Source organism: Arachidicoccus rhizosphaerae, from assembly GCF_900107765.1.
GTDB lineage: Bacteria > Bacteroidota > Bacteroidia > Chitinophagales > Chitinophagaceae > Arachidicoccus > Arachidicoccus rhizosphaerae.
In genome coordinates, this window is sequence record NZ_FNQY01000001.1 from 288,357 (window position 1) to 519,042 (window position 230,686).

The 230,686-nt window shown below is 43.5% G+C and carries 163 protein-coding genes (2 of these 163 only partly in view); 90 read left to right on the plus strand and 73 right to left on the minus strand.

Annotated elements, in window-relative coordinates; translation table 11 throughout:
• The 7 genes from hemB to BLU80_RS19470 all read right to left on the minus strand — a co-directional run.
• Positions 1–265: the 5' end (the start) of a porphobilinogen synthase gene (gene hemB, locus BLU80_RS01080; RefSeq protein ID WP_091392283.1), read on the minus strand. 716 nt of this gene lie to the left of the window's left edge; the window shows 265 of its 981 coding nt (coding positions 1–265); the start codon lies at positions 263–265; its stop codon lies beyond the left edge, outside the window.
• Between the two features lie 74 nt (positions 266–339).
• A complete protein-coding gene (gene hemF, locus BLU80_RS01085) occupies positions 340–1,362 on the minus strand; it encodes an oxygen-dependent coproporphyrinogen oxidase (RefSeq protein ID WP_244518638.1) in 1,023 nt (340 codons plus the stop codon).
• Between the two features lie 26 nt (positions 1,363–1,388).
• The gene (gene hemE / locus BLU80_RS01090) at positions 1,389–2,453 is read right to left on the minus strand and encodes a uroporphyrinogen decarboxylase (protein WP_244518640.1); all 1,065 of its coding nucleotides are present in this window, start codon (positions 2,451–2,453) and stop codon (positions 1,389–1,391) included.
• Between the two features lie 7 nt (positions 2,454–2,460).
• Positions 2,461–3,177, minus strand: a complete 717-nt coding sequence (locus BLU80_RS01095) for a uroporphyrinogen-III synthase (RefSeq protein WP_091392285.1) — start codon at positions 3,175–3,177, stop codon at positions 2,461–2,463.
• Positions 3,178–3,214: 37 nt separating this feature from the next.
• The gene (hemC, locus tag BLU80_RS01100; RefSeq protein WP_091392287.1) at positions 3,215–4,186 is read right to left on the minus strand and encodes a hydroxymethylbilane synthase; all 972 of its coding nucleotides are present in this window, start codon (positions 4,184–4,186) and stop codon (positions 3,215–3,217) included.
• A gap of 81 nt (positions 4,187–4,267) precedes the next feature.
• Positions 4,268–5,575 carry a glutamyl-tRNA reductase gene (gene hemA / locus BLU80_RS01105; protein WP_091392289.1) on the minus strand — a complete coding sequence of 436 codons (1,308 nt, stop codon included), beginning with the start codon at positions 5,573–5,575 and terminating at the stop codon, positions 4,268–4,270.
• A 418-nt stretch (positions 5,576–5,993) separates the two neighbouring features.
• The gene (locus tag BLU80_RS19470) at positions 5,994–6,134 is read right to left on the minus strand and encodes a hypothetical protein (protein ID WP_170831097.1); all 141 of its coding nucleotides are present in this window, start codon (positions 6,132–6,134) and stop codon (positions 5,994–5,996) included.
• A 177-nt stretch (positions 6,135–6,311) separates the two neighbouring features.
• On the opposite strand from BLU80_RS19470, the gene BLU80_RS01110 reads away from it, so the two are divergent.
• From BLU80_RS01110 to BLU80_RS01120, 3 genes are all read left to right on the plus strand, one after another.
• Positions 6,312–7,517, plus strand: coding sequence for an ROK family protein (locus BLU80_RS01110; protein ID WP_091392291.1), 1,206 nt, complete (start codon positions 6,312–6,314; stop codon positions 7,515–7,517).
• 107 nt (positions 7,518–7,624) lie between these two features.
• Positions 7,625–10,750: a SusC/RagA family TonB-linked outer membrane protein gene (locus tag BLU80_RS01115; protein WP_244518642.1), complete on the plus strand. Its 3,126-nt coding sequence runs from the start codon at positions 7,625–7,627 to the stop codon at positions 10,748–10,750.
• 19 nt (positions 10,751–10,769) lie between these two features.
• Entirely contained in the window at positions 10,770–12,713 is a 1,944-nt protein-coding gene (locus BLU80_RS01120; protein WP_091392293.1) for a SusD/RagB family nutrient-binding outer membrane lipoprotein, read from the plus strand.
• A 387-nt stretch (positions 12,714–13,100) separates the two neighbouring features.
• On the opposite strand, the gene BLU80_RS01125 is transcribed toward BLU80_RS01120, so the two are convergent.
• The 4 genes from BLU80_RS01125 to tgt all read right to left on the minus strand — a co-directional run bounded on the left by BLU80_RS01125 (position 13,101) and on the right by tgt (position 16,265).
• Positions 13,101–13,676, minus strand: a complete 576-nt coding sequence (locus BLU80_RS01125) for a hypothetical protein (protein ID WP_091392295.1) — start codon at positions 13,674–13,676, stop codon at positions 13,101–13,103.
• A gap of 124 nt (positions 13,677–13,800) precedes the next feature.
• Positions 13,801–14,307 carry a hypothetical protein gene (locus BLU80_RS01130; protein ID WP_091392297.1) on the minus strand — a complete coding sequence of 169 codons (507 nt, stop codon included), beginning with the start codon at positions 14,305–14,307 and terminating at the stop codon, positions 13,801–13,803.
• A 168-nt stretch (positions 14,308–14,475) separates the two neighbouring features.
• Positions 14,476–14,925: a Spy/CpxP family protein refolding chaperone gene (locus BLU80_RS01135; protein WP_091392299.1), complete on the minus strand. Its 450-nt coding sequence runs from the start codon at positions 14,923–14,925 to the stop codon at positions 14,476–14,478.
• Between the two features lie 200 nt (positions 14,926–15,125).
• The gene (gene tgt / locus BLU80_RS01140; RefSeq protein ID WP_091392301.1) at positions 15,126–16,265 is read right to left on the minus strand and encodes a tRNA guanosine(34) transglycosylase Tgt; all 1,140 of its coding nucleotides are present in this window, start codon (positions 16,263–16,265) and stop codon (positions 15,126–15,128) included.
• 125 nt (positions 16,266–16,390) lie between these two features.
• Between tgt and BLU80_RS01145 the strand changes: the two genes are divergently transcribed.
• Together BLU80_RS01145 and BLU80_RS01150 are read left to right on the plus strand one after the other, a co-directional pair.
• Positions 16,391–17,992 (plus strand): Na+/H+ antiporter, encoded by a 1,602-nt coding sequence (locus tag BLU80_RS01145; RefSeq protein WP_091392304.1) that lies wholly within the window; start codon positions 16,391–16,393, stop codon positions 17,990–17,992.
• A gap of 44 nt (positions 17,993–18,036) precedes the next feature.
• Positions 18,037–19,062, plus strand: coding sequence for a DUF6624 domain-containing protein (locus BLU80_RS01150; RefSeq protein ID WP_091392306.1), 1,026 nt, complete (start codon positions 18,037–18,039; stop codon positions 19,060–19,062).
• Between the two features lie 120 nt (positions 19,063–19,182).
• On the opposite strand, the gene fabD is transcribed toward BLU80_RS01150, so the two are convergent.
• The 4 genes from fabD to BLU80_RS01170 all read right to left on the minus strand — a co-directional run bounded on the left by fabD (position 19,183) and on the right by BLU80_RS01170 (position 21,691).
• Positions 19,183–20,073, minus strand: a complete 891-nt coding sequence (fabD, locus tag BLU80_RS01155) for an ACP S-malonyltransferase (protein WP_091392309.1) — start codon at positions 20,071–20,073, stop codon at positions 19,183–19,185.
• Between the two features lie 94 nt (positions 20,074–20,167).
• Positions 20,168–20,764, minus strand: a complete 597-nt coding sequence (gene folE / locus BLU80_RS01160; protein WP_091392310.1) for a GTP cyclohydrolase I FolE — start codon at positions 20,762–20,764, stop codon at positions 20,168–20,170.
• Between the two features lie 40 nt (positions 20,765–20,804).
• Entirely contained in the window at positions 20,805–21,224 is a 420-nt protein-coding gene (locus BLU80_RS01165) for a 6-pyruvoyl trahydropterin synthase family protein (protein ID WP_091392312.1), read from the minus strand.
• Positions 21,225–21,259: 35 nt separating this feature from the next.
• Complete coding sequence (locus BLU80_RS01170; RefSeq protein ID WP_244518644.1) at positions 21,260–21,691, minus strand: 6-pyruvoyl trahydropterin synthase family protein; 432 nt, start codon at positions 21,689–21,691, stop codon at positions 21,260–21,262.
• Between the two features lie 201 nt (positions 21,692–21,892).
• On the opposite strand from BLU80_RS01170, the gene BLU80_RS01175 reads away from it, so the two are divergent.
• Entirely contained in the window at positions 21,893–22,348 is a 456-nt protein-coding gene (locus BLU80_RS01175; RefSeq protein WP_091392316.1) for a GNAT family N-acetyltransferase, read from the plus strand.
• 2,034 nt (positions 22,349–24,382) lie between these two features.
• On the opposite strand, the gene BLU80_RS01190 is transcribed toward BLU80_RS01175, so the two are convergent.
• The 7 genes from BLU80_RS01190 to BLU80_RS01225 form a co-directional block, all read right to left on the minus strand.
• Positions 24,383–24,619 carry a hypothetical protein gene (locus BLU80_RS01190; RefSeq protein ID WP_091392321.1) on the minus strand — a complete coding sequence of 79 codons (237 nt, stop codon included), beginning with the start codon at positions 24,617–24,619 and terminating at the stop codon, positions 24,383–24,385.
• A gap of 33 nt (positions 24,620–24,652) precedes the next feature.
• Positions 24,653–25,393 carry a hypothetical protein gene (locus tag BLU80_RS01195; protein ID WP_091392323.1) on the minus strand — a complete coding sequence of 247 codons (741 nt, stop codon included), beginning with the start codon at positions 25,391–25,393 and terminating at the stop codon, positions 24,653–24,655.
• A 729-nt stretch (positions 25,394–26,122) separates the two neighbouring features.
• A complete protein-coding gene (locus BLU80_RS01205) occupies positions 26,123–26,593 on the minus strand; it encodes a T9SS type A sorting domain-containing protein (RefSeq protein ID WP_091392327.1) in 471 nt (156 codons plus the stop codon).
• A 9-nt stretch (positions 26,594–26,602) separates the two neighbouring features.
• On the minus strand, positions 26,603–27,661 hold the full coding sequence (locus BLU80_RS01210) for a hypothetical protein (RefSeq protein ID WP_091392329.1): 1,059 nt from the start codon (positions 27,659–27,661) through the stop codon (positions 26,603–26,605).
• An 85-nt stretch (positions 27,662–27,746) separates the two neighbouring features.
• Positions 27,747–28,169 (minus strand): hypothetical protein, encoded by a 423-nt coding sequence (locus BLU80_RS01215; protein WP_091392330.1) that lies wholly within the window; start codon positions 28,167–28,169, stop codon positions 27,747–27,749.
• 13 nt (positions 28,170–28,182) lie between these two features.
• On the minus strand, positions 28,183–32,835 hold the full coding sequence (locus BLU80_RS01220; RefSeq protein WP_091392332.1) for an FG-GAP-like repeat-containing protein: 4,653 nt from the start codon (positions 32,833–32,835) through the stop codon (positions 28,183–28,185).
• Positions 32,836–32,862: 27 nt separating this feature from the next.
• Positions 32,863–34,950 (minus strand): SpvB/TcaC N-terminal domain-containing protein, encoded by a 2,088-nt coding sequence (locus BLU80_RS01225; RefSeq protein WP_091392334.1) that lies wholly within the window; start codon positions 34,948–34,950, stop codon positions 32,863–32,865.
• Positions 34,951–35,103: 153 nt separating this feature from the next.
• Here BLU80_RS01225 and BLU80_RS20040 point away from each other — a divergent pair, with 153 nt between their 5' ends.
• The 3 genes from BLU80_RS20040 (at position 35,104) to BLU80_RS01240 (ending at position 38,857) form a co-directional block, all read left to right on the plus strand.
• Positions 35,104–35,337, plus strand: a complete 234-nt coding sequence (locus tag BLU80_RS20040; RefSeq protein WP_091392335.1) for a helix-turn-helix domain-containing protein — start codon at positions 35,104–35,106, stop codon at positions 35,335–35,337.
• A gap of 863 nt (positions 35,338–36,200) precedes the next feature.
• Complete coding sequence (locus tag BLU80_RS01235) at positions 36,201–37,295, plus strand: LptF/LptG family permease (RefSeq protein WP_091392337.1); 1,095 nt, start codon at positions 36,201–36,203, stop codon at positions 37,293–37,295.
• Between the two features lie 236 nt (positions 37,296–37,531).
• Entirely contained in the window at positions 37,532–38,857 is a 1,326-nt protein-coding gene (locus BLU80_RS01240; RefSeq protein ID WP_091392747.1) for a citrate (Si)-synthase, read from the plus strand.
• Between the two features lie 212 nt (positions 38,858–39,069).
• On the opposite strand, the gene BLU80_RS01245 is transcribed toward BLU80_RS01240, so the two are convergent.
• Genes BLU80_RS01245 through BLU80_RS01255 form a run of 3 tightly spaced genes read right to left on the minus strand, consistent with a single transcriptional unit; the run spans position 39,070 to position 41,801 of the window.
• Entirely contained in the window at positions 39,070–39,825 is a 756-nt protein-coding gene (locus BLU80_RS01245; RefSeq protein WP_091392339.1) for a zinc ribbon domain-containing protein, read from the minus strand.
• A gap of 14 nt (positions 39,826–39,839) precedes the next feature.
• Positions 39,840–40,937, minus strand: a complete 1,098-nt coding sequence (locus tag BLU80_RS01250; RefSeq protein WP_091392341.1) for a Nif3-like dinuclear metal center hexameric protein — start codon at positions 40,935–40,937, stop codon at positions 39,840–39,842.
• 18 nt (positions 40,938–40,955) lie between these two features.
• Positions 40,956–41,801, minus strand: coding sequence for a 1,4-dihydroxy-6-naphtoate synthase (locus BLU80_RS01255; protein WP_091392343.1), 846 nt, complete (start codon positions 41,799–41,801; stop codon positions 40,956–40,958).
• 497 nt (positions 41,802–42,298) lie between these two features.
• Here BLU80_RS01255 and BLU80_RS01265 point away from each other — a divergent pair, with 497 nt between their 5' ends.
• Positions 42,299–42,844, plus strand: a complete 546-nt coding sequence (locus BLU80_RS01265; protein WP_091392347.1) for an NADPH-dependent FMN reductase — start codon at positions 42,299–42,301, stop codon at positions 42,842–42,844.
• A 225-nt stretch (positions 42,845–43,069) separates the two neighbouring features.
• On the plus strand, positions 43,070–44,917 hold the full coding sequence (locus BLU80_RS01270; protein WP_091392349.1) for an amidophosphoribosyltransferase: 1,848 nt from the start codon (positions 43,070–43,072) through the stop codon (positions 44,915–44,917).
• A 26-nt stretch (positions 44,918–44,943) separates the two neighbouring features.
• On the opposite strand, the gene ruvC is transcribed toward BLU80_RS01270, so the two are convergent.
• On the minus strand, positions 44,944–45,555 hold the full coding sequence (gene ruvC / locus BLU80_RS01275; protein WP_091392350.1) for a crossover junction endodeoxyribonuclease RuvC: 612 nt from the start codon (positions 45,553–45,555) through the stop codon (positions 44,944–44,946).
• A 1,107-nt stretch (positions 45,556–46,662) separates the two neighbouring features.
• Between ruvC and BLU80_RS01280 the strand changes: the two genes are divergently transcribed.
• The 7 genes from BLU80_RS01280 to BLU80_RS01315 all read left to right on the plus strand — a co-directional run bounded on the left by BLU80_RS01280 (position 46,663) and on the right by BLU80_RS01315 (position 57,805).
• The gene (locus BLU80_RS01280) at positions 46,663–48,039 is read left to right on the plus strand and encodes an IPT/TIG domain-containing protein (protein ID WP_091392749.1); all 1,377 of its coding nucleotides are present in this window, start codon (positions 46,663–46,665) and stop codon (positions 48,037–48,039) included.
• Positions 48,040–48,058: 19 nt separating this feature from the next.
• Positions 48,059–51,127: a SusC/RagA family TonB-linked outer membrane protein gene (locus tag BLU80_RS01285; protein WP_091392352.1), complete on the plus strand. Its 3,069-nt coding sequence runs from the start codon at positions 48,059–48,061 to the stop codon at positions 51,125–51,127.
• A 12-nt stretch (positions 51,128–51,139) separates the two neighbouring features.
• Positions 51,140–53,221, plus strand: coding sequence for a RagB/SusD family nutrient uptake outer membrane protein (locus BLU80_RS01290; RefSeq protein ID WP_091392354.1), 2,082 nt, complete (start codon positions 51,140–51,142; stop codon positions 53,219–53,221).
• Positions 53,222–53,282: 61 nt separating this feature from the next.
• Positions 53,283–54,281, plus strand: a complete 999-nt coding sequence (locus tag BLU80_RS01295) for a DUF4973 domain-containing protein (protein ID WP_091392356.1) — start codon at positions 53,283–53,285, stop codon at positions 54,279–54,281.
• A 278-nt stretch (positions 54,282–54,559) separates the two neighbouring features.
• Positions 54,560–55,573 (plus strand): lysylphosphatidylglycerol synthase domain-containing protein, encoded by a 1,014-nt coding sequence (locus BLU80_RS01305; RefSeq protein WP_091392360.1) that lies wholly within the window; start codon positions 54,560–54,562, stop codon positions 55,571–55,573.
• 22 nt (positions 55,574–55,595) lie between these two features.
• Positions 55,596–56,393, plus strand: coding sequence for a DUF3108 domain-containing protein (locus BLU80_RS01310; protein WP_244518647.1), 798 nt, complete (start codon positions 55,596–55,598; stop codon positions 56,391–56,393).
• Between the two features lie 287 nt (positions 56,394–56,680).
• The gene (locus BLU80_RS01315) at positions 56,681–57,805 is read left to right on the plus strand and encodes a PD-(D/E)XK nuclease family transposase (RefSeq protein WP_091392362.1); all 1,125 of its coding nucleotides are present in this window, start codon (positions 56,681–56,683) and stop codon (positions 57,803–57,805) included.
• Between the two features lie 138 nt (positions 57,806–57,943).
• On the opposite strand, the gene BLU80_RS01320 is transcribed toward BLU80_RS01315, so the two are convergent.
• The 3 genes from BLU80_RS01320 to BLU80_RS01330 are packed head-to-tail and all read right to left on the minus strand — an operon-like array spanning position 57,944 to position 60,190.
• On the minus strand, positions 57,944–58,432 hold the full coding sequence (locus BLU80_RS01320) for a thiol-disulfide oxidoreductase DCC family protein (RefSeq protein WP_091392365.1): 489 nt from the start codon (positions 58,430–58,432) through the stop codon (positions 57,944–57,946).
• Positions 58,422–59,585 (minus strand): BT_3928 family protein, encoded by a 1,164-nt coding sequence (locus BLU80_RS01325; RefSeq protein ID WP_244518648.1) that lies wholly within the window; start codon positions 59,583–59,585, stop codon positions 58,422–58,424. The genes BLU80_RS01320 and BLU80_RS01325 overlap by 11 nt, the downstream gene beginning before the upstream one ends.
• Positions 59,586–59,644: 59 nt before the next feature.
• Positions 59,645–60,190, minus strand: a complete 546-nt coding sequence (locus BLU80_RS01330; protein WP_091392368.1) for a DUF1599 domain-containing protein — start codon at positions 60,188–60,190, stop codon at positions 59,645–59,647.
• A 36-nt stretch (positions 60,191–60,226) separates the two neighbouring features.
• On the opposite strand from BLU80_RS01330, the gene folP reads away from it, so the two are divergent.
• A complete protein-coding gene (folP, locus tag BLU80_RS01335; RefSeq protein ID WP_091392370.1) occupies positions 60,227–61,072 on the plus strand; it encodes a dihydropteroate synthase in 846 nt (281 codons plus the stop codon).
• Positions 61,073–61,148: 76 nt separating this feature from the next.
• Here the strand turns inward: folP and BLU80_RS01340 are convergent, their stop codons facing one another.
• From BLU80_RS01340 to fbp, 5 genes are all read right to left on the minus strand, one after another.
• On the minus strand, positions 61,149–62,105 hold the full coding sequence (locus BLU80_RS01340; RefSeq protein ID WP_091392372.1) for an aldose 1-epimerase: 957 nt from the start codon (positions 62,103–62,105) through the stop codon (positions 61,149–61,151).
• 46 nt (positions 62,106–62,151) lie between these two features.
• Complete coding sequence (locus BLU80_RS01345) at positions 62,152–62,547, minus strand: HIT family protein (protein WP_091392375.1); 396 nt, start codon at positions 62,545–62,547, stop codon at positions 62,152–62,154.
• A 109-nt stretch (positions 62,548–62,656) separates the two neighbouring features.
• Positions 62,657–64,348, minus strand: a complete 1,692-nt coding sequence (locus tag BLU80_RS01350; RefSeq protein WP_091392377.1) for an NAD+ synthase — start codon at positions 64,346–64,348, stop codon at positions 62,657–62,659.
• 149 nt (positions 64,349–64,497) lie between these two features.
• Positions 64,498–65,463 carry a leucine-rich repeat domain-containing protein gene (locus tag BLU80_RS01355; protein WP_139188061.1) on the minus strand — a complete coding sequence of 322 codons (966 nt, stop codon included), beginning with the start codon at positions 65,461–65,463 and terminating at the stop codon, positions 64,498–64,500.
• Positions 65,464–65,678: 215 nt separating this feature from the next.
• Complete coding sequence (gene fbp, locus BLU80_RS01360; protein WP_091392382.1) at positions 65,679–66,689, minus strand: class 1 fructose-bisphosphatase; 1,011 nt, start codon at positions 66,687–66,689, stop codon at positions 65,679–65,681.
• Positions 66,690–67,045: 356 nt separating this feature from the next.
• On the opposite strand from fbp, the gene BLU80_RS01365 reads away from it, so the two are divergent.
• Together BLU80_RS01365 and BLU80_RS01370 are read left to right on the plus strand one after the other, a co-directional pair.
• Positions 67,046–68,275, plus strand: coding sequence for an amidohydrolase family protein (locus tag BLU80_RS01365; RefSeq protein WP_091392384.1), 1,230 nt, complete (start codon positions 67,046–67,048; stop codon positions 68,273–68,275).
• 147 nt (positions 68,276–68,422) lie between these two features.
• Positions 68,423–69,553: a WaaS/CpsH family glycosyltransferase gene (locus tag BLU80_RS01370; RefSeq protein ID WP_091392386.1), complete on the plus strand. Its 1,131-nt coding sequence runs from the start codon at positions 68,423–68,425 to the stop codon at positions 69,551–69,553.
• A gap of 72 nt (positions 69,554–69,625) precedes the next feature.
• Here the strand turns inward: BLU80_RS01370 and cysC are convergent, their stop codons facing one another.
• The 6 genes from cysC to BLU80_RS01400 all read right to left on the minus strand — a co-directional run bounded on the left by cysC (position 69,626) and on the right by BLU80_RS01400 (position 74,488).
• Entirely contained in the window at positions 69,626–70,153 is a 528-nt protein-coding gene (gene cysC, locus BLU80_RS01375) for an adenylyl-sulfate kinase (RefSeq protein WP_091392388.1), read from the minus strand.
• A 275-nt stretch (positions 70,154–70,428) separates the two neighbouring features.
• A complete protein-coding gene (locus BLU80_RS01380) occupies positions 70,429–71,097 on the minus strand; it encodes an HAD family hydrolase (RefSeq protein ID WP_091392390.1) in 669 nt (222 codons plus the stop codon).
• Positions 71,098–71,116: 19 nt separating this feature from the next.
• Positions 71,117–71,800 carry a ribose-5-phosphate isomerase RpiA gene (gene rpiA / locus BLU80_RS01385; protein ID WP_091392392.1) on the minus strand — a complete coding sequence of 228 codons (684 nt, stop codon included), beginning with the start codon at positions 71,798–71,800 and terminating at the stop codon, positions 71,117–71,119.
• A gap of 12 nt (positions 71,801–71,812) precedes the next feature.
• Positions 71,813–72,472, minus strand: a complete 660-nt coding sequence (locus tag BLU80_RS01390; protein ID WP_091392394.1) for a phosphatidylserine decarboxylase family protein — start codon at positions 72,470–72,472, stop codon at positions 71,813–71,815.
• Positions 72,473–72,665: 193 nt separating this feature from the next.
• Positions 72,666–73,538, minus strand: a complete 873-nt coding sequence (locus BLU80_RS01395) for a phosphatidate cytidylyltransferase (protein ID WP_091392396.1) — start codon at positions 73,536–73,538, stop codon at positions 72,666–72,668.
• 5 nt (positions 73,539–73,543) lie between these two features.
• Complete coding sequence (locus BLU80_RS01400) at positions 73,544–74,488, minus strand: CPBP family intramembrane glutamic endopeptidase (RefSeq protein ID WP_091392399.1); 945 nt, start codon at positions 74,486–74,488, stop codon at positions 73,544–73,546.
• Between the two features lie 102 nt (positions 74,489–74,590).
• Between BLU80_RS01400 and dusB the strand changes: the two genes are divergently transcribed.
• On the plus strand, positions 74,591–75,634 hold the full coding sequence (dusB, locus tag BLU80_RS01405) for a tRNA dihydrouridine synthase DusB (RefSeq protein ID WP_091392755.1): 1,044 nt from the start codon (positions 74,591–74,593) through the stop codon (positions 75,632–75,634).
• 208 nt (positions 75,635–75,842) lie between these two features.
• Here the strand turns inward: dusB and BLU80_RS01410 are convergent, their stop codons facing one another.
• The 3 genes from BLU80_RS01410 to BLU80_RS01420 form a co-directional block, all read right to left on the minus strand.
• Complete coding sequence (locus tag BLU80_RS01410) at positions 75,843–78,137, minus strand: GH92 family glycosyl hydrolase (protein WP_211481704.1); 2,295 nt, start codon at positions 78,135–78,137, stop codon at positions 75,843–75,845.
• 145 nt (positions 78,138–78,282) lie between these two features.
• Positions 78,283–78,993, minus strand: coding sequence for a response regulator transcription factor (locus BLU80_RS01415; RefSeq protein ID WP_091392404.1), 711 nt, complete (start codon positions 78,991–78,993; stop codon positions 78,283–78,285).
• 14 nt (positions 78,994–79,007) lie between these two features.
• The gene (locus BLU80_RS01420) at positions 79,008–80,450 is read right to left on the minus strand and encodes a sensor histidine kinase (protein WP_091392406.1); all 1,443 of its coding nucleotides are present in this window, start codon (positions 80,448–80,450) and stop codon (positions 79,008–79,010) included.
• A 314-nt stretch (positions 80,451–80,764) separates the two neighbouring features.
• On the opposite strand from BLU80_RS01420, the gene BLU80_RS01425 reads away from it, so the two are divergent.
• The 4 genes from BLU80_RS01425 (at position 80,765) to BLU80_RS01445 (ending at position 88,007) form a co-directional block, all read left to right on the plus strand.
• A complete protein-coding gene (locus BLU80_RS01425; RefSeq protein WP_244518650.1) occupies positions 80,765–81,841 on the plus strand; it encodes a glycoside hydrolase family 43 protein in 1,077 nt (358 codons plus the stop codon).
• 53 nt (positions 81,842–81,894) lie between these two features.
• Positions 81,895–84,810: an alpha-L-rhamnosidase gene (locus BLU80_RS01430; protein ID WP_091392408.1), complete on the plus strand. Its 2,916-nt coding sequence runs from the start codon at positions 81,895–81,897 to the stop codon at positions 84,808–84,810.
• Positions 84,811–84,995: 185 nt separating this feature from the next.
• Complete coding sequence (locus BLU80_RS01440; RefSeq protein ID WP_091392412.1) at positions 84,996–87,290, plus strand: GH92 family glycosyl hydrolase; 2,295 nt, start codon at positions 84,996–84,998, stop codon at positions 87,288–87,290.
• Between the two features lie 6 nt (positions 87,291–87,296).
• Entirely contained in the window at positions 87,297–88,007 is a 711-nt protein-coding gene (locus BLU80_RS01445; RefSeq protein WP_091392414.1) for a basic secretory protein-like protein, read from the plus strand.
• Positions 88,008–88,153: 146 nt separating this feature from the next.
• Here the strand turns inward: BLU80_RS01445 and BLU80_RS19820 are convergent, their stop codons facing one another.
• Positions 88,154–88,405: a hypothetical protein gene (locus BLU80_RS19820; RefSeq protein WP_317042127.1), complete on the minus strand. Its 252-nt coding sequence runs from the start codon at positions 88,403–88,405 to the stop codon at positions 88,154–88,156.
• Positions 88,338–88,691: an ABC transporter permease gene (locus tag BLU80_RS01450; protein ID WP_244518654.1), complete on the minus strand. Its 354-nt coding sequence runs from the start codon at positions 88,689–88,691 to the stop codon at positions 88,338–88,340. The genes BLU80_RS19820 and BLU80_RS01450 overlap by 68 nt, the downstream gene beginning before the upstream one ends.
• Positions 88,692–89,542: 851 nt before the next feature.
• Between BLU80_RS01450 and BLU80_RS01455 the strand changes: the two genes are divergently transcribed.
• Together BLU80_RS01455 and BLU80_RS01460 are read left to right on the plus strand one after the other, a co-directional pair.
• Positions 89,543–92,506 (plus strand): SusC/RagA family TonB-linked outer membrane protein, encoded by a 2,964-nt coding sequence (locus BLU80_RS01455; protein ID WP_244518656.1) that lies wholly within the window; start codon positions 89,543–89,545, stop codon positions 92,504–92,506.
• A gap of 20 nt (positions 92,507–92,526) precedes the next feature.
• Positions 92,527–94,185, plus strand: a complete 1,659-nt coding sequence (locus BLU80_RS01460; RefSeq protein WP_091392416.1) for a RagB/SusD family nutrient uptake outer membrane protein — start codon at positions 92,527–92,529, stop codon at positions 94,183–94,185.
• Between the two features lie 106 nt (positions 94,186–94,291).
• On the opposite strand, the gene BLU80_RS01465 is transcribed toward BLU80_RS01460, so the two are convergent.
• The 4 genes from BLU80_RS01465 to BLU80_RS01475 all read right to left on the minus strand — a co-directional run bounded on the left by BLU80_RS01465 (position 94,292) and on the right by BLU80_RS01475 (position 98,534).
• Positions 94,292–95,311 carry a LacI family DNA-binding transcriptional regulator gene (locus BLU80_RS01465; RefSeq protein WP_211481705.1) on the minus strand — a complete coding sequence of 340 codons (1,020 nt, stop codon included), beginning with the start codon at positions 95,309–95,311 and terminating at the stop codon, positions 94,292–94,294.
• Between the two features lie 261 nt (positions 95,312–95,572).
• Positions 95,573–95,785, minus strand: a complete 213-nt coding sequence (locus tag BLU80_RS19640; RefSeq protein WP_262482914.1) for a virulence RhuM family protein — start codon at positions 95,783–95,785, stop codon at positions 95,573–95,575.
• Positions 95,786–96,009: 224 nt separating this feature from the next.
• On the minus strand, positions 96,010–96,150 hold the full coding sequence (locus BLU80_RS19475; protein ID WP_170831098.1) for a hypothetical protein: 141 nt from the start codon (positions 96,148–96,150) through the stop codon (positions 96,010–96,012).
• A gap of 107 nt (positions 96,151–96,257) precedes the next feature.
• Entirely contained in the window at positions 96,258–98,534 is a 2,277-nt protein-coding gene (locus tag BLU80_RS01475; RefSeq protein ID WP_170831099.1) for an alpha-L-rhamnosidase-related protein, read from the minus strand.
• A gap of 452 nt (positions 98,535–98,986) precedes the next feature.
• Here BLU80_RS01475 and BLU80_RS01480 point away from each other — a divergent pair, with 452 nt between their 5' ends.
• Positions 98,987–101,995: a SusC/RagA family TonB-linked outer membrane protein gene (locus tag BLU80_RS01480; RefSeq protein WP_091392421.1), complete on the plus strand. Its 3,009-nt coding sequence runs from the start codon at positions 98,987–98,989 to the stop codon at positions 101,993–101,995.
• A gap of 30 nt (positions 101,996–102,025) precedes the next feature.
• Positions 102,026–103,594: a RagB/SusD family nutrient uptake outer membrane protein gene (locus tag BLU80_RS01485; protein ID WP_091392423.1), complete on the plus strand. Its 1,569-nt coding sequence runs from the start codon at positions 102,026–102,028 to the stop codon at positions 103,592–103,594.
• A gap of 115 nt (positions 103,595–103,709) precedes the next feature.
• Here BLU80_RS01485 and BLU80_RS01490 read toward each other — a convergent pair whose 3' ends face one another.
• From BLU80_RS01490 to BLU80_RS01510, 5 genes are all read right to left on the minus strand, one after another.
• Positions 103,710–103,940, minus strand: a complete 231-nt coding sequence (locus BLU80_RS01490) for a tautomerase family protein (RefSeq protein ID WP_091392425.1) — start codon at positions 103,938–103,940, stop codon at positions 103,710–103,712.
• 26 nt (positions 103,941–103,966) lie between these two features.
• Entirely contained in the window at positions 103,967–104,134 is a 168-nt protein-coding gene (locus BLU80_RS19650) for a hypothetical protein (protein ID WP_211481708.1), read from the minus strand.
• A gap of 273 nt (positions 104,135–104,407) precedes the next feature.
• The gene (locus BLU80_RS01500) at positions 104,408–104,794 is read right to left on the minus strand and encodes a DUF2255 family protein (RefSeq protein WP_091392427.1); all 387 of its coding nucleotides are present in this window, start codon (positions 104,792–104,794) and stop codon (positions 104,408–104,410) included.
• 3 nt (positions 104,795–104,797) lie between these two features.
• Entirely contained in the window at positions 104,798–105,790 is a 993-nt protein-coding gene (locus BLU80_RS01505; protein ID WP_170831100.1) for a carboxymuconolactone decarboxylase family protein, read from the minus strand.
• Positions 105,791–105,864: 74 nt separating this feature from the next.
• On the minus strand, positions 105,865–106,392 hold the full coding sequence (locus tag BLU80_RS01510; protein WP_211481709.1) for a cupin domain-containing protein: 528 nt from the start codon (positions 106,390–106,392) through the stop codon (positions 105,865–105,867).
• A gap of 184 nt (positions 106,393–106,576) precedes the next feature.
• Here BLU80_RS01510 and BLU80_RS01515 point away from each other — a divergent pair, with 184 nt between their 5' ends.
• The 16 genes from BLU80_RS01515 (at position 106,577) to BLU80_RS01590 (ending at position 141,206) form a co-directional block, all read left to right on the plus strand.
• Complete coding sequence (locus BLU80_RS01515; protein WP_091392431.1) at positions 106,577–107,476, plus strand: helix-turn-helix domain-containing protein; 900 nt, start codon at positions 106,577–106,579, stop codon at positions 107,474–107,476.
• Between the two features lie 187 nt (positions 107,477–107,663).
• Positions 107,664–109,217, plus strand: coding sequence for a TlpA family protein disulfide reductase (locus BLU80_RS01520; RefSeq protein WP_091392434.1), 1,554 nt, complete (start codon positions 107,664–107,666; stop codon positions 109,215–109,217).
• Between the two features lie 759 nt (positions 109,218–109,976).
• Positions 109,977–112,916 (plus strand): glycosyl hydrolase, encoded by a 2,940-nt coding sequence (locus BLU80_RS01525; protein ID WP_244518658.1) that lies wholly within the window; start codon positions 109,977–109,979, stop codon positions 112,914–112,916.
• Between the two features lie 102 nt (positions 112,917–113,018).
• Positions 113,019–114,095, plus strand: coding sequence for an L-rhamnose/proton symporter RhaT (rhaT, locus tag BLU80_RS01530; RefSeq protein ID WP_091392435.1), 1,077 nt, complete (start codon positions 113,019–113,021; stop codon positions 114,093–114,095).
• Positions 114,096–114,149: 54 nt separating this feature from the next.
• Positions 114,150–116,270, plus strand: a complete 2,121-nt coding sequence (locus tag BLU80_RS01535) for a bifunctional aldolase/short-chain dehydrogenase (protein ID WP_091392438.1) — start codon at positions 114,150–114,152, stop codon at positions 116,268–116,270.
• Between the two features lie 200 nt (positions 116,271–116,470).
• Entirely contained in the window at positions 116,471–117,745 is a 1,275-nt protein-coding gene (locus tag BLU80_RS01540) for a sugar isomerase (protein WP_091392441.1), read from the plus strand.
• A 9-nt stretch (positions 117,746–117,754) separates the two neighbouring features.
• On the plus strand, positions 117,755–119,137 hold the full coding sequence (locus tag BLU80_RS01545) for an FGGY-family carbohydrate kinase (protein ID WP_091392442.1): 1,383 nt from the start codon (positions 117,755–117,757) through the stop codon (positions 119,135–119,137).
• Positions 119,138–119,266: 129 nt separating this feature from the next.
• On the plus strand, positions 119,267–120,409 hold the full coding sequence (locus tag BLU80_RS01550; RefSeq protein ID WP_091392444.1) for an alpha-hydroxy acid oxidase: 1,143 nt from the start codon (positions 119,267–119,269) through the stop codon (positions 120,407–120,409).
• Between the two features lie 501 nt (positions 120,410–120,910).
• Positions 120,911–124,162, plus strand: coding sequence for a SusC/RagA family TonB-linked outer membrane protein (locus BLU80_RS01555; protein WP_170831101.1), 3,252 nt, complete (start codon positions 120,911–120,913; stop codon positions 124,160–124,162).
• A gap of 19 nt (positions 124,163–124,181) precedes the next feature.
• Positions 124,182–125,846 (plus strand): RagB/SusD family nutrient uptake outer membrane protein, encoded by a 1,665-nt coding sequence (locus tag BLU80_RS01560; RefSeq protein WP_091392446.1) that lies wholly within the window; start codon positions 124,182–124,184, stop codon positions 125,844–125,846.
• 255 nt (positions 125,847–126,101) lie between these two features.
• Complete coding sequence (locus tag BLU80_RS01565) at positions 126,102–127,490, plus strand: glycoside hydrolase family 28 protein (protein ID WP_244518660.1); 1,389 nt, start codon at positions 126,102–126,104, stop codon at positions 127,488–127,490.
• Between the two features lie 122 nt (positions 127,491–127,612).
• Positions 127,613–130,765: a DUF4450 domain-containing protein gene (locus BLU80_RS01570; RefSeq protein WP_211481710.1), complete on the plus strand. Its 3,153-nt coding sequence runs from the start codon at positions 127,613–127,615 to the stop codon at positions 130,763–130,765.
• A gap of 1,494 nt (positions 130,766–132,259) precedes the next feature.
• Positions 132,260–133,861 carry a family 43 glycosylhydrolase gene (locus BLU80_RS01575; protein ID WP_091392450.1) on the plus strand — a complete coding sequence of 534 codons (1,602 nt, stop codon included), beginning with the start codon at positions 132,260–132,262 and terminating at the stop codon, positions 133,859–133,861.
• A 466-nt stretch (positions 133,862–134,327) separates the two neighbouring features.
• The gene (locus BLU80_RS01580) at positions 134,328–137,525 is read left to right on the plus strand and encodes a SusC/RagA family TonB-linked outer membrane protein (RefSeq protein WP_244518662.1); all 3,198 of its coding nucleotides are present in this window, start codon (positions 134,328–134,330) and stop codon (positions 137,523–137,525) included.
• A gap of 32 nt (positions 137,526–137,557) precedes the next feature.
• Complete coding sequence (locus BLU80_RS01585) at positions 137,558–139,513, plus strand: RagB/SusD family nutrient uptake outer membrane protein (RefSeq protein WP_091392452.1); 1,956 nt, start codon at positions 137,558–137,560, stop codon at positions 139,511–139,513.
• A 139-nt stretch (positions 139,514–139,652) separates the two neighbouring features.
• Positions 139,653–141,206 (plus strand): glycoside hydrolase family 28 protein, encoded by a 1,554-nt coding sequence (locus tag BLU80_RS01590; RefSeq protein WP_170831102.1) that lies wholly within the window; start codon positions 139,653–139,655, stop codon positions 141,204–141,206.
• Positions 141,207–141,300: 94 nt separating this feature from the next.
• On the opposite strand, the gene rhaM is transcribed toward BLU80_RS01590, so the two are convergent.
• The 3 genes from rhaM to BLU80_RS01605 are packed head-to-tail and all read right to left on the minus strand — an operon-like array spanning position 141,301 to position 145,733.
• Positions 141,301–141,624, minus strand: coding sequence for an L-rhamnose mutarotase (gene rhaM, locus BLU80_RS01595; protein ID WP_211481711.1), 324 nt, complete (start codon positions 141,622–141,624; stop codon positions 141,301–141,303).
• A 12-nt stretch (positions 141,625–141,636) separates the two neighbouring features.
• The gene (locus BLU80_RS01600) at positions 141,637–142,776 is read right to left on the minus strand and encodes a glycoside hydrolase family 88/105 protein (RefSeq protein ID WP_091392456.1); all 1,140 of its coding nucleotides are present in this window, start codon (positions 142,774–142,776) and stop codon (positions 141,637–141,639) included.
• A 53-nt stretch (positions 142,777–142,829) separates the two neighbouring features.
• Positions 142,830–145,733 carry an exo-beta-1,4-galactosidase gene (locus BLU80_RS01605; RefSeq protein ID WP_091392458.1) on the minus strand — a complete coding sequence of 968 codons (2,904 nt, stop codon included), beginning with the start codon at positions 145,731–145,733 and terminating at the stop codon, positions 142,830–142,832.
• Positions 145,734–146,376: 643 nt separating this feature from the next.
• Between BLU80_RS01605 and BLU80_RS01610 the strand changes: the two genes are divergently transcribed.
• From BLU80_RS01610 to gnd, 20 genes are all read left to right on the plus strand, one after another.
• Complete coding sequence (locus BLU80_RS01610; RefSeq protein ID WP_091392459.1) at positions 146,377–148,332, plus strand: T9SS type A sorting domain-containing protein; 1,956 nt, start codon at positions 146,377–146,379, stop codon at positions 148,330–148,332.
• A 539-nt stretch (positions 148,333–148,871) separates the two neighbouring features.
• Positions 148,872–151,055: a fasciclin domain-containing protein gene (locus BLU80_RS01615; protein WP_091392460.1), complete on the plus strand. Its 2,184-nt coding sequence runs from the start codon at positions 148,872–148,874 to the stop codon at positions 151,053–151,055.
• A gap of 93 nt (positions 151,056–151,148) precedes the next feature.
• A complete protein-coding gene (locus BLU80_RS01620) occupies positions 151,149–154,463 on the plus strand; it encodes a SusC/RagA family TonB-linked outer membrane protein (RefSeq protein WP_091392461.1) in 3,315 nt (1,104 codons plus the stop codon).
• A gap of 62 nt (positions 154,464–154,525) precedes the next feature.
• Entirely contained in the window at positions 154,526–156,022 is a 1,497-nt protein-coding gene (locus BLU80_RS01625; protein ID WP_091392462.1) for a RagB/SusD family nutrient uptake outer membrane protein, read from the plus strand.
• A gap of 72 nt (positions 156,023–156,094) precedes the next feature.
• Positions 156,095–157,774 carry a fasciclin domain-containing protein gene (locus BLU80_RS01630; protein WP_091392463.1) on the plus strand — a complete coding sequence of 560 codons (1,680 nt, stop codon included), beginning with the start codon at positions 156,095–156,097 and terminating at the stop codon, positions 157,772–157,774.
• A gap of 83 nt (positions 157,775–157,857) precedes the next feature.
• Positions 157,858–159,297, plus strand: coding sequence for a fasciclin domain-containing protein (locus BLU80_RS01635; protein WP_091392465.1), 1,440 nt, complete (start codon positions 157,858–157,860; stop codon positions 159,295–159,297).
• Positions 159,298–159,301: 4 nt separating this feature from the next.
• The gene (locus BLU80_RS01640; protein ID WP_091392467.1) at positions 159,302–162,490 is read left to right on the plus strand and encodes a SusC/RagA family TonB-linked outer membrane protein; all 3,189 of its coding nucleotides are present in this window, start codon (positions 159,302–159,304) and stop codon (positions 162,488–162,490) included.
• 57 nt (positions 162,491–162,547) lie between these two features.
• Positions 162,548–164,308, plus strand: a complete 1,761-nt coding sequence (locus BLU80_RS01645; RefSeq protein ID WP_091392469.1) for a RagB/SusD family nutrient uptake outer membrane protein — start codon at positions 162,548–162,550, stop codon at positions 164,306–164,308.
• A 151-nt stretch (positions 164,309–164,459) separates the two neighbouring features.
• On the plus strand, positions 164,460–165,200 hold the full coding sequence (locus BLU80_RS01650) for a rhamnogalacturonan acetylesterase (protein WP_091392471.1): 741 nt from the start codon (positions 164,460–164,462) through the stop codon (positions 165,198–165,200).
• Between the two features lie 16 nt (positions 165,201–165,216).
• A complete protein-coding gene (locus BLU80_RS01655; RefSeq protein WP_091392474.1) occupies positions 165,217–166,509 on the plus strand; it encodes a rhamnogalacturonan acetylesterase in 1,293 nt (430 codons plus the stop codon).
• A gap of 12 nt (positions 166,510–166,521) precedes the next feature.
• Positions 166,522–168,396: a rhamnogalacturonan lyase gene (locus BLU80_RS01660; protein WP_244518664.1), complete on the plus strand. Its 1,875-nt coding sequence runs from the start codon at positions 166,522–166,524 to the stop codon at positions 168,394–168,396.
• 124 nt (positions 168,397–168,520) lie between these two features.
• Positions 168,521–170,926 carry a glycoside hydrolase family 2 TIM barrel-domain containing protein gene (locus tag BLU80_RS01665; RefSeq protein ID WP_091392476.1) on the plus strand — a complete coding sequence of 802 codons (2,406 nt, stop codon included), beginning with the start codon at positions 168,521–168,523 and terminating at the stop codon, positions 170,924–170,926.
• 151 nt (positions 170,927–171,077) lie between these two features.
• The gene (locus BLU80_RS01670) at positions 171,078–174,116 is read left to right on the plus strand and encodes a glycoside hydrolase family 2 protein (RefSeq protein WP_244518665.1); all 3,039 of its coding nucleotides are present in this window, start codon (positions 171,078–171,080) and stop codon (positions 174,114–174,116) included.
• 45 nt (positions 174,117–174,161) lie between these two features.
• On the plus strand, positions 174,162–175,700 hold the full coding sequence (locus BLU80_RS01675; RefSeq protein ID WP_091392478.1) for a sialate O-acetylesterase: 1,539 nt from the start codon (positions 174,162–174,164) through the stop codon (positions 175,698–175,700).
• Positions 175,701–176,226: 526 nt separating this feature from the next.
• Positions 176,227–177,933 (plus strand): ATP-binding protein, encoded by a 1,707-nt coding sequence (locus BLU80_RS01680; RefSeq protein ID WP_091392480.1) that lies wholly within the window; start codon positions 176,227–176,229, stop codon positions 177,931–177,933.
• Between the two features lie 346 nt (positions 177,934–178,279).
• Positions 178,280–179,005 (plus strand): SGNH/GDSL hydrolase family protein, encoded by a 726-nt coding sequence (locus BLU80_RS01685; protein ID WP_091392482.1) that lies wholly within the window; start codon positions 178,280–178,282, stop codon positions 179,003–179,005.
• A 36-nt stretch (positions 179,006–179,041) separates the two neighbouring features.
• Entirely contained in the window at positions 179,042–180,727 is a 1,686-nt protein-coding gene (locus tag BLU80_RS01690; protein ID WP_170831103.1) for an alpha-L-fucosidase, read from the plus strand.
• Positions 180,728–180,827: 100 nt separating this feature from the next.
• Positions 180,828–182,327: a rhamnogalacturonidase gene (locus BLU80_RS01695; RefSeq protein WP_091392784.1), complete on the plus strand. Its 1,500-nt coding sequence runs from the start codon at positions 180,828–180,830 to the stop codon at positions 182,325–182,327.
• Between the two features lie 58 nt (positions 182,328–182,385).
• The gene (locus tag BLU80_RS01700) at positions 182,386–185,121 is read left to right on the plus strand and encodes a glycoside hydrolase family 2 protein (protein WP_091392486.1); all 2,736 of its coding nucleotides are present in this window, start codon (positions 182,386–182,388) and stop codon (positions 185,119–185,121) included.
• Between the two features lie 240 nt (positions 185,122–185,361).
• Entirely contained in the window at positions 185,362–186,816 is a 1,455-nt protein-coding gene (gnd, locus tag BLU80_RS01705) for a decarboxylating NADP(+)-dependent phosphogluconate dehydrogenase (protein WP_091392488.1), read from the plus strand.
• Between the two features lie 91 nt (positions 186,817–186,907).
• Here the strand turns inward: gnd and BLU80_RS01710 are convergent, their stop codons facing one another.
• The 5 genes from BLU80_RS01710 to BLU80_RS01730 form a co-directional block, all read right to left on the minus strand.
• Complete coding sequence (locus BLU80_RS01710; RefSeq protein WP_170831104.1) at positions 186,908–187,237, minus strand: helix-turn-helix domain-containing protein; 330 nt, start codon at positions 187,235–187,237, stop codon at positions 186,908–186,910.
• A gap of 24 nt (positions 187,238–187,261) precedes the next feature.
• Positions 187,262–187,990 carry a LytR/AlgR family response regulator transcription factor gene (locus BLU80_RS01715; RefSeq protein WP_091392492.1) on the minus strand — a complete coding sequence of 243 codons (729 nt, stop codon included), beginning with the start codon at positions 187,988–187,990 and terminating at the stop codon, positions 187,262–187,264.
• 10 nt (positions 187,991–188,000) lie between these two features.
• Positions 188,001–189,077: a sensor histidine kinase gene (locus tag BLU80_RS01720; protein WP_091392494.1), complete on the minus strand. Its 1,077-nt coding sequence runs from the start codon at positions 189,075–189,077 to the stop codon at positions 188,001–188,003.
• Between the two features lie 9 nt (positions 189,078–189,086).
• Complete coding sequence (locus tag BLU80_RS01725; protein ID WP_091392496.1) at positions 189,087–189,923, minus strand: LiaF transmembrane domain-containing protein; 837 nt, start codon at positions 189,921–189,923, stop codon at positions 189,087–189,089.
• A gap of 199 nt (positions 189,924–190,122) precedes the next feature.
• The gene (locus BLU80_RS01730; RefSeq protein ID WP_091392497.1) at positions 190,123–191,442 is read right to left on the minus strand and encodes an OmpA family protein; all 1,320 of its coding nucleotides are present in this window, start codon (positions 191,440–191,442) and stop codon (positions 190,123–190,125) included.
• Positions 191,443–192,277: 835 nt separating this feature from the next.
• Between BLU80_RS01730 and BLU80_RS01740 the strand changes: the two genes are divergently transcribed.
• The gene (locus tag BLU80_RS01740) at positions 192,278–193,204 is read left to right on the plus strand and encodes an Rpn family recombination-promoting nuclease/putative transposase (protein ID WP_091392500.1); all 927 of its coding nucleotides are present in this window, start codon (positions 192,278–192,280) and stop codon (positions 193,202–193,204) included.
• Between the two features lie 157 nt (positions 193,205–193,361).
• Complete coding sequence (locus BLU80_RS01745) at positions 193,362–193,697, plus strand: hypothetical protein (protein WP_091392502.1); 336 nt, start codon at positions 193,362–193,364, stop codon at positions 193,695–193,697.
• 260 nt (positions 193,698–193,957) lie between these two features.
• On the opposite strand, the gene BLU80_RS01750 is transcribed toward BLU80_RS01745, so the two are convergent.
• Positions 193,958–195,967: a M56 family metallopeptidase gene (locus BLU80_RS01750; RefSeq protein WP_091392504.1), complete on the minus strand. Its 2,010-nt coding sequence runs from the start codon at positions 195,965–195,967 to the stop codon at positions 193,958–193,960.
• 79 nt (positions 195,968–196,046) lie between these two features.
• The gene (locus tag BLU80_RS01755; RefSeq protein ID WP_211481712.1) at positions 196,047–196,403 is read right to left on the minus strand and encodes a BlaI/MecI/CopY family transcriptional regulator; all 357 of its coding nucleotides are present in this window, start codon (positions 196,401–196,403) and stop codon (positions 196,047–196,049) included.
• A gap of 320 nt (positions 196,404–196,723) precedes the next feature.
• Here BLU80_RS01755 and BLU80_RS01760 point away from each other — a divergent pair, with 320 nt between their 5' ends.
• The 16 genes from BLU80_RS01760 (at position 196,724) to BLU80_RS01835 (ending at position 212,909) form a co-directional block, all read left to right on the plus strand.
• Complete coding sequence (locus tag BLU80_RS01760) at positions 196,724–197,314, plus strand: NADH-quinone oxidoreductase subunit B (RefSeq protein ID WP_091392506.1); 591 nt, start codon at positions 196,724–196,726, stop codon at positions 197,312–197,314.
• 44 nt (positions 197,315–197,358) lie between these two features.
• Positions 197,359–197,871: an NADH-quinone oxidoreductase subunit C gene (locus BLU80_RS01765; RefSeq protein ID WP_091392508.1), complete on the plus strand. Its 513-nt coding sequence runs from the start codon at positions 197,359–197,361 to the stop codon at positions 197,869–197,871.
• Positions 197,872–197,909: 38 nt separating this feature from the next.
• Entirely contained in the window at positions 197,910–198,116 is a 207-nt protein-coding gene (locus tag BLU80_RS01770; RefSeq protein WP_091392510.1) for a hypothetical protein, read from the plus strand.
• A gap of 147 nt (positions 198,117–198,263) precedes the next feature.
• The gene (locus BLU80_RS01775; protein ID WP_091392512.1) at positions 198,264–199,505 is read left to right on the plus strand and encodes an NADH-quinone oxidoreductase subunit D; all 1,242 of its coding nucleotides are present in this window, start codon (positions 198,264–198,266) and stop codon (positions 199,503–199,505) included.
• Between the two features lie 75 nt (positions 199,506–199,580).
• Positions 199,581–200,111 carry an NADH-quinone oxidoreductase subunit NuoE family protein gene (locus BLU80_RS01780; RefSeq protein WP_244518667.1) on the plus strand — a complete coding sequence of 177 codons (531 nt, stop codon included), beginning with the start codon at positions 199,581–199,583 and terminating at the stop codon, positions 200,109–200,111.
• A gap of 6 nt (positions 200,112–200,117) precedes the next feature.
• A complete protein-coding gene (locus tag BLU80_RS01785) occupies positions 200,118–200,552 on the plus strand; it encodes a VOC family protein (RefSeq protein WP_091392515.1) in 435 nt (144 codons plus the stop codon).
• Positions 200,553–200,675: 123 nt separating this feature from the next.
• Positions 200,676–202,022: an NADH-quinone oxidoreductase subunit NuoF gene (gene nuoF / locus BLU80_RS01790; protein ID WP_091392518.1), complete on the plus strand. Its 1,347-nt coding sequence runs from the start codon at positions 200,676–200,678 to the stop codon at positions 202,020–202,022.
• Positions 202,023–202,103: 81 nt separating this feature from the next.
• On the plus strand, positions 202,104–203,198 hold the full coding sequence (locus tag BLU80_RS01795) for an NADH-quinone oxidoreductase subunit G (protein ID WP_091392520.1): 1,095 nt from the start codon (positions 202,104–202,106) through the stop codon (positions 203,196–203,198).
• 12 nt (positions 203,199–203,210) lie between these two features.
• Positions 203,211–204,263, plus strand: coding sequence for an NADH-quinone oxidoreductase subunit NuoH (nuoH, locus tag BLU80_RS01800; RefSeq protein WP_091392524.1), 1,053 nt, complete (start codon positions 203,211–203,213; stop codon positions 204,261–204,263).
• Between the two features lie 136 nt (positions 204,264–204,399).
• On the plus strand, positions 204,400–204,972 hold the full coding sequence (gene nuoI / locus BLU80_RS01805) for an NADH-quinone oxidoreductase subunit NuoI (RefSeq protein WP_091392527.1): 573 nt from the start codon (positions 204,400–204,402) through the stop codon (positions 204,970–204,972).
• A gap of 105 nt (positions 204,973–205,077) precedes the next feature.
• Positions 205,078–205,590, plus strand: coding sequence for an NADH-quinone oxidoreductase subunit J family protein (locus BLU80_RS01810; RefSeq protein WP_091392529.1), 513 nt, complete (start codon positions 205,078–205,080; stop codon positions 205,588–205,590).
• 62 nt (positions 205,591–205,652) lie between these two features.
• Complete coding sequence (nuoK, locus tag BLU80_RS01815) at positions 205,653–205,976, plus strand: NADH-quinone oxidoreductase subunit NuoK (RefSeq protein WP_091392531.1); 324 nt, start codon at positions 205,653–205,655, stop codon at positions 205,974–205,976.
• 85 nt (positions 205,977–206,061) lie between these two features.
• Complete coding sequence (nuoL, locus tag BLU80_RS01820) at positions 206,062–207,984, plus strand: NADH-quinone oxidoreductase subunit L (protein WP_170831105.1); 1,923 nt, start codon at positions 206,062–206,064, stop codon at positions 207,982–207,984.
• A 53-nt stretch (positions 207,985–208,037) separates the two neighbouring features.
• On the plus strand, positions 208,038–209,465 hold the full coding sequence (locus tag BLU80_RS01825; RefSeq protein WP_091392535.1) for a complex I subunit 4 family protein: 1,428 nt from the start codon (positions 208,038–208,040) through the stop codon (positions 209,463–209,465).
• Between the two features lie 124 nt (positions 209,466–209,589).
• Positions 209,590–211,017 carry an NADH-quinone oxidoreductase subunit N gene (locus tag BLU80_RS01830; RefSeq protein WP_091392536.1) on the plus strand — a complete coding sequence of 476 codons (1,428 nt, stop codon included), beginning with the start codon at positions 209,590–209,592 and terminating at the stop codon, positions 211,015–211,017.
• 455 nt (positions 211,018–211,472) lie between these two features.
• Positions 211,473–212,909, plus strand: coding sequence for an AAA family ATPase (locus BLU80_RS01835; protein WP_091392539.1), 1,437 nt, complete (start codon positions 211,473–211,475; stop codon positions 212,907–212,909).
• A 42-nt stretch (positions 212,910–212,951) separates the two neighbouring features.
• Here BLU80_RS01835 and BLU80_RS01840 read toward each other — a convergent pair whose 3' ends face one another.
• The gene (locus BLU80_RS01840) at positions 212,952–213,461 is read right to left on the minus strand and encodes a DUF2480 family protein (protein ID WP_091392541.1); all 510 of its coding nucleotides are present in this window, start codon (positions 213,459–213,461) and stop codon (positions 212,952–212,954) included.
• Positions 213,462–213,692: 231 nt separating this feature from the next.
• On the opposite strand from BLU80_RS01840, the gene BLU80_RS01845 reads away from it, so the two are divergent.
• On the plus strand, positions 213,693–215,363 hold the full coding sequence (locus BLU80_RS01845; protein WP_091392543.1) for a peptide MFS transporter: 1,671 nt from the start codon (positions 213,693–213,695) through the stop codon (positions 215,361–215,363).
• 114 nt (positions 215,364–215,477) lie between these two features.
• Here BLU80_RS01845 and BLU80_RS01850 read toward each other — a convergent pair whose 3' ends face one another.
• Entirely contained in the window at positions 215,478–215,924 is a 447-nt protein-coding gene (locus BLU80_RS01850; RefSeq protein WP_170831106.1) for a carboxymuconolactone decarboxylase family protein, read from the minus strand.
• A gap of 83 nt (positions 215,925–216,007) precedes the next feature.
• The gene (locus BLU80_RS01855) at positions 216,008–216,577 is read right to left on the minus strand and encodes a Crp/Fnr family transcriptional regulator (RefSeq protein WP_091392548.1); all 570 of its coding nucleotides are present in this window, start codon (positions 216,575–216,577) and stop codon (positions 216,008–216,010) included.
• Between the two features lie 279 nt (positions 216,578–216,856).
• Here BLU80_RS01855 and BLU80_RS01860 point away from each other — a divergent pair, with 279 nt between their 5' ends.
• The 3 genes from BLU80_RS01860 to BLU80_RS01870 all read left to right on the plus strand — a co-directional run bounded on the left by BLU80_RS01860 (position 216,857) and on the right by BLU80_RS01870 (position 220,329).
• Complete coding sequence (locus tag BLU80_RS01860) at positions 216,857–218,161, plus strand: AAA family ATPase (protein ID WP_091392551.1); 1,305 nt, start codon at positions 216,857–216,859, stop codon at positions 218,159–218,161.
• Positions 218,162–218,163: 2 nt separating this feature from the next.
• The gene (locus BLU80_RS01865; RefSeq protein ID WP_091392554.1) at positions 218,164–219,081 is read left to right on the plus strand and encodes an RloB family protein; all 918 of its coding nucleotides are present in this window, start codon (positions 218,164–218,166) and stop codon (positions 219,079–219,081) included.
• Between the two features lie 150 nt (positions 219,082–219,231).
• Positions 219,232–220,329, plus strand: a complete 1,098-nt coding sequence (locus BLU80_RS01870) for a glycoside hydrolase family 53 protein (protein ID WP_211481713.1) — start codon at positions 219,232–219,234, stop codon at positions 220,327–220,329.
• Positions 220,330–220,466: 137 nt separating this feature from the next.
• On the opposite strand, the gene BLU80_RS01875 is transcribed toward BLU80_RS01870, so the two are convergent.
• The gene (locus tag BLU80_RS01875; RefSeq protein ID WP_091392557.1) at positions 220,467–221,567 is read right to left on the minus strand and encodes a fatty acid desaturase family protein; all 1,101 of its coding nucleotides are present in this window, start codon (positions 221,565–221,567) and stop codon (positions 220,467–220,469) included.
• Positions 221,568–221,825: 258 nt separating this feature from the next.
• Here BLU80_RS01875 and BLU80_RS01880 point away from each other — a divergent pair, with 258 nt between their 5' ends.
• The gene (locus BLU80_RS01880) at positions 221,826–223,322 is read left to right on the plus strand and encodes a malate:quinone oxidoreductase (protein ID WP_091392560.1); all 1,497 of its coding nucleotides are present in this window, start codon (positions 221,826–221,828) and stop codon (positions 223,320–223,322) included.
• Between the two features lie 138 nt (positions 223,323–223,460).
• On the opposite strand, the gene BLU80_RS01885 is transcribed toward BLU80_RS01880, so the two are convergent.
• Entirely contained in the window at positions 223,461–224,336 is an 876-nt protein-coding gene (locus BLU80_RS01885; protein WP_091392563.1) for a formate/nitrite transporter family protein, read from the minus strand.
• A gap of 24 nt (positions 224,337–224,360) precedes the next feature.
• Entirely contained in the window at positions 224,361–224,786 is a 426-nt protein-coding gene (locus BLU80_RS01890; RefSeq protein WP_170831107.1) for a hypothetical protein, read from the minus strand.
• A 364-nt stretch (positions 224,787–225,150) separates the two neighbouring features.
• Here BLU80_RS01890 and BLU80_RS01895 point away from each other — a divergent pair, with 364 nt between their 5' ends.
• Positions 225,151–227,103 carry a heparinase II/III domain-containing protein gene (locus tag BLU80_RS01895; RefSeq protein ID WP_091392566.1) on the plus strand — a complete coding sequence of 651 codons (1,953 nt, stop codon included), beginning with the start codon at positions 225,151–225,153 and terminating at the stop codon, positions 227,101–227,103.
• A 51-nt stretch (positions 227,104–227,154) separates the two neighbouring features.
• Here the strand turns inward: BLU80_RS01895 and BLU80_RS01900 are convergent, their stop codons facing one another.
• The 3 genes from BLU80_RS01900 to BLU80_RS01910 form a co-directional block, all read right to left on the minus strand.
• Positions 227,155–227,844, minus strand: a complete 690-nt coding sequence (locus BLU80_RS01900; protein WP_091392568.1) for a hypothetical protein — start codon at positions 227,842–227,844, stop codon at positions 227,155–227,157.
• A 150-nt stretch (positions 227,845–227,994) separates the two neighbouring features.
• Entirely contained in the window at positions 227,995–228,957 is a 963-nt protein-coding gene (locus BLU80_RS01905; protein WP_091392570.1) for a BT_3987 domain-containing protein, read from the minus strand.
• Between the two features lie 32 nt (positions 228,958–228,989).
• Positions 228,990–230,686, minus strand: partial view of a RagB/SusD family nutrient uptake outer membrane protein gene (locus tag BLU80_RS01910; protein ID WP_091392572.1) — the 3' portion only. It continues 157 nt past the right edge of the window; 1,697 of the gene's 1,854 nt are visible here — the last part of the coding sequence; the start codon falls outside the window, past its right edge — the gene reads right to left on this strand; its stop codon occupies positions 228,990–228,992.

Below are 230,686 nucleotides of genomic sequence, written 5' to 3' on the forward strand. Positions count from 1 at the left end.
TATTGTCTTTGGTGCTGTCATCGCTTTTGACAAATAATAAAACACTTTTGATGCCCAGGCTCCAGAGCTCCCGCACTTCCTGGATCGTTTTATCCAGCGTTCTGCGGTAATAGCCCGGCATGGAAGCAATCTCATGAATGCTATCCTTGCCTTCCTGGATAAATATGGGTAGAATAAAATCATTAGGGGTGAGAACGGTCTCTGCTACCAGGCTGCGAATGGCTGCAGTGCGTCTGGTAATTCTGTTTCTTCTTTGTAAGTACATATCACTTGTATTTATGGTGATCCGGGCTGGGAGCGCTTTTAATAACACCGGGCCCGGAAAATTGTTTCTTTCTTTTATGCCCAGTCTTTAGGGTGCCGGCAGGCGTCCAGTAGCTTTTGCTCCTCAGAGCCGGGCTCCGGCTGAAAATTATAATCAAAGCGAACCTGGGGCGGCAGACTCATTAAGATACTTTCCGTTCTGCCGTTGGTCTTCAGACCAAATAAAGTGCCCCTGTCATGAATCAGGTTAAATTCCACATAACGGCCCCTTCTGATCTGTTGCCAGTAGGTGTTTTTTTCCGTGAAAGGTGTCGCCGCTCTTTTTTCAACAATGGGTATGTAAGCTGGAATAAACTGCTCCGCCACCGCTCTTTGAAAATCAAAAGCCTTTTCGAGTGAAAAAGCGACCGGATGCTCCTGGCCGGACTGACCGGGGACCAGGTGGTCGTAAAAAACGCCACCGATGCCCCGCATCTCAAAGCCTCTGTGTTTATTATTAAAATACTGGTCACACCAGTTTTTATAGGCAGGGTATAACTGAGAGCCAAAAGGGTCCATGGCTGTTTTAAAACAGCCATGAAAATGACGGGCATCCTGCTCGAATAAATAATAGGGTGTCAGGTCGGCGCCGCCGCCAAACCATCTTTGTATCACCCGGCCGTCAGCGTCATACAGCTCAAAATAACGCCAGTTGGCATGTGTTGTCGCAACGAAAGGGTTGGCGGGATGGATGACCAGGCTGATGCCGGCTGCAAACCACCGGTCTCCGTCCATGCCCAGTCCCTGGCGCATGGCCTCAGTTACCTGGCCGTGCACGATAGAAGTATTCACGCCGCCTTTTTCAAAGACATGACCGCTGGTGATAATACGCGTTCTGCCGCCGCCCTGGCCGGGACTTTCTTTGCTTTGTCCTGCTTCTGCTCCCCGTGCCCACTGCTCATCTGTAAACCTGGCCAGTCCGTCCACTTTTTCCAGCGCAGCACAGATATTATTTTGCAGGGACAGAATAAACGCACACCAGCGTTCCCTGAAACCGTCCGCGGATGGCCCCATCTCTGCGGGGACCTCTGCTAATTTAAATGCTTTCATTTCCATCATATACCGACACTTTGACAAATCCTGTTTTACTGATTGCGGGAAAACCCCTGTACGGTCTGAACAAAGGTCCTCGCATTTTCCACCGGGATACTCGGTAAAATGCCATGTCCCAGGTTGGCGATCCATGGGTCGTTGCCAAAACCGGTCAGCATTTTTTCGACCTCATTTTTTAGTTGCGGGAGGGGAAGCAATAACTTAGCCGGATCAAAATTACCTTGCAGGGCAATGTTTTTGCCCGCGAGCTGTCTGGCCGTATCTGCCTGAATGCACCAGTCGATCCCCAGGCCGCTGGCGCCGGTGGCTGCCATGTCAGGCAGCGATTGCCAGGCCCCTTTGGCAAATAATATAACCGGTGCCAGATCTTTCACCGCCGCAGTGATCTGTTTTAAATAAGGAAGCGACCAGGTCTCAAAATCCTCTTTACTCAGCAGGCCGCCCCAGCTGTCAAATATCTGAACCAGATCAACACCTGCTTCAATCTGTGCTTTGAGGTATAAAATGGTACTGTCGGTAATCATCTGAAGCAGCTGTGTGGCCAGTTCCGGTTGCTGGAAACAAAAGGCTTTAGCCTCATCAAATGTTTTAGAGCCTTTGCCCTGCACCATATAACACAGTAAGGTCCAGGGAGCACCGGCAAACCCGATCAAAGGCACCCGCCCGTTTAATTCATTTTTTATCAGTTTGATGGCACTGGTAACATAACCCAGCTTTTCCTGCACATCCGGCACCACGATGCGGTTCAGGTCTTTGGGTGTTTTAATAGGATCCGGCAGTAAAGGCCCCTGTTTTTTCACGAGCTGCACTTCCAGTCCCATCGCCTGTGGAATCACCAGGATGTCTGAGAACAAAATAGCCGCATCCACTCCGATGATATCTACCGGTTGCAGGGTGATCTCGGCCGCCAGTTCAGGCGTCTGCACCCGTTCAAAAAAGGAGTATTTATTTCTAAGGGCAATATACTCAGGCAGGTATCTTCCCGCCTGACGCATCATCCAGACCGGAAAACGGTCCGTAGGTTCCCCTTTTAATGCTCTTAGGATCAGATCATTTTTTAATGTAGTCGAATGATTAAGTGTATCAGTAGTCATCATTGAATAATTAGGCTTCTTTTTTTTGTAAGTCTTCAAAATATTTTTTCACCTCCTCTAAAAGGGCTTCCTTGCTGGGCTCGGGGGCCACAATTACCTTATTGGGAGAAAAGGCCCGGATGGCGGTAGCCGTTGTCTCTCCGATGGCAAATAATACGGTGAAATCCTTTAGCGGGGGGTTATGGTTAAAATAACAGGAAACGGCCGAGGGGCTGAAAAATAAAATGCCTGCCAGGTCTCCGCCGATATTATTAGGGATGCAAATGGTTTTATAGCAGATGACTTCTTCCAGCGGGATATGGAGCTCCCGGCAGGTGGCGGGTAAAGTCGGCATTCTTTTATCGCCACAGAAAAAGACAGCGGGCCTGTCCAAAAGGGGCTTACTGTCTGCCTGGATCAGTTTTGAAAGCGCTGTGCTGTTGGGGGCGGTACGCTCTATTAAGGAAGCGTCAATAAACTGCAGCAAGGTTTGCTTTGTTTTACCGCTCAGGCAATAGATCCTCCAGTCAGGGCTGGTCTCCAGTCTTTCAAAAACGGCTCTGACAGCCATTTCACTGGTAAAAAAAGCGTTAACAGCCGTTCTGCTTAACTCATATATTTTATTTTCCACCTCGCTATCATAAGAAAGTTCCTTGGATATGATGGGAATCGTATATAGCTTAAATCCAAAGTCCCAGTTTAGGTCTCCTTCTATACAAAGCGCTGCCGTGGAAATGATGGTATGCATAACGCGAGGTGCTTTTAGGGTGAGTGAATCAGATTGCCTAATCTTTTGCCGGTTGTTTCATTTTATCCGGGATATCTGTCCGGATTTGCTGAACAATATTGTCAGCCCCCTGTTGTAAAAGATCTTTTGCAGCATGGGCCCCCAGCCTTGTATGTTCAGACAGCGCCGCCTGCCGGGACGTTGTATATTTTTGCTTACCGTCTAAAGATAAAATGCTTCCCTGAAAACGGATCTGTCCGTTCTCAACCGTGGCATAAGCGCTAATAGGCGTAGAACAGCCACCCATAAGTGTGCTAAGAAAATCTCTTTCGATGCCGGCCGCCGTGGCGGTGTCGGGATCATTTAAGGGGGCAATTAAAGATAAAGCCTCCGGGTCGTCTGTTCTTGCCACAACGACAATGGCGCCCTGGGCGGGGGCGGGAAGCATCCAGGGGATCTCGCTGGCCTGCTCCGGCCGCTCAGCGATCCTTTCCAGGCCGGCCGCGGCAAATATAGCTGCGTCCCAGTCATTGTCATGAAGTTTTTGCATGCGGGTTTGTACGTTGCCCCGCAGGTTTTCTATTTGTATTTGCGGAAATTTCTCCAGTATCTGTGCTGTGCGACGTACGGATCCCGTGGCTACCTTGCCCGTCAGGCTTTTATCTTCCCCGGCTAAAAAAGCCGCTGCAAAAGCGGGATCCTTAAATACCAGTAAATCTCCCGCGCTGGCCCTTGGTAAAACAGCGCCCTGACTGATGCCCTGTGCCAGCTGGGTGGGGACATCCTTAAAAGAGTGGACGACCACGTCAATTTTGTGGCTTAACAGATAAGCGTCCAGCGTTTTGGTAAAAACGCCCTGAACGCCCATGGCATATAAAGGTGTGACCAGGTCCAGGTCGCCTTCGCTTTTAACGGCGACCAGTTCGGTGGTGATGCCAAGTTGTTCTAACAGGGATTTTACGGTGTTGGCCTGCCAAAGTGCAAGTTTACTATCTCTGGTACCTATTTTTAAAATCCGTTTGGAACACATGTTAGATCTTTATAAGTTGAATGTATTTGCGGATATGCGGGACGCCCTGTTTCGCTGCATGGCTGCCATATCCGTCTCGGTTTACAGGGAAGGGAGCGCTTCCGGATTGTCTTTTTTACCCGCCGGTTTAAAATCATCCTGACTGACCGCGCTTATGCTTTGTGAGCTTACCGCGGTGCTGGATAAAAAGTCATGTAAGGTCTCAATATAGGCGCATCCCGGGGTCTGCTCCTGACTACGCATTTTAACGGCCAGGTTTTTAATGGCGGATTTTATGGCATCCTCCTGTTGTTGCGGGTTAATACTATTGTCGGCCTGCAGGGACTGAAACCAGGAACAGTGATGAATATCCATCAGAGACTGCTTGGCGGCCCGGATAATGGGCACATTTTTGCGCATCTGATACCAGTCTTTGAACTCCTCCAGGTATTCATCTATGATTTGGAGTGCCTTAGGGATTTCTGCCTGCCTGCTTTTAAGGGTGGCATCTCCCAGTTTGGATAGATCATCCACATTCACCACAATGGTATGAGGCCTGGTTTTAACCGACAGGTCAATATTGTGAGGAACCGACAGATCAATTAATATTTTTTTGCCTTCGGATTCCAGGTCGGTTTTAAATAAAATAGGCTGTGGCGCATTGGTGGCGACAATCACAATATCCGCCTGGGCGGCTGTTTGCTGCAGCTGCTCAAAAGGCCTTGTTTGCAGGCCCAGCTCATCAGCAATTACCTGCGCCTTTGCCTGGCTTCTGTTGATCAGGGTAATATCTTTAGCACCCAGATAATCAATCAGATTTTTACAGGTATTATGGCCGATTTTTCCGGTTCCGATTAAAACAAATTTCTTTTCGCTGATATCCGTACAGTGTAATCTTAAAAACTGGATGGCCGCAAAAGCGACAGATACCGTTCCGCCACTGAGTTCCGTCTGGTTCTTAATGGCTTTAGAGGTCTGGAAGGCCGTATTGGACAGTCTTTCCAAAAAGGCATTGATACAGTTATGTGCTTTTGCAAATTTAACGGCCTGTTTGATCTGGCCGACGATTTCATAATCCCCCAGAATCTGGGAATCCAGGCCACAGGATACATGAAAATAGTGTTCAATAGCGGCTGCACCGGTTTTATGGTAGGCCAGGGATTTAAACGTGTCGATATCCCCCTGGGTTTGTGAACAGAGCAGTTGGGTCAGCAGTTCTTCCGTGGGGGCGATCCCATAGATTTCGGTGCGGTTACAGGTAGATAAGACAAATAAACTGTTGATACCCAGCGCCTGTGCTTTCAATAATAGATTGGCGTACCCTTCGTTGCTTAAAGCAAACTGCCCTCTGATTGATGTATCTGTCTTTTTATAATTTATGCCAACTATATGAAACTGTTCGATTTCCATTGTCAATGGGGTACACTGTTTTATAAATGGTGGTTTCTGTGTATTAGCGGTCCTTACTGCTTTCGTTAGAGGCCTGAGAGAACAAATGATTACAAATTTTAATACCACAGAATTTCACAGGGCAAAGGTACTTAGAGGCAATCTCGAAAAAAAATGTATTTGGTCATGCAAGTGTCATATTTAAAATGACAACTTTTCTATTAGCCTTGATAATTAACTGTTTATAAGGGGTTTGCTCATTTATTGATTTTATTTATGTCAAACTTTTTTTATCGATGAGTTTACCTATCACCGGTGAATTGCAGCCTCTGTCACTTAAAAATCCATCCCGGCTCCGGGTTACCGCTCTATATTAATTAAGAAGACGGATGGTATTACCTAAGGAACCGTATGCACACACATTTTTCAATCGTTACAGCTAAGAGTCCGGGTGCAGGGTATTTTTATTCCTACGCAAAATAGCCGCAATGGAACAAAAGTCCTTTTCCAAATCATCAAAATGCTGCCGTAAGTCTTTCTTAAAACCAAACAAACGATCATAAACTAACGGTTTTTTCATGGACTTTCTGAAAATTTATGAGAAATTATAAAGTATAACATAATTTATAAGGCCTTAATTATTATTAAATTGTAAAGGAATTAAAAATTTTCTTTAAAAAAAGTACAATACTTATCTAAAAAAACAAAAAGGTTGTTCTACTTTTATCCTTTAAACGATGGTTTAAACCAAAGGTAGATGTCCAATAAAACCGTTTTAAACAAGAAGAACATCATAAAGAGTCTTTTTCTGACTGATGGCCTCTCATTTTCAGAAATCAGTGAGCAGATTGGCAAGAGCCATTCACTGACCATGAAACTGGTGGCCGAGTTGGTAGAGGACAGCGTCTTAGTGGAAAAGGGGTTGGCCCCATCCAGTGGTGGCCGCCGGCCACAGACGCATTCTTTAATACCGGACACTTTTTATCTGGTGGCGGTGGCGATGGATCAATTTGTCACAAGGATCGTGATCATGGATGCCAACCGTAAAATGGCGACTCCCGTAAAGCAAATTGAACTTCCCCTGGCAGATAATCTTCAGGCCTTAAACGTGCTGATTGATACAATTGAACAAACCATTGAAGAGGCGAAGGTGGATAAAGATAAAATCCTCGGCATAGGCATTGGCATGCCGGGTTTTATCAATGCGCAGAAAGGAACTAACTATACATTTATGGGGGCAAATATTGTCAGCCATATCAAGGAGAAAACCGGATACCCCACTTTTATTGAAAATGACTCATCTACCATTGCCCTTGCAGAAATTAAGTATGGTCAGGCGATGGAGGAAAAAAATGCCATGATCCTGAATCTGAGCTGGGGCATCGGTCTGGGTATGGTCCTGGAAGGAAAGATTTTCCGGGGTAATGACGGGTTTGCCGGAGAGTTTAGCCATATTCCCTTGTTTAAAAACGGAAAACTCTGCAGTTGCGGCAAAACAGGATGTCTGGAGACTGAGACCTCCCTGAACTATATGATCCGCAAGGCAAAAGCAGAAATCAGATCCGGCAGGGCTACTTATCTGACTAAGATTTCCTTGGATGAATCAGACCATGAATCCATTGCCAGGCATTTTATTGATGCTGCCGTACTGGGAGACACGCTGGTGGTGGAGATTATTTCGGCTGTTGCCTATAATATCGGCCGGGGCATCGCTATTTTGATGCACCTGCTGAATCCGGGCAAAATTATATTAAGCGGCCGGATGTCCGGCGCGGGACGCATCTGGCTGGCTCCCATCCAACAGGCGATTAATGAGTTCTGTATTCCAAGACTGGTTCAGAATACAAAAATAGAATTATCCTCCCTGGGATACGAGGCGGAGTTAATCGGGGCAGCCACACTGGTGATAGAAAATATAAAGCATTGTCCGATGACGCATATCATTAAAGAGCATGCGAATTAAGGCAGTGTATAAATAAATGCGGGTACATGATGGCCGCAAGTACAATGGGTTTATAAGAAATACGAATTAGCCAATTTTAAATTTTATTCAAAGCAAAAGAAGTGTTTATGAAAAAATCGACACAAGTTGTTCTTAGGGCAGTATGCTTTTTAATGGCAGGACTTGTTCTTTGGGGCAGCGCATTTGCCCAGGCCCAGGAAGTTTCCGGGGTGGTCAAATCCAGTGAAGGTACGCCACTAGCAGGGGTGACAGTCTCTGTAAAAGGAGGCCAGACGAAAGTGCTTTCCACAGATGATGGCGCTTTCCATATCAAGGCTGCCAACGAAGAGGTACTGGTCTTCTCCTATATTGGTTTTGCAGATGTAGAGCAAACCGTATCCGGAACGACCATGAATGTAACCATGACGCCCAATGAAGCCGCTTCGGCAGGGACGGATGTTGTGGTCACAGCCTTAGGCATTAAAAGAGAGAGTAAATCACTGGGATATGGTGTTCAGGAAATCAAGGGAGCTGAGCTGTCCGATCGCCATGAAGATAACGTCACCAATACGTTATCTGGTAAAGTGGCCGGTCTGCAGGTGATAAAATCCAGCAACGGCCCTGCAGGTTCCACCAAAATCGTATTAAGAGGGTATAACTCTCTGACAGGCGATAACCAACCCTTAATTGTCGTGGATGGTATTCCGATTGATAACTACGCAGGTGTTCCAAGAGGCGGTACCAATGACTACTGGAATCCGTCGCTGGATATGGGTAACGGGCTTTCTGATTTGAATGCCGACGACATTGCCAGCGTCAGCGTCCTGAAAGGGCCGGCAGCCGCCGCGCTGTACGGATCCAGAGCCGGAAACGGTGTCATTTTGATTACGACCAAGACCGGTCATAAACAAAATGGGCTTGGTATTACCGTGTCCTCAAATTTTGCGGTGGAGAATGTCTTTATGCAACCCGACATCCAAAGCAAATATGGTCAGGGTGATAACGGCACTTACGACAAGACATCGAGCGCCAGCTGGGGACCAGAGATTACCGGTCAGTCCTATGAAAAATGGGATGGCTCCACAGCTAATATGCAGGCTTATGACAATGTCAAGAATTTCTTTAATAACGGGTTTAACAACAGCACCAATGTTTCTTTTTCCCAGTTATATAATAAGACATCCATATACACTTCTTTTAACCGGCTGTATGATAAAAGCATGCTCCCTGGTTCCAAATACGAGCGTACCAACTTAACGACCAGAGCGGTCAGCAAGTTTGGTAAAGACGACCGCTGGACCCTGGACACCAAGGTTCAGTATAGTAAGTCCACGGCTAATAACCGTCCAAGCGGCGGTGACAACGCAGGCAATGCCTTTGCCGTTATGTATCAGTTGCCACGTACGCTGGATATCCGTGATTTTTCTGCGGCCAAAGACCAGTATGGTGATATGATCTGGTATGATCCGGCCTCATCTCAGCTGAACCCTTACTGGGGCGCAAAATATAATCTGAACAGTGATACCAGAGACCGTTTCTTACTGAACGGATCCTTGAAATATCAGTTTAATGACTGGTTGAATGCAGAGGTTAAAGGTGGCGCCGATATTTATAATACCGCCACTGAAGGAAAAACCTATGCAGGCGGTCCTTTAACCAATCAATACAGCCAGGGTAAAAACTCATTTACAGAGACCAACTACAGTTTTCTGGTCAACGCGCAAAAAGATAACATCTTCGGTAAGTTCGGCGGCCTGGTGAATGTAGGCGGCAATCTGATGGACAGAACCATTTCTGCGCTGAGTTCAGGATCCGGAGCGCTGGAAGTACCTGATTTGTTTGTGCTGAATAATGGCGTTAACAGCCCCAGCGTAAGCCAGTCTTACAGCCACCAGAAAATTAATTCCCTGTACGGAACGGTGCAGGTGAACTATGACGGTTATCTGTTCCTGGACGGGACCTTCAGAAATGACTGGTCTTCTACCTTAAGTAAGAACAACCGTTCTTATTTCTATCCTTCCCTTAGCCTGTCTTATGTATTCAGTGATATGATCCGTAAAACCGGCGGCAGTCTGCCTTCCTGGTTTACTTATGGTAAACTGCGTGCATCCGTTGCCGAAGTAGGTAACAGCCTGCAGCCTTATCAGCTGTACAACACCTATAGCATTGGCAAAGATCCGAACGGAAACACGACGGCCAGCACAGGTAGTACCTATTATAATGATAACGTCAGAAGTGAGCTGATCAAATCAACAGAAATCGGTACTGAACTGAAATTTTTGCAAAGCAGAATCGGTCTGGATGTCTCCTACTACAAAACCAATGCGACCAGACAATTACTGGCGATCCCTCAGGATCCGTTGAGCGGTTATTCCAGCAAAATGGTCAATGCCGGTAATATCCAAAATGAAGGTATTGAAGTCATTTTAAATACCAGCATTTTGAACAAGCCGGATGCCCTGAACTGGGATATGACGGTGAACTTCTCCAAAAACAACAACAAGATCATCTCTTTAACGGATGAGTCCAACACCTATGCGCTGGGCGGATATGATGCTTTATCCATTGTGGCCGAGACCGGTAAAAATTATGGAGAAATTTATGGTACTGCTTTTAAAAGAGTAGAGGATAAAAGCAGCAGTGATTACGGTAAACTATTATTATCAGGAACCGGACTTCCTCAGGCTACTTCTGATAAACGCGATCTGGGCAACCAGCAGGCAGATTACCTGTTAGGCATGACCAACCATTTTTCTTATAAAGGCATTAATCTGTCCTTTTTGATTGACGGCCGCTTTGGCGGAAAAATCTTCTCTGGTACTTATGCCGCGATGGAAGCCGCCGGTACGGCAGGCATTACTGCCAACAGAGGCAAAATGGTGGTAGACGGTGTCGTGGATGACGGCGCCGGCGGGTATACCGCTAATACGACTGAGATTACTACGGAGCAATACTGGAAAGCCGTACAGAGCGGTAACATTGGTATTGTAGAGGCTAATTTATATGATGCCACCAATATCCGGCTGCGTAATATTCAGGTAAGCTATAACCTGCCTCGTAAATGGCTGGGTACTTCCCCTATTCAAAGAGCCAGCGTAGGATTGTCCTGTAATAATGTATGGATGATTTCCAGTCATATGCATGGCATCGATCCGGAATCCGTGTATGCCACCGGTACCAATGCGGTAGGCTTTGAAAATGCAGCGCCTCCCACTACAAGGTCTATAATGTTTAATCTTAGCCTGAGTTTCTAAATCTCAAAAAAAGTCAGTGATGAATACGATAATAAAAAAATCATTTAAATATACTTGTTGGCTGGCAGCGGCCTCAATAGTAATGACATCATGTAAAAAATTCGATGAAGTCAATACCGATCCGACTGCCGCCAACGAAGATCAGGTCCAGGTAGAATATCTGATCAACAATGCCATCATAGGAGCACAGATGAACCCGGATATTGCAGAACGTTCTTTTGTATTATACTGGGAACCGGCCGGTCGTCAGGTATCTGATTTTGACGCAGGTGCAGTCAATGTGGCCAACTATGATGACGGCTGGACCTCCAACTATTGGAACGGGCAGGCCGGCTGGCAAACCAAAATCAATAAAGCCATTGATATTGCCAGAAGCCGTATTGCCTCCAAGGAGAATCTAAAGGAATATACGAATGATCTGCTGCAGGTCGCTAAAATCTGGCGCGTTTACCTGATGAGTGAATTAACGGATAATTTCGGGCCTATCCCTATTGACGGCTTTCAGGGAACCAATCCGCAGTATGCCAGCGTTAAAGACGTCTATTATTACATGCTGGATGAGTTAAAGGGCGCTACAGACAGCCTGGACGAATCCATCACGGTTCCGGACGCTGTGGCCAAAGAAGATCCGGCCTTTGGTTATGATTTCACCAAATGGAAAAAATACGGCAATTCCATGCGTTTAAGACTGGCGATGCGTCTGTCAGAAGTAGATCCATCCAAAGCGCAGGCTGAATTTGAGGATGCCGCTAAATCACTGGATGATCTATTGACAGACAATAGCGATAATTTTGCCGTACAGGAAGTGGACGGGTGGAGCGATTTAAGCGGCGTGATGAGCCGTTCATGGGACGTACAGCCGATGTCCGTTACGTTCAGAAACCTGGCCATTGGCCTTGGCGGAATTGGTTCCGGTCAGCAGGTATCTAAAGTGGCTTCCACGCATGTGAAGAAAAACGCCAATGATTTAGGCCTGCGTTATACGGATTTCTTCCCTTTAAAAAATAATGACCCGAATGCCGGTTACTGGCTGGACAGCCTTCCTACAACCATTGATCCAAGGGCTTATGTTATTTATTCCATTCCCGGCGATACGCTCAACAGCAACTATCCGGACCAGAACGGATCTTATGACGTGACTTCCGTCAGAAACCTCTATAAGAGCCAGGGCGGGGATCTGGTGAAGGTAAAATCTGTGAATGCCGCTTTTACCTTTAATGCCCGCATAGACGGAGACTGGGGTGAAAAAGATCAGTTGAACGAACTGGTGAATTATGGCGGTACGATGCCACGTCTGAATATGAATTTCAGAAACAGCAGCGGCAAAAGAGTATTCTTTGGCGCCTGGGAAACTTATTTTCTGTTAGCAGAAGCAGGCGTCCGGGGCTGGGATGTTCCGGTGGCAGCGAAAGCAGCCTATGAAGATGGTATCAAAGCCAGCTTTAATTTCTGGGGCATCGATGGTTATCTGACCGAGTACCTGAACTCCACGGCCTATAACAATGACGGAACTTCCGTTAGCTGGGATAATACGACCGAGCCTCCTACGGCCAGAACCATGACCTTTACAGACGGGCTGACAGGAACTGCCGGCACCGCGCAGATTAAATATGCTGAAAATGCTTTATATAAAGCCGGGAAAAAGAATGATCATTTAAGCAAGATTATTACCCAGAAGTTTCTGGCCCAGGTGCCTTGGGTGCCGCTGGAAAACTGGAGTGATCATCGCAGGTTAGGTTTGCCGTTCTTTGAAAACCCGACCGTAGAAAAGGCCATCAGCACGCTGCCGGCGCTGACAGACGGCACCTATTCTACTTCCAGCATACAGTTTTTGCCACAGCGCTTAAAATATCCTTCCGGTCTGGTCAACCAGAACCCGACAGGATACCAGCAAGCCGTAGGCCTTCTGGGAACATCCGGAGATGTTATGCTAAATCCGCTTTGGTGGGCACAGCAAAAATAATGGGCACAGTCTGCTAAGACTTGTAAAATCCCCCTTTTTGGAACGAGCGTTCTGAAAAGGGGGATTTTCTTTTTTCGTATTTTAAGGCGGGGAGCTATTTATATTTTACTTCTGCAACGAATCATTAGAGGAACACCTGTTATATGTGATAAGTGTTAGATTAGCAGGTGTTAATAAATTAAATAAATAAATTATGTTATTGTTTTTCCCCTGTTTTTCCCTCTTTTTTCCCGTGGAACATATTGTTTCTCAATATATGGGAATAAAAAGCAGCCACTGTAAGACGGGGAGGTTTAGAAGCGCCATGAAAAATAACGGGCGCGGTAAACAAGGGAGTAATAGCTCAAGGCAGGTTTCCTGTTAAGCTATTGATTTTTAATAGATTACTTATAGTATTTCTCTGGCAGAAGTCTGAATGTACCGGCTAAAATCATCCAGCATGGCCTGGCCGTACTCATTTAAAGAATCCCAGGTATGCGGATACAGTTTGTCGGCTCCTGACAGGACCTGCTGCTTTACCTGAAAAGAAACATCGGTCACCCCTGTGTTCTTTTTGACTTTGCCTTTTGGCTGGCCGGTTGTATAGCTTAAGCGGTCCAGTTTAATTTGTATCACCTGGTCTTTCCATTTTAAATGAAGGGTGCCCTGATAATACAAGGGAGCCTGCAAGTGCTGATCGTCAATTTTAAACCGGACGGTTACCACCAGTTGGTCATTGCCGCTTTTATCTTTTTTATCCTTTTCAAACCGGGCATCGGGATAGTTCTGGCTGATCCAGGCCTTGGCAATGGGATAAAAATCGTCTGCATACAGGGCCTGGGCGGTATCGTTTTGCATAAAAGTTACTTCTCCTGCTATGACAGGGAGTTCATAGGCGTTACCATGTATAAATTGTGCCCGGACGCCGGATCCTTTTACCCAGCCGAATAGTAAGACTACAAAAAATACAGATAAACGCTTCATCTATAAAACTTTTTAAACTTTTAATTGTCTGCCCATTAAAGGCGGTATACTAAAAACGACAAAGGGCCGGTTTTAGTATACCGGCCCTTGTAATTGAATATATTTAAAAGCGAACTGCTTTAAGTTAATACCCGTTATAGCCGCCGCCATAACCGCCATAGCCCCGGTTATAACGCTGGTTATATTCCCGCCTTTGCTCGGCCTGTTGATTATATTGTTCCTGGCGCTCTTTTTCCATTTCATCCTGTTTTTTCTTTTGCCGCGCCTCAAAAGCTTCCAGCCGCTGGAGCTCTTCCATGGATAAAATAGCCCCCAGGTGCATGTATTTGTCATTTTCCAGCATGCCGTAGCGCACTTCCTTATCCTCTTTAGACAGGGATTTGTCATCGGAGATCTTCATTCTTTTAAGTAAAAACTGCACCTGCATATCAGCGACCGTGTCCCGTTTTTCTCTGGGAATCTGTAAGGAATCGCCGAGTAGTTTGGTATAGCTGGCCTTAAAGGCCATCAACTGCGCTTCAGTCGGCTGACCGGATTTATCCTTTTTTCTTTTTTTATCATGTTTTTGTGCAAAACCAGCGGTGCACATGACCATCATTACTAGCGTAAGTAACGCCGTGAGCTTTTTCATGCCTGAAACCATTTAATTCCTTGTAAAAATAGAAAAAGCGGTGCAATCCTCAAAATTGATTGAGCACCGCACCGCTTCCCTGAATAATTATTGGAAACATATACCATTAAATCGGAGCTATTGTTTTGATCCTCAATATACTCCCCCGGCAATCACCTGCTTAACCTGCTAGGACTGTGATTCCGTTTGCTGATTATCGCCACCTGGACGACCGCCTTTTCTATCCCCTCTGTGTGCGCGGCGTTCCTGCATGTCTTTTTTGATGATTTCTTTTTGTTCATCGGTATAGACGGCATTTTGTGCTTCACGGTTCTTTTTAAAGAGGTCTCTGAACGCTTCTTTTTTCTGATCATCCGTCAGTGATGTATTGCCTTTAATGCCATCAGCCTGTTTGCGGAAGTCTTCATTAATGGCTTTTAACTTGGTCTGCTGATCATCCGTGAGGTTCAGCTTTTTAGCCAGTTCCTTATTGGGGCCCATCATCATCGGACCGCGGCCGCCGGGGCCTCTGCGTTCCATGCGGGGGCGGTTACCATGACTGGCCGTGTCAGTAGATTGCGCGTTGGAGGCCATGCCGAATAAAAACAGGCCACAGGCGAATAAGAGTATTTTTTTCATTGTTTTTTATTTTTAGTGAAATAATCTTTGAATAGCGTTTTTTTTATTGCTACCCCGAATTTACCATGATAAGATGAGAATAAATTCAAGGGGTTTAGCAGGCCGGAGGGCTTTTCGGTAGGATGGAAGTTTTAACAGGCGAGCTGGCCGTTTTTATGAAGATTTCACATAAAAAAACAGGGCGGCTGCCCTGTTTTTTCCTATAATCTGGTTTTTAATCTTGGAATCATCTGTTCTTTCCAGCTGGTAAAATCACCGGCCAGTATATGTTCTCTGGCCTGACCCACCAGCCATAAATAAAAAGCCAGGTTATGCAGGCTGGCCAGTTGGCCGGCCAGCAGTTCTTTGGCCACAAATAAGTGTCTTAAGTAAGCCTTTGAGTAATAATTACTTGTTTCACAGCTAAACCCATCATCAATCGCTGAAAAGTCGGCTTCCCATTTTTTATTTTTAATATTAATGACGCCGTTAGTGGTAAACAGCATCCCGTTGCGGCCGTTTCGGGTAGGCATTACGCAATCAAACATATCCACCCCCAGCGATATGCCTTCCAGGATATTCCAGGGGGTTCCCACCCCCATTAAATAGCGGGGCTTGTCCTCGGGTAAAATGCTGCAACAAAGATCCGTAAACCGGTACATCTCCTCCTCCGGCTCACCCACCGACAGGCCGCCGATGGCATTGCCGGCGGCGCCCTTGCTCGCAATATATTCTGCAGACGCCGTTCTCAGATCTTTATACGTACTGCCCTGAACAATGGGGAAGAGGTTCTGCGTATAGCCGTATTTATCAGGCGTCTCAGCGAGCCTTGTTATACAGCGGTCCAGCCAGCGGTGCGTAAGCTCCATGCTTTTAAGGGCATAGGAATATTCACAACCGGCCGGCGGGCATTCATCAAAAGCCATGATGATGTCGGCGCCGATGCTGCGCTGGATATCCATGACTTTTTCCGGAGAGAATAAATGCCGGCTGCCGTCAATATGAGATTGAAACAGAACGCCTTCTTCTTTGATTTTACGGGTGCCTGCCAGAGAAAACACCTGATAACCACCGCTGTCCGTTAAGATGGGGTGATGCCAGCCGTTAAACTGATGTAGCCCGCCTGCCTTTTCCAGGATATTCGTGCCGGGTCTGAGATACAGGTGATAGGTGTTGCCCAGGATAATCTGTGCTTTTACGATATGTTCCAGCTGCTGCTGATTGACTGCTTTTACGCTGCCTACCGTGCCGACCGGCATAAATATAGGTGTCAGGATCTGACCGTGGTCCGTGGTAATGACTCCCGCCCTGGCTGCAGAGGCGCTGTCTTTTTTTGCTAGCTTGTATTGGAGTGTTGCCATGGCGCGAAGATAAACCTAGAATTTAGTTTTTGGCCAACTTTAAGGCTTTGTTGCGAAGCTGGGAAGCCTGGGTTTAAAAAAGTAAATCTGGGCCATATTTTTATAAGTTATCGTAATTTTAAAAAATGGAAAATATCTCTTTGATAATCATTTTACTTTTTGTGATTGCCTTTTTGTGGCTGTTAAGCAAAAGGTTCAGTTTCCCGTTTCCGATTGTGCTGGTGCTGTTCGGGACTTTGATTTCCCTGATTCCCGGACTGCCGACCCTTACCTTGTCTCCGGACATCATTTTTTTACTCTTCCTGCCTCCGCTGTTATATGGCGCCGCCTGGAATACCAGCTGGCATGATTTTCGGGCGGCCATCCGCCCTATCAGCCTGGCGGCCATAGGACTTGTGCTCTTTACCACGGTGGCGGTAGCCGTCGTGGCCCACTACCTGATTCCGTCCTTTGGCTGGCCGGTGGCATTTTTGCTGGGGGCCATTATCTCTCCGCCCGATGTGATATCCGCCACGGCAGTTACAAAAGGGCTGGGGCTGCACCCGGGGCTGCTGACCATCCTTGAAGGAGAGAGCCTGATAAATGATGCCAGTGCTTTAATCGCCTACAGGTATGCGCTGGCAGCTATAATGACAACCGGATTTGTGTGGTGGGAAGCAGGGCTTAATTTTTTATATGTAGCGGCCGTAGGCATCGCCGTTGGGCTGGCCGTGGCTTTTATTATGCGCATTATCCATGAAAGGTTCAGCTGCGACCCCGTGGTGGATGTGACCCTTACTTTTCTCACGCCCTATAGCTCTTATTTGATCGCTGAACATTTTCAGGCCTCGGGGGTACTGGCCGTTGTCACGACGGGGCTTTATTTATCTTTCAGGTCAGCCAAGCTGTTTTCTCATCAGGGGCGCATCATGACAGAAGCCATCTGGGAAGTAGCCATGTTTATACTCAACGGGCTTATTTTTATTCTGATTGGCCTGCAGTTAAGGAACGTCTCCCAGGGGCTCGGACAGTATTCCAAGGGCAGTTTAATCCTCTATGGGCTCACCATCAGTGTGTTGGTTATCCTGATTCGTTTTGTCTGGATCCTGCCTTCCTTAATCTGGCCGGACAGGGTCGGGCGCAGCATATACGGAGACCGGGGCTATGAGAGAAAGAACCTGATGGTGTTTGGCTGGTCCGGCATGCGGGGTATTGTATCGATGGCGGCAGCGATGGCGCTGCCTTTAAGTTTTGCCGGGAGCCATATTTTCCCGCACCGCAACTTACTGATCTTTTTAACCTTCTGCGTTATATTAACCACGCTGGTGCTGCTGGGCCTTACCTTGCCCTGGCTGATCAAAGTGATGAAGCTGGAGCCCTATTCCGTCGTGGCCCAGGAATATGAGGTCCGGACAAAAATCGTATCTGAGGCCATCGGTAAAATAGAAGAACAGTATTCACTGTTGCCCGATGAGCTCCTAAATAATATCAAGAGTAAATACGAAGTAAAATATAACCGGCTGCAAAAAACAGCCTTGCCATCCAACTATTTTGGCCAGGGGAAAACGCTGACCAGTCAGGTTTTTAATCAATATACGCAGGTCCAGCTGGAGCTGCTGGAAGTAGAGCGAAACTCTGTGCAGCAGATGCATCTGAAAGGGTCAGCCAGCGAATCTATTTTAAAGAAAATAGAAAGAGAGCTGGACGTAGAGGAAACCAGACTTAGAATGGAAATGTATGAGTCTTAAATTGAAACAAGCCCGGCCACCGGGATTTATTTAAAATCTATGTAATGAAAAAAAACGTTGGGACAAGATCCGTCTCTTACCCATACAGAAGATTTATTTTATTATTCAGCCTGCCGGTTCTTTTTATATCAGGCAGCCGGGGGGCGTGGGCCCAGCCTGCCAGCGATACGCTCCTTGCTAAGGGGAAGACGTATTTTGCAGCAGCCTCGTTTGATACAGCCTTTGTTGTTTTCAGTCAGCTACTGGAGGATACTGCCGGGGTAAACCCGGACCTGTATTACTACGGCATCACCAGTGCCGTCCAGACCGCCCATATGGACCAGGCGTTCATCTGGCTGGGAGATTATATTCAGGCCGTCCAGGCCCCGCAGGTAAGTTTCTACCAGCTCCAATATAACCTGGAAGCCATGTATACAGATCCAAGATGGCCGGCGTATTTGCTGCAAATGCGTCAGAAGTTAAGTGGGTATGATCAGGATAAAGGCTATGACCTGGCGCTTAAAGACAGCCTGGACGAAATCTTTTATCTGGATCAAAGGGACAGAATATTAATTGCGCCCTATGAGAAAAAGTATGGCGACACGTCTACTCAGATGCAGCAGGTGTGGGAGCGGATAGGCCGGCAGGACAGTATTAATTTAGCCTTGTTGCAACATCTGTGGAACCGCCACGGGTGGCTGTCTAAATCCCGGGTGGGAAGCGCGGCCGTAACACAGTGGGTTGTTATCCAGCACGCAGACCTTGCCGTTCAGAAAAAATATTTACCCCTGCTTAAGCAGGCCGCAGCTAAAGGAGATATAAAAAAAAGCAGCCTTGCCCTCACCATAGACCGCATCTTGTCAGAGGAGGGGAAAGAGCAATTATACGGCTCTCAGCTGAGCCGCATCAAGTGGCAGGGCAGCTATCGGTATGTGATAGATCCTATAGCAGACCCCGAACATCTGGACCAGCGGCGAAAAGAAATGGGCATGAAACCCATGGCAGACTATGCCAGGGATTTTGATATTGACTGGTCATTGAAAAATTATAAGGCAGACCTTGAAAAATTAAAACGAAGCAGCCGACCTTAAGGAGAAAAACAGTCATACCAAGAGCGGGCCAAGAGCGGGCATATAAAAGAATCCTCTTTTGTATGCCCGCTCTTGGTATGATTTGATCACCGGGTCACCGCATAAAGCCGCCTTCATCCATTACTGGACGCCGTCAGTCTCTGCTTCCTTATGGATTTTACTGATGAGACCCTGTAAAACTTTACCCGGGCCACACTCTGTAAACCGGGTGGCACCATCAAGGACCATCTGTTGAACGGACTGCGTCCATTTAACGGCGCCTGTCAGCTGGGCAATTAAATTAGATTTGATGGCAGCCGGATCGGTGACGGCTGCGGCCGTAACATTTTGATATACAGGGGCGGAAGGTCGGTGGAAGCTGGTGGCCTGGATGGCTGCGGCCAGTTCCTCTCTGGCAGGCTCCATCAGCGGTGAATGAAAGGCACCACCCACGGGCAGCACCAAAGCTCTTTTTGCGCCGGCTTCTTTGAGCGCCGCGCAGGCCAGGTCAATGCCTTTTAAGGATCCGCTGATGACCAGCTGACCGGGGCAGTTATAGTTGGCGGGAACCACGATTTCTCCCGAAGTGGCTTCTATTTCTTTGCAGATGGCTTCTACTGTCTCATCCGGCAGTGCCAGGATGGCGGCCATGGTGGAAGGATTGATCTCGCAGGCTTTCTGCATGGCCTGGGCCCGGATGCTGACCAGCTTCAGTCCGTCCTCAAAACTGAGAACGCCGTTAGCCACTAAGGCGGAGAACTCACCCAGGGAGTGTCCGGCCACCATATCCGGCCTAGGGCTTTCCAGGGTTTTATACGCGATCACAGAATGTAAAAACACGGCCGGCTGGGTGACTTTGGTCTCTTTGAGTTCGTCGGCGCTTCCGCTGAACATGATATCCGTAATCCTGAATCCGAGGATGCCGTTGGCCTGTTCATAGTAGCCTCTGGCCTTATCATTTTGTTCATAAAGAGATTTTCCCATTCCGCTGAACTGGGCACCCTGGCCCGGAAATACAAATGCGTGCTTCATTCGTGTTTAATTTAATGCGTTAATATGTAAACCGGCAAGGCTAAACGTGTTGACCCTAGCTTTACCGGGATTTAATAATAAGATTCAGGCCGTACTAATGCAGATTGGCGGAGATCAGTTTCATGAATTCACTTCTGGTTCTGTCATTTTCGAACTCTCCGTCAAAAGAAGAGGTGGTGGTATAAGAGTTTTGTTTAGCCACACCGCGCATCATCATACACAGATGTTTGGCTTCAATGACTACGGCCACACCAAGCGGGTTCAGGGCCTCCTTAATGGCTTCCAGGATCTGAACGGTCAGTCTCTCCTGCACCTGTAACCGGTGAGAGAAGACATCTACGACCCTTGCCACCTTGCTCAGTCCGGTGATCCAGCCGTTGGGGATATAGGCTACATGTGCCTTGCCGATAAAGGGCAGCAGGTGGTGTTCACAAAGGCTATAGAGTTCAATATCTTTTACAATGACCATTTCACTGATGGGTTCGTGAAACTTGGCAGAGTTTAAAATTTCAACGGCGTCCATCTGGTAACCCTGCGTCAGATACTGCATGGCTTTGGCCAGACGATCCGGGGTTTTTAAAAGACCTTCCCTGTCCGGATTTTCTCCCAGCAGACTCAAAGCAGATCTGTAATGCCCGGCCAGTTCGTCGGTAATCTCCTGATCGTATGATTCTTGTTTTATATATGCCATATGGTTCTTGTTAGCGTAAAAATAAGAGTACAAATATAGGTTAGGATGCCGGGAACTCCACAAAATTGCGCTCTGTTTCATAGAGGCGCACCTGGAGATCGAGGGCCAGATCTATTTTTGGACGCAGCAGCCGGTAAATCACAATAGCGATGTTTTCCGCCGTGGGGATCAGGGTTTTAAACTCCTGGGTATCCAGATTTAGGTTCTTATGGTCGAAACGAAGGATCACTTCCTGCTGGATAACATCATTTAACCATTTAAGGTCTACGACAAAGCCGGTCACGGGATCTACCGGGCCGGTAACCCTTACAATCAGTTCATAATTATGTCCGTGAAAATGCGGGTTATTGCATTTACCAAAAACCTGATTATTTTTTGGCTCATCCCAGGCAGCCACATGCAGCCGGTGGGCAGCATTAAAATGAGCTTTTCTGTAAACGGCCACTTTTTCGAGTCCCATACTGAAATTACTTATTGATTAATAAAGCGTTACTGCTAATTCTCTCCAAAATATTCCACATAAATACGAGGGGTCTCGTATAGTTTGATCCGGTGAAGTTGTACATTTTCAGGGAGATGGGGTACGATCTGTTCCCAGATGGCAATGGCCAGGTTCTCTGTTGTACACATTTTGCCCTGCAGAAAAGGGACTTCGATATTTAAGTTCTTATGGTCCAAAAATTCAATCACCTTTTCGTTGACGATACGGCTCAGTGCCTTTACGTCCATTAAAAAACCGGTATCCGGATCTGGGTTACCTTTTACGGTAACAAAGAGCTCAAAATTATGCCCGTGCCAGTTTTCGTTGGCACAGAGGCCGAAAACGGCCTCGTTATGTTCTTTTGTCCAATCAGGGTTATAGAGTTTATGCGCTGCATTAAAATGTTCCAGGCGCGTCAGATACACCATCTCTAAAAATTTTGACAAAGATAATCGGATTTTTTGGGTAAACAAGGGGTAGCCCCGGGTATAAGGGCTGCCTTCAGGTCTATTTTACACCGGTATAATCAGCGTCAAATGCTGCATAGAACGCCAAAAGGCCGTAATAAAAGAGGGAGTAACGAAGGATTTTGTACATTTAGGGCGGGTAAATAAGGATTTCTATCACTTTATAAATTTCAATCCTATATGGCTTTAATAATTCGCAAAGCAAACAAAGAAGACTGTCGTGAAATGATGGAGCTGATCCGTGAGCTGGCGCTTTTTGAAAAAGCGCCGGAAGAAGTGACTGTCGATCTGCAGCATTTTGAGCAAAGCGGCTTCGGCGCGCAGCCGGTCTGGTGGGCTTTGGTGGTGGAGGACACTGAAAAAAACAAACTAGTCGGTCTGGCGCTTTATTATATCCGGTATTCCACCTGGAAGGGACAAAGGCTCTATCTGGAAGACTTAATCGTCAGTGAAGCATACAGAGGTCAGGGTCTTGGAAAAGGTTTGTTTGATGCATTACTGGAGATTGCAAGGGCTGAAAATTTCAGGGGAATGGTATGGCAGGCCTTGGACTGGAATACGCCTGCCCTCGATTTCTATAAGAAGTATGGTGCCCAGCTAGATAATGAATGGGTGAATTGTTCCCTTGATTTTTAAGTAGACTGGGTGAACAAGCTATCTAAATGTCAAAGTTTGGTAGGCCGAAAGATCATAAATGATATTGGGGATTATAGTCTCAGGAGATTTTTCAACCTTAGAATTTGTCCAGGAGAAACAATTTAATAAATATGGATATTGTTATAGAATGATATGAAGCCATAACCTGGGCGGCCGCAATCGAAATATGAATGTTTCAAGGTTCGTTTGAATTCATAGATTTAAAACCGTTGCCAAAAAGTATTACTTTCCTGTAGCCACTTTATAAACATACAAACATATGGCAGAAGTGGATTCCCAATGGTTACAATATATCTAATTGAAATTATTTTTGTCTTCGAATATTTTTAAATATCAATTTCCATTGACTTAATGTGCTTGTTTTTGTTGAATCAATATGCTTTTTCAAGAAAAAATTTATTATAAAGTTGCTGGAGTATTGCTAAAATATATATACAGTTTAATACCTGCAATAAACTTAAAAATGCATTGACATATTTACTTAGGATTTAACAATTGTCAATTTATAAATAAATTACTCGCTAATCATTTAGAAGCTGAAAATCAATTTTACACATATTAATTTAGACAGGCAATGACTACCTGAATCCTAATACATGATACAATCCGTATTTATGTATCATCCAAACTGAAATAGCAAACATAAAAAAACTCCCAATTAAATAAAATAACACCCAAATAGTGCCTAATCGAGAACTCTCCTTAGTTTCGTTGTGAAACTCAATTAAATACCTTTGAAGCTTTTCTCTAGTACATAGAATATAATAATATAATATACAGGACACTAAAAACATTAAAATAATAAATATTAAATATTTTGGTAGATATATCATTGGAGCATCAACATTAATCAGGAGGATGTTGTACATCGCAAAAAACTGAATTAAATGAACAGTAACCATGGTAAATACCACATTCCCAATAGGGGTGTTACTACCTCTCCTTTTAATTAACGCCCAGGAATAAAGTTTAAAAAGTATATATCTATAGCATTTCATAATTTAAATTATTTTAAATCACCTCCAGCCAGCAGCTTCGCCGATAAAGAAAACGGTAGCAATATCCCATCCAACCCGAGCTCCCCATCAACTGCTGCTGACACAATAATATCAGCGGTTGCACTTGCGACAATTCTTCCTGGGCTTGGAAGAGTGCCAGGCGGCCACTTAAAACTAATTATATAATCATTTTATTTTATCGCTCATGTCCGGATCGGTTATGAAGTTAACCAGTTGAGCTGGCATGAAAGAAAAATCAGACAACCCGTTTTCCATGAGGAGTATCAAATCATGGTACTACACCAAATAACTCACAGAAATTATTTTTTCAAACTTAAGTTTATAGCTGAATTGCAATAAAATAAAAAAGCTCAATTCAAAATGCCTAAATATCGGCGCTATGGTCGCTTAAATTATTACCGAAATTTTGATAATAGTAAGAAAAGAAATATAAAGTAGAATTTAGGAATTTATGGGAATGTGAAACTAATATAGATTTCTATTGTCTGGTTATTGAGGAGATATAATTCCTATAGCGAAATATTACTTATATCCAAATCCACGAGCCCTGATGAAGTATACATTATGTTTTAAACTTAGTATTATACATTAACCATATTGATAATGCCACTAATATAAAACTTCCAAAGATATATAATAAAACGAACAATGAACCTAGTTTAGATTGTCTTTTATTTTCTTTTTGAAATATTTCAAGATATGATTTACATTTTTTTTGTGTACACAGCGTTAAATGGAAAACAATGTCGGCTGCAATAAAGATAATAATATATAAGATTAAATCGGTTCTGTTATAAATTATTGGGACATCAAAATAGGCTAGAATAAAGTTATAAATAGCAAATAATTGAATCATGTGAACAGTAACCATTGTTGTGACTACGGAAGTGATTGGCGTATTGCTGCCACGGTTTTTATTCAAAGCCCATTTATATAGTTTGTATAATATGTATTTGTAATATTTCATTTAAATTTCCTTGTTAATTTTTATAAATTACCACCAATCTGCTGCTTCCCCTAAAAAGTAAATAGTTGAAATTCCAAATCCGGTTGGACCTCCAAATGTCCCAATGGCTGCAAAGGCAATATCAGCTCCAGCTCCGTCCGGAACCTTTAACTTATTTAGGTCCTTATTAATGAATACCGTTGCTACTTGTGCAACAGTAATGACAGCCTGGGCTCCGAAGAGCCTATTTCCTTCTCTTTCACCGCTTATGAATAAATTCGCCACAAAATCAAGAAAATTTTATTTTTTCCCCCTAGCTTAAAAACTTACCGGAGTATGGTTATCTAATCTGGCTTTTAAATCTTTATATTCTCTATTATCCCCTATTCTCTTTGAAATCATTTGGAATAATAATAAAGGGCCAATAATTAACCCTGGAACTAAACTCATTGACTTCTGCATTATTGCTAGTATCAATACTACTGCATAAGATATTAATAAAATAATAATTAAGAGTTTTGCTAGATTTGAAGAATAAAAACTCTTTATGATAAAGATTTCTTTTTTTGTTTTTACTTTGGCATTATAATTAGCTACTGCCTTTAATATTTCCTCTTTTATGGCATTAATATTATCCATTTCTACCTCTTTATCTAATAGGTAGAAAGACACTCTTACGTGGCGTTTCTGATTTAAGTTAAAGAATACTTCCCAAAATTTATTTGGCACGTTTTTGTATCCGAAACTTTCTAAATTATCAAATACTACTTTTTTGTCCTTATTTTGCTTTCCTATTAGCCATTTTTTCTTTTTCTCTATTGTGATAATTTGAATCTCCTCTTCATCAATACAAAATAAAACTTTTAATGAATACCATGAATATACTTTATTTAAAATTATAAAAGGAGAAAGCCAAATGAAGACTAAACATATTTCAAGGACTTCGTTTGGGAACTTTATTATACTAAGTTCGAATATTATAAATATTATCAATGTATAAATTAAACCATGGAAAAACATTCTGTATCTAAATAGAATTGAAAGATTATATTTAATCATAATTTAATCAAAAGAAATTGAAGTATATCAATGCTAAAGAGGCGCACTCAGATAATTTTGACTAATTTCAAATTCGGTGTTAAATCAATGCACCTGTCTACGTTTTCGGCACTACTAAGCTACTTTGTCCTTATTATGTTGCAGGCTAGGGTGAGATTTCTGCCGTCACCTGTATAATCAAGAGGTTGAAAGAATGATTAACGATAAAGAACCTTATTGTAGTAAATATTTTCGGGGACATTTTAAATTATATTAACAGCCTGAAGGTACAAAAACAAATAAATGAATAGAGGAAGGAATACTAATATGGATAATGAGATGAAAGAGCATCTGTTTCTTTGCTTGTCAGAATACGTACCATAAAACATTTCCAATGCTTTTAAATGTTTGTCTTTATTGAAAAAATATCTTTTTACAATAAAAAAAATGCAAATACAAAAACTGAGAAAAGATATTAAAAAAGTATTTTCGTTGTCAAAAAGCATTAAATTTTTGTATTTGGATAATATTAATTTGGTAAAAACTAAGGCTGTAATTGCCAGCGATAGGGCAATGACGCAGCAGGTCTCAAACCAAGGTATAACAGATCTACCTTTTTGCTTCATTTTGTTATAATGCGCATAAATACTGACACAAAACAAGTCTAATATTTTCATTTCAAAATTAATTTATTAGACGTAACTGAACCAAAAGCCAACTTTAAAACCATGATCAATAATAGCTTATAGGCTACTGTTTCTTTATAATTTTTAGATTAAGATATCCTTCTTTTTGAAGTAGGTGCAAAAAGTAAATGCCAGCCGGATATCGAGAAAGGTCAACTTTTAGTTGGTTACCGGATTGTTTATTCTGGAGGATAAGATGCCCAGCAGCATCGAATATTTGTACAGTAGCATTGACAACCGGAGATACAAGGCTTATGGTAACTTTTCCAGTTGTAGGGTTCGGGTAAAGAGCGTTAACCTGAATAATCTTGAAGGTATTTTTGGCCTTTATTGATGAGCTGTCGTTATTGATTATTCCGGCAGTTTCGGAAGGGGAGTTATTGGCGACGTATTTTCGGTCAATTCTATTGCCTGTTGCGTCATAGGTGTATACTATACCTACGCTCCCTGATGGTATAGTTTGTGCGCTTACCCTTGAAACAAGTAGTATAGAAAAGATTAAAGAGAAATAGTAAATAAACTTAATGCGTTTCATGATGTTTAATTAAAAGGTTAAATTACCTGTTCGCATGTCAATGCGGGTCGCTTGAAACTCTAAGCCGTTTTTGATTTTGACTGTTACGTTGTATTTATTATCGAATGGGTTGTGAGTATCGGTCTTATTGCCAATATTGTTTCGCCAAAAGCTGGCATGGTTCTTCCTTAATTTGGGATCGACGTATTTGGATAGGAAAAAGCCATTATCCAGTTTTTCAATTGGAACGATACTGCCATTTGAATATTTATATAATTCATTGCCAGCAGCAAGTCCCCAAATACTGTCAATTGCTGTGCCTGAACTATCCTTAGAATCTATTTTAAAGAATGCTACCGAATCTGTTTTAGTATCGAATGAAACTCTAAAACTTGTAATAGCAGGGGCATCATCTAAAAATTGCTTGAATGACGTATATATTCCGGTAGGATATGTAGTTTCTTTTGTTATTCTGTTTTGTGTTGGCTCTTGTCTGTTTTTTAGCTTGATCCGACTATTAATGAAAGTATTAGTTCCTTTTGCTGATGTACTGATTAAAAGCCCATTACTAAATTTTATTAGGCCAAACAACAAATCCGAAATTTGACCACCAAGTCCAGTATTTTGATTTTGAGATATAATAGTTGAATCGTATGTACCCAGGTAGGTTGAATCACCCGTTGGAAGGGTCTCAAATACATCAGCATTTAGCTTTGCATAAGATAGGGTCTCTTCCTGAGAAGAGTCCTGTCCAGCGCTGAATTCGTTCAATATAAATTTTATATTCTCCCCTTCACTATTTAAATGTCCTTGAAGGGCCGATTTTAAATAGTCTAATACATAATCGCTAATGGTCCCGTTCGGTGGGATTATTTTAGTCGGAGTATTGCTGTTTTTTTTATTGAAAAAGCCGATTATATAGGTACTGGGTAATTTATTTTCAATAGCAAAAGACTTGATATTTAGTTTTCCTAACCTATTAATTGTATGCATAATCTCAAGCGGCTTAACATTGTTATTTTGAGAATAGCCCTTTACCACAATTAATGTAATTATAATATAAAGGATGCTTACGTGAATTTTATTCATTACTGGTGATTTATTTTCAGTTTTGTGGAATTGTCCTCTAATATTCTATGATTATCCTTATCCGTTTCTTTTCAACAAGAATGCTTTAGAAACCTTGCCAGAAATTTGTGAAGGCTTGCAGCCACATTATAAACATTAAGAAAAACGGGAAAATGGATAAACCAATTGTCACAAAATATCTAATTTTTTTTCTGTCAGCCTCTGAGTATTTTTCAAGATATAAATCCATTAACTTAATGTGTTTATCATTCCTAAAATAGTATGATTTTGATAATACGAAAACTCCTATACCGAATGATAAAAACAGTAGTAAAAAGTAATATTCAGGAATTTTTTTAAAATCTAACGATTTATTGAATACTATTTTTAGCATGAGAGTAAACGAGATAGTTACAGCAAACGCGAGTGCTGAACATGTTTCAAACCATGGAACTATTTTTCTTCGTCTCTTTTTCATGCGAATAAAATGGTCGTATAAGCCTGTTAAAATTATATCTACGGTTTTCATAATATTTTAAAATTTATCTAAAAAAGTCAATAATTGTTGTTGTTATTGAATAGCCTAATAATATTTCTGGTGCCGCAATTGCTAGGGTTACATACCCTACACCCTCTGCAAGATCGAACCAATGATTTTTGAAATCTGTTGCTCCCATATATATTTTATGGCCAGCGACAACTCCAGCTGCAACTTTACCGACTGCACTTAACACGGGGATATCTTCTAAAGTCGTAATAGCTCCTTCTGTTTTGCTTACGGTATTTGCTATTTTTTGCGCTCCCTGAAGACTAGCATCTGTAGCAGTCATGGATTTATCGACAAGATCACTAACCTGGATTATTGGTGCTTCTTTCCCTGTTGCCTCAATATCATTATCTGCTTTAATATTATCATATGTATCTACTTTTACTACTTCTGAGTTGTATATTTTATGGCTGTTTGGGTCGCCACTACGTGAGCTTCCTCCACTGGCTCCTCCTCCGCTACCACCACCTCCGCTACCCGGACCGGTTGTTGGTGGGTTATAGCCATAGAAAGGGTTCCCAGGGTCTAAGTTTATTGGCAATTCTGTGGGATTGTCAGTCGTACTTCCTGAACCAGAACCGATAATTACGTCTGGCAAAATGTTTGCATCTCCGCCGTTATACCCCCCATTCCAATAATCTCCATCTGTTTGTTGTGCTAAGAATCCTGAAGGATCGACATATATCAAAGGGTTGTTTAGCGCGTAACTAAACCGGTTGTATGCCTGGCTGCTTAAAATATTCGAGACTAATTTATCCGGAGCTAGCATTCTTCCCTGAACGGGGTCGTACATGCGTCCATTCATGTTAATTACGCCAAATTCCGGCAGTTCTTCGTGACCAGTAAAACCTCTATAAAGCCAGTCGGGGACAGATGCAATATTATTGTAAGACCAATTGGTCGCATTTCTATGTCTACCCCATGGATCGAAATTTTGCCTTGCGATAACGGCTCCTGTACTATCAGTTACTGCAAGAATACTTCCAAGGTAGTCTGTATAAGTGTAATACACCTTGACTGGAGCAGATCCCTCTTTAACTGCAATGGCGTAAAGCTGCTTGCCGTTATGCAGGTAGTGGATATATCTGCTTGTGCTTCCTTTTATCTGTTTTTCAAAATCATTAAAGTAGTATCTGGTTTCCTGGATCGAGCCATTTACAGTTTTAACGCTTTTAATCCTGGAATATCCAAATCCATATTTATATCTTACAACTATTCCGTTTTCGGAAATAGAATCCGTCATCAAAAAAGGCGTGTATCCGATTTTTTGTTCACCCGTTGAAATATTAGGGGGAGGGAGCGTTCCATTAGTACCTGTATCCGTAATATAGGCTACGGCATTAATTTTTGTCGTATTATAAACATATTTGCCGGCATCGCTTTTTTGGACAATATTACCAAAGGATACGCCTCCTGTGTTATCATAATTTATTAATTGCTGTTGAACATTGTTTACTTTGTTTCCTGTAAGGCGGTTTAAATTATCGTAGGAAAATGTCTCGGTTAAGTTATAAATAGCATCCTTTCTTGAAGTCAGATTACCGGTATTATTATCAAAAACAAAGTTCAGATCCTGAATACCTGCTGTATAATAACGGGTTGGCTTACCGAGAGTCATGTCATAGGTTATTTGGCTGGTCTTGCCATTGCCTAAGGTATACCCAGTGTAAGCCCCTGCGCCATTAATATTTGTTGCCGTGAATACATTTTTGGCTACACCCGTGGAGCCGTCCTGTAAGTCTGTGGCTGTCAAAGAACCATTGTGGTCATATGTCTTGTTTATGACCAAACCATCAGGTAATGCTTCTTTAACAACATTTCCATAAAGGTCGTTGGTAAAGGTAGTCATATAATTACTGCCATCTACTATAATTTTTTTGGAATTCAGCCGCATTTTTTCATCATAAGTAAAATCAGTTTCCTCTCCATAAAATCCGATAACTTTTGCTATATGATCATCGTTGTACCCATTGGCGGCATTGTTATAATAAGAATAGGAAGTTGTTCCTTCCGGGCCAACACGGCTACTGACTCTTCCAAAATCGTCATAATTTATGGTATATGAGTGCCCAAGCGGGTCCGATTGGCTAATAAGCTGGTTAAAAGCATCATATGAATAGTTAAAGGTTCCTGAATTAAGTTCGGTAATGGCAGCCAGCCGGCCATAACTATCATAACTGTTAGTTATCAGTGCTTTTCCGCCCATCATCGTTTTAATTCTATTACCCCAGCTGTCATAGCTATAGCTCAACAAACCACCATTATCCGAGGCATTGACTATTTGACCTGTCGCATCTGTGATAATGTAAGAAGACTGACCCGATGATTTGGTTGTCGTTACTTTATATTTACCTCCTGTTTGTTTTGCAAAAGCAAAAGAAGTGTAATTCTTTGCGTTACTGACCTTAGTAAGTCGGCTAACATTATCGTAAAAGTAATTCGTAGTTACCGCAGTCTCAGTTGAATAATGTGGTGCTGTACTACTTATTAATTGGCCTTTCGCATCATAGGTAAACTCTTGCGTGGCGTTTTTATTGTTGTATCCACTGGTTTGTTTAGCAACGGCACGGCCCAAATCATCATACCAGATTTTTATATCGCGGCCTCCACCTGGTCTGGTTTGGGAAATAGAGAACCTTTTACCAGACGCTGTTTCCCAGCTATAGGCTATGTCAATGCTGTATCCTTCTGGGAGGGTTTTCTTTTTTAGGTTGTTGAAGCCTGTGTACAGATAGGTGGTTGTGAGCCCAGCTGAATTTTTATCACTTAATAAGTTACCCCCGTCGTCATAGGTAAAGTAAGCATTTTTAGTAATTCCGCTTCCTGTCTGTTTGGTTTGAATAAGGAATCTACCTTGTGGATCGTAGAACTTCTCCAAGGTTCTGCTGGATAGTCCGGTGCTGGCCTGCACAATTTTTGTTTCATTGCCAGTATTGCTATAGCTGTAGGTTGTTGTAACTGCTTTCGCTGTACCTGCATAGTGAGTCACGACCAAGGTGTTGCCTTTACTGTCATAGCTATATGTAGAGAGCTTAGTTACTGCTGCTTGACCAGATCTCGTATTGGAATAGGTGATACTATTGGGAAAGGCCGCTACCGGAGTATTATGGATGCCGTAGGCGGTACTTACTGTCTTTATTTCCACAGCACCGGTTAATACCCCGTTAGTCAAGCTACCTTTAGTGGTAACTGCTTTTGTAATATTGCCAAAGGCATCGTAAGTGTTCACAACCTGAGTAGCAGCACCCGAGATTCCGTCATATCCTATGATTTTATTTATTTGATAGGTAAAACGTCTATTCCCAGGATCTGTAGACATGGCTACTAAAGAGTCAGAAATTATTTGCTTAGAAATCGTGTCATTCGTCTGGTTTAGGGTATACCGAAAGCTGATTGTAGGCCTTAAGAAATTCGGATTAAACTTGACGACTGTAAAACTATTGATGCCTGTTGCCTCATTTTGTGTATTTTGCTGATGGAATCCGAGAAAGCCCCTTGTCGGATTAAATGTCGCGTCCGAATAGTGATAGGATGTACTAGCTTCACCTCCAATGCCATTTGAAGTGGTAATTTTGCTGGCCACATATAATGCTGATTCGAAGGACGGGAAAAGGCTATTACTCCCCTCTCCGGTTGTTTTTGTGTATACGACCTCTTTATTGATCCTGTCATAAGTGATTTTTGTCTTACTGCCAAGGCCGTTTGTTACCTGAGCAAGCATCTGGCTCTCTCTTTCCGGTATTGGATAGATAAACCGCACCGAGCTGCCCTGAATGGTCATCATATCGGTTTTGCCATCGCCGTTAAAGTCTCCGAATACGGGTTCTTTGTTCACATCTGAATTGATGCTGGTGGCAGTCGTATCAGTCTGTGAAATGAAGCCATTAAGACCGTCTTCCGAATTTACCCCATCGGTTTTATAATAGGCAATATGCCGAGACTTGAGTACACCAGTCGTGCCGTCTATAAAGTCTAAAGATTGCCAGATATCTGACCTCCCGTCTTTATTTAAATCTGACACCATTAAAAGGTGCGTATTGCTGTAACCGTCACCCTTTAAAGCGGGAGCGTATTTGAAATAGAATGTTTGTGCTATTAGGCTGGAGGGGCTTCCATAAAAGATATTCCAGGGGCCATACATGCCGGTGTGCTGCGCAGAAGAATTGTTTCCTGTTTCGGGTGTTGACCTAACCAAAAAATCAGTTATGCCATCACCATTAAAATCTCCTGAGTAAATCGGGAGGGTACCGTTGATAACACTGGAGCTAAAGGATTCTGTTGCCTCTAAGACGTAGGCTGTAGAAGTGCCGACGTTATTTATTTTTATAAAATGGGTTCCCTCGTTATTAGAAACCATTAGGTCCGTTTTTCCATCGCCATCTATATCAACAGGACGAACCTGGCAATTGATAATTGAAGATGCGTAATATTCATATTGATAAAGAGTATTAGTTTGAATGCCCAGACCGCTTACTTCTATATTGTACAGGTTTTTATGCGGGGAGCAAAAGAAAGCCTTGTAGTGGTAAATATCTCCTTTTCCTAATATTAAAATATAGTCTTGATATCCGTCGCCGTCGAAATCACCGGGAAGAATATAGGTCTTGCCCACATAATTAAACTTCCCATCACCGGCAATTACGGGCATATTATTATTCACAATGGAATCATAGCCCTATTTGTCATTTGGAAGTAATTTAGTTAGGTTGATTTGAATCTTTTCTAATTTCCTAACTCCGGATGAGTCCGAGAATCCGGCAAATAGAACATCAGCCTTTCCGTCACCATTGTAATCGGATGTCAAAGCGTCATATTTGCCTCTTTTATCAGTTGGTAAATCATAGACTAGGCTAGAATCGTTTAAGTTTTTCGAATAGTCGAGATGGAGTACCGGGTTATTTGGGTCTTTTGCGAGATCTCCATACATATTAAAACCAAGGTATTGAGTTTGGCCGTTGTTATCCGGCTTAAGGATTGCCGAAATGACTCCATCAGTGCCTGCACCGCTAAAATTTCCAGAATATATTGATCCGTCTGTTTCCAGACCTCCTAGGGAAGAAGATAATGCGACAGGAGGGGTAGCATTATCGGCGCCATATTTAAATACTAAAGGATTTTTGGCAGATCCGTCTGAGCCCTGTTCCGTAATAGTCTTCAGGTAATATTGCCCCTGTTGTACTTTGTAACTCATCATATATCGACTAGAAGCAGTTCCAGCACTATTTATTACTGAAATGGAATCTAAGAGATAAGGAGTTTCTATCTGAATTCCATCTTTATATTGAAGGGTGCTTGTAGGAGTTTGCTTAATGGAATAAGAAAATACGATTTTATTGTAGGGTTGTAATCCAGCCGCATCATTGCCTGTATAGTCAATTTCAGTGAGTGCATAGGCATATTGGCCGGGGTCAATATTGTATTTAAAGATGCAATAATTGCCGTTTCTGTCTGTTACTCGGTTAAGTAGCCAAATATAGGTTGCGTTATTAGAGGGGAATTTGCTGTTTAATGCCTTGCCATATTCTAGTATTGTGCCGTCTTTTTGGGTTACTTCAAACCAATCCGGGCCTGTGCTATTTGAGCCGCCATGTGAAATGATCTTAGAGAAGTCTTCGTTTTCTTTACCATAAACAGTCCCGTCAGCGCCATTAGTGCCAGTAATAGGAAATAACCGATGGCCGTCTAAGGAAAAAATGTCATTAGTGTTGTTAAAGGCGACAGGAGTAGTTTGGCCATCAAAATAAAAAGACTTACCTGTTCTTTTGATTTCTGAGAAGCAACTTAAACTCCAGCCTTTTGCGGCAATACCGACACCTCCCCGTGAATTATAAATAAGTCGGATGCTGGGTTGAAGGCTATTGGTTCCGGGGAGTACACCGATGGGAACAATATATTGAACGCCTCCATCGCTGCCAACATTTATACCGCCTGTGGGAGTCCCAACAGGCTTTGACAAATCGATTGTGTAGTTGTCATCCTGTACCGATGATATCGGGGGAGGTGTTGCCGTTAGGATTTTTTCAATGGACGCTGGTGATGATGTTTCGGTGGCTGATCCTTGTTTTACAGAAACATGATAATAAGTATTTTTTGATGTAGGGGGGCCGGGATTATAAGTTAGCCCAGTGGCGCCGGGTATGTCAGTCCAGGTCTGATTGTCAGTGGATGATTGCCATTGGTAAGAAAAGGATTGGCCTGTGCCGCCTGTGGCACCAGAATAAGAAAGCGATGTTGGTTGTTGCCCCTCAACGACTATTTGGTTATTTGGAGAAATGCTACCGCTATGGATGGGGGGAATGGTAATTGTAACTATCTGGCTAGTTATTAGACCGCCATTGGAATAAACCGAAATACTGCCTTCCATTGTTTGACCAGGTGTATTTAATTTATAAGATTGGAGCTGATGGTTGGGGCCGCCAAGAGCATAAATTGGAGGAAAGTCCTCGGAAATAGGTGTATTTGCAGAAACCATTTCAACTGATCCAGCCCACACCACTTTTGCACTGGTTGTTGTGGAGCTGATAATAGTGCCGTTTGTGACCTGCCACTGCAAATTGGGGTAGGAGGTTCCGCTGAATGAGTATATATATGTTTGGCCATATGTTACATTGGTTGCTCCAGATATTGAACCTGTACCAGGAGGCGTCCCCAGGGGCACCGGAGCCGCTAGTGGGTGTGTGGTTGTATTGGGGTTGATGCTGTCTTGTCCAAATATGTTTCCTAAAATTAATATGAAAGCGATTAGCAGGATTGTTTTTCTCATCGGTTCAGTTGGTATTAAGCTATTTTAATATATAAACATTGTTAATTAAGTGCTTATTAATTTAATTTTTTCAAAAATATAAAAGAGGTTTAACTTTATTTTACCTAAAACCAAAAATCACTTTCCTGAGAGGAAAGAAATTTTAAATATAAAATGAATAAAAATTTACCCGACAGACTGCAGATTGGCGCTTTTTTAATGCATAAAAGAAAATTAAGGCATGTAAAACAGTGGTGGATTGCCAAAAAACTCAATTTAAGTGAGTCTTACATTAGCAAATTAGAAAATGGGAGGATCCCTATTTTAGTTACTATCTTCCTTCAATACTGTTCAATACTTGAGTTATCTGATCAAGAGGTAATGGAGATGATTAAGTTGTTTTTATAAATAATGGTATTGTTTGTGCAACTGTTGTGCTAAATTCCCCGGGATTGCAACACATGTGTTATTTTTCAAGGCCTAAAAATAACCTTGGGCGTTAAAGGTTTCTGTAATTAACTCATCTGAGATTGTGTATATGATTTTGCTTAGACGTTTTAAAACCTATTCCCTTTTTTGCGAGTGCTGAATTTTAGCGTGAATGTATTTTAGATACATTTTATTTTGTGCGAATGGACAATTGGGGGGCTTGTTCAATATTTTTGCATATTGGTGGGGTATTATGGCATTCATTGGCTTTTTGAGGGCAATGATGTGCTAAAGGATTGCTTACATATTCTATTATGGACATTACGTAACGGCCTTACCATCAGTTCATGCCGAGGTACGATATGCTTGATCGATTGAGGTTTGACTGTATACTACCTTTATTTAATAAGTGTATTTCTGTCACCTATCTGCAAGCCCTGGATAAGAATGCCTGACAAAAATTATTTAATATCGACATGGAATACATGTTGGCTATTTTTGGAAAACTTAATTTACAGCCAAGCAAAAGTTAACCCCGGGGCTTTTACATTTATTTAGCGACGCTTTTACTTTCTGGTTTAGTTTGCCTCAAAAAAGTTGTTTTGGGTCTTTACTGTAGTCTCTAAATCAGAAAATCTATACATAAAATTTGAAACAATAATGGCCGCCATACCGGACAGCCAAATTTGATAGATTTAGAATGGATAATGCAAGAAAATGCCTGTCTTTGTATAAAAAAGGCGCAACCTGCATCCAAACCCTGTACATCCGTCATTATTGCCAATTTTCTTTAAAAAAGTAAAGGAACTGCGTAAATTGTTTTTACTTTGTAACCACTCAGTATGAAGAAAATTGACTGGTATATCATTAGCAAATTTTTGAAGACCTTTTTCTTCTCTATCTTCCTGTTCTCCATTATCTCAGTGGTGATCGATGTGGGCGAGAAAACGGACAATTTTGTGCAAAGCGGATGGTCTGTATATAAGATCATCACGGATTACTATTTTTCTTTTATCCCCCATATTATTGCACTGCTCTTTCCGCTGTTTGTCTTTATCGCGGTGATCTTTTTTACCTCAAAAATGGCCGGCCGCAGTGAAATTGTGGCCATTTTGGCCAGCGGCACCAGCTTTAAACGGTTTTTAAGGCCTTATTTAATTACAGGAGGGGCGCTGGCTTTACTGTTAGGATTTGCCGCCTCTTTTATCGTCCCGAAGGCCGAGGTGAAGCGAACCTATTTTGAGGACGTTTATGTGCATGGTAATTCCAATTATTCCAAACTCACGAAAAAGGACCCGCTTTTGTATTTCAAGCTGGACTCCTTTACTTATGCCGGGATCAGAAACTTTAACTCCGAGGCTAAAAGCGGCGGCCCGTTTTTCATGAACCGCATAAAAAACAATGAGTTGGTCTATAATTTAAGGGCCAGCACCATCCGGTGGGATACGGCGGGAGGGCCGCATTGGAACCTGAGCCAGGTGGTGGAAAGAACCATTAATGGCATGCAGGAGAAGCTGACCTCGGAGCCGGAAAAGAAGATGAAATTCAACTTCAATCCAAATGACTTAAAAGACGATGAATACGCCGACGTTAAAATGACAACTCCTGAGCTGGTTGATTATATCAAACAAGAGCAGCTCAAAGGCGGAGAGGATATCAATACCTTTAAAATAGAATTCTGGCGCAGATTTACCACACCTTTTTCCGTACTTATTCTCACGATGATCGGTGTCATTTTGTCTTCCCGGAAAGTGAGAGGCGGAAGCGGTGCGCATCTGGCCCTGGGCTTTGTGCTGGCCGCGACCTTTATTGTCATGGACCGGTTTTCAACGATTTTTTCTACCAAGGGTAATTTTACACCCTGGCTGGCGGCCTGGATCCCCAATCTGGTTTTTATTTTGGTGGCCCTCTATTTATACCGGAAGGCCCCCAAATAGAAATTATTATGAGAACTTTGGAACATTTGTTAGAATTTTGCGCTATTAATGAGTATCTTTACCGAGCTTAAGATAATTCAGGGGCCTTTGCCCCTGAATTGCATTAAAAATGGTGGAAAGGACCCTTAAAAAGGGCTTCGGCATAAGAAAACAGATAGATTCGCATAATGTTTAATATGTGTTTTTCTGGCACTAAAAGCATAAAATGCGAGGATTTTGATGGAAAAAATGACAAGATGATTGAGATTAAAAAGAAATTCTACGCCAAAGCAGAGCAGGCTGCAGCAGAAATAAAAGACCTATTGAAAACAAACGGGCAAACCCCCGTTGAAACCGTAACGGTCTCTCAGTTATATCAGGGCATGCGCGGTATTACCAGCATCGTAAGTGAAGTCAGTTTACTGGATCCTTTGGAAGGGATAAAATTCAGAGGGTTTACCATTCCCGAACTTCGGGAAAATCTGCCCAAGGCGCAGGACGGCAGTGAGCCGCTACCCGAAGGCCTGTTTTATCTGATGCTGATTGGAGAATTACCCTCAGAAGCGGATGTAAAAGGAATTTCTGAACAGCTGGCACTGCGCAGCGACATCCCTGAACACGTTTTTAAAACCATCGATGCGCTTCCCCTTTCTGCTCATCCGATGACACAGTTTGTGACAGGTATCATGGCCCTGCAGACTGAAAGTAAATTTGCCAAGGCCTACGCCGAGGGCATTAATAAAAAAGAGTACTGGGACCCGATTTTTGAGGATGCGGTGGATCTGATTGCACGCGTACCTTATATCGCGGCTTATGTCTATAATAGAAAATACAGAAACGGCGCCCCTTTAAACAGTGATAAGTCACTGGACTGGGCAGCTAATTTTGCTAAGATGCTGGGTTATGACGCACCTGATTTCTTAAAACTGATGCGTCTGTATCTGACGATCCATGCAGATCATGAAGGAGGCAACGTATCCGCTCATACAGTGCATCTGGTAGGTTCCGCCTTAAGCGACCCTTACTTAAGTTTTGCGGCCGGCATGAACGGGCTGGCAGGCCCCTTACACGGTCTTGCCAACCAGGAGGTGGTCAAATGGATTTTTGAGATGCAGGAAAAACTCGGCACGGATCTACCCACCAAAGAACAGATTGTTCAGTATACCAAAGATACGCTGGCTGCCGGCAAGGTCGTTCCCGGCTATGGACACGGGGTACTCAGAAGAACGGATCCCCGGTTTTTGGCGCAGATGGAATTTGGGAAAGAGTATATGCCGGATGATCACATGGTACAGACCGTCTGGAATATTTTTGAAGCGGTGCCGGATGTGCTGGGAGCCACCGGTAAGATTAAAAACCCATGGCCCAATGTAGATGCGCACAGTGGTGCTTTACTGGTTCATTTTGGCATGAAAGAGTATGAGTTCTATACCGTATTATTTGGCGTATCAAGAGCGCTTGGCGTGATGGCCAACATGTGCTGGTCCAGAGCGCTTGGCTTTCCCCTGGAAAGACCAAAATCCACGACCACCAATGCCATCAAAGACTGGCTGGCTGCCGGTGCAGAGCAGGGCGCAATATAAAATATAAAAAAAGATCCACCCGGGTAAAAGCCCGCAAGTGGAACATATGAGGAGCGCCTGGCTCTATAAAGAAAAAGCGGTGGTAATAAAAAGACCTCCGCTTTTTCTTTGCCGTCAGCGCTTAGCGGCGCGGCATAAAAAAAGAGACTATTTACAATAAAATAATAGTCTCTTTTTTTAGTAAGGTATATGCCCGTCCGGATTTGACTGAACTAGTCGATTTTTACGGATTCATTCAGTTCTTCGTCAATTAAGATACGGCCACAGTTTTCGCAGACCAGTACTTTTTTACGCTGACGGATCTCGCTTTGTTTCTGGGGAGGAATTGCATTAAAGCAACCACCACAGGCATCTCTTTCCACTGGAACAACGGCCAGGCCATTACGGAAATTTTTGCGGATACGGTCGTAAGAATACAGCAGTCTGTCTTCAATATCTGTTCTGGCTTTTTCGATCTTAGTTTCAAAAGCCTTTTCTTCTTTTTCTGTTTCAGCGATAATCTTACCGAGTTCGTCTTTTTTAGATTTCAGAACGGAATCCTTGCCTTCTATTTTCTTTTTAACGTCCTCTAAGGCTTCGATTTTCCCGGTCAGCTCTACATTCGCATCGCGGATATGCTTTTCAGCCAGTTTGCCTTCGAGTTGCTGCAGTTCAATTTCTTTATTAATAGCCTCAAACTCACGGTTATTTTTTACGTTTTCGCTTTGCTTTTCGTATTTGACAACCAATGCTTCTGATTCCTTGATAATCCCTTTTTTCTGCTCAATATAATCGGAGATCCCGTTGATCTCTTCTTCTACTCTGTTTTTTCTGTTGTTGAGGCCAGCCAGCTCATCTTCCAGGTCACTTACTTCCATTGGAAGTTCTCCTTTAAGAATGTGGATCTGATCTAATTTGCTGTCCAGTTTTTGTAATCTAGCCAGTTCAACTAATTTTTCTTCAACAGAGAAGTCTTTTACGATAGCCATATTTCTTTCAGCTTTTAAATATAATATAAAACCGGATTTGTATAATATACCGATTTTAAGATGGCAAAGGTAGGAAATTTTTGCGCCAAAATGTCAAATAATAATTCTATTGTATATTGTTCGCTTTCAAAATGCCCGATATCCATCAGGACAATTTGGCCGTCAGCATCAAAAAACTCATGATACTTAACGTCTGCGGTGAGATAAAGATCCGCACCGGCAGCAATAGCGGTCTTGGTTAAAAAGCTCCCGGCCCCGCCGCAAAGCGCAATTTTTTGCACTTTTTTGTCTAATAAGGGGGTATGGCGGATAACGGGCACCTGGAATACTTCCTTTATTTTTGCGAGTACCTCCTGATAATCAGCAGGTTGGGGGAGCTCTCCGATCATGCCGCTTCCGACATCCTGGTCCTTATTGACCAGGGGATGGATATAATAGGCCACTTGTTCATAAGGATGAGCCTTTATAAGTGCCTGAATAAGTTTGCCTTGTAAGTGATTGGGGAAAATCAGTTCGATTCTTTGTTCCGTGACCTGTTCGGTGGCACCAACGTGTCCGATGGCAGGTGTGGCCCCTTGCTGGGGTTTAAAAGTGCCTGTTCCGGTAACAGAAAAGGCGCAGTCGTCATAGGGGCCGATGGAGCCGGCGCCCGCTGCAAAAAGCGCTTTTCTAACAGCGTCTGCATTTTGCTGAGGGACAAAAGTCACCAGACTGCTGAGCAGTCCGGACTTGGGATCGAGAATCCTGGGATTGATCAGACCCAGCAGGTCGGCCATTTTTTTACTGACGCCGCCAGCTACATTATCCAGATTGGTATGGATGGCATAGATGGCCACGTCTGCTTTAATGGCTTTAATTAAAGTTCTTTGGATATAATCCTTACCGGTCAGTTGCCGGGTGCCTTTAAATAAAATGGGATGATGGGCGACCACCAGGTTACAGCCTTTTTTGACAGCTTCCTCAATGGTGCCTTCCAGGCAATCCAGGGAAATCAGTATTCCTTTGCATGCCCATGCAGGGCTGCCCGTGATCAGACCGGCATTATCATAAGACTCCTGGTAGGCAGCAGGCGCTACCTTTTCAAGGATACTGATGACATCTTGAATCTGCATGGGCTGCAAGGGAATTTATTAATAAACTTTTGTGGCAAAGATCTCCAAATCACCGATGTTGGACTCGGGGTGCAGTTCTTTATAGACTTTCATCAGGTTTCTGACGGCGTCGCGCCCTGTTTTGCCTAATTTAAAACTAAAGCTGTTGACATATAAGTTGATATGCTGCAGCATGACATCCTCGCTCATTTCCTGGGCATGTTCTTTTACATACTGCGGTAATTCATCTTTGTATTTATTGACATAAGCATATTCAATGCTGTGTCTGATCAGGCTGTCGAGTTTCTTTAAAACCGGCATCGGCAGTGTGCGTTTGCCCACGATACCTCCCAGCGGAATAGGAGAACCTGTTTTCTGTTCCCAGAAATCACCCAGATCCACTACTTTATGTAGGCCTTTTTGTTCATAGGTGAACCGGTTTTCATGGATAATGACTCCAAGACCGTTTCCCTGCTGTACAAAAGGTTCAATTTCATTAAAGACCTTAAAGACTTTGTTTTTAGCATTCGGGTAAGCTAAAGAGAACAGTAAATGGGCCGTGGTGTTTTCGCCGGGAATGGCAATGGTGCTATTATTTACTTCCTCCTCAGTAACACTGCCTTTGCTGATGAGCAGAGGGCCACAGCCATTACCAATGGCGCCGCCGCTACTCATTACATAGTAATCCTTGTTAATAAAAGGTAAAACGCCGTAGCTGACCTTTGTCACATCCAGTTTTCCTTCCATTGCCCACTGGTTCAGGGTTTGCACATCTTCCAGACGAACGTCAAACTCAAAACCTTCCACATCAAATTTCTGATTAACCAATGCCTCAAAAATAAAGGTATCATTTGGACAGGGGCTAAAGCCAAGCGTTAATTTCATTCGATTTTGTTTAATTAGAGTCGTTTAAAAATTTGTTTAATGATTGGATTTCGTTAGCGATTTATGTCTGTTTTGCATACCAATGTAATTCAAACATAGGGCTAAAGATAATTTTTTTTTAAAATTAACCTAGAGGACTTACATAAAAATTTCCATTGCTAAGGAATGATTGTAAGTTTTGTATAGGCAAAATTCCAATATTTTTCCTTTTTTCCAAGTCATTTTCTGAAAAGTTTTCACCTTAAGACCAGATAAGTCAGCCGCTCATCATGGCTGAAGCGCCGCGGTTCCAAGAACTCGTCATTTGGAAAAAAGGAAAAGCGCCTGGTCTCTTTTTGGGAATGAAGCGTCTGATTATCTGGTAATTTTAGGTTTTTGGCGTTTGAATTTAGCAGGTAATATTCCTTTTTAACGCACAACAATGGTTAACTTTGCCACTTATTATTCTTTTAGCAGCTACTTGCTGCTCATTAAAATTAAAGCACAATAAAGGCAATATGAATATAGAAATCGTCTCAGGCAGTGCACGTCAACAAAGTATTACTCTCAGGGCGGCCAAATACCTGCAAGCGCATTTACAGCAGGCGGCTCCCCGGCATCAGACCGGTCTTATAGATTTAAAGGAGCATCCGCTTCCATTTATTGATAAAGTATTTTCTACTCCACAGCAGGCGCCTGAAGAGATCCGGCCGCTGGCTGAAAGAATGTTTGCCGCGGACGCTTTTATTCTGGTAACGCCGGAATATAACGGAACCATCGCTCCGTCTTTAACCAATTGGTTTAATCATTTTCCTAAACAGCTACATAAAACCTTCGGTCTGGTAGCCGCGTCCAACGGAGCGCTGGGTGGTATCAGGGCTGCCCGCGATCTGCAGCATTTTGCCCTGGCATTATTTGGCGTCCCCAGTGCGCAGATGCTGGTCATTGGAGAAGTAGATAAAAAATTTGATCCTTCCGGTGAGCTGCTGGCAGAAACCTTTCAGTCCAGAATAGACACCTTTGTAGCGGAGTTCCTGTGGTTGGCAGAGAAAATCCATGAATAAGTAGTGATCCGTTACCGGCTTAATTGTTAATAAAGTCCAAGCAGGTTTATGGTATATAAGCCGCCGATTTTATTAATAATTTGGATTACAGAGACTTAATGAAGCCGCGGCGGTTCAATGAAACGGTAAAATCTTTTAAAATAATCGGGCGGAGCTCAAGGGGCCGCCCGATTTCTTTTTTAAGATAAATACTTAGCTTAACTTTGCACTTTCTATTTCTATCCAATGAGTGACGCAATAAAACACGAATGCGGATTGGCTTATATCCGTTTGAAAAAGCCACTTTCCTTTTATTTAGAAAAATACGGAACCGTGTCCTACGGCCTCAATAAGTTGTACTTATTGATGGAGAAGCAACACAACCGGGGTCAGGATGGCGCGGGGGTGGCTACCGTCAAACTGAATGTGGAAAACGGCTATGAGTTCCTGCATCGTCTTCGTAGTAATGCCAGACAACCGATCTCTGATATCTTTTCCCAGATCGGTGCGCAAATAGATGATTTAGAGAAATATTTACCAGCCATACAAACCCAGCCGGAAATCATGAAAGGTCATGTCCCGATGCTGGGTGAACTTTTATTAGGGCATCTGCGTTATGGTACCCAGGGTAGAAATGATGTGGAGTTCTGCCACCCGTTTATTAAACGCAGCCTGAACAAGGCGACCAATATGGCCATGGCCGGGAATTTTAACCTGGTGAATACCAAGGAACTTTTTGAGTTCATTGGCATGGAACCGGGGACTTTCCAAAAACAAAGCGACCTGGCCGCTATGATGGAAGTGGTCCATCATTTTCTGGTGAAAGAAGCGGAACAGACGGGCAACAATATCAACATCGCCCATATCTTAAAGCAGGCTACCAGTCTTTTTGACGGCGGTTATACCATCAGCGGACTGATTGGTAACGGTAAGAGCTTTGTGATGCGCGATGAACACGGGATTCGTCCCGCTTATTATTATGCGGACGATGAAGTGGTCGTGGCTGCCAGCGAAAGGGCTTCCATCAGAACGACTTTCAATGTCGGAGAAAACGAGGTGAAAGAATTAATGCCCGGTAATGCGCTGATTGTCGATGAAAACGGCGCTTATGAAGTGGTAGAGATTCTGGAACCCAAAGAACGCAGAGCCTGTAGCTTTGAAAGGATTTATTTCAGCCGTGGCGGAGATGAAAAAATTTACCGCGAAAGGATTGCGCTGGGTTATCATTTAAGTAAAAGAATATTAGATCTGATTGATGCGGATCTTAAAAATACCATTTTCTCCTATATCCCCAATACCGCTGAAGTGGCCTTTTACGGGCTGGTCAAAGGGATGGAGGATTATTTGAACACCATTAAGGTTCAGCGTATTATGAGCTGGAATGGCGATTTTGACCAGGCAAAACTGGAAGAAATGGTTAATCGTAAGATTCGCCAGGAGAAGATTGCCATCAAGGACGTAAAAATGCGGACTTTCATCACCGCTGACGCCGGCCGTAATGAAATGGTGCAACACGTGTATGATATCACCTACGGAACAGTGAAAAAGGGTCAGGATACTCTGGTGGTCATTGATGACTCTATTGTAAGAGGCACCACGCTTAAGGAAAGTATTGTGAGAATGCTGTCCCGGCTGGAACCTAAAAAAATCATTGTTGTCTCTTCTGCGCCCCAGATCCGTTTCCCTGACTGCTATGGCATAGACATGAGCCGTATGGGTGATTTTATTGCATTCAGAGCAGCCCTGGCCTTACATAAAGACCGCGGAACCGAAAAGGTCATTGATGATGTCTTTAACAGATGTCTGGAGTTACAGCAAAACGGACAAATGCATGCAGAAAATGCAGTTAAAGGTATTTACGCTGATTTTACTCCTGAAGAAATTTCCGGTAAAATAGCGGAACTTATTACACCGGAAGATGTAACGGTACCGGTGGAAGTGATCTATCAGACCATTGAAGATCTGCATGACAGTTGTCCTACCAATACCGGAGACTGGTATTTTACAGGGAACTATCCTACGCCGGGCGGTAACCGGGTCGTTAATAAAGCCTTTATCAATTATATGGAAGGCGTTAATAGCAGAGGATATTAGAAACAACGACCGTTTATAAACAGCATTTATTTTTTAGGCCGGGTCTTTATGATCCGGTCTTCGTTTTGAGCCAGAAAAGCTTCCCAGTTTTTCATGGCTTTTTTTCTGCCCGGCAGAAAACGGTTTTGGTAATGATGGCATAGCGCTACGGCCAGTGCATCAGAGGCGTCATAATATTTAGGCGATATTTCTATGGTGAAGATTTGCTGGAGCATTTTCCAGACCTGCTCTTTACTGGCATTCCCGTTGCCGGTGACGGATTGTTTGACTTTTTTGGGAGAATACTCCGTCACATTTATATGATGCTGCATGGCGGCCGCAATGGCGACGCCCTGGGCGCGGCCCAGCTTCAGCATACTCTGTACGTTTTTGCCGAAAAAGGGCGCTTCAATGGCAAAACTGTGCGGCTTATGGATACGGATCAACTCTCCTACCGTCGTGTGAATCTTTTCCAGTCTTTGATAGATATCTTTATAGGAACCTAATAAAAGCGTTCCCATGGCCACCATGGCGGGGGGCTGGTTGCCTTGGGCGGTCTTAATAACCGCCCAGCCCATTTTAATGGACCCGGGGTCTATGGCCATGATTACCGGATCTTCGGATGACGCTACGCAGGAATGTAAATCTTGAATATTCATGTGCTTGAGCCGACCCCAAGGCCCATTGGTGGATTTGATTCCCCGGGTGCCGGTACCGGCAAAAATACTAAGATTATTTAGCAGACCCGTTATTTAAAGCCATTAATATAGGAGGATGCAACATCCGGAAATATCCTTATGCTGATTGTTTCGACAATATTTCTTTAACATACTGCCGGTATTTTTATTAAGAAAATGATAATATATGTTGAATCAATGAGAATATTTGCAGGGTCAGCTATAAATAAATGTTACAAATTTGCTTAAGCAATCTGAAAAGGATTCCTGTTTGAAAAGATCAAAGCAAGATTGGAGCCTATGGCTGTGGAGACCCGGATGAAATAAAATAACGGTTGCCGGGGACAGGGAAAACAGGCATTCATCCATGAGAAAAGATTCCGATTGAATAAAAAGTATGGAGTGCTTATACAGAGAAAACTATGGTAGAAAATACACAATGGATCGGGGTTCAGTGATTGTTTTCCCCGACAGTTATTAACGCTTAGAATATCTGCCGGATCTGGCTAAACATCCAGATAAAAGTCGTGTATGGATCCGGTTTCAATGTATCGGCATCAGGAGGAGTATCATTGTTTGAAGGGAAGACTTCTATTCAGCAGGGAGAGGAGCAGTCCTCAAAGATCTGTCGTTTTTATCCGGAATACTGAAAAGGATTTCACCAATTGTAAGTGCTTGTTTACCAAGTTAAATATTAAAAATCTAAAAGGAGTTCAAAGGCTCCATCTGTAAAAAATGAGTAAATAATACGCCCATAACCGGATCGTCTCCGCCCCAAAGAAAGACCAGGCATTGCAGCGGCTGCAGGGCAATACAGAAGCGCACGCTAAAGGTAGTGAGCGTCCTGTAAGGGGGGAGCTACGCTGCCAACCGCACCGGCAAAAGCGATGAAGACGCCAACTGACTTCCCTTGTAAAACAGGGCAAAGGTCAGCGGTCCGGACTATGATTAATATAAATATCACAATTTAATGAATTAATAAAGTAGCAGACCTTAATTGCCCGTATAAAAAAGGTAATTGATAAGGCCCCTGAGCCGCGGTCTGCAATCAAACAACACGCTATTAAAAGGATAACAATTAAAATGTATATGAAAAAAAGCAAAACAAGAAGATGGTGCAGGAGCATGGAAATAATCATGCTTGCACTGATTACGCTTTTCTTTGTACAGTGTAAAAAAGAGGTCAGCGGCAATCAGCCCAATGGTTTTGATCCTTCAAAACCCATCGTTGTTGACAGCATTTACCCTAAGGAAGGCGGTGTGGGAACCAATCTGATCTTATACGGACAGAATTTTGGTAACGACCTTTCCAGGACAAAAGTTACCATTGGCGGAAAAGCAGCTAAAGTAGTAGGGGTGCGTGGGAACAGTATTTACTGCGTCATACCGGAGAAAGCTTATGATGGCGATATTCAGATCAGTATTCTGGACGATGAGGGTAATCCGCTGGCAGAAGGAACCTCGAAAGAAATTTTTTCCTATGTAAGAAAATGGCTGGTGTCCACCTTTCTGGGTAAGTATTATGAAGTGAGCAGCGATTTTGAAGAAAAAGAAGGCCCTTTTAATGACTGCGGTGCGTTTAAAGGAATACTCTGGTTCAGTTTTGATCCGCTCAACCACGACCATCTTTATTTTACAGCAGATGCGAACAGTTGCCGTATGATTGATTTTGAGAAAGAGTATGTCAATTATTTCAGGACGGGCTTTAGCAGGACTTCAATTATCAGCTGGGATAACGACGGAGACATGATTGCCTCTGACAACCATTCCAGCGACACCAAATACGGGAATTATATTTTCAGCCGGTCTTCGGGTTTTACGCAAAAAGAAGCGATTCCCGTATATGCAAGAGGCGTCAATGGCACCATGATACATCCTAACGGGGAGTTATATTATTCCAGATACCGGGCAGGAGACGTAAGGCGATATGATTTTCAAACAGGGGAGGACAAACTGGCTTTTGCCAACCCTTACAGCGCTGTAGCGGTATATATGGTGATGCATCCCTCCGGCGATTACGCTTACCTGATAGAATATGAGAAACATTTTATCATGCGTACCGATTATGATCCGGTTAAAAAGATTTTCAAGACGCCCTATACCATAGCAGGTGCTGCCGCTACAGCCGGCTACAAGGACGGAGTAGGCACCAGTGCGCTGCTTAACCATCCCGTACAAGGCGTTTTTGTAAAAAATCCTGCCTATGAAGGCAACGGAGCGGATCAGTATGATTTTTATTTCTGTGACAGAGATAATCACGCCGTCAGAATCCTTAATCCTCAGGGCAGGGTAAGTACCTATGCCGGTCGAGGTAATAACGGCACCAGCGGTTATGCAAACGGGGATTTGAGAACGGAAGCACGCTTTAATGCGCCGCAGGCCATCGCCTATGATGAAGAAAGGAAATGTTTTTATATCGGAGATGCCGGTAACTGGATCATCCGCAAAATAGCTCAAGAAGAATAATAATTAAAAACGATAATAGATGATTAAGAAATTTCTTTTATTACTCAGTATTGTTTTACTCGGCGTTTGCTCAGGTCTTCTGGCTCAGGAAGAGATGACAGTAACGGGAGTAATAACCGATATGAACAAAGTTCCGATTGAGGGGGTAAGTGTTTCAGTGCTCGATGCACCCGGAACGGGAACCCTGTCAGATAAGGAAGGCAGATATTCTATCAAGATACTACCTTTTCATACATTGGTTTTTACGTTTGTAGGTTATGAGAAGCAGAAGATCATGCTCAAAGACCAGAAAGTGTTGGATGTCACGCTGGAGGATGCCAAAGCCAGTGTCCTGGATCAGGTCGTGGTAACGGCGACCGGCGAGCAGAAAAAAATCTCCGTCACAGGGGCCATCACAACGGTGGATGTAGAACAGCTGAAGGCCAACCCCAGCACCTCCATGGCCGATGCCCTGGCAGGGAATGTACCGGGTATCCAGGCCATGCAGACCTCCGGCCGGCCGGGTAGTGTGTCTGAATTCTGGGTTCGTAGTATCTCCACCTTCGGGGCCAGTAATTCCGCCCTGGTACTCATTGACGGATTTGAAAGGGATCTCAATGAGATCAATGTGGAGGATGTGGCGTCCTTTACCGTTCTGAAAGACGCCTCGGCGACCGCTATTTACGGAAGCAAAGGGGCCAACGGGGTGCTTTTGATTACCACCAAAAAAGGGAAAGGTGGTAAAGTCAATATCAATGGCAAGGTCGAGGGCTTTTACAGCGAACTTACCAAACTGCCTGATTTTGCAGACGGGTATACCTACGCCTCCTTAGCCAATGAAGCAAAAGAGGCGCGTAATGAAGAACCGCTGTTCTCTAAGGACGAGCTGGAGATCCTCAGACTAGGACTGGATCCGGATTTATTCCCGAATGTGGACTGGATGGACGTGTTGCTGAGAAATGGCGCAAAAAGCCAGCGCAGCCTCCTTAATGTGAGCGGCGGAGGCAATACAGCCCGGTATTATATCTCCGGCAGTTATCAGGATCAGCAGGGCATGTATAAGGTCGATGATGCTTTAAAAGAATATAACACCAATACGAACTTTAAAAAATATACGTACCGCTTAAGTGTGGACATGGATATCACCAAAAGTACGCTGTTAACGGCAGGGATCTCAGGGTCGCTGCGCAAACAAAATGATCCGGGCGTCGGCAGTAATTCCATCTGGACAGCGCTGATGGGGTATAATCCCATTACATCGCCCATGATGTATTCAGATGGCAAAATACCCTCTGACGGGGATGACAACGGCGACCGTTTTAATCCCTGGGTCCAGGGAACCATGACGGGTTATAATGAAAGCTGGCAGAATAATATACAGACGACTTTAAATCTCAGACAACGGCTGGATTTTATCACCAAGGGGCTGACTTTTATCGGTCGCTTCGGTTACGATACGTATAACAGCAATTATATCCTGCGTAAAAAACATCCAGAGTTATGGAAAGCCAGCAGGTACAGAAATACCAACGGCGAACTGGTCTTCCAGCGTGTCGTTGAGGAACAGAAAATGGAGCAGTCTTCCGGGTCTGAAGGCGATAAAAGAGAATTTTTAGAGTGGCAGCTTAACTATGACAGAACCATCGGTGTACATAATTTCGGGGCAGTTGCAAAATATTCTCAGTCGGGCAAAGTGTTCACGCAAAATATAGGGGATGACCTTAAAAACGGGATTGCCCAGCGCAACCAGGGGCTGGCCGGCCGCGTCAACTACAACTATAAATCCCGCTATTTTATAGACTTTAACTTCGGTTATACAGGCTCTGAGAATTTCCATAAAGATTACAGGTTCGGGTTTTTCCCGGCTATCTCCGGCGCCTGGAATATCGGAGAAGAACCCTGGCTTAAAAATGCCAGCTGGATTGATATGTTCAAGATTCGTTATTCCTATGGCAGGACCGGAAACGATAACCTGGGAGATGTTCGCTTCCCGTATTTATATACTATTGAACAAAATGTAGGCGGTTACAATTTTGCCGATTTCACCTCAGACAATACCTGGAGCGGCATTCATTACTCTGCTGTCGCCTCTCCCAATGTTTCCTGGGAAATTGCCACCAAACAGGATCTGGGTATTGACTATTCTTTCTTTAATGATAAATTCAACGGAGCCGTAGATTATTTTTATGAGCGTCGTACAGGCATCTATATGGCCAGAAACTATCTGCCCGGTATTGTAGGGTTGGAAAGTGTTCCTTCTGCCAATGTGGGAGAAGTGCTGGCCAAAGGGTTTGATGGTAACTTTTCTTTCAAACAGACGCTGGGCAAAGTGGAGCTGACCATCCGGGGGAATATCACTTACAGCAAAAATAAGATCATCGAAAAAGATGAAGAGAATTCGATTTACTGGTACAAGCTGGAAGAGGGGCACCGTGTGAACCAAGCCAGAGGCTTGATTTCCCTGGGGCTGTTCAAAGACTATGATGATATACGCAACAGTCCCAGGCAGACATTTAGCGATGATGTTATGCCGGGAGATATTAAGTATAAGGATGTGAACGGAGACGGTATTATCGATGACAATGACAGGGTCGCCATCGGGGCTACCACCAAACCTAACCTGACTTATGGATTCGGGGTATCGGCCTCCTGGAAAGGCTTTGACGTGAATGTACATTTTCAGGGTGTCGGAAAATCCACTTATTTTATCGAAGGATCCACCGTCTATATGTTTAGTACGGGCGACGGATGGGGTAACATTTTAAATGAGATGGCCAACGGCAACCGCTGGATACTCGGTGTAAATGAAGATCCCAATGCGGATTATCCAAGACTGACCTATGGTGCGAATGCAAACAACAACCGGGCTTCCACATTCTGGCTGCGTGACGGCTCCTATATGCGCTTAAAAACGCTGGATATGGGTTATTCGCTGCCCAAATCCCTAATCAATAAAGCGCATCTGAATAACGCCCGCATTTTCTTTATCGGCACCAACCTGCTCACTTTCACCGGATTTAAATTGTGGGATCCTGAGTTAGGAAGTACGAACGGAAAAGTGTATCCATTAAGCAAAACTTTTTCACTCGGTTTATCGGTTACCTTATAAAAAGATAATATCATGAAAAATATACGAATAATTACCTCCCTTTTGTGCCTGATTTTTCTAATGGGCGGATGCTCCAAATATCTGGATTCTGATTATCTTTTCGATGAAAGGATGTCCACGGAAGATGTTTTCACCAATACAGATTATGCGAACCGGTGGCTGGCCAAGGCCTATAATTTTCTGGGCAATAATTATATGCAGGATGTTGCCAGCAAAAAAAACGTGCCCTTTAATTTTTCAGATGACATGTATTACGGCGATGAGTCTGAAGGATACCAAAGATGGAAATCGGGTCAGTATACAGAAAGCGGCCTCAAAGGAGAGAGTCTTCAGATCTGGAATATTGCCTATCAGGGAATCCGTCAGGCCTCGGTTTTTTTGAACAATATAGACATGAATAAAGACTTCTCTGAAGAAGAGATGGCTGATCTGAAAGGACAGGCCAGGTTCCTGCGTGCCTATTTTTACTGGGAACTTTTAAAAGTATTCGGTCCGGTGCCGATTGTGCCGGATGAAGGTATTGATTATACCCTGGAATATGATCAGATTGCCCAAAAGCGCAATACTTATGAAGAGTGTGCGGAGTATATTGCCAAAGAGATGGCAGAGGCGGCTAAAGGACTACCGCTCACTAGAGGCGTTCAGCAACTGGCCCGGCCAACAAGAGGTGCTGCACTGGCGCTCAGGGCGCGGGTGCTGTTATATGAGGCCAGTCCGCTGGCCAATGGCAAGGCCCCGGCAGAAGTGGCGGTGGCCATGGTGGATAAGCAAGGCAATCCTTTACTGTCTCCCACCTATGACGAGTCTAAGTGGGCCCGTGCTGCCGCTGCCGCTAAGGATGTGATGGATTTAGGCAGGTATCATTTATATGTGGCCTATAAAAAAGAATCCGGAGATATTGCCTATCCTGCCACGGTTACACCGCCTTATAATGCGGAGTTCTCCAATAGCAACTGGCCCAGTGGCTGGCAGGATATTGATCCTTTTGAGTCCTACCGTTCCATTTTTGACGGAGATGTACAGGCTTATGAAAATCCGGAGCTTATTTTTACGCATGGACAAAATCAGGGCGGTGAGGGGATCAATGTCCTGGTGCTGCACCAGCTGCCCCGCCTGGAAGGGAAAGGATATAACTCTCATGGTATGACACAAAAACAAATCGATGCCTATTACATGAATGACGGGACAGATATTCCCGGAATGAATGACATGTACAAAGGCAGGGCTGCATATAAAGATCGGTTCAATACGCAGGAGCGGCCCAAAGATTTTGTGACTGCCGGGGACCTGGCGGATTATCCGGAGCTGGGCCCCCAGGGTATAGGGGTCAGTAAACAATATGTGCGCCGGGAGCCACGCTTTTATGCCTCCGTTTCTTATAACGGATCCACCTGGAATTTTCTGAATGCCACCACGGAAAACGATGAAAAGAAGAATGTACAGATATTCTATTACAGGGGCGATCCCAATGGATATAAGAATACGACTTACTGGCCCCGTTCCGGTATCGGTATAAAAAAATACGTGAACCCGGAAGATATCAGTAATGTAGCCGTTACTGCCTATGACCAGGGCAGAATGAAAGAGAAAGTGGATCCGGCCATCCGGTACGCGGAAGTCCTTTTGATTTATGCCGAAGCGCTCAATGAATTAGGCGGAGCGTCCTATCCGGTTCCTTCATGGGACAGCACAAAGACATATAATATTTCCCGCAATATCGATGAGATGAAATCAGGCATCCGGCCGATCCGCATTCGGGCAGGGCTGCCTGATTATACCGACGAGGTGTATGCAGACCGTGATAAGTTCAGGGTAAAACTGAAAAGAGAACGGCAGGTAGAGCTCTTTGCAGAAGGTCAGCGTTATTTTGATCTCAGACGCTGGACAGACGCTCCTTCAGAAGTGCCGGCACCTGTATATGGCTGTAATGCGTTTAGCACTGCAGATCAGGCGGTACTGTTCCACACGCCCGTAGAGATCCCGTCCTTTCCGACCATTTTTACTTTAAAGATGTGGTTCTGGCCAATTGATTTTACGGAATTAAAACGCAATAATCAGTTAACGCAAAACCCCGGATGGACCTATCCTGAATAAAGGACGGACCGGGCCATGACTTATAAATTATCCGGTTAACAGCACAATAAAATTACAAGCAATGAAAAAGAACTTATTATTCTTATTTTTAACCTTTACCATAGCCACGGCTTATATCTCCTGTTCAGATGAATGGAAAAGCGAACAGTTTGAGCAGATGGTGTCTTTTAAAGCTGAGGCGAATGCACAGGGTGTTACTTTCGCCTATCTGAGGTATAATCCCGAAGGCAAAGTCCGGTACGATCTGCCTGTGATCATCAGCGGATCGACGGCGAATTCTGTGGCCAGAACCGTTCGTATCGGTCTGGATCCGGATACCCTGGCCATTTTGAACCGTGAACAATACGGCGAGCGCAGTGAGCTTTATTTCAGGCAACTGGACCCTAAATACTATAGCATGCCTGAAACAATCGAAGTGCCGGCCGGACAAAGCACCGTCACTGTGCCCATCGATTTTACATTAGGGGATTTAGATCAGTCCGACAAATGGATCCTTCCCTTGCAGATTTTAGATGATTCAGGGGAAGATTATAAAGCCAATCCGCATAAAAATTACCGCAGGGCCATGCTAAGGATCAATCCTTTTAATGATTACTCAGGGACGTATGGCGGGACTCTTTATAAAATTTACCTGGGAGATTCCGACCCGTTAACCCTGAATGAATACAGAACCTATGTGGTGGATGACAGTACGATTTTTATCTATGCAGGGACAAGGGATATTGATTATCTGGATCGCAAAAATTATAAAGTATTTATACGTTTTACCAATGATTATATTGATATCCAGAAAAGAAAATTGGAAATCTGGAGTGATAACGGCGAAAATAATAATTTTAAGGTAGGGGACGAGCAGTCTTATTACACGATTGAGGAAGAGTGGGATGCTAAAAAGCCCTATTTAAAGCATAAATATTTTACCCTGTATCTGAATTATAATTTTGATGATTATAATACAGTTCCCGGTCAGACCCTTTCCTATAAGGTAGATGGTACGCTTACCATGCAAAGGGATTTAAATACCCTGATACCGGATGAGGATCAGCAAATCCAGTGGTAAGCTTCTGATAAAGAGAGGTTTAATAATTAAAGGCTTCAGAAAGGCTATTGAAAACAGAGTTATCGCCTGATTTTCAGTAGCCTTTTGGCATTCTGTACATCCGGGTTTGCCGTCCTGAAGTCTGTATTATCTTCGCATGAGAGGAGATAACCCGGTATAAAAAAGGGAAGGATATGAGCGGGGTGAAAGCCAGGTTTTCCATAAAAATAGATAATAAATTATGCATAAAAACAAAGAGAATCAGTAATTTGTACTGAAAAAGAGAGATTTTTGCATACATGCTCAAACAAAACTGGAAAAAAATATTGAATTATGTGGTCGGCCCGGTACTTTTTATCGTGCTTGCCTTTTCTATCTATCATAAGATTCAAAAACAGCCCAACTTGCCAAAATCCTGGGAAGCCATTAAGGAGGCATTCGGGGCGCATTATTCTTTACTAGGTCTGATGCTGGTGTTAATGGTGCTGAACTGGAGTCTGGAAGCCCGTAAATGGCAGTTGTTAATTCGTCCGGTCCAAAAAGTTAGCCTGATGACAGGTTTTAAGGCGGTCTTGTCCGGGTTATCCTTTTCGCTGTTTATCCCCAATGGAATGGGCGAATATTTAGGCAGGATGCTTTATATGGAGGAGGGAAACCGCCTTAAATCTGTGGCAGTCAGTTTTATGGGAAGTCTGAGTCAGGTTATTGTAACACTGGTTGTAGGGGTGATTGGTCTGGAATTTATTATGCATGCGGTTCCTTCTTCCGGTCTGGCTACTACGGGACTCACCAGGTTTTGGCTCCGGGCCCTGAGTTATGCTGTTATTATCTTTATCGGGTTCTTTTTACTTTTATATTTTAAAATAACCATATTTGTTAACTGGTTTGAGAAAATCCCTTTTGTCTATAAACACAGGCTGTTAATTGATAGTCTGAAAGAATTCGACAGAACGCTGCTGCTACGGGTCTTACTGTTGGCATTTATAAGATATTCAGTTTTTATTGCTCAATACGTATTAATGTTTTATCTTTTTAACGTAATGATGCCATTAAAAGAGGCCATTTGGTCGGTAAGTATCTTATTTTTACTAATAGCAATTGTACCGACCATACCCATTGCTGAATTGGGCGTAAGAGGTGAAATCAGTTTAAAGGTGTTTAGCCTCTTTAGCAGCAATTTTTTAGGGATTGTCAGTGCGGCAGGTTTTATCTGGCTGATAAATTTAATCATTCCCGCTTTGGTAGGAAGTTTGTTTGTATTAAGTTTGAGAATATTTAAAAGAACGGAACTCAAAGCTTCTAAAACCAATTAGGGACACCAAAAACAAAGCAAGCATGAAAAAATTATGGATAATAGGGCTGATTATAATGTGCTTTGCCTTTAAGCCTGTAGAGCCGGGTGATGATACCATGTGTAACCAGAAGAATACTTCTTTTAAGGCCGGTGAGGAATTTGAACTGACGGTATACTACTCCGTTGCCGGGATTTATGTGAATGCAGGCAACGCCAAGGTGAAAACAACCCTCACACATTTAAATAACCGGCCTGTTTATCATGTAACGGCACTTGGTAACTCTAACTCCTCCTACGACTGGATTTTTAAAGTCAGAGACGTTTATGAGTCTTATATAGATACGGCCACAATGCAACCCTTAAAATTTGTTCGTAAAATCCGGGAAGGCAGCTATAAACGTAATGAAGATATTGCGTTTAATAAGCAGACGAATACGGCGGTTACCAATAAGGGGGTCTATAAAGTTCCGGACTGTGTTCAGGATGTAGTCAGTTCTGTTTTTGCTGCCAGAAGTATTGATTTTTCTAAGTATAGCGAAGGTGATAAAATTCCTTTTGAGATGTTTTTAAGTAATGAATTGTATCATTTATATATCCGCTATCTGGGGAAAGAAAAAATTAAAACAAGGTTCGGGACTTTTAATGCCATTAAATTTAAACCCCTACTCATAAAAGGAGAAATGTTTAAAGGGGGAGAGAAAATGACGGTATGGGTTAGCGATGATGCCAATCATATTCCGCTTCGTGTACAGAGCCCGATTGTTGTGGGGAGCGTAAAAGTAGATTTGACAGGTTATAAAAATCTGCGTTATCCTTTAAGTGCTCAAATCAAAGATTAGCCGGTCCTTTAATTAGAATCTTAGCAATAAAAAATCCGGTGTGGCATCATAAGCCGCACCGGATTTTTTAAAGGAATCAACTAAGAGGTTGACACAAAGTGTCTGCATATCCTCCAGGCTAAATCAAAATCAGGCAAATGCATGGCTCTACAGAAAATTTTTGCAATTAAATGCTAAGTTATTTGGTTAAATAAAATACAATTATTATTTTTGTTGTGTAAATTATTTGGCGATAATGCATCGTTTGCGAGATTGCTGAAAGATTGTTTAATCTAAAATGAAAAACCATGAAAAAGTACCTTATTGCAGAAGAGTGCCTGGATTTAGCGTGGAGGGTTTGTGAACGGAAAAATACGTATGGCCGTATTAAAGCCAAGGGGGATCCGCCATCTCAGTATTTTTTGAAAGAAGGAGATGAACCGGTATTTATTAATCCATTAAGAGATGTGGGATTTAAAATTCTTTTTGGCAATAGCGGGCAGCATAGCTCCGGTGCCAATAGCAATGATAAGTCCGTTCTTAAAAAGGGCGATTTATTAAAAGAAATGCTAAATTCCTTTTTTGGGCCGAAAATTCCGGCGATCACCCAGGTGCGTTTTAAAAATGTGGAGGCTCCGGGAGCGACCATCCATAACCGGAAGGTTGTTTATGATTTATGTTTTTCGGACGGAAGCAAAAGGGAGTTTATTGTAGAAATGCAAAATCAGAAAATATCCTTTTTGTTTAACAGAATGCATAACTATTTATCCAGAGCACATTCGCTGGTAATGGAAAAAGGCGCATCTTTTGATCATAATCAGACGCCCTTAGTGGGGGTGCTGATTGCAAATTGTATAATTCATCAGGACACAAGAGTACCCTGTATTTCTATGGCTGAATTTGCAGATCTGGAAAATGGTGTAGTTGTTACAGATTTGTCCAAGATTATGACCATAGAATTACCGAAGTTTAATAAAAATCTAAACGAGTTGAAAGATAATAAAGATGTATTTTTGTTTTTGCTGAGAAACTTGGGGAAGTTAAAGAAAATCCCGCCTCAGCTGGATACCGATTTGTTTAGACCATTATTTGAACACGCCAAAATTGCAAACCTAAAAAAGGAGGATTTTATGCTATTCGATGAAGACAGAACCTGGGAAAGAAAAAGACAGTTGGAATTAGAAACTGCATTGGACGATGCAGTTATGGAGACTACGATGGAAGTTACCAAACAGGTTACCAGACAGGTGACTGAACAAGTAACCAGACAAGTGACCAGACAAGTGACTGAACAAGTTTCGCAAATAAAAACACGTACATTCATAGAGGCGCTTTTAACCAAAGGGCTCCTCAGTGATGAGGATATTGCGGAAGTTACTCAAGTCTCCGTAGCTTTTGTTCAAAAAGTAAAGGAGGAATTGTCTTTGACTTAAACTGCATTTTGCAGTCAGACCAGGAGGTGCTGAAAGATGTTGGTATTTCATCTTCCGGCGCCTCCTGTTTTTTTATTGTTTAGGTGCAAGGGCGGGAGGGATTTCACCTGTCATGCGGTAAGTGACTCATCTGGTGTCTCAGCTATCCATAAAGCGAGTTTTGAGTTCAGGGGTCGGCACCATGCAACGGTCTTTTTTTCCATACCATTTATACCGGTGTCTGGCTATATAATTATATAACGGGTCTCTTAGGGCTCTGGGTAAAATCAGTATTATTGTAGCCAGATTCCATGGAAATCCTAAGAGGCTGAGGACTTTAATAACCGCTGTGGACCGGTCAAAAACCTGCCCGTTTTTAATTAAAATAATGCTGCGTAAAGAGGCTTCAGCGTTCTTTTGACATTCAGGTTGCATTATAGGCGTCAACGCCTCTTTTAAGGCGCCCTGAACTAAGCGCCTTGTATAATCCGATTGCAAGGAGGCAAACTTAAATTTTGCTTTCGGATCATGGCGGATAATAAACTGCACGGAACGGTCGCACAGGTTACACACCCCGTCAAAGAGCAATAACAAATCAGGAACCGGTTTTTTGTCTATAGTTGGTATTAAAGTGCTGCTATTTTCCATTGCCCTTTAGTGTTGAGAGGAATGTTTTTAGCTCCGCCTGACTTTTCTTTTCCAAAATATAATCCCCCTGCATTAAAAAATAAGTGGGGTTTGCTCTGGCCGCTGTTTTTTCAACAACAGCGTCCAGTTCAAATATCTGGTCAGCTCCGGTTTGCAGGGAGCTGGCGGCGGAAGCCTCCGGTGTGGCAATCATAACAGGGACACTTAACGCGTGGGCCTGTTGGATGACCGTTGTAAGTCCCGCTTTCTGGTCATTAAACGCCTCAAAATTCTTAAAAAGAACCAGGACGTATTTTTGCTGACTGGTCAATAGCTCCTGAGTGGAGTCAGCGCCAGCGGGTGTTTTTAAAGAAAAGTCAGTAACCTTAGGGATGGCATTGCCTTTTCTGATTAATTTATCATACCGGTCGACATACTGATAGGTAGAGTCGAAGTCTTCCGGAAAATGATTCGCATCAAATTCAACGACTTTACCGGCATGCTGATAGCGAAAGGTAATGGCAAAACTATCTGCAATGGCGCCCGGAGGCACCTGCATTTGTTCCAGTAAGTGGTTGCCTTTTTTATAAGGCAGGCAATCCACAAAAGGGAGATGTTTTAACACATAAGCCTGTAAGGCTAAAGCAAAAGCCAACGCTATTATAAGAAAAGAGACGGCCGCTTTAATGCTGAACCTGGATCTGATTTTATGTCGATAGATAAAAATATAAAGCACGAGGATCAGTAGCGCAATATCCTTTAAAAAAGACTGGATGGGCGTCAGCGGCAGACAATCCCCAAAACAGCCACAGCTCTGAAACTTTCCGCTGAGTGCCGCATAACCGGTTAAAAAGCCAAAAAAGAGGGTGAGCAGTAATATGAGCCAGCTAAAAAGGCGCATCCGGTAACCTACCAGCATGGCCACCCCTAGCAAGATTTCAAAGGCGTTCATGGCGATGGAAAGGCTAAAAGTGCTCCAGTTCAGCGCATTCCATCCCCAAGCGTCAAAAAACTCTTGCATCTTATAGCTCAGGCCAAGCGGGTCGTTGGCTTTTACCAGCCCGGAAAAGATAAAAAGCAGCCCTACAACGATTCTGACAATCATTACGGTGGCAGGGATCCCGCTTACTTGTTTTACCCGTTTTTGGGCTGAGGATTGCTGGAAGTTACTCATGGTGATTGACTTTTTTTTGTGTGCGGACACAGGCATGGCTATATTACCAAAATACCCGCTCAGGCCTTTTGTTCATCCATTAAAATCAGGGCAAAAACTGCGTAGTTTAATATATCCGTATAATTGGCATCCAGCCCTTCGCTGATCAGTGTCTTGCCATCGTTTTCCAGGATTTGTTTCATGCGCAACAGCTTAACCAGGATCAGATCCACCAGACTCTGTTGGCTCATATTACGCCAGGCCTCGCCATAATCATGGTTTTTAGCGATCATGGTCTGTTTAACGGCGGTCACCGTCTGATCATACAGCTCCGTTACTTCTGGTACAGAAAGTTCGTCGATCGTGGCATGCTCCTTTTTTAACTGGATTAAACCAATGACCGCATAATTTAAGATACCGATAAATTCAGAAGGAATATCATCTGCCACCTTTTGTTCTTTAAGCTCCTGCAGGTTACGGATTCTGAGGGCCTTAATATATATCTGGTCAATAACGGAGATGGTCCTTAACACCCGCCAGGAAGTGCCATAGTCTTTGGCCTTCTTAATAAAGATTTCTTTACTTACATTTACTGCCTGATCATATTGTTGCAACGTTGCGGACATATTTCTCGTATTGATTCTGACAAAAATAGAATAAATATGTATACTCTGAACTGTAAAGGACGCCTTTTAACGCTGGATAAGCCTGCGGTAATGGGGATTATTAATGTAAATGAAGATTCTTTTTATGCAGGCAGCAGACAAATAGATAGAGATGCGGTCCTGACCCGGGCCGCAGCAATGCTTCAGGAGGGTGCCGCCATAATCGATATCGGCGGGCAGAGCACACATCCTAAGAGCCCGAGAATTACGGCCGGGACCGAAATTTCCAGAGTAGTGCCTGCCATTGAGGCCATTTTGGAACAGTTTCCGGGGGCGGTTATTTCCATAGATACTTATTTCAGCGAAGTGGCGGCGGCTGCCGTTCAGGCAGGGGCCTTACTTGTCAACGACATCAGCTGCGGAGCGCTGGATCCTAATATGTTCTCGGCGGTAGCGGCCCTGGAAGTGCCTTATATAGGGATGCATATGCGAGGTGACCCCAATACCATGTCCCGGTTAACGGATTATAAAGAGGTGACCCAGGCTGTACTGGATTATTTTACCGAAAAAACAAAGCAGGTCAATCAGGCCGGCATCCGGGATTTTATCCTGGATCCGGGTTTTGGTTTTGCCAAAACCCTGGAACAGAACTATGCGTTGCTTTCCCAGATGGAGACGCTGCAGATTTTTGAGTTGCCGGTACTGGTAGGTGTTTCCAGAAAATCTATGATTTATAAGGCGCTGGATATCACGGCGGAAGAGGCGCTTAACGGCACCACCGTTCTGCATACCTACGCTCTGCAAAAGGGGGCGGATATTTTAAGAGTGCATGATGTAAAGCAGGCCATGGAAGTGATCCATCTAGTGGACAGGCTCAAGGTCAGGACGCCGGCCTCCAGTTAAAAGTACATACAACCAAAACCCCGGCAAGTCTCTTAAAGAGGAGCCGGGGTTTTGATTGTAAAGCCGTTTCGCATTTTTATAAAGTGGTCAGCTTGTATGTTGTGCTAAAAGTTCTGGCCTCTCCACGGGACAGGGTAATCAGCCCCGTTTTATTATTAAACGCATCCGGGACAGAAGACAGGTTTTCTACTGCAATACTGGTTCTTGAAGGAGGGGTATAAATCTGCAGGTAAGGATAGCTGTCATCCGGGTAGATGCCCAGTTGAATACCTGCCGCTTCGTCTTTGATTTCAAAAGCGGGCAGATCACCTTCATATTTCTCTCTGTTTAAGGTAAAACAGTTGTCCAGTTCCGTATCCCCGAATATTTTAAACTGATTGAAACTATTATAAAGGCTGGTTTTGCCATTTGGCAAAAGCGCTTCATCGAACTCCACCAGTTCCTTAGAATCAAACCTTACGGCTGCGGTATTGATCGTGGCTCCTAATGTAAAGTAAGGATGCCAACCGTCACTGATCGGCATATTACCGGTACCGGCATTGGTTACATGGGTCGTCAGTTGCAGGTCACCCTTTTCCCCTAGTTTATAGAGCACTTCTATGTCAAAGGCAAAAGGAAAGCCCTGGCTGGAATCTCTATAGGTATAGATTAAAGACAAGGTCGCTTTATGTTCATCCACATGGGTGGCGGATACCTTAAACGGGGCGTCATATAAAAGACCGTGGATAGCGCTGTCGCCCATATAGAACTTATCTATCTTATAATCCTTGCCCTCAAAACTATACTGTCCTTTGTGGAGGCGGCAGACAAAAGGGCTCAGCTTGGCACTGTGAAAACCGTTGGTGATATTTTGCTTTGCATCCTGAACGCCGGTAAATCCGTCAATCACGTTAATGGTCTCACCGGACTGAGTCCTGGTGGCAAACTGATTTAGCAGGGCGCCAAAGGTCAGAATCTCCACAAAGGTTCCCGACCGGGTATCTTTTAAAATATAGCTGTCATGACCCTCGCTGGGGATAATTTCAAATCTCATATTGGATATTTGTTTAATTAGGAAGGTAAGTAAGATTCGTTGATTACTAGCCTTTTAAGGCATCTGTAATGGTTTTTTGGATTTCCTGCATTTCTGATTCTGCCAGCTGGAGTTTGCCTCTGGTAAAATTGGTGTCATCCATTTCGTTAATAGGCAGCAGGTGCAGGTGTGCATGCGGCACTTCCAGCCCGACAACGGATAAGGCACATCTTTTACAATGCATGGTTTTTTCCAGTGCTTTTGCAATGGGCTTTGCAAAAATGAGGATCCGGCTGAGATAGGTGTCGTCCAGATCAAAGACCTTATCCACTTCCACCTTGGGAATAACCAGCACATGGCCTTTTACCAGGGGGGCAATATCTAAAAACGCAAAGAAATAATCATCTTCGGCAATCTTATAAGAAGGGATCTCGCCTGCAATGATCTTAGAAAATATAGTCATCTTTTAATGATTGATCGGTATTAAATTAAAAATCTATAAATAGGCAGGGAAAGATACTTAAAAACAAGTTCTTTCCGGATAAATAGCTGCTAAAACCTTCCTAAGGCTGTTATAACAGGTATTCTCCTACAATAGGAATCCTTCTGCCCACGCCAAAGGCCTTGGGAGAAACCCTAATAATCGGGCAAAACTGATTACGCTTATATTCATTGCGGTTCACCATTTTTAAAGTCTGGTCTACCAGGGCGTCATCCGCTCCCGGTATCTGAATGGTTTTAATTTCAGTGGGGCCCTGTCGGCGTTCAATGTATTGATATAAAATCTGGTCCAGGACCGTATAGTCAGGCAGCGAGTCGCTGTCTTTCTGGCCGGGACGCAGTTCGGCGCTGGGTGCTTTATCCAGAATATTTTGCGGGATGATTTCCTTTTCCCGGTTGATATACCTGGCCAGGGCATATACCTGTAGTTTATAACAGTCCCCCAGGACGCCAAGGCCTCCGGCCATGTCTCCATACAGCGTGCCGTAGCCCGTGGCCAGCTCGCTTTTGTTAGAGGTGTTCAATAAGATATAACCCAGTTTATTGGCAATGCCCATGAGTAAATTACCGCGGGTGCGGCTCTGCATGTTTTCCTCAGCCACGCTAAAGGGCAGATCTCCGAATATGGGTTGAAGCTCCGTTAAAAAGGCTTCATATATTTTATCTATATGGATGATATCGTAGGGGCCATTTAGGTTCTGACTCAGCTTTACGGCGTCATCCACGGAGTGCTCAGTTGAATAGGGGGAGGGCATAAGGACGCTGCGGACATGCTGCGCTCCCAGGGCTGCGCTGGCCAGGGCAATGGTGACAGCCGAGTCAATACCGCCAGAAGAGCCGATAATGGCTTTACTGAAGCCCATTTTAGCAAAATAGTCTTTAATCCCCATCACCAGCGCCTGATATATCTGGCTGATATTCAGTTCCGGTTCCAGTGTCAGGGGATTGATCTCATGTAAAGGCAGCCGGTCAGCAGTCTCCTGTACAGGGCCAACAATCTGGTTATCCGGCAAAATAGTCGTGCCTTCCAAGGCTTCTTGAAACAAGGGCAGTTTTTTTACCATGTTACCCTCGGCGTCAAAAACAAAGGATCCTCCATCAAAGACAATTTCGGTTTGTGAGCCTACCGCATTGCAATAAAAGACCGGTATCCTGTATTTTATGGCATTGGCTCTTATAATGGCCTGTCTGTCCTCATCATGTGTATAATCAAAGGGAGAGGCAGACAGGTTCACCATGAAGTCCGGATGTTGCTCTGTTAAAATATCCATCGGACAGATACGGTACAGTGGATTGTCGCCCAGGTTCCAGATGTCCTCACAGATGGTGACGGCAATTTTTTTGCCCTTAAACTGCATTACCTCATGGGTCGTAGCCTGCTCAAAATAGCGGTTCTCATCAAATACGTCATAGGTTGGCAGCAGCGTTTTATGCTGCACCGCCTGTATTTTTTTGTCATATAACAAATAGGCCGCATTAAATAATCTTTTGCCGGTCGGGTCAGGATTTCTGGCGGGAGCGCCGATGAGTACGCCGATAGTATCCGCCTGAAGGGCGATGGTTGCAAGGGCCGCCTCTGATTTTAAAATAAAGTCCTCAAATTCCAGAAAATCTCTGGGCGGATATCCCGTGATGGCCAGTTCGCTAAAAACAATCAGATCTGCCTGCTTTTTTTTTGCTGCCTGAATAGCTTCAATGATTTTGGCAGTATTAGCGGTAAAGTTACCGATGTGATAATTTTGCTGCGCAATAAATATCTGCATATAATCCCTTATTTCATGAAAGTTTAATGACTAAGAGGCTACTATTGAAATAGCCCTCTGAATAAGACAGCCCACTGCAAAAGAGGCTGGTCTGTCCGGCCGTGAAATTACGAACTAATAGCCAACAAATAGTCACTGCTGCTTTTAGGTCATATTATTTGTTGCCCAGTAAGATAGTCGAAATATTGTAATTGTTGCCGTTTCATATGTCCCATTTCATATTCCATTTTGTCTGGTTGGCAAAACTTATTACCCAGGAACTTTTCCGCTTTGGCTTCTTCTTTTTTGAGATAGAATGCGGTATAGATTTTTTTAACACAATCACTTTTTGCAACCGGAATTAGAAAATCGGCATTTTTATTTGGCCCTGTAATAATAAACTCCTCAACAAAGGAGTTTAGCAAACTTGAAATGTCTTCCAGGGACATTAGGTTCATTAAGCGAATGTTTTTAAGTTGCCTAAGTTTAGAAAGGTCAGGCAATATTTTGATTTGTTTCTCGTCCTCAATTTTAAGTTTTACTAACCCTGTCAGCGATGATATCGCATTTATATCTGCAAGTTGTTTTACCCAAAGAATGTCAAGCTCTTCAAGGTTTTTGAGTTGACTGATCGTGCTTATATTTTTTGAAGTCCCGAAACCAATGTATAACCGCCTTAGATGCTGTAGGGTATTAAGAAAAGGAAGCTTGTCAATGGCATAACCGGTCAAAGATAATGCTGTCAGTTTAGGCAGGCGGGTAATACACGCTAATCCTGTTGGGTGTCTGACAACAGATAAATGATTCAGATTGTGAAGTTGCCCAATTAAATCAATAGAGACCTTCTTGTCTTTGAATTCTCCAAGGTGTAAATCTTCTAAAGCGTCTGCCAGGGGTAGCAATGGTTGTAGGTTGGTAACACCGGGCAGATGAATTCTAATTGCTTTAATTCCTTTATAAAATTGTAGAAAAGTTAAATCATAGTTTGTATCCGGTTTCCAAGTTGCTCCCCAGCGGCTACCAGCGGTTGAAAGTTCGATTCCATCAATTTTATGAAATGCAAGTTTTTCGGCAATCTCAAAGTGTTGCTGGTCGGTTAAGTTGTCTGCTATTTTGGTTAAGGTAATGGGTTTCATTTTATTACGTCCTTTTTGCTTCGGCAATCCTTACGGGTTTGCAGAGAACGAAAATATCACTAATTAGGGGGACAAGTAATGAATATCACAGTATTAAATCATTAAGCGCGCAAAATTTCTTTCATATCTCAGTCCCAAACCAAACGAGTCTAACTTAATATTAAGTTGAAAAACCAGGAAATTTTAAAATAAGGACAATAGCAATATTGCACTGATTACCCGTGGTTATCATCAACAGGGCAGGATTCAAACTGGTCGACCAGATGCTTGCTGCCGATAAAAATAGGTGTGCGTTCGTGATAATCCGTCGGCTCGATTTCCATGATGCGTCTGGTGCCGTCTGTTGCCGACCCGCCGCAGAGTTCCGTTAAGAAGGCCATGGGATTGCACTCGTACATAAGTCTGAGCTTGCCTTGCGGTTTATTTTTTCTGGTAGGATATAAAAACATGCCGCCCTTTAAGAAAATACGGTGCATATCAGCGACCATGCAGCCGGCATTTTTATTGGCAAAGCGGCCGTCCAGATTATCTACCGGTTCGTTACAATAATCCAGAAATGTTCTGACTCTTTGGTCCACCCCGTGATAATACTTATAATCAAAATGGTAGGTTTTGCCATCCACAGGCATCTGCATATGAGGGTTACTCAGATAAAACTCGCCTACGCTGTTGTCCAGGGTAAAGCCATTGACGCTATGGCGGCGGGTACCATAGACAAACATCGTGGAGGAACCATATAAGACATAACCCGCTGCAAACTGATTGTCTCCCTTTTGCAGAAAATCTTCTTTGGTACAAGGTTCACCGAGCTTGGAAACCCTGCGGTAAATACTGAATATCGTACCGATGGGCGCATTGACGTCCGTGTTAGAAGAACCGTCCAGGGGATCCATTAATACAACATATTTGGACTGATTGTTTTTGGGATCATCAAAAACGATCATCTCTTCGTTTTCCTCAGAAACGATGCCTGCACAGTGAATGCCGTGGCGCAGGACATTGATAAACGTATTATTGGCCAGAGAATCGAGTTTCTGAACGGTCTCGCCCTGCACATTTACGGCGCCGCCGTCTTCTCCCAGGATATCAGCAATGGCAGCTTTATTAACCTGAACATTTACCATTTTGGCAGCCAGACCAATCCCTCTGAGCAGCCCGGAAAGCTCGCCTGTGGCCTGCGGATAAAGGCGTAATTGCTGGATGGTAAATTCATCTAATGTAATCATGGCGGAATATTTTTATAGATATATTGAATGCGGTTATATGGGGAGCAAAGCTAAAATTATGTTAGCATACTAAAAAATGAAATCTATGAAAATTTTGCATAAAATTCATGAAAATAATTGAAATTCAAATTATTATAATCAGATAACTGGCTAAAATTTGCGAACATTCAGGGTAATTTTAAATGTAAATGAATCTTAAATATTTGATAAGCATTTACATTGAAGCTATCCGTTGCGGGCATGATAAAACCTTACATGCCGCTAGTGTCACAGGGGCTGCTTTCTTATCTTTGCCTAAATTATTTTATCCGCTGCGGGGCTAGACTAATACCGCAGGCTAAAAATGCCTTTTAAACATGTCCATTACTTATCCGGATCATCCAAATGAGCCCATCCGTCTGAGGCCCACATATAGCGTTACAGCAGATTATATTTTTGATGGCTACCGGTTATGGCCGGAGGCTGTATTAAATATAGGAGACCGGGATCAGGTGCTGTCCTTGGTAACAGATCCGGATGCTAATACAAAACAAAAGGCAACTTCTTATCAGGGCATTATCACCCCCGGGTTTATCAATGCTCACTGCCATCTGGAGCTAAGTCACTTAAAAGGAGCCATCGAAAAAGGGACGGGGCTTCCCGGCTTTGCCGGCAAAGTCATGCAGTTAAGACGTTATGACAAAAACGTCATCCTACGGCAGATCGCTGCGGCTGACAGGGCTATGTGGGAAAACGGCATCCAGGCCGTGGGCGATATCTGCAATACAACGGATAGTCTGGCAGAGAAAAACAGCACTAAGATTCGTTACCGGAACTTTATCGAATGCCTGGGTTTTCTGCCTGAGCAGGCGGAGGCCCGCTTTAATTATGCTCATCAGGTCTGGATGTCCTTTTATCAGCAAAACAAAGCCAGTAGTCTGGTTCCCCATGCCCCTTATTCCGTCTCTAAGCCCCTGTTTGAGAAAATATGCGCTGCCTTATCTGAAAACGCCGGCGAAAAAAACAGGGTGCTGTCCATGCACAACCAGGAATCCGAGGCAGAAAACGCCTTTTTTGTTTCAAAAACAGGTGATTTTATGCCGTTTTATCAGAATCTGGGGGCAGATATTTCTTTTTTTACACCCTCAGGCAAATCCAGCCTGCTAACGGTGCTGCCGGAGCTGGCAGTGCCTGGTAGCCAGGTGCTCCTGGTCCACAACACGTTTACGCAAAAAGAAGATGTAGCGGCTATAAAAGAGCAGGGAGTAGGCACGGGGCAGGATTTCTATTTTGTGTTATGTCCGGGCGCCAATTTATATATTGAAGGACGCCTGCCGGATATACCCTTATTGCTTCAATCGGGTATCCCTCTTACTTTAGGTACAGACAGCCTGGGTAGCAATGATCAGCTTTCCATAGCCGCTGAATTACAGCATATTAAAATGGCCTATCCGGAGATCCCCAATGAAACCCTGCTGGGCTGGGCCACCCTTAACGGTGCCCGGGCGCTTGGGTTTGATCAGCAATTAGGCAGCTTTGAACCGGGAAAAAGCCCGGGAATACTGCTGCTGGATCAGCAGCTGGCATTCATCAAAAGAATATTGTAATATATTACTCATGCCACCATCGCCCCTTTTTGGTCGATACCATGTCCCTACTGGTAGAGTTTCACAGTTCCAGCCAAGCAAGATGGCATAATTTTCCTGTAATGTTTCGTGCCTGCCGGTCCGAGGCAGGTTTTAACAGGATAATTTATGAAAAAGCGTATTATTTTAGGGTTGCCGACCATTTATGGGCTGGGCAGTCTCCTAAAGGAAAACCTGGAATATCTGGGATTTGAGGTAATCGATATTAGTTTTGATTATAAGGGGTTCCGGTATAAAAATCTCTCCCAGCGAATCTTTAATTTCTTCCATAAGGTATTTTTAAAAGACCGGTCTTATAAGGATAAGCTTCGGTTTGAAGCCCATCAGGCCGAGATAATGGAAAAGCTGGCGGATCTGAAACCAAAGGCCGATTATGCATTGATAATCAGACCGGATACTTATAGCAAAGCGGTTTTAGAAAGCATTAAAGAAAAAGCGGTCGTGATGGCCGGCTACCAGTGGGACGGGCTGGACAGATATCCCTGGGCGGAAAAACGAATACCCATGTTTGACCGGTTTTTCGTCTTTGATCCTATGGATGTCCAGGGAGGGGCGCCCGTCAGAAGATATTTAGGGAATTTTTATTTTACCCTGCCCCGGGTTTTTGAAACCCCGGTGACGCAAAAAGCAGGCGCTTATTTTGTCGGCGATTACAGCAGGGAAAGAGTGCAGTTTTTGCAATCGCTGCAGCCTTTACTTGCCGGGGCGAACATGCTCCCGGATTTTAATTTGTTTTCAGGGAAGAAGCGCCGGTTAAAACAGGCGGTTCCGGGATTAAAGCTCTCAGCTGCAGCCATTAGTTATGAGCAGAACCTGGAAAAAGTGAAAAAAGCGAGCGTCCTAATCGATATAACGGCGCCTTGTCACAAAGGTCTTTCGCTTAGATTTTTTGAGGCTATTTGTTATGAGAAAAAAATAATCACCAATAACAGCTCGGTAGCGTCTTATGATTTCTATCATCCCGATAATATCTTTATCTACGGGGTAGATGACTTAAGCGGGCTGACCCGGTTTTTGGAAAAACCCTATAAAGCGCTGCCTCAGGAAATCTCCAGAAAATATGCATTTACCAACTGGATCCGCTATGTACTGGATATGGCCCCCTACACCCCGATAAGTGCTCCTCAGTCAGCGGTCCTGTCCGCCTGCTCCGCTTTAAAAAGCGTTCATTTCAGTAGTAAGAAAGAGCTGGAGTGTCATGCGACCGGTAACCCCGTGGCCTCTGTACATCACGGATAATTGAGGGGGATAAGAAGCGTTGAGCCGGGCAGACCCCTATTTGTTACAGTGGCTGCCGGCTGCTATCCGTAACTATTTTTTTATATGCCTGCGAATAAAATCCAATAACAGCCCGGCTGCATGGTCAACGGACATCTGGGCGGTCCTTAGGTGAAGGTCCGGATCTTCAGGCGCGTCAAAGCGGTCACCGAGACCCGTGAGGTTATGCAACTTGTCCGGGTGATTTTGCGGCAGTAAGGCTCTTTTATACAAACCTTTGGTGTCTCTTTGAACGAGTACTTCTACCGGACAATCAATAAAGACGGTTTTAATGCCCGGATAACGGGCTTTCAGTTCACGCCTGATTTCCCGGAAAGGATGTATGGCACTGATGATGGCAATCTTGCCCTGCCTGGAATAATCATGGGCCAGCCGGGTAAGCCGGCGCAGATTCTCAGAGCGGTCCGCATAGGAAAACCCAAGGTCCTTGCAAAGCGTCTTTCTGTACTGGTCACCGTCAATGATAACGATATTAAGGTTTGCCTGTCCGCCCAGTTGCTGAACCTTAGAGGCCAGCGTTGTTTTGCCCGCACCGGAAAGCCCGCAGAGTTGAATAATCATGGCTGCTTATTTCAGATTTTTAGATGAGGACAGCTAGTCGCCGGAGCCTGACCTGCTTTGTATAAAGCCGGGTCCGCATTGCCGGTATTATGCAAAATAGTAGGGTCATGTTGATGTCCTAAGAGCAGATGTGCTGTCAATATGGCTAAAAATAGGCGTCCTTATTGAGACCCTTGCTTTAAAATCGACAAGCAGTGGCAAAAAAAAGATAGGCAGCAGTATTACCGGGTTTAGTGGTTACTGCTGCCTGTCTGTTATGAAAGGTAAAGTTCTGTTTAGTCAAATAAGCTGTCTAGCAGCGGATCGGTATAATCCTTTACCGTGACCAGCACATTATCCAGGTGGGCAAAATCCTCCGCTTCATGGAAGGTGGTAATCACCACGGCTTTCATGCCGCCCCGCATTGCGGCTTCAACCCCTTTAGGAGAATCCTCAAAAACCACGCAGTTTTCCGGAGCCACTTTTAACTGGGCAGCGGCTGTTAAGAAAACCTCTGGGTCAGGCTTACTGGTGGTGACATCCTCCGCTCCGACAATTACCGGAAACAAAGAATGCAGCTGCAGGCCGTCCAGGACATAGTCTACATTGGTCTTCGGAGCGGCCGTTCCGATGGCAAGGCCGATACCTGCTGCTTTTGCTTTTTGCAAAAAGGCTCCCAGGCCGTTTATCAGTTTTAAATACGGTCTGAAGACCTCCTGATACGCCTTTTCTTTATTCAGAATAATCTCCCGAAGTTCTGCATCGGAAAATTTACCGGCCCCGAAAATGCGGTCAAACATTTCTTCGGCCTTACCGTACATATGTAATTTAGTCTGTTCTAAGGTGAGTCCTGCTCCCAGATCGTTCAGCACTTTAAACCAAGCTCTGGTATGAAAATGCATGTCATCGATCATTGTTCCATTCATATCAAACAGGAAAGCCCTGTTTTTACTGTTTAAATCCATTACTATTCTATGCTTTGCTTTAATTTTTTACTTCTTTATGATAGGTGGTGAGCTGGCCGTCAGCCGCCGCGATAATCAGCGTCTGGGCACGGTCCACAAATAACCCGCATTCCACGACGCCGGGAATGAGATTGAGCTCGGTTTGCAGCTGGCCGGGATCCGTAATTTTTTTAAAATCACAGTCCAGAATATAATTGCCGTTATCGGTAATATAGGCAGCTCCTTGCTTTTCTCTTAAATGCGGGGTGCATCCCAGTCGGCTCAGATGATCAAATGTTCTTTGCCAGCCAAAAGGGATGACTTCTACGGGCAGAAAAAATTTACCCAGGGTCTCCACATATTTAGAGTCGTCGGCAATAATCACATAATGACCGGTCATATAAGCGATGATCTTTTCCCGGAGCAGCGCGCCGCCGCCGCCTTTGATGAGCTGAAGCGAATGATCCGCCTCATCGGCGCCGTCAATGGTGATATCCAGATAGGAAAGCTCTTCAAAGCCTGCCATGGGGATATTCAAGGAAGTCGCCAGCTCTTCACTCTGGACAGAGGTCGCGATGCAGGTAACCTTCAGGCCCTCATCCTTGACCCGCTGGCCAATTTTTTGGATGGCAAAATAGGCGGTAGATCCGGTTCCCAGACCGACTTTCATGCCGTCTTTTATCAGTGCAACGGCCGCTTCGGCAGCCAACTGTTTAGCATTCATGATTTTAGATTATTACCAGGTAGCAATAACGGTGACACCGCCCTGAACTGCCTGGCCAAGTTCAACATTCACTTTCGTGCCCAAAGGTAAAAGCAAATCCACCCGGCTTCCAAATTTTATAAAGCCCAGTTCCTCATTTTGTTTCACACTTTCTCCCGTCTTGGCATAGTTAACGATCCTTCTGGCCAGGGCGCCGGCAATTTGTTTGACCAGGATCTCTCCTTTGCCGGGACGTTTGATGACAATGGAATGCCTTTCATTGTCCGTAGAGCTTTTTGGATGCCAGGCTACCAGGTATTTACCTTTATGATACTGGTTATACACCACTTCCCCGTCTATTGGATAACGGTTGACGTGGACATTGGCAGGGCTCATAAAAATGCTGATCTGCAGCCGTTTACCTTTAAAATATTCCGGGTCCTCCGCTTCTTCGATGACCACGACCTTACCATCAGCAGGCGCAATAATTTTATGCTCTCCATAGCTCATGTTGCGTTCCGGGATCCTGAAAAATGAAACAATAAAAAGAAACAGAATAATCAGTATGACGAGGATAATCAGATAGATCCAGCCATATACCGGCATCAGAAAATAATTGGCAATCAGAGAGGCTACCGCGACTACGATTGCGGCCAGTACAATGGATGCAGTTCCTTCTTTATGTATGGTCATAGGAGGAGGGTTCGTTTAAAGTTTTAATGATATCGGTTTATGTACCCTGTTTCAGGTTTTGTGAAGCCGCAAAGATACAACCCAAACGGCGATTATCCGAAACGGGACCAGGGACATTCCCGGTTTATCACCCGTTTTAAGGGGTATTTTGTTAAATACTTGTTTAATTATTGCGGTTGTCTGCCCCGGCTTTTTAAATCAGGCCTAGCCTGGGCCAGCAGGTGACGATGGCCACCACAAAGGGAGTGGCCAGAATCAGGGAATCAAAACGGTCCAGAAAGCCGCCGTGACCGGGCATAAAGTTCCCGCTGTCCTTAACCCCTGCCATCCTTTTAAGCTTGCTTTCCAGCAAATCCCCTAAGGTGCCAATGACGGCCGTCACCGCCGAAACGATTAAAAACATAAGCCATAATTCTTTTTCCACAAAGTAGTAGCCGATAGCGGTGATGACGATTATGCAGATCAGGCTGCCGCCTATGGTGCCTTCCAGGGTCTTATTGGGCGATATGCTGGAAAAAGGCGTTTTGCCGATCAGAGAACCCACGACATACTGCATGGTATCATTGGTCCAGACCGAGCCCACCATGGTAAGCGCTATGACCCAGCCGAGGGGATAGTCCAGAAAGTCGCAAAAACGCAGGTGAATCATCAGCCCCCAGCTTAAAGAGATATATACAAGTCCCAGTACAGCTCCTTTGGCCGTGACTTTTTGCAAGGCACCTGCCCTGATCCATAAGGAGATAAACTTCACTGTGCCTATAATCATAATCAGCGCCCCGATATAATATAGCTCGACCCCAAACAGGGCATAATGATGGGGCAGACAGAAAATCAGAAAGCCGGAGCCTATCAGCCGGGGCAGGCTCGTCATTCTGGGGTCAGCCTTGCCATAATCCGGGTATATTTTTTTCAGCAACTGGTCAAATTCCGTCCAGCAGCCCCAGTGGATGATAAAAAACAGCAGGGCAAAGGTCCATTGATTAATCAGAAGGCCGGACAGCATGACAACGACAAAGATGACAGCTGTTAGAGCCCTGGTTTTAAATACTTGTTGATTAAGTGCCATGAATATCAGGAGTAAAAAGGTTTAGGCGGCTGCTCATCCAGACTGCTTTTGGCAGAAGGGGGCGTAGCCAGCGCTTTTTGTCTAAAATAATAAAACAGGGGGATCAGCGTGATGAGGCCTACCCAGGCCAGCCAGGCGGACGACTGTGTCTTAAGCGCCGAAGCGGCGTCTCCGCTTGTCATGGCTTTATAAAACATAACCGTGATAATCAGTCCGTTGTTTATAAAATGGATGACCATGTTCAAAAAGATATTACGGCCGTAATAATAGACATAGCCCAGGACCATGCCTATGAAAATCCGGGGTAAAAAGCCAAAATAGGAGCCGTGTACGGCGCTAAAGATAATGGAGGTAATCAATATGGCTAAAAAAGGCTTTTTGATCCAGCTGAGCATGACCTGCTGCAGGCAGCCCCTGAATAGCAGCTCCTCAAACATGGCAGGAAGTAAGGCTATGAGAAACAGGGACTTGAGAAAGCCGCCCCAGGAGTTCAGCTCCAGCATATAGAGCATCTGGGTCTCATAGGTCTGTTCCATCCGGGTAAACTTCTCTTTCACGGCGCCGGATATCGGAATATGTTCATTCAGCCAGGTGAATATATCTGCCGCCGGGATCGTGGCAAAGGCAATGAGCAGCATGAGTATCCAGAGTAGCAGCGGTCTTTTATTGTTAAATTTAAAATAGTCTTTGCCGGGTCTTATAATCAGCTTGAACAGGAAGGCCGGTCCGGCAAACATGCAAAACGTGCTGATAATCTGGATCCAGCGCGCTAAAGAGGCCATATCCGGATCCCCTTTGGTGATCCCTTCCAGCGAAGCGCCCGGGGTGGCTAAAATCATGACCACGCTTATCAGGCCGCTCAGCAGCAGCCCAAAACAGACCAGGCCCAGTAAAATAAAGAATTGTCCGGTCGGGCTTATACGGATTTTAGAGGCGGGAAGGCTGGTCATCCTGTTGCGGTTTATGGTAATAAAAGATATTGCACGTATTTTTGCAGCGAATATACGGCCAATATCCAAAAAGGGGCCTGGCCTTATATTGATAATTTGATTATGATAAAAATTGGTTCAATAGAATTACCGGATTTTCCGATGCTGCTGGCTCCTATGGAGGATGTCAGTGATCCGCCGTTTCGCTCCGTGTGTAAGGTCAATGGCGCAGATCTGATGTATACGGAGTTTATCAGCAGTGAAGGGCTGATCCGTGATGCCATTAAAAGCAGAAGAAAACTGGATATCTATGAAGAGGAGCGCCCCATCGGCATCCAGATCTTCGGAGGGGATGAGGAAGCGATGGGCATGAGTGCCGCTATTGTGGACACCGTAGGACCGGACCTGCTGGATATCAACTTTGGCTGTCCTGTTAAAAAGGTGGTGACCAAGGGCGCCGGCGCCGGCGTGTTAAAGGATGTGGATCTGATGGTCCGGCTCACTGAATCCTGTATTAAAAACACCCACCTTCCGGTAACCGTTAAGACCCGCCTGGGATGGGATGATAACAGCAAGAACATAGAAGAGGTAGCAGAAAGGCTGCAGGATATTGGTATTGCGGCACTCTCCATACATGGCAGAACACGCTGTCAGATGTATAAGGGTGAGGCCAACTGGGAACTAATCGGTAAAATAAAGGATAATCCCCGGATCAAAATACCCATTTTTGGCAATGGCGATATCGATTCTCCGGAAAAGGCCCTGGAATATAAAAACCGCTACGGCGTAGATGGTATCATGATCGGAAGAGCGGCCATCGGCTATCCCTGGATCTTTAACGAGATCAAGCATTTTCTGGCTACCGGTGAGCACCTGCCTTTGCCTACGGTGGAGCAGCGGGTGGCAGTCATCCGCCAGCATCTAAAATATTCTCTGGCCTGGAAGGGCCCTGTTGTAGGGATCAGAGAAATGCGCAGACATTATACCAATTACCTGAAAGGCTTTCCTAATATCAAGGAGTTCAAGAGCCGTCTGGTTCGACTGGACACCTATGAAGAAATTGATGAAGTGCTTTGCGAAGTGCTCAGCTATTATGCAGGGTTTGTCGCAGAGAAAAAACTATGGACCTTTGCGGAAGGCGCGCCTAACTGCGAGACGGCCAAATAGCGAAGGCATGTAAAAGTCCTGACAGCAACCCGTCCGCACAACTGTCCACAAACCAGCCGGCACAACAAAAGATGCCGGCTGGTTTGTTTTTAGGCACTGCGCTGTCCATAAAGGGGTCTCGCCCTAGTGGCCCGGCAAAAAAAAATCCGCTCCTATCGCCCAGGGCGAAGAAGCGGATACCTACTATGACTGATGAAAGAAGAAAAGATTAATCAAGACCCGTCAGATCCTGTCCCCATTTTTTATTGGGTTTGGCGCCCATGACAAATTCCAGGGTGGCACCGTTTTCTATATCGCTGTGCAGGATATAAGGCTTGTTATAAGATTTACCATTGAGTTTTACTGACTGGATATATACATTTTGTTCGGATACGTTTTTAGCCGTCATTTTAAAGACCCTGCCATTATCCAGCCGGATGGTGGCCGAAGAGAGTATGGGCGATCCGATCTCATATTTTCCGCTGGCCGGGTTCACCGGGTAGAAGCCCATGGCGCTGAATATATACCAGCTGGACATCTGACCGCAATCCTCGTTGCCGGAGTAACCGGAAAAAGAGTTATTGTATAATTCCCGAAGCACTTTCGCTACATAGTACTGCGTTTTCCAGGGCTGTCCGACATAATCGTACAGATAGGTAACGTGATGGCTCGGCTCATTGCCGTGGGCATACTGACCGATAAAGCCAGACGCGTTGCCGTTGACTTCCTTAGGCAGATCCTTTAGGGTAAAGAACGTATCCAGCTTTGCACTAAAGCCGGCCTTGCCGCCTTCCAGGGCGATTAAACCCTGCACATCCTGGGGAACATACCACAGGTACTGCCAGCCGTTGCCTTCGGTAAAAGGATTGCCGCCGTTGCCGCCATAGGCTAAAGGATTAAAATCCGGAAGCCAGTTGCCTTTGTCGTCCCTGGCCTGGAAAAAGCCGGTGTTTTTATTAAACAGGTTTTTATAATAACCGGATCTGTTTAAAAAGTACTGGTAGTCTTCATCCTTGCCGAGTTTTTTGGCCAGCATGGCTACGCACCAGTCGTCATAGGCCATCTCCAGTGTAATAGAGACAGATTGAGACTGCTTGTTTTCCGGCATATAATGATACTGATCCCAGAGGTTAAAAGGCGATCCGGGATGACTGGTGACAGAGGATTGTTTAACGGCTTCGTAGGCTTTTTCAACATCAATGCCCTGGATCCCTTTAAATATCGCGTCCACAATGACCGGGATGGCATGGTTGCCGATCATGCAATAGTTTTCTTCACCCCAGAGCTGCCAGATGGGCAGATAGCCGAAGGTTTCGTATTGGCGGATCATGCTGCGGATAAATGCCGCATCTTTTTTGGGTTTTAACAGGGTGTATAAGGGATGGGCTGCCCGGTAAGTATCCCATAAGGAGAAGGTGGAGTAATGCGTCTTATCCGGCGCATTTTTAATGGTATAATCAGTGGCCATATAATCCCCGTTGACATCGGCCAGATTATTGGGCTGCGTATAGGCATGATACAGTCCTGTATAGAAAATCTCTTTTTGTTCTTTTGTACCCTCAATGGTGATATTACTGAGCTGCTCTTGCCATTTAGCCTTGGCCTCTTGTCTGATCTGGTCAAAACTTTTCTGGCCGACTTCCGCTTCCAGGTTGGCTTTGGCGCCGCTTGGGCTGACCTCAGACAGACCCACCCGGACCAACACCGGCTTGCCGTTACCCGTGTTAAAGTTCAGTACGGCTCTTACATTCGTGCCATTGACGATTTTTTCGTTGGCATACATACTGCCGCCGTTAAACAGTTCACTAGAGATAATCGGTTCAGAGAATGTTGCATAAAAATAAACTTTACGCAGCTGTGCCCAGCCGGTGAGTACCCGGTAGCCTTCTACCGTGTAGGGGTCAATCTGGCGGATCTCAGCGTCTATGACCTTACAGGACCAATAAGGCCTTTTTTTGTTCAGGGTATGATTCAGATCGATGACGATATGTGCCTGGTCTGTTTTAGGAAAGCGGTAGCGGTGATAGCCGGCATGTTCAGTGGCGGTCAGCTCGGCGTTAATATCATAATCCAATAGCTTCACCTGGTAGTAACCTACCTCTGCTGATTCCTGATCGTGGGAGAAACGGCTGCGGTAGCCGCTGCCGGGCGTTTCGGCCTTACCGGGTACAGACTGGATTTTACCGGTTGTCGGCATCAGCATTACATCAAACAGGTCGGATACGCCGGTGCCGCTTAAATGGGTGTGACTGAACCCAACGATGGTTTTATCGTTATAATCATAACCGGAGGCGGGATTATCGGGGCCGTCCTCGGTATCAGGGCTTAACTGTACAAAACCAAAAGGCAGTGTTGCTCCCGGAAAATTGCTCCCCGAAAGGCTGGAGGCGTCAATGGCCCCCGTGCCGATAAAAGGGTTGACATAACGGGTCAGATCACTTGAGGCCGGCTCTGTATTTTGTGCATGTGCACCCAGGCATAAAACGGTGGCCAGGGTGCACAGCATTACATATCTTTTTTTCACGTAAATATTTGCTTTATAATCAGAATATAGAAAATTACAATTATACAGCTACAACTTTACGCTAAATTGACTAGAAGGGCTATTAATCAATGTTCAATACTTCGTTAACGGATTATAACCCTTTTGTTTTTAACCCGATAGACAGCTACTCCGTTTTTTTGACATTAAAGACAAATCCAACGCCATAGACATTATCAATACTTACGGTATCGGAGTTTTGTAATAATTTTCTGAGCCGGGAAATAAATACATCCAGGCTTCTGCCCAAAAAATAATCATTTTCTCCCCAGAGCTGCAATAAAATCTCCTCTCTTTTAAGAACCCGGTTAGGATGCTTGCAGAGGTATTGCAGCAATTCGGCTTCTCTGACGGTCAGCGTAATGGGTTTGCCTCCTTTAATGGAGAGTCGTAACAGGTCCTTATGTAAAACAATATCTCCGATAGGAATATCATTTTTAGTCTCCGCAGCCTGTTGTTCCGGCGGTTGTTTGCGGCGGATGATATTTTTGATGCGCAGCACCAGCTCATCAATGTCAAAGGGCTTACTGATGTAATCGTCGGCGCCTAGTTTTAAACCTTTTAACCGGTCTTTTTTCTCATTGCGGGCGGTTAAAAAGAGGAAGGGAACCGATACGTTTTCTTTGATGATCAGCTCGGCCAGCTCAAATCCGTTCATTTCCGGGAGCTGAATATCAATGATCAGAATGTCAAAGAGTTGCTTTTTGGTCAGAAAAGTGCGGTAAGCATCTTTGCCGTTTAAGCACCAGTGTACTTCAAAGTTCATCGCCTCCAGGTATTGCTTGACGACGTTGCCCAGATCTTCCTGGTCCTCTACAAATAGAATTCTGTGTTTCATGTGTTCTTTATTTGTTACCCTTTGGGCATCATTATTATAAATTCAGTTCCCTCGCCTTCTTTGCTCTCCACGTCCAGGGTCCAGCCATGTGCCCGGACAGACTGGCGGACATAAAAAAGGCCGAGCCCGAGTCCGTTTACATCTTCGGTACTCTTGTTTTTACTCCGGTAGAATTTCTCAAAAATATGACGGATGGTCTTCTGGCTCATCCCGATTCCATTATCCGCAATAGATAACTGAATCATTTTTTTATCCTGCTGAGCGCGGATCCTGATTTTTTTTACCGGTGAACTATTGTACTTAATTGCGTTTTCAAACAGATTGAGCACCGTTGTGGTAAACCAGAATTTATCCAGTAATATCAGATAGTCATCCGGGATTTTGTCGAGCTTAATCTCTACATTCTTATTACCCAAAGTTAAGCGATAATCCAGTAATATCTCTTCCAGCAGGGTGCCCAGGTAATAACTTTCTTTTTTCAGGGTCGCGTTATTCATGACCGTAATATCCAGTACCTGACTGAAAATCGTCTTCAGCCGGCCGGTCTGCCGGCTGATAATATCGGTAAGGGGCGCTATATTCTCTTTCTTCTCAATGATTTTTTCATTCTGCAGGCTTTTGTTGGCCACCATAATGGTTGCCAGCGGCGTATGAAACTCATGGGTGATGCTGTTGACAAAATCGGATTTCATTTCCGCCAGTTTTTTCTGCCTGAGCCAGTTACGAAAGGTAAAGAAGTAGATAATCATAACGGCCAGCAAGGAGAAAAACGATAAGGCAAAAGTAGGCTTCATCAGGCTTAAAATAGCCCAGGCCCTGTTGGGAGAGTCTACATAAAGTTCAAAGGTGATCTGATAGCTATAGGCATTCGGAGCGCTGACGGTAAGGGAGGTCACCTGGTTTTGCATATTCAGCGTCTGAAGTCTGCCGTCAATTACGGCGCCTTCCGGGAGGATATAGCTGCTGTCTAGCAGGGGCAGCTGATGACCGCTTTGAAACAAAATGATATAGTTACTGCCGGAGAAAGTGATGCTCAGGGTCTTGATCAGCAGCCGGTACTGCAGATCATGCTTCAGATGGTTCTCTTTCAGGATTTTGGCAAATACATCATCCATCGGGCTGTTTGCCCGCAGCTCCCTGAATATACTGTCACAGACCAGCTGTCTTTGTAAGTTAAAGGCAGAAGGGTCCGTTTTATAGAGCCTTTCCAGTGGGTGCATATTGCGCAAAAGGAAGCTGTCAATGATTTTCTGCCCGCCCGGGTATACCTTATCATTACGGATGCTCTTGGTGTATACGGATTTAATCAGTTGTTTTTCCGTAGAAAAATAATGTTCATCTTTAAGTTTATAGGTGTTATATACCAGAAAAAACTGTACCCCAAGCAGGATCAGAAAGCTGAGAACCGCAATGATTTTATAAATAAGAATGGAGGTAGACTTCACTGAGAGACCCATTGGTTTCAAATTTAAAAGTAAAGTTCAGCGTTTTAAGGGAAAAATCATTAAAAATTCATTAACAATAGCAGCCTGTTCTGCATTGGAAGTCAGGGATAAGCCCTGGCCCGCAGTTTTTATTTTGACCATTTTTAAACAAAAAGTTATCGGTTTTTGGAATCTCGTGAATAATGTTAATATCGCAATGGTAATTACACGGACAAATGGACCCTGACTGTATTATTTATATTTAAAGGAATCACATAAAAATAGGTATTAAATCCAGGGCAGCCAGGAGTTGGATCTAGCTGCTACTATTTATAATTTTTCAAAATATGGTACGATCATCTTATCAGGTTAACACCCAAAGGCATATGCATGGCCACTTTAAAAAACCGTTACTATCCATAGCCGCCGGCCTTTTGCTGGCGGCTGTCACTCTAACCGGGGCGACAGCGCAGCTGATACCACAGGTGCATCCCGCTAAAGCCGGGTACAGCGGCAACCCTGTATTGCCGGGCTGGTATGCAGATCCGGAAGGTGTGGTGTATGGGAAGGATTATTGGATTTTCCCCACCTATAGCGCCAGGTATGAAGACCAGGTATTTTTTGATGCCTTCAGTTCACCGGATCTGGTGCATTGGACCCGGCATCACGGGGTACTGGATTCCAGTCAGGTGAAATGGGCCAAAAAAGCCATGTGGGCGCCTGCTGTGCTGGAAAAGCAGGGGAAGTATTATTTGTTTTTTGGGGCCAACGACGTGCATGAAGGAGAGATCGGCGGTATAGGTGTCGCCGTAGCGGACAAACCGCAAGGGCCTTATAAGGATCTTCTGGGTAAACCTTTGATCGGCCATATTAAAAACGGCGCACAGCCCATCGACCAATATGTCTTTCATGATACGGATGGCAGCTATTATATGTATTATGGAGGATGGGGACATTGCAATGTAGTAAAACTTAAAAATGATTTTACCGGTCTTTTGCCCCTGGAGGATGGCACCCTTTATAAAGAGGTAACCCCTGATGGCTATACGGAAGGACCTTTTATGTTTAAAAAAGGGGGTAAATACTATTTTATGTGGTCGGAAGGCGGCTGGGGCGGCCCGGATTACCGGGTAGCCTACGCCATAGCGGATAATCCACTCGGCCCCTTTAAACGCATCGGTACCATACTGGAACAGGACAGTGCGGTGGCTACGGGCGCCGGGCATCACAGCGTGATTAAAGTGCCGGGAGAGGACCGCTATTATATTGTCTATCACAGAAGGCCACTCGGAGAAACAAAAGCCAATAATCGGGCTACCTGTATAGATGAACTGCATTTTGACAAAGACGGCAAGATACTGCCGGTTAAAATGACTTTTGAAGGGGTCAAAGCCCACCGCATAAAAAAGGCGGCAAAAAATTAAAGTGGCAAAAACTTAAACGGGGCAGGTAATAAGAATCAGGCAAAATCTAATCAATGAGAAAATCTCCCTTTCAAATCATCCTGGGGGCATGGTTGCTGGCGGTTCCGGTTTTTTTAATGGGACAGCCGCACAGCAGCGCAAAGAGCGGACAAAGCGGGAAAAGTGGCGTTAATAACCGTGAAAACAGCGCCCGTGTGTACGATCTGCGCTGCGAGTATTTACCTACACCCCTGGGCGTGGATAACAGCCATCCGGCCTTATCCTGGAAATTAAAACAGCAGGATACAACCGGAGGTAGTGCTCTGAAAAATAACTCCGCCGATATCTATTACCGGATTATCGTAGGCAAGGACGCTGACGTAGTAGCCCGTGCGGCGCCGTCCTCTTCTGATACGTCTATTGTATGGAACAGTGGATTCAGATTATATGAAAGTCCTTTTGTCCGCTACCAGGGAACTGCGCTTAGCCCCTTAACCCGATACTACTGGAAAATAGTCTCTACTACGGATACCGGTAGCGCAGCTAGCAGCATACAGGACGCAGCCATGAGTTATTTTGAAACCGGGCTCGGCTCCGTGTATAACTGGAAAGGCGCCTGGATCTCTGATAATCATCCCATCAGTTTTAAACCTGCCGGTTATTTCAGAAAAGAATTCGCCCTCCACAAACAGATAAAGTCGGCCAGGATTTATATAGCTGCTGCAGGCTTATACAGACTCAGTCTTAACGGTGAAAAAGTGGGTGACAGGGAGCTGGATCCTGTCTATACCCGTTTTGACCGCAGGCTCTACTATACGACTTATGATGTCACCGCCTCCCTGAAAAGCGGGCTGAATGCCCTGGGCGTCGTGCTGGGCAACGGGTGGTATAATTTACAGTCAACCGCTGTCTGGGATTTTGACAAGGCGCCCTGGCGCTCGAGGCCGTGTTTTGTACTGGATCTCATTATTACCTACAGCGACGGGTCTGTTCAAACCATTTGTACAGGCAAGGACTGGAAGACCAGAACCGGAAAGATTACCTTTAACAGCATTTATACGGCCGAACATCAGGATAACCGGCTGACCCTTGACGGCTGGGATCAGCCGCATCCTGAGCAGGACGACTGGCATAAAAAGCAGGACACGCTTTGGCAGGACGTTATTTACCGCTCCGCGCCTACCCTGCATATCAGTTCAGCCGTGATGGTGCCGATCCGAAAATCAGCGGCTATTACGGGTGTCACCATGCAAAAATTCAGCGACACGGATTACGTCTTCAATATCCATCAGAATATAGCCGGGATCTCTGAGATCCGGGTTAAAGGAGAAGCCGGAACCGTTCTCAGGCTCAGGCACGGGGAGCGGCTATATAAAGACGGCCATGTCGATCAGTCCAATATAGATGTACACTACCGCCCCACAGATGACAGCGATCCCTTTCAGACAGATATCTATACCTTGTCCGGCAAAGCAGAAGAGGTCTTCCGGCCCTGGTTCGGGTATAAAGGATTTCAATATGTGGAAGTAACCAGCTCCCGGCCCGTCACCCTCAGCGACAATTCGCTGCAGGCTTATTTTATGCATAGTGATGTCAGCCCGGCAGGCAAAATCCATAGTTCAGACACTATCTTAAATAAGATATGGGCGGCCACCAACCAGTCCTATCTGTCCAACCTGATGGGCTATCCGACCGACTGTCCGCAAAGAGAGAAAAACGGCTGGACCGGCGACGGCCAGATAAATATAGAAACCGGACTCTATAATTTTGACGGGATCACCGTTTATAAAAAATGGATGCAGGATCACCTGGATGAGCAGCAGCCCAACGGCGTGCTGCCCTCCATAGTCCCCACCGACGGCTGGGGGTATGAATGGGGCAATGGTCCGGACTGGACCAGTACCATCGCAGTGATCCCCTGGAACCTGTATTTGTTCTACGGCGATGACCAGGTACTGCGTGACTGTTATGAAGGCATTAAACGGTATGTGGATTATACCACCGGCATCAGTGAGACCGGCATCTGCAGCTGGGGTCTGGGGGACTGGGTGCCGGTCAAATCAAGGACGCCTGTGCCTTTTACCTCTACCATCTATTATTATACCGATGTGCGGATCCTGGCTCAGGCGGCCAGGTTATTTGGTAAAACAGCGGACTACCAGCGGTATACAGCGCTGGCGGAGAAAATAAAAAAAGTCTTTAACGACACTTATCTTGATAAACAGACCGGCATCTATGATAAAGGCTACCAGACAGAGATGAGTGCGCCGTTATACTGGGGCATCGTACCGGAAGAAATGGCCTCCAAGGTGGCTGCGCAGCTGAATCAAAGAGTCATTGCCGACGGGTATAAGTTAGATGTGGGACTGTTAGGCTCCAAGACGATTTTAGATGCCTTAAGCAAATACGGGTATCATAATACGGCCTATCAAATGGCTGCCACGAGGAGCTTTCCCTCCTGGGGCTGGTGGATGGTCAATGGTGCCACCACCTTATATGAGAACTGGAATATTCAGTCCAAAAATGACATTTCTTTAAATCATATCATGTTCGGGCAGATCGGAGCCTGGATGTACAGTGGCCTGGCCGGTATCTTACCGGACCCTGCAAGTCCTGGCTTTAAGCATAGTATACTCAGACCTGCTTTGCCGGACAGCCTCACCCGTTTTGAGGCGGAACATCAGACTCCGTACGGGACCGTGTCCATTGCCTGGAAAAGGACACCGTCCGGGAAAAAATCGAAAGGCCAGTACTCCTTGGTCCACATGACGGTGAAGGTGCCCATGGGAACAACGGCCAGCTTTATGGTGCCTGAGGGATATGCCCCCGAGACAAAACTGCCGTCCCTAACCTTCGTTCCCGTCACAGTGGAGTCCTCCCCCGGCTATCCGGAAGAGAAAGCGGCACTACAGGATCTAAAAGAAGGAGCATTAAAAGCCGAGCTTGGCCCCGGAAGTTATACATTTGTATTGCAAAAGCGGATGAATTAAAGTACGGGCTTTAGTGGACGCAAGGTGTAATACTGCCAATAGAAACCTGGTTTAGTAACCATTAACACTGCATTGAATTTTGTTTGGCAACCATCCAGTATTAAATGCGGTAATTTCACATAGAGGACTGCCTGAACGCCGGTGATACCGGCTACATGCGGCCCTAACTTAAATGTAAACGGAACATGCAAAAGTTATTTTTTTTAGTTTGTGGCTGGCTGATGGTGAGTAGTGCCATCGCCCAACCCGCTACCGGATCCGCAAAAACAGATTATGCGGATTTGGTTAACCCGCTTATGGGAACAGACTCTAAACCCAGTCTGTCAAACGGTAATACCTATCCGGCCATCGGGCTCCCCTGGGGGATGAACCTCTGGACACCTCAGACCGGCAGAATGGGTGACGGCTGGGCCTACCAGTATACGGCAGATAAAATTAACGGGTTCAAGCAGACCCATCAGCCTTCTCCCTGGATGAATGATTATGGCGCATTTGCCATTATGCCGATTACCGGTGCTGTCCGCTTTGAGGAAAAGGACCGGGCCAGCTGGTTCTCGCATAAAGCCGAAGTGTCAAAACCTTATTATTATAAAGTCTATCTGGCTGATGAAGACGTGACAACAGAAATTACGCCGACCGAAAGAGCGGCCAGCTTCAGATTCACTTTTCCCAAGACCGATAGCAGCTCCGTTGTCATAGATGCGCTGGACAAGGGTTCTTATATTAAAGTCCTGCCGGCAGAACATAAAATCATCGGCTACACCAAACGCAACAGCGGCGGGGTAACCGAGAATTTTAAAAACTATTTTGTAATCGTCTTTGATCAGCCCTTTGATTATGTATATACGTATAAGGACGGGCAAAAGACAACGGCTGATGAACAGCGCTGCGATCATGCGGGAGCCGTCATCGGCTTTACGAACACTGCCAAGGGACAAAAGATAAATGCCAGGGTCGCTTCTTCTTTTATCAGCTTTGAGCAGGCCGATCAAAATTTAAAAGAGATTGGTTCAGATAATTTTGAAACGGTAAAGTCCAAGGCCCACCAGATCTGGAATGAAGTACTGGGCAAGGTGGAAGTTTCGGGCGGCAGTACCGATCAGTTAAAGACTTTTTATTCCTGCCTGTATAGAATGGTATTCTTTCCATTGAAATTCTATGAAATCAATGCCGAGGGCAAACCCGTCCATTATAGCCCGTATAACGGTAAGACAGAACCAGGCTATATGTTTGGAGGTACCGGCTTCTGGGATACCTTCCGGGCATTATATCCGTTTTTGAACCTGGTATATCCTGATATCGTAAAACAGATGCAGGAAGGCCTGGTCAATGACTATAAAGAAGGCGGCTGGCTGCCTGAGTGGTCTGCCCCTGGTTACCGCAATATCATGATTGGGAATAACTCGGCCAGTATCGTGGCAGAGTCCTATATAAAAGGCCTCAGAGGTTATGACATCGAAACCTTATATCAGGCGCTGTTGCATGATGCGAATAATGAAGGGCCTATGGAGGCTGTTGGCCGGGCAGGTGTAAAATATTACAATGAGCTGGGCTATGTACCTTATGATGTGCAAATCAATGAAAATGCAGCCAGAACCCTGGAATATGCCTATGATGATTATTGTATCTATACCCTGGGTAAAGCGCTGGGTAAACCCGCCAGTGAAATTGATATTTACCGTAAAAGAGCGATGAATTATAAAAATCTCTTTGATCCTACCCATTTACTCATGCGCGGTAAGAACAAAGACGGCCAGTTCCAGTCTCCTTTCAATCCCTTTAAATGGGGGGATGCCTTTACGGAAGGCAATAGCTGGCATTATAGCTGGTCTGTCTTCCAGGATGTGCAGGGGCTGATTAACCTGATGGGTGGCAATCATAAATTTACCGGTATGCTGGATTCTGTTTTTGTGATGCCTCCAACCTTTGATGACAGTTATTACCATGGCGTCATTCATGAAATCAGAGAAATGCAGATCGCCGATATGGGGCAGTATGCCCATGGTAATCAGCCGATCCAGCATATGATATACCTGTATGATTACGCCGCTCAGCCCTGGAAAACCCAGTATTGGGCCAGAGAAACCATGAATAAGCTTTATAAAGCCACGCCGGACGGTTATTGCGGCGATGAAGATAACGGGCAGACTTCCGCCTGGTACGTGTTCTCCGCACTTGGCTTTTATCCCGTAACGCCCACCAGCACCGAGTACGCAACGGGTGCTCCCTTGTTTAAAAAGGCCAAAATCCATTTTGAAAACGGGAAGACCCTGGAAATAGATGCACCGGCCAATACTGAAAATACAAGATATGTTCAGTCAGCCACCTTTAATGGTAAACCGTATACAAAAAACTACCTGGACCATTTTGCTTTGCAAAAGGGAGGTAAGATCCTTATTGAGATGAGTGAGACGCCTAATAAACAAAGAGGAACAACCAGGGGGGACAGACCCTTCTCATTATCTGATACAAAAAATTAATCGTACATGAATAAAACAACAGGATGGCTGATGACGCTCGTGCTGTTTTGCACCGCGGGGGTGGCTCAGGGTCAGCGCCACTGGAATCAGGTCTTATCCGATAAAGACCTGTCCAGGGATACACTCACTAAAAAGGGCATTACCCTGGTATTTATCAATAAGGAAGCAGGCTTCTCAAAACAGGAGCAGGCAAGGATGGAGCAAACCTTCTTTAAGGTGTACCCCAAAGAGATCAACACATATAATAAAAAGGCAGCGAAGACGGTTGCCCTGATTATAGATCCGGAGTATAAAGGCGTGGCGGCCACCGCGGGAACTGTAATCCGGGTAAATCCGGAATGGATGCAAAAGCATCCCGAGGATTTGGATGTCGTCACCCATGAAGCCATGCATATCGTTCAGGCCTATGGGGGACATAGTGGTCCGGGATGGATAACAGAGGGTATTGCCGACTATGTCCGCCATGAGTTTGGCGTCAACAACGAGGCTGCCGGATGGTCCTTGACGCCTTTTGATGAGCGGCAGAGCTATACGAATGCCTACCGTATTACGGCCCGTTTTCTGCTCTGGATTACTAAGAACTATAAAAAGCAGTTTGTCCGGTCCTTGAATACCGTTATGCGGGAAGGAACATATACGGATGGTTTCTGGAAAGATCAGACCGGCAAAACCGTGGATGAACTGTGGTCGCTGTATAGTAAAAATCCGACTATTTAATGGAAAAAGATAAAAATCAGGGCTGACTTCCCGCATGCATCTTATGGAAGGATTGGTAACGTGAATAATATTAAAGGCCTCTACTTAAAGAGGCCTTTATGCTTGAGGGAATCAAAGGCGGGGCCGTGGCCCAGCTTATTGCTTACTTAAGTCGTTTTTCGGTAGTTCCAGATGGCAAATCCGTTCAGGGCCAGGGCAAACAGAGCAAGGTAGCCTAGTTCCTGGATCACCTGGGAGAATCCGGCACCTTTAAGTACAATTAAGCGGACGACCTTTATAAAATGCGTAACCGCCGTAAGCTCAGAAAGCGGGGTGCCCCACCCGGGCATGCTATCTGAGCTGGTAAAGAAGCCGCTCATAAGCATAAAAATCATTATAAAGAAAAATGAGATGAACATGGCCTGTAATTGAGTGTCGGCAAAGGCCGGTGGTAAAGACTATCATGCCGATCATCCAAAAGGGGATGAGCTTTCCTACAATGAACTGCCATTTTTGAATGGGTGTTACATTGATCTGTTGGGTGGTGCCTATTTCTTTTTCCTTGACAATGTTGAGCGCGGTAATAAAGCCCCGGGTCATGGTAAGTAACAAGACCAGGATGCCCGGCACCATATAATATTTGTATGCTGCCCTGGGGTTATACCTGTTTGACGGGCTCCAGGGAAATCTTGGCAGCGGGCACATGCTGAGCGTTTTCAGGTTTTTTAAGATATTACACAGTTAATCGGTTTTTATTTAAAAAACTGTTTACAAAAGATTGTAGCGTCCCTTGCATCCTTTCAGATTTTAAAAAGTTTTTTTAGAAAAATTAATAAGCAGTACAAGGCTCAGACTGGGAAATTTTTTCTACAAATCATTTTTTTTACAAATAATTGTTTTCTCTTATAGCATCCTAAAATTACTTTTTTTATATTGCTCTACAACTATTGATACCAGTATGTTATAGCCATGTCATCTGATTTTATTAGAAAGCGTTTTTGCACCAGTTTCAATGAGGGATTTGTCTGGTGCGCGTGCTAATTTATGTGTGAATTATTTTTAATTTAAAGTTCGTTATAAATCTAGTCATCATCTATTAACACAATACTACTTTAATCCTTTCTAATTTTAACCTTGAATTGGATGTGTAACCTTGTACAATTTTAATTATTGCTAACATCTTAACGTAAGAAATAGATACAGCATTCTTAAAATATTGTTTTGATCAACACCTAAGAATTTTCAAAATTATTGAGTGCATACCTCATTTTGTCGGAATAAATAATTTTTGATCCAGGGTCACAACCGCGATTTACCATCACAAGACAGGTAAAGACCTGTCCTTGATACCGTTTTAGCCTGTTTTTCTACTGAAAAAAGAGGGCCGAAACAGGTAGGGGCTGTTTATTGCATAGAAAGTCCCAATGGAAAATCCGGATAAAATTGTCAGGTAGTTTTTAAAATAAGTGTTTGGGGACCATGGCGCTTTGAAAGCGTATAGTTCTATTACTCCCCGGACACGAATACTTGTTTTGTTTATTAATTAAAATCAATTAATGATTATGAAAAAAGCCTATAAGATCGGCCTAGCCGGATTTCTTTTGGCCGTTTTTAGCACCGTTCAACTGATGGCACAACAGGCCAGGACAGTAGTTGGTGCTGTAAAGGATTCTGCCACTGGGGCGCCTATTGCGGGTGCATCCGTTGTAGTTGAAGGAGCCAGGACAGGCGCCATTACTACGATAACAGGTACATTTAAATTATCGGTTCCGGCGGCTGCCACAAGTGTAACGGCCTTATCGGTGGGATATGAGAAAGCTACGGTTCCGCTTACTGGTGACAGTCTGATTATATTACTCTCTCAGACGATTGACACCTCTTTAAATGCGGTGGTTGTTGTGGGGTACGGTACCCAGAAAAAAGGAGATCTGACCTCCGCCATTACCCAGATTGATGACAAGGATTTTAATAAAGGGGGTGCCAGAAACGCCATGGATCTGATTGCCGGTAAGGTAGCCGGTCTGACGATTACACGAACTTCAGGCTCCAACCCAAACTCCAGCCCGGCCATTCAGTTAAGAGGGGTGGCTTCCATTAACGGTTCCAACAGCCCGCTGATTGTCATCGACGGTGTTCCCGGTGGAAACCTGGATTTATTACAACAAAGTGATATTGAGTCCATCTCCGTATTAAAGGATGGTTCCGCTGCTGCGATCTATGGTTCCAGAGCCAATGGCGGCGTTATCCTGGTAACCACTAAGAAGGGGCATGCCGGAGCGCCTAAATATGAATACAATACCTGGATCAGAAAGGAATCCTTATCCAGATATCCTAAAGTATTAAGTGCAGCTGAGTATCGTCAGAAGATCGCGGATGGTGTGATTTCTGACAATAACGATAAGGGCGCTACTACGGATTGGTTTGATGATTTGATCAACCACAATAATTTCAGCCACTACCATAATATTTCCATGAGTGGCGGGGATGACAAAACCAGTTACAGAGCCAGTCTGTATTTCTCCAATTATGAAGGTATTGCCAAGGAGAATTCCCGCCAGCAATACGGAGGATCCGCCAATATCACCCATAAAGGTTTTAATGACCGGCTGACCACACAGGTTACATTTATGACCAATCATAATTCCGCTAACTTATTAGGTGGCGGTAACTGGGAGGATGCGTTATTTAAAGAAAATCCGACCCAGAGTCCTTATGACTCTACCAATCCCGGTGGTTACTGGAATGACAACCAGGTGGAAAACGTGGTTTCCAGACTGCATCAGGAGACTTCCAAAAGAGATCAGCAGACCACGATGGCGCAGTTTAAGTCGACGCTTACCATCACTAAGCAATTAAGCGCTACGGTAACGGGATCTTCTCAAAGAGATCAGTATGTGGATAATCAGTATAAAATGCTGAACTCCAGAGCTTCTCAAAATGATGGGGACAATCCGGGCGGCGGTTATGCTTATAAGTCTTCCGGGCTGGCCAATGATTATTTGATGGAGACTTATTTGAACTATACCAATACCTTTAAAGAAGATCACGCCGTGAGTGCGATTCTGGGGTATAGTTATCAGTACCATGAAGAAGAAAATTTCTCCGCCAATAACAAAGGTTTTTCTGCCGATGAGACTGCGGAGAATGACTTAGGTGCCGGTAATGCACTGGGTCAGGGGCATGCAGGCATGTCCAGTGAAAAATACACCAATACCCTGATTTCCTTTTATGGCAGGTTAAACTATGCCTATAAGGATAAATACCTGTTGGAAGCCGTTTTACGTCATGAGGGTTCCACCATGTTTGGTGAAAACAACAAATGGGGTAATTTCCCGGCTGTTTCCGCAGGATGGGTGCTCTCTAAAGAAGCATTCATGCAAAATGCCACCTGGGTCAATAACCTGAAGTTAAGGGTAGGTTATGGTATTACCGGTAACCAGAGCTTTGGTAATGGCACCTATCCGTTTGTAACGCTGGGTACCGGCGGCTATTATATCTATCCTGATGGCAGCTGGCACCAGACCTATGGCCCTTCTTTAAACCCGAATCCGGATTTAAAATGGGAGCGTAAAAAAGAATTTAATGCCGGGGTTGATTTTGGCCTGTTTGGCAACAGACTGTCCGGTTCCGTGGATTATTTCCAGAGAAGAACAGACGGCCTCGTTATCAAAGCGATTGTGGAACAACCGGCCAATGTAGCTTCAGAGACCCTGCAGAACGTGGGTGAGCTGGGAACCAACGGTATTGAGCTGACCTTAAGTGCGACACCGATTCGTACAGGAGACTTTAGCTGGAATATTGATGCGACCGCTTCACATGCCAGAACTAAGCTTCTGAAATATACAAGTGGTAACTGGCTGACCGGTGGAAGCATCGGCGGCTATGGAGACTTAGGGTATGCCTATAACTATATCTATCCCGGTGATTACCTGGGCGGATTCTTCGGAAAAACCTATGCAGGTCTTGATGAGAACGGCAAATGGCTGTTCTATGATAAGGATGGCAATAAGGTAGGTCCGGATGAGGCCAATACGGTGGAAAATGAAGGCGTTATCGGCAACGGTATCCCTAAACTGTATGCCTCACTGACCAACTCTTTTACCTATAAGAATTTCTCTTTAAGGTTCTCCCTGCGCGGTAAATTCGGGTATGACATTCTAAATACACTGGATTTGTCCTATGGCAACCGGTATACTTTACCTACCAACGTACTGGAATCTGCCTTTACCAAGTATAAGGATATCAATGATACGTATCAGTATAGTGATTACTATTTGCAGAGAGGGAATTTTGTTAAACTCGATGAAGTCACTTTCTCCTATAATGTACCCATTAAAGCCAACAATTATATCCGCAGTCTGAGTGTATATGTCACCGGATCTAACCTGGCTTTATTCACCAGCTATAAAGGCAATGATCCGGATTTTGTGGATGACACCGGACTTTTCCCAAGTATTGACGGAAGAGGGGTTTATCCAAGCACCAGATCATTCCTGTTGGGCGTTAATGTTGGTTTCTAAATTGATAAAAAGAACAGAAGATGAAATTTTATAAATATTTGCTATTCATGACAGTTGCTGTAGGCGTTTTGTACTCCTGTACAAAACTGGATTCTACAGCCTACCACTCCATCCCGGCGGATGCCTATTATCAAAATAAAGATGAAGTGATATCAGCGGTATTAAGGCCTTACACGCATACCAATGCCTGGGCCACCAGTTCCGGACAGATTGGTTGGTGGCGCGTCAGCGCCCTGGCCGGCGATCAGTTGGCCTGGCCACAGAAAGGGGTGGATGGGTACGATGGTGCAAAATGGATCCGTCTGCATTATCATACCTGGAACTCAGATGACGATGATGTGAGAACTCCGTGGAAGCTATTATGGACCGGACTTGGCTATTGTAATTCAGCCATTGCCAATATCGGAGCCAGAGAAGCAACTTCTATGGGTATTACAGACGAGGAGCAGAAGAACTACATTGCTGAGCTGAAGCTCTTACATGCCTTCTATTATATCCGTATTATGGATCTTTGGGGCAATGTGCCCTGGATTACAACAGTAGATCAGGTGCATCCTTCTACCTTACCGGAAGCACAGATCTTTGATTCCATTGAAGCAGAAATTAAGGCCAATATTAACCTGGTGCCCGATCTTTCTGAAGAAATGCTGGGTCGGATGAGCAAGGCAGGCGCTTATGCGATGCTGTCAGAGTTATACCTGAATGCGGAAGTCTGGTCTGGTAAAGCCAGGTGGCAGGACTGTATCAACGCCTGTGACTCCCTGATAGATAATAAAGCTGGTGGGGTTATCAACAATAAATTATCCCTGGATTCTAATCTGACGGAAACTTATCTGCCCAGCAACAAGGCTTCTCAGGAACAGATTTTTGCAATTGTCTATAACCACCAGTCCGCGAACTGGAATGCAGGGTTCCCTTCTGATTTCTATCATTTTAATCAGAAATTTGTTTATGGCGGTACCGTTACAGGTAATAACGGGATTATCGTGATTCCTGGTGTGTATGATACGTATGATGATGCAGATCTGCGTAAAAAAGAATGGTTCTTTATCGGCCCGATGTGGTATTATGATACGACGGCTAAAAAAGACAATGCCAATCTGAAGTATCCAGTGATGGGCTACAGAGAGTATCAGGGTAAACAGTTGGTATTTGTGGATAATATCAGAAGAAACAGCGAATTAAAAGCTGGTCAGGATCCATCTTCCTTGGTGTCAGACATGACCCATGGGGAAGAAAACAGCGGGGTGCGTTTTAATAAATATAAGTTGGGCGCACAGGATGATCCTAATTATCAAAGTACCAGCTGGATGATTTACCGCCTGACCATGATCTATTATGCCAAGGCCGAGGCAGAAATGCGACTCAATGGCAATAAACCGACCCAGGATGCGGTAGATCTGATCAATACGGTCCGGGAGCGCGATTTTGATGCAAAGACCTTTGCGGCTAAAAAATTCACAACGGCCAATTTTACAATGGACTCTTTGCTGGCAGAAAGAGGACGTGAGTTCATTTTTGAAGGATACCGCAGACAGGATCTGATTCGTTTTGGTAAGTTTACCACCGGTACCTGGTGGGATCATAAACCCCTTAATGATAAAAATAAACTGCTGTTTGCTATTCCCATTGAGCAGTTATCACTCAATCCGAACTTAAAACAAAACCCTGGCTACTAATCACTAGCCGGGAATACATAAAAGGATTATATTAATAATCTTGTTTTAAATGGTGAATGGAAAGGAGGCAACCTTTAATTAGGCGGCCTCCTTTTTGCGTAGAAAGTTATGGATTTCTAAGGGAAGACTGCCGGATTAATAGCGGCGTTTTTAAAATAATATTAGCCGTCAGGTTAATATCAATTTTTTCTTCAATGTGGGCCAGCAGATTCTTGGCAGCTATTTCCCCCATTTTAAGCCCCGGGTAATCCACGGTTGTCAAAGAAGGGTCAATAATCCTTGAAATCATATCATTGTTGAATCCTGCGATCACAATATCTTCGGGAACCTTTTTGCCATGATGCTTGAGTTCGTGCATACAGCTTGCGGCGCAGTGATCATTGGCTACGAAAACGCCATCGGCCTTAAGTTTGATAATGGTATTGGCAGCCTTGATGCCTGCCTCTTCGGATAAGTCATTGATAAGAACACAGCTTTCCTCAAAGGGTATTTTAAATTCCAGAAGGGCTCTTTTATAACCGGAAAGTCTTTCCTTATACACATTGCTGAGCTGATTGCCGGTGATATGGACAATTTTGGTGGCTCCCTGTTCAATTAAATGGCGGGTTACCTTATAGCCGGCGGCTTCATTATTAATGGTAAGGGCCGGCAGGTCACTACCGGCAGGTGTTCTGTCAAAAAACAGCACCGGGATCCCCCGCTTTTGCAGATTCAGAAAATGCGCAATGTCACTCGTGTTCTCGGCCAGAGAGACCAGCAGTCCTGCCACCCGGTTATCAAACATGGTCTGAACATTAATAATTTCCTTGCCGACATCTTCCAGCGATTGGCTGATCAACAGATTATAACCTGCACTATTAATCACCTTTTCAATCCCTGCAATGACCTGGGACATAAAATAGCTGTTGAGCTTTGGCACAATAATCCCGATCGTGCTGGTTTTGTTGTTTCTCAGATTTATGGCAAAGGCATTGGCCCGGTAGCCCATCTTCTCGGCCATCTGAATGATTCTTTGCTGAGTGGGCAGGCTAACGGAGCTATGTCTTTTAAGCCCTCTGCTGATGGTAGAGGGCGCAAGGTCCAGCTTGGCGGCAATATCATAGATCGTAACTGGTTTGTTAATCATGTCAAGGCCTGGTTGATTAGGACAAATCTATGTGAATTTTTTCAATTTATTGCAATCGATTGTACAAAGATGGTAAATTTCCTTAATCTATATGGGCTCTGCGTTAGCCAGGCGTGGTGTAATTGGGGGAGAAGCCTTTTTTAGCCCTTATAACACAATCGGTTGTGATTATTTTTGCTTTCGTGGCATCTGCCGGGAAAATTTTTGAAAAACCCTGGGGATTTAACTGTCCGGGCAAAGCCCGTTTGGAAGGGTTCCCGGTTAGTATAGGTCCATTCTGCCAACAGAAACTTCCGCTTTCGGATCATAATCAATGCTTGTGGCGTAAATATCCAGCACCGGACGATAGCATACCTTTTCCCTAAAGCGGATATCCCTTATGCGTTCCGGCAATTCTTTCCAGTAACCACCACCGCTCATACTTTTAAGGCGTTCATCATCCATCGTAAAACCTTTACGGATATATTCGTTCAGGCGTTTTGTCGCCTACATCCTAAACTGAGTGGGTATTTTGGAATTTACACCGTAGCCCAGCGAAATAATCTTATCAAGGCGATAATGCTTTGAACCATACCGTTTCCAGTCTGCGGCAGTTCGTAAGAATTTCTTACTAACTGAATTTTCGTGTAATTCGCCCTGCGTAAAAATATTTTTTATATGCTGTGTGATACCCGGGCGTTCCACACCAAACAACATAGCTACCAAAGCGACACGGTTTCTGCTTCAAAACGAACATCTACCGAAATGTTTTGGTCTTCGGCTTTAAACAGGATAAAACTTGAATTATTTTGCGCTAAATCTTGTATGTCAGCAAAAGCGAAAAGATTTTTTGGACACATATCATTGACATTTTAACCTCAGTTAAAAAATCTGCTTTTTTGTTTTATAAGAGATCAGTCAGGCCGCTGTTGGGAAATCAGGTGGACAACAGCCCTATGACAAAGCCCTATCTGAAGGTAAAGCGGTGCGTTCCTGAGGGAACATTTTCTATCTGATAATACCCCCTCATAAGTTTTCCCTGAACTTTTTGTCCGTCCATGAAAAGCAGGGGGTTGCTTTTTCCGGCAAATGGCAGCCGCACCGTGGCTGTTGTGTTTCCGGGCAAAGTCAGCTGCCAATTAGTATGGTCAGGTGCAATTTGAAAGCTTACATCAATATCCCCTCTTATTGTCTGGTAACGGATAGAGGCCTGTTGTACTCCGAAAGGATGTGGCTCAATGATTACCTGTTCAAAACCAGGTTTCAGGGGCCTGATTCCCATCAGGAAACGAACAATATAATTGGCCGGTGCCGTGCCCCAGGCGTGATTCCAGTCCTGATTGGGTTTAAAGTCCTGGCCCCAGGCCTCCATGGTCATGGTGGATCCTTCCCTGAGCATATTAAACCAGCTTCGTTTGTCTTTTGACGTAATAAGTTGAATCGCGTCATCTGATTGGTCAAATCTCCCCAGGGCTTCCAGTAAGAACTGTGCCCCATATACGCTGCAGGATAAACCCCTTGATTTGATAAAATGAATAACTGCCGGGACATGCTCATCAGGCACCAATCCAAAGGCGAGTGCAAACATATTGGCATGAAGGGAGCTATGTTGCGTTCCGGTGCCATCTTTAATGAGACCGGTGGCGGGATCCGAGAAATGCCGGAGAAAGGCAGCCTTAAGGGCAGCGGCCTGCCGGGTATATGCCAGGGCCTCTACTGGTTTATGAGTAGCTGTCGCAAGCGTTGCCATTGATTGTAGGGCCTTGTAATAAAACGCATTTACAACCGCGTTATAATCCGTAAATACAAAGCTGTCGGTTTCTTCCGGTGTATGCGGCCAGTCCACAATATCCTTTAACCCTTCATTGCCATCAAAAACTTTATAATGAATACTTTTTAAAAAATCAACAGATTGCTTGCCCGTTCTGGTACTGATCAGGCCTGTACTGTCCTGCAGTGCTGTCAGAAGCTTGGGTTGCAGCTGCTTAAAAATCCTGGCCACAGATCTGTGATCACCGCTGTACATATAATCGTAATAAGCAATAAGAAGGTTTTGCAGGGACCATTCCGTAGGCCAGGTAGGATGATAGATCAGATAAGAAAGCGTTCTTTTGGTCATATTAAAGTCGGCGTCTGTGCTGTAATGCGAAAGCTGATTGATCAGTGCATCCGCCTCATAGGGAATCCTTTCTCTGTCTCCATCCAGGTAATATCCGGTAAAGGAAGTGGCTTTAATGGTGTACTTACATAACTCCCAGATTTGATTTAATGTGCTGTCTGAGCTATGAAAAACAGTGGCATTGTCTTTAAAGGGAATATGAACAAAGTTTCTGGAAACCTTCAATGGCCGGATGCTCGTTAGATTTCCATGAAGAGCCAGATACCTGAAAGGTAATACTTCGCCTATGTAAGATGGCATTTTCACTGCACTGGGTTTGGTATTTCTCTGATCAGGGGTAATCGGCACCTGATAAGTATGAATGCCTTGTTTTACAGCGATTCTTATGATTCTATAGCGGACCGTACCGGGCGGCTGTTGATCAATCGGGCTGCCTTTTCCCTGAATCAGTTTTTCTCCTAACACGATGAAAATGCTGTCATCTTTACTCGCCTGCAGTCTGAGGACAGGCTGGGCAAAGCCGTCTTTGCCAAAGTCATAGAGCAAATAATCCTTGTCCAGTCTTAGAGAATCTATGGGGGACTGGTGCTCTTTTTGTACAACAAATGTGGGAAGCCCTGAATCCGTGAGGCTGTCGGCCGTTCTGAAAAGCTGCCATCCTGAAAACCGGCTATCCGACTTGCCTGCTGCATCTCTATCCCAAATCCTGACTTTCCACTGGTAAACCGTAGCCGGCAATAAAGCAGGTCCGGTGTAGGGAACCTGGACGCTGGCGGAGTTTTCTATTTTTCCGGAACTCCAGACCGGCCCCGCAGTCTTGTTATTATCCATGGCCTTTGTAAGTATAATTTCATAAGCGGCCTGTTTTTTTACTTTGCCGGGGACGATCCAGCAAAAAGCCGGTCTACGGCTCGTAATCGCTTCAAACTGCAAGGAATCCTTGTTGCCTGCAGTCACAGAAAGCAAAGATTGATTGGTGAGTATACCCATTTTATAAACGCGCTCCGGATGATCCAAAAGGTCTACACGTAGCCCGGTGGGCACCTTTAGGTCCTGCCGGCCGGGACCCTGCATACCTTGAGCTGCTAGCGGCCACTTGCAACAGGCACATCCAATAAATAACATCAGTTTACAAGCGACCTTAAAAACAAATCTGTAAGAGTGACGGGCGGACCAAAAGGGTAACAATTGCATAAATGAACGGTGATTTATATATAATTCCCAATATATTAATTTATTGGTCAATATAACGTTTTCACAAAAAGTCTTTCACAAAACTTTATAAACATGTAATACAAAATAAAAAACTACTAAACAAATTGATACTGTGCTTATTGAGCTGATTCTGTTCCAATAGGATTAAAAATGAATGTTTCAAATATTTATCATTTGTTACAAATCTATTTTGTTTGATAACGATTTCAGTTAATTCGCCGAAAAAATGAAACTATTTTACCAAAAATTTATATAATAAAAAGCAAACAATTTATATTTGTTTCGGTGTTAACCATTTACGAATTGGATGGTTTGCACATAGGTTTCTAAGATTGACACTTTCATCCCAAAAATTTTCATCCATGAATTCAAAACGATTATCGTCAAGATTCGCTTTGTGTCTGGGCTGGCTATTACTTTCACTAGCCGGTTTCGCACAAACAAGGACGGTCACAGGTACCGTCACCAGTGAAACAGGGGAACCGGTCCCCGGCGCCTCTGTAAAAGCAGTAGGTACTACAACCGGAACGTCTACGGACGCTCAGGGCAGTTTTGCGTTAAGTGTCCCGCCGTCGGTGACGCAACTCGAGATTAGCTTTGTCGGGTATGCCACACAAAAAGTCAGCATTGCAGGTAAAGAGTCCGTTACGGTTCAATTGCAACCCTCCAGCGCTGAGGCGCTCGATGAGGTTGTGGTAATTGGTTACGGGCAGGTACGAAAAAAGGACCTGACCGGATCTGTAGCCAGTATTGGCGCCAAGGATTTTAATAAGGGTGTGATAACGGCTCCCGACCAGCTTATTCAGGGCAAGACTCCAGGGGTTATGATTATTAATAACACGGGGCAGCCGGGCGGATCCACTACCGTCAAAATCAGAGGTAACTCCTCTATCAGAGCCGGCAATAATCCGCTGTTTGTACTGGATGGCATACCGCTTTCCGGAACATCCGCCAGACCAGGAGGAAGCGGCGGCTTCAGCACTGACGGAGGTAACCCGTTGACTTATCTGAATCCCAGTGATATTGCCAGCATTGACATCTTAAAGGATGCCTCTGCTACGGCTATCTACGGATCCAGAGGGGCCAATGGCGTGGTTATCATTACAACCAAAAGGGCCAAGTCCGGAGAACCTACTTTAAATCTGGGAGCCTCTGCCGGATTGTCGAGTTTGCTTAAAAAGCCGGATGTACTGGACGCTTCACAGTTCAGAGAAGCCATTCAGCATTATACACCGAGTGATGTAGCTACCGCAGATTTTGGAAGCGATGTGGACGCCTTTGATGCGATTACCAGAAAAGCACCAACACAGAACTACTATGGAGATATCACAGGCGGTACGGAGAACGGCAGATACCGTTTATCTCTGGGTTATCTGGATCAGGCGGGTATTGTCCGTACATCAGAACTGAAAAAATACACGGCCAATCTAAGCAGCAGCTTTAAGTTCTTAGACAACAAGCGTCTGGGGCTGGATGTAAATTTACTGGTTACGCAAACCAATGAAAATCTGGCGCCCATTGATGTTGGCGTAGGCTTCACCGGGAACGTTATCTCTCAGGCCCTGCAATGGAATCCTACCCGGCCCTTATATGACGACAACGGCAATCCGACCTATATTTCTCCCAACCAGATTAATCCTATGACTTCCCTGGCAGCTTACAAGGACAGAGCCGTGGTCAATACAATCGTGGCCAGTGTTTCTCCTTATTATAAAATAACCGATAATCTGGAGTACAAGCTGATTTATAGCGTTACCAGACAAACCGGCGATAGAACGGGAAGATATATAGCCGGCATGGTGGATTCCAGTCAGGTACAGAACGGAATGGCCTTTGTGGGCAACAACACTGAGACCGATCAGCAGCTGACCCAAACGCTGACCTTTAACAAGCAACTCAGCGATGCCTTTAATCTTAATGCGGTAGCGGGTTATGAATTTCTGGATTATAAATACTATTGGAATTCAGAATCCGGTAGCGGATTTAGTGATGTAGGTTTGGATTATTATGATTATCTGCTCTATTCTACCATTTCCAGTAGATCCATCAATTCTCATAGAGATCCCTCCATTCAGCTGCAGTCTTTCTTTTTAAGGGCGTCGGCCAATTACCTGGACCGGTATCTGTTAACCGCCACCATTCGTCGGGATGGTTCCACTAAGTTTGGTTCCAATAACAGATATGCTAATTTTCCATCTCTGGCATTTGCCTGGAATCTGTCCAATGAAGCTTTTTTAAAAGGCAGTAACGTTGTTAACCAATTAAAATTAAGACTGGGTTGGGGACAAACCGGTAACTCTGCTTTCCCTTCCGGCGCCTCGAGGCCCCGTTTTACCTTTGGGACTCAGTCCATTACCCAGGCTAATTTCGGGAATCCGGATCTGAAATGGGAGTCTTCTGCCACGCTGAATGCAGGACTGGACTTCGCCTTGTTTAATAGCAGACTGTCCGGTTCTCTGGACTACTTCAATAAAAAGACCACAGACGCCTTATTTGAAAGTACGATTGCCCAGCCGGCACCGCCCAGCGGAAAAATCTGGATTAATCTGCCAGGTGAGATCTCCAATAAAGGCGTTGAACTTTCTCTTACCGGTAATATCATCAGTAAAAAGGACTGGGGCTGGAACCTGACCGCCAACGCTACTTATATCCAAAATGATGTATCCGGCCTGACGGGATACTATACAACGGCCGCCTTAAGAGGTCAGGGGTTCTCAGGAGTGCTGGGTCAGCGTATGGTCAACGGTCAGCCGCTGAACGTCTGGTATCTGGCCAAATATGCGGGTATTGACCCAACCACCGGGACCAGCATGTATATGGCTCAGGATGGGACCGTAGGAACACCTGCCACGGACTCAAAATACGACCCTTCCTTGAATAAGTTTTATGTAGGCAGTCCAAACCCTAAATATCTGCTCGGCATTACAACAGATGTTACCTACAAGAAGTTTACTGCCACTTTTAACATGAACGGTGCCTTCGGCCACTATCTGTTTAATAATACCATGGCAACGGTACTGGGGCTTAGCAATTTGCCATCAAGAAACATTGGAAACTATTATGATAATCCGGCGGCCAATGAAGCGCTTTCCAACTCCGCTTCTGCTTCCACCAGATACCTGGAAAAAGGGGATTATATGAAAATGTCCAATATCACACTTAGTTATAGAGTAGGCAATATCGGCAATACCATTAAAAATCTGAATATATCACTGACAGGACAAAATCTGTTTGTGCTTACCGGATATAACGGTTTTGATCCTGAAGTCAACACAGATGGATCAGATTCAGATATTCCATCCCTGGGAATTGAATATCTGCCTTATCCTCCTGCCAGAACCATTCTGTTAGGTGTAAACTTCTCTTTATAACTACCCAATCATCGCTTAAATAATTAAAATATGAAAGCTTCAAAAATATATTACGCGGTGCTCGTGCTGTGCAGTCTGATGTTTTCCATCTCCTGTACCAAACTTGACGAGAACCTGTATAGTGAACTCACCGATGCCGGAGATTCAAAATCCGTATCAGATTTATTAACCAGTGCTTATTCCACCTTAAACGGACCCTATCAGCAGGATAACCGCTGGTGTTTAGAGGAGATTACTACAGACGAGGCCATTGCTCCCACCAGAGGCGGAGACTGGGATGACAATGGTATCCACAGGGCTTTACACCTGCATTTATGGAATTCAGATAATTCCTACATGCTTAATACCTTTAACGGGCTGGGTAATGCTATTTTCCAGGCCAGCAATGTACTTCGTTTTGATGCTTCTGATCAACAGAAGGCTGAGGCTAAATTTATCAGGGCACTGGCCATGTTTGATATGCTGGATCTCTGGGGACAGACACCGTATAGGGACAATCTCGATGATTTTAAAACCCTGCCTTCCGTTCTCTCGGGTCAGGATGCGATTGATTTTCTCGTTAAAGATTTGAATGATGCCCTTACGGCTCTGCCGGATGCCGACGATGCCTATGAGGCCTATGAGGCGAATAAAAATGCGGCCCGGGTGTTACTGATGAAAATCTATCTCAATAAAGGAGCCTTCCTGAATAGAGCAGCACCTACTTTCAGCAAAGAAGATATGAATCAGGTCATAACCCTGGCTAAGGCCATTACTGCCAGTGGCAAGTATTCCATTTCCAAACCGGGTCATTATTTTGATAATTTTGCCCCCAACAATGACAAGATTTCTACTGAGAATATCTTTACCCTTTATAATGAGAATGGGGTCAGAGGCGGCAGTGTGGACAGAACCTGGAATACGGTAGCCCATTATAATATGTTACCGGGTGGCTGGAACGGCTGGGCAACGCTCTCTGATTTTTATGATAAGTTCCAGCCTACAGATGAAAGAAGAGGCATTTATTATGAATATCCTGCAGATACCACCAACAATAGGAAAGCAGGTTATCACAGACAGAATGTCGGCTTTTTTGCAGGGCAGCAGTATAACTGGAATAACGATCAACCGCTGATGGCCAGAAACCCCAGTACGGCGCCACTCGTCTTTACGGCAGAGGTCACGCTCAGAACCTCCGGGGCAACCCTTGAAACGGCCGGCATCCGTCCCATGAAATATGCCTATGACTATAGCAGTGTCGGGCAGAAAAACAACGACTGGGTGGTATACCGGTATGCTGATGTAATTCTTATGGAGGCCGAGGCCATTTTACGCGGAGGTGACGGAACGGCTGCGGAAGCCCTGGGTCTGGTGAATGACATCAGAACCAACAGAGGCATTGCCAAATTAACTTCCTTAACCCTGGATGATTTATTGGATGAAAGAGGCCGGGAGCTTTATTGGGAAGGCTGGAGAAGACAGGATCTGATCCGCTTTGGCAAATTTTTGGATGCATGGCAGGAAAAGCCGGCAGATGCCAGTCCTAATACCTTGCTGTTTGCTTTACCTGCACAGCAGGTGGCGTCCAATCCGAATCTGACGCAGAACCCCGGGTTCTAAAGCGGAAGCGTCGACAAAGAAATAAAGGCATTGCGTTTTTTATCAAAGGCCCCTTATCCGGATATTTATTTAGCCGGATAAGAGGCCTTTTTCATGCATGATAAAACAGGGAGTATCAGTCCATTTTATAACCGGGCTCTTTATACAATATATCAGACTTTGCTAAGATATCAGGGAGATATACCTTTTCTTTCCATAAAGAAGGTTCAATATCTTCAATGGTTACAGAAAAAGACGCTTCCCCGTATCCTATAATGGAAATAGCAGCCTTGACAAGCGCGCCGGCTAACTTTTTTTTCTGAAGCTGTGTTTTACCTTTCCAGAGTTTAACTTGAATGTGTGGCATAAATTTATTTTTTTGATCATTTAATTTTAAAAGGTGCTGCCGTCAATCACATACGGGTAGCGCGCCTCCTTATTGACAACTTTATCCCAGGCTTCGTTAATCTGATTGGCGGATATTAATTCAATTTGCGGATAGATTTCATTTTCCGCACAATAGTCCATTACCGCCTGTGTTTCCGGTATGCCCCCAATCATTTAGCCATTGAAATTTATCCGGTTAAAAATCATATTAAAGTTATTGATGGTTAGTTCGCCATGCACGGGTTGTCCTACCTGCGTAAAATATCCGTAAGGCTTGACGCAGGATATATAATTTGACAGATCCTAATGATAAGGGACGGTAGACAACATATAACCCAGCTTGCCAAAAAACGGGATTAATTGCTGCGGAGCGTTAATACAATTACTTCTTTGGCTCTAAAACCTTTAATATCTTCCACTTTGGAGTACAATAGGTGGATAAGAGAATTAATGCCGGCCGGTAATCTGAATGGTGGCTTGTTTCGCTTTTTGGCCTATCATGGCACTCAGATAAGGACTGGATGCATATTTTTTACGGTAGGCGGTATCGACCGTGTCTTGCAAAGCCTCATCCGCGATTTCAAAGCGGACATTCCAGATGTTGCCTGCCGCATGGATCCGGCCTGCGCCCTGACTTACCGCTGCTTTATACCAACTGGAAGAGGTGCCGCTGTAGGCTCTGACAAAAAGTTTATGATCTACAACGACTTCCCAGATCCAAGTGGGCGTTCCATAGGTCTTGCCGTCCGCTCTTAACGGAGAGATTTTTAAATCATCTGCCTTGTCTATATTTTGTAGCTCCGCGCTTGAAAAGCTGCTTGGTATATGGTCCATTGTTTATTTTATTTTTATGAATATGTCTGCCATGGTCTCAGCGTCAATGGCTGTCTGGTCTATGAGCCTAAGGGACTGGACCATTTTAAGGGTAGACTCCTTGTAGTATTTGAAATGGGGTGACTGTAAGTGGGCTTCGTAGGCCTGCTTATTGGCGTAAATCTCGACAATTTGGATATGGTTTTCGCAGGCAGGATTTTCCATCGGAAAAATCGCAATGACACCTGGTTCCTTTTTCATAGAGGCCGAAGCTTCTTCTTTTAGAATCTCCAGATATTCTGCCTTAAACTGTGGGACAATTTCAATTGCTGAAATGCGAACCATCTTATCGGCATCCAATAACGGGATAGCAGGTTTATGTAGCAGCCCGAGCATTACATTGGCATATCGCCTTCCGATATGTTTTTCGATTAACTGGGCCACTTCCAGTAACTGGTTTTCAGTGATCCCGGTGTTTTTGCCCATGCCTATGTGTGCTTTTAACTGAGGGGCAATGCCCGTCATTGCGGCAAGTGCCGCAATGGTCACCAATTCTCTTTGCTGAAAAGAGAGGATGTCGCTGCTGAAAATATCTCCAAAAAGATGCTCTTTGAGGTAGGCGTCAATACGGGCAGAGAACTCCCCGAATCCAGGTGCCGGCTTTTTTTGGAAGGTTCCGGTTAAAGTCTCCAGCACTCGCCTGCCCTGTTCGTATTTGTCAGTAGCGTTATTTTCCGGGCTGTCTGCTTTCCCTGCCGCATCTTTAAAGCCACTGGCAGATCTTTGTTCGACAATGGCTTTAAGAGCCATAATGGCATTCAGACTTCTGGGAAAGCCTGAGTAGGCATATAGCTGTACAAAGGCCTCTTTGATTTCGCTTACAGACAGTCCGGCGTCCAGGGCTGCCGGTATCTGTATGTTCAGGTTTTCCATGTCACCTGCTGCGGCGAGGGCAGTTACTGTAATAAGTCCTTGCTGGGAAGCGCTTAGGTAGGTTGTCGTATTTTGTGCTGACATTGAGTTTGTATTTAAAATGAAAATAATTAATGGAAGCAGGGCTATAATAAATACTTTACGCATGATAAAAAAGGTTAATTATTGACTTCGTTATATTGCTGATCCGTCACGGGTTCATTCCAGACTACATTCTGGTCTCCCTTGTAATTCGTTATGGCAATATGTACCAACTCTGCACTGGCAGAGGCGCCGTGCCAGTGCATGACGTTTTCAGGGATATTCATCACGTCGCCTTTTTTTATCCGCCGGGCGGGTTTGCCCTTTTCCTGGTAAAACCCTTCTCCCGCTGTAACAATCAGCACCTGGCCCTTTGGATGGGTATGCCAGTGTGTTCTGGCCCCGGGCTCAAAAGTGACGACTCCGAGTGCAAACTCATTATTTTGATCTCTGGCTAAAAGCGGATGTAAATAGGCCTTTTGGCTAAACCACTGCCCGGGGAGCAACTCTCCCTTAGGGAAAAGCATTTCATTATTTTGTTTTGCCATTTGTTCAGGATCTTGAGGGTTATTCTTTTCTGTGCAAAGGTTACTGCATCCTGAAACAGTCAGCAGTCCGGCTGTAAAAATTAATAAGTAATAGCTGTATATAGTGTTGATATTCATGCTTTTAATGGATTTTATTTGGAGCGGATCAGGTAATTGTTTTCCGTCATACAAAGGTACAGGGTCTATTTCCCATGGTATTTATACATATCACAGGTATGTTTACCAGTTTCACTGATATCGTTATGGGAGACGCGCAGAGCCAAAATGAATGAATATCTTTGTATAGATAAAGGCGAAGATTATGGAAAAGGTCGAAAAGTTTGAAACGGTAAGACAATATAACGACTATGCAGGGGTAGAGACCCTGCATCCGCTGGTGAGTGTCGTAAATTTTGAGAAAGTCGGTGCATTTCAGTATTTCAGAAGATATATGGGACTTTACGCTGTCTTTTTAAAGGATATCAAATGTGGGAATATCACCTACGGATGTCAGAATTATGATTATGAGGACGGCACCCTGGTATTTGTATCCCCCGGGCAGGTTTATGGCGTGGACAGCAAGGGCATCAAAAATAAACCTTCCGGCTATGGTCTGGTCTTCCATCCTGATTTGATCATTGGAACGCACCTGGCTAAGAGCATAAAGGACTATACCTTTTTTTCCTATGAAGTAAATGAGGCGCTTCACTTGTCAAAAAGCGAGCGGCAGGTCATTGTGAGCTGTCTGGAAAAGATTCTGACGGAGATTAAACAAAATATTGATAAACACAGTAAGACCCTTATTGTGTCCAATATCGAATTGTTTTTAAATTATTGCATGCGGTTTTATGACAGACAGTTCATTACCAGAAGCCATGTCAATAAAGATATCCTGACAAGGTTTGAAGGGCTGCTGGATGATTATTTTGAATCCGGGAAATGTGAGGCGGAAGGGTTGCCTACAGTCAGTTACTGTGCTAATGAGCTTAATTTCTCCACGAATTATTTCAGGGATTTGATTAAAAAGGAGGCAGGACAGAGCCCGCTTGAGTTTATTCAGTCCAGGGTGATAGAAAAAGCCAAAGCGCTTATTTTTGGTACGAATAAAAATATCAGTGAGATTTCTTATCAGCTAGGCTTTAAATACCAGCAGCATTTTACCAGGCTGTTTAAACAAAAGGTCGGCTATGCACCGGCAGAATACCGTAATCTAAATGCCTAGCAGCATTCCACTAGCAGCATGTTGAAAGCTGTGAAACTTCAATTTCAAAAGAGCTGTATCGCCTGGGCGCGTTTTTTTAAAACATTGTCCTTTCGCTAAAATGTTCCAATAAATAATAATTAGGCGATATAGAAGTTATTATCCCGGTAGTTTACGTATCTTTAGAATCCACCTAAATTCTATTTAGATGGAATTAACGCGTATGTGCTATCAAAATAAATACCTCTTTATGAAGACCTTCTGCCTGTTTTTTATGACCATTTTTCTAGGAATCGTGACATTTGCACAACAAGAAGACAAAGGCTCTTTTGTTGTAAGCGGCCAAATTTTGAATCAAAAGGGTGATGATACCTTAAACTGCTGGCTGACCTGTTACGTAAGTATCACAGGACAGCGAAATGTCAAAATTCCTGTTGATAAAGATGGCCGTTTTGAAAAATCAGTGGATGTGGAAGGTCCTCAAAATTTTATAGTTGGCTTGAATGGGTTTTGGACAACTTTTTATGTAAAGCCAAAGGATACGCTTAATATTCGTTTCGATAAAAATAATTTTTTTCAAACGATCAGCATTAAGGGGAACACGGAGAAAAGAACCCGGGAACTGAATTTTAATTTTCAATTTGCAGCCCATTTTTTTGAAAAACAAATGGCGCTCTCAAAGCATTTGAGCGGCCCTTTTACCAAAGAAGATAGTCTGGCAGGTATAGATTCAATGAAGGTAAGTTGGATAAATAAGGAGTACAACCTGGAATGTGAGTTTATAAGTGGAGACAGCAGTCTGGATAAACAAATGCGGCAATTATTTAAACAGGAGGCCTATTATCATTGGACCTACGAAATGTTGATGCGGATGTTTTTAAACAGGATACCGGAGTTTTTAAAATATGAATTAGCCGAAAAAAGCGAGAACATTCTAATTACCCCGTCAATTATAAATGTTCCAAAATACAGAAATTTATACCTGAACGATTTTTATAACATTCCTCAATATCGGGAATTTATTGGTTTATTTAATATGACTTATACTGCAAGGCGCCAGCCACCGCAGCCGTTTTGGCGATACTCAGGCGGCCTTGAGCATGAAAAGAATACAAATTGGCTGGAGCGTTCCTATTACCAGGCGATGGCTAATTTCAACTTTTATCCGATCAGAGATTGGTATATAACGAACTTGCTCGTCAAGAATTTTAAAAGCCAGCAACAATCTTTTGAGAATATTGAGCAGGTGATGCTGGATTTTTTACCCGTTTGTAAAAATCAGGATTATAAGGAGATGATATTACAGGTATACAATGGAACAAAAAAGTATGTTCCTGGGAAACCTGCACCGGATTTTACCTTGAAAGATGAAAATGGAAAAGACGTATCCCTGGCAGATTTTAAAGGCAAGGTGGTATTGCTTGATTTTTGGGGAGTTCACTGTGGCCCCTGTATTGCAGATCTGAAGGAAACGGTTCCTAAAGTGCATCAAAAATATAAGGGGAAAAATGTGGTGTTTCTTAATGTTTGTGTGGAAGACACGGAAGACAACTGGAAAGAAGCCATAAAAAAATATAAGGTAGAAGGTGTCAATGTATTTGCAAAAGGTTGGGAGGATAACCCTGTTTGTAAAGCTTACGGAATTGAGGGAATTCCGCATTATATGCTCATTGATAAAGAGGGAAATTTTGCCGATTTCAACTGTGCGGCGTACTCGCTTTTATGGAATGATAATATTTTGGATAAAACATTGGAAAAGTAATTATGTTTCAGGTAAATCCCGGATAGAAAGAATAAGTTATGTGCTCCATAAATGACAAATGTATCGAAACTTTAAAAGAAGATGGCATTTATCACTTGACTTCACCATCCCACTGCATCTTTTGGACGCATAATCAATTCCAGGGTAATTCCATATGCAGCAACAGGTATATTTTTCGCAAACGATTCTAGCCATACCCTGTCGCATTGGAACTATTTTAGTAATCCTACCGGTTCAATTCATGTAACCTGCTTGTCATGCTTTTTATGATGGCAGCACTTCGCTACTGCACCTACCGTTTCAAAATGGTGGAAAATTCAGGGTCAATGTTTCTTCCGTATCACCATGAAACCCAAGCCGGCTGTTTATTATTGCGGGGTTTTACGGTGAGTTATTTATTTTTATTCTGAGTTGAGGCATAAATCACCTTAATGGGGGATGTTGCCATTATGTTTAAATGGGTTATATGTCATAAAGTAAATGGAATTATGATGATCAAAGTTGCGCTGTCTAAAGTTTGTATCTTAATATTGAAGGTATAAAATGAACATTAAGCTATTGATTATTAATTACATATTAGATTATAAGGGAGGGCTTTGCTTAGGGGACAGGACAGTACGGGATAGTTGAATGAATATTTAGGTTTAAAATTGCACTAGTGGACTTATAACGAATGTTCACTTGTTTTTGAGCGTGTTTCAAATGTTATGTTGGAACCGGATTAAGTTTCTGTTTATTAAAACCATAATTAAGCAATTAATGCCTTCGCATATTCGTGTCAGTAAATATCAATTTTCCGGTAAGACCGGTAAAATCCGGCTTAAGCGTCTGGGCGCCCTGATGGCAGCAGGACTTATGTTAGGTTCTGGTGCCCATGCCCAATTAAGCTGGCCAGCTGTAACCCGTCAAAATAAGCCCTGGGCCCGTTGGTGGTGGGAAGGGAGCGCCGTTAGTGAAAAAGGACTCAGCGATGTCATGCATCTGTATAAGGATGCAGGACTTGGAGGCCTGGAAGTAACGCCTATTTATGGCGTCAACGGTGAAGAGTCTAAAAACATCCCTTTTCTATCTAAAAGATGGATGGAGGTGTTTGATTATACACTTAGCGAAGGTAAAAAACTGGACCTGGGTATCGATCTGGCCAATGCCACCGGCTGGCCATTCGGAGGTCCCTGGGTTACCGACGCCGATGCCAGTAAATCATTGGAATTTAAAAAATATGATCTGCAGAAAGGGCAGGGCATTACAGCCCCTATCACTTTTAAGCAGGAGGCGCTGGTTAGAGGAGAGCACCGCCCAGCTGTAGATATTTCTTTAATAAAAGATCCGATCCGGCTAAACGGGATTGATAATTTACAAAAATGGGCCCTGGATCAGGTCCGGTTCCCGGTAAATATACCCCTAGTGGCCTTGATGGCTTATGACAGGCAAGGCAACGCCACGGATTTAGCTGACCTGGTGGATAAAAGCGGTCATCTGAACTGGCAGGCGCCGGAGGATGGTTATCAGGTATATGCCATATTTCAGGGACTGCATGGCAAAATGGTAGAAAGGGCAGCTCCTGGTGGAGAAGGCTTCGTTATCGATCATTTTTCCACTACGGCGCTGGGTCATTACCTGGGTCATTTTGACTCGGCCTTTAACGGCAGCTCGTTGGATGGGCTCAGAGGCTTTTTCAACGACTCTTATGAAGTGGATGATGCTGCCGGTCAGGCAGATTTTACCCCTGGATTATTCTCAGCCTTTAAAGAGCTGAGAGGGTATGATCTAAAACAATATTTACCGGAACTGCTGGATAAAAACAATACCAGCCCGGAGGCGCTGAGGGTTCTGTCAGATTACAGGCAAACCATCGGAGAACTGCTCCTGGAGCATTTTACGAAAGGCTGGCAAAACTGGGGGCAACAAAAAGGCAAGTTGATCCGCAATCAATCACACGGTTCTCCGGCCAATATCCTGGACTTATATGCAGCAGTTGATATACCGGAAACAGAAGGGGAAGATGAACTCCGCTTTAAATTTGCCTCTTCTGCCGCTGATGTGATGGGTAAGCCGCTGACTTCATCCGAATCAGCCACCTGGTTGCAAGACCATTTTCTGTCTTCTCTGGCCGATGTCAAAAAAGCGATTGACCTTTATTTTCTGGGTGGGGTAAACCATGTATTCTATCACGGCGTCGCCTACTCTCCCTTAGAGGCCACCTGGCCTGGGTGGCTATTTTACGCCGCAGTACATTTTCAGCCAACCAATCCTCAGTGGAAAAACTTCACGGCTCTTAATGAGTATATAGCGCATTGTCAGTCCTTTTTGCAAAGCAGCACGCCGGATAATGACATCCTGCAATATTTTCCCATTTTTGACAGCTACGCTAAAAAAGGCCGTTCTCTGCTCAATCACTATGACGGCATGAAAGGCTTTGAAGGAACAGATTTTAAAGCCAATGCAGAGTGGATGAATACAAATGGCTATAGTTTTGATTTTATATCAGATCGCCAGATTGCCTCCCTGGGTTTTGATGGCAGTAATACAGCCAAGCCTATTAAAAGTCCGGGCGGGCATTATCAGACTTTGTTGTTATCCGGTGTAGACCATATACCTGAACAGAGCTTTACTAAAATATTGGATCTGGCAAAAGCAGGCGCCACTATATTGGTATATAATCATTTACCTACGACCGTCAATGGGTTAAGTGATCTGGATGCGCGTCAAAAAGTTTTCAGTCAGCTATTAGCCTCCTTAAATTTTAAAGCGACAGCAGGCGGCATACAAAAGGCGAGCCTTGGAAAAGGCGCCGTATTGCTGGGTAGCAATCTTGCAGACCTATTACAGCAAGCAAGGATCAGACAAGAGCAAATGGGCGTTAAGGGCCGCCTGGGCTTTATCCGCAAAGTATACCAGGACGGGCATTATTACTTTATCAATAACCGCAGTGACAGTAGTTTTGAAGGTTATGTAAATCTGGCAGATGATCTGGATAATTCAACGGCTTCCGGCTCCTATGCTTTATTCAGTCCCATGCAGTTAAAATCTGGGCTGGCAAATGTTAAAAATGAAGGCGGCAGACACGCTGTTTTTCTGCAGCTTCGCCCCTGGGAGTCTGTTATTGTCAGAACCAGTGACAAAGAACTTAAAGGAGAAAAATACGCTTATACCAGGCCTGCTGGCCCGGCGACAGCTCTTACCGGCAACTGGAAACTGACCTTTAATGAAGGCGGTCCTACGCTTCCTAAAGCAGTTACTATGAGTCGTTTGGATTATTGGACAAATACTAAAGACACCAATGCACTTAATTTTTCAGGTACTGCTACCTACGAGCTGGACTTTAAAAAGCCTGCTCAGATCAGTGGCGTCACCCGGTATAGACTCCGTCTTGGCAGCGTTAAAGAAAATGCATCGATTTGGTTAAACGGGCAAAAAATAGCCACCCTGATAGGGCCTGATTTTACCCTGGATATAGATGCCAAATTATTGAAAGACAACAATCATTTAGCAATCCGGGTATCTAATCTTATGGCCAACAGAATTCATTATATGGATAAAAACGGGCTGGTTTATAAAAGGTTCTACAATATAAATTTTCCGGCCCATGACGCACAAAACAGAGGCAAAGACGGCCTCTTTACTACACTTGGGTGGGATATAAAGCCCTCAGGATTAGCGGGTCCGGTTACTCTGACCCCGTTGAAAACAACGCCCTAGTGTTAAGAGAACTCTTTTTGAACAGGATGGCACAGGATAGTCATTAACGATCATCAGTTTATTTTTGAAAAATATAATTATAGAAACTTCTAACCCTTCTCTATGCAGTTAATACTCGGTATCATTTATCACTTTTTGGGAGGATTTGCTTCAGGAAGCTTTTATATTCCCTACAAAAAAGTAAAAGGCTGGGCCTGGGAATCACTATGGATTGCCGGAGGTATATTCTCCTGGCTGATTATTCCATTTCTGGCAGCCTGGCTGACCATACCTAATTTTACTGCCATCATCAGCCATGCAGACAGCCATACCATCGCCATCACCTATATTTTTGGCGTGCTATGGGGAATAGGCGGATTAACCTATGGGTTAGGCGTCCGTTACCTGGGTGTAGCCCTGGGTAGCACTATAATTCTTGGACTTTGTTCTGTATTTGGTTCACTGATTCCTTCAGTGTATTACAATTTCTATCCTTCAGCAGGTCATGATTCCTTTACCGATCTGTTGCATACTACCTGGGGTCAGACCGTACTGATCGGTATTTTGATCTGTGTTCTGGGTATTATCGTCTGCGGTAAGGCCGGGATGCTCAAAGACAAGGATCTGCAAAAAGATACCGAACTGAAGAAAAAGGAAGAATATAAGATAGGCCTCGGTTTAACGGTAGCCATTATTTCCGGTATATTAAGTGCCTGTTTTGCTTTCGGTATAGACGCCGGTAAATCCATGGCCAATGAGGCCAATGATATCTGGAAACTCACGCATACCGGTCAGGGGGAGTTTCTGTTTCAAAACAATGTCACTTACATCATTATCCTTTTAGGCGGACTGACCACGAATTTTATCTGGTGCATGGCCCTCAATGCCCGCAACAAGAGCTTCGGAGATTATACCAATAAGAAGACACCACTCATTAAGAATTATCTGTTCTGCGCACTGGCCGGAACCACCTGGTTCCTACAGTTCTTCTTCTATGGGATGGGAGAGAGCAGGATGGGCAATGGTCCCAGTTCCTGGATTCTGCATATGGCCTTTATCATCTTAGTGGCCAATCTCTGGGGGCTGGCACTCAAAGAATGGAAAGGCGTCACTAAAAAAACATACGCGACCATCATTACGGGTATTGCATTAATTATAGTGTCTGTATTAGTAGTAGGATATGGCAATTCATTAAAATAACCATTATAATAAACAACAACGCATCGTTAAATAAAAAAATAAATAAAAATTTATATGTCTGAAGTTAAAACTCAATTTAAACACGTTAGCTATCTATGGGATGAAGACCAGGCTGCTAAACTGGCGGGAGATGAAGTTGCCCTGTTGGTATACCGTTCAAACTTATTAGGAGCAGACCTTCGTCTGACCAATTACGGTGGAGGTAACACCTCTTGTAAAGCACTTGCTAAAGATCCTCTGACCGGTAATGAAGTTGAAGTGATGTGGGTAAAAGGTAGCGGTGGTGACCTGGGTACCATGAAAAGAAGCGGACTGGCTGCTTTATATGTGGACAGATTAAGAGCACTTAAAAATATTTACAGAGGTATTGAACATGAAGATGAAATGGTAGGTCTTTTCAACCATTGTATCTATGATCTGGCCAGCAAAGCGCCAAGTATCGATACGCCACTGCATGGCTTTTTACCTTTCAAACATATTGACCATTTACATCCTGATGCGGCTATTGCCATCGCAGCAGCCAAAGACGGTAAGAAAATCACGGAAGAATTATTTGGCGGAACCATCGGTTGGGTAGGTTGGCAAAAGCCGGGATTTGACCTGGGCTTGCAGTTAAAACAATGTCTGGATGAAAACCCCGGCATCCGTGGTATCATGCTGGGATCTCATGGCTTGTTTACCTGGGGCGATACTGCGTATGAAAGCTATATCAATACCCTGGAAGTAATCGAACGCTGTGCAGATTATATCGAGCAGCATACCGGTAAAGACAAAGCGGTATTCGGTGGTCAGAAAATTGAGTCCCTGGCTAAAGAACAGCGCGCTGCACAGGCTGCTTCACTGGCACCTATTCTAAGAGGGTTCTGCTCTTCAGAAAGAAAAATGCTGGGTCATTTTACAGACGACGACCGCGTACTGGAATTTATTAACTCAAATGATCTGGACAGACTGGCCCCGCTGGGTACCAGCTGCCCTGACCACTTCCTTAGAACCAAGATTTCTCCTTTGGTATTAAATCTTGTACCGGGAGAAGACCTAAGTGATGTAAAGGCGATTAAAGCGAAGCTGCAGCCTTTATTTGAGGATTATCGCAAAATGTATAAAGAATATTACGAGACTTGTAAACACCCTAATAGTCCGGCCATCCGTGATGCCAATCCGGTGGTAATCCTTTATCCGGGCGTTGGTATGTTTACTTTCTCTAAAGATAAACAAACCGCACGTGTGGCTGCTGAGTTTTATATCAATGCCATTAATGTCATGCGCGGTTCTGAAGCGATTTCTGAGTATACCTCTCTGCCACGACAGGAAGCGTTTAATATTGAATACTGGCTACTGGAAGAAGCCAAGTTGCAACGTATGCCAAAGCCTAAGGCTTTAAGCGGCAGAGTGGCCCTGGTTACCGGTAGTGCCGGCGGTATTGGTAAGGCAATTGCCAAAAAGTTTGTAGAAGAAGGCGCCTGTGTCATTTTAAATGATATCAATGAAGAAAGACTGCAGGGTGCCGTGGAAGAGTTTAGAGGACTCTATGGTAAAGACGCTGTCGCGGCTACCTTGTTGAACGTAACCGATAATCAAAGTATTGTAGCTGCACTGGATGCGACTGCGCTGGCGTTCGGCGGCGTGGATATCGTAGTGAATAATGCAGGCATCAGCATCTCTAAAGCCATCGAGGACCATTCCATTGAAGAATGGGATAAGCTCTATGACATCCTGGTGAAAGGACAGTTTTTAGTATCCAAAGCTGCTGCAGCGGTACTGCGCAAGCAGGATATCGGCGGAGACATTATCAATATCGTCTCTAAGAACTCCGTGGTTGCAGGTCCGAACAATGCAGGTTATGGTTCAGCCAAGGCCGCACAGGCGCATCTGACCAGACTGCTCGCTGCAGAATTAGGGAAGGATAAGATTCGTGTAAATACCGTAAATCCGGATGCCGTAATCGCCAACAGTAATATCTGGGCTGGCGGCTGGGCGGAAGGCCGTGCCAAAGCTTATGGCATTACCGTGGAAGAATTACCAGCCTACTATGCAAAAAGAACCCTCTTAAATGAGATCATTTTGCCGGAAGATATTGCAGATGCATGTTATGCATTTGTAGGTGGCTTACTGAATAAGTCTACCGGGAATATCCTGAATGTAGATGGCGGTGTTGCCATGGCTTTTGTAAGATAGAATAAAGGTTTTGTTTTGTATATGGTTTTGAATAGTGGGTGGAAGAAGTTTCTTGTTTAAAGAGACTGTATTATTTTGCACAGGGTATCTTGTTGGACAGCCTAATAAGTGGGAAATAGGCGGCCGGGTGAAAACCCGCTCCATATTTTTACTTTGTGCAAAATAATCTTCCTATTAAAAACTCTTTAAAAGAAAAACTTATGCGTATTGATAAACAGCAAATTGCAACCATTAACGAAGGTTTGTTAACGGACCATAACAGGCGATTTGCCAACCTCTTGTCAGATATAGATAATGCGGAAGCGATTATAGAGAAATTGATGGCCTTTCAGATTGGGATACCCAGCTGGGCACTTGGTGCCGGCGGTACCCGCTTTGGCCGTTTTCATTTTGGAGGTGCACCAGCGACACTCGAAGAAAAAATTGAAGATGTCGGCCTGCTGCATGCTCTGAACCGCAACAGCGGTTCCATTTCATTACATATTCCATGGGATATTCCTCAGGATTATGCAGCCATTAAACAAGTGGCCGCAGAAAATGAGATTAAGTTTGATGCCGTCAATTCCAATACCTTTCAGGATCAGCCGGGACAGCCTTTAAGTTATAAGTTCGGCTCCTTGCAAAATGTAGATAAAGCCGTTAGAAAACAGGCGATTGAGCATAATATTGAAGTGATTAAGCACGGCGTTGAACTGGGTTCCAAAGCGCTCACAGTATGGCTGGCGGACGGATCCTGTTTTCCCGGTCAGTTAAGTTTCAGAAATGCTTTTAATAATACCCTGGAAAGCCTAAGTGAGATTTATAGCGCACTGCCCGAAGATTGGAAAGTCTTTGTAGAATATAAAGCCTTTGAGCCTAATTTCTATTCTACGACAGTAGGAGACTGGGGGCAATCTTTATTATACGCCAGCAAGCTGGGTAAAAAAGCTTATACTTTAGTTGATTTAGGACATCATTTGCCTAATGCAAATATTGAACAGATTGTAGCTTTGCTGCTTAATGAAGGAAAATTAGGCGGTTTCCACTTTAATGATTCCAAATACGGTGACGATGATCTGACGGCGGGCTCGATCAAACCTTACCAGCTGTTTTTGATTTTCAATGAGCTGGTCGACGGTATGGATGCCCGTGGGATGAATCACGCCAGTGATCTGGGCTGGATGATAGATGCTTCTCACAATGTAAAGGATCCGCTGGAAGACCTCTTACAGTCGGTGGAGGCTATTATGGCGGCCTACGCACAGGCGCTGCTGGTGGATAAAAAGGCCTTAGAAGAGGCCAGACAAAACAGTGATGTCGCAAAGGCACAGGAAATCCTGCAAAATGCCTTCAGAACGGACGTAAGGCCACTGGTGGCCGAGGCCAGAAGAAGAGCGGGGGGGGCTTTACAGCCACTTTCTTTATACAGACAACTGGGTATCAGAGAACAGTTGATTAAACAGAGAGGTGCAGATTCTCAAACAACCGGATTGTAAAAACAGATTATGGACAAAATACCTGTCATCGCATTATTTGATATCGGAAAAACCAATAAAAAGATCTTTCTGTTTGACGAGCATTACCGGATCGTTTTTGAAAAGTCGGAGTGCTTTGACGAAGTGAAAGATGAAGACGGGTTTCCCTGCGAGGACATCAATAAATTAAAGGATTTTATTATAGGTGGACTGGAAGAGCTGCTGAAAAAAAGAAAATTTCAGGTAAGAGCTGTAAATATCAGCTCTTACGGAGCCAGTCTGGTATATATTGATAAAGAAGGTCAGCCTATAGCTCCCTTGTATAACTATCTGAAACCTTATCCTAAAGCGCTGGAAGAAAGCTTATACCAGAGCTATGGCGGCGCCGAAAAGATGGCACTTAAAACCGCTTCTCCGGCTTCCGGTTCTCTGAACTCCGGTCTGCAGTTATACCGGATCAAAAAGGAACAGCCTGAGCTCTTTAAAAGGATTCATTATGCACTGCATCTGCCGCAATACCTCAGTTCGCTGATTACCGGCAAATATTATTCAGATATTACCAGCCTGGGTTGTCATACCCAGCTCTGGGATCTGGGCAAACAGGATTATCACCAGTGGGTGATAGACGAGGGCCTGGATAAAAAGCTGGCACCGATCTTTGCTTCAGATGAGGCTTTACCGGCCAGTGAAAACAAGTTTCAGGTAGCCTCCGGTATCGGACTTCATGATAGCTCCGCGGCCCTGATTCCTTACCTGGCTAATTTCAGTGAACCCTTTATCTTAATTTCTACAGGAACCTGGTGTATTAGCCTGAACCCGTTTAATGATGAGCCCTTAACGGAAGACGAAGTGAGACACAACTGTCTGTGCTACATCAGTTATAAGGGGACACCCGTCAAGGCGTCCAGGTTATTTGCCGGTTATGAGCATGAGCAGCAGGCTACCCGCATTGCCGAATATTTTAAGGTAGAGATGAGCATTTTAAGAAATGCAGAATATGACCGGACCCTGATTAATCAGTTAAACAGCTCCGGATTACTGAATGCCAATAGTTTTGCAGAGCTTTCCCTGGATAAATTTGACAGCGCTATTCATGCCTATCATGCGCTGTTGATGTTTATTGTCAGCGAGCAGTTTACCAGCACGTCTATTATTTTGCAAAAAGGCATCACCAAGAAGATTTTTGTGGATGGCGGATTTGGTAAAAACTCCATTTACATGAACCTGCTGGCGGCTGTTTTCCCGGAAATTGAAGTCTATGCAGCTTCCATGGCGCAGGCAACTGCCCTGGGAACCGCCCTGGCCATTCATGAGAGCTGGAATGACAGACAGCTACCAAATGATATCATTGACCTGAAATATTATTCAGCGCCTTTTTATGCAATTTCTATGAAAACAAGTCAGATTCACTGAAAAGGAAGCAACAGCATTAATAACATCATTATTAGCTAAAGGAATATCAAAAATCTTCCGGTGATTGGGGCTACATTTGCAAAGAGGCGGACTTTTTGCAATATTCCAAATCGCCTTTTATTAATTATTATGGACACGCGATATAATACCAATTATCCCTCTGTGGATTATCTCAGGGCGAAGGCCAGAAAGAAGATACCAGGATTTGCCTTTGATTACCTGGATGGCGCCTGTAACGAAGAGATCAATCTGGATAAAAATACCAGCGAACTCAGAGAAGTAGAACTCTTACCTTATTATCTGTCAGGCAATAAAGTGCCGGACATGAAAACTGAACTTTTTGGTCACGTGTATGACGCCCCGTTTGGCATCGCTCCGGTCGGCTTACAAGGACTCGTATGGCCTGGGGCCACAGAAATTCTGGCCAAGGCGGCATTTGAGCAAAATATCCCTTTTTGTTTAAGTACCGTGACGACCAGCTCCATTGAGAAAGTAGCCGAGCTGACCGAAGGCAGAGCCTGGTTTCAGCTCTACCATCCTCAGGAAGATGATCTGCGGGATAAAATCTTAAAAAGAGCAGCAGACAACTGTCCTGTGCTCGTTCTGCTTAGTGATGTCCCAGCATTTGGATACCGGTCCAAAGAAATTAAAAACGGACTATCCATGCCGCCAAGGATGACCCTGCATAATGTGATGCAGATTATGGGACGGCCGCACTGGGCCATCAAAACCCTGCTGCACGGCACTCCTAAATTTGAGACTTTACTCCCATATATCCCTAAAGGCATGAATATGCATCATCTGGGGTTATTTATGAATAAAACCTTCAATGGCAAATTAAACTTAGATAAGGTCGCCTCGCTGCGCGATAAATGGAAGGGGAAACTGGTTATCAAAGGAATTGTGACAGAAGAAGATACAGAAAAAGTCGTGAAACTGGGGCTGGACGGTATTATCGTTTCCAACCACGGGGGGCGTCAGCTGGACGCAGCAGAATCATCCGTCCACTCACTGCAACGTGTACTGGCCTATAAGGATAAGATTAAAGTCATGATTGACAGCGGTCTCAGGTCCGGTCCGGACGTGGCTCGCGCCATGGCCTCCGGTGCAGAGTTTACATTTATGGGCAGATCCTTTATGTATGGGGTGGGTGCCTTAGGTGCCAGTGGCGGCACACACACCATCAATATCCTTAAAAATCAGCTCCGTCAGGTGATGGTGCAACTGGGCTGTGAATCAACCCGTGATTTTCCAAACTTTATTGTCAAATAACAATGCCGGCGTGAACCGCCTTTTGAAGGGGGTTCTGCGGTAAAATTTAAAGGAAAGTCCGGCCCTGTTTTTCTGAAACTTAATGCAGAAAAACTGGGCCGGACTTTTTGTTGGCTGGTTTGTAGCTTTTAAAAGATTGTTTCGCTCACTTTGGAGAATCCGTGTATTGACTGGCTTTTGCTCAAACTATCTGATTGTATTTATTTTATCTGAGGCAGGATGGTAACACGCAGAATTGTTGCGTAAAATTCCCGGCAACGATTGCATAATATTAGGTGGAAAAGCAGGATAGTACAGGATAGTTTCTGTGTTAACCTTACATATCTTCGTTAGCAAATGTACATACATTAACGCCGGTTTAAAAGGAGTTGCAAATATGTTCCATTCCTAGGTAAACCATTTCTGTTATGACTGGTTCAACATCTAAAGAAAGTCATATCAAAAAAATTGAATTGTATTATCTTATTTATTAACGCGTTGCAAACACACAATTTTTTAACAATGAAAAAGAAAATCCTGTTAATACAAGGGATGCTACTAGTGGCTATCGCCTTGTTTGCGCTGAGTCCGGCAACATTGCTGGCGCAGGCAACCAAAACAATCGATGTCAAAGGCGTCGTCGTAGAGGAGGGAGGCGAGCCGCTTCCCGGAGCTACTATACAACTGAAAGGCAAGCAAGAATTTAAGATCGCAGACTCCAACGGTGCTTTCGAAATACAGGTGCCTGAAGGGGCCACGCTGATTGTTAACAGTATAGGTTATAAAAAGCAGGAAGTGGCTGTTACAGGGCCGTCCCTTAAAGTCACCATGCTGGCTGATGAGGTCAGCAAAAATGACGATGTCGTCGTCATCGGTTATGGTACGGTTAAAAAGACGGACCTGACTGGCGCCGTGGCTATTATGGATGCCAAGGGCATCAAAGATCGTCCCCTGGCCAGAGCAGAATCAGCCCTGCAAGGTAAACTGGCTGGCGTGACGGTTAGGACGACTACAGGTGAACCGGGAGCTGATATGGAAATCCGGGTGCGTGGAGCAGCCTCCGTCAATGCCAGCTCCGATCCACTGTATGTCGTGGACGGAGTCCCCATTAACACCCTGGCTGGATTAAACCCTGATGATATTGCTTCGATTGAAGTCTTAAAAGACGCTGCCTCCGCCGCTATCTATGGGTCGCGCGGCTCCAACGGCGTTGTTCTGGTGACGACAAAAAGAGGGAAGACCGGTAAACCCAGAATTGCTTATTCTCAGACCTATGGTGTTCAGTCTTTGGAGAAGAAACTGGATATATTGAGTGCCAAAGAATGGATGGAGTTCAGAATTAAATATAATGATGCGGTTTATCTGAGAGATGCGGCAGCAAAAGGTATTACAGATGCCTCCATCAAGGACGACAATGCGACAAGGTTAGCTAATTTAGGTATCGCCGAAGGAAGTTCCAGCTCCTATAACTACGTATTTGACGACCGTTGGTTTAACTACGTAAGCGACGCCACTAAATCAGCTCATAGTTATACACCGGATGCAGGCAGCCTGGACCTACTGGACTGGCAGGATGAGTTTTACCGCAATGCACCTGTACAGGATTATAATGTCAATGTATCCGGAGGTTCCGATAATACCAAGTATTTATTCTCCGGTGGATACATGAAACAGCAAGGTATCGCTACCGGAACGGATTATGACCGGTTTACTTTTCGGATGAATGTGGAGTCAAAGATTAATAAGGTGCTTACCGCAGGTATGACACTTGCGCCAACCTTTATCAGAAGAGATGGTTCGGGAAGGGCGAATGGTAAGGATGCACAAGGTCACCACGTCCTCTCCTCAACGCCGGTCTCTGAGCCTGGTGTTGGCTATCTGACGAATGTACAACCGAATACTCAATATCTGTGGGCAGGCACGACCTCCAGTCCGACCTATATTATGAATACCAATATCCGTCACGACGAGTATCTAAGAATTATGGGTAATGCCTTTTTAAGAGCGACTCCGTTGGATGGGTTAAAAATTGAACTGTCCGCTTCTACGAATTACTATGACCTGGACGGATCTACCTATTCCTTTACCAGCACCAGTTCCAACTGGGCGTCGGGAGAAGGATCTCAGTCCTCCGGGGCGCATAATACCGCCAGAACCTGGAACACTTTGCTACAAGCACTGGCCAATTACGATAAGAACATTGGAAAATCCTCCATCAGCGCCATGCTCGGGGTATCTACTGAAAGCAGCAATACAGGCTTTTCTACCAATCAGTCTTTTAACAAGCCTTTCCCCAATGACGCTATTTTATATTCTTTTGATGGGAGCACGCTGACAGTAGGAACTTCCAATGTCACACAGGCGACCCCCAATAAATTGAACTCCGCTTTTGGCCGTGTCTCTTATAACTATGACAGCAGGTATTTATTATCTGCCAGTCTGCGTTATGACGGTGGCTCCGTTTTTGGACAAGATAATAAATGGGGCTCTTTCCCGGCAGCATCTGCGGGATGGGTTATCTCCAATGAAAATTTCTTTAAAAATATGAACCTGCGCTGGTGGAACACCTTTAAATTGAGAGGTAGCTATGGGGTCACTGGTAATAACTCCATCAGCTCTACGGCAGCATACGCTTCTTTGGCAGCACTTACTTACGGTGGCGCAGTAGGATATAGTGCCAATTCACTGGGTAACCCAGATCTGGGGTGGGAAAAGACACATAGTACCGATCTGGCCGCCGACTTAGGCTTCTTAAACAACAGAGTACAGTTGTCCTTAGACTGGTATACCAAGACAACCGAAGACTTACTCTATCAGGTACCTACACTCGGCGCCTCCGGTTTTACGACCACCTGGGATAACTTAGGATCTATCGGCAACCATGGATTTGAGATCGAGTTGAATTCTGTTAATACAACTGGTGAATTAAAATGGAATACATCTCTGAATGTGGCTTTCAACAACAATAAAGTCCTGTCTCTGGGCACTGACAATACGCCGGTATACTCCGGTTTTGACGGCAGTAATTTCTCCAATATTCTTGAAGTAGGTCGTCCCGTCAATACCTTTTATATGTACGATGCGGTTGGAGTCTGGACCAGTCAGAAAGAAATTGATGATTATAGTGCAGCACATGGAGGAACGCCTGTAACTTTTGAAGGTAAGACCATTTTACCGGGTGACATCAGGTATAGGGATGTTAACAACGATGGTATCTTTACCAAGGAAGATGACAGGGATTATCTGGGCAGCCCCACACCAACCGTTGTATACGGGATGACCAATAGCTTTACGTATAAGAATTTTGATCTGTCCTTTCTGTTGACAGCGCAGACCGGTGGTAAAATCTTCGGTGTTATTGGCCGTGCTATTGACAGACCCAGCATGGGCGCTCTGTCTAATGTTATGGGACGCTGGCGTAATGCCTGGTGGTCTGAGTCAGATCCGGGCGATGGTAAGACCCCATACATCTTAAGCACCACTACCGGAACTACGCTGGATTCCAGATGGCTCTATTCTTCCAATTACCTGAGAGTAAAAAATCTGACGTTAGGTTATACGATTCCCTTTAAGACCAAGGCCATCTCTAATGCAAGAGTATTTGTATCTGTAGAGAATCTGATCAAGTGGGATGGCTATTATGAAGGTTATTCTCCTGAGGCCGCCAATACAGCCTCCAGTTCTGCTCCCGGTGGCCAGAGTGCCGTTGGGCTGGACTACGGTGGTTATCCGATTCCAAGGATCTGCACCGTGGGTATAAATGTTACCTTCTAATCTAATTAAATCATGAATTATGAAAAAGATATTCAATCACAAACTTTTAATAATGGCAGCGGCCGCTCTGATGATGGCCTCCTGCACAAAAGAGCTCAATATCCCACCATCCAATTTGCTGAGCTCAGACGGATTCTACCAGACCCCTGCGCAGTCAGAACAGGGTATCATCGGTATTTACGGAGGTCTTAGAAATTTGTCCAATGATGAGTTTCTGTATATGTCAGAGGTGCGCTCCGACAACGCCTGGGTAACCCCCTTAACAGATGGCTTAAGGGAATATGCTGAGATCGCCACCTTTAGAGCCGGTAATGATATCGCCACGTTCAACAGTGTCTGGAATGAGTGGTATAAAGTCATATACAGCGCCAACGTGGCGTTGGCAAGGATTCCCAGTTGCGATTTTGGAACAAATGACAAACTCAAGAATCAATATCTGGGGGAAGCGCATTTTTTAAGAGGCTGGGCTTATTTTGAACTGGCCCGGTTATTTGGTAACATTCCCCTGATTGATAAGGAGATGGGTCCGGATGAGGTGAAAACCGTTGGCCAGTCCAGCGCTACAGATATTATCAATAAAATAGTTATACCGGATTTAAAAGCGGCTGAAGAGAATCTGCCGACTGCTGATCAGATGACAGATAATACGGGCAAGACTATCGAGAAATCGGGTAGGGCGGATAAAATAGCCGCTGAGGCCATGCTGGGCAGGGTCTATATGACGCTAGCTGGGTTCCCTTTTAATGATAATGCCGCTTTAGATCAGGCCAAGACCCAACTCAAAGCCGTTATTGACTATTCCACCAGCAATGGTAATAAATACTGGGCACCAGACAGCACTGAATGGCGCAAACAGTATTTGCCTATGGATGATTATTATAACAAATATTCCATCTTTGCCATCCAGTACCGGACAGGCGGCTCCGGCAATCCCGCTATTTTTAATTTCAGCCCGGCACTTCCGCCTATAGCATATACCGAACAACGTATCTTCGGGAACTCGATTTTTATAAATAAGACTTTAATGTATCAGTTTGATAGAGTCTATGGCACAGGCACCAGTGCACACTATGATGCCAGGGGGCTGGGGTATTCTGTTCTGACAGGTTATGCTGCGGAGAAAAACTTCCCGGCCTATACGCAGACAACCGACACACTGCATTTAGCAGACGGTTCTGTAGTAAATGAATTTACCCGGACTATGTACTATAAGTTTATGCCGTCCAAACTTAAAATCGCCAATTTAGGTGTTTCCTTAGATGCCGAAGCGGATATGAAGGATTATAACGACTGGGGTGTAAATCTGCCGATTATAAGACTCGAAGACGTGATGCTGATGTATGCAGAAATTCTGTCAAAGACAGACCCTGCCGGTGCTATGGCCATCGTCAATAAAATTCGGGAACGTGCAGGCTGTACATCTGAATCGGCCACCTCTTCCGCTGAGGCACTCGCATTTGTGAAGCAGGAACGCCAGGTTGAACTAATGGGTGAAGGGGTTCGTTGGTTTGATGAAGTCCGCTGGAATGAGTGGAAATCGGCTACTATTGACAAGTTTAACCGCTATCATAATCCGGACGGTACGGATGTGGCCAATGTAAAAGACGGTAGATATCTCTATCCGATTCCACTGAGCCAGATGCAGGTGAAACCGGGTCTGTACACCCAGAATACCGGATATTAATTTCTCAGACATTATCTTTAGGTTTTAATCCTGTAGATTAATCCAGAAGCCTGATCATAGATTCTGAAAACAGATGATCTTATAACGATCATAAATCGCTATAAGATCGTCTGTTTATAATGATAAGGATAATTGGACATAGATAGGTTACAAGATAATTATCGAAGTTTCGTATATTAAGTAGGTCGATTATATTCAGCTTCCTGAACACTGTAGGCAGATGAAGCTTTAGATTCCGTACAAAATAATTAAGTGATGATGAGAAAAAGAAAAAACAAGAAAGGCATATTTAAGCGTGCTGCCCGAAAATTGGTCGCATTTGGTTTAATGCTTTGCGCTGCAATTTTGGTTCTGACCCCTGCGCAGGCACAGACGGGGAATATGGGAAACAGATTTCCTGACGGGACGGTTATTCCCGAATGGTTCACCCAGACGCATGTTCCCGGTCTTAGCCAGTTAGGTAAATCTTATGATGTTTACCAAAACGGAGTTAAGGCAGACAGTAGTCTTGTGCAAACGGAGCGTATTCAGGCGGTGATTGACAAAGCATCGGCAGCCGGTGGTGGTGTCATCGTAGTTCCCAAGGGCGTGGTGCAAACCGGCTCCTTATTTTTTAAACCGCATACCAAGCTCTATATTGCTAAAGGTGCAACGCTTAAAGGAAGTGATGATATCTCCAACTTTAAAGTGATCTCTACCAGAATTGAAGGGCAGACCGTAAAATACTTTGCCGCTATTATTAATGCCGACCATGTGGATGGGTTTTCTCTGACAGGCGGTGGTACCGTCAACGGTAACGGGCTGCGTTATTGGAAGGCTTTCTGGCTGCGCCGCAGCTGGAACCCTAAATGTACCAATATGGATGAACAACGGCCTAGGACGCTTTTTGTATCTAACTGTAAAGATGTATTGATCGCAGAGATCAGCCTGCTAAATTCTCCATTCTGGACCTCCCATTATTATAAATGTGAAAACCTGAAAATTTTAGGGGTACATATTGCCGCAGGTACCAATAACGGATTTGCCGTCAGAGCCCCAAGCTCCGATGGAATTGATCTGGATGTATGCCAGAATGTACTGGTCAAAAACTGTTATGTTTCCGTCAATGATGACGGTCTGTGTTTAAAAGGGGGCAAAGGCCCTACCGCAGATACAGATCCCAACAACGGACCCAATAAAAATATCATTGTAGAAGATAACATTTTTGTGAACTGTCCGGCGCTGACCCTCGGCAGTGAATCCGTATTTACCTATAATGTGATTTTGAGAAACTGTACCGTGAATGGCGGCCGCGTATTTTATCTGAAAATGCGTCCCGACACTCCTCAGCAGCATGATTATGTGTCGGTATACGGTATTAAAGGCAGTCCGAGTACTTTTTTTGAAATCAGTGCCTGGCGTCAGTTTTTTGATCTTAAAGGTCATCAACCGCCACACTCTTCTGCCAAGCACCTGACAATCAGAGACTGCGATGTCGACTGCAAGACATTTATACATATTGACTCTTCCAGTCAATATACGCTCTCTGATTTTACGCTGGCTGATTTAAAAATAAAATCACCCAAGCAGCAGTATACCAAGCCTGATTTTGTTCAGAATTTTCAGTCTAGCAATATTACCATCAACGGACAACGTTGGCCTTAAGGAGTTGGCGTTTGTTTTAATGTGATAAACCTAAGCTGATAAAGGCAAATAAATGGCAGCATTATAATTGGCCAACATTCAAAGAGAGAAGCACCTTCGTGCATCCGTAAATCAATCGTCTTATGCTTTATTTGTTACGGTTACCTATTGTAGCTGCTGTTTGTCTGACATGGTCGATATTTAGCTGTCAGGCGCAAAATACGGTAGAGAGAAAGTCCGGAGACCTGCCTGGCGGCATGGTCCGGGAAAGCAGCAATCTGAGTGCTGTCAGACCCATGCAGTATCATCCCGAAAATGGCGGTTTTGTCAGTATTAATGGCAAAAACAGGTATACCAGGGCCTTATACGGTACACATACCCAGTTTAGAATTGAGACCAGCGACCGGCCTGTTTTCGCCGCTTATAACGGGAAAATCAATCATCATATCAGTTTCAGTCTCGTTATTGCAGGGCAATCGGTGGCTCTGGATTCTACCGCTTACTGTAAATCCATTTATATCGCTGGTAAAAGGCTTTATGAGTTGAAGGATCAACTCCTGGGAAAAGGTGTTTTGCATATTGCGGTACAGGCGCTTTATGACAGGGAAGGAGGGGTCTGGAAACTGGAAGGGCAAGGGTTGCCTACAGGAACTAAGCTTATCTGTCAGCTGTCAGAGATACGGGCGGGAAGACTTAACCGCAATGGCGATATGGGAGCGGATCCCGCTGACGCTTTTGAGGCACCAGTCCATCCCGAGCGGCTGCATACTTTTGATGTCGATCTTGCCAGGGCGCCGGTATTCGTGGCCTTTGAAAAAGAAAACCTGTTGCTGCTCCCCGCAAAAGAAGGACAGACGGTGTTCAATACCGCAGAACAGAGCCGGGCAAAAATTGCCGGAGCGCTTAAAATAATGACACCGGATCCATATATCAATACCCTGGGAGGAACGATTGCTATGGCCGCTGACGGCATCTGGGACGGTAAAGTATGGCTTCATGGAGCCATTGGCTGGCGCAGCCAGCTGCCTGGTTGGAGAGCTGCCTATACCGGCGATATGCTGAGCTGGAAAGGCCGCTCTGATATTCACTTTGATAATTACGCCGCCTCACAGGTGACAGATGTGCCGCCCACGGTCCCTGGGCCTGCACTGGACACGGCCATGCATCTGGCCAGAGGTGCTTATATATGGGGGTCGCCCATGTATAGCAACGGCTACATCTGTAGGGCTCCTGATAATAATCACCAGATGCACCATTACGATATGAATATGCCTTACATTGACGAACTGTTGACACATATTCAATGGTCAGGCGATCTGGATTATGCGAAAAAGATGTTCCCTGTTATCAAAAGAAGCATTGAGTGGGAGACCAGAAACTGGGATGCTGATGGAGACGGTATTTATGATAACTATGCCGGCACCTGGGCCTCAGATGCGTTGGGCTACAACAGCGGCGGAACTGCCGTAGCCTCTGCCTATAATTATAGGGCCAATAAAATGGCTGCAGAAATAGCCGGGCTGATAGGAGAAGATCCGGCGCCTTTTAAAAAGCAGGCGGATAAAATCTTAGAAGCAATGAATGAGCTCCTCTGGCTTAAAGGCAATGGCCAGGGATGGTGGGCAGAATACAGGGATTTTATGGGTCGTAAGCAGGTGCATCCGGATGCGGGCCTCTGGTCCGTTTATACGCCCATTAATGAAGGTGCCGCGACACCTTTTCAGGCTTATCAGGCTACCCGGTATGTGGATGAATATATTCCGCATTTTCCAGTGAGAAGCGATGGGTTAAATAAGATTGAAAAATATGCAACTATTTCTACGACCAGCTGGATGCCTTATGTCTGGAGCGTGAATAATGTGGCTTTTGGCGAAGTCGGCAATACGGCACTTGCTTACTGGCAAGCCGGTCGGTCGGACGCCGCTTTTAAGCTCTTTAAGAGTACGGTCCTGGACGGAATGTATCTGGGAGGCTCCCCGGGTAACCTGGGGCAGATCAGTTACTATGATGCAGTGCTGGGAGAGACCTACCGTGATTTTGGTGATGTGATTGGTGTATATAGTCAGGATATCGTCCAGGGACTCTTCGGTATCTACCCCGATGGACTGCATAAAAAGCTGGAGATCCGCCCCGGCTTCCCCAGTGATTGGGACTCTGCCGCTATAGATCAATCAGAAATCGGTTATCGGTTTTTGCGCCAAGGGCATACGGACCGTTATAGCGTGCATACTAAGTTTAAAGAAGTCATGGCGTTAACCTTATCCGTTGACGCGCCAACTGACCGGATCCAAAGTGTGAAAGTAAACGGCAGAGACGCTAAATGGACAGTGAAAGATGGAATTAACCGACCACTGGTGGCTATTGATTGCGGTACAGCCAGTGGTTATGATATAGAGATTACCTGGGGCGGGAAGGCAATCGCAGCGTGTGGGGACACCGCCAGCGGGGTGGAGCAGACTTTTACCAAAGTCGCCAGCGGTAATCTCTGGTGGTGGAGACCTGAGAACCCGGTAAAGTGGGTCCGGGAGGATTTTAGTGATAACATGCTACTGGATTTTGACTTGTCAAAAAAGCATGATTATGTTGAAGTAAACATAGATCAGGCCCTGAATGCTAAAGTAACGGATATCTTTAAAGCTAAATACCTGTCCCCCAGATCTCCTTACACAACCCTGCAGACGCCTACCCAGGGCATTGGTGACTGGTGTCAGCCGCTGGTGAGCTATGATATTGACGACAGCGGTCTGCGTGCAGAGATTAAAGACGGTCATTTTACGACACCCATGGGTATTCCGTTCAGAACCGCTGCGTCAGGCAATAATATAGCCTTTACTTCCCAGTGGGATAACTATCCTACGGCTACTGTAGTACCGCTGAGTGGTCACGCCTCCGGGGTCTGTCTTTTAATGGCAGGTACGACCGATCATATGCAATACGGGGTTGATAATGGCAAGGTGACGATCTCTTACAAAGACGGCACAGTTGATTCTCTGGATTTACAAAATCCGGATAGCTGGTGTCCTATAGAGGAAGACTATTATACGGACGGGTTTGCCTTTAGGTTAAATGCGCCAAGACCTTATAGAGTCTCATTTAAACGGGGAATCGTCAGCAGAAACCTGGGACACGACATGGGTATTGCCGACAGCCGGGCCAGCAACAGAGTGCTGGAAGGGGGCGCTGGCGTTATACTTTCCATACCACTGGATAAGAATAAAGAGCTCGCTTCGATAAAATGGGAAGCCCTGGCCAATCAGGTAATTATTGGTATGATGGCCGTAACCCTGATAAAATAAATTGTCAGAATAATCATTGAGGGAATATATTCGCCGGTTTGAGACGATGTTCAATGCTTCTATTGGTACGTCCCGGCCGGCTTTTATTTGTGCCATTAGTAAAAGACATCCAAAACCAATAGCCTAAGTGCTGGAATAAGAAAGCCAACCGTGGGATTAAGTATTTTTCCGGGACTGCGATTTATCGAAAACCTTTTCAATGGATAAAAAACTTCATTCAAACCACGTTCTGTTGGATCTGAGACGAGTTGGTGTGATAGCGCGAGTCTTTGTAAACGGACATGATCTTGGTGTAGTGTGGAAGAACCTTTAAGCAGTTGAGGTTGGATGGTATCTTAAAAAAAGAGGAAAATAATTGAGGGATCTATGAAGCAAACCATTGTAAAAAGCCTCAGCGGCGCTTCATTAATCCGGAGGTTCGCTGCGCATCATTTGCGGGAACTATTGTTGAAAAGCCGATTCCGTCCTATAAGGTATTTAAGGGGACGGTATTTGAATTAGTAGATCAGGCATTGGAATTTGTGTTAAGTAAATTGGATTATCGGATTGAGACCAGGGCTGGACAGGTATCAATACCGGGAGGCTATGAAATCCCAAAAGAGGTAGTGGCAGCGTTGTTAGTTAACGCAATCGCACATAGAGACTAAAATAGTAAAGGTAGTATGCAGGTTATGGTCTGTAGGGACAGAGTGGAAGTCTGGAAATCCAGGTTCACTGCTGCAATTTATCCGGACAGAAGAGTTTTGGGCAATTCTTTTTAGAAACAGTGCTAGCGGGGCCTCCCCCCAAGTAACCCCTCAAGTAACCCCTCAAGTAACCCCTCAAGTAACCCCTCAAGTAACCCCGCAAGTAACCCCGCAAGTAACCCCGCAAGTAACCCCGCAAGTAAAACGCTTAATGTTAGTGTTAGATGGAGGGCCATCGCTGGGGCAATCTGATCTTCGGGCTGAACAATTCAGGCGTTGACATTCTCGGCTGTCCTAAGACCTGCAGGCAACACATGATAAAAAGTAGTTGCGACAGTAGCAGGCCAGTATATTTTTTAAAATGCTTAAGACTTAATTTTACGGGTTTCTTGTAAAAGCTGCAGGAAATATTATTCCTTGATAATAGGCTACCCCTTGACGCCGTCGATACTCAGTCCAGATAGATTTATGTCTCTAACGTACTTAAGCTTAAGTCTTTTTTTGGCGTTAATATGGCAGTTGATAAACATTACACCGGTAATCGGGCTTTTTTCCAATCCCTGCATATAGCTGGGCGTTGTCAACTGTGCCTGAGGCATTGATGATTTTAATATTTCTAACCAGGGGCAATATTTTGCGCGGCGGTTTTAGATTGACCCTGTGCCAGGGGATAAACAGTGTGAATCTGTTGCCAATGAGGGTATTGTTAGGATAATGGGTATTACCTTACAGCAGTAAAAGCGTCATTCAACAAAGAGGTAAAGTAAAGGGTAATGATGTATTTTCGGGATACAATAAAATCGAGATAATGAAAGCCGGAGGAGTCGTTCGCTTATTGAGTTTTATACTGCTGCTTGCTGGCTACGGACAGTTAATTGCACAGCCGCGTCCTATACAAAATGACCGGTTTTGGTATACCGTGGATGGTCAGCCGATTTATAGCCAGGGTGGCGGGATATTCAGGTTTAAAGATCCTGCAACCGGTAAGCTGACATATTATTGGTACGGAGTACATTATAAAGAGGCTGATCTTTATCTGGCTAACCCAAGTATAACGCAGGATAAGGCCACTTTTCAGTCAGTTACCTGCTACCAGTCAGATAATCTGGCAGACTGGAGGTTTTGCGGAGATGTATTGGACTCTGCTGCCCTTTCAAGGCAGCGCCCTACCTGGGTAGGGCGTCTGGGTGTGGTCTATATTAAAGAACTCAAAGTATATGCGCTTTTTGTGCAACATGGCAATCAGGTGCTGATTGCGACGGCGGATAAGCCGGCAGGGAAATTTAGTTGGTACCGGCAGCTGGATATGACAAATTTAATAGGCACGCCCAATACGGGAGATCAGACGGTCTTTACTGATGAGGCTACCGGAAAATCATATTTGATCTATTCTTATGGAAGAGGGCGAAGCCGGATTTATGTGTCCGAAATCGGTGTGAAAGATGGAAAAATCGGTCTACTGGATTGCACCGAAGTTTATAAGGGGGCCGGCAGGGAAGGCAACTGTATGTTTACCTACCGAGGAAAATATTATATGTGCGCCTCCAATCTCTATGGCTGGGACGGTTCTCTTGCGTATTATCTGATAGCGGATAATATCCGGGGGCCTTATAAGCCGGTGAATGATATGCAGGTCATTAAAGGCGCGGAGTCAGATTATGCGCATGTCTCTCAGACCGGATTTTTTGTGACAGTTAAAGCTGCTAGTAAACAGACCGTCATTTACTGCGGAGACCGCTGGGCAGACTTTGCGGGTAACGGCCTGGGATATAACGTCTGGTGTCCTTTATCCTTTAACGGCGATCAACCTGTTTTTAATTCTTTGAGTGACTGGCAATTTGACGCCGGTCGTGCCAGCTGGTCCGTGGACTTTGCAAATAACTATGTAAAAAACGGAAGTTTTGAGGCTGACCGCCGCCATATTCCAAGCCCGGTTAAACCGGTTCAGCTGGATTTACTGGGTTGGCAAACAACTATTATCAGGGGCAATGCAGTAGCGATTGCAGATAGCTTAAGCCCCCAACTTAATTACTTTAATGACGCAGTCGACCGTCAGTTGGTGACAGGAGAGAAAAGCCTGCTTATCAGTGATAAAGTCGATTTTGAAAGAAAGATTGCTCAGGTCATTACTGCTACCAAAGAGGTGCCGTTGCCGGCAGGACTTTACCGACTGAGCGCCAAAATCAAAGGGACAGCCCATTGCGCCGGTTGTCAGATACAGCTATATGCCAAATCCTTTGAAAAGAATTATTTCCTTATGTTGGATGAAAAGCAATTAACAGGGCAGTGGCAGTCCTTTACGCTACCGGACGTGATGGTTAAAGCGGGTAAGGCAGAAATCGGATTTTTGGTAAAGGGCCGAGCCAACAGCCGTTTATATATTGATGACGTTTCTTTGAAAAGAGAATAACCAGCTATCTGGATTCATCGGTCGGCTCTTATTTAGGGTACTTAATACCTGAATATTTTTTTTATTTTCCTCATTTTTATGGACATTCATCAACAAATCCCAATCGATTGTTTTTAAAGGGGTAGTGGATGTTTTTTTATTTTCAGAACTGTTTTTTTCTTCAAAAAAAGCCCTGCATACAGGACAGTGCAGGACAGTTGGTTGCTGAATGATTTTTAGATTTGGTTTACAAATAAACAATTGTATGTTTTTTGTGCTGAAGACACCTTTCGTGCGTGTTGACTTTTTATCACCCCGTGTTGTCGCAAGTAGAATCTTGCAAATTGATTGTCTGACTACTAGTTAGGCAGTTGTGCCTCAGGAAAATCAGGTGTTGCGTGTTTACAATCAGGTTATCCGATTTTTAATTTAAATATTGAAAACGTTTTCTTATTTAATTTTCTTCATTTTAAAATCCCTGCAAAGTATGAAAACCAAGATTTATGAAAAGTTGATGGCTCCTTGGCACAAGGCCGGCGCTGTGTGTCAGACAAGGTCAAGGAAGGTAGTGGCACCCTCGATGGCCATTATGAGTCTAATGATAATCGGCTATTCGTCGGCATCCGCCAGAACCCATCCTGAAACAAAAACGAATAAGACGGCATGGTGGCAGCAAATAGTTATGACAGGTAAGGTGACCGATAGCAGTGGCGCACCTTTATCCGGCGTCAGTGTCTATTTAAAAGATACCAAAACAGGAGTTTTAACAGACGCTTCAGGGCATTACTCTTTACCGCTGAAGGTAAGTAAGGGCGTGCTTGTCTTTACTTTTGTCGGTTATGAATCCAAAGAAGTATCCTTTGAGCATCAGGGTGAATTGAACGTCAGCCTGACTTCCACCTCCAATACACTCAATGAGATTGTGGTAGTGGGTTATGGTACACAAAAAAGGCAGGACGTAACGGGAGCCATTGCCGGCATCAGCCAAAAGGAAATAGCGTCCAGGCCCGTGGCAGATGCCGTGCAGGCGATGCAGGGAAAGGTTGCGGGTGTGGATATAACGTCAACCGAGCGGCCTGGCACGGTGGATGGAATTACGATTCGCGGTGTAAGGTCCCTGACAGCCTCCAACTCGCCACTGTTTGTCGTGGACGGAATCCCGCTGACAACAGGGGGTATTGAATACCTGAACCCTACTGATATCGCTTCCATTGATGTATTAAAGGACGCTTCTGCCACGGCTATTTATGGGTCAAGAGGTGCCAATGGCGTGGTGATTGTAACCACTAAACAGGGTAAAACAGGCAGAACGGCCCTGGATTTAAATATGTCCACTACGGTAGAGAACCTTCAGGATAAAATGACCATGATGGACGCGGCGCAGTATATTGACTTTAAGCGCTGGTCCTACTATTATAAAAGTCCGGATGTTTATCCAAGGGGAGATCAGCCCACTATTGAAAACGATAAAGCTATATTTTTAGCTAGCAGCGATCCGAGTGCATGGGCCAATATAGAAAAAGGCTGGGCCAGTGGCAGTTGGGATGGATCTAAAGTGGCGACAACAGACTGGTTGGGTATGGTCACTCAAACAGGCATTACTAAAAACCTGAATTTAAGTGTGTCAGGCGGTACGGATAAAATAAAAGCCTACACTTCCTTTGGTTATTTAGATAATCAGGGGACACAAAGGGGGCAGGAGTATAAGCGGTATTCTGCCAATGTGAATGTGGATATAAAGGCTACAAAATGGTTCTCCATGGGTGGTAATCTGCAGGCGTCCTACAGTGTACAGGAATATGGACAGTCCTCCACAGGTAGTAATCCGCTCTCTTCACAAGGATCTATTTATGAACAAGCCAGAACGGAACTGCCTTATACGGTTCCCTATGACGCTGATGGCAACCGTATTGAGTATCCGGGCGGAGACGTGGCCATTAAAACAGTGGCCGGAGAATGGAATCTGAGTCAGGATCAAAGGGTTACACTCAGAGCTTTTGGTAGTTTTTATGCACAGATTGATTTTGGGGAGATGTTACCCGTATTAAAGAATCTTAAATACAGAGTCAATTTTGGCCCCGATATTTCCAGCTACCGGGACGGCGTCTATATTGATTCTGCCTCTGTTAGAAGTAGCGGGGTCAATTACGCTTCCTTAGGCAAGACCCAGAAGACTTCCTATACGCTGGATCATCTGATTTATTATAATAAATCCATCGGCAAACATGACCTGGGGCTGACGCTTCTGGGCAGCTGGACACAGTATAATACAGAAACCAGCAGCCTTGCTGCATATGGCATCGCTTTCCCCAGTCAGAAATGGAATGCGCTGACCAGTAGTTATATCTCCTCTACTGATCTGTCAGGATATTCTTCCGGACTTACAAAAAGTCAGCTGCAGTCTTATATGGCCAGGCTAAACTACAGCTATAATGACCGGTATATGCTGACGCTGTCTGCCAGAAGAGACGGCGCTTCTCAATTGGCAGAGGGCCATAAATACTCCTGGTTCCCTTCCGCAGCCCTTGCCTGGCGCATAGATAAAGAAAGCTTTATGAATGCCAGCTGGGTAAATGATCTTAAATTAAGATTCGGTGTGGGCGTAACAGGTAACTCGGCCATTGATGCGTATGCCACACAAGGGGCACTCACCTCATTATTTTATCCTTATGAAAGCACCCTTACTTCCGGTACGACCCCATCTACTATAATGGCTAATCAGGATTTGGGATGGGAAAAAACAACGCAGTACAATATAGGGGTGGATTTTGCTTTATTCAACAGAAGGATAAGCGGTTCTCTTGATGTGTACAAATCCAAAACAACGGATTTGTTAATGGAAATGGATGTCCCTACGGTCAGCGGTTTTACCAGTACCTATGCAAATGTGGGTGCGACGGCCAATAAAGGGATAGATTTTAGCCTGACCACACAAAATATTAGTCTAAAGGATTTTTCCTGGACCACTACCACCAATCTGTCCTGGCAAAACGATCATATCGTTTCGCTGGCGAATGGCAATCAGGATGATATTAATAACAACTGGTTTATCGGACAGCCGATCGGCGTCATTTACGGTTATAAAAGTGCCGGCCTGTGGCAGGCAAGTGATGAAGCGTTATATTCCATTTATAATGCAAATGGCAGCTCCTTTTCTCCCGGTAACGTAAGAGTTGTGGATATCAATGGAGACTCTGCTTTTGATGCCAATAATGACCGGATTATTATCGGCAATACCAGGCCCAGGTGGATCGTTGGTATGACCAATACATTTACCTATAAATCCTTTGAGCTTTCTGTGTTTTTATATGGACGTTTAAAATATATGTATGATACAGGTGGAGAAAATGAAGGCGCCCGCGGGTCACAAAGGCTGATCAATTATTATACGGAAGTGAATACTAATGCAGATTATCAAAAGCCTATTCGTTCAGATGGCAGCGGAGACATGTATTATGGTGCTCTGGGATATAAAGACGGGTCTTTTATGAAAATCCGCAATATCTCTCTAGGCTATAACCTGAGCCCGCAGGTGTTGAAAAAACTCTCCATTACCAACCTGAAAGCCTATGTTCAGATTACCAATCCGGGGATGTTATTCTCCAATATTAATTGGTTGGATATGGACTTAATCAGTCCTACTTATAACAGAGGAATCACATTCGGGATTAATGCCTCCTTTTAATAAAGTTTAATAACAGTTTAAAATCAGCAACAATGAATAAGTATAAATTATATATATCAGCAGCACTTTTTTCTGGATGTCTGTTTTTAGGCTCCTGTAAAAAAGATTTTCTTAAAGAAGACCTGGAAACAGACAGAGGGATGAATTATTATCAGACCGATGCCGGGATTCAGTCATTGGCTACAGGAACCTATTATCAGGTGTTAAAAACGCCATTCAGCGCTGAATGGATTTATTGCAACACGATTTATGGCGTTGATGAATTTGGCGTTGGCGGAGACGGATCTAATGAAGTCTGGAATGATTATGATGGCGGATTTAAATCCATCGTATCTTCCGTGAACAGCAACACCTCTGCAACCAATGATCAATGGGATAACCTATATATAGGTATCGGAGACGCCAATTTAATTATTCAAAATGCAACGGCCAGCACTTCTACTTCAGATGATATTAAAAAAGTAGCCTTAGGGGAGGGATATTTTTTCAGGGGGTATAGCTATCTGAGACTCGTCTCTCAATACGGGGGCGTACCGCTGGTAACAACACCCAGTACTACCGTAAATCTGGAATACACCCGGGCGACACCCGAGGAGATCTATACACAGATTATCAGCGATCTAAAACAGGCTTATGATTTATTACCCAGTAGCGGCGCACCGGCTAAGCTAACCAAGGATGCTGCCGCGCATTTTCTGGCAAAAGCCTATTTATACAGAGCCAGCGAAATCAATGATTCCTGGAACTCGGCAACAAAAGCTGCGGACCTGGCAGCGATTGTGCCGCTGTGTGATGAGGTGATTGCGAGTCATCCCCTGGCGCCTGATTTTGCGGATCTATGGGATTATACAGCTCCGGATGGTGCCAATGAAAAGCTGTCAGAAATTATCCTCTCTGCCCAGTTTACATCGGACGTGTCGGCCACCGGAGAGAATCACCAACATATTTATTTTGGCGGCCGTTATGACGATCTGCCACAGATGCAAAGAGATGTAACCGGCGACAGGCCTTACTCCAGGCTCAGACCCAATTACTATATGTACAGGGTCTATGATCTGGTTAACGATTCCAGATTCTGGAAGAGTTTCAGGACTAAATACCGGCTGAATAAAGCGTCAGGTAATTATTATGCCAATGGGGACCTGGGTGTTATCTATATTGTTAACCAACCCGGAGATACCAGGTTCAGCTCTTATAGGCTAAACGACGTTGTGGTTGATCCAGAAACAGGCAAAACAATACCCAGCGCTTATATTGCCTATCCGAAGGGCACGACTACAGATGGTGCATTAAACGTGGACGTGCGCTACCCTTCAGTCAGTAAGTTTTTTGACGGTTCCAGAAATGCGGTCAATGACACCAGGGGATTCAGAGATATTATACTAGCCAGATCTGCTGAAACTTATCTGATCGCTGCAGAAGCTAAAATCAGGTTAGCCAAACTGGGGACGGGCTCATATGCAGATGCTTTGCCCTATATTAATGCTGTTAGGGCTAGAGCTACTTATAAGAGCGGTGAAAACAGGGAAACCTATTATGACGGTGGTGGTGCACTTGCTGCCTCTACTTCCGGTCAAAGCCCCACGATCAACTCCTTTATGGCGGAAAACTCCTATTATGAATCCAATAATATAGATAAGACTACGGCAGCTACTAGTCTTGACATATCCAGTACAAGTGCCTTGCCCGCTTCAGATAATTACATTATCTCTAAGCTTGGTTTAAGTTCTGAATATGATAAGATGCTGGCCTTAGTATTGGATGAACGTTCCAGGGAATTAGCCGGAGAATTTATGCGCTGGGAGGACCTGTCCAGAACAGAAACTCTGGTTGGAAGAGTGGATGCGTTTAATTTTCAGGCCTCAGGCAATGTACAGTCCTATCATGAGTTAAGACCGATTCCTCAGACTTATCTGGACGGTATTCAGTCTGCAGGTAAGGCATTGACGGCAGACGAAAAACAGGCGCAGCAAAATCCCGGATATTAATTGTACCCAGAGCGACAAGCGTAAGTTGATCTTTTTGAAACTACTGGTAGGTTTTGGTTAAGCTTTGCTTACCAGTAGTTATTTTTGTTGGGAAAGCTATTTAGAGATTTGAACATAATAAAGATAAATGAATACATTCATGAAAATAAACAGGCGTCATTATAAAAAACTACCGCAATTATTGTTATCGGTATTCGTACTACTAAGTACGGGGCTATGGGCATCACCAAAGCGGCCTGTCAACTTAACGGCCGCACCGGGCACCATAAGCGCAAATAGTGTAAGCCTGGTATGGGACAAGCCAAACGAGTATAAGGATATTGTGAAGTATTATATTTTTCTCAAGGATAAATTAATAGACAGTGCCGCAAACTGTAGTTACAGGGTACAAGACCTGACGCCGCAAACTAAATATGAGTTGTATGTAAAGGCGGTAGATAATAGAGGCCAGGTCTCCGCTGCTACTAAAAGCATTATAATTACTACAAAACCTCAGGGAAAGCTATTAAATATACTTGATTTTGGGGCTAAGGGCGATAACAAGACCCTTAATACAAGGTTTATTCAAAATGCTATTGACGAGTGCCCGGAAAACGGGACCGTACTGATACCGGAAGGGACCTTTTTGTCCGGAGCCATTTTTTTAAAGAGTAATATGACTTTAAAAATTGCAAAGGGAGGAGTCCTGCAGGGCAGTAGCAGTCTTTCAGATTACTTGCCCATGATTCATAACCGCTTTGAGGGCTGGGAGATGAAGACCTATGCCAGTTTGGTGAATGCCGGAGTTATGAATCATAACGGCGGATATGCTGTTGAAAACCTGGCAATTACTGGAGAGGGAACGATTCGTGGGGCAGGAGGGTCGTTTGGGGCTGCTATGACAAAGGCCAACGGCATTAGATCCAGAGGCAGGCTTATTTTACTCATGAACTGTAAAAATGTAGAATTACAGGGATTGCATATTGAGAACTCCCCCTGCTGGACTATCCATTATTTATATTGTCAGGGTATAAGTCTGCATGATTTGGATATCGTCAGTACCGCTGCCAATGGTGACGGTATAGATCCGGATTCTTCTGTGGATAGTTATATTTTTAATTGTACCTTCTCCACAGGAGATGATTGCATTGCCATTAAGTCTGGTAAAAATCCTGAAGGATATGCCATTGGAAAGCCTACTCAAAACGTTAGGATAACGGATTGTAATTTTATCAAAGGACATGGGATCTCTATTGGCAGTGAGATGTCTGGCGGCGTTAGTGATGTATTGGTTCGTGACTGCAAGGCAGGACCGCTGCTGCATGGTTTTCAGATAAAGGCAACGCCTAAAAGAGGCGGTTATGTCAAAAATGTACAGGTATTAGACTGCCAGCTGCAGAAGATTACTGTTTATTCCACTGTAAATTACAATGATGACGGCAAGGCAGCACCGGTTGTGCCCGTATTTGAAAATTATTTATTTAAGAACATTGATCTCAGAACTGCACCGGTAAACAGACCGGTAATTGATATCAGCGGATTTTCCCAAAGTGGACATGCATTAAAAAATGTCCGGTTTGAAGATATAAGATTGCCGGATCATGCAAAGATTGCTGTTAAGAATGCAGCGCATATTAAGTTCAGAAATATAATCATGAAGCCTGGAGAACAGCTAATTTATGAATTATTAAACACGAAAGATATAGAGAAATAGTAAAGCGCAAATTGAAATATTCCAAACAAAAAATCCGACTTTGATTTTCAAAGTCGGATTTTTTGTTTGGAATATTTATTCAGCTGAATATTTATTAAAGGAGATAAAAGACTTCTTCCAATGGTATACTTAAGGGGGAATGGTCTTCATTTGTTTGCATAATATCCCGCATGTAAGTCCACCACTTTTTCATGATTTCTTCGGTTTTCAGCGTTTCTAATTTTTCCGGAACTTCAGCAGATAATACAGCAAAGAGCGTATTTGTTTCGTTATCCAGAAATATGGAATAGTCACTGATTCCATAATCTTTTAATAAAGCGGCTAATTCTGGCCAAATGGGATTATGTCTTTTTTTATATTCTGCAGCCTGGCCTTCATTTAGCTGCATTTTTGATGCAATTTTTATTTTGTTTGCCATGATTTAAATACTTTAGAGTTTATAAACTTCAGAGCCTGCTAATAAAAAACATCCAAGTCCAAAATCTTCAAAGTCTGGTTCATGATTATAGCCAACGGGCTGGCTGTCCTTAGGTTCTTTACCTGTCCCCTGAACATAACCTAAAAATCCATTGGGATGGACACAGCTATATAACATGGCCCAGGCGCTGGATATTGGTTTTTTAAATGTTTTCTTTTTCAAAATACCCTGATTCACTCCCCATGCCATGGCGTAGGTAAACAGGGCTGTACCTGTAAGCTCTTTGCCTCCGAAGTTGGTTGGATCTGCCATGCTGACGTTCCAGTAACCACCTTTATTTTGATATTTTAATATTGCTTGCATCATATCTTTATAATCCTGCAGATAGTCATTATAATGCGGGGCTGTTTTTGGCAGTCCATCAAGTACCCTGACTAACGCTGCTGCCACCCAGCCGTTACCACGGCTCCAGTAACAGTCTTTGCCATTGGGTTCTTTATAGGGAGGCATAAAATCTTTATCCCGCCACCACAGATGATTTTTGGTATCATATAATCCGCCGCCATTTAATTTGGACCGCGTATAATCATACATTTCCCACATCTTATTGTAATAAGCGGTATTGCCGGTGATATCACCTAATCTTGCAAAAATAGGCATCGCCATTTGAATGGCATCTATCCAGGACCAGTCATCTACCTGGTCGGTCGTAAGCATTAAGTCAATGGAAGCTTTAATGTTGCTCATTAAGGCAGTATCTTTCTTTATTAAGGCCAGGTCAATATAGGTTTGGCCGGCACATTGGTTGTCCGCATTTCGGGTCTCAATACCCCCTCTTAAGCTCCAGTCATGGGCTTTACCCCAGTCCATGGCATATTGAATATACTGATCTTTAGGGTCTACCTGGTTTAAGGCCATGAGCCCTTCATAATACACACCGCGGGTCCAGATATGGCTGGGCCAGCTTTTGTGTTTGGAAGGGACGTAAATAATCTTACCGACATCTTGCCATTTATTCATGAAATAATGGTTGGCCAGTTCCATAGATTTAAGAATCTGTTCCTTATTTTTTGTGGATTGCCCCATTGCCAGACAGGGTATCATAATTGTCAGGGCAATTATGACGAGTAAATTCGTGGAAATTCGCTTCATGAAATACAAGTAGTTTAATTAATTAGGGAATAGATTACTGTTTACGGTATTGTTTATTTTGTGAGATCCGATTTAGGTTTTAATTCATCTGGACTGTCTTTCGCATGCGGGTCAAATATATAATTTGAAGTGCTGGTAACTAAATCCTTGATGAGTGTTTCAGAAACAGCCGTTTTAGGATTAAACGCAGCTGAATTCATATAGTTTTTCAGACTATACATGAGCTGCCGGGCCACCGGGTTGGACGAAGTGTCGGAAGATATGTTTAAACTGCTGACCAGAATGCGCCCTTTGCCTACTTTGGCTTCAAATAATGAAGCTAATCTTCGGTTTAAAAACCAGGTGTCGATCGGCTGAATCAGTGGTTTAAATCCTTTTGGAAAATCTTCCAGATGCATGACCTCAGCTTTATTGACCAGGGACCACCATTGTAAGTCACTATGGTCACTAGTCGGGAAGGAGGTAAACGCCGGGTTTTGAGGGTCTACCACAAAGCCTAATGTGTGGGGTGGCCGCATCTTGAACCAGGAGGTATTCCAGAAAACAGGTAGAAAATGTTGAACAATCTCCTTGCCTTTTGTGATTTCTCCTGCAAGATTTAAAAAGACTTTGCCTCCTGCATTCAGGACCTGACTGGCATGAGCATCCAGGCTGGTGGTATAATATATGTTGCTGTTATCCACCGCTGGAAGGGAGGATGGGTATACCCAGATATTCCAGTCATTTGTATAGGAGGTTCCCTGAATAGATACCGTGATTGTAAGTCTTTGAGCTTTTCTGACCGTATTTAACGGGATAGCGATCTCTCCAATTTGTGTATTTGTACCATTTAGTATATCTTTTTGAAAACTCCCTTTTTCTATCACCTGATGCTGATCATTTGTCAGCTTCCAGTTGATAGTGGCATTAGGCAGAACAGATTCGGCATAATGATAGATCTCTATGGATGCTTTAAAAGTCTGATCATTGGTATATACAAAGCCTCCGGTTCTAAGTAAGGGAACGGTATTATTACAGAACCTGGAAAATTCAGGAGCGTCTACATAGCCTTTTTCCTTCCAAAATGCATTCAACAGACCTACAAGTGCCGTCCCCTGACCCGTATAATCATTGAGAGAAAGCATTTGAAATCCTCCGTTTTCAGGCGTGCGCAGGGATTTCTCAATCTCATTTTTATAACAGAGCAGTTGCAATTTGCCGGAGGCCATTAAAAATGAATGTGCCTGATCTGCCATTCCCTGATCTTTAAGTATGTCTTTGAACATCTCAAAATTGAGGGGTTTGTATAGGCCGGTGTATTGGCTGATTTCATTAAAATCAGGAAATGCACACCACTGGCCAAGCTCATGGGCAATATAGGGAACCGGATAATCTTTAATGGCTTTTGTGTAGTCTGAAAGACTTTCAGGAGCCTCATTATTCCAATTAAGGTTTCGGGCACCTGATTTAATCATATATTGATTGGCCGCAACGATGGGCCAGCTCATGGCAACGGAAGCACCCGTATACACCCTTCTGGGATCCTTTTTCTCCCAATAATGGATGAATTTAGTGAGATATTCTACCTGATGTCCTCCCCTGGGTTCATTGCCATAAGCGAGCATACAATAGGAGGGGTGGTTGCCATAGTTGACTTCCATCCTGTCTGTTTCTTTAAAAATATATTGGTCTACCGGTTTGCCATCTCCAAGAGAAGTACCGTGGTTGGCCCAGCTGGGTCCTTCCGGCTGCAGATAGAATCCCGTCATATCAGCGGCTATAAAAGCCGCTTCAGGTGGACAATAAGAATGAAAGCGCATATGGTTCAACCCATAACTTTTGCAGATTCTGAATATACGAGCCCATGCTGCGGTATCCATTGGAGGATATCCGGTAAGTGGAAATACACAGTTTTCCACCGTTCCTCTAAGAAAAGTCTTATACCCATTCACTTCAAACTGCCGGCCATTCACCTTGAAGTCCCGCATGCCAAAGTTGACCTCTTTTGTCGATTTACTGCCATCCTTATTGGTTAAGGTAACAGTCAATAAATACATCGCCGGATGGAACTCACTCCACTGTAATACGTCTTTGCCCATTGGATAATCAATGACTAAGGAGTCCGGGCTTTTTTGGGCAGCTGACTGAACAGAGATATGTAATGGCCGAATATTATCCTTTTTTGAGCTATTGTAACTGTGAGCAGATAGCTCAATGGTTTTTGCCTGATCTGCATTTCCTTCTAATTTCAATTGCACCTTTGCCAAATGTGCATGGATATCCGGGTATACCTGTATTTCTTTGATGAATGTTTTTGGCGTAGCCTGCAATTCCATCCTTCCTATTATTCCATTCCAGTTACCCTGGGTCTGGTCGGTAACGCTGTGTGAGTCCTGACCTACATTAATGGTCTGAAGCCTATTATCAATGCGGATGGTAAGGATATGTTTGCCAGGAGCGGCAAAGGCCGTCAGGTCATAAATATGGGGTGCCACCAGCGAATTTTCTTTGCCCAGTTTTTGATCATCCAGCCAGACGGTTGTCTCAGTATGACATCTTTCTAAAAAAAGGGATATATGCTTAGTTTGCCATCCTTTTGGAATTTGAATTTCCTTTTGATACCAGGCGGCGCCTGTATAATGGTATTTTGGTGTTAACCAGAAAGGAAACATGGGTAGCGGCTGGTTTCTGTATTTGGCCATTCTTGGATTAAAATACCAACTACTGTCATAAATGCTGGCAGTCCATTTGGTATTTAATGAAACCTTATCGCCTTTACTATTTTCCAGCATACTTCCTGGTAATTGTATCTTATCTGGCAGCGGTTGACGATACCAGGCCTTTTGAATACCCTGGTCCTGTGCGTCCACGGCGAAACTCCACCGGCCGGCAATAGAGATTACATCCTGAGCCTTAGTAAAAAGTCCGGTAAGCGCCAATACACATACGATTATTATGCGGTTGAGTATGCTGTGCATGAAGTTGCTGATTTTAGTTAATCCTAGTGTGATAGGGAGTAAAAATAATAACAAACGAGGGTTTGTCTGTCCTGTACTGTCCTGTATAATCGTCAAAATACAATTTATGTTTTTAATTAATGTAATAATAAATTGATTAGTAGCTTTTTAAGATTATGATGAAGTGAAGTGTTTTTGTATTTCTTGTTTTTTATACAAGCTAAAAAGAGGGAATTGAAAAATATTGCAATAACGTTTTTGTAATTTTTACGGCTCCTTTGTTAAATTAATTTTTAAAAAAAATAAAAAAAGTTTTTTCTCTCCCATCCAGATTATTTGTGAGGAAAGAAACCATTGTATTGTTCAAAAAATGGATTTATTTTATTGTTTTCGTGGGGGTTAGATATTTTAATATTATTGCCCGTTTTATGAATTGCTTATTTACTATTGAAAATAATGCAAAAATTGCTTGTGAAGCAGGATAGTACAGGACGGTTAAATTGTGAATGGATTTTAATATTGTTATGAAATAACCGTTAGTAAGTAAATGAATCGTTAATTCAAAATGCTGATGGTATTTTCCCGAATTGATTAAAAATACTGCCAGAGAATTTAAAAAGCCATTTTGGATTCTTGATAGACGGCTGGAAAAGGAAAAATAAGGATGAAGCAAACTTTACTACTTTTTATTTGTTTTTTGTTTACCTGTACTGGTTATGTACTTGCACAAGCCAATGGGGATGGCACGCATACTTTTTATGTGGCAACGAACGGTAATGATAATAATACGGGAACCATAGATGCTCCCCTGGCGACTCTGATGGGAGCAGAATCAAAAGTTACACCTGGGGACACTGTCTTTATCCGTGGAGGGACTTATACCATCCCTGCAGACGGCACCCCTGCCCATATGGATGGCAGTAGCAATCTGTATTATGATTACAATTACTTTGCACAAAAGGGGACCGCAACCAAAAACATTTGTTACTGGGGTTATAAAAATGAGCGTCCGGTCTTTGATTTTTCGAACTATAAGCCTGCAGATCACAGAATCACTGCTTTTTTGGTGACAGGTAATTATTATTATTTTAAAAACTTTGATGTAGTCGGCGTCCAGGTTACCATTACAACTCATACGCAATCGGAATGTTTCCGCAATGCCAGCGCTAATCATAATATTTATGAGAACCTGGCGATGCATGACGGCCAGGCCATTGGGTTTTACTTGACTCAGGGTATTGGCAATTATATTCATAATTGTGATGCCTATAATAACCTGGATTATACATCAAATGACGGTACACCTGGTGGCAATGTGGATGGATTCGGTTGTCATCCCAGTAGCTCAGGTGGAGTCGACAATGTTTTCAGGGGCTGCCGGGCCTGGTTTAACAGTGATGATGGATTTGATTTGATTAATGCTTTTGCTGCGGTAACTTTTGATAGCTGTTGGGCTTTTTGGAACGGGTATAGTTCTGCCATGGTTTCAGAGGGAGATGGGAATGGTTTTAAAGCGGGTGGGTTTGGAATGGGGGCTGATCCCAATACTCCCAATTCTATCCCAACCCATGTTGTAGAACAATGTTTAACCTATTATAATAAACAGAACGGATTTTATGCCAATCATCATTTAGGCGGCGATAAGTTTTTAAATAATACAGCTTACAGGAATAATAGAAATTATAATATGGTCAATCGAGCATCTGTTGCGGACGCTGTGGACGTGGATGGATATAACCATGTACTTCAAAATAATATTTCTTATTCCCCCAGAACCGCAGGTGCGGATTTGGTAAATCTGGACGCTGCGACCAGTACCAATACGAACAATTCATTTTCTATTCCATTAGAAGCGGATGATGATGATTTTAATAGCCTGGATCCCGCTGAGTTAAGTTTGCCAAGGCAAGCGGATGGCAGCCTGCCAATCATCAGTTTTCTGACGTTGAAAAGCAATAAATTTATTGATCAGGGCGTGGATGTTGGATTAAGCTTTACAGGAGCGAGCCCTGATTTAGGTTATGCAGAAGCGGCAGCCGGATCCACCCTTCCGGTAACCTATATAAGGCCATTAAAGGCAAGCCTGATAAATAATACGGCTGTATTATCCTGGCAGACGGCCTTAGAATTAAATAACAAAGGCTTTTGCATACAAAGAAGTTTAAATGGAGCACTTGACTGGGATTCTGTTGGCTTTGTTCCCACTGTAGTAGAAGCAGGCACAGGAACCGGAGCTTCCTATACCTTTAAGGATGGGCCTTTGATTAAGAATGAAGTTTTTTACAGACTCAAGCAGTTGAATTTTTCAGGAACGCCCAGCTATAGCAGTTTGGCGACCATTAAAGCAACCGGTTTACTCGGTCAGACAGAAAAAATTGTTATCTATCCCAGTCCTGTTAACAAAGGGGGCAGCGTTCATGTTAAATTAGATAAGGCACTTGGCTCAGATCTGAAAATTTCAGTGTACAATTTAAGCGGACAATTAATCAACCAGGACCAGCTAAATGCTGGCAACCTGCAATACGATTTAAGCCTTCAAACTTTAAATTCAGGTATTTATATTTTTAAATTTATAACCGGGCAAAAGCTTTTGGAAAGTAAAAAACTGGTCATTAAATAAAAAAAAATGTGAAAGTTAAATTTTTGATTTTCAATTAACTATATAAAATTTTAAGAAAAACGATGATTAAGCAGCACAGTACAGGATGGTTAATTAAATTATATGTTATATAATTGCTAAGTATTTGATTGGTTGACATTTGCTATTGTTAATGGATTAAATATATAAAGCGAATTGATTAGAGATTATAAAATTTGATATGTGACACCATCTGTTAATTAAACCAAATTAGAGTGTTACATTATTGTCAAGGCCAATGCTTAGTTATGGATACTGCTAGCTTGGTGATTGTATGAAGGCCTTGATGATATATTTAGTCTTGAACCAAAATTGCCAAATAAAAGCAACAAAGAATGAATTGTAATTAAGCATAACGATAAGTTAGGGATATCCATATCCATATAGTATAATCAGTTAATTGTTAGGTGATTATAAATTGTCTTAACAGGCGATATGGGATTGTTTTGTGTTATGCTGATGAAAAGGAGTTCTCCATGAATAAAATATTATAACTGTTACTATAAAAATTAAAGATTACAATGATGCGCATACGAATGATGGTTCTTTTTTGTTGTGTAATAAGCGTAATCGCTTGTAGAAAAAAGAGCTGGGATGAATACTACGGAAGGCCTTCCACGCTCGCTCAGCCGATATATGAGGTTTTGCAGCAAAGAGGGAATTTTACGCACTTTATCAAATGCATAGATAAATCCGGTTATAAAAGCACACTTGCGGCAGGAGGGTATTGGACTTGTTTTGCACCCAATGATGCAGCATTTGAGAAATACTTTCAGGAGCATGGTATTAGCGGGGATGACGCTATTGATTCTGCCACTGCGCAGAAGATTGTAAAGTATTCACTAGTGTATAACGCTTACAGAAAGGAAAATCTAACCGATTATCAGCAGTCCTCCGGTGCGGATACCAGTGTTGCCTATAAGCGAAAAACGGCGTATTACACCTGGGTATACAATCAGGGCGATTCTCTGATTTTAGGTGCCAACAGGAATGGCAGTTATGTAGAGGATGATAATAATAATAAGTATATCCCTTATTTCCTGGATCAGTATTTTGCTTACCAGGGGCTTTCCAGCTATGATTATAATTATTTTTATCCTGATTCTAAATATAGCGGATTTAATGTGGCCAATGCATCTGTCGTCAACAGCGATATTGAGGCAGAGAACGGGCTTATTGATGAAGTGGATGCTGTTATATTGCCGCTGCCCAGCCTGGAAGATTATCTAAAGCAAAACGATCAGTATAGTGAGTTCAGAAAACTCCTGGCAAAAGTCGTAAGCTATCAGTCCAATGCTAATATCACGGAAAGAAACTATGCATTAACCGGCAAGAACGATTCGGTTTATATTAAATATTATGATGCAGGAAACAGCTACGGATTAGCCTTCTCGCCCAATAATGAAAATTATTTGCTGGCTAGTACGGATGGACAGACCGATGGTTATGGATTTGCGGTACCTACCAATGCTGCACTTATTCCCTATGAAGCAGAAATCCTGCAGCATTATAAGACGTTTGATGCAGCACCTCCTGCCGTCTTGACTGCCTTATTAAATGCCCATATGTGGACAAGCGCACCCTGGCCCAGTAAGTTGATTGGTTCAACCAATAGTTCTTCTGAGGTTCCTACTTTTTCACTGTCCAATGTCGTGGACAAACAATTATGTAGTAATGGTTTCTTTTATGGAATTAATACGGTGCAGCAGGCAAATGTATTCAGAACAGTTTATGGGAAACCATTTTTGGACCCCAGCTATACTTTAATGACAAGAGCACTTGATGCGGATATTAAGTTCTCTCTTATTAATCCGGCACTTAAATTTACCATGGTCATGATGTCTAATACTGTAATGACTGCGGAAGGATACAGTTATAGTACAGAGAGAAGTGCCTGGGTTTATCAGGCAGAAGGAGGAACCGCAACAACAGGATCCATTCCGCAATCCAGAGTAAACAGGATTTTAGCCTCTTCTATATTTCTGACCCAAAACGCAGAGATGAATAATTTATCCGGAGAAGGTATTGTAGAATCCTGGAATGGTGAATATGTCAGGTATAAAAATAACACCTTGTTTGCCGGTGGTAATATGGATGAAGGATCAGTTGTTCATATTGATAGTGTCGGGACTTCCGTCAATGGGAAGGTGCTATATGTCGACGGACTACTTAAATTCTCTGAAGTGGCAATTGGTGGACATCTGGGCAGATTAGCGAATGCTGACCCTGATGATTATGGCTATTTCTTTAATTATTTAGTTAAATCAACGATTTGGAGTAACTCCGACAGTACCATCAACGGTATGACGGCAGGCAACCCATACACTGTTTTCGTTCCCTCTAATGCAGCTATTTCTGAGGCTGTAAAATCAGGACTATTGCCGGGAGATGCCAGTACAGGTGTTCCGAATTTCTCACCTTCTGCCTTAGAAGACCAGCAGGCTGTTGTGGCATTCCTGCAATATCATATCCTTAATAAAAACATGGTGGCCACGGATGGTAAAAAATCCGGTGATTATTTAACGCTTTTACAGACCCTGGATGGAGAACCTACTACGATAAAAATTACTAATTCAGTCGGCAGCCTTGTATTAAAAGGGATGAATGGAGATGTCGCCAATGTAAAAGTAGCCAACAGTAACATTTTAGGAGATATGGCCATCATTCATACAATCGACAAGGTCCTTGATTTTAATAAACAGTAACGATCGTTAGATAAATGGCCATGAATAATACGAGGCCAATCCTTTGCATATGATTTAATATCCGTTGTTAGCGGAACATTTAAAAATAAACGAATGAACAGGATTAATAATAAATACATTTTGGCTTTATTACTACTGATGTCTACTTGCTTAGTCTTTGGTTATCAACAGGTATATGCGCAGGGAGGCAAACGTGCCATTGTCAGAGGTAAAGTAATCGATGCGAATACGAAGTTGCCATTAAGCGGAGCTACGGTTATTGAAATTGACGGAGATGACAGAACCATCAATGGTACTTCAACGGATATTGACGGGAACTTTGCCCTAAGGGTGAATGATCCTGAGCATAACAGGATCTCCGGAGCCTATATTAATTATAAGCCCACTGTATTAAGAATTAAGGATAGTGCTAACATCTTAATTGCATTACAGGATGAAGAGTCTGCACTGAATGATGTACAGGTTACGGCCTATAATGACCAGGTTGATAATGGAACCGGCATGAAGATCAGAGAAAGGGATAACACCCTTTCTACAGCCAGTATTCAACAAAAAGAAATAGAAAACCTTTCTTCTCCTAATATTGCGGCGGCTTTGGAAGGGAGATTGCCCGGGGTAAATGTTAGTGTGCCGACCGGAGACCCCGGAGCCGGTCTGTCTATTCAAATACGTGGTACGGCAACTATTAACGGTTCAGGAAATCCTTTAATAGTGGTGGACGGAATGCCTTATAGTACAACCATTCCTTCGGATTTTAACTTTGGTACGGCAGATGCAGAAGGTTATGCCCAGCTCTTAAATATCGCACCTTCGGATATTCAGGATATTACCGTGTTAAAGGATGCTGCAGCTACCGCCTTATGGGGGTCCCAGGCAGCGAACGGCGTCCTGGTCATTAATACAAAAAGAGGTAAAACAGGTAAACCGTCGATTTCTTATACCTTCAGAGGCACTTATTCCAAACAGCCAAAAAGCGTTCCGTTGCTGGATGGAAATCAGTATTCTACATTAATTCCTGAGGAAGTAGCCAATGCTGGAGGTAATCCGCTCGATATCAGTGCCAATAAAGAATTTTCTTTTGACCCCTTGGATCCCTACTGGTATTATAATTATAGTAATAACACCAATTGGATTGATGCGATTACCCAAACCGGTTATTCTCAGGATCACAGCATCTCCATGACAGGGGGTGGCCAAAAAGCAAAGTATTATGCATCCGTAGGATATTTTCATCAGGACGGGACTACGATTGGAACAGGTCTTGATAGAATTACTGCCAAGGTAAACCTGGATTATAATGTATCCAACCGAATCAGAATCCGGTCCAATTTTACCTTTGCACATCTTAACAGAGATCTAAATTTTCTGCCCAGCAACAAAAGCGCTTACCAGATCAGGAACATCGCCTATAACAAAATGCCCAATATGAGCATTTACGAGTATGATATTTATGGTAATCAATCGCCAAATTATTTTACGCCGGAATCTAATATCCAGGGCCAGTATCCTTCCACTTACAATCCGGTTGCGCTGGCAGAAAATGCAAAATATGTACAGAACGGCGACCGTATAACGCCCAGCTTCCAACTACAATATCAGATGGTGCCAAAGGTCTTATTAGCAACCTTTGATGTGCAATTTGATATTAATAACTCCGGTGCTCATACCTTTTTGCCTCAGAATGCAACGGGAAGACCGCTGTCTGAATCCATTGTCAATGAAGCCAAAGCCAGTGACGGAGATGCTTATAGTGTGACTACCAAGACAAACTTTATTTATACACCCAAAAGTAATGATCGCAACCACCAGTTTCAGGCCTTATTGTCTTTGCAAACGAATGACAGTAAATCAAATGCTTATAATGTATTGACGACCAACACGGCTTCTTCTGAATTTGATTATCCTTTCAACGGATCCAGGGCTACTAATTCTGCTGCTTTATTGACCTCCACGTTGGCAGATGTAAGGTCTATAGGAACCTTATTACAGGCACAATATGGCTGGCTGGACCGTTATATTTTGAATGCCGGTGTCCGTATGGATGGTAATTCCAGATTCGGACCCAATAACCGATATGGTTTTTTCCCATCCCTATCAGCCAGGTGGCGTTTATCCGGGGAGAATTTTATGAAAAAGTATAGCGGATTTATCGATGATTTAAGCTTCAGGGCCAGTTATGGTCATGCCGGATCTGCACCTCCTGATAAAACAGTGTGGCAGTATTTTAATACTTATTCACCTTACAGCTATTCTTATCTGGGAGAGTCCGGTGTTTATTCCTCCAATGTGGAGCTGACCAATTTAAAATGGCAAACCCTGGTGGGGACCAACTTAGGATTTAACCTCTGGATGTTTAAAAACAGATTCAGAATTGATTTTGAAGTGTATCGAAACCGTATTCAAGATATGTTCTATGACGACCTGGATATACCTTCCTATACGGGCTTCTCTTCCATGCCTGCTAATGTCGGCACCATGGATAACCAGGGATGGGAAGCATTGTTAAATACCATTCCTTATCAGACCAAAAACTGGAAAATCGGATTTGATTTAAACTTTGCCAGCAACCAGAATATTATTCGCTCTATTTCAGATTTTTATCCAAGGACAAATGTTGAAAGTCTGGATGCGAATGGAAAATATAAAACTTTCCTGCAAGTCAATAACCCATTTGGCTCCTTCTATGGGTTTAAATATCTGGGCGTTTACAGCACCAAGGATCAGACCGTTGCAAGAGATGCAGCTGGAAATCAGATTACAGACCCGAACGGAAATCTTTTATATATGCGCTTTCAATATCCCAGTATTGATTATGTATTCCAGCCAGGTGATGCGAAATATGCGGATATTAACCATGACGGAAATATCGATGACAAGGATGTTGTATATCTGGGTAACGGCCTGCCAAAAATCACCGGTGGTTTTGGTCTGAACGTAACTTTCAAAGACCGGTTAAAGCTCATCACATTCTTCGATTATAAACTGGATTACGATATTGTCAATGCAGCGGATATGGCGACCACCAATATGTACAGTTTTGATAATCAGAGTACGGCTGTTCTGGGCAGATGGCGTAATCCGGGAGATGTGACCAATATTCCAAGAGCGCTTTACAAAAAAGGCTATAACTGGCTGGGGTCCAGTAGATATGTTCAGGACGCCTCTTATGTTCGTTTGCAGGCGGTAACGTTGAGATATACCTTCCAGCCTAAACTGCTGAATAAATTAAATATTAGAAGTGCGTCTTGTTATGTCACGGTAGAAAACTTATATACCTGGACCAAATATAAAGGGCAGAATCCAGATGTATCCATTATCGGTAATAACAGTCCATTTGCCTATCCGGTAGATAACGCATTAACACCACCAAGTAGAAATGTGCTGTTAGGAATTAATTTAAGCTTCTAATTTCTAAATAACTGAAAGTAAGCAAGACGAATCAATTAAATAACTGGATTAAAATTAATATAATGACAAAGCTTTTCAGATATATATCATTTAGCTGCGCTGCCTTACTATTACTGGTTTCCTGTAATAAATGGCTGACGGTAAAGCCTCAGGATGGGCTTATCAGAGATGATTACTGGCAAACAAAAGAACAGCTGGCAGCAGCGGTGACAGGATGTTATGAAAGTCTGCTGAATCAGGATTTGGTAGAGGATTTATTTGTCTGGGGAGAAATCAGAGCCGATATGGTCGCTTCCACACTCAGAACACCAGATGATGCAGTTAATATAATGCAAGATAATATTTTGCCGTCCAATTCTTTTACAGACTGGTCACCTGTTTATAAAACCATTAATAACTGTAATACCGTTCTGGAGTATGGGCCGGATGTTATAAACAAGGATGCCACTTTAACGGACTCCGCACAGAATGCCTATTTAGCAGAAGCGCATGCCATCAGAGGACTCATGTATTTTTATTTGCTGAGAACGTTTGGAGAAGTGCCATTACAGGTGAAAGCCGTATCAACAGACGCCGATGTGGAACAATTGGAAAAAAGCTCCAAGCAGGATGTTTATAATCAAATAATTACAGATTTAAAATTTGCTGAAAAATATGCAGTCAGATCTTTCGGCTCCAATGATCGCGATAAAGGTAGAATAACTAAATATGCTGTATTTGCCATGGAGGCCGATGCTTACTTGTGGGATGATAAATATGATAGCTGTGTGATTGCATGTGATTCCATCATTAATTCCGGGCTGTATACCCTGGTAGCAGGTAAAACCCAGGAAAACTGGTTTAACGATTTGTATTATACCGGAAATTCCAGTGAAGGGATTTTTGAACTTCAATTTGATGCCCAGGCGCTGAATCCGTTTTATAGCATGCTGATTACCTCTTCTAACCAGTATATTGCTTCTACAGATCATCTAAGTAATGATATCTATGGTCTTGATCAGACCGGACTTGCTGCGGATATTCGGGGTAACAATGGGTCATATGTCGGAACAAACGGAACTATTTTAAAATATGCAGGTGCCAGTGCAGGAGAAGATTATACTTTGCGTACTTCTGATGAGTCTTATGCACATTGGATTGTCTACCGCTATGCGGACGTTCTCTTAATGAAGGCTGAGGCACTTTGTTATCTGAACAGAGGGCAGGAAGCGCTGGATTTAATAAATATGGTACGTGACAGAGGGCAGGCAATTGATTTAACCCAAGAGTCAGAAGACCCCAGTGCAACTGAAGATATTGCCAAATATGTCCTGGATGAACGCGCCAGAGAATTTGCTTTTGAAGGGAAAAGATGGTTTGATTTATTGCGTTACGCCAAACGTGATAATTATAAAAATCTGAGCGTTCTGACGGAAGCTGCGATTATAAATGCACCAAAAAACGTAATACAAACCATCATCAATAAATATAAGGACATCAATAGTCATTATCTGCCCATCAATACAGATGAACTTCAGGCAGATAAAAAGCTGGTTCAAAATCCATTTTATGGAAATTAACAGTAGAGGCCATAATTAAAATTGATTCGGGGATTTAAATAAAAAACACGCTTAGCGATAAATATATAAAGCATGAAAAAGGTTTTTAAACAAAGGGTTCTGTTTGCAGTTATTGCATTAAGCTTTATTTCAGGGATCTGGTTAAGTTGCAGAAAGGTACCGATTGTATATTCAACATCTACGGATGTGAATATAGTTGGCTATATTGATGAACATCTTGACTCTTTTTCTTTATTCAGGCAAATGCTTTCCGTAACAGGATATGACGGGTTTTTAAGTGCCTACGGCAGTTATACTTTGTTTCTTCCTACCAACTCGGCCGTCCAGAGTTATCTTAAAAGCAGAAGTAAAGACTCCATTAGCCAGTTGAATGTTGATAGTGTCAAGGACTTTTTGAAATTTCATTTAATTAATGATACCGTTTATACCATTTCATTTACCGATGGGAAATTACCTTATCTGACAATGTATGGGCAGTATCTGGTTACCGGGGCCAGTAATTCTAACGGCTCGACCTATTACAGAGTAAACAGACAGGCCAATATCATTGAAAGTAACCTAAGAGAAGGCAACGGGGTTATTCATGTTATTGATAACGTATTAACGCCAGCCACTAAAACATTAGCGGGTTTAGTAAGTGCTGATCCCGACTATTCTATTTTTGCCGAGGCTCTTAAAGCAACAGGGTTGTATGATTCTTTAAATATTGCTGCGGTTGATAATGCGGACAGCACAAAAGCCTGGTTAACGCTATTTGCACAGACGGACTCCGTTTTTAATGCAAACGGCATAAACTCTTATGAGGACCTGAAAGAAAAATACAGTAATACCGGAAACCCAAAAGACCCTTATGATAGTTTGCATTTATTTGTTGATTATCACATTGTTAATCGGGCTAACTATTTGGCGGATATCGTTACTGTTACTTCGTACTCAACCTGGGCCCCCTTACAAGCACTTACCGTTAAATACAGCAATGACTCTATCTTATTAAATGATGATGTTTTCAATGGCGTGCATGAGCCAGGTATTTTAATTCCGAGAACAGGAAGCGATGTGTCTGCAACCAACGGGGTATTACATAAAACCACTTCTCTGTTATCCATTAAACAAAGGTCGCCATTCCCGGTTTATTGGGATGTATGCCAGTACACCGAAATCATGAACCTTCCGGCTTACTATGGCAAACAATCCTATTATTACCCATGGGATCAACTGCCCTCCTTTATTACGGCAGCTGATGGTAAATCCTCACGTCCGCAAATTGGTTATGTTGGTGGTGCCAGCGGAAGCAGCCCTGTGGTAAATTACGATTATTTGGAGTTGCCTATGGGTAGCAATAGAATGGACTGGGTCGAATTAAAAACGCCAATGCTCGTGGCAGGTACATATAAAGTCTGGATTTGTTGGAGAACTGCCGGCAAGAGCCAGATTTTACAGGTCTCCATAGATAGCACCGTTATGCAGAGAACTTATAATAAGTCCATATATCTTCCGTCAGGAACAGATGCGGTGCTTGAAGCCCAGGGGTGGAAGCATTATACAACGAGTACATCCAGTAATGTTCCGGCTTACCTGGTAGGTACGATAAACATTCAGACAACTGGCCAGCATACCATCAGATTTACAGCCTTGTCTGGCGGAGATAACTATAACTGGTTGGATATGATACAGTTTATCCCTTCAGATATGGATCAACAATGGCCTCGTTTTGACCAGGATGGAATAGCGCACTATAGTGCCAGTGAATAGTGTTGTGTTTGCTAGGGGTTGATGGTTTAGGTCGGCCCCTCATTTTGACTCTTTTTATAATGACTTAGAAAAATGAAAAATAAATGAGATTATATAAATTTTTAATATTAGTGCTCGTCTCCATCATTTTGCTTGGTTCCTGTCGTAAGGAACAGTGGGATAATAGAACAGAGGTAACCTCTGTGGCAGGAACGGAAAGCCTGATGGATTTGATTAATGCGGATTCAGATTTAAGTCTGTTTTCTAAATATTTAGTAAAAACCGGTTATGATAAGGTGCTCTCATCTTCCAAGACGTTCACCGTATGGGCTCCGGATAATACCGCGTTGGAGGCTCTTGATGATTCTTACGTAAGTGACTCTGTGAGTTTAAAGTTGTTCATATCAAACTGTATTGGCAGTCAGTCCTTTTATTCAAAAGAGGCGGCAGACTCTTCCATTCGCATCCGAACATATAGCGGAAAAAGAGTGCTGTTTTCAAAAGACTCTATAAATGGAATTGCATTTACGGCAAAGGATATAAGCGCAAAAAACGGTGTACTCTATAAAATTAATTCCGCTATTAAGCCTCAGGTTAATGCCTTTGAATATTTACGTGATAATTATGCGACAGGCTTGCAATATGGTTATTTAAAGACTTTGTATTACAGTGCATCCATAGATAGTCTATATAGAGATTCTTTGAAAAGCGCAAATGTGATTCTTCCAAAACTTAACACCTATTTTCGGAAAATAAATATCGATAGCGAAGACTCTTTATTGACCTATATCGTTTTAACCGACCAGGCTTATCAGGCAGAAGAGTCAAAATTGCTACCTTTCTTTACTGATTCTACACAGGCAGTGACAGATAGTGTAAACCAGTGGAATATAATTAAAGACTTAACAATCAACGGTGTTATTCAACCGGGAAGTATTCCGCAGACTGTTTATTCAGCGAAAGACAGCCTGGCGATTCATCTGAATGCAAGCAGTATCGTAAAGACAATCAACGTAAGTAACGGGATTGTATATGTCGTGAATTCCCTAAGTTATGATTTGGGAACTAAAATAAAGCCTGTCACCATTGAAGCCGAAAGCTTCTACGACCGGTATGATAATACAAAAAGTTATACCATCAGAAAAAGAAGAGATCCGGCGACGGATTCTGTTTTCAAGGATTTACTTATGGAGAATTTTGGTATTGCTTCTTATTGGGTCCGTTATCCGGTTACCCTGAATGCCGTGACTTATAAAGTATATTGGCGTGCAGTGAATGATTTTCAAACAGGGACTTTCCCTATGATGCTGGCCTTTAATCAACATGTGGATACGGCATTTGCTGACCCCAAAAATATACCTTTTGATTATTCTATGCCTTATACTGATGTGGGGCTTACGGATTACAGTGATGTTTATATAGGAGATTTTACCCCAGTTAAGCATGGATTGGAGGATGTATTTCTGATTGGGAATAATACGACTTCAAATGGTAAGAATACAATTGTTTGTGATTATATAAAATTAGTACCCGTTCTAAATTAAAACTATGCATCGAACTAATATTATTTTCAAAGTTTTACCACTTACTTTTTTTACCGCTTTGGTGTTTTTCACAAATGTGGATGCCCAAAATAACGTACCAACAAAACTAAATAGTGCAAGTGTTGTAAAGGATACTGTTTTTGTAAATGGTGTTATCCGTTCTGCAGCCAGTAAAAATGCGATAGGCGGTATTTCAGTTTCCGTGCCCGGTTATGCTGCTGCCATTTCCGATGACAGTGGCTACTTTAAAATTGCTGTGCATGATTTACAGTCAGTTCTTTATTTGAGTGGTGATGGGTTGCAGGATAAACAGGTGGCACTCCGTGGTCGAAATAAAGTTACTGTTGACTTATTTGAGCAGGGGTATAATTCCCAATACGCAAGCGCTTCCTTGGTATTCGGTAAAAAGCCTAAAGATTACATTCCTTATTCTATTCAGGCATTTAGCGCTGATAACCGATGGGGACAGAGTGTGACCGAGACGCCTGATTCATACCTGCAGGGAAAAATTGCCGGGTTGAATGTCATCAGGCATTCCGGAACCCCGGGAATTGGTGCGAATATGGCTTTAAATGGGATCAATTCATTTAACGCGACCAATCAGCCTTTAATAGTTGTGGATGGTGTTCCTTTTGATAATAATGAATATGGACACTCGCTGGTCTTAGGCAATATGTATAATCCTTTGTCTGATATTGATATAAAGGATATAGATAATATTACAGTTATCAAAGGTGGTAATTCTACGTATGGGACAAAAGGAGCAAACGGTGTGATTTTAATTACAACGGCCAGATCACAGGAATTGGCGACCAGGATAGATTTCGCAGCTTATGGGGGTTATAATTTTCTGCCATCCAATTTGCCTGTAATGAATGCGGACGATTACAGGATTATGCTTTCTGAGTTATTAAAAACGAAAGGATTGTCTGCTGAGCAAATTGATGATTTGCCTTATATGAATGATCATAAATCGGCAGATGATTATTATACGTATCATAATAATACGGATTGGCAAAGGCAGGTGCTGAACAGCAGTTATAATAATAATTACTATCTCAAAGTTACGGGAGGTGATAATATCGCCAAATATGCCCTTTCTTTAGGATATCTCACCAACGGCGGCGTTCTGAAAAATGCCGATCTCAATAAATATCAGATGCGCTTTAATGGAGATTTATTGTTGTCAAAAAAGCTAACCGCATCTGTTAACCTCGGACTGGTATCTACCCAGCAGAATTTAATGGAGCAAGGGGGAGAGGGTGTCTTAAGCCCGTTGTCAATTGCCTTGATTAAAGCACCTTTTTTAGGGGTAAACGTAAGGGATGACAATGGTGTCGCATCACCCAACCTTTCTGATTATGACACCTTTAGGGTATCCAATCCAGTTGCAATTTCCAATAATATGCAGGGGAAAAATAAAAGCTATCGTTTTACCGGGACCGTTAAATTCAACTATGAACTAAATGACAATTTCTCTATTAAAACTATTTTAGGGTTGACTTTTGACAAGATGCAGGAGGATATGTTTGTGCCTGAAGCAGGGATTGTACCTGATACTTTACAGACTGCTGTTGCTTTTAATCGTTCCGGCAGCAACATGGCGAGGTATTCTTCTTTCTATAATAATACCGCTTTGTCTTATACCAAGCAGTTTAATAGCAACCATAAATTGCAGGTGGATTTAGGGTACAGGGTTGAAAATAATAAATATGAGAACGAATATGGACATGGTTACAACTCTGCGACAGATGAGTTTGTGAGTGTGGGCATGGGTAGTTCATCCTTGAGAACTGTTGGGGGGTCCAATGGAAAATGGAATTGGATGAATAATTATTTACATGGAGATTATTCCATTAAGGACCGGTATTATATTGCTTTAAACGTTGCGGCCGATGCTTCTTCCAGGTTTGGTAAACAGGCTCCTGACGGCTTAAGCCTGGGCGGCGTTAAATTCGCATTAAATCCTTCGCTGGCACTGGGTTGGCTTATCAGTTCTGAACAGTTTTTCAAAAATGTTCGTTTTGTCGATAATTTAAAGTTACGCGCCTCTTTTAGCCGTGTGGGAAATGATGATATTGGTAATTATAGTGCCAGAACTTATTATGAATCCCAGAACTTGGTGGGCAGTCAGGGAATCGTCAGGGGTAACATCGGAAATCCTGCCCTGGAATGGGAAACCACCGATCAGTTGAATGTCGGCTTAGACGCCGCTTTATTTAATGAAAGACTGAATTTCAGTTTTGATTATTTTCATAACAAAAGCTATAACGTCATTACTATTGATCAGACTGCTGAGTATGTCGGAATCGATAATATAGTCTCTAACAACAGCACCTTAGGCAATAACGGGATTAATCTGGCTTTAAATGCAAGATTGATTAATCATAAGTTTAAATGGGATTTTGGGATTAACTTAGGCAAGTATACCAATAAAGTCTCCAAATTCCCGATAGGAGCCTTATTGACGGATTATGTTGGCGCTACTTATATAACAAAGGCCGGGGCTGCCGCCAATCAGTTTTATGGATTTAAAACCCAGGGCGTATTTAGCTCCGATGCAGAAGCCCAGGCTTCCGGACTTCAATATGAAGATGCTGCCGGCAATATAGTCAGCTTTGCCGGTGGCGATGTGAAGTTTTATGACAAAGACGGGAATCATATCATTAATGATGCGGACAGAGTCGTCATTGGCAACCCTAACCCAACACTTTTCGGAGGCATCTCCAACGATTTTTCCTGGAAACACTGGACTTTAAATACCTTGTTTACGTTCAGTCAGGGCAACGATATTTATAATTATACCAGAATGCAGTTAGAATCCATGAGTAATTATAACAATCAGTCAGATGCGGTAAATAACAGGTGGAGATACGATGGACAGCAGACATCGGTTCCAAGAGCTGCATGGGGCGACCCGGCCGGCAATGCCAGATTCTCTGACAGATGGATTGAAGATGGATCCTATTTAAGGCTCAGAACAGTCACCCTATCCTATGATATTCCTGTTAAGACAGCAACGCTGAAATACGTAAGAATTTATCTGACCGGAAATAACCTGTTTACCTGGACTAAATATCTGGGTTATGACCCGGAATTCAGTTCAACCAATAGCCTGTATGGTCAGGGAGTGGATCTGGGACTGGCACCTGTATATAAAACGGTTCAGGCAGGTGTACGGCTCGGGTTCTAATAATTTATATAGTGAAGTTGTTTATAGTGGCTTCTAAATCAATTTAAAAAATTAGTGATGACTACTTTATTTAATAATGTTTCAAAATGGTTTTTAGGGATTTTAGTGCTGTCCGGCATGCTTTACTCCTGTCAAAAGACTTTTGATATAAAACCGGATAATGTGCTGGACGAATCCCAGGTGTATAGAGATGTCAACGATGCGGATGCCGCAATTTTCGGGATTTACGGTCAGGTGATGGGACTTTCCAAGCAATATGTGGTTTTGAATGAATTAAGGGGGGATTTGATGGACGTGACCTCCAATGCAGATAAATATTTAATCGAACTCAATCAGGAAACCTCTTCCCAGGATAACCCTTATGCAGATCCAAGACCATTTTATAAAGTGATCATGAATTGCAATGACGCTATCGCTAATTTCAAAGAGATGTTAAAGGATAACAGGTTGACCCAGGAAGCTTTTGATATTCGCTATTCCGCAGTGGGGGCTATCAGAACCTGGCTATATCTGCAACTGGGAGTCCAGTACGGGACCATTCCTTATGTTACCAATCCATTAAAAGATGTGGATGCGGTTAAAAATCAATCGAATTATCCAAGGCTGGAGTTTTCCGCCTTACTGGATTCATTAACTGTTTTTGCTGAAAGCCTGCCTTATAAAAAACCTTTTCCTACCGGGACCTCTCTGTTAACGACCATTGATGGATATGCTACGGATAAATTCTTTATTCCAATAGAATTATTACTGGGAGACCTGTATTTGTGGAAAGGGAATTATACGACTGCTGCCACTTACTATCATTCTGTTATGAACTATAGTGATCAGCTCTATCCGGCCATGAATAGCGAGCAGTATTATGAGACCTATAAGGTTGCTTATACTGCACAGATTAATGGTGCTAACTGGTCCAATATATTTGTCGAGACTTATGGAGAGCGTTATTCTAATTATGAAATTATATGGGATCTGCCATTTGATGATAATTTTGCACCGGAGAACCCGTTCGTTAATTTATTTTATAATTCCGGTAACGGGTATTTATTGAAGCCTTCGCAACTTATAATCAACGAGTGGGATAAACAAATCAGAACAGACAGTACCCCTGGTGATTACAGAGGGAACGGCGCATCTTACAAATTGGTCGGTGGACAGCCAGTCGTCAATAAGTTCAGCTCAAATTTTGATCCGATGGATCCCTTTAAGACAGCGGATAAATGGGTATTGTACCGTGCCGCCACCCTGCATTTCCATTATAGTGAGTGTGCTATTCATGACGGTAGAACCCGCTTAGCCTATTCATTAATGAATAATGGGATAAGAGGCGGATTTAACCCCTTAGGTCTGGCCCAGACGGATGATGTGTCTGATTATATGCAAAGTTTTGGTGCACCTTATGATTTTGACGCCAGAATGGGAGATTATCCATCTTACAGGGCGCCCTGGTATAGAAATACTGGAATAAACGGACGGGTCTCCGTCCCTGCCGAGATAATTGATTCTGCGAAATATTTTGATACGACCGTTTTACCCAGGCAATTCCTTACAGCCAGCAGCCAGGATAGTCTGGAACTGGATATGATGGATGATTTATTGCATTATTCAGGCATGGAACTGGCTTTTGAAGGAAGCAGGTGGCCGGATTTACTCAGAGTTGCTCTTCGCAGGGAAAAACAAAAGGCCGGAAGCGGGGTAAGTTTCCTTCAAAATGCAATTAGTGCCAAATTTAAGGCAAGCGGACGAACTGATTTAGCGGCTTCCGTAAGTTCAAGACTGGCGGATACAAAAAACTGGTTTTTGCCCTTTAATTGGGATTAAACGGATTTAATCATCATAAAATCTAATCAAGTGAATAATTAACACTTAATTACTTTTGTTGTAACTGGATTTTTATATCGTTGTACATTTAAAGATTGCCCCATTTAATCCATATGTTTGATTAAGTGGGGTTCTTTTTAGAAATATTATTATGAAGACATTTCGTTATTTGTTGGTATTGATTTGTTGCTGTTCTTTTTTAGTACCAGAACAGCCCAGGCTCAGAATCTTTATGGCCGGAGATTCTACCATGCAATTGTATGACACGCTAAATACACCGCAAAGGGGGTGGGGGCAGGTCTTTGGCGCCTGTTTTAAACAAAACGTGGAAATTCATGATCTGGCAAGAGGGGGAAGAAGTACCAGGAGTTTTAAGGCAGAAGGCCATTGGCAAGGTCTGTTGAATCAGTTACGTAAAGATGATTGGGTCATTATTGAATTTGGGCATAATGACCATGACAAAAGAAAGCCCGAGCGCTATACAACACCTGAGGAATATAAAAATAACTTAATTGCGATGATTGGTGATGTCCGGGCAAAAGGAGCCAATCCCATTATTCTGACCCCGATAGCCATGCGCAATTTTGATAAGAACGGAATTTATCATGATGGTCACGGCCTTTACCCAGCGGAGGCGAAAAAGGCAGCCCAGATATGCAATGTGCCGGTTCTTGATATAGACAGTCTTTTTGCTAAAGAGATTATTCAGCTAGGGCCTGAAAAATCCAAAGCCTTATTTATGAATTTCGGCCCCGGATTATATAAAGCCTACCCTGAGGGTAAAACAGATAATACGCACCTCAGACTTTCCGGAGCAAAAATGGTGGCGGGAATCGTCGCCTCGGCTATTAAATCCCAAAAGATATCCCCAATTGATACGTATATTTTATAAAGAAAAACATCTAGTTATGAAACGAATCGTTTTTGTTGTATTGTTTTGTTGTGGCTGCATTTGCAGCATGAATGCCCAGATTATTCAAAAATTTGATTTTGGAACCGGCCATGAGGAGCCGGGTTATACAAAAGTAACGGCTATAGATACTTATAATGAAGCCAGAGGGTTTGGCTTTGATTTAGGCTGCAACCCTATTGCGACTGGAGATTATTGCACAGCAGTAGGTTCTCTTTTTTTCTCCACCAAACTCCCTCAGGGGAATTATAAAGTAACCGTTATCTTAGGTGATGCGCAAAGGGCTACTTCTACAACGATAAAAGCAGAATCCAGAAGGCTGATGGTAAAGGAAGTCGATACAAAGCCAGGTGAATTAAAAAAGATTTCTTTTAACGTAAGTGTCTGGGATAGTATTATTTCGGGAGATAAAATGGTGCATCTTAAACCCCGGGAACAAGATAAACTGGACTGGGATAATAAACTGACCCTGGAGTTTAGCAATACAAATCCATGCATTAATTCCCTTACGATAGAACCCATTGATCGACCCATTCAAGTGTTTTTAATGGGTAATTCCACGGTCACCAATCAGGCACTGGAGCCCTGGTGCTGCTGGGGTCAGATGATTCCTGCATTTTTTAAGGATGACAAAGTCGTGGTCACCAATATGGCGGCCTCCGGAGAAACTTTAAAATCTTCTTTTAGCAGGAAAAGACTGGACAAGGTGGCTTCCATGTTGCACAAGGGCGATTATGTATTTATTGAATTTGCCCATAATGATCAAAAGAAAGGATCCGGAGAGCTGGCATATACCACGTATAATAAGTACTTAAAAATATTTGCGGATTCAGCCAGAAATCATGGTGCGATTCCTGTATTTGTAACTTCCACGAATCGGAGAAATTTTGATAAAAATGGCAAGGTGATTAATACATTGGGGGATTTTCCTGACGCCATGCGTCTTGAGGCAAAGAAAGAAGGGGTTTCACTGATAGATTTAAATGAAATGACTAAAACGCTGTATGAAGCTTATGGCGACAGTGCCTCCCGAAAGTTATTTGTTCAATATCCGATCGGCTCTTTTCCGGGGCAGAACCGGTTATTAGAGGATAATACGCATTTCAGCACTTTCGGGGCTTATGTTTTGGCTAAATGTATGGTTAAGGGCATTCAAAGTTCCGATCTGGCGCTCAAAAAATATTTAAAAGACGACCTCGATGCCTTCGATGTACGCCATCCGGATGCATTTAAGAACTGGACCTTGCCAGTGACACCCATGTTTTCAGAAGCAAAACCTTACGGGAACTAAAACCAAAATCTTATGACAATGATTGGAAAAGTTAGCAGCTTTTTAGGGCTGGCAATGCTTTCGGGACTGGTTTTTTTACCAGCGGCAAAAGGCCAGCGGACCATGGAATATTTAGACAGAGGGGTGTATGCCATAAATGAAGGCAATGGCCAGGTCTTTGTTTCCTGGAGATTATTTGAAAATGAGGATAACAGTGTAGGATTTAATTTGTACCGTGTTACCAATGGCGATACCACCAGGCTGAATCAGAAGCCGTTAATGGAAGGTACGGATTTTACTGACAATACGTCGGATACTAGTGCTGTAAATACTTATTTTGTCCGGACGGTAAAGGGGGGTATTGAAAAGTCAACGGACGGCTCTTTTGCCTTAAAGCCGCATCAGCCCGTATATCTATCCATTGTGCTCAAGACACCCAAGGGATACACCCCCAACGACGCCTCAGTGGGGGATCTGGATGGTGACGGTCAGTATGAGATAATCCTGCATCAGACCGGAAGAGGCCATGATAATTCCCAGGACGGGATAACGGATCCGCCCATATTTCAAGCCTATAAACTGGACGGAACCTTGCTATGGGAAATAAATCTGGGCAAGAATATCAGAGAAGGGGCTCATTATACACAGTTTATGGTATACGATCTGGATGGCGACGGCAAAGCCGAAGTGGTCATGAAAACAGCAGACGGAACCATAGATGGAAAGGGGAATGTGATAGGAGACGCTACAAAAGATTATCGGAACAGCCGCGGCCGGATACTGGAAGGCCCCGAATATTTAACCGTTTTCGATGGGCAGACAGGGAAGGCTGTTTCTACGGTGCCATATATCCCACCACGGGGTGATATTGGCGGCTGGGGCGGTATCGGCGGCAATAAAGGCAATGATCATTATGGAAACAGGGCAGACCGGTTTTTGGCCTGTATCGCTTATTTAGATGGTAAACATCCAAGTGTTGTCATGTGCCGGGGCTATTATGGACGCTCTGTACTGGCGGCCTGGGATTTTAAGGATAAAAAACTGGTTTCCAGATGGGTTTTTGATTCTCACGATGGCAAAAACCCCTTTTCAGGACAAGGATATCATAATTTATCCGTAGCAGATGTGGATCATGATGGTAAAGATGAAATCATTTATGGCAGCATGTGTGTGGATGATAACGGCAATGGGTTATATACCACCGGACTTCGGCACGGCGATGCGGTCCATGTGAGCCATTTTGATCCGGATAATAAAGATCAGCTGGTTTGGGGTATACATGAATTAGAGAATGGAGCTCAAGGGTTGGGCGCCGCATTGTTTAATGCCAGAACCGGTAAGATCCTGTGGTATGACAATGTTGATCAGGATGTCGGCAGGGGACTTGCCGCGGATATAGATCCCAGGTTTAAAGGGTATGAGCTTTGGGGTGGAAGCGGCGGCCTTAAAGACATTAAAGGCCAAGTGATTAGTAAGCGTTCTCCCAGAAGTACTAATTTCAGGATTTGGTGGGACGGTGATTTATTGAGTGAGCTTTTAGACGGAACTCATATTGATAAATGGAACTGGAAAGATTCTTCCCAGCAAAGATTATTTGATGCCAGAAATTTTAACTGCGTTTCCAATAACGGCACCAAGTCAAATCCGGTACTGGCTGCAGATTTACTGGGAGACTGGAGAGAAGAAGTGATATACAGAACCATGGATAATAAAGAATTGAGGATTTTTTCCACCGGGATTCCAACCAGCCACAGGCTGTATACACTGATGCACAATCCTCAATACAGAATGGGTATTGCCTGGCAAAATGTCGGGTACAATCAGCCTGCCTACACGGATTATTATCTGGGAGAAGGCATGACAGCGCCTCCCAAACCGGATATAAGGATTATAAAATCCAGTCATTGATTTATAACCTAGTGATGAAGGGCGTACAGGACGGTGCAGGATAGTTGTATCCCTGCCTTAACTTATATTTGTTTGGAATGAATTGATGCTGTTTTTATCGATCTTATGCAATACTTTTTTAATCATGGGTAAAAAATACTGGGCTGTATTTTATTTTCTATTTTTTGTCATAGCCGGCAAAAGTCAAAGTTCAAATAATGGCCGCATTCAGGAGTTATTTGATTTTGGATGGAAGTTTCACTATGGAGACATTGCCAACGGACAAAATCCCTCTTTAAATGATGCAGACTGGACCACGCTTAATATTCCGCATGATTTTCAGATTAATCAACCCTGGGATTCCGCTAGCGGAGGAGCCAGAGGATTTAAGAAAATGGGTGTTGGCTGGTATCGAAAATCCTTTAACGCAGATCCCAGCTGGAAGGGACAAAAAGTGTTATTGGATTTTGAAGGTATCATGCTTACCGGAGAGGCCTGGTTAAACGGACATCCTATTGGTGAAACAGATTACGGATACCTTGGCTTTGGCGCAGATATCACAAACCTGATTAAATATGACAGCACCAATGTACTGGCTGTAAGGGCTTCAACCGGGAAGAGGAATGGTTCCAGATGGTATACCGGAGGAGGGCTATTCAGAGATGTACACCTGATCGTTAAAAATCCGATATCCGTCGCCAGGCATGGCATTTATATTACAACTCCCCAAATTAATAAAGAGGAGGCCAGCGTTGCTATTCAGATTGGTATAGATGGCATTAGAAACAAAAGCTATGACCTTAATATTGAAGCGGAAATATTCGATGCTGCGGGAAACAAGGTGGCAGAGACTCATTTGCCGGCGCCTCAGAGAAATAAACTACATACCGTAGAAGCGAAGTTGCCTATGGTGAAGGTTTTAAATCCTAAGTTATGGTCCTGTGAAACGCCGAACTTATATACAGCCAGACTTAGTCTTGTCCTTGATGGAAAAGTAATAGACCGTGTTCAGCAGCAGTTTGGTATAAGGACCATTGAATTTTCAAAGGATTTCGGGTTTAAACTGAACGGGAAAAAGGTATTTATTAAAGGTATTGCCAATCATGATGACCTGGGTGCTGTTGGTGTAGCTGCCTATCAGACGGCCATTGCAAGAGAAATGGATACGCTTAAAGCCTATGGTTTTAATGCCATCCGGACCTCACATAATCCCTATTCCAGCACATTTTTACGTTTGGCTGATGAAAAGGGGCTGCTTATTATAGACGAGCTATATGATAAATGGAGTAACGACGACTACTGGGCGGGAAGCAAGCCTTGGACTTCCATCTGGTATCAGAATGAAATAGAATGGTTAAAAAGAGACAGAAATCATCCTTCCGTTATTTTGTGGTCCTTTGGCAATGAGTTACAGATGCGAGAGGATTTTGCTGGATTTCCGACCGAGGACTGGGGTGTGACGACCTATAGAATAATGAATGTCCTGGCCAAAAGATATGATTCTACCAGAAAGACGACCGTTGCCATGTTTCCTGCCAGAGCGGGGGCAATCGGGAAGACAGATCCTGATTTTGATATAAAAATATTCCCTCCTGAGCTCGCTACCGTAACTGAGGTTTCCAGCTTTAACTACCGGTGGAAAAACTATCCCGATTACTTAAAGCACGCACCGGATATGAATATATTCCAGAGTGAGGCCTCTACCAATGAGTTGACAGCGCCTTATTTTGGAATGAACCGCGAAAAGATGATCGGTCTGGCTTATTGGGGAGCCATCTCCTATTGGGGGGAGTCAAACGGATGGCCTAAAAAAGGATGGGATTTTTCCTTTTTTGATCATGCTTTAAATGCCTACCCTCAGGCATACCTCATAAAGAGCATTTTTAAAGAGGAACCATTGGTACATATTGCTGTTCAGGGAACAGCTGCAGATTCTATTACATGGAATGATATAGTCGTTGGCAGAAATAATGTACAATCCAATTGGAACTGGGAAGCCGGCAGAAAGTATAATATTTATACCTATACCAACGCTGAGCAAGTAGAACTGTTCGTAAACGGAAAATCTATAGGAATCAGGAAAAATGAAGGAACCGGGGACAAACAAAATGTCATTTTATGGAAAGATGTAGTGTATCAGCCTGGGGAAATTGTGGCCGTGGCCAGAAATAATGGTAAAGAAGTCGCCAGACATCAGCTTAAAACGACCGGAAAGGCCGTAGCATTGAAGCTAGTGGCAGAAAACAATAACTGGACTGCAGATGGTATGTCGCTGAATTATATAAAGGTATATGCGGTAGATAAAAATGGTGCGCGCGTATATAACGTAAGTCCGGAAGCTGTCACCTTTAGTGTCACCGGGGCCGCCAAGTTACTCGCAGTTGATAATGGAGACCAATATAGCGATGAGCTTTTTGATCAGCCTGTACGCAAGCTTCATAACGGGTTTGCGATGTGTATTCTCAGGGCAGATCAAAAGCCCGGAGCTGTTTCCATTCGTGTAAATGCCCCCGGCTTAAAAGGCAGTACACTGCTTTTAGCGACACATTAAAATATTTAGAAGACGTTATAAGGTGGTTTGTTTGCGTGTTCCCGCTGGTTTTTTGGGAACACGCTTTTTAACCATTTCAATAGATTATATTTTGGTTTAAATACCCCTGCTTGAAAAAGGTATCTAAATTCCGAAATTTAAATTTTTATCCATGGGCATATCCAGAAGAAGAGCGTTAAAATTGCTGGGAGGCATAGCTCCTCTAGCTATTGCACCCAAGGTGTTTGGTAGATATTCTTTCCAAAATGACCACACAGATCATTTTATGGAGGAGCTGTTAAATGGTCCAAAGAGTAGCTCCGTCAAGTTTAATTTTAATCCTGACTGGAAGGTCTTGGTGGGGGATGCCACTGATGCGTCCAATAAGGATTTTAATGATTCCTCCTGGGACAGCAGAAGCTTACCCTATGCCTGGAATGAAAATGATGCTTTTAAAAAGGATATAGCAGAATTATCTACTGGCATTGCCTGGTACAGGAAACATTTTAGTATTCCAGCCTCTTTTAAAGGACACAAAATATTTCTGGAATGTGAAGGACTCCGCCAGGCGGGTTTTTTCTATTTAAATGGTCAGCTGATTGGAAAAAGTGAAAACGGTGTGATGGCCTCCGGATTTGATTTGACAGATTATTTGTTTTATGGAGACAAAGAAAACGTACTAGCTGTAAAAACGGATAACAGCTGGGATTATCGGCAGCAGGCAACAGGTAGCCGGTATCAATGGAATGATAAGAATTTTTATGCCAATTACGGAGGGTTAAATAAAAATCTATATCTGCATATTAAACCGCAGGTATATCAGACCCTGCCCTTATTTTCCAGCCTGGCTACGACCGGGATATATATTTACGGGACCAATTTTGATATACCGGGAAGTGCGGCTCAGGTTCATGTGGAATCAGAAGTCAAAAATGAAAGTGAAGCAGATAAAAGTCTGTATTTAGAAGTATTAATAAAAGATTTGGGAGGTAAGCAGGTTGCACGTTTTTTGGGAAAACCCACGATGGTGACCCGTGGCAGCACAGCGGTATTAAAAGCGGACGACCTGGTCAAAGGTCTTCAGTTCTGGAGTTGGGGATATGGATATCTTTATGACGTTCAGACAACTGTTAAACAGGGTGACAGCGTTGTAGATACAGTAACCACCCGTACAGGATTTAGAAAAACCGCTTTTGAAAATGGCATGATCTATCTCAACGACCGGGTTATTAATATACATGGATATGCACAAAGGACGACCAATGAATGGCCTGCTATCGGTAATGCGGTGCCAGCCTGGTTAAGTGATTATAGCAACGGGTTAATGATAGAAAGCAATGCAAATCTGGTTAGATGGATGCATGTTACTCCTTGGAAGCAGGACGTTGAAAGCTGTGACAGGGTGGGGCTGATGCAGGCCATGCCGGCCGGGGATTCCGAAGGCGATGTAAAAGACCAAAGATGGGTACAGCGTAAGGAACTGATGCGGGATGCCATTATTTATAACAGAAATAATCCAAGTATTATTTTCTATGAATGTGGCAATAAAGGGATTATAGATAGCCAGATGCAGGAGATGAAGGCCATCCGGGATCAGTTTGATCCGCACGGAGGCAGAGCCATTGGATCCAGAGAAATGCTGGACAGCCAGATAGCTGAATACGGAGGAGAAATGCTGTATATCGATAAAAGTGCGACCAAGCCTTTATGGGAAATGGAATTCTCCCGGGATGAAGGTCTGCGCAAGTATTGGGATGACTATACACCTCCCTATCACAAGGATGGTGACGGCCCTTTATATAGAGGAAAGCCCGCCCCGGAATATAACCACAATATGCAGTCTCATGCCATTGAAAATGTAAACAGGTGGTATGATTACTGGAAAGTGCGGCCTGGTACAGGATGCAGGGTCAGTTCGGGAGGTGTGAATATCGTGTTTTCTGATTCCAATACCCACCACAGAGGCCAGGAAGTATACCGTACCAGTGGAGAGGTAGATGCTATGCGGATTAAAAAGCAGAATTTCTTTGCCAATCAGGTAATGTGGGATGGTTGGGTAGATACAGAAAAGCAAAGAATCCATATTATCGGTCACTGGAACTATACAGAAGGAACTGAAAAGGATATATATGTGGTCTCAACTGCCCCGAAAGTAGCATTGTTTTTGAATGGAAAATCCCTGGGCTATGGAGAACAAAGTAAAGAGTTCTTATTTAAGTTTAAAAATGTCAAATGGGCAAAGGGTCAGTTAGTGGCCAGGGGATATGACAAAAATAATACTGCCATTGTGACCCATCAGTTACAAACTGCCGGTACGCCGGCAGCCTTAAAGCTTACTTTAGTTGACCGGCCTACGGCGTTTCTTGCGGACGGTCATGATTTGCAACTATTGGAAGTTGAAGTAGTTGATAAGGAAGGCAACAGGTGCCCTACGGCTTTAAATATGATTGAATTTAAGTTAAATGGACCTGCCCTTTGGAAAGGCGGTATTGCTGTGGGCCCCGGAAACTATATCGGAGCCAAGATCCTTCCAGTGGAAGGAGGAGTAAACCGGGTGTTTATCAGAGCTACCAGACAGCCTGGTCTGATAAGCGTTGCAGCTGTGGCTGAAGGACTAAAATCCCAGACCATTCAGTTTGAATCTAAGCCTGTAACGGTTATAAACGGACTGGCCAAAAACCTGCCATCTGATGGATTGAACGGACAGTTAACAAGGGGGACTACTCCTGAGACACCCTCTTATGTCATCAGTAGAATTCCTGTGGAAGTTTCCGCAGCCAGAGCAGGGGTCAATCAACAGGATGCTGGCAAATGTTATGATGATAACGAAAAATCCGGCTGGTCCAATGACGGTAAAATTCAGACAGCCTGGATGGAGTTTACGCTGGAAAGAGAAGCGCAACTGAGTGCAATAGACATTAAACTGAATAATTTCAGGACCAAACAGTATCCGATTGCTGTAAAGGTAGAAGATACCGAAGTCTTTAGAGGGCTTACAGAAAGGAGCTTGGGATACTTCAGCATCGAGTTCCCGCCAACGAAAGGAAAGAAGGTGATGATCAGTCTTATCGGAAATGCTAAAACGGAAGATGATATCGAAGGGGAAGTAAATGGTAAAAAGTTAGGTGACGGGATTAAAGCAGCCGGTTCCGAGTTAAAAGGTTCTTTAGGCATCATAGAGGTAGAGTTCTACGAAAAACCCAGGTTGTAGGTTTTGGGTAAGAAATTAGGCGTGGAAATGACAAATTGAATGTAAATGAAAAGATTATATATTTTATTGATAGCTATTGTTCTGGGTGTCAAGTCTTATGGGTTTGTAAAACTGCCGGATATTTTATCCAGCGGGATGGTGTTGCAACGTAATACAGCTGTCCCTATTTGGGGTACAGCGCTTCCGGGCGAAGATATTAAAGTGACTTTTGGCTCTCAGCTCCATCAAACCAAGGCAGATATGTCGGGCAACTGGAAAATCTTCCTGGATCCGCTGGAGGCTAGTGCAACAGGTCAGACTCTTTTAATTCAGGGTATTAATGCCATCCATTTAAAGGATGTGGTGGTGGGAGAAGTCTGGTTATGTGCAGGACAGTCTAATATGCAACTTGTTTTACCAATGACCAATAAAGGGGATTCCGTTATTGCGTCCGCCAATTACCCGATGCTGCATCTCTTTAATGTAAGCCGGGAAAATTCCTTTGGTCACACCAGGGGGGCAATAGGGACTTGGGAGCCCTGTACTCCTCAATCCGTTAAGGAATTTTCCGCAGCAGGATATTATTTTGGACTGGGGTTAGAAAAGCAGCTTAAAGTGCCGGTGGGTATCATCAATGCTTCTTTTGGAGGATCGCAGGCAGAAGCCTGGACGCCCAGAGAATATTTAAGGACACCTGCATTACAGCCTTGCATAGACCGCGATACCATGTGGGCTTCACAAAGAGCCAATGTACAGGTTAGTTATGCAAAAGAGCTGGAAGACTGGAGGGCATATGCTGAAAAGGAAAAGGCAGCGGGGCGAAAACCTAAAGAAGCACCTCATCAGCCGGAAGCGCTGAGAGATTACCGACCGACATCCTCCATTTATAATCATATGGTCCAACCATTGATTCCCTATCAGATAAAAGGAGTATTCTGGTATCAGGGAGAGAATAATGAAGGCCGGGCAGAACAATACAGGTCTCTATTACCTGCCATGATTCAGTCCTGGCGTGACAAGTGGGGGTATGAACTTCCTTTTGGCATTATCCAGTTACCCAATTACAGGGATAAAAGCCAGCTGCCGGTAGACGGAGCCTGGAGTTTTTTAAGAGATGCCCAACGAAGGACTTCCGATAGCCTGGCTAAAACAGGTCTGATTGTACTGATTGATGCGGGTGAAGCGCACAATATTCATCCTCATAACAAACAGATTGTAGGCGAGCGCATGTTAACCTGGGCCTTAGGGGCCGTGTATGGACAAAATATCCTGCCCTCAGGACCAAGATTTATAAAAGCGACTTATTCAGGTAAAACCGTTACTGTAGATTTTGACCAGGTTGGAAAAGGGTTAAAAACTGTCGATGGCAAATTACCGCAAAGTTTTGCTTTGGCCGGTGCGGATCATAAATGGTACTGGGGCGAAGCCAAAATTATAAATACTCATCAGATAAGGGTAACAAGTAAAGAAGTCAAAAAACCGATCGCAGTACGGTATGCGTTTAATAATAATCCCGATGACCCTAACCTAACCAATGACAGCAATATTCCGGCTTCTCCATTCAGGTCGGATGACTGGCCGGGACCAACGCAGGGAAAAAGGTAGTATGGGATTTACATCCGAACGGTTGGCCCATTTTTGTAAATGCCCGTATTGATGCCACGCCGCAGGATAGGTATTGTCGGCATTTTGTCCATGTTTATTACTTCGTGCTTTTTATTTTTCTTTTTCACATAAATCTAATTTATTGAATATCATATTCTAATGTATTCTTCGGTATTAGGGAAGGATAGGCCATTATTTGATTTTATTTGACAATAAATATATTGTCGTTAATTTTGACAATATATTTATTGTTATCATTAGGGAAATTGTAACCCGGTTAAAAAGAATTTTTAGTGAACACGAAAGGTCGTTTATCCAAAAATTACTTTGCCAGCTTTGTGGGAGCATTGTTCTTAGTAGAGAATCTGTGTTAAATTTAGGTTCAGGCATATTATCTGAGAATGCGATGAATAGAATATTGGAGAACTTAAATTATGATGGATATATTGAAATTGTGGATGACAATTTTTATAAATTCAAATCGCCAGTGCTCATGCAGTGGTGGAAACGACATGAGTGTTAAGTTATGGATAATAAAGTTAGAAATAATACAGGCCTTTTGGGCAAAAAAGAACTTATAGATGGCTTTGTTGCTAACCAGCGTGTTTTGGATATTATACTGCTGGAGCTTCGTGGTACCACATACAATGGGCCTTTGCAGTGCTACCTGGTTATTGGTGAACATGGCATTGGGAAAACGATGCTTTTATGGCGGATAAAATATGCTATTGAAGACGACCTCGAACTTAGCAATCTGATTGTTCCTGTGATTTTTAAGGAAGAACAATATTTTCTTGGTGATTTAGAAACGCTTTGGAATTATGTTGCATCACAAATTGAATGCTTCCCATTACCCGAAAAAAAAGACACTGCTTATTCCGTCGAAATTTTATTTGAAAAAGCAAATGAGGAATCGGCTTATTATAAGCTGGAAAAAATGCTAAAGGAGCGAAGTAAAAAAGTCATTTTGTTTATTGAAAATCTGGATGCGTTTTTCCGGAAAATAGGGAAAAACGGACAGCAAAGGTTAAGGGAAGTCCTCTCTACTTCCAGGGATATCCGTATTATCGGATCTGCTACTTCCCTTTTTAATGAAGTCTCAAATTATCATCTGCCATTTTATGAGTATCTCAAAGTAATTCAACTAAAGGGGCTGAATCGGAAAGAGGCAGAGCATATGTATGCGAAGACCATTGAACCGTCATTGAAGTCAAAAAAAGAGGAACAGATACCAAAGAGGTATTCTGCCCGTATTGAAGCGCTTCGACGTTTAACAAAAGGTAATCCAAGGCTTATGGGGTATATGTACCAGAGTATGCAAAACGGAAGCAATAACGGGGTTGATGACATTTTCTTGTTGTTGGATTTGTTGACGTTACGTTATAAAACGGAGATGGAGCAGATGCCCTACCAACAGCAAAGAGTTATTGATTATATTGCAGGTAGACTGGACGCGGTAGCTGTAAAAGACATTGTCCATGGAACCGGTATGGAGAGCAAATACATTTCTTCCATATTAAGCACCCTTAGAAAAAATAAAGCAGTAGACAAAATTGAAACTGATTCAAAAAATCACTTATATCGTATACATGATTTTCTATTCAATATGTGGTATAACTTGCGCTATGGGAATATGGCTGATGCGGCTGCCTTAATTCGATTTTGTGAAGTGTGGATTGGCATTAAAGACCAAGATGGTGATACTGAAGAGGCAATTAGTTCCGAATCTACGATTATTCAGTTTCCAGGATTAAATAATTTGCGCAACCTTAAGTCTGCAAATCCCAACGGCTTTTATAAATCAGGGGAAGTTCAGGTTGCAATTGATAAGGAACTTCAAAATATAAGTAACCAGCGTTTTGATGATCCGTATATGGCTGTTGTTTATGCAACACTGATAATAGACCAAGGTTATTTTGAGTGTCCATGCCATTTATTGACGGCACATGAAGACAAAATTGCTTTTGTGATGGATGGGACAAATGAGGCAGATAAACAGAAATTGGTTCGTGAGTTAATCTCATTTTTTATAAAGTTGTTGACTAAAAACCAGTACAATTGGGCTATGCAGTTATTTGCAAAAGGTAAAGAGACTTTCAGAGTGTGGCTACGTCCCATATATTTTGCTTGTCTGCGACTATTAAAGGAGGAGTATCCGACGGATGTTTTAAAGTCAGCTCCTGCGCTGGATTCAACAATACAGGAGATTTTGGAGGAGATTAAGCGGGCCTAAGGACAGTCTCCCTGACGTAACATGCAAGTTGTAAAGGCTCGGTTGCTTCGTTAAAAAGACTATACGAGCTGAAAGCGTTTTAGGGGACTGCTTCTTTTTAAAAGATTTGACTGGACTTGTGGCCTCCCATACAGGACGGTACAGGATAGTTGCACTGCAAAAACGTATTAATATTGTTAATGGAAATGACTGGTGCCACACAGGCTTACAGGTTGACCTAATGTTACGTTTCCTGGATTTAAACAGCTCACTGATAATCCGAGCGGTTCGTGAAGGGAGAAGGAAGTAAATGGTTTAAGTTTACAACCGTATTATAAATTTTAATTCAATCATAAAAAGAAAGAAAATGAAAAATTTATGGACTGTCTATTTGCTGATAATGAGTGCCCTGTGCTATAGTCTGACCGGTCTTGGACAGTCGCATACACCCAAAAAAGTCTCCATACTGGGCGACTCTTATTCCACCTTTGAAGGTTATCTGACCCCTGATTCTAACTATAACTGGTATTATAAAATACCCAGACAGAAAAACGACGTTCGTAAAGTCTCTCAGACCTGGTGGCATCTGTTTATTAAAGGCCATCAGGATGTACTCGAGACCAATAACTCCTTTTCCGGGGCCACCATTTGTTATACCGGTTACCATAAAGATGACTATAGCCGGGAATCCTTTGTCGCCAGGATGTACAACCTGGGGCATCCGGACATTATTTTTATATTCGGGGCTACAAACGATAGTTGGGCAGATTCTCCTATCGGTGACTACCAGTATAGTGACTGGAAAACAGCGCAGCTGTATTCCTTCCGTCCTGCTATGGCCTATATGCTGGCGCATATGGTTAAGCAGTATCCGGATACCAAAATCTATTTTCTGCTTAATGACGGCTTAAAAGATAGCATCAATAAGTCTGTAATAGAAATCTGTAAGCATTACAATATAGATTGTATTAAGCTAACCGGCATTGACAAACAAAGCGGGCATCCTTCCATAAAAGGTATGGCCCAGATTAATGATCAGATCAGTGCCTACATTAAAAAAGAGCGGACCGGTCACCTAGCAGGTAACCGGTAAACCATGCCCAAAACAACCATAAAGCAAACCAATTTGATGAAAAAAAGATATAGAACTCTATCCGTCGGCATTCTAATGGTCTGCGGCTGTCTGGCAACCAGTCCGGCTGCCTTGCAGGCGCAGGTACATATACCGGGTCCTTCCGGAAAGCCTATACATGACAAGCCGGTCACTAAGGTCGTCAATAAACAAATCGGAGAAGCGGGCAATGACACCGGTTTTGATATGGCCCCCGAGACGACCCTAGAGGTGGTACAAGCGGCTGTTAAAGCGATCCCTGCTAATTTGGCCAAGGCTAATGGACCTTTTAATCCTACCTGGGCCTCTATTCAGGAACATTATAAGGTGCCGGCTTGGTTTGAAGGCGCTAAGTTTGGCCTGTTTATGCACTGGGGATTGTATTCAGTTCCGGCCCATCAGAGTGAATGGTACGAAAAACATATGTATGGCGACCCGGGCACCATAAAATGGCATGAGGCTCATTACGGTCCCCAGGATAAATTCGGGTATAAGGATTTTATTCCCTTATTCACGCAGCAAAATTTCAGGGCAGACGAGTGGGCGGCGCTTTTTAAGGCCTCCGGTGCCCGGTTTGTCATTCCCACTGCCCAGCACCATGATAATTTTGCCATGTGGGACAGCAAGGTCACTCCTTATAATGCCAAGCAGATGGGGCCAAAGCAAGACCTGATTGGCGAGCTTTGCACTGCCGTACGCAAGGTCGGACTGAAGTTCGGGGTGTCCAACCACGGCATTGAAAACTTTCAGTTTATCAATCCACCACAGGCCATGCTGGAAAAGATGCAGGCAGAAAGAGCAGATTTATTCGATCCAAAATGGGAGGGTTTTTACCATGTAGCCGATCGGAGTGACAGCGCCTGCAAACAGTTTCTGGTAAATTGGTATGAACGCAACGTAGAGTTGATTGATAAGTATCGTCCCGATATCCTATGGTTTGACAATGGCATTGATCAGCGATATCTGGACCCGTTAAAGTTGCAAGTCGCCGCTTATTATTATAACCGGGCAAAAGAGTGGGGCAAACAAGTCTCCATTAGCTCCAAAAAAGCAGCCTTTGCTCCTGAAGGAACCAATATTCATACAACAGGTTCTATATTGGATTTTGAAGGCCGAATCCCGTCAGGAATACGCACCGGCGAATGGCAGGTAGACAGTAAGATCGGTTCTACCTGGGGCTATACAAAAGATATGACGGTAGCGGGTGCCGGCAAGATTATCGCAACTCTTGCCGACGTAGTAAGTAAGAATGGCACCCTGCTGTTAAACATCTCTCCTACAGCTGACGGCCGGATTCCCGAAGATCAGAAAAAGACATTACTGGAAGTCGGCCAATGGCTATCCGTAAACGGAGAAGCCATTTACAACACCCATAACTGGATAAAATTCGGAGAAGATGGTAAAACGCCTGTAATCCGCTATACGGTCAGGGGTAATAGCCTATACGCTATCATTTTGGGCGAGTGGCCGAAGGGTAAGATCCTGCTGCCTGCTCTTGCTAAGACAGGCCGTTTACAGGGAGCGGTTGGCACCGTTTCCCTTCTGGGCAAAAAAGAAAGGCTGGGATTTAATTGGTCCGAAAAAGGTCTTCTGGTAAATCTGCCGGTAGAAGCACCGTCTACATATGGTAATGTATTAAAAATTTCCGGACTTACCATGAACGGTTCTTCCTGGACCGGTTCCGGGAATCCCATCTCAGACTAAGAGGGTAATTAAAATGGTCGAAAAAGGTTGGCTGCCCTCAACAGCACAGTGCTATTTATATATTGGAATAGATTATCAGGAATATAAAAATTTCTATCAGATGAAGCGAGTGATGTTGACTTTTGTGATGACGATAGCCGTTTTTTGGGTGTCGGCACAGGCCTATAATGTAAAAAACTATGGTGCTAAGGGGGATGGTGAACAGCTGGATCATACCGCCATTAACAAAGCCATTGCTGACTGTGCTGCCCATGGCGGAGGCACGGTCAATATCCCGGCCGGCAAATATCTCTCGGGCAGCATCCACCTACTTAGCAATATCACGCTTAACCTGGAGGCAGGCGCAACCATTGTAGGTGCTCCTGCCTCCATGAAAGCCTATGATGCTCCGGAATCTTTTTCAGGAAAACAATATCAGGACGGCGGTCATACTTTCTTTCATAACAGTCTTATATGGGGTGAGAACCTGAAAAATGTGTCTATTACCGGCAGGGGCATGATTGATGGCGGCGGACTCACCAGAAAGGATAATGAACGGGCAGGCGTCGTGTCTGGCGGTTCCATCGGAACAGGTGACAAAGCCATCGCTCTTAAAAACTGCAGAAACGTCCTGATTCGGGACATAACGATTTACCATGGGGGCCATTTTGGGATCATCGTGACCGGCTGCGATCTGGTTACCCTGGATAACCTGTTAGTCGATACCAATAGGGACGGGATTGATATAGACTGCTCAAAGCACGTCACAGTCAGCAATTGTAAAGTCAATACGCCTAACGATGACGCAATCGTACTTAAAAGTTCCTTTGCTTTAAACAAATCCGTTGCTACAGAAAATGTGCTTATTACCAACTGCACTGTCACGGGCTTTGATGAAGGCTCTTTGATAGACGGTTCTTATAGCCCCCATAAAGTTAACTGGGTCTGCGGGCGGATCAAGCTGGGGACCGAATCCAACGGCGGCTATAATAACATTACCATCAGCAACTGCACCTGCCTCTATTCCAATGGTATCGCACTGGAAGAAGTAGATCAGGGAAAAATGGATAATATTGTCATTACCAATATCTCAATGTCTCATACCCATTATTATCCGATCTACATTACGACCGGAAAAAGAAACCGGGGCCCAGAATCGATTAACGACACCTCCTATGGGGGTAATATACAGATCAGTAATATTACGGTAGATGATGCGGATCCTTATTCCGGGATCCAGATTACAGGACTACCTGAAAAACCCTTAGAAAATATCCGGCTCAGCAATATTCAGGTCAACTATCAGGGTGGCGGTACGGCAGAACTAGGACGTAAAGACTATCCGGAGCTGGCTAAGGGATATCCTGAACCTATGCAGATCGGACCATGTCCGGCCTATGGACTTTTCGTGCGTCACGTAAAAGGACTGGATTTACGGGACATTACTTTTAAGACGGGCACTGCCGATCTACGGCCAGTTATGATTATGCAGGACGCACAGGATGTTTTAATTGATAATCTCAAGGCGCCAGAGGTGACCGGCATTCTCCCTTACAGGATGACAGATGTGAAAGATATAGTCTGGACAAATACACCTATGCTAAAGGGCTACCAGCAGTAGCTGACAGAATCAAGACCCAGAAAGCAAGAAAATCAAAAAATAACCAGAATAGATACAGATGCGTATTCAGCAATTTTTATTACCCATGCTGCTGCTGGTAGTTGTCAGTTGTTTTGCACAGCCGGCTCAGCGCTCAATTCCCTCTGACAATTACTGTCCTGCGGGCCCCAGGTTTTCGACAGACGGCTTTTTTAAGTTGCCGGACAATAATGCAAGAGAGATTTTCAGCTTTAATAACGGCTGGCTCTATCATAAAGGAGATATAGCTGGCGCTGACAGGACAGGTTATGACGATAGTCGCTGGCAAGAGGTACAGCTGCCACATGGCATAGATATATTACCGGAAGAGGCCAGCGGTGGGGTTAACTACCAAGGTGTCGTCTGGTACCGGAAGCATTTTGTCATCCCGAACAGTATCCGAGACAAAAAACTGTCGATCACTTTTGAGGCGATTATGGGTAAATGCCGGATTTTTCTAAACGGCCACCAGGTGGCCACCCATAAAGGCGGGTATCTGCCTATCGTGATTAATCTGAGTAATAATGGAGCCACCGTCTATACCGACGGCCGGGAAAACCTTATCTCGGTTATGGCGGACAACAGCGACGACGGGTCTTATCCCCCCGGCAAGCCGCAGTACGCACTTGATTTTTGCTACTTCGGAGGGATCTATAGAAATGCCTGGCTGCTGGCGACCTCGCCCGTACATATTACAGATGCTAACGTGATAACGCCGCTGTCCGATAGAGGTATTAAAATCGCCTTTGAAAAGGTCTCAAAACAATCAGCTACCCTTAACCTGTCGGTTAACCTGATTAATGAGACTGCGAAAAGCCAAAAGTTGACTATCGAGACCTACCTGAAAGACAAAGACGGTAGGGTGGTGGCAAGATCTGAACAAAATTTAAAGGTGGCCATACATGCTACGGGTACCATTGAAAAGCAGTTAACCATCCAGCGTCCGTTGCTCTGGCATCCGGATCATCCCTATCTCTATGACCTGTATACAGTGATTAAAAATAAAGATCAAATTCTGGACGGCTATTACCAGCGCATAGGTATCAAGTCAGTCGTGCTTAAAGGTAGAGACGGTGTATATATCAACGGCGAACCTTTCAGTGGTAAGCTGATAGGGGCCAATCACCATCAGGACTATGCATATATCGGTAATGCGGTGCCGGATAATCTTTTTTATAACGACGCGGTCAGGATCCGGGAGGCAGGCATCCGCGTCCTGCGCCTTTCACATTATCCGCAGGCCAACGCCTTTATGGATGCCTGTGATGAGTTGGGGATTTTTACTATCGTTCCAACTCCTGGATGGCAGTATTGGAATAACGACAGTGTCTTTGTGAATCAGATGTTAAGCGATATCCGTCAACTGATTCGTCAAAACAGAAATCACGCCTGTATCTTTGGCTGGGAACCCGTCCCAAACGAGACACATTATCCGGCCAGCTATGCTAAAAGGGCCTATAGGGTTACCCACGGCGAGGATCCGAATCCAGACTGTATCGCTACCTGCGATTTGGGTAGCGCAGACTGGCAAGAGTTTGACCTATTATATGCCCATCCTTTTGCTGGCGCTGAGCAGAAGACAGACAAGTGCCTGTTTACCAGGGAGTGGGGCGACTATGTAGACAACTGGACGGCGCATAACTCACCTAGCAGGGCCAGCAGGGCCTGGGGCGAAGACCCACAGTTGATTCAGGCAACTCATTATTCAAACGCTGCATATACCAATGAGTCGTGGGAGAAATTCTACCAGACGCCTAAACAGCTGATTGGCGGCTGTCTCTGGCATTTCTTTGACACCCAGCGAGGGTATCATCCGGACCCCTTCTATGGAGGCATAGTAGATATGTTCCGACAGCCAAAGTATGCCTACTGGCTATTTAAAAGCGAAGAGGATCCTCATTCAGATTATGTTCAAAAGGAATCGCAGGACCCAAGCGCCACTTATTATAGCGCGGCAAAAAACCCTTATACCTTATACATTGCTAATATCATGTCGCCTTTCTCCCCTGAAGATGTGACTATCTATACCAACTGCGATTCTGTAAAGCTGATCGCCTATGGTAAGGACAGTCTGACACTGTCTGCGGACAAGACGGCTCATATGCCGCATCCGCCTTTAATTTTTAAAGATATCTATCATTTTAGTGATGTCAGAGACCTGGATCGGGTTAAAAAGGGCCGTAAGACGCCGGAAAACTGGGACGCCCTGGTCGCCGTTGGTTACGCCGGAGGCCAAGAGGTTATCCGCACTCTGCGGCATCCTGCTAAACGTGCTTCTAGATTAAAACTGAGGGCAGATCTCAGCAGCCTGAAACCAACGGCAGATGGCAGCTTTATTATCCCTGTCTTTGCGCAGATGCAGGACGGTAGAGGAACCGTTAAAAGACTAAGTGAACCATTGGTGCACTTTGAGGTTCAAGGGGAAGGGATACTCATCGGCGCTACTACGCCAGGCATTAATCCTCACCGGCTAATCTGGGGTACGGCGCCTGCGCTGGTCCGGACGACCTTAAGACAGGGGAAGATAAAAATCATTGCCCGGATGGAATATCCGGGTTCACAGGTGCCGGCAAGCGATACTTTAGAGCTGCAGTCGGTTCAGGCCCAGCTGTCTTCGATCTATAAAGCCAGCGATGTGATGCGGCTCAAGACGCAGCTTAAGTCCGGTGGACAGGGGGCTGCGGGGCAGTCAGGCACATCATTATCTGACGAGCAGAGAAAGGCTGCGCTTGAAAAGGTCAGCCAGGATCAGAAAGACTTTATGGGCAATGACTAAGAAAGTTATGAAGGACAAGGCACCCTCTAACCAAACAGGTTAAGCGGTGGTGTTTAGGCAAACAAGGCAGACAGGAAGGATGCTATAGGTTAGGTTATGGGTTACTGTCAGGATACATTCGTAAAAGACATCATAGCATAGCATGCTATTTCGTCCTGTAACATGGAAGTTGTCAGCTTAAGATCATAGCTTTGGTTTTAATAAGAAATAAAATAATTTTGAAAACAAAATAATACAAGTATGCAAGGAAAATCAGACATTGGCGTAATTGGCATCGCCGTGATGGGGGAGAACCTCATCCTGAACATGGAAAGCAAAGGGTTTCATGTGACGGCCTATAACCGTACAGTAGATAAAGTGGAACGTTTTGTAAATGGCCGCGCAAAAGGTAAAAATATCTATGGCGCAACATCTATTGAGGACTTGATTCAATCCTTAAAAAGTCCCCGCAAAGTGATGTTAATGGTAAAAGCAGGCAAACCGGTTGATGACTTTATTGAGCTGCTGATCCCACATCTGGATAAGGGAGATATCATCATTGATGGTGGTAATTCTCACTTCCCTGACACAGAGCGCAGAACAAAATATGTAGAAAGTAAAGGTTTGTATTATATTGGCACCGGAGTATCAGGCGGAGAGGAAGGCGCTTTGTTAGGGCCGTCCATCATGCCGGGAGGCTCTCCAGCTGCATGGCCGGCTGTTAAGGAAATTTTTCAGGCGATTGCGGCAAAGGTTGCCGACGGATCTCCATGCTGTGACTGGGTCGGAAATGGCGGTGCCGGGCACTTTGTCAAAATGGTGCATAACGGTATCGAATATGGCGATATGCAGCTGATCAATGAGACCTACCAGATCATGAAAGATGTTTTGGGTATGACAGCTGATGAGATGCATGAGGTATTCAAAGAGTGGAATGAAGGAGAATTAGGTAGTTATCTGATTGAGATTACCAGAGACATCCTGGCCTTTAAAGATACCGACGGACAGCCGCTGGTCGACAAGATTCTGGATACAGCTGGTCAGAAAGGCACCGGTAAGTGGACCGGAACGGTGGCCTTAGACCTTGGCGTGCCGCTTACGCTGATTGCAGAGTCCGTATTTGCGCGTTGTCTGTCTGCCTTAAAAGAGGAGCGAGTAGCCGCTTCCAAAGTACTTAGCGGCCCGACACCATCCTTCAATGGAGATAAAAAAGCGTTTATCAATGACCTGCGTGATGCTTTATATGCCGCAAAAGTGATCTCTTATGCGCAGGGGTATCAAATGATGGCTGCTGCTGCAAAAGAGTTTGGATGGGAGCTCAACTTCGGCAGTATTGCACTGATGTGGCGTGAAGGTTGTATTATCCGCTCGGTCTTCCTGGGCAAGATTAAGGAAGCCTTCGATAAAAATCCTTCGCTGCAAAATCTGATTTTAGATGATTTCTTTAAAGACAAGATCCAGTCCGCTCAAGACGGCTGGCGTAGAGTTGTCGCCACCGCAGCCACAAACGGTATCCCTATACCTTGTATTAGTGCAGGGCTGAATTATTTTGACGGTTATCGTTGCCAGAGACTTCCGGCCAACTTGTTACAGGCGCAACGGGATTATTTCGGGGCTCATACTTATGAGTTACTGGGCAAGCCGCGCGGGCAGTTCTTCCATACCAACTGGACGGGCCGTGGTGGAGAAACTTCTTCTACCACCTATGACGTTTAGTAGTCGCGTTTGGCAGAGCTATAAATAGAAAAATCGGGACCTTTTGGTCTCGATTTTCTATTTATACTATTTGCTGGAGTTCTATTTGTACTCAGGCCAGGCCTTTTTGTGATTTGGCCTTGCCGATAAGTACATCAAGAGAAAACAAAACGGACTTTTTCACATCCTCCGGTAATTTTAGCAAGGTCTTTAATTTATCCATTAAAGAATTGTCCAGGTTTTCTTCAATATTGCCAACCAGGTAGTCAATAGATACATTCAACCCGTCAGCTAATTTCTGCACCATTTCTACGGAAGGAAGCGCCAGTCCGAGCTCGTATTTGCCGATAAGGTTTGGATGTGCCCCTGTCATTTCGGCGAGCGCCTGCTGGGTCAGTCCCTTTGCTTTTCTTAGGTTAGCCAGTCTTTTTGCGAGTTCCATGAGCATATATTTGATGAGGTGATTTTAAAATTTTAATTCAGCTTTTAGTTTAGCGTATCCCGTCCTGCTCACCTGGAGCCGAACATCATTTCTAAGGATGACACAATACTGGTCCTTTTCATACAGGTCCACCTTATGGATATGCTGGATATTGACAATATAAGAACGGTGGATTCTGATAAACTGGTGCTCCGGTAAATGCTTCTCAAAATGACTCATTGTCTGATGCTTCAGATAATATTTATCAGTAGAATGTACTTTTACATAATCATCAGCCGCTTCTAAATAATACACATCCTTTATGGGAAGAATCTTTACTTCACCGTTGACTTTAACGACGATACGTTGCATCTGTTCAGGCAACTGAGTGATGATCTGATCCTTGGAAATGCCGTTATTACCCTGACCGTAACTGCGCACCTTGCTGAGAGCGGAGGCCAGTCTTTCTGCATGAATAGGTTTTAATAGATAATCCAGCGCATTTACTTCAAATGCTTTTAATGCATATTCATCGTATGCAGTGGTAAATATTATTTTAGGCGTATAGTCCAGCAGCTCCAGCATTTCAAAGCCGGTGATTTTGGGCATTTGAATATCCAGGAAGATCAGGTCCGGCTGCAATTCCTGGATGGCCTTAATGCCTTCATATCCGTCATTGCACTCAGCTATGATTTCTATATCCTTGTGATCTTCCAGAATTTCCATCAGTAAACTTCTGGCTAGTGGTTCGTCATCAATAATAATCGTACGCATAAATAAAAATTTAATCCTTAATGTAATCCATGGGTATTATCAGTATGGCCACGAAGAGCTGAATTTCTTCGGACCTTTCATCATGTCTCAATGTGAGTCTTTCTATTTTTAATAAATCATTGCGCGCGTATAAGAGGTAAAGGCGCCTTTTAATGGATTCCAATCCAAAACCGGTTCCTTTTACGCTGACCCCGTCTTTATCATAGGGGTTACTTATTTTAAAAATCAGGTTACCATTATGGCTTTTGACGATAAGATTAATGTTTACCTCACCGGTCGTACCATATAATCCATATTTAATCGCATTTTCTACCAGCGGCTGAATAAGAAACGGCGGCACTTTTGTCTGTTCATTACTAATCTGGATGTCCACATTTACGTTCAACCGGTGACCAAATCTTACTTTTTCAATGGCCAGATAGAGCTGTAAGTCCTGAAGCTCTTCTTTTAAAAGCACACTATGATCGTCTTCCTTTCTTAAGGTGTTGCGAAGATAATCAGAGAGTTGCTGTACCATGGCCCTGGCATCCTTGGGTTGTTTGTTGATCAGCGCATTAATAGAGTTTAAGCTATTGAAAAGAAAATGCGGCTGTAATTGTTGTCTTAATTTAAATAATTCGGCTTCCTTTCTGAGGTCTTCCGCCTGTTGTTGAATTTTAACCGCCTCCTCTGCTTTTTTTAGCTCCGAGAGGATTAAATGACAGATGATCCCGGTACTTAATAACAGCCATCCGATAACTGCCCGCCCGATAAAGGTTTTATCCCAGGCATCCACATAGGCCGTATTGCTCCCAAAGAGTTCCAGCAGGATATGCTTGGAGAAAAAGACCCAGAGAAATGCAAGAATCAGGCTCGGTACTTCTATGATGCCATATTTGATATATTTGGGTATATAAAAAACGGGACTGTATCTGATAAATAAGATTAACCCATACATTAAAAAGTAAGAACCCAGGCTGTCTGCCGTAGCTACCAGCGGATCAATATGATAGGCGCAATACAACCAGATAAACTGCCCGAGTGCCAAACAAACCAAAAGAACCAGTGTGCTTAACTTAATATTTAGCTTATTGACGTGAATGGGCATCGTTTCCGTTTAGTTTTTAATTTCTACGCCTCCGCAAAAAATCCCTCCTCTTAAGACTAAAGTTTTTTTCGTCTCATCCATAGCGGTCATTCTCCTTTTATCTTCTATTCCGCCTAATATGGCTGTAAGCTCGTTTTGTACCTGCCAGTTGGCCGGAACGGTTACCTCTGTTCCGCCAAAGGCTACTGAAATATTCAAAACCGCCTTTTGTTCTATATCTGCATTGGTCAGGTTGATTTTAGCGCCCCCGAAGGCACAATTGATATTGCCGCCTCTGAAGGTCTTGGTGAACATGGATTTTTCTGCATTGCCAAAGATGGAATTAATATCAATAAAATCTTCTTCACTATTATCATTGCTGTGCCAGTGTCCCATGCGGCACTCGTTTTCCATATAACCACGATGTCTGAACTTTCTTCTAAAATGGTTGCGCTGAAAGGCCGGGTAATGATTCCTTTTTAAGATAAAGATCAGTCCGATCAGGATTACTAAAACCGGGATGGCATAATTTCGGACCTGTTCGTTGATAATATCCTCCTCTTTTAATAAAAAGAAAAGGCCAAAAAGAATAAAAGGAAGGCCGCCGAAGCCATTCTTTAAAAAGATGAAGGCGCCCACAACAATCATAATCATGGGCCAGCTATATAACCAGTCAGGCAGGATATGGCCAATGCTCGGAATTTGTTTTAGCAATAAGGCAACGCCGATAATGACAATAAAGACGCCGACCAGGGCTTTATTATGACTTACCCTGGAACGAAACATTGCCTCGTACTGGTCCCTTTTCTCCTGCAATTTGGGATCCGCCTGCGGCTGTGTCCAGGATTTATTTTCTTCGTTTTCCATTTCTAAGAATTTATACAACAAAAATAACGGCCTTTACCAGGATGAGAAAGCATTTTTCGCTCAATGGCCCTTTAGCTTCGGTAAACAACAACAATTGGCGGTAAATGGAGGGAAGCCTTGTCTTTACCCGTGATTTACAATAAAAAAGGAGCAGAATTGCCCCTTTTTTATAAAATCCAGACTATTTAGATAGCAGTTCCTATTTTTTAGTGACTCTGACATCTATTCTTCTGTTTTGTGCTTTACCCTCAGCGGTTTCATTGGTCGCAATCGGATGTTGTTCTCCATATCCTTCTGCGGCCAGTCTGCCAGCTTCAATGCCGTCAGCAATTAAGGCAGCCTGAGCTGCACTTGCGCGGCTCGTGCTCAGCTTCAGATTGCTGTCCGGGTTGCCAGAGTTATCTGTATAACCGCCTAATTTGACAGTTGCATTAGGGAAGGCTTTCAATATCAAGGAGATATTCTCTAATTGTTTTTTAGATTCATCCGTCAGATCACTGCTGGAAGTTTTAAAGTAAAGTCGGTCAAAAGAGATCCATCCTTTAGTCTTATCTACCGTGTCAACAGTGGCATTTGCGTCATTTAAGAACTGGAACAGTTTATTTTCTGTACTATTTACCCCAACTCCTTCGATTTTTGTCCCGTTAGGCAAAGAAATGGTGGTTAAATCACCGGTGTTATAGATATAATTACCAGTTACGGTATCCAGTGTACCGGCTGCAGATGCGCTGGCTGTATTGTTTTCAGTGGATACGACAGCTGTTGTATCTTCATGGCTGCCCATTACACTATCATGCTCTTTTTCATTGCCCCAGCAACCTCTGAACAGCCAGATAATCAGGCCTAAAATGATGATCGTCAGAATCAGTGGAACAAAGAAACGATTGTCTCCTTTCGCTTTATCCTGAGGTTGTACATTATGATAATGCGCATCTGAATGGGTCGCTGCCGTGTGAGGGGCTGCCTGTTTAACTTCATGCACACCGGAGAGCAGATTTCCAAAACCTAAGGAGGCGGGAATGGCACTTAAAAATGCCCCTTTGTTATCAGAAAGGAAAGCAGCAACAGAGGATTCATTGCCACCTTCATCTGTCAGGTGTTTACCAATACTTCCCAGGGCAGCCAGTTGTGCTGTATCAAATAATTTACGGACGTTTTCGAGTTTAATGCCGGCAAAGCTGGCAATCTTCTCTAAGATACCATGCAGTTTACCACCAAAAAGGTCATAAATAAAAGATCCGGCCTGGGTGGCTTCCGGTGTTTTGCTGTCACCTGAGATAAAGCCGGAGAGGTCGGATAAGGAATGATTGGTGAATATGTTTTTTGCTTCACTAATAACGGTGGATAAGAAAGATGGCTCATTCGCTACTTTTTGGGCGATACCTCCAAAAATCGTGGGAATGATAGCAGAAATGGCACTTTTTACTCCGTCTGCATTTTCACCGAGTTTACCGGCAACCTGATCGGCAAAATTTCCACTCAATAACTCCTTGGCATAATTCAGAATATTGCTATTCATAATGTATTAGTTTAGATGTGATTGATTATGTTGTTTGTCCCCCTATCAGAATAAGTTACAAATTACAACAAAATTGATATAAACAAATACTACGCCAAAAATATTTTGTTTTCGCTGCAATAAGTAGGTGTAATAACCATGGGTAAGGCAGCCTTTTTTGCCTAAAGGCAAGCGTCAGCTGTTTTACTAAGTTCCCGATTAACACCGCTTTTGACCAGATCATCCTTTGCGGTTTCTAGTGATCAGTCATTGCAATAAGTTTGAATGATGACGCGCTTGTCTTTTATGAGGCCATCGGCAAGGAGGCGTGTGACTTTTAGGGCTTAAATAAAATTAATGGTATAAAATACGCTTAAATTTCTCCATGACAAAATACCTTATATTGAATAATAAAACAATATATAAATCATTGTTTTTAAATTAATAAAAATCCTCTGCCGAAACTTCAAAAATAAGCTGAGAAAATGCAGAGAAAAAATACCCCATTTTGGCAGAAAAGCCTACCGCTTCGGCTGTCCGTTTATTTGGGTCTGAGTGAAAAAGGTATTTATTTTTGTCATGGATACGCGGTCAAGGATTGCTTCTTATTAAAAAACCCGTTTCGTTTGCTTACCGCGGATAACCGGATATTATTTGGAAAACAGACTTGAGGCGTCTTTATACGTCCAGTCTAAAAGCATAACGATGCGGCCTTAAAATAGCGGATAGCAAAAACGCCATGATGAAAAAAGACAGCCATCAGCATTAGAAAAATAAACCTAAAAATTCACCCAGGCAAAGATGATTACAGTACCGGTAATGATCCCGGTCTTCTTACGCCTACAAAGTTATTCATATGAAAAAAAACACGCCCTTTCAAAGCGTAACTACCCCGGTTTTAGACCTTCATCCGTCAAAATACATGAACTTATTGACTGACTATGGGTTTAAATCCGTATTAAAGGTCCAGGAGCTGGCCATTGATTTTTTGAATGACCTGCTGGAGGGCGCTCCCCATATTCAAAAAATTACCTACCTGGATAAAGAATCCCTGGGAAGGGATAAAAATAATAGAATTGCTGTGTTTGACCTGTTATGCGAAGATGACCAAAACAGGGAGTTTATTGTGGAAATACAGCGCATCAGCCAGAAGTTTTTTCTGGACCGATCCGTTTTTTATGCGAGTTCTCGTATCCGGGACAATGCACCCAAAGGAAAGGAAGCCTTTTCAAACTGGGATTTTTATCAAAAACCACTTATATTTATTGGAATACTTGATTTCGATATAAAGGAAAGCTTACCTGATCAATTTGAGCACTTTTTACAGCTTTGCGACATCAGATCCAAGAAGGTCTTTTATGAAAAATTGAGCTTTATATTCTTAGAATTGCCTAAATTTGAACGGATGATTGGCAATGGGCTTTCTGCGGACTCCGCCAATCTGAATAAATGGTTATTTGCCTTCAAAAAATTGCATACACTGGAAAAAGCGCCGGAATACCTGGGTAAAGGCCCCTTTAAAAGACTTTTAGAAATTGCAGAAATAGCAAATATGACAAAAAAGCAAAAAGAAGATTATGAGCTTAGCCTCAAACAGTTAGCCGATAACTATGCCATCCGTATGACCGCAAGGGAAGAAGGTGCCGCCAAGGCTAAGATCGAGATCATAAAAAATCTTTTGAGTGCAGGAGAGTTTTCTGTTTCATCTATAGCAAAGGCTGCAGGCGTTGAGGAAGATTATGTGCTGGCCCTCAAAAATGAGCTGGAAGCAGAGAAACAGTGACAGGGTCTTGCATCTTATTATAAAAACATTATTTCCAGGGATACCAATCCGGGTTTATAAGAGATATACCGGCTGTTATCCGGGTAGAAATTTTAGGATGTATCGCCATCCTTAATTAAAAATCGACTAGCCTCATTTAATTTTTGCCTTCAAAAAATTGCATACACTGGAAAAAGTGCCGGAATACCTGGGTAAAGGCCCCTTTAAAAGACTTTTAGAAATTGCAGAAATAGCAAATATGACAAAAAAGCAAAAAGAAGATTATGAGCTTAACCTCAAAAAGTTAGCCGATAACTATGCCATCCGTATGACCGCAAGGGAAGAAGGTGAAATAATGGGTGAAGAACGTGGCGCCGCCAAGGCTAAGATGGAGATCATAAAAAATCTTTTGAGTGCCGGAGAGTTTTCTGTTTCATCTATAGCAAAGGCTGCAGCCGTTGAGGAAGACTATGTGCTGGCCCTCAAAAATGAGCTGGAAGTTAAGAAACAGTGACAGGATCTTGCATCTTTTTATAAAAACATTATTTCCAGGGATACCAATCCGGGTTTATAAGAGATTTACCGGCTGTTAGCCGGGTAGAAATTTTAGGATATATCGCCATCCTTAATCAATTAAAAATCGCCTAGCCTCAATTAATTGAGGCTAGGCGATTTTTAATATAAAAGCTATGAATAAAGGGTCCGGTAGGATTTGTCAATAGTCAGACATGGCTACTGTAAAAATGATACTTGCAGGATCCGTCCCGGTTAACATTACTTGGCAACTTCAAATACTATTTTTTGCTTTTCCCGGTAGGCGACATTCTTGCCGTTTTGTTTCGCAGGAATCCACTTGCCACTGTGAGCAATAACCCGGACGGCTTCTGCTGCGGTGCCGTAATCTTTGTCATCTTTACTGATGGTTTTAATTTCTGAGAGATCGCCATCCTTATCCACCAGAAAGGAAACGATGACATTGTATGTTCCTACCGGTGCTTTATTGTCTACCGGAATCTGTTGTCTTAAATTGCGTTCCAGGTATTTGGCCCAGGCTTCCTTACCCCCCGGAAAACTGGGCTCCTGCTGGACTGTGATAAATTCCGGTGCGTTACCAGCACTTTTCTTAAGTTCGTCTATTCCTTTTTTAGTCGTAATAAGAATCACGCCGTCTTTGGCTTTATCTCCATAAATAGCAGTAGCGCTTTTGTCTTTCAAAACAGAGATCTGACTGATATCAGTAGGGTTTACCGCTTTAAATGCCTCTTTATTGATGGGCTTACCGTCTAATACATATAAAGGATTGCCATTGCCGGTGGTAACCGTTCCAAGACCTTTGGATCTGTTCACAGATATGCCCATCACTTTGCCGGTATCCTTTGCCTGTTTGGTGGCTTTTCCGTAACCTACAACTATGATTTCTTTGTGTTGATTATTGTTAGTGGCTGCTGCGGCAGGTGGTTCTGTTGAGTCATCTCCGTCCGCTTTGTATCCAACTACTGTAACAGGCCTTAGGGCGTCCTTGCTGTGCTGTTTTGCATAGGCTTTGGTGGTAATAAGAATAGCGCCGTCTTTGGCCTTGTCCCCGTAGGACCTGGTGGCGTATTGATCCTTTAATATATTAATACTTTCAATCTGGTCTGAAGGGATGGAATTTAATTCAAAATCGGCATCCTGCTGTTTGCCATCCAGAATAATCAGCGGCTTTTTACCTGCCTCGCCTCTTATTTGCAGACGGGGCTCTGTACTGTCAGGTCCCGTAGAGTCTGACTTGGTAAAAGTAACGTTGCCTTTTAACTGAAGTTTTACCACTTGGGTCGTATCTGCAGGGCTAAAGGCAACCTTGTCATTTTGCTCCGCCTGGGTGGTTGCCAGTATATGTTCCAGATCTTTGGTCTGTTGCTCCATTTTACTATGGTGCGCCCTGAGTGCAAAGGCAAAAGTGACCAGAAAGAGTAACGGCAAAAATAAGAGCCGTCTTAAATAACTGTATTTGGGGGTATGACTATTGGTAATCATGTGTAATCTTTTTTTAATAGATGAATAAGACAGCGGATGTGCCGGTTCAAAGGCGAATCCGCTAAATTGAGTGGCCAGCAGCATCCGGGCGAAGGCGTCGGCGTCCCCGTCCCTGACCGCTTTCTGGTCGGCCATGTATTCATGGATAAGCAAAAGCTCTCTTTGCATATAATAATAAACAGGATTCATCCAGAAGATGATGCGAATGATTTGCATCAGCAGCTTATCCAAACTGTGCTTTTGGCGGATATGTGCCATTTCATGCTGATAGATCTGTTCACCAATCTCATCGGATAGCTGAATATCCTTTCTCCAGAACAGATTGTTCCAGAAGGAAAAAGGGGCCTGATCGATGTTCGTATTAATGAAGTTCACCTTGTCTACCGTATGAACGGGAAACTGCCTTTTGAGTCTGAATACTTTTAAGATATTGGTTATCATAATAATAGCCAAAACCAGGCTTACTGATAAAGAACCCAGAAATATTACCTGCGTCCAGTCAATGGATGGGGCAGCACCGCCCACCACGACGTCCGGCAGCTGGCCGCTGCCAATGAGCTGCAGTAATTCCAGTATCCTTTGATTGTCGCTGCTAAAATCAAACATACTGATATGCAGCAGCGGCAGTAAGGTGCTGAGGATGGCCGTAGACAACAGGTAAAACCGGTTATAGGGGTGGAAGTTTTTGTTTCTAAGCACTAAAAGGTAATAGGCAAAGAAAATAGCTGAACATAAGATGACCTTCAGTAAATAGGTAAGATGGTTCATGACTATAATAATTATGCATAAGAAATTACATGTTTATAACATGCTTTATCAACTAACTAGCTTTTCGTCCGGACAGATGCTACTTCTTTTTGAGTTGCTGCAGTAACTTTTCCAGGTCCTGGATAGACATCTCTTTTTCTTTTACCAGAAAAGAAACCGCCTGTTGGTAAGAGCCGCTGAAATAGTTATCTACAAACTTGCTCAGGGAACCCTTGGAATAACTTTCCTTGCTGACCAGCGGAAAATACCGATGAGCCCTGCTAAATACTTCAAAATCAACGAACTGTTTTTCGATGAGGATTTTAAGTATGGTTGCTACTGTATTTGTATGAGGTTTAGGCTCCGCGATGGCATCTGTAATATCTTTCAGAAATCCCTTTTCCACCTTCCAGAGTGCCTGCATGACCTGTTCTTCTGCTTTTGTTAATGTTTTCATTGAAATTTTCTTTTTATAACCTTGGAGGGTACCGCTCCAATTAATAAACCAAATATACAACTAAAAAATTAGTTGCAAAATTTATTTTTTAATTACCCTCAAAAATCAGACATATTACCGTCTTTAAAACCAGGTTGATTTTTGCTGTGTGGTACACTATCAAAGGTTTGTCAGCTAACAATTGTTTGCTAATTCTATTTATAAAAATAGGCAATTCATTAATTAAAATTATTAATATTGCCGCTAGAATGCTACTTTTGTAGCTCAATTGTGATTATAGACCAAGCGCCTAGAGGTGCTTTTTAGAAAAGGAGAAAATAATGGCACGTCCAGTAAGATTTAATATTCATCCTAAGCAAACCGATATACACGATAATATAGCTATTGCAGAGATGCCCGACGGATTGAATGGTGAAGGTTATTTTGCCACCAATCTGGAGAAGGTAGTTGCGCTGGGAAGGAAAAATTCCCTTTGGCCGCTGCCATTCGCTACCTCCTGTTGTGGTATTGAATTTATGGCTACTGCAGCCGCTACTTATGACCTCGCCCGTTTTGGTGCTGAGCGTATGGCATTTACCCCCAGACAATGTGATTTGTTAATGGTGATGGGCACTATCGCTAAAAAGATGGCACCTATCGTACGGCAGGTATATATGCAGATGGCTGAACCCCGTTGGGTCATGGCCGTTGGTGCCTGTGCGTCTTCTGGCGGGATTTTCGATACTTATTCCGTACTCCAGGGCATCGACCAGGTTGTACCCGTAGACGTGTATGTTCCGGGATGTCCTCCAAGGCCCGAAGCCATTCTGGATGGTTTTATGCGTATCCAGGAGCTGGCCGGTCATGAGAGTCTGCGTCGCCGTAACAGCGAGCATTATAAAAAATTAATGGGCAGCTACGGCATCCAGTAATATATAGAAAGGTATCTATAGGGTATCTAAAAGAGAATCTACCAATGACAAACGAAACGATACAGCAAAAAATCCAGGACAAATTCGGCGCGTCCGTAACAGGCTTTGAAGAGCCTTATGGCATGCTGACCTTTGAAATTGCTGCAGATAAAAATATAGAACTTTTACAATATCTATATGATGAGCCAGACCTGGCCTTTCGCTTTCTAACAGATGTAACCGTTGTGCATTATCCTGATGATAAGGGTAGAGAGCTGGCGGTGGTATACCATTTACACAATCTGGTAGATAATATCCGCTTTCGGTTTAAATGCTTTATAGATATTGAAAATCCGGAAATCAATACAGCAACGGTACTTTTTGAATCTGCCAACTGGCAGGAAAGAGAAGCTTATGATTTCTACGGTGTAATTTTTAAAGGTCATCCCAACCTGAAACGCATCATGAATGTAGAGGAAATGGATTATTTCCCGATGCGTAAGGAGTTTCCACTAGAGGATCAATCCAGAACAGATAAGGATGATGAAATGTTTGGAAGAGGCGGCAGTGTCATTTAAAGGCTGCGCTTCCATCCATCAAAAAAAGGAGCATAACCGTGACAAATAAAACAAGACAGGGGAGCAATCGCAAAATCTGGGGTTTTATCGTGGTATGGCTCATTTTGTTTTTGATTGTAAAGTCCATTGAAAAAATACTGGTTATTACCGCCGTCGGGGCCGTGATTTATTGGGGTTCCAAGGCCCTTAATAAAAAAGGGGACACCAGAGAGGATCAACAGATAAAATCCAGGCGAGGTAATTAATCAATTATTGCAGGCATCCGAAAGCCGCTGCCGGCAATAAACTGGAAATAAGACATTCGTTTAGGAGTAAGTAAGTGCTGTTTTGAGCAGTTGTGATGTAGGTGCGGTCACTTATTCCCATTATAATAAAGAGAAAGTACGAAGGTTATGGAAATAACAGAACAACAGGTTCAAAATAATATTAAGCTTCCGGAAGGGTCAATCGAAAAAACAACGACTACCCTGAATCTGGGCCCAACCCATCCGGCAACCCATGGGGTTTTCCAAAACATCCTGGAAGTGGACGGCGAGCGCATCGTCTCTGCCGAACAGACCATCGGGTATATTCATCGTGCTTTTGAAAAGATCGCAGAAAGAAGACCATTATATCAGATCACTCCCCTTACAGACAGGCTGAACTATTGTAGCAGTCCATTAAATAATATGGGCTGGCATATGACCTGCGAAAAGCTTTTAGGCATTAAAACACCTAAAAGAGTGGATTATCTAAGGGTGATTATTATGGAGCTGGCCAGGATTTCCGATCATTTAATCTGTAATTCCATTATGATTGTGGATGCCGGCGGGTTCACTCCCTTCCTGTATCTGATGGAATACCGGGAGTTGATTTATGAAATCTATGAAGAAATTTGCGGTTCCAGACTTACGACCAATATTGGTCGTATCGGCGGTTTTGAACGCAATTTTAATAGTACGGTATGGGGTAAACTGGAGAAATTCCTAAGAGAATACCCTAAAGCCTTAAAAGAATTTGAAGCACTGACCCAGCGCAACAGAATTGTGATGGACAGATGTATAGGTGCGGGGCCGATTTCGGCTGAGCGCGCTTTAAACTATGGTTTTACAGGTCCCAATCTTCGGGCTGCCGGGGTAGATTACGATGTTCGCGTACATACTCCATATAGCAGTTACGAAGATTTTGATTTTAATGTACCGGTGGGCACCACCGGAGACTGTTATGACCGCTACCTGGTTCGTAACGGTGAAATGTGGGAATCCCTTAAAATCATTAATCAGGCCTACCAGAAAATTCAGGAATTTAAGGGTACGGAGGCCGATATCTTCCATGCGGATGCGCCTGATTACTACCTGCCTAAGAAGGCGGATGTTTATAGCAGTATGGAGGCGTTGATCTATCACTTTAAGATCGTGATGGGTGAGACCGCCATGCCAAAAGGAGAAGTTTACCACAGCGTAGAAGGCGGAAATGGCGAACTGGGATTCTATCTGATCAGTGACGGAGGCCGTACGCCTTACCGCCTGCATTTCAGAAGACCGTGCTTTATCTATTACCAGGCTTATTCAGAGATGACAAAAGGTGCCATGATCAGCGATGCGATCATCGTGATGAGTAGCCTGAATCTGATCGCCGGAGAAATGGACGCCTAGTAAATAAGGCTATGACTGTGTAGGATTATTATAAAAGAAGACAGACTCAAAAAGTTGACTCAAAGTACTGAATCAATGGAAACAATAGAAAATATGGCAAATACGGATATCCAGTTCTCCGGGGAAGCCTTAGAAAAGGTAAAGGAAATTATAGCTCGCTACCCTGAGGGAAAACAAAAAAGTGCGCTTATTCCGGTCTTGCACCTGGCACAAGGCACATTTGGAGGCTGGCTGGATGTACCGGTAATGGATTATGTAGCCAGCTTGCTGGATATCAAACCCATTGAAGTATATGAAGTGGCTACTTTTTATACCATGTTTAATACAAAGCCGGTAGGTAAATACGTATTTGAAGTATGTAAGACCGGCCCTTGTATGATTAATGGCAGTGACGATATTATTAAATATATAGAAGATAAGCTCGGCATAAAACCAGGAGAAACGACCCCGGACGGGCTGTTCACCTTAAAGCCTGCCGAATGTCTGGGTGCCTGCGGTTATGCGCCCATGATGCAGCTCGGCAAATATTATAAAGAACACCTGACCAGAGAGAAAGTAGACGAGATTATTGAGCAGTGCCGGTCAGGTAATATGAAAATAGATTAAACATAGATGGAAGCGGTAATCCCATATCTGACCTTTGAAGGCAATGCGATAGAAGCACTTACCTTTTACACGGAGGCGTTAGGCGGCAGGGTTTTATATAGCCAGACTTTCAGACAGTCCTATATGGAACCTGATTTACCGGAAGACTGGAAAGATAAAGTGATGCACGCAGCCTTTCAGTCCGGAGATCTGCAGCTGATGTTCAGTGATACGCCGGATGGGCAGACAAAGGTCAGCGCAGGCGATCAGCTGCAACTGGCGCTTAACTTTACATCAGAACAGGAAATTGACCAGGTCTATCATAATCTATCCAAGGAAGGGCAGATCACCCTCCCACTGGAAAAGACGGCCTGGGGCGCTAAGTTCGCCATGGTAACCGATAAGTTTGGTATCCGCTGGATGTTGAACTTTGACTATGCCGATCAAAAAGAACAGCAATAGCACCAAAGAGAAAAAGAAAAAGATTTTTGAAATGCAAAAGGTCATAAATAAACGGGTTAAACATAAAAGGGTTCTCATCCGTTATCTTCACCTTTTGCTGACAAATTTTAGATAAGACAGATAATGAAACTATTATTAGAAAACGCACATATTGAAGGAATCCGCTATTTTGAGGCCTACCGTAAAAATGGCGGCTACAGAAGTGTGGAAAAGGCCCTGAAGATGACTCCCGATGAGATTGTGGAGGAAGTCAAAAAAAGCGGGCTGCGCGGACGTGGCGGTGCGGGGTTTCCGACAGGACTCAAATGGAGCTTTTTAGCCAAACCCGAAGGCGTACCCAGACACCTGGTCTGCAATGCGGATGAGTCAGAACCCGGTACTTTTAAGGACCGATATCTGATGGAGTTTCTACCCCATTTATTAATTGAGGGCTTAATTGTTTCCAGTTTTGCACTGGGATCAAATGCCACATATATATATATCCGCGGCGAATACGCCTGGATACCGGATATTTTAGAGCAGGCGATTCAGGAAGCCAAAAACAACGGCTTTCTGGGTAAAAATATTCTGGGTACCGGCTTTGATCTGGAAATATATGTACACCGCGGTGCGGGGGCCTATATCTGCGGAGAAGAAACCGCGCTGATCGAGAGCCTGGAAGGCAAAAGGGGCAATCCCCGTATCAAACCGCCGTTCCCTGCCGTGCAGGGTGTCTGGATGCGTCCGACTGTTGTCAATAACGTAGAAACCCTGGCTACCATCGTACCTATTATTAATATGGGCGGTGAAGCCTACGGCAATATCGGTGTGGGAAAATCAACCGGCACCAAACTGATCTCCGCCTGTGGTAATTTAAACAAACCGGGCGTTTATGAGATTCCCTTTGATCTTTCTGTAGAAGACTTTATTTATAGTGATGAGTGGTGCGGCGGTATTCCTAACGGTAAAAGGCTGAAAGCCTGTATTCCGGGGGGATCCTCTGTTCCCATTGTACCAGCGAACCTGCTGCTGAAAACAGCGAAAGGCGAAACCCGTTATATGAACTACGAGAGTCTCTCCGATGGCGGTTTCCAGACCGGCACCATGCTGGGTTCAGGCGGATTTATTGTGCTGGATGAGGATCAGTGCGTGGTAAAACATACCATGACCCTGGCACATTTCTATATGCATGAGAGCTGCGGACAGTGCAGCCCCTGCAGAGAAGGAACCGGCTGGATGTGGCGTATCCTTAAAAATATTGAAAACGGAAAGGGCAAGATGGAAGATATCGATCTGCTCTGGGATGTACAACGCAGAATAGAAGGGAATACCATTTGTCCATTGGGAGATGCGGCCGCCTGGCCGGTGGCAGCAGCCATCCGTCATTTCCGGGATGAATTTGAATGGCATGTATTAAATCCCGAAGAAGCTCAGCAGCGTAATTACGGTATCGCCCATTATGCAGATCCGAGAGAAGTACCGGTCGCATAACCGATATTAAACAAATAAAAGGGCGGAAAAGGTTTTTAAAAGCCCGGTAGATGATAAAGCACCGGGATAAATTAAATTGTGATGGCAGAACAACCTCTTTTTAAGGTAACCATAGATAATGTAACGGTGGAAGTGCCGGCTGGCACCACCATCCTGCAGGCAGCGCGCAAGGCCGGGCCTGAGGTGGCCCCTCCCGCCATGTGTTATTATTCTAAACTGGAAGGCAGTGGCGGTAAATGCCGAACCTGTCTGGTAGAAGTCTCCAAGGGCTCGGACAGAGACCCCAGACCCATGCCTAAACTGGTTGCCAGTTGCCGTACTACGGTAATGGACGGGATGGAAGTAAAGAACCTAACCTCCGAAAGAGTGGTGGATGCCCGCAAAGGCGTCGTTGAGTTCCTGTTGATTAACCATCCTTTGGACTGTCCTATCTGTGATCAGGCCGGTGAATGTCATCTGCAGGATTTGTCCTATAATCACGGAGCGTCCGGAACAAGGTATGAGTTCCAGCGCCGTACTTTTGAAAAGCACTCCCTGGGAGATAAAATCCAGTTACACATGACGCGTTGCATTTTATGCTACCGCTGCGTCATGGTCGCTGATCAGTTAACCGGGCAAAGAGAGCACGGTGTACTGGAGCGTGGCGAAAGAGCTGAGATCTCAGATTATCTGGAAAAGAGCCTGGATAAAGAATTTATCGGTAATGTCATTGATGTGTGCCCGGTAGGAGCGCTGACCGATAAGACCTTCCGTTTTAAAAACAGAGTATGGTTTTTAAAACCACTCAATGCACATAGAGACTGTCCGACCTGTAGCGGTAAAGTAACCCTTTGGAACAGAGGAGACGAAGTTTTCAGGGTAACGGCCCGTAAGGATCAGTGGGGCGAGGTAGAAGACTGGATTTGTAACGAATGCCGTTTTGATAAGAAAAAGACCAGCGACTGGGTTATTGAAGGACCCCGAGAGATCTCCCGTCACTCCGTTATCAGCCAGAACAAATACATTGGCATGGTTAAACCAAAAGAGACCATTGATGAAGTCATCGGTAAAGAGCCAAGACTCTTTTTGGATATCCACGATGTGAGCCAGGTCAATGAAAAAGACAGAGACCTGAGCCTGATAGAAGGTCCGGCACATTCAACAGATTTTAAGGAAAAAGACGAAAAAAAACAGTAAATCCGATAAGGCATGACATTATTAGCTTTTGACTGGGCACTTTTTATTGAAAAACTGGTTCTGATCGCCGTGGTGATATTCGGATCACTGGGCATTGCCCTGTATTCTACCTGGGCTGAGAGAAAAGTAGCCGCTTTTATGCAAGACCGTATCGGTCCTAACCGTGCAGGTCCGCTGGGATTATTACAACCCTTCGCGGATGGTGCCAAACTGATATTCAAAGAAGAAATTATCCCGAACTCGGCCAATAAATGGCTGTTTATCCTGGGGCCCGGCATGGCCATGACGGCGGCTTTGATTACTAGTGCCGTTATTCCCTGGTCCAGTCATCTGGAAATAGCCGGCAGGATCATGCCTTTACAGGTCGCCGATGTCAATATCGGGATCCTGTATATTTTTGGGGCGGTAAGCCTAGGTGTGTACGGTATTATGATCGGAGGCTGGGCTTCCAATAATAAATTCTCCCTTTTGGCGGCCTTAAGAGGCGCTTCCCAGGCCATCAGTTATGAACTGGCCATGGGTATTGCCCTGATTGCGCTGCTGATGCTGACCGGTACTTTGAGTTTAAAAGAGATCGTGGAGCAGCAAATGGCACCCGGTCATTACTGGAATATCGTCTATCAACCCCTTGGATTTTTGATTTTTATCGTCTGCATATTTGCTGAATGTAACCGTACGCCTTTTGACCTTTCTGAAGCGGAAAACGAATTAAACATGGGTTATCATCAGGAGTACTCGTCCATGAAACTCGGGTTTTACCTGTTTGCAGAATACGTCAATATGTTTGTGGCCAGTGCGGTCATGGCCACCCTTTATTTTGGCGGCTATGATGTGCCTTTCTTAAATGAGAGCCTGTTGTCACCGAATGTGGCGGCCCTTGTGGGCATCATCGCGCTGATGGTAAAAATCGTGATTTTTATATTCATCTTTATGTGGGTACGCTGGACCATCCCGAGATTCAGGTATGACCAGTTAATGGAACTGGGCTGGAAAAAGCTCCTGCCATTAGCGCTGGCCAATATGCTGATTACGGCTATCGTGATTTTGTGGCTGCAGCATAAATAAAGAGTAAAGGAATTATCGACATATATTCATACGGATTATCCGTATAATTTTAGAACAGCAAAGTCAGAGCTCAGCCCGGCCACAACACAGAGGTGTCCGGCAGATCTCTGAAAACAATAGAAAAAGAAAAGCAATTATGCAGTCTTTAACCAATAGAAAGATTGACGTCAACAGGAGTCCCATGACTTTTGCGGAGAAGATTTATATCCCTGAAATCGCAAGAGGTATGGCCATTACACTGAAGCACTTCTTTAAAAAGAAGGCGACGTACAGCTTTCCTGAACAAAAAAGGCCATTCAGCTCTGTATTCAGAGGCTTACATGTGCTTAATAGAGATGAACAGGGTAGAGAGCGCTGCACGGCCTGCGGACTTTGCGCCGTTGCCTGTCCCGCTGAGGCCATCACCATGGAGGCCGCAGAAAGACTTCCGGGAGAAGAAAACCTGTACCGCGAGGAAAAATACGCGGCCAGATATGAAATCAATATGCTGCGCTGTATCTTTTGCGGTCTTTGCGAAGAAGCCTGTCCTAAAGATGCGATCTACCTGTCTGAGACTTATACGCCAGCGGATTTTGCCCGTAAGAAATTTGTTTACGGCAAGCCCGATCTGTTAATCCCTAATCCGGTAACAGAGCCCGAAGCATATCAAAAGGCCCTGGGCAGAAATGTGGAGACAACGGCTGAGGCATTTGAAAAACTAAAAAAGTAAAAACAGCATTTAAATACAACCTGTTGTAACATGGCTGCATCGGTTTTTGAAGATTAAGGCAACAGGAAGGGATTGATCATTTAGTATTATTTTGAAACTATTAAGATGGGAATAACCGCTATTGTTTTTTGGATATTAAGTGCACTGACACTGTTCAGTGCCATTATGGTACTGGTCAGTAAAAATCCGGTGCATAGTGTTCTTTGGCTGGTCGCTACTTTCTTTTCCATATCCGGGCATTATATCATGCTCAATGCCCAGTTCCTGGCCATTGTCAATGTCATCGTCTATGCCGGGGCGATTATGGTACTGTTCCTGTTTGTGATCATGCTCATGAACCTGAACACCAAGACCGAGATGAAAAAGAATCTTTGGATGAAGCTCGGAGGTGTTATTTCCGGGGGGATGCTCCTATGGATTCTGATTTCTGTGGTGAGAACCTATGCAGAACAGTCCAAGGGCCATCCGAAAATAGCCAGTGTCAATACAGGAGAGATTGGTCTGATTAAAAACCTGGGTCATGTGCTGTTTACGCAGTACGCACTTCCCTTTGAGCTCTGTAGTGTGCTTTTCCTCAGTGCCATGGTAGGCGCTGTGGTGATTGGTAAGAAAAACTAATAGACCCGCGTATCTGATACGGCGGTTATTAATGATATTAAAAAGAATTATAATTTAAGTTTATGCCTATACAATATTATATCGCACTGGCAGTCACCTTATTTAGTATCGGGGTGGTAGGGGTACTGATACGTCGTAATGCGATTATCGTTTTCATGTGTATTGAACTCATGCTCAATGCCGCCAATCTGTTACTGGTTGCCTTTTCCAAAACCCATCCTGCAACCAGCGTAGCACCACTGGCAGGTATTGACGGGCAGTTATTTGTATTTTTTGTAATGGTCGTGGCCGCAGCGGAGGTAAGTGTGGGCCTGGCTATTATTGTGATGCTGTATCGCAATACGCATTCGGTGGATGTGGATTTTCTCAACCGGTTAAAAAACTAAGGACAAGCAGGTTATCGCCTGCTTATTATAAAAGTATATAACAAGGTTTAAGCATATTACTATTTAGAACTGATTAATAATCATTATGAATTTAGCATATCTGGTACCATTATTTCCCTTGGTTGGTTTTTTAATCAACGGGCTTTTCCGTAAACAGCTTTCTAAACAAGCTGTTACCCTGGTAGGCTGCGGGGCGCTATTGGCTTCCTTTATTGTCAGCCTGGTTTTATTTTGTGATGTCAAAACAGGAGGGGCTGCTACCAGGGCGTATTTTGATTTTATAAACGTAGCGGATTTTAAAATACCCTTTGCCTTCCAGGTTGATCAGTTAACTGCGTTATTCTTACTTATTATTACCGGTGTGGGCTTTTTGATTCATGTATACTCCAGTGCATATATGCATGAGGAGACCAGCGATCATTTTGCCCGTTATTTTGCTTATCTGAACCTGTTTGTGTTTTCCATGTTGCTGCTGGTTATGGGCGCCAACTTCCTGATTATGTTCATCGGCTGGGAAGGGGTTGGTCTGTGTTCATACCTGTTGATCGGTTACTGGTTCAAAAACAACCAGTTTAACTATGCAGCCAGAAAGGCTTTTGTGATGAACAGAATTGGGGACTTAGGCTTTTTGGTGGCCTTGTTCTGGATACTGGCAAGAGCCGGCACCCTGACTTACAGTGAACTGTTTACGCCTGCCATGCTGGCAAAGTTCAGCCAGGCAGATATTACCGCTATCACCTTATTATTATTTGTAGGGGCGACTGGTAAAAGTGCACAGATACCTTTATATACCTGGCTGCCCGACGCCATGGCGGGTCCTACACCGGTGTCTGCGCTGATTCACGCGGCTACGATGGTAACAGCCGGTATTTATATGATTGCCAGAAGTCATTTACTGTATTCACTGGCACCGTTTACCAATCAGATTATTGCCATTATCGGTGTGGCCACAGCGGTCTTTGCCGCTTCCATTGCCTTAAAACAAAACGATATTAAAAAAGTACTGGCTTATTCTACCGTCAGCCAGCTGGGTTATATGTTCCTGGGCCTCGGAGTAGGGGCCTATGGAGGTGCCGTATTCCATGTAATGACACATGCCTTCTTTAAAGCCTTATTATTCCTAGGGGCCGGTTCCGTCATTCATGCCATGGGCGGACAGCAGGACAGCCGCTATATGGGCGGACTTAAAAAATATATGCCCGTTACCCATATCACTTTTCTGTTGGCCTGTCTGGCCATTGCGGGTGTTCCTCCGTTCTCAGGCTTTTTCTCCAAAGATGAGATCCTGGCAGCGGCCTACGCTTCCAGTCCGGTATTATATTATTTTGGTGTCTTAGGCGCTTTGTTTACCGCATTTTATATGTTCCGTATTTATGCAATGACCTTCCTGGGGGATTTCCGGGGCACGCATGACCAGGAGCATCATCTCCATGAGAGTCCTAAGGCCATGACCATTCCGCTGTCCATATTGGCCGTACTGGCCGTAGTGGCTGGTTTTGTCGGCATCCCGGCCTTATTTGCACCTCATGCGCACCTGCTGGAAAACTTCCTGGCACCTGTATTCAGTGATTTGCCGGAGCACGCAGAACACTTAAGCCACGGCACAGAATGGATGCTTATGGGCGTAACTACCATCCTTGTGATTGTATCCATTGTCTGGGCATGGAAGAAATTCAGTAGTTATCAACTGGACGCTTCTGAACCGTCTGGTATCGGCAAAGTCCTGGCCAATAAGTGGTATGTAGATGAGATCTATGACGCGGTTATCGCAAAACCTTTACTTAAGTTCAGTGGCTTTTTAAAGAACATCATCGATAAAAGAGTCATCGACGGGATCGTAAACGGAACCGGTCGTTTTGTTCAGTATACCTCCAGGCAGCTGCGACTGGTGCAAAGCGGTCAGGTGGGCGGCTATATCCTGATGATGGTGTTGTCCCTGGTTGTATTATTTGTGGCCTTCTGGAATCAGGCATATATATTAAGGTTTATCCACTGGATATTTAAATAAGATTAGGTAGTAGTATCCATTAAAAACATTTGTAAAGAGATTACAATACAGATATGATAGTTTTACTCATTTTAATTCCGGTTGTCGCAGGTGTGCTCTCCTTTTTTGTAAAAAATGGGAAAGCTGCCCGCTCATTGGCGCTGGCCGGTTCACTTTTGACCTTTCTGGTAGCCTTGCTACTTGTCATCACTTCAAAAGGAACGGTCACCCTGGAAAAAGAGTGGCTGCCACAAATCGGCAGTAACTTTTCCCTGTCCATGGATGGCATGGCTAAAATGCTTTGCTTATTAAATGCAGTAGCCTTACCGCTGATTTTATCTTCTACTATCAGAGAGAAATACAGCGATAAGGGAAATTTCTTTGGATTACTGCTGCTGACCCAGGCCGGGATGATGGGCGTGTTCTTAGCTGCTGATGTGTTGTTGTTTTATTTTTTCTGGGAGCTGGCGCTGATTCCGATTTACTTTCTTTGTTCTCAGTACGGAGGTGACCGGAAAATTCAGGCGACCTTTAAATTCTTCATTTATACCTTTTTAGGTTCCTTGTTTTTATTGATAGGTATAATTTACCTTTATCTTAAAACGCCGGATCACAGTTTTGCACTCAGCTCTTTTTATCATTTACAGTTAACAGGTACAGAGCAAAATATCGGATTCTGGTTGTTTTTTGTGGCCTTTGCCATTAAGATGCCGGTATTTCCATTGCATACCTGGCAGCCGGATGCCTATGAGCAGGCACCTAGTGCCGGCACTATGATTTTAAGTGCCGTAATGGTAAAAATGGGTATTTATGCGACCATCCGCTATGTGTTGCCTATTTTCCCTGCAGCTACTTTATCCTTTAATCACATTATTATTATTTTTTCGGTCATCGGGTTATTATACGCTTCCTTTATCGCCATCAGACAAGATGATTTAAAAAGGCTGATCGCGTATTCCTCCATTGCCCACATTGGTTTAATGTGTGCGGCCGTATTCTCTTTACAGCAGGTTGGTCTGCAGGGGGTGCTGGTACAAATGTTTAACCATGGGGTAAACGTCCTTGGTTTATGGATCGTGGCCACTGCCATTGAACAGCAGACCGGTACCCGTAAACTCAGTGAAATGGGTGGTCTGGCCATGAAGGCTCCGGTACTGGCGATTTTATTTATGGTCATGACACTGGCAAACGTATCTCTTCCGCTCACCAACTCCTTTATCGGAGAGTTTCTGATGTTTAACGGACTATTCCGTTATAATGTGTGGGCCGGCGCTGTTGCCTGTATCAGTATTATCCTGGTCGCTATTTACTCGCTATGGGCCATGCAGAAAATGTTTTACGGAGAAGTGTCTTCCTTTACACAAAATGCAGTAGAGGCTCCCAAAAATACACAGTACGCGCTAATTGTTATCACCATTGTGATTATCATATTAGGGGTTTATCCGGCTCCGCTGCTGGATTTAACCAGAGATACCGTGCAGGCGGTGCTTCATGTAAAATAGTAGGCCGTTAAGGCCAATGAAAAGAGTATTTAAAAAGTTGAAACGGCCTACTGGCCGGATTTGAAAATAGAAAAATAAAAAGGGCGGGTCCTTTAGCCCTACGTCAATAAAATTCGTTAGAACTATGAACGCAATCATACTGTCAGCAATTTTTGGAATAGTGATGATGCTAAGCAGTGCATTTGTAAAGAATACAAAAGCCTATAAAAGCATTGCGCTGGTCGGGCTTATTTTGTTATTGCTGGCCAATATTTGCGAGACCTATAGTCATGCCTGGCTGAATATCCCTACGTTTGATATGCTGGAATTCAGCCGGTTCGGCCTTTATTTTAATACCCTGGCGATTGCCTGTACGATTCTGTTCAGTGCTTTTTCTCAAAGAGAGATAGAAAGAGTCGGCCGGTACATAGGAGAGTATTTTGCACTCATTTTCTTTGTGCTCTGTGGTATTTTTATCCTGTCCTCCTACAATAACCTTTTGATGTTATTCATCGGGATAGAAATTATGTCTATTCCTTTATATATACTGACCGGCGCCAGAAAGGAAAACCTGAAAAGCAATGAAGCGTCCTTGAAGTATTTTTTAATGGGATCTTTCTCAACCGGGATCCTGCTCATGGGGATTGCTTTAGTCTATGGAGGAACCGGCGATTTTGCCCTGGTCCATCATGGTCAGGATATCAGTACTTCCATTGCAGGTGCCATGAATAAAAGAATGTCCTTTCTGGATGTAGCGGGAATGATTCTGATCCTTACCGGTATGTGCTTTAAAGTGTCTGCCGCTCCATTTCATTTTTGGGCACCAGATATTTATGACGGTTCTCCCAGTGTATTTACTTCCTTTATGGCAACCATTGTAAAGGCAGGCGCATTTATAGCCTTTATCCGCCTGTTTGCCATCAGAGAAGAAGAAACGACGATTTTAGAAAATGCCATTATAGGAGTAGACTGGAAGATGCTCTTCTCCATAATAATCGTAGCCACCTTACTCTTTGGTAATATTACGGCTATTTTCCAGCAAAGTGTAAAACGCATGCTGGCCTACTCTTCCATCGCACAGGCTGGTTTTATGCTTTTTTCGCTGTTAAGTTTAAATGACACTGCAAAAGAAGGCCTGTTATTATATGTTGTAGCCTATAGCGTTGCAACCATAGGCCTGTTCGGTATCCTGGCAAAGATGAAGGATTATACGCTGGCCGGTTATAACGGTATGGCCAAATCCCATCCGACGCTTGCTTTTGCAAATGCGATCTTTTTACTCTCTTTATCCGGTATACCGCTGACTATTGGCTTTTTTGCCAAATATTATATGTTGATGGCGGTTATCCAGACCGGCGGTTATATGTGGGTTGCTATCGTGGGCGTTATTTTTGCCGTGATCAGTGTCTTCTATTATTTTAGAGTGATATGGTCCATGTATTTTAAAGAAGGTACCGTTGAATTGAAATATCCGGTAACCAAAGGGTTTAAAATCCTGGCTGTGGTAATGGCACTGATTATTATTCTACTGGGCGCTTTCCCGCAGGTTATTTTGAACTTTTTATATTTTTAATCTGATTCACTTATCCTGCCAGGGAAATTGATTCAGATGGAGGATATCACTATAAACGGCATGGGCCTGAGCTTTATAATTAGCTCAGGCCCATGCCGTTTTTATGGCTCAATGGCCCGCGTACTATAATCAATAGAGAATAGTTTTGTCTATTGATGTTAAGGTACAGAGGGGCACCCAGACATCTTTCAAATGGTGAAAATAGGGCCTTGTATTGACGATACTGCTGTTTTCAATGCTGCGAATCTTTTTATTGGCTGCCAAATCTCTCATTTTGACATAGATTTGGCAGCCAATAAAATTTATTAATTGCCAAATGTGGTCATTTTTGCATAGATTTGGCAGGCAATAAAATTTATTAATTGCCAAATGTGGTAAATATGGCGTAGATTTGAGTGAGAAATGGGATTATTTGTTGACAAGCCTCACATGTTATATTTGATAGACAACAAGCTATGAAATCAGAAATTATTGGCAGAGAGAAGGAAATAAAAACTTTGGAACGCTTGTTAGATAGTGACCAGCCGGAGTTGTTAGCTATTTATGGCAGAAGACGCGTAGGGAAAACCTATCTAATAAAAAATTATTATGCGGATCATCTAAAATTTATTTGTTCGGGAGAAGCTGGTGCAAATCAACAAAGACAGCTTCATAATTTTCAGGACCAGATGAATATCTGGTTTCCGGAAAGTAGACAACTTCAGGCTCCTGCAAACTGGCAACAGGCTTTTGTTGTATTGCGTGCATGTCTTGAGACACTTGATAAGAAAGGTAAAAAAGTGATTTTTTTTGATGAGCTGCCTTGGCTAGATACACATAAGTCGGGATTTTTGTCAGCTTTTGGATATTTTTGGAATATATATTTATCTGAAAGAAGGGATATTCTGGTAGTCATCTGCGGTTCGGCAGCTTCCTGGATGATTAAGAAAATTGTGAATAATAAGGGGGGATTGCACAATAGAATAACACAGCATCTTCGGTTGCAACCTTTCGATTTATATGAGACAAAGGCATATTTGAAATATAAACGAATAGCTTTTAGTGATTATCAGATTCTTCAATTATATATGGTGATGGGTGGGATTCCCCATTATTTAAATACAGTGCGAAGGGGAGAAAGCCTCCATCAGGCTATAGATAATGCATGTTTCAAAAGAAATGGCGTACTAGTTCCTGAGTTTAAGAATCTTTATGAGGCACTATTTACGCATGCACAGCGTCATTATAATGTTATTCATGCCTTGGCTCTGAAAAACAAAGGCATGACACGCAATGAATTACTTGACAGATCAAATGTGGTAAAAGGAGGAGGATTAACCAGCGTATTGGATGAATTATTAGAAAGTGGATTCATTGAAAAAATTGACCCGTTTAGAAAAAAGAAAAAAGAAAGCCTTTACCGTTTGATAGATCCATTTTCTCTCTTTTATTTAAAATTCATGGATGGGAGCAGTGGTAAATCGGATTGGTTGTCCATAAGTAAAACGCCTAAATATATGTCCTGGTGCGGATATGCATTCGAGAATATATGTATGACGCATATCCCTCAAATCAAAAAAGCGCTAGGCATTGCAGGAATGAATATTTCTTATTCTTCCTGGTACAAGCCCGGCAATCAAACCACGGATGGTGGGCAAATTGATCTTTTGTTAGAACGCAGTGATAATACCATCCAGGTTTGCGAGGTTAAATATAGTTCGAAAACTTTTGTCATTGATAAAAAATACAGCCAGGAAATAGGTCAAAAGATAAATGCATTTCAGCAAGACCTTCCCAGAGGTTACGCTCTGTTATTGACCTTTATTACAACATATGGGGTGGCTACCAATGATTATAAGATTCAACTAGTTGACAATGAGGTTACCATGGATGCTTTATTCACTCAGCTTTAATCGTAATCTTGTCCTTTGTGGATGGGAAATGATGACCGCTTCTTACTTTTTACGTTTGTATACAGGCACGCTACTACAGGCCTCGCCGTACATAATACTCTGCACATGGGGTAAGAGTCGCTTAGTCATGGCAAAATAAACAGCGGCATTTACGTCCTTTTTCCCGCAACCCTTTAAAATGACGCGTTTGTCCTGATAGGGGGTGATATCTAATTGATGGACCTGTCTTTCTGTTATTTGCATGGCCATCTCATCCGGAGTCCCGATAAAAACATCGGCAGCAATAGGCGTAAGGTAGGTAGCCAGCAGCATATAAGCCCATCTGGGGATGATCGCATCGGTGGAGCAGTAAATAGCCACGAGCCGGCCTTTATAGACAGACCAGTCATTATTTTTCAAAGATTCTCTGAAAGGCTTCTCTTTTAACAGCATTTCCATAAATAGCCATTCTTTCATATCAATGCCTATAATGTCTCCCTTAGGATAAAAATCCTCCAGATCAATAGTTATAATGCCACTCTCTGCTACTTTATTGACGATTACATCTTCCATAATACCGGTTTGTTACAAAGGTCTGAAATTTATCGTTAAGAGTTGTGTATAATCGGCTTTCCCTGAGTACAGGCACCAAAAGCTTATATATGGCGGGTTTTATGAAAATTATACGGCAAAAATCAACAAAACACGGATTTTCTTAAGTATTTTGGCCTCTAAATGTAATAATGGCTTACTTTTAGGCCAGTTTTAATAACTAACGAACATTAATTATTTTAAAGATTTATTATGGCAACCGTACAACCGGCAAAACTAAAACACCACAAAGGCTTATGGATCCTGTTTGGAACAGAAATGTGGGAGCGTTTTGGTTATTACCTGATGGTAGGGATATTCCTATTGTATTTAAAAGACCCCATTAGCAATGGGGGCGCAGGATTTAATCTAAAAATGGCAACGGACCTGGTAGGGTCTTATATTGCGATGGCTTATCTGACACCCTTTATCGGTGGGCTCATTGCGGACAGGTATTTAGGATATAGAAAGGCCATTATCCTGGGAGGAGCCCTGCTGGCAGCGGGCTATTTTGTCCTTGCTATACCGGGTAAAACGCCCATGTATATTGCCTTACTCTTACTGGTAACGGGTAATGGATTTTTTAAACCGAATATCAGTACACTGCTGGGTAATATTTATAATAAAGAAGAACTGAAAGCCCGAAAGGACAATGCCTATAATATCTTTTATATGGGGATTAATATAGGCGCCTTTGTCTGCAATTTTGTCGCTGCTTATATGCGTAATCATTATGGCTGGGGTTATGCATTTATGGCGGCGGGTGTTGGGATGACCATAGCACTAGTCTGGTTTATCATTGGTTATAAATCCGTAGCCGAGGGAGATGTTAAGAAACCGGTTCAAAAGGAAGACATGCCAATGAAAAAGATTCTGGGCTACGTCTTTTTGCCGGCGGCCATCGCCGGCGCCATAGGCTGGAATATGCAGGCAATGCTTGGTCATACCATCTTTGGGACGACCTCCAATGATGCCTTTATGTTTGCCTGTGTTCCTATCATCATCTTTTATATTGGCTTATTTATAAAAGCCAGCAGAGAGGACAAAAGAGGCCTGGGCGCTTTATTCTCTTTCTTCCTGGTATCCATTGTATTTTGGGTCATTTATAACCAAAACAGCACGGGCCTTACTATCTGGGCAGACCAGTATACGAACCGGGAAATGCCGGCGAGTCTGGAAAAAGTCACCAAACCATTTGGCTTTTTGGAACCGGTCACTACAGCGCCGCATGAAGTCATCAAATATGATCAGTATTTTAGATCGACCCAGGGTCCCGATGGTAAACTGGTGAAGACACAGGGTCCAGACACTTATTTCAATAATCTACCACAAAAAGACTGGCCCAAAGAGGGGCATTTAAATCTACTCTCGACGGAAATTTTCCAATCCATTAATCCATTTTTTATAGTACTGTTTACGCCTATTCTGGTCTGGCTCTTTGGCAGGATGGCCAGGAAGAAAAGGGAGCCCAGTACGCCGCGCAAGGTTGGACTGGGAATCTGGTTTGCCGGCCTGTCATCACTGGTGATGTATATCGCTATTATGTCCACAGATGTATTTCATAATAAAACGGAGGCCTACTGGATAGTGGCCACCTATGCCATCTTTACCATTGGGGAGTTACTGGTCAGCCCGATAGGTTTATCACTGGTGTCTAAACTATCGCCGCCCAGAATCACCGCCCTTATGATGGGGGCCTGGTTTATCGTCAATGCCATTGCCGGTAAATTAGCGGGGCTTATGGCAACTTTCTGGGATAGCTTCACCCATAAGCAGAACTATTTCTTGATACTGGTAATTGCTGCTGCGGTGGCAGGTCTTGTTATGTTTGTGCTCAGCAAAAGGATTTCTACCGTCTTACAAGAAAAGACCGGTAGTAGCTAGTTTAAAAACGTACAATTTGGCGGTTTATATAAGAAAAAACATCTGGTAATACCTTTTCTCTAGGACAATCGCCAGATGTTTTTTTATGCTTCATACCCAAAGGAACCAGCTGTGCTACTCTGCTTTAGCCACCGGTTGTTGGGTGCTGATGGCTATTCTGTTCCAGCCGTTAATGGTGATGATTGCCATGATGACTTCCGCCACTTTATGTTCACCTAATAACGTTACTGCTGCTTGATAGGTCGCGTCACTTACACCACCTTTAGAGATCAACGTTACTTCTTCCGTTAGGGCCAGGATGGCTTTTTCTGTTTCTGTATACAGATCCGTTTCTCGCCAGGCATTCAACAGGTAAATACGCTGCTCTGTCTCCCCGTTTTTACGGGCATCTGTTGTATGCATGTTTAAACAGAAAGCACAGCCGTTAATCTGGGAGGCGCGGATTTTGATCAACTCCTTTTCAATGGGTGTCAGAGAGGTGGTGCTGACGTATTTTTCCATGGCTGACTGCGCTGCATATGCAGCCGGCAGATCTTTTAAGATGTTCATTCTTTTTTGCATAATCTATACTTTTTAGATAAGTCAAAGGTAAAACCCAGGCTTAGAGATTTGCTTAATCTGGTTTAAGAAATGAAAATTGCCGGTTATCTGAGTTTTTTGCGCAGTTCACTTAAGTACTCCGGGGTTAAGCCCAGAAAAGAGGCCAGCATATATTGGGGGACCCTTTGGACAAACTCAGGATGCTTCTCATTAAACTCGTAAAAATAATCTTCCTTGGACTTCTCATACATCATCATGATGCGCCGCTGGGCGGCTCCAAAGGCCCTTTGCAAATTGAGCCTGAAATACCGGTCCATTAAAGGAACTGCCTGGGTAAGGTTGTCTAATTGCTCACGGCTTATTTGTAATAAAGTACAGTTTTCTACGGCTTGGATACTGAAAGCTGCCGTATTTGCCGTGTCAAAAGCCAGATAATCCGTCAGCCACCAGTTTTCAATGGCAAAATGCGTGATTTGTTCTCTTCCTTTTTCATCAATAAAATAAAGGCGCAGGCATCCTTTTTCCACAAAAAAAAGGTCCCTGCAATAACTGCCTTCTTTTAAAATAATGGCTTTTTTGGCTACGTTGATTCTTGTAAAATGACGGATAACCTGTTGCTGTTCTTCTGTAGTAAGATGTAATTGATGATGAATATGTCTGATTAAAGGTTCCACTAATAGGTAAGTTGATCAATAAGTATTGAGTAGGTGAAGGTACTGAATTTATATCGTTGTGCTGCTAGACAGGATAATACATGTAGTCCTGTACAAAGATCAGGAACATTGCATGCTCTTCGCCTACCCCTCTTTTAGCCCCTTTATATTCAACAGTGTTTTTTGCTGAAGTATAGGCAATATTTTAACATTTTTGACTAATAGTTTATCAAAAAACAAATAAAATAAACTTATTGTGTTGTTTTTTGTATCTTTGTTACAAATATTGATTCAATTGTTATGGTAATAGATTTTTCATTCAGTAATTATAGGTCCTTTAAAGATAATACAGAGTTTACTTTAAAAGCAGACTCTATTAAGTCCAAAATTGATAATACGTTTGAGGTTGATTTCAATTCGGGCAATACTATTTCTCTTTTGAAGACCGCTGTTGTTTATGGTGCAAATGCAAGCGGCAAGAGTAATTTTATAAAAGCATTTCTTGCGTTTACTTGGCTAATTAAAAACTCGTATAAATTTGAATTGAACAAACAGCAAATTGAATGCTATGAACCCTTTGAGTTAGACATAAATACTCAGGATTCTCCAGTAAATTTTAAAATTTCATTTGCCATAGATGCAATTAAGTACGACTATGAGATTTCATTTAGTAAGCGCAAAATTGACTTTGAAAAATTAGATTTTTCACCTAAAGGCCAAACTTCAAATTTATTTGAAAGAGTGTTGTCGGAGGATAGCGATTACGATACCATTGAACTCGGAAAAAATCTTGTGGATAAACGAATTCCTAAAAAGGTATTTAAAAATCAATTATATCTTTCGAAGTTTGGCATTGATACCCCTCACGATCAACTTACTACTGTCTATAGATATTTAACTAATATTAATGTGTGGAATGCGTCCAATAAACGTACAATTAATGATTTGTCGAAAGAAATATCTGAGTTGATTGCTCAGCCAGAGAATGAAAAATTCAAAAACAGGTTGAGTAAATTAATTAGAATTTCAGATACAAAAATAGAAAGTATAAGCTCCAAGGAGCTTAAAAGAAAAAGTTTTAAACTGCCTGAGGAGCTTCCTGGGGAAATTGTAGATAAGTTTTACGAAAATAATAGAATCAGGACTTTTTCATATCATAAAGTTTTTGATGGAAAGGATGAAAAAGGGTTAAGGGAGTTTGACTTTAATGCGAAAGAGTCAACAGGGACAAAAGTTTTATTTGCTTTAGGCGGTAAAATTCTTAAAACCTTAGAAAATGGCGGTGTTGTGGTATTTGACGAATTAGATAATAGCTTGCATCCGAAACTATGTAAGTTTTTGATTAGGCTTTTTAATAGTAAAATTTCCAATCCTAAAAATGCACAGCTTATTTTTGCGACCCATGAAGTAACTCTTTTAGACAAAGATGTATTTAGAAAAGATCAAATTTGGTTTGCACAAAAAAACAAATTTGGTTGTTCAGAGTTGTATTGTGCCAATGAGTTTGAAGGGGTTAGAGATAATACCAATTTTGAACTTTGGTATAGAACAGGCAAATTTGGAGGAAATCCGAAAATTAAAGAAATAGAATTTATTTACGAGTAAATATGGCAAAGAAAAGAAAACCAGGGATTAGTATTTTCATTGCCTGCGAAGGAAGCAACACTGAACCATTGTACTTTGAAAAGCTCAAAGAAGTAATGGAAGACAATGATGATTATCCCTATGCTGTCACCGTTTATCCAGACAAAGACCTTGATAAGAACCCTAAAACAGATGCAGTTGGTTTAGTAAATGTTGCAATTGAACGGAAAGAGGAATTTGATGAATTATGGGTTGTTTTTGATAAGGACGGTTACACAAAACACAAGAAAGCATTTAATTTAGCTAAGGAGAACAAAATCAATGTCGCATTTTCAAGCATCTCATTTGAAATGTGGATCTTACTGCATTTTGAAAGAAATAATTATAGTTTCACAAAGTCCGCAAATATTATAAATGATAAGTTTTGTGATGGTGAGAAATATTTAGAAGATTATGCGAAATCTGGGGATTATAATCTTTATCCCAAAATACAAGACAAAAATCTTAAAGCCTTTGGAAATGCTTCGTGGTTGAGGAATTGGCTGAATTCAAATAACCCTCTATACACGATTTACGAAGTAAATCCTTATACAGATGTAGATAGTTTAGTAAAAAAACTTCTGTTACATGATTTTATTTATGAATACAGGGAAATAGGTCAAGGCTTGATTTTTAATGATATTGTAATAGTTGTTAATAATGTCAATGGCGAGTACGTAATCAGTATTACAAATTCGACCAATAGAAATTTGGTTTGGAATGAGTTTAGTTTTTATGATTCGGCAATGAATAAAGTAAAAATAACTAATTCTATTATTCTTGTAGGAAATACCAGTGTAAATAATTTGGGTCAAATAAACGCAAGCCCCAAAGTATTTGTCGAGTTTGGGAACTTGAAATTAGAAGTAAATGGCATTTTACCTTTCGTAGAAGCTAGTTAATATTAAATGCGATTTCTCAAGTCCTAAATTATTAAAGAAACCAAAATCTTATTTGCAGCGCAAGGCTGGATCTTAGGGCAGGAAATGGAAATTACAGCTTTGCAGTGACTAAAAATTAATACCAATTGGAATAACAAAAATTATAAGACGATGAAGCGTTATATCAAAAAAGTTCTAGGCTTCGGTTTTATCATGATGGCTATTTTAGCCAGCATCAATTCTGCAAGTAAATCAAAAAGTGAGGTTTTGCCCGCCGTGGGTAGCGGAACCACCGGTTCCGGGACAAATTCACCATCTGAAATTGATACAACCTTTTTCAAAGGAGCAGACATCAGTTGGTTGCCTCAGATGGAAGCTACCGGATTTAAATTTTATGATGAAAATGGAAAGGCGGCAGATTGCCTGGATATATTAAAGGATAACGGTATAAATGCCATCCGGTTAAGAGTATTTGTCCATCCCTCAGATGATAAGATCAGCGGGCATTGCTCAACCGCCGAAACCCTGGCCCTTGCAAAAAGGTGCTTGGCCAAAGGTTTTAAAATCATGATTGATTTTCATTACAGCGACTCCTGGGCTGATCCCTCTCACCAGAACAAACCCGCAGTCTGGCAAAATGACGACCTTACTACGCTGTTACAGGATGTATATGATTATACCTATCATGTTCTGGATACATTAAAAAGTCAGGGAGTGACACCTACCTGGGTACAAGTGGGCAATGAGATCACAGGCGGTATGCTCTGGCCTACCGGCAGTACGGATAACTGGCCTGCGCTGTCAAAACTCTTGAATAAAGGCTATGCTGCTACAAAGGCAGTTGATCCATCCATAAAAGTAATCGTACACATTGATCAGGGCAATAACAATAGCAGATCCAGATGGTTTTATGACTCTGCCAAGGCCAATAACGTCAATTATGATATTATCGGTCTTTCTTATTATCCCTTCTGGCTCAATCAGGATTATACTGAGAATGTAAATGATTTAAATAATAATTTAAATGATATGGTCAGCCGTTATAATAAGCCCGTAATGGTGGTGGAAGTGGGCGGGGCAGATATGGCCGTTCAAAATACCTATGATATGCTAAAGGCCGTAATTAAAACAACTGCAGCAGTTCCCGGAAATCGGGGGCTGGGTGTTTTTTACTGGGAGCCTGAAGGAGCCCGCAGCTGGAGTGAGTATAAGCTGAGCTGCTGGCAGTCTGATGGAAAACCTACAAAAGCCTTGTCTGCTTTTAAATAAAAGGGAGGAACAGACGGATGATAAAAGGAAGGGGGGTAGCCTAAGTCGCTCTTCCTACCCCGGCTGTTTAATTAGTGCCCAACAGGGGTTGCCTTCGGTCTGTTATCATGACCTTGGAACAGGCCACTGAGGCCATTTTACAATTCTCCGGTTGTAAATAAATTATGTTCCAGGCCGTTTTTTTTCAGCAGCCGGTAGTGACTTCTGATGGCATTATAAAAAGGGTAATTAATGTAAGGCAGGTTGTTATCTCTGGCATATTTCCGGATAATTCTGGTGATGGCCGGATAATAACTATGAGAGATTCCGGGAAATAAATGGTGGGCGACATGCAGGCTAAAGCCGCCATATAAATAATTGATCACCTTGCTGTCTGTGCTGAAGTCCTTAGTCACAGACAGCTGGTGACCAAACCAGGTATTATGGATTTGACCATCAGGGGCCGGCGTTGGGAAAACAGCGTGTTCATCTACATGCGTAGAAAGAAGTGCAACTGCTCCAAAACTGCTGGCGACCACATGCATTACCAGCCAACCCAGTAAGATCATGTGTGCTGGTTGATCAAGCAGGTCCAAAGGCGCTCCTATAAGCAGCAACAAATTCAATACTTTAAAGAAAAATAATTTGAAATATTCCATCTTTGGGATACGGACAACTCTTTTCAGGTAGTTATCCCTTGTTGAGAAAAAATCTTTAAAGTCTCTTATGTAAAGCCAGTTGAGGGTATATAAAGAATAAAGAAACCACATATAGATATGCTGGTATCTATGTACCGGCAGCCATTTGGCCGTCGGGTGAATTCTTGCCAGATCGCTTTGTTTGACATCAATATCCCAGTGCGCGATATTGGGATAAGGATGATGGAGCAGTAAATGGCGTTTACGCCAGATAAAGCTGTTGCTGCCAAAAAGTTCCAGTATATAGCAAAACCTGTGATTGGCTTTTGAGGAAGTAAAAAGTGCATTATGAGCAGCGTCATGAAATCCGTTTAGAAATATAAGAAACATCATCAGGCCGCAAACTGCGTAACAGGCAAACAAAGCCCAGGTATGATTACCCCAAAGGAATATGCCCAGATAACTGATTCCGTAAACTGCCAGAAAAATGAAGACTTTATAAATACCCATTCTTACCAGACCTGGCTTTTGTTTTACCAGGGTATGCACTTCCTCTGCGATGGCTTTGAAGATATCTTCTTTAGGAGCTTTCTCAAATATGGGTTTAGGTAAATTTGCCATATGCTATTAAAGACGAATAGGTTCAGGCTCACCTCCAGTAAGAGGAGGGAACCGCTTAATGGGATACTAATTTACGTAAGAACATAAAGGTAAAAAAAAGAAAACAATTAAACAAACGTTTGATTAACATTTTGTTAATCTACGTTGAATTTGAATCATTTAATAAAGATTGTTGCCAAAATTTCTATTTATTTTTTGTAGGTGCCTTTTGGATTGTAAATTTGTACACATCCAGAGGTAATATAGAAAAAAATTATAATGAATAGTAATAGTAATCCGGATATCATATTGATTGGCGCAGGCATTATGAGTGCAACATTAGGATCCATGCTTAATCAATTGATGCCCAGTGCAACCATAGAGATTTATGAACGCCTAAATCAAATTGCTCAGGAAAGTTCAGATGCCTGGAATAATGCAGGGACAGGTCATTCCGCTCTTTGTGAACTCAATTATACACCGGAACTTGCTGATGGAACGATTGACGCCACCAAAGCCTTACGGGTAGCCGAACAATTTGAACTGTCTAAACAATACTGGGCTTATTTATCCGAATCCAAACTATTAAAAGATCCAAAGGACTTTATCTCCCCGATTCCGCATATGAGTTTTGTATGGGGCAGCGAAAATGTCAGCTTCTTAAAGAAGCGCTACGACAAGTTGCAGACCTATAACCTGTTTAAAGGGATGCAGTTTTCTGATAATCAGGAGCAGCTGAAAAAATGGATCCCCCTCATTATGCAGGACAGAGATCCGAGTCAGCCTGTTGCAGCCACTAAAATGGATATAGGAACGGATGTTAATTTTGGATCTCTGGCCAGACAGATGATTGAATATCTGAGTCATACAGCCGGCGTAAAATTATTTACCGGCCAGGAAGTAACAAATCTGAAAAAACAATCTGATGGCAGCTGGCAATTAAAAATAAAGGATCTGGCAAGCGGGGAAATCAAAAAGACGACCGCAAAATTTGTATTTATCGGTGCCGGCGGCGGAGCGCTGCCTTTACTGGAAAAATCAAAAATACCAGAAGGAAAGGGTTTTGGGGGATTCCCGGCCAGCGGACAATGGCTGAGATGTACCAATCCGGATATCATTAAACAACACGAGGCAAAAGTATACGGTAAACCTGCCGTTGGTGCGCCACCGATGAGCGATCCGCATTTAGATACCAGAATGATTAATGGGGAAAGAGCCTTATTATTCGGGCCATTTGCCGGTTTCTCCTCTAAATTTTTAAAGAACGGTTCTTATTGGGATCTGCCTTTATCTATTAAATGGAGCAATCTATGGCCTATGATTAAAGTCGGACTGACCAATTTTGCCTTACTCAAATACCTGATCCAGCAAATCAAACAATCGCCTGCCGACAGAGTCAATGCACTCAGAAAATTCTATATCAATGCAGACGGCAAAGACTGGGAGCTGGAAATTGCCGGACAGCGCGTCCAGGTAATTAAAAAAGACCCTAAAAAGGGCGGTATTTTACAGTTTGGAACCGAGGTTGTCACCAGTGCGGACGGCTCTATATCGGCTCTGCTGGGTGCATCTCCAGGTGCTTCCACCTCGGTGCCGATTATGCTTGAGCTTATCCAGCGCTGTTTCCCTAAAGAGTTTCAGTCAGAAGCCTGGCAGAGCAAATTAAAAAAGATGGTGCCCACCTTTGGTGAGTCCTTAGAAAAACGTCCGGATCTTTGTCAGCAAATGAGGTCCTGGACCAGTGAAGCGCTGCAGCTGAACCGTGAAATTGCCTGACAGACAGTATTATACAAGCATCCTCCATCCGGAGATGGTATATAAAAAGAACAAAAGCAGTATGACATACCGGTCATACTGCTTTTTACTGTAAAGGAAAGGTGTTACTATCTGTGTCCTTCCTTAGTATATACGCTATTAATTCATAGCGTTTGATTGTACTTGCTCCAGTGTCATGTTACTTTCCTGGTCTTCAGCCTGCCATTCAGGTGTTTTGCTCTTTTTCCCTTTTTTAATGCTGTAGGTCACATATAAGGCCAGTGCTGTACACAAGGCGCCGCCAACCATATTGCCAAGTGTGACAGGAATCTGGTTATAAATCCACCAGTCAGCAATGGAGATTTTTGCACCCAGCAGCATACCGGCTGGTATCAGAAACATATTGACCACGGCGTGTTCATATCCCTGGGCGAAAAATATCAGAATGGGTATCCAGGCCCCAAGGATCTTCCCCCCGGCTGAGTTGGAGGCGAAAGCCATGACTACGGCAGTTGTTACCATCCAGTTACATAGGACCGCTTTTGTAAAGGCCGTGATGGTGCCGTCAAAGCCAAATTCAGCGTAATGAAGCGTCTTGCCTTCAGCCGCTTTAATAATTGCAGTGGCCAGGGGCGAGTCCGGCGTGTGTCCCAAATTGGTAATGGATACCCAGAAAAGCAGGGCATACAGCAATCCGCCGATCAGATTACCCAAGTAGACGAGACCCAGATTTTTTATCATATCCGAGAAACGAATCTGTTTATCATACAGGGCAGCAGGCAAAACGGCAAAGCTTCCGGTTACCAGCTCCAGCCCTAAAATAATGACAATGACAAAACAGGCCGGGAAGAGCAGGGCGCCTACGATGCCAAGACCCGTCTGAACAATCCCGGTAAAAGCCAGCGAGGTGCCAATGCCCAGCAGCCCCCCGGAGAGCATACCCCGGATCAATAAATCTTTAGCGCTTAAGTTGGTTTTGTTGATGCCCGCACTGATCATGGCGCTGATAACTTCTGTTGGTTTATTATATTCCATATGGTTTAATTTAAATTGAAGAGATTAAAATTTATAGCCAATGCCAACCCCAAGATTCCATTTCCCATCCGCGGAAGCTGTTTTGGCATCATAAAATACCGGAATCTGGATGACTAAATGTTTGAAGCTGGATGTGATGCCAAAGCCGGTAGACGGCACGATGGAAGAATTCTTTTTAGCACCTTCCGCTACTTTATCTTCCTTGATACGTACCGCAGGAAACAAACCCAGTGCAATAGAGCAGGGTTTCATGGACCATTTAATAGAGGGGCCGCCAAAATCTGCATATCCGCCATGACCTACATATCCGGCGACGATCATCCCATCCCATAAGGAAAGTTTGGGGCTGCCCGCGCTTTGCGCATTCGTGTGATGACTGAAAAGCAGCAGGCATAGGGCAAGAGAAAGGCTTACAAAGCCTTGAGGTTTACATACACCCGTTTTTAACATGTTTTGTTTTTTGTTTTTTTTAATTCGCATTTGTTTAATGATTGTTTTTGAGCCGTGATTGATAAATGGAGCTTTTTGAATATTTATAGTAAAGCAATAAATTTTTAATACATTAAAATTAAAACTATATTTATTAAATATTTAAATTGTAATAAAAATAGACAACTAAATCATTTAATATGCCATAAAAATAAAATTACTAATTCAAAATATGTGTTAGTTTGTATATAATTATTGTATAATAAAATATATAATATAATGAATTTTTAATTTATAGGGGCATATGTTGTGGAGGGCAACGGTATAATTTGTATATTGGGTAGCTTTTTAAAATATACTGAGCGACAACTTTCCAAATACATATATGATGAAAATATTAATGCGTGTTTTGCTAATGGGAGCCTTTATCCTTTTTATACGAGTCAATACTGTATCCTCACAACGCAACTGGCTTTCCGGTGCAGCATCATTAGATCAGATGACAGGTGATTTAGCAGGGATTAACCAGTGGCGCCAGTCTCAAAAGCAAACGGTTATGGAGGCCCTGCACGCATTACCCGACTCCGTTAAACAACAGCTCATAAGGCAGGCCGCTCATTATCAAAAATTTGACTGGCCTAATTTACCGGCTACCACCTTTCTGGAATTCAGCCAAAACGGCAACCGGACCAGGTATGAGAAAATAAGAAGGGATCGAAGGCAGGCCCTCAGCGCCCTAACGATCGGACTATTAATCAGTGGTGACACGAGCTATCTGCCAGCCATGGTGAACGGTATTTGGGCCATCTGTGAGGAAAGTACCTGGGCCTATCCGGCCCATTTAGCTTTACAGAGGAAATATACCCCGTTTCCAAATCCGGGAGAAAACATCCTTGATCTGGGCAATGGAAGCACTTCTGAATTAATGAGTTGGGTCTATCTTTTAGCAGGCGGATATTTGGATAAAGTATCCCGTGTCCTGTCTGAAAGAATGTATTTTGAGCTGGAGAAAAGGGTAATGGAGCCTTATCTGACCCGCTCAGATTTTTGGTGGATGGGTTTTAAAGGGCAATCGGTCAATAACTGGAATCCCTTTGTCAATAAAAGTGTGTTGCTGACCTCCTTACTGGTTGAGAAAAATCAAGGCCGACTAGACTCCGTTGTTCATAAAACGATGCAGAGCGTCGACCATTTTATTAATCAGTATCCTGAAGATGGGGGCTGTGACGAAGGGCCTGGCTATTGGAGTATGGCGGCAGGCGCATTAATCGGCTACTTAAGTAAATTACAGTCGGCTACTCAGGGTAAAATTGATATAGCAGACAGGCCTTTAATCGGCAAAATGGGTGCATTTATTTACCGGTCGAATATTGCCGGGCATTATTTTGTAAATTATGGAGATGCTCACGCCACGGTAACACCAAACGTCAGTGCTCTTTATCAGTTCGGAGAATCCTGTAAAAATGATACTTTAAAACAGTTTGCCGCCTGGTTCGCCAAAGAAAAGGGCAGTCCTTATCATTATTTATTAAGCGTGAGCGGTGGCCTGGAAAATTTCGTGGATGATCTGATGATTTGCCAAAGTTTAGCGCAAGGGGCAGGGTCCCTCCCTTATATAAAACAGTCCTGGCTTCCTGATTTGGAACAGTTAACGGTTCGAGCTCAAGCGGGATCAGATGAGGGATTATTTTTAGCCGCTAAAGGAGGCACCAACGGTGCCAGTCATAATCACAATGACGTAGGAAATTTTATCATTTATGTGGATGGGCAGCCCGCTATTATAGATTTAGGCGTGGGGACCTATACCAAACAGACTTTTAGTAAGGAAAGGTACCAGATTTTTACGATGCAGTCCGCCTGGCATAATCTGCCGGTGATCAATGGGTACATGCAAAAGGAGGGTAAGGCATACAGGGCAAAAGATATACAGTTGGTTCAGGGAAAAGACGGGACGACACTTGCTATGGATCTGGCAGATGCCTATCCAAAGGAGGCCGGGGTCCGGTTTTGGAAAAGAAAAATAGCGTTTTTAGGTACTGCCGTTGAACTCAGCGAGTCCTATGCGTTAAACAAGTATACAGCACCCAGTAAGTTATCGCTGATAACACCACTGACAGTTACCAGCGGTAAGGATTTTCTGCTTTTGAAGGATAAAAAAACGGGTAAAGGGCTGAAGCTGTCCTTTAATGGCAGGCAACTGGAACCGACAGTAGAAACAAAAGCACTATCTGATCCGAGTCTTGCGCACAGCTGGGGTGAGCAGGTATATAGAATTCAGTTTAAAGTTCGCACGGACAAGCTGACCGGTCAATATAAAATCCGGTTCACTGAGCTGTAAGCTTCTAAGAACCGGATGGTATGCAAATTCTTTTGTATAAAAATATTCTTATTACTGGACCTTAACAGAAGAGCCGTCAAAACAATGAGCCGTATAGGGCCTTTGATCGGTATCCATGCTCACCAGAAAATCAGGCAGTTCAGTGGTTGACAGGATTTCATACGTGAAAAGATCTAATGCAAGCACTTCTAATTGCGTGGCAACCAGTAAAGCATCCGTGGTAGGATAAGTGCCTACAAAATAAGTATCAAGCGCTATATTAGAGCGTACTTCTCCTGCATTAAAATCGATCATCGCGAAATTTTTATCCAGGCCCAGGGCGCAGCTATTTTGACTGAGCCAGGTAATGCTTGGCGTAGAAGTTTCTCTCACCCAGCCAAATTTAAATGAAAAGTTTCCTTTCTGGATGTAACCAAAAAACGAATCATTCTCTTTATCGTGAAAGAGCGTAGGGCAATCCAGCTCAGTAAATTCTGATGGGGAAAGGGCGTGAAATCCGGAGGTCTGATTACCTGGTGTTCCGCTTGGACGTGGCGCATAATTGTCCAATTTAATCTTATCAAAATAAACAGACGCTGTTGAAATTTCAAGACCGGAGAGTTTTCCATCTTCTGATAAAATCAACTGAATACCCGGATGCTCAGCGCCAGCCAGTAATTGGGCACTATTGCCCGCGGGGCTGGATAGTCCGGAGAATTGTATCGTTAAGCAGTCTTTTTCTTTGTCGTATTGGTAATCCATGGCGATTTATTTGGGATAGTTTTTTGAATCAGGGGTAAAGATAAGGGGAATTCAATAAGGAAAAGACGTCACGCTTACGATATTGTGTAAAAAAGGGGAGAAGCCTAAAAGGCCTCTCCCCAATAAAAATGACTATATTCCAACTATCTACTAATAGTATTGTAAAAGGGTCCATTCCGTCATCTGGAATAAATTGGAGCCATTATTTTTCTGAATGAGCAGGCGATAATACTGATACTGTTCCCCGCTTGGGTCATTGTACTCAAATCTAATGGTCTGACTTCTGTTATAGAATTTATAATCCGTATGCTCGTCCAGCACCGTCCAGTTAGATCCATCATTAGATCCCAAAAATTGCCAGTTTTTAGGATCTCTGTCATCGGCATCATTTCCAGAAGTAAGTTCATATGCGTTTAATTTTGCAGGCGCATCTAATTTTAGCTGCATCCATGAATTATCCACATAATTATATAGGAACTTGGTGGAATAGTCGTTGTCGTTTAATCTGACCGAGCCCTCTTTTGCATTGGCGCCGCCACTGTTTTCATTAGAAACAGTGAGTGTTCCGGATACTGTCCTTGAGCGGATATAAAGAGAGTCAATGAAAAAATAGCTGACACTCATTGTCGTATCCAGATTTCCGGCGGATATACTTTTTATCTTTATGGGCAGTACATAGTCCGTATACGGATCCAGCTTATTGACCATAACACTTACTTTCAGTGCTTTTGAATCAGAAACCCCTTTGTCAATGGTGGATTCTAGTCCTGAAATAGTATAAGAAGAATCGGGTAGCTCTACAAAATTATAGTTTAAATAAGAGTGGTCGGTGTTGAAGGTGCTGACCAAAGATGGGTCCACTTCAAAACTCACATTCATATTCTGCGGAGCTCCGTTAAACCCTCCGACGGAAGCCCCGAAATAAAATTCCTGTACTGAATCTATTCTATAAAAGTGTAATTCACCTCTTTCTCCTGATTGAGCCATATACACACTACTCTCGTTGGGTGAGGTTAAGTCATCCCATTTATTACAGCTAAACGCCATTATGGATGCCGTCATGAGCATCAACCAAATAAGTGGTCGGCTGTTTTTATTGATTAATCGTTTCATTTTTAATGCTTTTAATCGTTTATACTTAAAAATTACCAACCCGGATTTTGAACTAAGTTGTCATCCTTTCTGATATCCGCACTTGGGATTGCCCAGAGGTAACAACGTTGCGTGAATGATATATTTTGTATAACCTTTTGTTTGTAAAAGTCATCTCCATCAGCATCAATATCCATCCCATAAACGGGTTTATTCAGTTCGGTTGCGGCGTCTAACCATCTGCGTAAGTCAAAATATCTAACCTGTTCAAATGCGAACTCTACTTGTCTCTCATGGTGAATGGCTGTACGCATGGCCGTTTGTGTAGTTGGTGCGGCAATATCATTAGCACCAGATCCGTATTGTGGGATTCCGGCACGTTTACGAATCAGGTTCAGATATTTTAAAATGTCCGGATTCCCCGGGTCGTATTCATTGAGTGCTTCCGCATAATCCAGATAGATTTTTGCGAGCCTTAAATGACACCAGCCTCTGGAATCATTTCCTTTTGTAATGTTTTTTCTAATCAGATAACCTGTAGAGGAATAGTCATGGTCGCTCTGGATTTTACCACAAGATCCGTGATAGGTAAAGTCAACAATAACTTCATCAGAGCTACTTCCCTGATTTAACCAGTAACTATTACTGTAGGTAACATCTGCGTAAAACCGAGGTTCCCGGTCAACCCACTGGTTAAAAGTAGTTCTTTGTTTGATGTCAAAAGGACTCTGAAATTCTGAGAAACCAGATTTTTTATACCCGGAATTAGGATCCGTGATGGCTAAACCGTTTTTCATATAAAAGGCATCTACCATAGATTGGTTAACGGCTAAATAGCCTCCGCCTTTGGTAACACTGGAGCCATATCCGACAAATTTAGGAATCGCATTATAAGTATAGGTTCCTATGCTGCCGCTCATTGATTTGGCAAAAATCCATTCATTGTTCCAGTCAGTGGAAATGACATCCCTGCAAGCCTTATAGGCCGCCATATAAGGATCGCTGTCTGATACCGTAAACAGGTCGTAGGTGCCCGGGACAAATTCATCAATAAAATCCTTGGCTGCATCAGCCGCTAATTTCCATTTATTCTGGTCATAGGCCTGAGGGAATAATTTTGTACCATCTTTATTGGCTACACTCTTATACATTGTATTGCCATTGAATAAAGGACTTGCTGCAAGTAATAAAACCTGAGCCTTGTAAGCTTTACAAATGCCTGTTGTCACCCGGCCATATTCTTCGTCTAACGGCATATTGGTTGGCTGGCTGGAGGTTGAAATCGCCTTTAACTCATTATAGGCACTGTCCAGTTGCGTTACGATATAATTAACGCAGGTATCAAAAGGAGTTCTTGCCAGCGCTAGCTCTTCATTACTGGCACTGATTGGCAGGGGCTGATTAATAATAGGCACTGGACCGTATAATCTGATTAACCAATAATAGAAAATCGCGCGCATGGCTCTGGCTTCTGCCTTGAAGTGTGCCTTATGATAGGCGTCCACTTCTCTGGCGTTAGCTCCGTCTATTTTATTGATAAAATCAGTAGCTGTTCTGACTGGTTTATAGAATTCTCCCCATATGTATTCAAAAGCGCCGAAAGAGGCTGATAAAGTATTGTAACTGAAGGCGCTGATGGAGAAATCATGTTCAGCAAAATAATTGGATTCGTCGGCTAACTGACTATAGGATGCGTCATCAGATCCCCATCCGCCTCTATTGGCATAAGGGTCAGGAATATTGGCATAAA

What these genes read in the sequence shown, in the direction of transcription:
- BLU80_RS01665 (WP_091392476.1), top strand. Translation starts at nt 168,521, where the DNA reads ATGGGTAAAAAATACTGGGCTGTATTTTATTTTCTATTTTTTGTCATA.
- fabD (WP_091392309.1), bottom strand. Translation starts at nt 20,073, where the DNA reads ATGAAGCACGCATTTGTATTTCCGGGCCAGGGTGCCCAGTTCAGCGGA.
- nuoL (WP_170831105.1), top strand. Translation starts at nt 206,062, where the DNA reads ATGAATTTAGCATATCTGGTACCATTATTTCCCTTGGTTGGTTTTTTA.
- BLU80_RS01235 (WP_091392337.1), top strand. Translation starts at nt 36,201, where the DNA reads ATGAAGAAAATTGACTGGTATATCATTAGCAAATTTTTGAAGACCTTT.
- BLU80_RS01650 (WP_091392471.1), top strand. Translation starts at nt 164,460, where the DNA reads ATGAAGACATTTCGTTATTTGTTGGTATTGATTTGTTGCTGTTCTTTT.
- rhaM (WP_211481711.1), bottom strand. Translation starts at nt 141,624, where the DNA reads ATGGCAAACAAAATAAAAATTGCATCAAAAATGCAGCTAAATGAAGGC.
- BLU80_RS01540 (WP_091392441.1), top strand. Translation starts at nt 116,471, where the DNA reads ATGCGTATTGATAAACAGCAAATTGCAACCATTAACGAAGGTTTGTTA.
- BLU80_RS01310 (WP_244518647.1), top strand. Translation starts at nt 55,596, where the DNA reads ATGAAAAAATTATGGATAATAGGGCTGATTATAATGTGCTTTGCCTTT.
- BLU80_RS01120 (WP_091392293.1), top strand. Translation starts at nt 10,770, where the DNA reads ATGAATACGATAATAAAAAAATCATTTAAATATACTTGTTGGCTGGCA.
- BLU80_RS01320 (WP_091392365.1), bottom strand. Translation starts at nt 58,432, where the DNA reads ATGGAAAATAGCAGCACTTTAATACCAACTATAGACAAAAAACCGGTT.
- BLU80_RS01875 (WP_091392557.1), bottom strand. Translation starts at nt 221,567, where the DNA reads ATGGCAAATTTACCTAAACCCATATTTGAGAAAGCTCCTAAAGAAGAT.
- BLU80_RS01400 (WP_091392399.1), bottom strand. Translation starts at nt 74,488, where the DNA reads ATGACCAGCCTTCCCGCCTCTAAAATCCGTATAAGCCCGACCGGACAA.
- fbp (WP_091392382.1), bottom strand. Translation starts at nt 66,689, where the DNA reads ATGATTACATTAGATGAATTTACCATCCAGCAATTACGCCTTTATCCG.
- BLU80_RS01390 (WP_091392394.1), bottom strand. Translation starts at nt 72,472, where the DNA reads ATGACCATACATAAAGAAGGAACTGCATCCATTGTACTGGCCGCAATC.
- BLU80_RS19475 (WP_170831098.1), bottom strand. Translation starts at nt 96,150, where the DNA reads ATGTGTCCAAAAAATCTTTTCGCTTTTGCTGACATACAAGATTTAGCG.
- BLU80_RS01440 (WP_091392412.1), top strand. Translation starts at nt 84,996, where the DNA reads ATGCAAAAGTTATTTTTTTTAGTTTGTGGCTGGCTGATGGTGAGTAGT.
- dusB (WP_091392755.1), top strand. Translation starts at nt 74,591, where the DNA reads ATGATAAAAATTGGTTCAATAGAATTACCGGATTTTCCGATGCTGCTG.
- BLU80_RS01850 (WP_170831106.1), bottom strand. Translation starts at nt 215,924, where the DNA reads ATGCAAAAAAGAATGAACATCTTAAAAGATCTGCCGGCTGCATATGCA.
- BLU80_RS01220 (WP_091392332.1), bottom strand. Translation starts at nt 32,835, where the DNA reads ATGCCCGTAATTGCCGGTGATGGGAAGTTTAATTATGTGGGCAAGACC.
- BLU80_RS01345 (WP_091392375.1), bottom strand. Translation starts at nt 62,547, where the DNA reads ATGACTATATTTTCTAAGATCATTGCAGGCGAGATCCCTTCTTATAAG.
- BLU80_RS01865 (WP_091392554.1), top strand. Translation starts at nt 218,164, where the DNA reads ATGGCAAAGAAAAGAAAACCAGGGATTAGTATTTTCATTGCCTGCGAA.
- BLU80_RS01615 (WP_091392460.1), top strand. Translation starts at nt 148,872, where the DNA reads ATGATGCGCATACGAATGATGGTTCTTTTTTGTTGTGTAATAAGCGTA.
- BLU80_RS01545 (WP_091392442.1), top strand. Translation starts at nt 117,755, where the DNA reads ATGGACAAAATACCTGTCATCGCATTATTTGATATCGGAAAAACCAAT.
- BLU80_RS19650 (WP_211481708.1), bottom strand. Translation starts at nt 104,134, where the DNA reads ATGATTGGGGGCATACCGGAAACACAGGCGGTAATGGACTATTGTGCG.
- BLU80_RS01670 (WP_244518665.1), top strand. Translation starts at nt 171,078, where the DNA reads ATGGGCATATCCAGAAGAAGAGCGTTAAAATTGCTGGGAGGCATAGCT.
- BLU80_RS01460 (WP_091392416.1), top strand. Translation starts at nt 92,527, where the DNA reads ATGAAATTTTATAAATATTTGCTATTCATGACAGTTGCTGTAGGCGTT.
- nuoI (WP_091392527.1), top strand. Translation starts at nt 204,400, where the DNA reads ATGCAGTCTTTAACCAATAGAAAGATTGACGTCAACAGGAGTCCCATG.
- BLU80_RS01695 (WP_091392784.1), top strand. Translation starts at nt 180,828, where the DNA reads ATGAAGCGAGTGATGTTGACTTTTGTGATGACGATAGCCGTTTTTTGG.
- BLU80_RS01135 (WP_091392299.1), bottom strand. Translation starts at nt 14,925, where the DNA reads ATGAAAAAAATACTCTTATTCGCCTGTGGCCTGTTTTTATTCGGCATG.
- BLU80_RS01225 (WP_091392334.1), bottom strand. Translation starts at nt 34,950, where the DNA reads ATGAGAAAAACAATCCTGCTAATCGCTTTCATATTAATTTTAGGAAAC.
- BLU80_RS01590 (WP_170831102.1), top strand. Translation starts at nt 139,653, where the DNA reads ATGAAAATAAACAGGCGTCATTATAAAAAACTACCGCAATTATTGTTA.
- BLU80_RS01315 (WP_091392362.1), top strand. Translation starts at nt 56,681, where the DNA reads ATGAAAAAGTACCTTATTGCAGAAGAGTGCCTGGATTTAGCGTGGAGG.
- BLU80_RS01840 (WP_091392541.1), bottom strand. Translation starts at nt 213,461, where the DNA reads ATGGAAGATGTAATCGTCAATAAAGTAGCAGAGAGTGGCATTATAACT.
- BLU80_RS01500 (WP_091392427.1), bottom strand. Translation starts at nt 104,794, where the DNA reads ATGGACCATATACCAAGCAGCTTTTCAAGCGCGGAGCTACAAAATATA.
- BLU80_RS01870 (WP_211481713.1), top strand. Translation starts at nt 219,232, where the DNA reads ATGAAGCGTTATATCAAAAAAGTTCTAGGCTTCGGTTTTATCATGATG.
- BLU80_RS01635 (WP_091392465.1), top strand. Translation starts at nt 157,858, where the DNA reads ATGAGATTATATAAATTTTTAATATTAGTGCTCGTCTCCATCATTTTG.
- BLU80_RS01285 (WP_091392352.1), top strand. Translation starts at nt 48,059, where the DNA reads ATGATTAAGAAATTTCTTTTATTACTCAGTATTGTTTTACTCGGCGTT.
- BLU80_RS01810 (WP_091392529.1), top strand. Translation starts at nt 205,078, where the DNA reads ATGGGAATAACCGCTATTGTTTTTTGGATATTAAGTGCACTGACACTG.
- BLU80_RS01550 (WP_091392444.1), top strand. Translation starts at nt 119,267, where the DNA reads ATGGACACGCGATATAATACCAATTATCCCTCTGTGGATTATCTCAGG.
- BLU80_RS01725 (WP_091392496.1), bottom strand. Translation starts at nt 189,923, where the DNA reads ATGGAAAACGAAGAAAATAAATCCTGGACACAGCCGCAGGCGGATCCC.
- BLU80_RS01680 (WP_091392480.1), top strand. Translation starts at nt 176,227, where the DNA reads ATGGATAATAAAGTTAGAAATAATACAGGCCTTTTGGGCAAAAAAGAA.
- BLU80_RS01255 (WP_091392343.1), bottom strand. Translation starts at nt 41,801, where the DNA reads ATGAAATTAACGCTTGGCTTTAGCCCCTGTCCAAATGATACCTTTATT.
- BLU80_RS01205 (WP_091392327.1), bottom strand. Translation starts at nt 26,593, where the DNA reads ATGAAACGCATTAAGTTTATTTACTATTTCTCTTTAATCTTTTCTATA.
- BLU80_RS01750 (WP_091392504.1), bottom strand. Translation starts at nt 195,967, where the DNA reads ATGAACCATCTTACCTATTTACTGAAGGTCATCTTATGTTCAGCTATT.
- BLU80_RS01340 (WP_091392372.1), bottom strand. Translation starts at nt 62,105, where the DNA reads ATGAGATTTGAAATTATCCCCAGCGAGGGTCATGACAGCTATATTTTA.
- BLU80_RS01130 (WP_091392297.1), bottom strand. Translation starts at nt 14,307, where the DNA reads ATGAAAAAGCTCACGGCGTTACTTACGCTAGTAATGATGGTCATGTGC.
- BLU80_RS01290 (WP_091392354.1), top strand. Translation starts at nt 51,140, where the DNA reads ATGAAAAATATACGAATAATTACCTCCCTTTTGTGCCTGATTTTTCTA.
- BLU80_RS01415 (WP_091392404.1), bottom strand. Translation starts at nt 78,993, where the DNA reads ATGAAACACAGAATTCTATTTGTAGAGGACCAGGAAGATCTGGGCAAC.
- folP (WP_091392370.1), top strand. Translation starts at nt 60,227, where the DNA reads ATGTATACTCTGAACTGTAAAGGACGCCTTTTAACGCTGGATAAGCCT.
- BLU80_RS01555 (WP_170831101.1), top strand. Translation starts at nt 120,911, where the DNA reads ATGAAAAAGAAAATCCTGTTAATACAAGGGATGCTACTAGTGGCTATC.
- BLU80_RS01625 (WP_091392462.1), top strand. Translation starts at nt 154,526, where the DNA reads ATGACAAAGCTTTTCAGATATATATCATTTAGCTGCGCTGCCTTACTA.
- BLU80_RS01645 (WP_091392469.1), top strand. Translation starts at nt 162,548, where the DNA reads ATGACTACTTTATTTAATAATGTTTCAAAATGGTTTTTAGGGATTTTA.
- BLU80_RS19820 (WP_317042127.1), bottom strand. Translation starts at nt 88,405, where the DNA reads ATGTTCATCTCATTTTTCTTTATAATGATTTTTATGCTTATGAGCGGC.
- BLU80_RS01325 (WP_244518648.1), bottom strand. Translation starts at nt 59,585, where the DNA reads ATGAGTAACTTCCAGCAATCCTCAGCCCAAAAACGGGTAAAACAAGTA.
- BLU80_RS01830 (WP_091392536.1), top strand. Translation starts at nt 209,590, where the DNA reads ATGAACGCAATCATACTGTCAGCAATTTTTGGAATAGTGATGATGCTA.
- BLU80_RS01485 (WP_091392423.1), top strand. Translation starts at nt 102,026, where the DNA reads ATGAAAGCTTCAAAAATATATTACGCGGTGCTCGTGCTGTGCAGTCTG.
- BLU80_RS01150 (WP_091392306.1), top strand. Translation starts at nt 18,037, where the DNA reads ATGAAAAAAAACGTTGGGACAAGATCCGTCTCTTACCCATACAGAAGA.
- nuoK (WP_091392531.1), top strand. Translation starts at nt 205,653, where the DNA reads ATGCCTATACAATATTATATCGCACTGGCAGTCACCTTATTTAGTATC.
- BLU80_RS01905 (WP_091392570.1), bottom strand. Translation starts at nt 228,957, where the DNA reads ATGAAACGATTAATCAATAAAAACAGCCGACCACTTATTTGGTTGATG.
- hemF (WP_244518638.1), bottom strand. Translation starts at nt 1,362, where the DNA reads ATGATGGAAATGAAAGCATTTAAATTAGCAGAGGTCCCCGCAGAGATG.
- gnd (WP_091392488.1), top strand. Translation starts at nt 185,362, where the DNA reads ATGCAAGGAAAATCAGACATTGGCGTAATTGGCATCGCCGTGATGGGG.
- BLU80_RS01585 (WP_091392452.1), top strand. Translation starts at nt 137,558, where the DNA reads ATGAATAAGTATAAATTATATATATCAGCAGCACTTTTTTCTGGATGT.
- BLU80_RS20040 (WP_091392335.1), top strand. Translation starts at nt 35,104, where the DNA reads ATGAATAAAAATTTACCCGACAGACTGCAGATTGGCGCTTTTTTAATG.
- BLU80_RS01505 (WP_170831100.1), bottom strand. Translation starts at nt 105,790, where the DNA reads ATGTCAGCACAAAATACGACAACCTACCTAAGCGCTTCCCAGCAAGGA.
- BLU80_RS01445 (WP_091392414.1), top strand. Translation starts at nt 87,297, where the DNA reads ATGAATAAAACAACAGGATGGCTGATGACGCTCGTGCTGTTTTGCACC.
- nuoH (WP_091392524.1), top strand. Translation starts at nt 203,211, where the DNA reads ATGACATTATTAGCTTTTGACTGGGCACTTTTTATTGAAAAACTGGTT.
- BLU80_RS01305 (WP_091392360.1), top strand. Translation starts at nt 54,560, where the DNA reads ATGCTCAAACAAAACTGGAAAAAAATATTGAATTATGTGGTCGGCCCG.
- BLU80_RS01380 (WP_091392390.1), bottom strand. Translation starts at nt 71,097, where the DNA reads ATGGATTTAAACAGTAAAAACAGGGCTTTCCTGTTTGATATGAATGGA.
- BLU80_RS01720 (WP_091392494.1), bottom strand. Translation starts at nt 189,077, where the DNA reads ATGCCCATTCACGTCAATAAGCTAAATATTAAGTTAAGCACACTGGTT.
- BLU80_RS01125 (WP_091392295.1), bottom strand. Translation starts at nt 13,676, where the DNA reads ATGAAGCGTTTATCTGTATTTTTTGTAGTCTTACTATTCGGCTGGGTA.
- BLU80_RS01195 (WP_091392323.1), bottom strand. Translation starts at nt 25,393, where the DNA reads ATGATTAAATATAATCTTTCAATTCTATTTAGATACAGAATGTTTTTC.
- BLU80_RS01630 (WP_091392463.1), top strand. Translation starts at nt 156,095, where the DNA reads ATGAAAAAGGTTTTTAAACAAAGGGTTCTGTTTGCAGTTATTGCATTA.
- BLU80_RS01425 (WP_244518650.1), top strand. Translation starts at nt 80,765, where the DNA reads ATGGTACGATCATCTTATCAGGTTAACACCCAAAGGCATATGCATGGC.
- BLU80_RS01605 (WP_091392458.1), bottom strand. Translation starts at nt 145,733, where the DNA reads ATGCACAGCATACTCAACCGCATAATAATCGTATGTGTATTGGCGCTT.
- BLU80_RS01525 (WP_244518658.1), top strand. Translation starts at nt 109,977, where the DNA reads ATGCCTTCGCATATTCGTGTCAGTAAATATCAATTTTCCGGTAAGACC.
- BLU80_RS01675 (WP_091392478.1), top strand. Translation starts at nt 174,162, where the DNA reads ATGAAAAGATTATATATTTTATTGATAGCTATTGTTCTGGGTGTCAAG.
- BLU80_RS01430 (WP_091392408.1), top strand. Translation starts at nt 81,895, where the DNA reads ATGAGAAAATCTCCCTTTCAAATCATCCTGGGGGCATGGTTGCTGGCG.
- BLU80_RS01145 (WP_091392304.1), top strand. Translation starts at nt 16,391, where the DNA reads ATGGAAAATATCTCTTTGATAATCATTTTACTTTTTGTGATTGCCTTT.
- BLU80_RS01110 (WP_091392291.1), top strand. Translation starts at nt 6,312, where the DNA reads ATGTCCAATAAAACCGTTTTAAACAAGAAGAACATCATAAAGAGTCTT.
- BLU80_RS01215 (WP_091392330.1), bottom strand. Translation starts at nt 28,169, where the DNA reads ATGAAAACCGTAGATATAATTTTAACAGGCTTATACGACCATTTTATT.
- BLU80_RS01560 (WP_091392446.1), top strand. Translation starts at nt 124,182, where the DNA reads ATGAAAAAGATATTCAATCACAAACTTTTAATAATGGCAGCGGCCGCT.
- BLU80_RS01450 (WP_244518654.1), bottom strand. Translation starts at nt 88,691, where the DNA reads ATGTGCCCGCTGCCAAGATTTCCCTGGAGCCCGTCAAACAGGTATAAC.
- BLU80_RS01420 (WP_091392406.1), bottom strand. Translation starts at nt 80,450, where the DNA reads ATGGGTCTCTCAGTGAAGTCTACCTCCATTCTTATTTATAAAATCATT.
- BLU80_RS01265 (WP_091392347.1), top strand. Translation starts at nt 42,299, where the DNA reads ATGAATATAGAAATCGTCTCAGGCAGTGCACGTCAACAAAGTATTACT.
- rhaT (WP_091392435.1), top strand. Translation starts at nt 113,019, where the DNA reads ATGCAGTTAATACTCGGTATCATTTATCACTTTTTGGGAGGATTTGCT.
- BLU80_RS01685 (WP_091392482.1), top strand. Translation starts at nt 178,280, where the DNA reads ATGAAAAATTTATGGACTGTCTATTTGCTGATAATGAGTGCCCTGTGC.
- BLU80_RS01760 (WP_091392506.1), top strand. Translation starts at nt 196,724, where the DNA reads ATGGCACGTCCAGTAAGATTTAATATTCATCCTAAGCAAACCGATATA.
- BLU80_RS01365 (WP_091392384.1), top strand. Translation starts at nt 67,046, where the DNA reads ATGTCCATTACTTATCCGGATCATCCAAATGAGCCCATCCGTCTGAGG.
- BLU80_RS01520 (WP_091392434.1), top strand. Translation starts at nt 107,664, where the DNA reads ATGGAATTAACGCGTATGTGCTATCAAAATAAATACCTCTTTATGAAG.
- ruvC (WP_091392350.1), bottom strand. Translation starts at nt 45,555, where the DNA reads ATGAATATTCAAGATTTACATTCCTGCGTAGCGTCATCCGAAGATCCG.
- BLU80_RS01885 (WP_091392563.1), bottom strand. Translation starts at nt 224,336, where the DNA reads ATGGAATATAATAAACCAACAGAAGTTATCAGCGCCATGATCAGTGCG.
- BLU80_RS01370 (WP_091392386.1), top strand. Translation starts at nt 68,423, where the DNA reads ATGAAAAAGCGTATTATTTTAGGGTTGCCGACCATTTATGGGCTGGGC.
- BLU80_RS01115 (WP_244518642.1), top strand. Translation starts at nt 7,625, where the DNA reads ATGAAAAAATCGACACAAGTTGTTCTTAGGGCAGTATGCTTTTTAATG.
- BLU80_RS01175 (WP_091392316.1), top strand. Translation starts at nt 21,893, where the DNA reads ATGGCTTTAATAATTCGCAAAGCAAACAAAGAAGACTGTCGTGAAATG.
- BLU80_RS19470 (WP_170831097.1), bottom strand. Translation starts at nt 6,134, where the DNA reads ATGAAAAAACCGTTAGTTTATGATCGTTTGTTTGGTTTTAAGAAAGAC.
- BLU80_RS01730 (WP_091392497.1), bottom strand. Translation starts at nt 191,442, where the DNA reads ATGAATAGCAATATTCTGAATTATGCCAAGGAGTTATTGAGTGGAAAT.
- BLU80_RS01355 (WP_139188061.1), bottom strand. Translation starts at nt 65,463, where the DNA reads ATGAAACCCATTACCTTAACCAAAATAGCAGACAACTTAACCGACCAG.
- BLU80_RS01620 (WP_091392461.1), top strand. Translation starts at nt 151,149, where the DNA reads ATGAACAGGATTAATAATAAATACATTTTGGCTTTATTACTACTGATG.
- BLU80_RS01700 (WP_091392486.1), top strand. Translation starts at nt 182,386, where the DNA reads ATGCGTATTCAGCAATTTTTATTACCCATGCTGCTGCTGGTAGTTGTC.
- BLU80_RS01575 (WP_091392450.1), top strand. Translation starts at nt 132,260, where the DNA reads ATGAAAGCCGGAGGAGTCGTTCGCTTATTGAGTTTTATACTGCTGCTT.
- BLU80_RS01835 (WP_091392539.1), top strand. Translation starts at nt 211,473, where the DNA reads ATGAAATCAGAAATTATTGGCAGAGAGAAGGAAATAAAAACTTTGGAA.
- BLU80_RS01395 (WP_091392396.1), bottom strand. Translation starts at nt 73,538, where the DNA reads ATGGCACTTAATCAACAAGTATTTAAAACCAGGGCTCTAACAGCTGTC.
- BLU80_RS01860 (WP_091392551.1), top strand. Translation starts at nt 216,857, where the DNA reads ATGGTAATAGATTTTTCATTCAGTAATTATAGGTCCTTTAAAGATAAT.
- BLU80_RS01510 (WP_211481709.1), bottom strand. Translation starts at nt 106,392, where the DNA reads ATGAATATCAACACTATATACAGCTATTACTTATTAATTTTTACAGCC.
- BLU80_RS01655 (WP_091392474.1), top strand. Translation starts at nt 165,217, where the DNA reads ATGAAACGAATCGTTTTTGTTGTATTGTTTTGTTGTGGCTGCATTTGC.
- BLU80_RS01165 (WP_091392312.1), bottom strand. Translation starts at nt 21,224, where the DNA reads ATGGGACTCGAAAAAGTGGCCGTTTACAGAAAAGCTCATTTTAATGCT.
- BLU80_RS01350 (WP_091392377.1), bottom strand. Translation starts at nt 64,348, where the DNA reads ATGCAGATATTTATTGCGCAGCAAAATTATCACATCGGTAACTTTACC.
- BLU80_RS01515 (WP_091392431.1), top strand. Translation starts at nt 106,577, where the DNA reads ATGGAAAAGGTCGAAAAGTTTGAAACGGTAAGACAATATAACGACTAT.
- BLU80_RS01245 (WP_091392339.1), bottom strand. Translation starts at nt 39,825, where the DNA reads ATGGCTATCGTAAAAGACTTCTCTGTTGAAGAAAAATTAGTTGAACTG.
- BLU80_RS01740 (WP_091392500.1), top strand. Translation starts at nt 192,278, where the DNA reads ATGAAAAAAAACACGCCCTTTCAAAGCGTAACTACCCCGGTTTTAGAC.
- BLU80_RS01480 (WP_091392421.1), top strand. Translation starts at nt 98,987, where the DNA reads ATGAATTCAAAACGATTATCGTCAAGATTCGCTTTGTGTCTGGGCTGG.
- BLU80_RS01295 (WP_091392356.1), top strand. Translation starts at nt 53,283, where the DNA reads ATGAAAAAGAACTTATTATTCTTATTTTTAACCTTTACCATAGCCACG.
- BLU80_RS01780 (WP_244518667.1), top strand. Translation starts at nt 199,581, where the DNA reads ATGGAAACAATAGAAAATATGGCAAATACGGATATCCAGTTCTCCGGG.
- hemE (WP_244518640.1), bottom strand. Translation starts at nt 2,453, where the DNA reads ATGATGACTACTGATACACTTAATCATTCGACTACATTAAAAAATGAT.
- BLU80_RS01755 (WP_211481712.1), bottom strand. Translation starts at nt 196,403, where the DNA reads ATGAAAACATTAACAAAAGCAGAAGAACAGGTCATGCAGGCACTCTGG.
- BLU80_RS01825 (WP_091392535.1), top strand. Translation starts at nt 208,038, where the DNA reads ATGATAGTTTTACTCATTTTAATTCCGGTTGTCGCAGGTGTGCTCTCC.
- BLU80_RS01095 (WP_091392285.1), bottom strand. Translation starts at nt 3,177, where the DNA reads ATGCATACCATCATTTCCACGGCAGCGCTTTGTATAGAAGGAGACCTA.
- hemA (WP_091392289.1), bottom strand. Translation starts at nt 5,575, where the DNA reads ATGGAAATCGAACAGTTTCATATAGTTGGCATAAATTATAAAAAGACA.
- BLU80_RS01330 (WP_091392368.1), bottom strand. Translation starts at nt 60,190, where the DNA reads ATGTCCGCAACGTTGCAACAATATGATCAGGCAGTAAATGTAAGTAAA.
- tgt (WP_091392301.1), bottom strand. Translation starts at nt 16,265, where the DNA reads ATGGCAACACTCCAATACAAGCTAGCAAAAAAAGACAGCGCCTCTGCA.
- BLU80_RS01900 (WP_091392568.1), bottom strand. Translation starts at nt 227,844, where the DNA reads ATGGATTACCAATACGACAAAGAAAAAGACTGCTTAACGATACAATTC.
- BLU80_RS01845 (WP_091392543.1), top strand. Translation starts at nt 213,693, where the DNA reads ATGGCAACCGTACAACCGGCAAAACTAAAACACCACAAAGGCTTATGG.
- BLU80_RS01250 (WP_091392341.1), bottom strand. Translation starts at nt 40,937, where the DNA reads ATGCAGATTCAAGATGTCATCAGTATCCTTGAAAAGGTAGCGCCTGCT.
- BLU80_RS01580 (WP_244518662.1), top strand. Translation starts at nt 134,328, where the DNA reads ATGAAAACCAAGATTTATGAAAAGTTGATGGCTCCTTGGCACAAGGCC.
- nuoF (WP_091392518.1), top strand. Translation starts at nt 200,676, where the DNA reads ATGAAACTATTATTAGAAAACGCACATATTGAAGGAATCCGCTATTTT.
- BLU80_RS01600 (WP_091392456.1), bottom strand. Translation starts at nt 142,776, where the DNA reads ATGAAGCGAATTTCCACGAATTTACTCGTCATAATTGCCCTGACAATT.
- BLU80_RS01765 (WP_091392508.1), top strand. Translation starts at nt 197,359, where the DNA reads ATGACAAACGAAACGATACAGCAAAAAATCCAGGACAAATTCGGCGCG.
- BLU80_RS01690 (WP_170831103.1), top strand. Translation starts at nt 179,042, where the DNA reads ATGAAAAAAAGATATAGAACTCTATCCGTCGGCATTCTAATGGTCTGC.
- BLU80_RS01715 (WP_091392492.1), bottom strand. Translation starts at nt 187,990, where the DNA reads ATGCGTACGATTATTATTGATGACGAACCACTAGCCAGAAGTTTACTG.
- BLU80_RS01270 (WP_091392349.1), top strand. Translation starts at nt 43,070, where the DNA reads ATGAGTGACGCAATAAAACACGAATGCGGATTGGCTTATATCCGTTTG.
- BLU80_RS01475 (WP_170831099.1), bottom strand. Translation starts at nt 98,534, where the DNA reads ATGTTATTTATTGGATGTGCCTGTTGCAAGTGGCCGCTAGCAGCTCAA.
- BLU80_RS01565 (WP_244518660.1), top strand. Translation starts at nt 126,102, where the DNA reads ATGATGAGAAAAAGAAAAAACAAGAAAGGCATATTTAAGCGTGCTGCC.
- folE (WP_091392310.1), bottom strand. Translation starts at nt 20,764, where the DNA reads ATGGCATATATAAAACAAGAATCATACGATCAGGAGATTACCGACGAA.
- BLU80_RS01210 (WP_091392329.1), bottom strand. Translation starts at nt 27,661, where the DNA reads ATGAATAAAATTCACGTAAGCATCCTTTATATTATAATTACATTAATT.
- BLU80_RS01465 (WP_211481705.1), bottom strand. Translation starts at nt 95,311, where the DNA reads ATGATTAACAAACCAGTTACGATCTATGATATTGCCGCCAAGCTGGAC.
- BLU80_RS01280 (WP_091392749.1), top strand. Translation starts at nt 46,663, where the DNA reads ATGAAAAAAAGCAAAACAAGAAGATGGTGCAGGAGCATGGAAATAATC.
- cysC (WP_091392388.1), bottom strand. Translation starts at nt 70,153, where the DNA reads ATGATTATTCAACTCTGCGGGCTTTCCGGTGCGGGCAAAACAACGCTG.
- BLU80_RS01455 (WP_244518656.1), top strand. Translation starts at nt 89,543, where the DNA reads ATGATTATGAAAAAAGCCTATAAGATCGGCCTAGCCGGATTTCTTTTG.
- BLU80_RS01490 (WP_091392425.1), bottom strand. Translation starts at nt 103,940, where the DNA reads ATGCCACACATTCAAGTTAAACTCTGGAAAGGTAAAACACAGCTTCAG.
- rpiA (WP_091392392.1), bottom strand. Translation starts at nt 71,800, where the DNA reads ATGAATGCTAAACAGTTGGCTGCCGAAGCGGCCGTTGCACTGATAAAA.
- BLU80_RS01640 (WP_091392467.1), top strand. Translation starts at nt 159,302, where the DNA reads ATGCATCGAACTAATATTATTTTCAAAGTTTTACCACTTACTTTTTTT.
- BLU80_RS01890 (WP_170831107.1), bottom strand. Translation starts at nt 224,786, where the DNA reads ATGTTAAAAACGGGTGTATGTAAACCTCAAGGCTTTGTAAGCCTTTCT.
- hemC (WP_091392287.1), bottom strand. Translation starts at nt 4,186, where the DNA reads ATGTGTTCCAAACGGATTTTAAAAATAGGTACCAGAGATAGTAAACTT.
- BLU80_RS01895 (WP_091392566.1), top strand. Translation starts at nt 225,151, where the DNA reads ATGATGAAAATATTAATGCGTGTTTTGCTAATGGGAGCCTTTATCCTT.
- BLU80_RS01795 (WP_091392520.1), top strand. Translation starts at nt 202,104, where the DNA reads ATGGCAGAACAACCTCTTTTTAAGGTAACCATAGATAATGTAACGGTG.
- BLU80_RS01785 (WP_091392515.1), top strand. Translation starts at nt 200,118, where the DNA reads ATGGAAGCGGTAATCCCATATCTGACCTTTGAAGGCAATGCGATAGAA.
- BLU80_RS01570 (WP_211481710.1), top strand. Translation starts at nt 127,613, where the DNA reads ATGCTTTATTTGTTACGGTTACCTATTGTAGCTGCTGTTTGTCTGACA.
- BLU80_RS01880 (WP_091392560.1), top strand. Translation starts at nt 221,826, where the DNA reads ATGAATAGTAATAGTAATCCGGATATCATATTGATTGGCGCAGGCATT.
- BLU80_RS01610 (WP_091392459.1), top strand. Translation starts at nt 146,377, where the DNA reads ATGAAGCAAACTTTACTACTTTTTATTTGTTTTTTGTTTACCTGTACT.
- BLU80_RS01775 (WP_091392512.1), top strand. Translation starts at nt 198,264, where the DNA reads ATGGAAATAACAGAACAACAGGTTCAAAATAATATTAAGCTTCCGGAA.
- BLU80_RS01535 (WP_091392438.1), top strand. Translation starts at nt 114,150, where the DNA reads ATGTCTGAAGTTAAAACTCAATTTAAACACGTTAGCTATCTATGGGAT.
- BLU80_RS01710 (WP_170831104.1), bottom strand. Translation starts at nt 187,237, where the DNA reads ATGGAACTCGCAAAAAGACTGGCTAACCTAAGAAAAGCAAAGGGACTG.
- BLU80_RS01240 (WP_091392747.1), top strand. Translation starts at nt 37,532, where the DNA reads ATGATTGAGATTAAAAAGAAATTCTACGCCAAAGCAGAGCAGGCTGCA.
- BLU80_RS01660 (WP_244518664.1), top strand. Translation starts at nt 166,522, where the DNA reads ATGACAATGATTGGAAAAGTTAGCAGCTTTTTAGGGCTGGCAATGCTT.